Here is a 226,512-nt window from a genome sequence, read left to right on the forward strand (position 1 = left end):
CACCTCGCGAACACGCAGGACCCGAACGAGAAGAAGGAACAGGAAGAGCGCGAGCAGCGCCGGATGGACCAGCTGCGCGTCCTCGAAGAGCAGAACGACAAGAAGACGCCGGAGCAACGCCAGAAGGACCGCGATCGCAAGCCGATCGAGTTCGGCAGCGCCGACGACTTCATGATGCAGCAGGCGCTCAACAAGCTCGAAGGCAAGCCGGTGCAGGAATCGAAGTCGCGCCTCGCCGAGAGCACGACGAAGAGCCCGGCCACCAAGGCCGCGACGCCCACGAAGGCGTCGGGCGCGAAGGCCGCCGCACCGAAGCCCGCGTCGGCACCGCAGTAAGCGCCGGCCGGCATCCGACGGGCCATCGCGGGAAGACCGCGATGGCCCGTTTTTCATGCGCGCCTAAAATAACGCTACGTCCGCCGCCTCGCTCACGACTTCCCATGAACGACGATCAACTCCTTCGCTACTCCCGCCACATCCTCGTCGACGAAATCGGCATCGAGGCGCAGCAGCGCTTCCTCGACGCGCATGCGCTCGTCGTCGGCGCGGGCGGTCTCGGCTCGCCGGCCGCGATGTATCTGGCGGCCTCCGGCGTCGGCACGATCACGCTGGTCGACGCCGACACGGTCGACCTCACGAACCTGCAGCGCCAGATCCTGCACGTGACGGCCTCGGTCGGCCGCAGCAAGGTCGAATCGGGACGCGAAACGCTCGCGCGGCTGAACCCGGAAGTGACCGTGCATGCAGTCGCGGCGCGCGTCGACGATGCGTGGCTCGACGAGCACGTGCCGCGGGCGAGCGTCGTGCTCGACTGCACCGACAACTTCGCGACGCGCCATGCGATCAACCGCGCGTGCGTCGCGCACGGCGTGCCGCTCGTGTCGGGCGCCGCGCTGCGCTTCGACGGCCAGATCAGCACGTTCGACTTCCGCGACCCGGCCGCGCCCTGCTACGCGTGCGTGTTTCCGGAAGACCAGCCGTTCGAGGAAGTCGCGTGCGCGACGATGGGCGTGTTCGCGCCGACGGTCGGGATCATCGGCGCGATGCAGGCCGCCGAGGCGCTGCGCGTGATCGGCGCGATCGGCACGACGCTCAACGGCCGGCTGATGATGCTCGATTCGCTGCGGATGGAATGGACGACGATGAAGATCGCGCGCCAGGCCGACTGCCCCGTGTGCCAGGGCCGGCACTGACGCGCGCGAGCATGCGCCGAACGGCGCATGCGTGAGGTTTCACGACTTTCGCGGCGGTTTCACGGCGCGGCCCGCGTCGCCTAGGCGGCCGCGTCGTCCGCGCGCGGTTCCGCGACCGCCAGGCGCTTGAGCGCCGCCTGCACTTCCTCGGGCTCGAACGCGGCCAGCACGTCGGCCGTCGGCTTCTCGAGCGCCTTCAGGTGCGCGCGCAGGATCTCCTGCTTCACGACCAGCAACTGGCTCGGGTGCATCGAGAATTCGGTGAGCCCCATCCCGAGCAACAGGCGCGTGAGCGCCGGATCACCCGCCATTTCCCCGCACACCGACACCGACACGCCGGCGCGCTTCGCTTCGCGCAGCGTATAGGCGATCAGATGCAGCACCGCCGGATGCAGCGGGTCGTACAGGTGCGCGACCGCGTTGTCCGCACGGTCGATCGCGAGCGTGTACTGGATCAGGTCGTTGGTGCCGATCGACAGGAAGTCGAAGCGCTTCAGGAACAGCGGCAGCGCGATCGCCGCAGCCGGGATCTCGATCATCGCGCCGAGGCGCACGTTCGGATCGTATGCGAGCCCCGCGTCGTCGAGCTGGCGCTTCGCCTCGCGGATCAGGTCGAGCGTCTGGTCGATCTCCTGCGCGTGCGCGAGCATCGGGATCAGGATCTTCACCTGCCCGAACGCGGACGCGCGCAGGATCGCGCGCAGCTGCGTGAGGAACATCTGCGGCTCGGACAGGCTCCAGCGGATCGCACGCAGGCCGAGCGCGGGGTTCGGCGCCGTCTCGTAGCCTTCGTCGAGCGCCTCGAGCGGCTTGTCCGCGCCGACGTCGATCGTGCGGATCGTCACCGGCATGCCCTTCATCCACTCGACCGCACGCTTGTACGCGGCGAACTGCTCCTCCTCTTCCGGCATCTCCTTCTGATGCATGAACAGGAACTCGGAGCGGAACAGCCCGACGCCGACCGCGCCGGCCTCGACCGCGGCCTTCGCGTCGTCGGGCAGCTCGATGTTCGCGTACAACTCGATCTTGGTGCCGCACATGGTTTGCGTCGGCGAGAACTTCAGGCGCTGCAGCTTGCGCTGCTCGAGCAGCTTCTCGGACTGGCGGTACGAATATTCCTCGAGGACGATCGGGGCGGGATCGACGATCACGATCCCCTGGTCGCCGTCGACGATGATCAGGTCATCCTGGCGGATCAGCGCACTCGCATGCTGGACGCCGACCGCGGCCGGAATGCCGAGGCTGCGCGCGACGATCGCCGTGTGCGACGTGCGGCCGCCGAGATCGGTGACGAACGCCTGGAACGACTGCGACTTGAACTGCATCATGTCGGCCGGCGCGATGTCGTGCGCGACGACGATCATTTCGTTCTGGCCGCGCGCGGCCGCGCGACCGAGCGCCTGCGACGCGGACGGCGCGCCGGCGAGCGCCTTCAGCACCCGCTCGACCACCTGTTCGATGTCGGCCTTGCGCTCGCGCAGGTATTCATCCTCGATGTCGTCGAAGTGGCGCGTGAGCAGCTCGAGCTGCTCGGTCAGCGCCCATTCGACGTTGTAGCGGCGCGTGCGCACCAGGTCGATGGTTTCCTGCACGAGCATCGCGTCGCTCAGGATCATCGCGTGCACGTCGATGAACGCGCCCACTTCGCTCGGGGTGTCGTCGGTCAGGTCGGCGCGCAGCGCCTCGAGTTCGCGATGCACGACCTCGCGCGCCGTGCGAAAACGCTCGACCTCGGCGTCGATCTGGTTCGCCTCGATCAGGTAATGGACGACGTCGAGCGCCGCCGGCGCGATCAGATACGCTCGCCCGATCGCGATACCACGTGAGACGGGAATGCCATGCAGCGTGAAGGACACGCGCACCTCCTCTGTACAAGTAAAGCCGCGGCACACCGCTGCGATGCGCTTATGACCCCGGTTAGCGATTATAAATTCCGTACCTCCGTGCTGACTGCATGCACCGCAGCATTGTTCTTTCCGCACCAATTCTCGGGACGAAAAAAATGCCGCGGAAAACGCGGCATTCTGCTCCGAAACGGCAACGATCCCGCGCGGGGATCACTGACCTTCGCCGAATTTGTCCGCGATCAGCTTGAGCAGCGCATCCATCGCTTCGCGCTCGTCGGGACCTTCGGTCTCGATCGTCACCGAGCTGCCGATGCCCGCCGCGAGCATCATCACGCCCATGATGCTTTTCGCGTTGATCTTGCGCCCATTGCGCGTCATCCAGACTTCCGACTGGAAGTTGCCGGCCAGTTGCGTAAGCTTGGCCGATGCGCGTGCATGGAGCCCCAATTTGTTGACGATGGTGGTTTCTTGTTGAAGCATGATTCTCGGTCGGGTCGGTCGAGGCCGCCGGTGACGTGCGTCGGCGGATCGGTCTAAAACGGAAAACGGGTCGGTCAGTGCGATTCGGTGCGCGGTTGCGGCTCGGGCGGAATCGGCGCGCACTGGCCGCAGCCGGCTTCGGTCGGCGGCGGCGGCGTGCCGGCCGCCACTTCATGGACGCCCTTCGCGCCGCCGGACAGCGCCTTGTCGACGAGCTTGTCGAGCGGCACGGTACGGTAGCAGACGGCTCGCACCAGCATCGGCAGGTTTACGCCCGCCAACACGCGCACGTTGTCGAGCTTCGCGAGCTGGCCCGCGATGTTCGCGGGCGTCGCGCCGTACATGTCGGTCAGCACGACGACGCCGTTCTCTTCCCTGAGCCGCGCGAGCTCCGCATGCGCGAACGCCATCACCTGGGTGGGGTCGCTGTCCGCCAGCACGTCGATACAGCCGATGCGCGCGGGCACGCCGCCGTAGATGTGCGCGATGCAGTCCCGCAACGCGGTGGCGAGCGGCGCGTGCGCGATGATCAGAATCCCGGCCATGTCAGACCGCCTCCGGCCGCCCCTGGCGGGCCGACGCCTCGCGGCGGGGCCACGAGCATAGCGAGTGCGGGAATCGTTTCATGTTCAGCCTTGCAACGGTTTCGGCCCGACCGCCGGGCCTTCGGCGCGCTGGTCGCGGCACCGGGCAAGCGGGCATTGTAGCAGGCCGGTCGAACCGCTCCGGCGACGGGGGGCCTGCGCGGCCGCCGCCGGAATTGCGCGCGAAGCGGGCTACGCGGCCGCCCGCTCCAGCGCGTCGATGAACATTGCGGCGACGTCGAAACCCGTCTGCTCCATGATTTCGCGGAAGCACGTCGGGCTCGTCACGTTCACCTCGGTCAGCCAGTCGCCGATCGCGTCGAGCCCGACCAGCAGCAGCCCGCGCGCGGCGAGCACCGGCCCGAGCGTCGCGGCGATCTCGCGGTCGTGCGGCGTCAGCGGCTGCGCGACGCCCAGCCCGCCCGCGGCGAGATTGCCGCGCACCTCGCTGCCCTGCGGGATCCGCGCGAGCGAATATGGCACCGGCTCGCCCGCGATCAGCAGGATGCGCTTGTCGCCGGCCGTGATCTCGGGGATGAACTTCTGAATCATCAGCGAGCGCGTGCCGTCATGGCCGAGCATCTCGATGATTGCGCCGAGATTCATCCCGTCGGCCTTCACGCGGAACACACCCATCCCGCCCATCCCGTCGAGCGGCTTCACGATCACGTCGCCGTGCGCGGCGTGGAACGCACGCAAGCGCGCGGCGTCGCGCGTGACGAGCGTCGGCGCGACGAACTGCGGAAACTCGCCGATCGCGAGCTTCTCCGAATGATCGCGGATCGACTGAGGCTTGTTGAACACGCGTGCGCCTGCACGCTCGGCCAGCTCGAGCATCCAGGTCGCCGTCACGTACTCCATGTCGAACGGCGGATCCTTGCGCATCAGTACCGCGCCGAACGACGTCATCTGACGCGATTCATGGGCGCCTGCCTCGTACCACGGATGGCGATGCAGGTCGGTCGTGTCGCCGACGATCGTCACGCGCTGCACGTCCGCCTCGACGCCCGAGCCCGTCCACGCGAGCTGGTGCGGCTGGCATGTGTAGATCGCATGCCCGCGCCGCGCGGCCTCCGCCATCATCGCGTAGGTCGAATCCTTGTAGATCTTGAAGCGCTCGAGCGGGTCGGCGATAAAGAGAATGTCCATGCGGGTCCTGTACGTAGCGAAGCCGTTACACCTGGATGGCTTCGGGATCGGTCTTTTCCAGTTCGATCGACGACGCGATCAGCGACAGGCGCGCGACGACGCCGTACATGTAGAAGCGGTTCGGCGGCGCGGCGCCCGGCTTGGCGCCGGCATCCGGCAGCGCGGTGTGCTCGAAGCCGAGCGGCACGTAGTGCATGCCCGGCGCGTTCAGGTTCTGGTCGCGCTCGCGGCCGCCGTGCGTGCGGTAGAAGCCGCCGACCACGTAGCGGTCGATCATGTACACGACCGGCTCCGCGACTTCGTCGCCGACGCGCTCGAACGTATAGACGCCTTCCTGCACGATCACGTCGCGCACCGCGAGGCCGGCCTTCGACTCGGCCATCTGCGCGCGCTCGGCCTTCGACATGCGGCCGATCTCGGCCGCATCGTGCACGGTCATCACGCCGCGCCCGGCAGTGCCCGCGTCGGCCTTCACGACGACGTACGGCTTTTCGCTGATCCCGTATTCGCGGTACTTGCGCGCGATCTTCTTCAGCACGCCGTCGATCGCGTCGGCGAGCGCCTGCTCGCCTTCATGCGCCTGCCAGTCGACGCCTTCGACGTGCGCGAAATACGGATTCACCATCCACGGATCGACGCCGACCATCTTCGCGAACTTCTTCGCGACGTCGTCGTAGCACGAGAAGTGCGTCGACTTGCGGCGCACGGCCCAGCCCGCGTGCAGCGGCGGCAGCAGGTACTGCTCGTGCAGGTTTTCCAGCACGGCGGGAATCCCGGCCGACAGGTCGTTGTTCAGCAGGATCGAGCACGGATCGAAATTCTTCAGGCCGAGGCGGCGCTGCGAACGCTCGAGCGGTTCGAGCACGATCTTCTGGCCGTCGGCCAGCGTGATCGGCGTCATGTCGGTGATGCTCGGATCGAGCGAGCCGAAGCGCACGTTCAGGCCGGCCTGGCGCATGATCGTCGCGAGCCGCGCGACGTTTTCCAGGTAGAACGCGTTGCGGGTCGGCAGCTCGGGAATCACGAGCAGGTTCTTCGCGTCCGGGCAGATCTTCTCGATCGCGGCCATCGCGGCCTGGACGGCGAGCGGCAGCACTTCGGACGGCAGATTATTGAATGCGCCGGGGAACAGGTTCGCGTCGACGGGCGCCAGCTTGAAGCCGGCGTTGCGCAGGTCCACCGAACAATAGAACGGCGGGGTGTGTTCCTGCCATTCGAGCCTGAACCAGCGTTCGATCGCAGGCGTCGCGTCGAGGATCTTCTGCTCGAGTTCGAGCAGCGGACCGTTCAACGCGGTAACGAGGTGGGGAACCATGAATCACTCGCGAGCGGGAGAATGAAGATTGTAGAGCAATTGCTTTGCCCATTTGGGGATTGTTCCCGGCTTCACAAGGATTTGGAGGAAGTTTTCGGCTATTGACCCGATAGGTCGAAGGGTTATGCGCTGCGGCGGCAGGAGGCAGGAGAAAAAAACGCCCGCCGGGTGGCGGGCCGAAATCGCTGCGCTCATTCGGGGCGGGCGCCGTCTGCGCGGCGGCCCGCCGTCATCCGTACGACTTATTCGACGTGCTCGCCGTGCAGCACCACGTCGAGGCCTTCGCGCTCTTCCTCTTCGCTCACGCGCAGGCCGATCGTCAGGTCGATCAACTTCAGCAGCACGAAGCTCAGCACGCCGCTGTACACCAGCGTGATCAGCACGCCCTTCGCCTGCAGCAGCAGGCTGCCGTCGAAACCGCCGATGTCCTTGACCGCGAACACGCCGGTCAGCAGTGCGCCGAGCACCCCGCCCACGCCGTGCACGCCGAACGCGTCGAGCGAATCGTCGTAGCCGAGCTTCGACTTGAGCCACGTCGCCGACCAGTAGCACACGACGCCTGCCGCGATGCCGATCACGAGCGCACCCGGCACACCGACGAAGCCGGCCGCCGGCGTGATCGCGACGAGACCCGCGACCGCACCCGACACGATGCCGAGCACCGACGGCTTGCCGTGCGTGAGCCACTCGGCGAACATCCAGCCGAGCGCCGCGCAGGCCGTCGCGATTTGCGTCGTCAGCATCGCGAAGCCGGCACGGCCATCGGCCGCGACCGCGGAACCCGCGTTGAAGCCGAACCAGCCGACCCACAGCATCGAGCCGCCGATCATCGTCAGCACGAGGTTGTGCGGCGCCATCGATTCACGGCCGAAGCCGACGCGCTTGCCGAGCATCAGGCACGACACGAGGCCCGCGATACCGGCGTTGATGTGCACCACCGTGCCGCCCGCGAAGTCGAGCACGCCGTCCGCCGACAGCCAGCCGGTCGGCTCCCACACCATGTGCGCGATCGGCACGTAGACGATCAGCGACCAGAGCGTCATGAACACGAGCATCGCCGAGAACTTCATCCGGTCGGCGAACGCGCCGCAGATCAGCGCCGGCGTGATGATCGCGAACGTCATCTGGTAGACGAAGTAGACCGATTCCGGAATCGTCGTCGCCAGGTGGCTGACGGTCAGCGTGGTCGCCTTGTCGCCCTTCACGTAGGTCATCCCGTGCAGGAACACGCGCGACAGGCCGCCGATGAAGCCGTTGCCCGGCGTGAACGCGAGGCTGTAGCCGACCACCGTCCACAGCACCGTGATCACCGCGGTGATCGCGAAGCTCTGCATCACGGTCGCGAGCACGTTCTTCTTGCGGACCATGCCCGCGTAGAACAGCGCGAGGCCGGGGATCGTCATGAACAGCACGAGCGCGGTGGACGTCAGCATCCACGCGGTGTCGCCGGCGCTGATCTTCGACGAATCGACGGAGAACGGCGCGGTCGGCGCGGCGGGTGCGGCCGGCGCGGACGCAGCCGCGGCAGCCGATGCGTCGGCGGCCGACGCGGGGGCGGCGGCAGCGGCAGGCGCCGATGCCTCGGTGGCGGCCGGGGCCGAAGCGGCCGAAGCGGCTGCCGTTGCATCGGACGCCGTTGCGGCGGGCGCGGACGCAGCCGCGGCCGAGGCCGCGTCGTCGGCGAGCGCGGGGCCGACACCGGCCGCGATCAGCGAGCCGGCCATCAGCAGGGACATCAGAAGTTTGCGCATCTCGGGTTTCCTCTTGTTGCTTGTCTTTGTCTGTTACAGCGCGTCTGCGCCGGTCTCCCCGGTCCGGATCCGGATCACTTGCTCGATCGGCGTGACGAAGATCTTCCCGTCGCCGATCTTGCCGGTGCGCGCGGCCCGCTCGATCGCTTCCACCGCCTGGTCGACGAGATCGTCGGACACGGCCGCCTCGATCTTCATCTTCGGCAGGAAATCGACCACGTATTCGGCGCCACGGTACAGCTCGGTGTGCCCCTTCTGGCGCCCGAACCCCTTCACCTCCGTCACCGTGATGCCCGAGACGCCGAGCGCGGAGAGCGCTTCGCGCGTCTCATCGAGCTTGAACGGCTTGATGATTGCGGTAATCAGTTTCATGAAGTCCTCTCGCTGGGTGGTCCCGTCGAATTGGTTGGAATGGTGTGACGGTCTCTTCCCAGCAACTCGCATGCCATGTTTGCGCGAGGACCGTCTCGAACGGCTCCGAAAGGGGGGCGCATCACCCGCTGAAAGGTGCGGAAGCCCGGCCGAACGGTCAACGTGGGCCCGGTTTGCTGGCGCGCCGAAAGGATCGTTGCTAGAGTGCACGCACGTCCCGGTTCACCGGGCCATTCACCCATGCGGGCGCCATGCCCGGAATTCGCGCCACGGGCGCACCATTTCCGGTCATGCGTGCATCATGGGCACGTACGCAACTGAAGATGCACATTTTTTGTGCAAGGAAGGGATATCTCATGAAGCAACCCAGCGATGTTTTCAACGACCTGCAGTCGCGCGTCAGCGACCTGCTGAAAAACTCGCCGGCCAAGGATGTCGAGCGCAACGTGAAGGCCATGCTGTCGCAAGGCTTCTCGAAACTCGATCTCGTCACGCGCGAGGAGTTCGACACGCAGGCACAGGTGCTCGCCCGCACCCGCGTGCGTCTCGAGGAACTCGAAAAGCGCGTCGCGGAACTCGAGCAGAAGCTCGCAGCGCCCCAGGCCTGACGCCCCCTGACCGACCGGTCCGGGCGCGGGCCGCCTCGTGCGGCCCGCGCCCGCCCCCGCCAGTCGGCCAACTAGCAAGCCGTTCCGTCGTTCTTCGCAGTCCCCCCGCTCTTCGTAGTTCCTCGCTCTTCGTAGTTCCTCGTTCTTTCCCGCGCCACGCCGGCAAGCGCGCACCGATTCCTCCGATTCCCGCGGCATGCGGCCCTGAACGGCCGTTGCCCGTCCGATTCATTTACAGGAGCCTCGCCATGTCGCTCGCCGTGGTGCGCAGTCGCGCGCCGGCGGCCGGCCGCGCGCCGGACGTCACCGTCGAAGTCCATCTTGCCAACGGGTTGCCGTCGTTCTCGATCGTCGGCCTGCCCGATCTCGAAGTCCGCGAAAGCCGCGAGCGCGTACGCGCCGCGCTGCAGAACTGCGGATTCGAATTCCCCGTGCGCCGCATCACGGTCAACCTCGCACCGGCCGACCTGCCGAAGGAGTCGGGCCGCTTCGACCTGCCGATCGCGCTCGGCATCCTCGCCGCCAACGGCCAGATCCCGGCCGACGCGCTGGCCGGCCGCGAATTCGCGGGCGAGCTGTCGCTGACCGGCGCGCTGCGGCCGATGCGCGGCGCGTTCGCGATGGCGTGCGGCGCGGCACGCGACTGGCGCGCGGGTGAAACCGGATCGGGCGTCGGTTCCGGCGCTCGGCCCGGCGCGATGTCCGGCCCGGCGGCCGCGTCGCGCCCGCCCGAGCTGTACCTGCCGCTCGACAGCGCCGCCGAGGCCGCGCTCGTGCCGGGCGTCACGGTGTTCGGCGCGCCCGATCTGCCCGCGCTGTGCGCGCACCTCGCCGGTGCGCCGGACGCGCGGCTCGCGCCGGTCGCGGCGCCCTGCCTCGACGGCGAGCCGGCGCCAGCCGCGCCCGATCTCGCGGACGTCATCGGCCAGCGCGGCGCCCGGCGCGCGCTCGAAGTGGCCGCCGCGGGCGGACACCACATGCTGATGATCGGGCCGCCCGGCGCCGGCAAGTCGATGCTGGCCGCGCGGCTGCCGGGCCTCCTGCCACCGCTGACCGACGACGAGGCGCTGACGTCGGCCGCGCTCCTTTCCGCCAGCCGCATCGGCTTCTCGCCCGTGCAGTGGCGGCGGCGGCCGTTCCGCTCGCCGCATCATTCGTCGAGCGCCGCCGCGCTGGTAGGCGGCCGCAATCCGCCGCAGCCGGGCGAGATCACGCTCGCGCACCTCGGCGTGCTGTTTCTCGACGAGCTGCCCGAATTCGACCGGCACGTGCTGGAAATGCTGCGCGAGCCGCTGGAAGTCGGCCGCATCACGATCTCGCGCGCGGCGCAGCAGGCCGATTTCCCCGCCGCGTGCCAGCTGATCGCCGCGATGAATCCGTGCCCGTGCGGCTGGCACGGCGATCCGTCCGGGCGCTGCCGCTGCTCGCCGGACGTCGCCTCACGCTACCTGCGCAAGCTGTCGGGGCCGCTGCTCGACCGGATCGACATCCAGATCGACCTGCCCGCGCTGTCGCCGGCCGAACTCGCCGCGCGCGCGACGGCGCACGGCGAATCGAGCGCCACGGTCGCCGCACGGGTCGCCCAGGCGCGCACGCTGCAGTTCGAACGGCAGGGCAAGACGAATCACATGCTGAGCGGTCGCGAGACCGACGACCTGTGCCGCCCGACCGACGACGGCGAGCGGCTGCTGCGCGAGGCCGGCGAGCGCTTCGGCTGGTCGGCGCGCGCGTATTTCCGCGTGCTGAAGGTCGCGCGGACGATCGCCGACCTGGCCGGCGACCCGTTGCCCACGGCCGCGCAGATCGCCGAGGCGATCCGCTACCGGCGCGCGCTCACGGCGCTATAAGCGCCATCGGAGGACAAAATGCGGCTGTCAAGACTTGACTTATGCACAATTTCGCGAATCTGGCCCCGGATCGCCGCTCGCGAGCGTCTTGTCACCTCGAAATTCGTATCCCATTGTTTCTATTGATTTTTCTCAAAGGGCGCGGCAGTTGTCAAATGTACCGGAAGGCCGTCCGGCGCGGCTTTGCGCGAGATTCGCCCAACTTTTCAACAAAGTTATCCACATGCGCTGTGGATAGCTGAAAAATCCCCGCAAAATCCGGAGATTAGCGTCGAAAGCTGCGAATGAACTTTCAGTTGTCACCGCGTGTCATAGCGCCCTCGCCGACCGGTGTCAGTCCAGTTTGAACGAGCCGAAAAACTGGTCGAGCTGTTCCTGCGCGAGCGGCCCGTCGGCGATCACGACGGCCTGATACGCATGCCGGCCGCGCGCCACGAGCCGCGCAACGATCGTCTTGTGCGCGTGATCGCCGCCGCTGGCCGCGCCCGCGACCCGCAGCTCGAGCCCGTTCACCGCGCCGCCGGCCGCGAGCGGCACCGGCACCGAGGCCGTCCGCGGCGCGCCTTCGAGATTGCGCGACAGCCCGGCGCGCAGGAACTCGAGCGCCGCGCGGCGCGTGTCGTCGCGGTCGTCCGGCAGCGTGAGCGTGCCGACCGCGAACACCGCGCCGTCGACGTGCGCGGCCTGCATCCGCATCGGCATCGATGCGCCGCCGACCGCGACCGGGTGGTCCTCGACGGTCGGTTTCGCCGGCAGGTCGATCGTATAGCCGGCGTCGTTGTGCAACGTGCGCCAGTCATAGGATGGCGAGCACGCGGCCAGCGCGGCGCTCACGCACGCGAGCGCGGCGAAGTGTCGCAGCGGACGAAAAAGGGGACGCAACGAATCGATGACTTCCTTCGGCATGGCGGGGATCGAACAGGCAAAACGGCCATTATCCGCCAAGGCTGACACCGGGGATCCGTGGCGGCCGCCGGTGCGTGCCGCGCATTCGCGCTAAAATGAGCGCCGAATTTCGACGTCCTTTGCATCGACCCGCGTCATCGACCGACTCCGAGAGCACCAGATGAACACCACGCCTTCCGCCCAGCGCCGCACCGGCCCCGCCCGCTATATCGTCGCGGCGGTCGTCGTCGCGGCCATCGCCGTTGCCGGCTTCTTTGCGTTCAACGGCAAGTCCAGCGTGCCGGACGCCACGTTCACGCTGCTGTCGGGCCAGAAGGTATCGACGGCCGGCGACCTGAAGGGCAAGGTCTACCTCGTCAACTTCTGGGCGACGAGCTGCGCGACCTGCATGCAGGAAATGCCGCAGATGGTCGAGACCTACAATCGCTTCAAGGGTCAGGGACTGGAATTCGTCGCGGTGGCGATGAACTACGATCCGCCGATGTACGTCGCGAACTATGCGCAGACGCGCCAGCTGCCGTTCAAGGTCGCACTCGACGACGGCAGCGTCGCGAAGCAGTTCGGCAACGTGCAGCTCACGCCGACGACCTTCGTCGTCGACAAGAATGGCAAGATCCTGAAGCGCTACGTCGGCGCACCGCAGTTCGCGGAACTCGACGCGCTGCTCAAGAAGGCGCTCGACAGCAACGCGGCCTGAGCGCCGCCACTCGATTCTCCGCTCGCAGGGTGCACGCAGCCCTGCTCCGCACAACGGACCGCACTGCGGTCCGTTCGTTTTTCAGCGCTCGGTTTCGCCTTTCGCCGACAGCCCGTAGCGCTTCATCTTCTCGTATAGCGTCGCCTTGCCGACATGCAGCCGGTCGGCCGTCGCCGCGACCGCGCCGCCCGTCTGGTTCAGCGCCTGCGCAATCACCGCGCGCTCGAACTGCTCGATGCGCTCCTTCAGCGTCTGGTCGCTCTCGGCATCGTCGCCGTTCGCGCCCGCTTCCTGCGGCATGTCGGCGACGCCGAGCACGAAGCGGTCCGCCGCGTTGCGCAGCTCGCGCACGTTGCCGGGCCAGTCGCGCTGCATCAGGCTCGCGCGCTGCCGGTCGGTCAGCACGGGGGCCGGCCGCCCGTAGCGCACGGCCGCATCGAGCATGAAGTGCTCGAACAGCGGCACGATGTCCTCGCGGCGCTCGGCGAGCGGCGGCAGCGCGATCGTCACGACGTTGAGCCGGTACAGCAGGTCGCGCCGGAACGTGCCGGCCGCGACGAGCTCGCTCATGTCGCCCTTCGCGGCCGCGACGACGCGGCAGTTCACGCGAATCGGCTGGTTCGAGCCGAGCCGCTCGAGCACCCCGTCCTGCAGCACGCGCAGCAGCTTCACCTGCAGCGCGAGCGGCATGCTTTCGATTTCGTCGAGAAACAGCGTGCCGCCGGATGCATATTCGAGCTTGCCGACGCGGCGCTTCGCGGCCCCCGTAAACGCGCCGGGCTCGTAGCCGAACATCTCCGACTCGAACATCGGCTCGGGCAGCGCGCCGCAGTTCACCGCGATGAACGGCTTGTCGCGACGCGGCGACAGCTCGTGCAGGCTGCGCGCGATCAGCTCCTTGCCGGCGCCCGTGTCGCCGTTGATCAGCACCGATGCGTCGGTGGGCGCGACGTTCGCGATCAGCTTGCGCACCTGTTCGATCGCCGGGCTGCGGCCGATGATGCGCGGCGCGACGATATTCTGCCCGGCCAGCTCGCGCCGCAGCGCATGGTTCTCGAGCACGAGTTCGCGCCGCTCGAGCGCGCGACGCACGGTCTCGATCAGCCGTTCGGCCGCGAACGGCTTTTCGATGAAGTCGTACGCGCCGTCGCGCATCGCCTGCACGGCCATCGAGATGTCGCCGTGGCCGGTGACGAGGATCACCGGCACGTCGGGCACGCGCTCGCGGCACTGCGCGAGCAGGTCGAGCCCGCTCGCGCCGGGCAGCCGGATGTCGCTGACGATCACGCCGGCGGTTTCCGCGACGACCGCCTTGTCGGCCGCCTCGGCCGATTCGAACCCGACGACGTCGAACCCCGCGAGCTGGAGGCTCTGCACGCTCGCCCGGCGAACGAGCGCATCGTCTTCGATATAGATCACTTGCAGCCGGTTGGCCATCGTAGTCACTTGCTCCTGACACGCCGCGCGGCGGGAAGCGCGCGCGGCTCTCGTTGATGCCGGTCGTGCGGCGAACGGGCCCTAGCGCGAGCCGGCCGGCTCGGACAGGGAGTCCGGATGATGCGTGCGCGTGCGCCGCAGCGTCAAGACGAACAGCGCGCCGCCGGACGGCGCATTGCGCGCGGTCAGCGCGCCGCCCGCGTCGCTCGCGATCGACGACGAGATCGCGAGGCCGAGCCCGAGCCCGCGCCCCATTTCCTTGGTCGTGAAGAACGGTTCGAACAAGCGCGGCAGCAGGTCGGGCGCGATGCCCGGGCCGTTGTCGCGCACCTCGACCGCCAGCGTCGCGACCGACACCGCGATCGTCACTTCGATCGCCGGCGCCGCGACACCCGCGACCGCGTCGAGCGCGTTGCCGAGCAGGTTGATCAGCACCTGTTCGAGGCGCAAGTCCTCGCAGCGGGCGACGAGGTCCGGATAATCGCGCGCGAGGTCGAGCGGCACATCGTGCGCGGGCGACACGGTCGAATCCTGCAGCGTCAGCGTGAGCGCGACGCCGCGCAGCCGGTCGCCGAGCAGCGACAGCACGCTGCGCAGCGCGCGCACGACCAGCGCCTGTTCGTTGCGCGGCTTCGCGCGGCCGACGAACAGCTTCAGCTGGTTGGTGATCTTGCCCATCCGCTCGGTCAGCGCGGCGATCGCCTCGAGGTTCTCGCGCGCGGCCGCCTGCTCGCCGCGATCGAGCAGCACGCGCGTGTTGTCCGAGAAGCTGCGCAATGCCGCGAGCGGCTGATTCAGTTCGTGCGTGATGCCGGCCGCCATCTGGCCGAGCGCGGCGAGCTTGCTCGCCTGGATCAGTTCGTCGTGCGCGGCGCGCAATTCCTGTTCCGCGCGGATCCGGTCGCCGACTTCCTTCTGCAATTGCTCGTTCGCTTCCGACAGGTCGGCCGTGCGTTCCTCGACGCGCCGGTTCAGTTCCGCATAGGCCTGCTGCAGCAGCGCGCGGCCGCGGATCATCTCGCGCACGCGAGCGCGGCGCATGCGCCAGTAGAACGCGAGCAACGCAACCGACACGAAGCCGAAGCCCGTGACGATGGTCGCGTTGCGCGCATCGGCGTCGATCGGTGCGATCGGCGCGAGCGTGACGAGCAGCCAGTCGGGTTCGCCGATCCGCCGCTTGCTGGCCAGGAAGCGCGGTGCGCGCAGGCCCGGGCCGAGGCGCACGATCTCCGCGTCCGCGCCGAGCACCTGCTCGACGCGCAGCGGCAGCGGCGTGACGGGCTGCTGCGCGTACTGGCGCGTCTCGTAGATCGACGCGGCGACGGGCCCCGTCAACGGATGCAGCGTGTGGTATTTCCATGCGGGCACGGACGACAGGAACACGACGCCGTGATCGTCCGCGACGACGAGCGGTTCGGACGCATCGGCGCCCTGGAACCATTCGAGATTGAGTTTCACGACGACGACACCCACGATCTTGCCGTCGCGCCGCACCGGCTGCGAGATGTAGTAGCCGGGATCGCGCGAGATCGTGCCGATCCCGAAGAAGCGGCCGACCCGGCCGTTCATCGCGTCGATGAAATACGGGCGGAAGCGGTATTCGATCCCGACGAAGCTGTCGGGCGCGCGCCAGTTGCTGGCGGCGACGCACAGGCCGTCCGCGCCGACCACGTAGGTGACGGTCGCGTGCGCGTGTTCGTTGAGGTCTTCGAGATAACGGTTCGCGCGCCCGGTGAAATCGGCGCGCTTCGGCTCGGCGAGCAGGTCCTGCACGTACGGATGGCTGCCGAGCAGATAAGGCAGCGATTCGTAACGGTCGAGCGTGCTCTTGAGCGCGTTGGTGGTGCGGTCGACCCGCACCGCGGCGTTGCGCTGCAGCTCGGCGACGCCGCGCCGCCACGTGATGGTCCACGTCAGCGCGCACGCCGCCGCGAGCGCGGCGGCAAGCACGACGAGGATGAGCAGGCGGCGCTTCACGGACGTGACTTCCTGGCGATGCGGATCGCCTATTGTGTCATAGGGCTCCACATCGCCGCCCCGACCGCCCCGGCCGCCGCGCGGCGCGGCGGCCGCGGGCGGTGCCGCCGCCTGCTCGTTCATGGTGTCAGACGCCGGCCGCCTCGGTCGTCTTGACTTCGCCGCCGCCAGTCAGCGCCTGGCGCAGCTTGTTGCGGTCGAGCTCCTTCTCCCACGCCGACACGACGACGGTCGCAACACCGTTGCCGACGATGTTGGTCAGCGCACGGCATTCGCTCATGAAGCGGTCGATGCCGAGGATCAGCACCATGCCCGACAGCGGGATCGTCGGCACGACGGCGAGCGTCGCGGCGAGCGTGATGAAGCCCGCGCCCGTGACGCCGCTCGCGCCCTTCGACGTCAGCATCGCGACCGCAAGCAGCGTGAGCTGCTGCATCCACGTCAGTTCGATGTTGGTCGCCTGCGCGATGAACAGCACGGCCATCGTCATGTAGATGTTGGTGCCGTCGAGGTTGAACGAGTACCCGGTCGGCACGACGAGGCCCACGACCGAACGCGAGCAGCCGGCCTTCTCGAGCTTTTCCATCAGCTGCGGCAGCGCGGCTTCCGACGAGCTCGTGCCGAGCACGATCAGCAGCTCTTCCTTGATGTAGGACACGAAGCGGATGATCGAGAAGCCCGTGACGCGCGCGATCGTGCCGAGCACGACCAGCACGAACACGATCGACGTCAGGTAGAACGTGCCGATCAGCTTGAGCAGCGGCACCAGCGAGCCGACGCCGTACTTGCCGATCGTGAAGGCCATCGCGCCGAACGCGCCGATCGGTGCGAGCTTCGTGACGATGTGCACGATACCGAACAGCACGCGCGTGAGACCGTCGATGAAGTCGGTCACGACCTTGCCGCGCTCGCCGAGGTGCGCGAGCACGCTGCCGAACAGCAGCGCGATCAGCAGGATCTGCAGGATTTCGCCCTGCGCGAAGGCATCGACCATCGTGTTCGGGATGATGTGCAGCAGGAAGTCGACGGTCGACTGACCGTGCGCCTTCGCCGCGTACGATGCGACGGCCTTGCCGTCGAGCGTCGCCGGATCGATGTTGAAGCCGACGCCCGGACGCAGGATGTGCGTGGCCGCGAGGCCCAGCAGCAGCGCGAAGGTCGACACGACTTCGAAGTACAGCAGCGCCTTGCCGCCGACGCGGCCAACCTTCTTCATGTCCTCCATGCCGGCGATGCCGGTCACGACCGTACAGAAGATGATCGGCCCGATCACCATCTTGATCAGCTTGATGAAGCCGTCGCCGAGCGGTTTCATGTCGGTGGCGAGCGCCGGGTAGAAGTGGCCGAGGATCACGCCGATGATGATGGCGAAAATCACCTGCACATAGAGCACTTTGTAGAAGGGTTTCTTCTTCACGATGGTTCCTGCTGAAGTAGATGAGCCGGTGGAAACGGCGTCACGCGCGCAGGCGAATGTCAGGGGAAAGAACCATTCGCCCGCGCGGCTGCCGTGCCGCAACAAGCGATGCCTCAAGACATCCGACAGGGGAGGAAGGCATTGGTCATCGATTGTCTCCTTGGTTTAATAGTCAGGCCGGGGGGACGGCCGTGCTATTCATATCGCAAGGTCGATGCCAGGTTTCCGGAACCCCTCAAGCCATTGTTTTCATTGTATTTCTCATAATTCGGCAGACAAGGAAATCCGGGATTCCGGATTTCCGGAAAATATCCGTCCGGCGATCCGGACGGATTCGGCCATTCATCGGACGGATCAGTGCTGCACGGCGCGACTCGCCAGCACGCCCGTCTGCGCATAGAACTCCTGCTGCGCGAACGCGTCGCGCTCGCGCCGCGCGCGCTCGCCGCGGTCCGCGAGCGAGCCGACGACGATCCCGAAGAACGCGAGCGGCACCGACACGAGCGCCGGGTTGTCGAGGAACACCGGCGCATGCGCGTGGTGCAGCACGTCGACCCACACCGACTTCGACAGCACCGTGAGCGCGACCGCCGACGCGAGGCCGAGGCTGCCGCCGAGCACCGCGCCGCGCGTCGTCATCCCGCGCCAGAAGATCGACATCGCGAGCACCGGGAAATTCGCGCTGGCGGCCACCGCCGCGACGAGGCCGACCATGAACGCGACGTTCACGTGCTCGAACAGGATCGACAACGCGATCGCGATCGCCGACAACCCGATCGTCGCCGCGCGCGAGATGCGCATTTCCAGCCGCTCGTCGGGCTTGCCGCGCGCCCACATCTGCGCATACAGGTCGTGCGAGATCGTGGTCGCGCCGGCGAGCGTCAGCCCGGCGACCACCGCGAGGATCGTCGCGAACGTGACGGCCGCGATGAAACCGTAGAACCAGTTGCCGCCGACCGCCTGCGCGAGCTTCACCGCGACCATGTTCGAGCCGCCGAGCAGGTCGTGCGTCAGGTTGAACGTGCCGTTCGCGCCGAGCCGGAAGAATTCCGGATGCTGCGCGAGCAGCACGATCGCCGAAAAGCCGATCACGAAGGTCAGCAAATAGAAGTAGCCGATGAAGCCCGTCGCGTACAGCACCGACTTGCGCGCCTCCTTCGCGTTCGGCACCGTGAAGAAGCGCATCAGGATGTGCGGGAAGCCGGCCGTGCCGAACATCAGCGCGATGCCGAGCGACAGCGCGTTGGCCGGATCGCGAATCAGCTTGCCGGGGCCCATGATCGACAGCGCGCCCGGATGCACGGCCACCGCGCGGCGGAACATCTCGTCGACGCTGAAGCCGAATTCCCCGAGCGCGAGCAACACGAGCAGCGTCGCGCCGCACAGCAGCAGCACGGCCTTGATCACCTGCACCCAGGTGGTCGCGGTCATCCCGCCGAAGAACACGTAGACGACCATCAGTACGCCGACGATCAGCTCGGCCGTGCCGTACGACAGCCCGAACAGCAACTGGATCAGCTTGCCCGCGCCGACCATCTGCACGACCAGGTACAGCACGACGATCGTCAGCGCGTTCGCGGACGTCAGCAGCCGGATCGGCCGCTGCGCGAAGCGGTACGCGACGACGTCGACGAACGTGAACTTGCCGAGATTGCGCAGCGGCTCGGCGATCAGGAACATCACGAACGGCCAGCCGACCAGGAAGCCGATCGAGTAGATCAGCCCGTCGAAGCCGAACATGAACACCATCCCCGAGAGCCCGAGGAACGACGCGGCCGACATGTAGTCGCCCGCGATCGCGAGCCCGTTCTGCAGCCCGGTGATGCCGCCGCCGGCCGTATAGAAGTCGCGCGTCGAGCGCGTGCGGCGCGCGGCCCAGCGCGTGAGCGCGAGCGTCGCGAACACGAACGCGAAGAACATCGCGATCGCGACCGGGTTCAGCTCGACCTTGTCGGGCATCGGGCCCGCGACGGAGGTCGCGTGCGCGGCGGAGGAAACGAGAACGGCCAGCGCGCCGAGCGCGCGCGAAGTGAGTCGCATGGGGGCCTCCATCAGGAACGCTGCAGGATCGCGGCGACGCGGCGGTCGAACGCACGGTTCGCACGCAGCACGTACCACGCGGTCAGGCCGATCGCGACCAGGATGATCGCGACGCCCGCGACGATCCCGACCGTGGTCGTCGCGCCGCGGTACAGCGGCGCGGCCAGCACGTGCGGCGCGAGCGCGACGAGCAGGATGAAGCCGTAGTAGGTCGCGATCATCAGCGCCGTCAGCGTGAAGCTGAAGCGGCGCCGCGCACGCACGAGCTGCTGGTAGTCACGGCACGCCGTGACCGATTCGATGACGGAAAGCTCCATGGTGTCTCCTCCTGTCGACCAGAGTTAGCGCTTTAGCGCTTACTCTGGTCCCATGCTTCGCAGTCGACCAGAGTTAGTGCTTTAGCACTTACTCTGGTCCCATGCTTCGCGGTCGACTGGTGTTGGCGCTTTGGCGCCTCCTCCAGTCCCCGCAGGGCAACCGCCTCGTCATTGCGAGGGGCGTCTGTTGGATGGCCGGCGCGTCGACTGCTCCGCCCGCGCCGCGGCGGCAAAAGCGATCTATACGATGCGGTCAGCGCGCAGCCGCGCCAGCTCGTCCCCCGACAGCCCGAGCCAGCCGCCGAGCACGTCGTCCGTATCGGCGCCGAGCACCGGCGGCGCACCGCGTACCGGCAGGCGCGCGCCGTCGAAGCGGTACGGCGGCGCGAGCACGTCGACGTCGCCCGCGACCGGATGCGGCTGCCGCGTGACGAGCCCCGCGCGGGTCGCGCGCTCCGACGTCAGCGCGTCGTGCAGCCCGAGCACTTCGCCGCACGGAATGCCCGCGCCGGAAAGCGCCGCGAGCAGCGTCGCGCGCGGCCGGCGCGCGAGTTCGCGGCGGATCTCCGGCAGCAGCTCGGCGCGATTCCCGGAGCGGCCGAGGTTGGTCTTGTAGCGTTCGTCCGCGGCGAGGTCGGGCCGCTCGATCGCGTCGCAGAAACGCGCGAACTGCGTGTTGTTGCCGACCGTGATCACGACCGGGCCGTCGGCCGCATCGAATACGCCGTACGGCACGATCGACGGATGCGCGTTGCCGTAGCGCGGCGGATCCTCGCCCATCAGCAGCGCGTCGAGCCCGTAGTACGCGGTGATCATCAGCCCGCAGTCGAACAGCGCCATCTCGATGCGCCGTCCGCGCCCCGTCGCATGGCGCTCGTACAGCGCGGCAAGGACCGCCTGCGCCGAATACATGCCGGTGAACAGGTCGACCGCCGCGACGCCGAACTTCAGCGGCGGCTGGTCGGCCTCGCCGTTCAGCGCCATCAGCCCCGCCTCGCCCTGCACGACGAGGTCATAGCCGGGCCGCGCGGCCTCCGGGCCCGAACGGTCGTAGCCCGAGATCGCGCAATGCACGAGCCGCGGATTCAGCTCGGCCAGCGCGTCGTAGCCGAGCCCGAGCTTCTCCGCGCCGCCCGCCTTGAAGTTGTGGATCAGCACGTCGGCCTGCGCGGCGAGCTCGCGCGCGATGCGCTGCCCGGTTTCCGTCTGCAGGTCGACGCAGATCGACCGCTTGCTGCGGTTCACGCTGTTGAAGTAGGTCGTCTCGGTGTCGCCGATCCGCAGCCCCCAGTCGCGCGTGTCGTCGCCGCGCGCCGGATGCTCGATCTTGATCACGTCCGCGCCGAAATCGGCGAGCACCATCGCGCTCCACGGGCCCGCGAGCACGCGCGAGAAATCGAGCACCTTCAAGCCGGCCAGCGGCAATGCGCGCGGGTCGTTCGTCATCGTTGTCTCCTCCATTCGCGTCGTTCGTCTTTACTGTTTCGACAGCGCGATATAGCGCGCGAGATGATGATCCTCGTCGCCGAGCTGGTGATCGATCATCACCAGCCGCTTCGCGTAGTGCGACAGCGGCAGCTCCCACGTCATCCCGATCCCGCCGTGCAGCTGGATGCTTTCCTCGGCGACCAGCGTGCCGATCCGGCCGATGCTGTACTTGGCCGCCGCGAGCGCGCGCTCGCGCACCGCACGCGGCGCGTCGAGCTGCGCCGCCGCGTTGATCACCGCCGAGCGCGCCTGCTCGACTTCGAGCAGCAGGTCGGCCATCCGGTGCTGCAGCGCCTGGAAGCTGCCGATCGGCATCCCGAACTGCTTGCGCGTGCGCAGGTAGTCGAGCGTGTACGCCTTCGCGATGTCCATCGCGCCGAGCGCTTCGGCCGACAGCGCGAGCAGCCCGTAGCCGAGCACGCGTTCGAGCAGCGCGGCGCCCGCTTCGCCGTCGTGCGCATTCGGTGCGCCGAGCGCGGCATCGGCCGGCAGCGCGACGCGCTCGAAACGCACTTCGGCCGCGCGGCCACCATCGATCTTCCGGTAGTCGCGCAGCGACACGCCCGGCGCGTCGGCCGGCACGACGAACAGGCCGATGCCGGCCGCGTCGTCGTCATGACCGGACACGCGCGCGCTGACGACGAAGAACGCCGCCTGCGCGGCCTGGTCGACGACGCCCTTCGCGCCGGTCAGCACCCAGCCGTCGCCGGCACGCTCGGCGCGCGTGCGCACCGTCGTCAGTTCGTAGTGCGAGCCCGGCTCGTCGTGCGCGAACGCGGCGCTCGCGCTGCCGTCGATCAGCGCGGCAAGCCGCTCGCGATGCGCGGCGCCGCCGGCGAGCGACAGCGCGCGGCCGGCGAGCAGCGCGCCGAGGAACGGCTCGACGACGAGCCCGCGCCCGAGGCATTCGAACACCACGGCGATGTCGAAGCCCGCGCCGCCGAAGCCGCCGTCGGCCTCGACAAACAGCGCGCCCACCGCGCCCAGTTCGGCGAAGCGCTGCCACATCGTGCGATCGAACCCGTCGGCCGACTGCGCGATGCGATCGCGCACCGGGAACGCATACTGTTCGGCGATGAAGCGGTTCAACGTGTCCGCCAGCATCCGGCGGTCTTCTGTGTGCTGGAAATCCATCGTCGCGTCCCTCGTTACAGCCCGAGCATCATCTTCGCGATGATGTTCTTCTGGATCTCGTTCGAGCCGCCGAAGATCGACAGCTTGCGATTGTTGAAGTACTGCTGCGCGGCGCTCGCGGCCTCCTCCGGGCCGATCGGCTCGCCGTCGCGATCGCCGTCGAGCGCGTCCTCGACGAACGGCTGCGCGTACGGCCCCATCGCGCGGCGCATCAGCGCGGTGATCTCCTGGCGGATCTGCGTGCCGCGGATCTTCAGCATCGAGCTCTCGGCCCCCGGCACGCCGCCGCCCGCGACCGCGGCCAGCACGCGCAGGTTGGTCGTGCGCATGTTCTCGAGTTCGATCTCGACGCGCGCGACGCGCGCCGCGAAGAACGGATCGTCCGCGAGCGGCCGGCCGTTCTTCGTGACCTTCGCGGCGACCGCGCGCAGCCGCTCGAGCGCGGCCGTCGAGAAGCCGATGCCGGCGATGTTGGTGCGCTCGTACGTGAGCAGGTATTTCGCGCAGGTCCAGCCGCGGTTCTCCTCGCCGACCAGGTTCTCGACGGGCACGCGCACGTCGGTGAAGAACACTTCGTTCACCTCGTGCTCGCCGTCGAACGTGATGATCGGACGCACTTCGACACCCGGCGTGTTCATGTCGATCAGCAGGAAGCTGATGCCCTCCTGCTTGCGCACGTCGGTCGCGGTGCGCACGAGACAGAAGATCATGTTCGCGTAGTGACCGAGCGTGGTCCACGTCTTCTGGCCGTTCACGACGTAGTGATCGCCGTGACGTACCGCGCTCGTCTTCACCGACGCGAGATCGGAACCGGCGCCCGGCTCCGAATAGCCCTGGCACCACCAGTCGGTGCCGTCGAGAATGCGCGGCAGCCAGTGGCGCTGCTGCGCTTCGCTGCCGTACTTGATCAGCACGGGCCCGAGCATGTTGACGCCGAACGGGACGATGCGCGGCGCGCCCGCGAGCGCGCATTCGTTGTCGAACAGGAACTTCTGCGCGACGCTCCAGCCGGGGCCGCCGTACTCGCGCGGCCAGTGGCTCGCGAGCCAGCCGCGGGCGTTCAGGATCGCGTGCCATTCGCGCATGTCGTCGCGCGTCAGATGCAGGCCGCCCTTCACCTTGCGCGCGGTGCGCGCCGGCAGTTCGGCGGCGAGGAAGCGCTGCACGTCGGCGCGGAACGCTTCCTCTTCGGGAGTGAAATTGAGGTCCATCGTGAGTCCGTTGCGAATGCGGTGGGCGTTCAGTCGATGTGGTTCAGGCTCGCGAAATCCGCGCCGCGCTCGACCAGCTCGACGATCAGCGGCGAAGGCTTCCAGAACAGCGGATCCTCCTTCGCGAACGCGCGAATGTCGGCGAGCACGTTCGCCAGGCCGACCGTGTCCGCGTAGTGCATCGGGCCGCCGCGATAGCGCGGGAAGCCGTAGCCGTGCAGGAACACCGCGTCGACATCGAGCGGGCGCAGCGCGATCTTCTCGTGCACGACGTTCGCGCCTTCGTTGATCATCGCGGCGAGGTAGCGGCGCAGGATCTCGTCGTCGCTGAACGCGCGCGGCGTGATGCCCTTCTTCGCGCGCTCGTCGGCGACGATGGCCTCGACTTCCGGGTCCGGCGTGCCGACGCGCGCGCCGTCCGGATACAGGTAGTAGCCGCGCGCGGTCTTCTGCCCGAACCAGCCGCGCTCGCACAGCCGGTCGGAAATTTCCACGTAGCGCGCGCGCGGGTCGCGCGTCGCCGCGCGGCGCTTGCGGGTCGCCCAGCCGATGTCGCCGCCCGCGAGGTCGACGACCTGGAACGGTCCCATCGGAAAGCCGAATTCGCGCACCGCACGATCGATCTGGTACGGCGACGCGCCGTCCTCCATCAGGTAGTCGGCCGCGGTGCGGTAGACCGCGAGGATCCGGTTGCCGATGAAACCGTCGCACACGCCCGCGCGCACCGGCGTCTTCTTCAGCTGCTTCGCGAGCGCGAACGCCGTCGCGACGACCTCCGCGCTCACGCGTGCCGGCACGACGATCTCGAGCAGCTTCATCACGTTGGCCGGCGAGAAGAAATGCAGGCCGATCACGTCGGCCGGCCGGTCGATGCTGGCCGCCAGTTCGTCGATGTCGAGATACGACGTGTTGGTCGCGAGCACCGCGCCCGGCTTGCACACGCGCGCGAGTTCGGCGAATACCGCCTTCTTCACGGCCATGTCCTCGAACACGGCCTCGATCACGACGTCGGCCTGCGCGAGCGCGTCGTACGACGTGCTGCCCTTGAAGCGCGCGAGCCGCGCCGCATGCGCGGCCGGCGTCATCCGGCCCTTCGCGACGAGACCGTCGTAGACCTTCTCGACGTGCGCGCGGCCGCGTGCGAGCGCCGCTTCGTCGCGTTCGATCATCGTCACGGGTAGCCCGGCATCGAGCGCCGCGACCGCGATCCCCGCGCCCATCGTGCCGCCGCCGACCACACCGATCCGCTCGACCGGACGCGCGCTCGCGCGGCGCGCCTCGGGCGCCTTCGCCGCCTCGCGCTCCGCGAAGAACGCGTGCACGAGGCCCGCGCGCTGCGGGCTGTCGATGCACTGCAGGAACAGGCTGCGTTCGAGCTTCATCCCCGCGTCGAACGACTGCGTGAGCGCGGCCTCGACCGCGTCGACGATCTTCGCCGGCGAGAACAGGCCACGCGACTTCTTCGGCAAGTCGGCGCGCGCCGCGTCGATCGCGGCCTGCGCGCTCGCGCGATCGGCGAGCCCCCGCGCATCGCGCGTGCGCCGTGCCGGCGCGCCGAGCGACACGAGTTCCTGCGCATAGGCCAGGCCTTCGGCAAGCGTGTCGTCGCTGTGCGCGAGGCGGTCGACGAGGCCGAGCGCGAGCGCTTCGTCGGCGCTCGCGTGACGCCCCGTCAGCATCAGGTCGAGCGCGGCCTTCGCACCGATCAGGCGCGGCGCGCGCTGCGTGCCGCCCGCGCCGGGCAGCAGGCCGAGCGTGACTTCGGGCAGCCCCAGTTTCGCGCCGGGCACCGCGAGCCGGTAATGCGCGGCGAGCGCGACCTCGAGGCCGCCGCCGAGCGTCGCGCCGTGCAGCGCGACCACGACCGGCTTCGCGCTCGACTCGATCCGCTCGCACACGTCGGGCAGCGACGGCGGCACCGGCGGCTTGCCGAATTCGCGGATGTCGGCGCCCGCGATGAAGTTGCGGCCGGCGCCGACGATCAGCACCGCGCGGATCGCGTCGTCGGTCTGCGCGGCGTCGAGCGCGTCGGAAAGGCCGCGCCGCACGTCGGCGGACAACGCGTTGACGGGCGGATGGTCGATCGTGACGACGAGCACCTTGTCGCGCCGTTCGCGCGTGACGGTGCCGGCGCGGGAGGGTTCGGGGGAAGCGGTTGAATTCATCGTGTCTCCAGTGCGGTGCGCCGGGCGGCAGCCGCGGGACGGGCCGGCGGCGCCGGCTCCGCGCTCCCGCGCGGCGGGAAACGATCCGGCGTGGTTGCCGGGCATGACTCGATTCTCGATTGATCGAGATTCATTGACAATTCCCGCATGCCTTTACAAGCTGTCAAGTCTGACTTGACATTGAATGCTTTCGAACCGTTAAACGGGACGGATCAGGAGACACCGGACATGGACCTGAACGCGCTGACGCTGCTCGTCGAGATCCTCGACGCGGGCAATCTGAGCAAGGCCGCGCAGCGGCTCAAGGTGAGTCGCGCGAACGTCAGCTACCGGCTGAACCAGCTCGAACGCTCGATCGGCCAGCAGCTCGTGCGCCGCACGACGCGCCGCATCGAGCCGACCGAGATCGGGCTGAAGCTGTACGAGCACGGCCGGCGCATCCGCAACGAACTGCTGGCCGCGCAGGAGTCGGTGACGACGCTCGGCCAGGACCTACAGGGCCGCGTGCGGCTGTCGGTGCCGAGCGGCTACGGGCAGATGGTGATGTCCGACTGGCTGCTCGCGTTCAAGCGGCTGCATCCGGGCATCGTGCTCGACGTGGTGTTCGAGAATCGCGTGGAAGACCTGATGCGCGACGAGATCGACATCGCGGTGCGCGTGATGCCGGAGCCGCCGCAGAACCTCGTCGCGCGCGACATGGGGGCGGTGCGCTACGTTGCGTGCGCGTCGGCCGCGTTCGCGGCCACGCACGGGATGCCGGCGAGCCTCGGCGCGCTGGCCGCCGCGCCGGTCGTCACCGCGACGGTGATGGGGCGGCAGTTGCGGATCGCCGCGTATCTCGGCGACGAGCGCCACGAGGTGCTGCTCGAGCCGACGCTGATTTCGGAGAACTTCCTGTTCCTGCGCCAGGCGATCCTCGCCGGGATCGGCGTCGGCATCGTGCCCGACTACGTGGTGCAGGACGACATGCGGCGCGGCACGGTCGTCACGTCGCTCGACGCGTATCGGCTCAGTATTTTCGGCACGCACATGTACATGCTGTACATGCCGAACCGGCACCACACGCGTGCGACCGCAACGTTCATAGAGTTCATCCTCGAACAGGCCGGAAAGACCGGCCGGGGCGGGCCGGGCGCGATGCGTCAGGGTTTCCTGTCGGATGACAACCCGCCGGCCGCGCGGCGACAATAGCGCGCCGCCCGTGCGGAGCGCGTGCCGCGCACACGCCGCCGCCTTCGAATTCACTGTTGCCGAGGGTTCAATGTTCGATCGGATTCGTCCGCATTCGCGTCCCTGGACGCTCGCCACCGCACTCGCGCTCGCGCTCGTCGCCTTCGGTGCCGGCTGCACGTCCCCGTCCGCGCCGTCGGGCGGCGTCGTCCCGGTCGCCGCCGCGTCGGGCGCCGCCGTGCCGCTGCCCGGCGTTCACTCCCCCGAACTGTCGTCGGGCTGGACCGACAAGCCGGGCTGGACCTCGCAGCACTTCATGATCGCGGCCGCGAACCCGCTCGCGACGCAGGCCGGCTACGACATGCTGAAGGCCGGCGGCACCGCGATCGACGCGGCCATCGCGACGCAGATGGTGCTCGCGCTCGTCGAGCCGCAATCGTCGGGGCTCGGCGGCGGCGCGTTCATGCTGTATTTCGACGGCAAGTCGACGCAGGCGTACGACGGCCGCGAGACCGCGCCGGCCGCCGCGACCGACCGCCTGTTCTACGGCCCGACCGGCCAGCCGATGCGCTTCTACGAAGGCGTCGTCGGCGGGCGCTCGGTCGGCACGCCGGGCGTGCTGCGGATGCTCGACGCCGCGCATCGCGCGCACGGCAAGCTGCCGTGGCGCCGGCTGTTCCAGCCCGCGATCCGGCTTGCCGAGCACGGTTTCACGATCAGCCCGCGGCTGGCGATGCTGATCGCGAACGACAAGTACCTGATGAACGACCCGGCCGCGCGCGCGTACTTCTACAACAACGACGGCACGCCGAAGGCGGCCGGCACCGTGCTGAAGAACCCCGCGCTCGCGACCGTGCTGCGCCAGGTCGCCGACCGCGGCGCGAACGCGTTCTACTCCGGCGCGATCGCGCGCGACATCGTCGCGAAGGTGCGCAAGCACCCGACCAATCCGGGTCTGCTGTCGCTGCAGGATCTCGCGCGCTACAAGGCGAAGGTGCGTGTGCCGCTGTGTACCGACTACCGGCGCTCGGTGGTGTGCGGGATGCCGCCGCCGTCGTCGGGCGGCCTCGCGATCGCGCAGATGCTCGGCATCCTCGAGGCGATGCCCGACTGGCAGCAGATCGGCGCGCAGAAGCCGGTGCGCAACGAGGTCGGCTACGAGCCGACGCCGTTCGCCACGCATCTGTTCAGCGAGGCCGGGCGCCTCGCGTTCGCGGACCGCGCGCGCTACGTCGCCGACCCCGATTTCGCGCCGCTGCCGGGCGGCAGCTGGGCGAGCCTCACCGACAAGACCTATCTCGCGCAGCGCGCGCGCCTGATCGGCGACAACAGCATGGGCGTCGCGCAGGCGGGCACGCCGCAGGGCGCGACGCTCGCGCTGGCCGACGACCGCAGCCCCGAATTGCCGTCGACCTCCGACATCGCGATCGTCGACCGCTACGGTCAGGCGCTGTCGATGACGACCAGCGTCGAGGACGCGTTCGGTTCGCGGCTGATGGTGCGCGGTTTCATGCTGAACAACCAGCTCACCGATTTCTCGTTCGTGTCGAGCGAGAACGGCCGGCCGGTCGCGAACCGCGTGCAACCCGGCAAGCGGCCGCGCTCGGCGATGTCGCCGGAGCTCGTGTTCGACCAGAAGACGAAGCAGGTGACGATGATCGTTGGTTCGGCCGGCGGCCCCGCGATCATCAACCACGTCGCGAAAACGCTGATCGGCGTGCTCGACTGGGGGATGACGATGCAGCAGGCGATCGCGCTGCCGAACGTCGGGTCCACGAACGGGCCGACGCAGCTCGAGCGCGGGCGCGTGTCGGACGCGCTCGTCGACGGGCTGAAGGGACGCGGGCACGACGTGCAGGTCGTCGAGTTGAACTCGGGACTGCAGGGGATCCAGCGGCTGAACGTGCAGGGGCAGACGGTGTGGTTCGGTGGCGCGGATCCGCGGCGCGAAGGGAATGCGATGGGGGATTGAGGCTGGCCGGTAGCGGCGGCGCGCATGCGCCGCCTGCTTCGCGTCACCCCCGCCCCTTCCACGGCACCACCCGCCGCTCGACCCACCTCATCGCGAGATCGAACAGCCACGCGATCGCGCCGATGATCAGGATGCCCATCACGACGATATCGGTGCGCAGGAAGCTCGATGCATTGAGCACCATCTGCCCGAGCCCGGCAGTCGCGGCGACCATCTCGGCCGCGACGAGCGTCGTCCAGCCGAACCCGATCGCGATCCGCAGCCCGGTGAGGATTTCCGGCAGCGCGGCCGGCAGCACGACGTGGCGCACGATCTGCGCGAAGCTGCCGCCGAGCGAATACGCGGCATTGATCTGCTCGACCGTCGCCGCGCGCACGCCCGCGCGTGCGGCCATCGCGATCGGCGCGAAGCACGCGAGGAAGATCACGACCAGCTTCGCCGTCTCGTCGATGCCGAACCAGATGACGACGAGCGGCAGGTACGCGAGCGGCGGCAGCGGCCGGTAGAACTCCAGCAGCGGATCGAGCACGCCGCGCGCGATGCGGCTCACGCCCATCAGGATGCCGGCCGGCACGCCGATCGCGGCCGCGAGCACGAACGCGCCGAACACGCGCGCGGCACTCCACAACAGATGCTCCGACAACGGCAGGCCGCCCTGGATGCGGCCGTGCCACGCGTCGACGAACGCCGCCCACACTGCTTCCGGCGCAGGCAGGAACAGCGGCGGCAACCACTGCCGATGCGTCGCGACCCACCACAGCACGGCCAGCGCCGCGACCGTTGCCGCGCTCAAGGCCGCCGTCCTGCCCTGCCCCGGCAACCGGTAGCGATGCGATGCGCGCGCGGGACGCGCCGCGTGGCGACCCTGCGTCGCGCGCTGATCCAGCCCGAACTCCGCGGCCGCTCGATCGGCCGCCCGCGAATCCTGCGTGCTCATGTCGTCCTGCCTGTGCAATGGTCTGATCCGGCCGCGCCCGACGGACGCGCCCTGTCGCGCGAACTCATGCATCACGCGCTCTCCGCGACCGCCTCGTCGCGATGCAGGTACGCGATCAGCCGCTCGCGCCATTCGATGAAATCCGGCGACGACTTCACCGCGCGCGCATCGCGCGATTCGACGTAGCGCCGCGCGAACGGCAGCTCGAAGGTTTCCGCAATGCGACCGGGGCCGGGCGTCATCACGACGAGGCGCGTCGCGAGGAACAGCGCCTCCTCGACGTCGTGCGTGATGAAGAACACCGTCTTGCCGGTACGCGCCCACACGTCGAGTACGAGCGCCTGCATCGTGCCGCGCGTCATCGCGTCGAGCGCGCCCATCGGTTCGTCCATCAGCAGCACGCGCGGATCGCTTGCGAGCGCACGCGCGATGCCGACCCGCTGCTGCATCCCGCCCGACAGTTCGTACACGCGCGCATGCGCATGGCGCTCGAGGCCGACGAGCGCGAGCATCTCGTGCGAGCGCGCCTCGCGTTCGGCCTTCGACACGCGTGCGAAACGCAGCCCGAGCGCGACGTTCGCGAGCACGTCGAGCCACGGCAGCAACGCATATTTCTGGAACACGACGCCGCGATCGGCGCCGGGGCCCGTGACCGGCACACCATCGACGCGCACGTCGCCCGTCGTCGGCGCGACGAAGCCGGCCATGCAGTTCAGCAACGTCGTCTTCCCGCACCCCGACGCGCCGAGCGCGACGACGAATTCACCGGAGTCGATGCGCAGGTCGACGCGCGCGAGTGCCTGCGTCGTCGGCCGACCGCGTTCGCCCGGATAAGAGACCGAGACCTGACGGACTTCCAGCGTGCTCATGATCGAGGGCTCCGCGATGAGTGGCCTGGGATGTCTGAACTACCGCGCTCAGCGCGCGGCCTTCTGCACGAATTGCGGATCGACGCCGACCGAGTAGTCGGCGAGCACCGCCTGGATCGTGCCCTGCGATTTCAGGAACGCCGCGGTGGCCGCGAGCGACTTCGCGGCGCCCGACTGCGCACCGCCGCCGAGCCACGTCGGCGACGCCTGCTCGGCCGGCGTCGGGAACGCGTAGAGCGCGAGGCTTGCCGGCACGTCCTGCGCGTTCGCGCCCGACACCTTCGCGACCGCCGCGACCTGCGGCGAGCCGGCCTGCCACGCGGCGGTGTGCGCACGGTAATCGGCGTCGGCCGCCGCGAGTACCTTCACGAAGCGCGCGACGAACTCGGGATTCTCGCGCGCGAACTTGCGGCTCACGACGAAGCCGTCGAAGGTCGCCTTGCCGCTTTCCTTCGCGACCCGGCCCGACGTCGTCAGCACCGTGCCCGACTGCTTGACCTTCGCGAGCACCGGATCCCAGATGTAGGTCGCGTCGATATCACCGCGCGTCCAGGCGGCCGCAACCTCGGGCGGACGCAGGTTGACGATCTTCACATCGTTCGGATTCACGCCGGCGGCCTGCAGCGCGACGAGCGTATGGAAATGCGACGTCGACACGAACGGCACGCCGATCTTCCTGCCCTTCAGCGCGGCAATGCTGGTCACGCCGGAGCCGTTGCGCGCGACGAGCGCCTCGGCGTCGTTGATGTTGTCGAGCACCCAGAACAGCGAGATGTCGAGCCCTTGCGACAGGCCGGCCGCGATCGGGCTGGAGCCGGCCTCGCCGAGCTGCACGGAGCCCGACGCGAGCGCGCGGATCACGTCGGCGCCGCTATCGAGCTTGCGGAACGTGACCTTGTAGCCGGTCGCCTTCTCCACTTCACCGCTCGCCTGCGCGTAGCGCCACGGCACGACCATGTCCTGGTACGCGATCACGACTTCGCGCGATTCGGCGTGCGCCGCGCCGAGCACGGCAAAGGCGGTCAGCGCCGCGGCGGCGCGGCGGATGAAGCGGAAACGGTGCATGCGGCTCTCCTTCGAATGCGGGCATTGCTGCGGGAGAGCCGACTATAGGAGCTTTGCGCGCGGCGGGAGCGAACTTATCCTGCGAAGCTATCGATGCCGTTTCGGCTTTGCTTTCCACGCTGAACCAGATCGCGCATCCGGCCCGGCGACAATTGTCGTGCACATGCGCGGGCAGCAGCCGCGCCAACGAAAAAGCCCGCATCGCTGCGGGCTTTTCTTCGACTGCGTGACCGCTGCAGAGAGTCGGATGCGGCGCTCAGACCACCCCGGCCCCATGCGCCTGCAGATCGGCGTGATAGCTCGAACGCACCATCGCGCCAACCGCCGCGTGCGTGAAGCCCATCTTGTACGCCTCTTCCTCGTACATCTTGAACGTATCCGGATGCACGTACGCACGCACCGGCAGGTGGTGCTCCGACGGCTGCAGGTACTGGCCGATCGTCAGCATGTCGACGTCGTGCGCGCGCAGGTCGCGCATCACCTGCAGGATTTCCTCTTCCGTCTCGCCGAGGCCGACCATCAGGCCCGACTTCGTCGCGACGTCCGGATGCAGCGCCTTGAAGTCCTTCAAGAGCTTCAGCGAGTGCGCATAGTCCGAACCCGGGCGCGCTTCCTTGTACAGGCGCGGCACCGTTTCGAGGTTGTGGTTCATCACATCGGGCGGCGCCGCGTTCAGGATCGAGATCGCGCGGTCGAGACGGCCGCGGAAGTCCGGCGTCAGGATCTCGATGCGCGTTTCCGGCGACTGCTCGCGCACTTCGCGGATGCACTCGACGAAGTGGGCCGCGCCGCCGTCGCGCAGGTCGTCGCGGTCGACGCTCGTGATCACCACGTACTTGAGCTTCAGCGCGGCGATCGTGCGTGCGAGGTTCTTCGGTTCATCCGCGTCGAGCGGATCGGGGCGGCCGTGGCCGACGTCGCAGAACGGGCAACGGCGCGTGCACTTGTCGCCCATGATCATGAACGTCGCGGTGCCCTTGCCGAAGCATTCGCCGATGTTCGGGCAGCTCGCTTCCTCGCACACCGTATGCAGGTTGTGCTCGCGCAGGATCGTCTTGATCTCGTTGAAGCGCGAACTGCCGGTGGCCGCCTTCACGCGGATCCACTCCGGCTTTTTCAGCTTCTCGATCGGAATGACCTTGATCGGGATGCGCGCCGTCTTCGCCTGCGCCTTCTGCTTGGCGGTCGGATCGTAGGCTGCGGTCGCGGCCGAATCGGCCGGTGCGGGGGAAGCGGTAACGTCAGTCATTCGAATGTTCCAGTGCCTGCGGCTTGTCGGCGGCCGCGGATTCGCCATCGAGGTTGGCAATCAGACGCCCCACCAACGTGTGGGCGACGTCGTTCCAGTCGGCGGCAACCTCGAGGCTCGCCATGTCGACGGTTTCCAGTCCGGCATAGCCGCACGGGTTGATCGCAAGGAACGGGCGCAGATCCATCTTCACGTTCAGACTCAGCCCGTGATAGCTGCAGCCGTTGCGGATCTTCAGCCCAAGGGCCGCGATCTTCGCGCCTTCGTGCACGCCGGATGCCACGTAGATGCCCGGCGCGCCCGCCTTGCGGACCGAAGCGAGATTATACGCCGCGAGGGTTTCGATCACGGCCTCCTCGATCTTCGTCACGAGCGTGCGCACCATCAGCTTGCGCCGGCGCAGGTCGAGCAGCAGGTAGACGACGATCTGGCCGGGGCCGTGGTAGGTGATTTGTCCGCCGCGATCGACCTTGACGAGCGGCACGCCGCTGTCGGCCACCAGCAGATGGGCCGGGTCGCCGGCCTGGCCGAGCGTGTAGACGGGCGGATGCTCGACGACCCAGATTTCGTCGCCGGTGTCGACCGTGCGCGTGTCGGTGAACGCGCGCATCGCGTCGAAGCTCGTCTGGTACGCCTCGCTGCCCCGCCAGCGCACGGTGACTGGTACGACGGGCTGAACCGGGGACCCGGCGGGCGATTCGGAAACGGCGACGGGCGTGGACACGATGGGAACCGGCGAGACGGACATGGGCGGTAGTTTACCGAAAACCCATGGGTCTCGCCGGCGTTGGAAAGGGACGGATCCCGAGTATCCGTCGGAGGAAAGTCCGTCAGACGGTGCGCCAGCCGTCGTGGAGCAGCGCATTCACGCGGCTGCGCAGCCGCGCCAGCACGCCGCGCGCGACTTCCGCGGCCGGCCGCGACACCGAGAACGCGACGTGCGCGCCCTGTCCGCTTTCCGCGCTGAGCCACAGCCGCTCGCCGCGGCGCAACCGCAGCGTCTCGCCGTCGACGAGGAAGTAGTCTTCGACGTCGTTGCTGCGCGTCGCCCAGACCGGCCCGCATTGCACCGTCAGACGCGTGCTGCGTTGCACCTTCATCGGCACGGTCTCGCCCGCGGGGATTTCGAATGTGATGCTTGAAGAAATTTCTTGCATGATCGACTCCGCCAATAAATGCTTCGATGGCTACAATCGTAGTCACTTAAAGGCGCCCGACCAAACGACCAATTTTCACGTCGATGTGAGGAAAATTAGCAAATGGACCTCCGCCAACTCCCTGCGCTGAACGCCATTCGGGCGTTCGAAGCCGCCGCCCGTCACGAGAATTTCTCGCGCGCCGCCGACGAACTCTTCGTCACGCACGGCGCGGTCAGCCATCAGGTGCGCGCGCTCGAGGAGGAGCTGGGCGTGCAATTGTTCGCGCGCAACGGCAAGCGGCTGTGCCTGACCGGCGCCGGCATGCGCTACGCGCAGCAGGTGCGGACCGCGCTGATGATGCTGGCCGACGCGACGCGCGAGGTGCGGGCAAGCGACCGCGACCGGCGGCTGGTGGTGTCGATGCTGTCGTCGTTCGCCGCGCGCTTCGTCACGCCGCGCATCGGCACGTTCATCGAGCGGCATCCGGAAATCGACGTCGAGCTGCAGTCGACCAACAATCTGACCGATTTCGCGCGCGACGACGTCGACCTCGCGATCCGCTTCGGCTTCGGCAACTATCCGGGGCTGCACGTCGAGCCGCTATTCGACGAAGTGTTCTTTCCGGCGTGCGCGCCGACGTTGAACGGCGGCAAGCTGCCGCAGACGCCCGCCGATCTCGTGCACTACAACCTGCTGCGCTCGGACGACGAGCTGTGGCGGCCGTGGTTCGACGCGGCGGGGCTCGACACGCTGACCGAGCCGAAACGCGGGATTCTGTACCAGGATTCGTCGAACCTGCTGCTGGCCGCGATCGAGGGGCAGGGCATCGCGCTGGTGCGGCGCTCGCTGGCGGTGCACGACCTGCTCGACGGGCGCCTCGTGCGCTTGTTCGACATCGACGGGGCGAGCCCGTGGCACTATTTTTTCGTGTGTCCGCCGCCGCTGCTGAACGCGCCGCGCGTGCAGGCATTCAGGGCGTGGATGCTCGAGGAAGTCGCACAATTCAAGCTGCTGTGCGACGAACTGGATGCGCGGCGCGCGGCGGGGAAGACCCCCGCCGAGTGCGCGCAGGAAGGCGGATGGAAGGGCTAGGGCCTGTTCCCGCTAATAACGGGCTTGCGAACGCGCCTTGCCGGCTGCAGTGCAAGAAGCAAGGAGCGCCGTTTGGCCGAGCCAAACAAGCGACGCGCGACGCCGCAATGCGGCCGGCAAGGCGCGTTCCCCTGTTTGGAAAAATCATTCGTGGGGCTGGCCCCCAGAAGGGCCGATCGCTGCGTCATGCTCCTTGCGAATACGTCGAGTATTCGCTTCGTCGCACTTCTTGCGCTCGGCCCTTCTGGGGGCCAGCGCAAGCCCGTTATTAGCGGGAACAGGCCCTACAGCACGACCTTGACCATCGGATGGCCGGTCAAGGCGCGATAGATGTTATCGAGTTGTTCCTGGCTCGTCGCCCGAACGGTGATCGTGAGGCCGGTGTAGTTACCGCCGCTCGACACACGCTCCTCGATCTTCTCGACGTCGATCTCGTTGTCGTGGACGGCCACGACCTTGAAGATCGTGTCCTTGAATTCCGGGTGCGCCTTGCCCATGATCTTGATCGGGAAATCGCACGGAAACTCCAGCAGCGACTCCTTCCGGGTATCGATCGCGCCGGTGACCTCGATGGTTTTGGTCGGTTCGCTCATCATTTCCTCCGGGTTAGGTCAAACTGTTCAAACTCGCGCGCTTTCGCACGCTGGTACGCGTCGTACAAGGCCGCGAACACGGGGCCCGGCTTGCCGCCCTGCACGGGCAGTTCGTCGAGCGACGTGACAGGCAGGATTTCCTTCGTGGCCGACGTGATCATGATCTCGTCCGCCGAGCGCAGCTCGACCTCGCTGATCTCGCGCGCGACGAACGGAATCCCGCATTGATCGGCCAGCTCCTCGACGAGCGCGTAGCGGATCCCCTCGAGGATCTTGTTGCTGCGCGGCGGCGCCATCAGCTCGCCGTTCTTCACGATCCACACGTTCGACGACGACCCTTCGGTCACCTTGTCGTCACGCAGCTGGATCGTCTCGAACGCATCGCGTTCGGCCGCATGCTGTGCCATCAGCACGTTGCCCAGCAGCGAAATCGACTTGATGTCGCAATGCAGCCAGCGGCGATCCTCGGCCGTCACGCAGCGCACGCCGCGCGCGCGCTCCTCGTCCGACGGCAGGCGCAGCGGGCTCGTCATCGCGAACACCGTCGGCACCGCATCCGCCGGGAACGCGTGGCCGCGCTTCGCGACGCCGCGCGTCACCTGCAGGTAGACGAGCGCGTTGCCGTCGCCGAGGCCTTCCGCATTCGCGGCGACCACGCGCTCGATCAGCGCGCGCCAGCCGGCCGCGTCGTGCGGGTTGTCGATGCCGATCTTCTTCAGGCTGCGCGCGAGCCGGTCCAGGTGCTGTTCGATCCGGAACGGCACGAGCGCGCCGTCGTGCGCATAAACGGGGACAACTTCATACACCCCATCGCCGAAGATGAACCCGCGGTCGAGCACCGGCACACGGGCTTGCGACAGCGGCACCAATTCCTCCCGCGACGACACGCTGAGGTAGACGATCGGTTCGAATTCGGCTTGGCTCATAGCTGTACCAGATGGGGATGAAGTCGTGAAAACAAAGGCCCGTCGCGCTTACTTCTTCTTGCTGAACATCAGCAGGATCGAGTCCCAGATACGCCCGAAGATACCCGCTTCCGGCACCGCCTGCAGCGCCACGACCGGGAACTCCGACAGCGTCTTGCCGTCGGCGACGAGCTTCACCGTACCGACCTGCTGGCCTTCCGCGAGCGGCGCGATCAGCGGCGCATTGACGTCGACTTCCGGCTTCACCTTGTCGCCCAGGCCGCGCGGCACGGTCACCCACTGGTCGCTCTTCACGCCGACCTGCACGGTGTTCTCCTTGCCCTTGTAGATACGCGGCGTCGACATCGCCTGGCCACCCTTGAACAGGCGCACCGCGTCGAACGCGCTATAGCCGTAGTTCAGCATCTTCATGCTGTCCTGCGTGCGCTCGCCTTCCTTCGGCTCGCCCATCATCACCGACACGAGACGGCGCTGGCCGTCGACACCCGGGATCGCGCGCTTGGCCGATGCAATCAGGCAGTAGCCGGCCGCTTGCGTATGGCCCGTCTTCAGGCCGTCGACCGTCGGATCCAGCCACAGCAGCCGGTTGCGGTTGCCCTGGCGGATGTTGTTGTACTTGAATTCCTTCTCCGAGAAGATGCCGTAGTACTGCGGAAAATCGCGGATCAGGTGCGCGGACAGCTTCGCGAGGTCGCCGGCCGTCGTGTAGTGGTTCGGATCGGGCATGCCGTTCACGTCGGCGAAGTGCGTGCCCTTCATGCCGAGGCGCTGCGCCTCGGCGTTCATCAGCGTGACGAACTGCCCTTCGCTGCCGCCGACCAGTTCGGCCAGCGCGATCGCGGCGTCGTTGCCCGACTGGATGATCATCCCGTACACGAGGTCGTGCACCGACACCGGCTTGTTCGCCTCGATGAACATGCGCGACTCGTCGAGGCCGACGCGGCGCACCGCCTCGCTCGGCGTGACGATCTGCTCCATCGAGATCTTCTTCTTGTCGAGCGCCTCGAACACCAGGTAGGCCGTCATCAGCTTCGTGAGCGATGCGGGCTCGACGCGTTCGTCGGCGTTGCCCGATGCGAGCACCGTGTTGCTCGTCGCATCGACGAGCACCCACGAGCGCGCGTTCACGCCCGGCGGCGGCACCGCGCCCGGCATGAAGGTCGCGGGCGCGCCGGTGAACTGCTCGGCGGCCGGCGCCGCGTGCGCGGCCTTGGCCTTGGCGGCCGGCTTGGCCTCGGCGACGACGATCGTCGATGCGAGCGCAACGGGCAGCATCACGCCCAGCGCGACGTTGCGCGCGGCGGTGCCGAAGGCGATGGAAGAAGCGAGGGACTTGAGGCCTTGGGGAGACAGACGCATGATCGATTCAGGCTGGTGGCAGAAAGTGCGGCGCGAAACGCGCAGGGTTGAACGGCAAGGCGGCGGGCGTTCCGGGCATTCGTCCGACTGCGTCGGACGGCGCGAAACGCGCCGGTTGGACTCATGCGGACGCGTTCGGTTCGCGGCCGTCGCGAGCGGGCTGACAGGCGGCGAAACGAGCGCCGCATGGGCCCGGCCGGGCCGCGGGCGACGCGAAATGCGGCCATTATACGTGGCCGCGAACGACGTTTTCGCGAACCGTGCGGGTGGCCGCACACGGGCTTCGGGAGGATGGCGTGGCTTCGCTGCGGACAATCGCGCTCGAAGCCGCGCGAAACGCGTGCGCGGGCGCGGTGCAAGATGAGGTCGCCGCGCGGCGGCGGCGGGCATGTGCGACCGGGTTCGACACGGTGCGACGAGATGCCGCGCGAGCGGCGGCATCGTAGTGGCGCGGCAGCGACGATGCGCGCCGCGCTACACGCGTCAACGCGTCAACGCTTCAACGCCACGCGTCGACGATGATGCGCTTCAGCACGTGCAGCTTGCGATGGAAGAAGTGCTCGGCGCCGGGGATCACGACGACCGGCAGTTCCTGCGGCCGCGCCCAGTCGTAGACCGATCCGATCGGCACCGTGTCGTCGGTTTCGCCGTGGATCACGAGCGTGTTCTCGGGCACGTCGGCGACCTGCCAGCGGCTCGCGGCCGTGCCGACGAACACCATCCGCTCGATCGTCTCGCCCGCGTCGCGCAGCCGCTTCGCGACATGCGACAGCACGAAGGTGCCGAACGAGAAGCCCGCGAGCACGAGCGGCAGCTCCGCATGGGCCGGCTGCGCGCGCATGTGCGCGAGCACCGCGAGCAGGTCGTCGGCCTCGCCGATGCCGTTGTCGTGCACGCCCTCGGTTGCGCCGACGCCGCGGAAGTTGGACCGGTACACCACGTAGTTGAGCTGGACCAGCGTGCGCGCGAGCGTTTGCGCGACCTTGTTGTCCATCGTGCCGCCGAACAGCGGATGCGGATGCGCGACGAGCGCGATCCCGCGCGGCGCGGCGCTGCCTTCGCGCACGGCGTCCGGCAGGTCGACCGCGATTTCGATCTGCCCGGCGGGGCCGGCGATCAGCGACTTCTGCGTATGAACGTTCATTCGGCCGGCCCGTTCAGATCTTCAGGCGGTCGACGACCTTGCCGTCGCGCAGGTGCGATTCGACGATCTCGTCGATGTCGGCCTGGTCGACATACGTGTACCACGTGCCTTCCGGATACACGACCATCACGGGCCCTTCCTCGCAGCGGTCGAGGCAGCCGGCCTTGTTGATGCGGACCTTGCCCGGCCCCGCGAGGCCGAGTTCCTTCACGCGCTTTTTCGCGTATTCCTGCATGGCCTGCGCATTGCATTGCGCGCAGCTCGGACGCTCGGCGCCCGGGTCGCGCTGATTCAGGCAGAAGAAGACGTGGTGCTGGTAGTAGGAATCCATGATGGTGACGAGCGGCCCGGCACGGTGCCGGGCGGAAAGACGGGCGATTGCCGTTGCGCGCGGCAACGGATGTGCGGACGATTATAACGACCGGCGCGCGCCGCTGCCGGCGATCGGGCCGCGCCGCCCTGCCCCGCGTGCTGCCTCAGCGCCGCAGCGCGGCCGGCAGCCACGCGTGCTCGACCCGCTGGCCGAGCCAGATCAGTGCCGCGTAGGGCCAGATCCACGCGAGCCAGCGCGCGATGCTGTTGAAGTGCACGTAGCGGCCCTGCCGCCAGCCCGACAGCGTGAAGTCGAAGAACGGGTTGACCGGCAGCAGATTGACGAGTGCCACGCCGGCCAGCAGCGCGGCCGCCGCGAGCAGCGCGCGCCACGTGGCCGGCACGCGCAACGCCACCAGCGCCACCGCGAAGCCGAGCTCGATGCCGAGCCGCGCGCCCGGCGTCGCCCACACGACGAGGAGGCCGGTGCTCGACTGCATGAAGGTGGCGGCTGCCTTCAGCGCGAGCGTCGCCGTGACGAACGCGATCAGGAGTCGCACGCGCGGCGCGCCGGCGCGCATCGCGAGCGACGCGATCGCCAGCGCGGCGAACAGCATCAACCCGCCGAGCACGGCTTCCCACGCGGAGTCGGACAGCCAGCCGTCGACGCGCTCCGGCCATTCGCTCACGCGCCACGCGGCCGGCAGCCACGCGAGCAGCGCGTCCTGCATCGAGCCGTCGGCGCGCTCCCACAGCGCGGCCGGCCAGTCGCCGATGCCGAACAGGAACGGCGATGGAAACAGGATCGCGAATGGCCACAGCGCGGCGAGCAGCAGCGGCGTCGCGCCGTCGGTCTCGAACCATGCGAAGCGCAGCCGGCGCAGCGCGCCGCGGTCGAGCAGCGCGCCGGTGGCCGGGGCCGCGAGCGCGGCGCCGAACAGCGCGCCGAGCGCGTTGGCCGCGAGGTCGAGATTCGACGCGACGCGCATGGGCAGGTAGGTCTGCAGCGCCTCCATCGACCCCGACAGCAGCACGCCGAGGCCGCCCACGATCAGCGTCGCGGCCACGCCGCGCCAGCGCGGATGCAGCGCGAGCACGCCGAGTGCGCCGAACGGCAGGTAGCCGAGCACGTTGGTCACCACGTCGAACGCGGTCACATAGCGCTGCATCGGCGCGAACAGGTAGTCGAACGGCCCGATGCCGAGCGACATCCAGCCGTCGAACGGATACAGCGATGCATAGACGATGAGCGCCGCGTACGCGGCGAACGCCTGTCGTGCGAGCGACGACGCGCGCGGCGTGACCGGCGCGCTCATCGCGGCTGCACGCTGCGCGTCACGGGTTACCCGCGTACGCCTGCACGCCGACCCAGGCGGCGATCTGCGACACGAGCTCGTCGCTCGCGGCCGCGAGCGCACGCGCGCCGCCGGCCGCATCGGGCGTGCTCGACGGCGCGCGCGCGACGAACGTGCGCTGGCCGAGCACCTTGCCGTCCTGCATCAGCGTCGCGCGCGCGGTGACCGCGCCGTGACTCTGCGACTGCCCGTCGAACACCTGCTCGAATTCGTTCAGGTCGACCTTCAGCGTCGGCGCGCGCACGCCGTCGGAGCCTTCGAGCACCGCGCCGCGCGACGACAGCGCGCCGCGCAGCCGCTGTGTGAGCAGTTGCGCGGGCGGTGCGGTCCAGCGGCTGTCGCGATAGACGGCCGTGCGCTGCGCATCCGCATACGTGAGGCGGTAGACGAACTTGTCCGTGTCGAGCGCGTCGGGCGCGGCGACGTCGAGCACCTTCAGCGCGGGGCCCGTGCCGGCCGTCACGACCGACGCGGCCGGCCCGAGGTCGTAGCGGACGTTCGACAGCGCCGCGCCGTTGCCGGCGCAGCCGGCGGCGAACGCGAGCATCAGCATCGCGAGTGCGGTCGCGGCCGGACGCAGCGCGCGATCAAGGATTCGTGGCATGGCATGTTCCTGCATGATGTTTCCGGTTTCGATGGCGTCAGTGCCCGGCCTCGCTCCGGGCCGGGCGGTCGATGGGCTGGCGCCGCGCTTCATTTGCCGGCCGCCGCACCCGCGCCCGGCCAGACGAAGCCCGCTTCGCCGGGCCCGGGCGAGGCGCCGGGCGACCCGAACAACAGACTGCTCGGGTTGCGGCCGAGTTCACCGGCGACGTCCTTCAATTGCCGCGACGCATCGCCGACGCTGCCCGCCAGCGCGTTGAAACGCGGCAGCGTGTCGTACTGGACCCGCGCGTTCAGGTCGTTCAGCGCGACGCCGACCTGCTCCGCGGCCGAGCCGGCCTTGTTCAGGTTCGACACGAGCGGCCCGTTCGGCTGCAGCAGCGTGTTCGCGGATGCCATCGCGCGATCGACCTCGTGCATCGTCTGCGGCAGCGCGGCCACCGCCGGCGCGAGCTGCTTCGACAGCGTCGCCGCCCCGTCCGCCGCGTGCTGCAGGCTTTCGGCCGTCGCGCGCAACTGCTCGCGCATCTCCGGCGACATCAGCGCGTTCGCGCTTTCCGCCGCCTGCTCGAGCTGCCGCAACAGCACGTCGCCGCGCTCCTGGATCTGGTCGAACAGGCTCGGCCGCATCGGAATCTGCGCGATCGCCTTCGGCGACGACGGCAGCGGCGCCAGGTCGCGGCCCGTGTCCTCGAGCTGCACGAACGCGATGCCCGTCACGCCCTGGAAGCCGAGGCTGCCGTAGGTCGACTGCGTGATCGGCGCGTCGCGGTCGACGAGAATCCGGATCCGGATCTGGCCCGGATGCGTGCGATCGAAGCCGATCGACTGCACCTTGCCGACGTCGAGGCCGCGAAAGCGCACGGCCGCATCGGGGAACAGGCCCGTCACGTTGGTGCGCGCGAGCAGGTCGTACGGCACGCGCACGGTGCGGTCGACGTTGAACCAGAACACGGTGCCCGCGATCGCCAGCGTCAGCGCGATCGTGAACAGGCCGGCCCAGAACGCATGTGATTTGTTTTCCATCAGGAGATTCCTTGTCCTTGCCGGTTACAGCTCGACGCTCGAGAGCGCCGGTTCGAGGGCGGCCTTCGGCAGCTTCGCGCGCCGCTCGGGCGGCAGCGCCTGCAGTGCGCGGCGCCCGCGCAGCCCCAGGAAATATTCGTGGATGAACGGATGGTCGACGTTCGCGGCCTCCTCGACCGGCGCGGCCACCAGCACCTTGCGGTCGGCCAGCACCGCGACGCGCGTCGACAGCGCGACCATCGTGTCGAGGTCGTGCGTCACCATCACGACCGTCAGCCCGAGCGTGCGGTGCAGCGTCGCGATCAGCTCGACGAATTCGTCGGATGCCTGCGGGTCGAGGCCGGCGGTCGGCTCGTCGAGGAACAGCAGTTCGGGCTCCAGCGCGATCGCGCGCGCGATGCCGACCCGCTTCACCATCCCGCCCGACAGCGCGGCCGGCATCTTCGACGCGTGCTTGCACGGCAGCCCGACCATCTCGAGCTTCAGCATCACGATGTCGTGCAGCAGGTCGGGCGGCACGCGGCCGAGCTCGCGCAGCGGCTGCGCGACGTTGTCGAACACCGTCATCGACGAGAACAGCGCGCCCTGCTGGAACAGCATCCCCGAACGCGTGCGCATCATCCGCGCGGTCGCGTCGTCGATCTTCGCGGTGTCCTCGCCGAACACCTTGATCGTGCCGGACGTCGGCCGCTCGAGGCCGAGGATCTGCCGCACGAGCGTCGTCTTGCCCGACCCCGAGCCGCCGACGATCGCAACGATCTCGCCGCGCCGCACGTCGAAATCGAGCTTCTGGTGAACGATATTGCGCCCGTAGCGCTTCGTCAGGTTGCGCACCTCGATCACGAAATCGTCACCGGGCGTGCCGGCCGATCCGGCGCCGGCTGCCGCCGTATGGGCGCTGGCGGCACCGGCCGCCGAGTCGTTCGACGCGTTCATCCGAGCCCCACGTTCTGGAACATGATCGCGAACACCGCGTCGGCGAGGATCACGACCGTGATCGACGAGACGACCGACGTGGTCGTGCCTTCACCGAGGCTTTGCGAGTTCGCCTTGATCCGGAAACCGAAATGGCATGCGACCAGCGCGATCAGCATGCCGAACACGACGCCCTTGCCGACGCCGATGTACAGGTTCGCGATCGGCACGACGCCCGGCAGCGAGCGCACGAAATAGTTGATGTCGATCCCGAGCACGAATTTCGCGGCGAGCGCGCCGCCGCTCAGCGCGATGATGTTGGTCCACATCACGAGCAGCGGCATCGCGACGCCGAGCGCGAGCACGCGCGGCAGGATCAGCCGCAGCCCGTGCGGGATGCCCATCACGCGCATCGCGTCGAGCTCCTCGGTCACGCGCATCACGCCGATCTGCGCGGTGATCGCCGAGCCCGAGCGGCCCGCGACGAGGATCGCCGACAGCACCGGGCCGAGCTCGCGGATCACCGACAGCCCGAGGATGTTCACGATGTAGCGGTTCGCGCCGAATGTTTGCAGCTGCTGCGCGGACAGGTAGCTGAGCACGATACCGATCAGGAACGCGACCAGCGCGGTGATCGGCAGCGCCTGCGCGCCGGCGCTGTAGATGTTCGCCGAGGTTTCCTTCCACGGCATCGTCTTCGGACGGCGCAGCACCGACAGCGCGTCGAGGATCACGAGGCCGAACATCGCGATGCCGCCCTGCAGATGCTCGGCGAACGCGAACAGCATGAAGCCGAAGCGCGTGATCGGGCCGAAGTGCACGACGCGCTCGGGGGCCTCGCGCTGGCTGTCGAGCCGCTCGATGCGCTCGAAGATCGTGCGCTGCGTGGGGCTCAGCGCGACGCCGTCCGGCAGCTTGCGGCCCCACACGCGCCACAGCGCCTGGCCACCGACGTGGTCGAGTCGTTCGATGCCGGACAGATCCCATTCGCTCACGCGCCCGGACGCGATGCCCGCGACGCGGCGCGCGACCGCGCCACGGTTGCGCGCGAGCGCGAGCGCGGTCCATTGGCCGTACAGGCGCACCGTCTGGCCCTGGCCGCCGGCGTCGACCGACAGGCCGGGAGGAGTCTCGAAGTCCAAGGGCGGGTTGTTTGCAAAAGGTTGACAGCGGCCATTGTAGCGAACCGCCCGGCGCAGCGACGTGAGGATTTCCGTCGCGGCGCCCGGCCGGCGCGCCGGCCCGAGGCGCCTGCCTGCACATGCGTGGGCCGGATCGGCTTGCCTCGCTGGCGACCTTTCATTCTTCCGTCATGTTTCCTTTCGATACTCTCACGCGCGCACATCAGGCCGTCGGCGCCCGCGCCGCCATTTCGTTGCGCACCGCGCACTTCATCGTCGCGATTCATAGAACAGAACACCGAACAGGACAACCGATGCGTCTCCCCCCGCTTTCCCGCCGCCGCGTGGGCTTCGCCGCCGCGCTCGCCAGCCTCGCCTTCGCCCTCGCCGGCTGTGGCGGCGACGACGTCACCGCTCCGCCGTCGCAGGCCCAGGCACCGGCCGGCACGACCGCCACGCTCGCGCTGCTCGAAACGACCGACCTGCACACCAACGTGCTGTCATATGACTATTTCAAGCTCGCCGCCGACAACTCGCTCGGCTTCGAGCGCGTGTCGACGCTGATCGCGCAGGCGCGCGCGCAGTATCCGAACACGCTGCTGCTCGACAACGGCGACACGATCCAGGGCACCGCGCTGTCGGACTACCAGGCGCTCGTCAAGCCGATCGGCTGCGACCAGACGCTCGCGATCTACAAGGTGATGAACGCCGCGAAGTTCGACGGCGGCGGGATCGGCAACCACGAGTTCAACTACGGGCTGCCGTACCTGTCGCAGGTGACCGGCAACACGTTCGACGTCGACGGGCTGCCGGCCCCCGCGCAGCAGAAGAAGTGCGCGGGCCCGAACTTCCCGCAGGTGCTCGCCAATGTGATCAGCGCGAAGACCAACGCGCCGCTGTTCACGCCGTACACGATCCTGACCCGCACGGTGACGGCCGTCACGCCCGACGGCAAGACGGTCAGCGCGCCGGTGAAGGTCGGCATCATCGGCTTCACGCCGCCCGCGATCATGAACTGGGACAAGCGCTGGCTCGACGGCAAGGTCTATACGACCGGTCTGAAGGAAGCGGCTGAGAAGTACATTCCGGAGATGCGCGCGAAGGGCGCCGATCTCGTCGTCGCGATCTCGCACGGCGGCCTCGACAACGCCGCGTATTCGCCGACGATGGAAAACGGCAGCTGGTGGCTGTCGAAGGTGCCCGGCATCGACGCGATGCTGATCGGCCACTCGCACCAGGTGTTCCCGGATGCGAACAGCACCGTGCCGCAGTTCAACCTGCCGGGCGTCGACAAGGCGAAGGGCACCGTCAACGGCGTGCCGACCGTGATGGCCAACTTCTGGGGCAAGCATCTCGGCGTGATCAAGCTCGGCCTGAAGTTCGACGGCAATGCGTGGAGCGTCGACAAGTCGCTGACGACCGTCGAGGCGCGGCCGATCCAGAATGCGGACAAGAGCTACGTCGCCGCCGACCCGTCGGTCTCCGCCGCGATCGCCGCCGAGCACCAGGCGACGATCGACTACGTGAAGACGCCGATCGGCTCGACCGACTACCGGATGAACTCGTACTTCGCGGACGTCGGCGATCCGGGCGCGATCCAGATCGTCAACGAGGCGCAGGCCGACTACGTGCGGACCTACGTGCAGGCGAACCTGCCGCAATACGCGTCGCTGCCGGTGCTGTCGGTCAGCGCGCCGTTCAAGAGCGGCTTCGGCGGCGGCAGCGACTACACCGACGTCGCGCCGGGCGCGCTCGCGATCAACAACGCGGCCGACCTGTACCTGTATCCGAACACCGTGTACGCGGTGAAGGTGAACGGCAGCGACGTGAAGAACTGGCTCGAGACGGCCGCGAAGCGCTTCAACACGATCGACCCGACCAAGGCGACCGTGCAGCCGCTCGTCAGCAGCTTCCCCGGCTACAACTTCGACATGTTCACGTCCGCCGATCTCGCGTACGAGATCGACGTCACGCAGCCGGTCGGCAGCCGGATCAGGAACCTGACGTACAAGGGCGCGCCGATCGACCCGAACGCGCAGTTCATCGTCGCGACCAACAACTACCGCGCGAGCGGCGGCGGCAACTTCCCGGGCCTCGACGGCAGCAAGACGATCTTCGCGTCGCCCGACGCGAACCGCGACGTGCTGATCTCGTTCATCAAGAAGCGCGGCGCGATCACGCGCGCGGCGGACGGCGCGCAGCGCAGCTGGCGCTTCACGAAGCTCGCGAGCTCGGTCGCGCACGTGCGGTTCACGTCGGCGCCGAATCGACTCGGCGACGCGGCGGCAGCCGGCCTGAGCGGCCTCACGCAGGTCGCGGCCGACGACGGCTCGGGCAAGAACCTCGCAATCTACGAGATCGACCTCACGCAATGACCATGAGACCCGCGATGCAACCGATCCGGACGATGCGGCCGGCCGAGGCCGGCTTCACCGCCGCCGCGCGGCGCCTGCTGCGCGCGAAACTCCCGCCCGCCGCGTTGCTCGCGGCGGCGGCCGTGACCGTCGCGGCCGTCGTCGCGACGACCGGCTGGCGGGCCGCCGGCCCCGCGCCGAGCACCGCGCAGCTCGACGAGTGGCAGGCGATGGTCGCGCAGGCCGTCGAACCGCACGCGCTCGCGCAGTTGCGCACCCTCGCACGCCGCGGTTCGGGCGACGCGCAGGCGGCGCTCGGCATCGCGCTCGTCGATGCGCGCGAGCCGGGGCTGCGCGACGAAGGGCGCGGCTGGCTGGAAACCGCCGCCGACGGCAAGACCGACTCGCTCGCCGCGCGACGCGCGCAGCTCGCACTCGGCAAGGCCCTGCTGCTCGGCAGCGGCGACATCCCGAAGGACTACGCACGCGCCCGCGCGCTGCTCGGCGAAGCGGCCGGCCAGGGCGACCCGGCCGCCGCGTACTACCTCGGGCTGATCTACCGCAGCGGCTACGGCACCGCGGCCGACCCCGTGCAGGCCGCGCACTGGTTCGAGCTCGCGTCGCGCGCGGACATCCCGGCGGCGGACTTCATGCTCGCGAACGCGTACCGCGACGGTAGCGGCGTGCCGCGCGACGAAGCGCGGGCGCTTGCGCTGTATCGGCGTGCGGCGGAACACGAGCTGCCGGAAGCCGTGCAGACGCTCGCGATGGCGTATCGCAACGGTGAGTTGGGGCTCAAACCCGATGCGGATGAGTTCCACGCGCAGTGGATCGAGACCGCGCATGCGTTGAAGCATCCGGTCATCGCGCCCTGACGGTGCGGCAATGTGCGGCGGGCCGCCAGTCCGCCGCGGACCGGCGCACGTGACATCCCGCGATCGATCCAGGGATGCCACGTCTGATACGGGGGGACGGACCGCTCCGCGCGGCGCGGCAAACGCGGCACCGTCGAACGCCGCGGCCAAACCGCCGCCCGGCACGCACCGCCCCCCTGTCGCTACAATATGCGCCATGAACGCCCCCACCTCCTCCGACACGCCCGATACCGGTGACGGTGACGCGCGCATCGCGCGCAACCGGCTCGAGGCGCACCTGGATGCCGCGCCGCGCGCGTGGCCGCTCGACATTGTCACCGCCACCGGCTCGACCAACGCCGACGTCGCGACGCGCCTGAAGGCGCTGCCGCGCACCGCGAACGCGCTGCCCGCGCCGCTCGTGCGCGTCGCGTTCGAGCAGACGGCCGGCCGCGGCCGGCAAGGCCGCCCGTGGTTCGCGCAACCCGGCAACGCGCTGCTGTGCTCGGTCGGCTGCATCGTGCCGCGCCCCGTCGACGCGCTCGCCGGTCTCAGCATCGCGATCGGCGTCGCGCTCGCGGAAGGGCTCGCCGCGCTGCCGCTCGACGCCCGCTCGCGTGTCGCCCTCAAATGGCCGAACGACCTGCTGCTGACGGCCACCGACGACGGTACGTCGCACATCGTCGGCAAGCTCGCCGGGATCCTGATCGAAACCGTGTGGAGCACCGCCGACGCGACCGCCGTCGTGATCGGCTTCGGCATCAACGTGCGCGGCGCGGAAGCCGTCGCCGCACAGGTCGAAGCGCTGCGCGCGCGCGAAGCGACGCTCGCGAGCGGGCTGCCGCCGGCCGCGCTGTCGGCCGCGTGCGCATCGGCCAACCTCACCGATACGCTCGCCGCCGCACTGAACGCGCTCACGCCCGCACTCGCTCAGTTCGGCACCGACGGTCTCGCGCCGTTCCTGCCGCGCTGGCACGCGCTGCACGCGTACGCCGGGCGCGAAGTCGTGCTGCTCGAACAGGGCGTCGAACGCGCGCGCGGCATCGCGACGGGCATCGACGCGACCGGCCAGCTGCTGCTCGACACACCCGACGGCGTGCAGGCGATCGCGGCCGGCGACGTATCGCTGCGCGAAGCGCAATGAACGAGCCGCATCTGCTGATCGACGCCGGCAACAGCCGGATCAAGTGGGCGCTCGCCGATGCGCGGCGCACGCTCGTCGACACGGGCGCCTTCGGCCATACGCGCGACGGTGGTGCCGATCCCGACTGGTCGGCCCTGCCGCGTCCCCATGGCGCATGGATCTCGAACGTCGCGGGCGCCGACGTGGCCGCACGGCTCGACGCGCTGCTCGACGCCCGCTGGCCGGGCCTGCCGCGCACGACGATCCGCTCGCGGCCCGCGCAATGCGGGGTGACGAACGGCTACACGACGCCCGAACAGCTCGGCAGCGATCGCTGGGCCGGCTTGATCGGCGCACGTGCGGCGTTCCCGGGCGAGCATCTGCTGATCGCGACGTTCGGCACGGCGACGACGCTCGAAGCGCTGCGCGCGGACGGTCGCTTCACCGGCGGGCTGATCGCGCCGGGCTGGGCACTGATGATGCGCGCGCTCGGCACGCACACCGCGCAGTTGCCGACGCTGACCACCGACATCGCGAGCGGGCTGCTCGCGGGCGCGCAGGCCGAGCCGTTCCAGGTCGATACGCCGCGCTCGCTGTCGGCGGGTTGCCTGTACGCGCAGGCCGGGCTGATCGAGCGCGCATGGCGCGATCTCGCCGATGCGTGGCAGGCGCCCGTGCGGCTGGTGCTGGCAGGCGGGGCGGCGGACGATGTCGCGCGCGCGCTGACGCTGCCGCATACGCGGCACGACGCGCTGATCCTGTCGGGGCTTGCGTTGATCGCCGCGGACGCGGCGGCGCAGGATTGACGGAAACTGGCCAGCATCGCGCCGACGGCGTCGATGGATGCCCGGCTGCGTGCTTCGTCACGGGAAGGATGGAAAAACGGGCGCCGGTGTGTGCGCCCATGCAGGCAGCCGGCCGCCCACGCGGCTCGGCCGTCGCGAACGATCGCCAGCTGCAATGGCAACCTCTGCCATGCGGCCGGCCCGACTGAACGGTTGAACGACTGAACCACGACGAGGAGTGTCGACGATGCTGCGCTGGCTGATCGCTGTTCTCTTTCTCGCGAACCTGCTCGCGTTCGTGGCGGTGCGCGGCGTGTTCGGGCCGCCGCCGGCGGCCGGCGCGCGCGAACCGGGCGTGCTGTCCCGGCAGGTGCGGCCCGATGCAGTGCATGCGATGCCGCTCGCGCAGGCGACCGATCAGCCCGTGATCGGCGGTCCGATCGCCGCGCCGGCCATCACGGCGGAGCCGCTCGCGGCATCCGCGCCCTGACGGCGCGGCGCGCGCATCAGGACTGCTGCGCGCGCACCTTCTTCAGCAGCGCGGTGGTCGAGCGGTCATGCGCGAACGGAATCGCGAGCGCACGACCACCCCAGCCGCGCACGATGGCCGATTCCGGCAGCGCGTCCATGTCGTAGTCGCCACCCTTCACGAGAATGTCCGGACGGACGGCCTCGATCAGCGACACCGGCGTCTTTTCCTCGAACTTCACGACCCAGTCGACGCTCTCCAGCGCCGCGAGCAGCGCCATCCGGTCGTCCTCGCGGTTGATCGGACGGTCGTCGCCCTTGCCGAGCATGCGCACCGACGCATCACTGTTCACGCCGACGATCAGGCAGGCGCCGAGCGCCTTGGCATCGGCGAGATACGTGACGTGGCCACGGTGCAGGATGTCGAACACGCCGTTCGTGAACACGACGGGCGAAGGCAGCGAAGCGCGCAGGGCAACCAGGGCGTCGCGGGTGATCAGCTTGCGTTCGAAGGTAGCGGACATGATGGAGTTCGGATGGCGTGAGTGGCGCGCAGTGCACGTCGCGGCGGGACGCGGCGGCGCCAGATAAAAAGCCCGCCGGCGGGCCGGGCGGGCTTCATGCAGGAATTCACTGCGACGATCGCAACCGGCGGAGCGTCACGGCGGCTGCGCCGCCGCGCGGCCTCAGGCCGGTTGCGCGGCCGACGACGGGCCGCTTTCGGACTGCAGGCGGCCGGTGACTTCCTTGCGATAGCGGTTCAGCTCCTGCGCGGTCGCGAACGTGCGCTCGAACAGGATCGACAGGTTGTGCAGGATCCGGTCGACGACCTTCTTTTCCCACTCGCCGTCGAAGCGGATCTGCTCGTCGAGCCAGCGCTCGAGCCATTCCGGATCGGGCAGGCGCGACTGCACGGTGTCGCGCGGGAACAGCGCCTGGTTCACGTGCAGGTTGGTCGGGTGCAGCGGCTTCTCGGTGCGGCGCGCCGACGCCATCAGCACGCCGATCTTCGCGAACGCCGCGCGCGCGACGTCGCCGCAGTTGTTCAGCGCCTTCTTCATGTAGCGCAGGTAAGCGCCGCCATGGCGCGCTTCATCGCGCGAGATCGTTTCGTAGATGTGCTTGATGACCGGCTCGGTGTGCCAGTCGGCCGCGCAGCGATACCAGTGGTTCAGGCGGATCTCGCCGCAGAAGTGCAGCATCAGCGTCTCGAGCGGCGGCGCCGGATCGAACTGGAAGCGCACCGCGTGCAGCTCTTCCTCGGTCGGCACCATTTCCGGGCGGAACCGGCGCAGGTATTCCATCAGCACGAGCGAATGCTTCTGCTCCTCGAAGAACCACACGCTCATGAACGCGGAAAAGTCGCTGTCGTGCTGGTTGTCGCGCAGGAACATTTCCGTCGCGGGCAGCGCCGACCATTCGGTGATCGCGTTCATCTTGATCGTCTTCGCCTGCTCGTCGGTGAGCAGCGAAGCGTCGAACTTGTCCCACGGAATGTCCTTCTCCATGTCCCAGCGGACAGCTTCGAGCGACCTGTAAAGTTCCGGATAAAGCATGGTGTTCATGATGGTCCCACCCCTGTTCTGCGCAATGCGACTTCTCTAAACGTGACTGTTGCCGCGTAGGCGCGCGAGCGCGCTTTTTTGCAGCCAAGACTCTAATTTTACGCGGGAATCCAGCCGCCGGACGCAGATTCCGCATCCGGCAGCCGGGCGGCCGCGCCGCCGCCTCGAGGCATGCCGCAGCCCCGCTCCGCTCGAACGGAACCGGCCGCGCGTGCCTCATGTGGGGGCCGGCGCAGGCCGGCTCGTAGACGAGCCGGCCCCGGCGTCACACGGCTCCCGGACGGGTTACCCGTACGGCTGCCGGACGGCAGGCTGCTCGATATGGTGTATACGGCGGCGGCCATGATAGCACGCACCCATGACGGTTCCGAGACGCCGGCCCGGTCGCGCGCCGCCAACGGCGGCGCGGCAATCGGTCGCGGGTGGGCGTCGCGAAAACGCAACCAATCTGTAAGGCGCATCTGCTTCAACTCCGTTTCCGGGGAGCCGGGCTCCCATCAGACCCGTATTTCGCCCGTCGCGATGCCGCCGTCCGGCGGGGTGCCGGTCGTCGGTGCGCTGCAGCCATCGGCCCCCGCGATCCAGTCCGCCAGCGTGTCGCGCTGCGCGCGCCCGTCGCGATAGCCGAGCTCGATCAGCTCGCGCGTGAACGCCTCCTCGAACAGCAGGTAGCTCGCGAACGACGCGCCGGCCGGCTGGCTGCCGCCGATCGCGCCGAGCAGCCCGCGCATCGTCGCCGGCATCTCCTTCAGGTGTTTCGCGGCGATCAGCTCGATGCGCTCGGACGGCGCGATCGCGAGCACGTCCACGTGCCGCCAGCCGCTGTCCACTTCGACCTGCTGCGGCAGGTGCTCGATCATCCGGTTGATGTGCTCGATGCGCTCGATGTCCGCGCCGATCGAGTCGAGAAACACGCTCGCAAGCACCTGCTGGCCGATCTGCGCGAGCGTCGGATAGCCGCGCACCCGCCCCGAACCGTTCGCGGCGGGAATCTCGGGCCGCGGATCGGCCGCGCCGATCACGAGGATCCGGTTTGCGCCGAAGTGGATCGCCGGCGACAGCGGCGCGACCTGCCGGATCGACCCGTCGCCGAAGTACTCGATCTGTCCGTCGAGCACGAGCGGCACGGCCGGGAACACGAACGGAATGGCCGACGACGCGAGCAGGTGCGACGCCGACAGGTCGACGAGCCGCGCGGTGCGCTGCGCGCGCCGCCATGCCTGGATCGGCTCGGCGGCCTGGTAGAACGTCAGATGCCGCCCGCTTGAATAGCTGAGCGCCGTGATCGAGAGCGCATGCAGCAGCCGGCTCTCGAGCATCTGCTCGATCCGGTGGAAACTCAGCTCGCGCTGCAGCAGGTGCGCGAGCGGCGCGTTGTCGAGCAGCCCGCGTGGCGAACGGCGTGCCGCCCAGCCGAAGGTCATCGCCGCGAGCCAGCGAGCACCCGCCGCCGCGATGCCGAGCCAGTCGGTGCGATACACGTAGTCCGCGCGCAGCGGCTCCCAGAATTCGAGCAGACGCCGCACGCCGTGCGAAAAATCGTCCGCGTGACTCGCGATCGACGTTGCATTGATCGCCCCGGCCGACGAGCCGCATACGACCGTAAACGGCACCGTATGCCGATGCGGATCAGCCTCCCGCGCGATCTCGGCCAGCGCCTTCAGCACGCCGACCTGGTAGGCGGCGCGGGCGCCGCCCCCCATCAGAACGAGCGCGAGCCGCATGATCGACCTGCCATCCGGTTCGCGTCAGGTCGAGCGCTTCGGCGGACGCGTCGCGGGCGACGAAGCGGCCGCCGCGCGCGCCGCGGCCGAATCGGACGGCTTCGCGCGCTTCGCGGCCGGCTTGCGCGGCGCGGCGGCAGCGGCCGCGGCCGGTGCGGGCGGTTCCGCCCGCGCCGTCGGCGCGGCCTGCCCGGGCGATACATCGCCCGGCTGATCCGCCTGCACGCCCGGCTGCGTCATCGCAAGGCTCGCGAGCTGATTGAACTGCGCCTGCAGCAGGTTCCACCAGCCGGCCGGGTCGAACGCCTGCTGCGCGGCGTCGCCTGCCGGCGGCGCCTCGGCAGCGGCTGCCGCTGCGTCCGGCGCGTGCTGCGCATCGGCGCGCGGCGCGGACGCCGCTTGCGCGGCCGCGACCGCAGCTTCCTCGGCCGCCGACATCGAGCTCTGCGCGAATGCGCCGAACGCACGCAGCGTCGCGAGCGTCGCGCGCTGTACCTCGAGCGCCTGGATCGCGGACTGCAGCATCCCGAGATTGAGCTTGAGCCATTGCTCGACCGCGCGCAGATCGGTGATCCGCTTGTCGAGCTCCTCGACGCTCGTGAGCGGCGCCATCATGTCGGACATGCTCGACAGCGACGGCGGCAACCCCGAGGCGGCGCCGGGAAACGACGCCATCCCGCCGAACGGCGACATCCGCATCATGTCCCACATCCGGTCGAGCATGTCGGCAGGCTTGAAACCGGCAAAGCCGGCGAAGGGGTTGGAGCCGGAGGCTTCGTTCGTCATTACGGGCATCCTGGTTGACTGGGTGAGCGAAGCGGCCGGCACGGGTCGCGCGGCCGCCCTGGTTCGATGATAGCGCGCGTCAGAACGGTGCGTCGCCGGGGAAGTCGGGCGGGCGCCGCTCGCGCAGCGAGCGGATGCCTTCCTGCACGTCGGGCCCCGAGAAGCCCATGAATTCGAGCGCGAGCGACGTATCGAACGTCGGCCCGGCGCTGCGCAGCCAGTTGTTCAGCGCGTACTTGGTCCAGCGGATCGCCGACTGCGACCCGTGCGCGAGTCGCTCCGCGACTTCGTACGCCTTCGGCAGCAGCTCGGCCGGCTCGACCGCGAGCGACACGAGGCCGATCCGCTCGGCCTCCTCGCCGCTCACCGGCTCGCACAGCAGCAGGTAGTACTTCGCCTTCGCCATCCCGCACAACAGCGGCCACACGATCGCCGCGTGATCGCCGGCCGCGACGCCGAGCCGCGTATGACCGTCGATGATGCGCGCATCCTTCGCGGCGATCGAGATGTCGGCGAGCAGCCCGGCGACGAGCCCCGCGCCGACGGCCGGGCCGTGCATCGCGGATACGATCGGCTTGCTGCAGTTGATCACGTTGTAGACGAGGTCGCGCGCCTCGCGCCACACACGGGCGCGCACGTCGAAGTCGTTCGCCATCGCCTCGACGAGCGCGAGATCGCCGCCCGCCGAAAAGCCCTTGCCCTCCCCGCGGATCACCGCGACGCGCGTATCGGGATCGCGGTCGACGTCGCGCCAGATGTCGGCGAGTTCGCGGTGCATGCGTTCGTTCGCGGTCGCGAGGCCGCTGCGGTTCGCGCCCTCGCCGCTCATCACGATATCGAGCACGCCATGATCACGGCGCGTCACCTTCAATGCTTCGTAACCGCCGTATGCGGCAAGATCGGCCATGCGCAGCTCCCGGTGCTTGAGGCGTTTGAACGCCTGAATCGAGTGTAGCCAAGCCCGCGCGGGCAAACATCAGGCGAAACCCGGCGCGCGGGCCGGGAGCCGGGCTTCGCGCGTGCGTCAGGCCGCGCCGTCGGGCGGTGCGACCGCCTGCTCGATCGCGCCGAAGATCGACTTGCCGGCCGCGTCGAACATCTCGATGCGCACGGTGTCGCCATAGCGCATGAATTCGGTCTGCGGCGCGCCGTGCTCGATCGTCTCGAGGCAGCGCTTCTCCGCGATGCAGCAGTAGCCGCGCTTCGCGTCCTTGTTCGACACGGTGCCCGAGCCAACGATCGAGCCGGCACGCAGGTTGCGCGTCTTCGCCGCGTGCGCGACCAGCTGGCCGAAGTGGAACACCATGTCGGTGCCCGCGTCGGGCTGGCCGACCTTCTTGCCGTTCCAGTGGACGATCATCGGCCGGTGCACGCGGCCTTCGCGCCATTCGTCGCCGAGCTCGTCGAGCGTCACCGCGACCGGCGCGAACGCGGTGGCCGGCTTGCTCTGGAAGAAGCCGAAGCCCTTCGCGAGCTCGGCCGGAATCAGGTTACGCAACGACACGTCGTTCACGAGCGTGACGAGCCGTACGGCCTTCAGCGCGTCGTCGGGCGATGCGCTCATCGGCACGTCGCCGGTGATCACCGCGACTTCCGCCTCGAAGTCGATGCCCCACTCCTCGGACGCGCACACGATGTCGTCGCGCGCGCCGAGGAAGTCGTCGCTGCCGCCCTGGTACATCAGCGGATCGGTCCAGAACTCCGGCGGCATCTCGGCGCCGCGCGCGCGACGCACGAGCTCGACGTGATTCACGTACGCGGAACCGTCGGCCCACTGGAACGCGCGCGGCAGCGGCGCCATGCAGTTCGCCGGATCGAACGCGAACGCGTTGCGTGCGCGGCCGTGGTTCAGCGCGTCGGACAGGTCGCGCAGTTGCGGCGCGTAGAACGCCCAGTCGTCGAGGACGCGCTGCAGCGTCGGTGCGATCGCATCGGCGATCGCCGCGGTGTGCAGGTCGCGCGACACGACGATCAGCTGGCCGTCGCGCGTGCCGTCCTTCAGCGATGCAAGTTTCATGGGGTGTCTGCCGTTGTAGTGACGATGGAGGGAATCTATTTTACGATGGTGAATCCGTGTGGCGCGCCACGATCGTGCGTGCCGCTTTCGTCCCGACCCTTGCCGCCTTGTCGCGCCCCCGTTGCCCATGCCCGCCAACCCGCTTCCCGACGACGATCTCGCTGATTCCGACACCGACGACACCGGCTCCGGCGAGCATGGCGAAGGCGGCGAGAAGGTCCGCTCCGGCATCCAGTCGATCGAGGTCGGCTTCCGCCTGCTCGAGGTGCTGACGAGCGAGCCGCGCGCGATGATGCTGCGCGACCTCGCGCAGCGCGCGGGCATGAGCCCTGCGAAGGCGCACCGCTACCTGGTGAGCTTCTCGCGGCTCGGCGTCGTGTCGCAGGATCCCGTGTCGGGCCGTTACGAACTCGGCGGCTTCGCGCTGCAGATGGGCCTCGCGCGGCTCGCGCGCGTGGACGGCGTGAAGCTCGCGCGGATCGCGCTGACCGAGTTGCGCGACCGCGTCGACCAGACGGTCGGCATCGCGGTGTGGGGCAATCAGGGCCCGACGATCGTGCATTGGATGGAATCGAGCCACCCCGCGAAGGCGTCGCTGAAGCTCGGTGACGTGATGCCGCTGCTCGGCTCCGCGACGGGCCTGCTGTTCGCCGCGTACCTGCCGCGCAGCAAGACCGCGGCGATGCTCGAACGCGAGCTCGCCGACACGCGCCGCTCGCCGCATCACGGCGGCCCGCGCACGCTCGAGGAAGTCGACGCGGTGCTCGCCGACGTGCGCTCGCACCAGGCCGCGCGCGTCGAAGGGATGCTGCTGCCGACGATCCACGCGTTCTGCATGCCGGTGTTCGATGCGGTCGGCGAACTGGCGCTCGCGATCGTCGCGCTGGGTCAGGAAGGCATGTTCGACATCGCGTGGGGCGGCGAGATGGACTCCGCGCTGCGCGCGTGCGCGCAGAAACTGTCTTACGAACTCGGCTATAGTCCGGACGCGCGCGACGCCTGACACGCGAGGCGCGCGACACCCGGGCGAACCCGCGCGATACAGCGCGAACGCGCGGCGCAGCCGGCGGTCCGATGGGTGTGACGTGCGGTTGTGACGTGCGTTATGCACGGCACGATCCGCCACGACTGCCCTAACCCTGTCCCGTTTTCGCCGATGCCGCCTGCCGACACCCGTCCTCGTCATGCCCTGCCCCGCCACTGGCTGCGCGCGGGCATCGCGATCGTCGTCGTGCTGGTGCTGCACGCGCTCGCCGCGTTGTGGCTGACGCGCAACCGCGAATCGTTCACGCCGCCCGCGCCCGCCGAGATACCGGTCCAGATCGAATTGCTGAAGCCGCGTCCGATCGAGCGCCAGCCCGCGCCGAAGCCAACCGAACATCCGGCCGAGCCTGCGCCGGCGAAGCCGGCTCCCGCCGCACCGAAGCCCGCGCCATCACCCGAGCCTGTCCTGACGTCGACGCAGACGGCCGAGCACGGCGAGCCGCCGCCGGCCGCCGCCTCCGCCGCGAGCGGCACGGCAGGCGCATCGGGCGCGCACGCGGCATCGGCCGGCGGCGCCAGCAGTGCCGCGACGCCGGGCCCCGCGACGAGCGGCGTGAAGTTCGTGGCGCCGTCGTCCGGCGATCTGCAATACGATACGTTCTACAACGGGATGCAGAACATGATCGGCACGATCCACTGGCGCACCGACGGACACACCTACGACCTGTCGGTGTCGATGCCCGTGCCGTTCGTCGGTCCGTTCACGTACCGCAGCGAAGGCCGCGTCGACGCGTTCGGCGTCGCGCCCGATCGATATGTCGAGAAACGCGGCAAGCGGCCCGAGGACATCGCGATCTTCAACCGCGAGATCCGTCAGGTCGTCTTCACGCGCACGCCGAACAACGCGCCGCTGCCCGACGGCGTGCAGGATCGTTTCAGCATGCTGATGCAGTTGTCGGGGCTCGTGCGCGGCAATCCGTCCGCGTACAAGCCGGGCGTCACGCAACAGTTCTTCGTGATCGACAACAACAGCGGCGAGACCTGGCCGATCACGGTGATCGGCGACGAGGACGTGCAGACGCAGACCGGCATCGTTCGCGCGCGCCACTTCATGCGGCTGCCGCGCCGCGCGGGCGACACGCGCCGCATCGACATGTGGCTCGCGCCGTCGCTCGACTGGCTGCCCGCGAGGCTCGTACAATCGGAACCGAACGGCGCGCAGATCGAGCTGCTGTGGCACGGCCGGCTCGCCCCGCCGAGCGCACCTGCCGACGACGCGACGCCACGCGCAACAAGTGCGCCCGCCAGCACCCCGGCTGCCGTCGCACCAACCGCGGAGCCGGCACAACCGGCGCCGCCGGCGGACGTGCAACCGTCCGCGCCCACGGGTTCACCGCCCGCGTCGACGCCCGCCGCGCCGTGACGACCGACAGATCGGCAATTTCGACCGATTAAAGTGATGGCCGAAATGGCCGATGACACTCTTTAACAACTATTTCAGTGCACCGGATCACAATAAGAAACGTTTGATAGACATCGGCTTCTAACCAATACACCCCACGCAAACGGGAGAACGGGGTGTGCAGCGCAAGCCCCTTGAAACCGGCACAGCCTGCCCCACCTACGGGACAACAAGGCCAGATGCCACTGCGAAGAGGAGTGCCGCCATGCAAATGATCTACAACAGCCCCAACTACTGCGTCGTCGAATTTGCGCCGCAGGCCGGCCACCATCTGATGAATGCCGGCGGATACGAAATCGTCGACAAGAACGCGCAACGCGAGATCTTCATTGACGGCGAACTTGCCGAGCGTTTCCGCGCACACGTGAAACAGCTGATCGAGGATGAGCCGTCGCTCGACGAAGTGGACGAATTCCTCGGACAGTTCGACAGCCTGATGATGATGCCCGTCGTCCTGCACTGACGACGCCCGGTCCGGCGCATCGCCGGGCCAATCGCCGCGCGCTGGCGCGGCGCCGCGAGCACTCTGATCCAAGCCCCCGTCCGGTTCGCCGGCGGGGGTTTTCGTTTGGTGGGGCCCGTGCGCGACCTGGCGCGCCTTCGCTGCACCAACCACGCTTGCCCGCACGCTTCGCGCCGGCGCCGCGCAAGGCCGGGCGGCGCCCCGGCGCACCGGCTACAATGACGGTTTTCCCGTCTTCGCCGGTCTTCCGCCATGTCTGCGACCCCTCTCGCTGCTCCCGTCCCGCTCGACGCGCCCTACACGCGCGGCGCCGAACTGCCCGCGCTGCTGAAATCGCGCATCCTGATCCTCGACGGCGCGATGGGCACGATGATCCAGCGCTACAAACTCGACGAGGCCGCCTATCGCGGCGAGCGCTTCAAGGACTTCCCGCGCGACATCAAGGGCAACAACGAGCTGCTGTCGATCACGCAGCCGCAGATCATCCGCGAAATCCACGACCAGTACTTCGCGGCCGGCGCCGACATCGTCGAAACCAACACGTTCGGCGCGACGACGGTCGCGCAGGCCGACTACGGGATGGAAGACCTCGTCGTCGAGATGAACATCGAATCGGCGCGGCTCGCGCGCGAATCGGCCGTGCGCTACGCCACGCCCGACAAACCGCGCTTTGTCGCGGGCGCGATCGGGCCGACGCCGAAGACGGCGAGCATCTCGCCGGACGTCAACGACCCGGGCGCGCGCAACGTCACGTTCGACGAACTGCGCAGCGCGTATTACCAGCAGGCGAAGGCGCTGCTCGACGGCGGCGTCGATCTGTTCCTCGTCGAGACGATCTTCGACACGCTGAACGCGAAGGCCGCGCTGTTCGCGCTCGACGAATTGTTCGAAGACACCGGCGAGCGCCTGCCGATCATGATCTCGGGCACCGTGACCGACGCGTCGGGCCGCATCCTGTCGGGCCAGACGGTCGAGGCGTTCTGGAATTCGCTGCGCCACGCAAAGCCGCTCACGTTCGGCCTGAACTGCGCGCTCGGCGCGGCGCTGATGCGCCCGTACATCGCCGAGCTCGCGAAGCTGTGCGACACCTACGTGTCGTGCTACCCGAACGCGGGCCTGCCGAACCCGATGAGCGACACCGGTTTCGACGAGACGCCGGACGTCACGTCGGGCCTGCTGAAGGAATTCGCGCAAGCCGGGCTCGTGAACCTCGCGGGCGGCTGCTGCGGCACGACGCCCGAGCACATCGCCGAGATCGCGAAGGCGCTCGCCGACGTGAAACCGCGCCGCTGGCCGAGCCACTACAGCGACGCCGCCTGACCGACCGCCCCAACGCCCGCCCTACCTCACACGAATTCGCACCGCCATGACCGATCACATGATGCGCCTTGCCGGCCTCGAGCCGTTCAACGTCACGTCCGGGACGCTCTTCATCAACGTCGGCGAACGCACCAACGTCACCGGCTCGAAGGCGTTCGCGCGGATGATCCTGAACGGCCAGTTCGACGAGGCGCTCGCCGTCGCGCGCCAGCAGGTCGAGAACGGCGCGCAGGTGATCGACATCAACATGGACGAGGCGATGCTCGATTCGAAGGCGGCGATGGTGCGCTTCCTGAACCTGATCGCATCCGAGCCGGACATCGCGCGCGTGCCGATCATGATCGACTCGTCGAAGTGGGAAGTGATCGAGGCCGGCCTCAAGTGCGTGCAGGGCAAGGCGATCGTGAACTCGATCTCGCTGAAGGAAGGCGAGGAAGCGTTCCGCCATCACGCGAACCTGATCCGCCGCTACGGCGCGGCCGCGGTCGTGATGGCGTTCGACGAGACGGGTCAGGCCGATACCTACGCGCGCAAGACCGAGATCTGCAAGCGCTCGTACGACTTCCTCGTGAACGAAGTCGGCTTCCCGCCGGAAGACATCATCTTCGACCCGAACATCTTCGCGGTCGCGACCGGCATCGAGGAGCACAACAACTACGCGGTCGACTTCATCGAGGCGACCCGCTGGATCAAGCAGAACCTGCCGTACGCGAAGGTGAGCGGCGGCGTGTCGAACGTGTCGTTCTCGTTCCGCGGCAACGACCCGGTGCGCGAGGCGATCCACACCGTGTTCCTGTACCACGCGATCCAGGCGGGGATGGACATGGGCATCGTGAACGCGGGCCAGCTCGGCGTGTACGCCGATCTCGACGCGGAACTGCGCGAGCGGGTCGAGGACGTGATCCTGAACCGCCGCGAGGATTCCACCGACCGCCTGCTCGAGATCGCCGACAAGTTCAAGGCGGGCGGCGCAAAGAAGGAAGAGAACCTCGAGTGGCGCAATCAGCCGGTCGAGAAGCGGCTTTCGCATGCGCTCGTGCACGGCATCACGAACTTCATCGTCGAGGATACGGAAGAGGTGCGCGCGAAGATCGCCGCAGCCGGCGGCCGCCCGATCAACGTGATCGAAGGCCCGCTGATGGACGGGATGAACGTCGTCGGCGACCTGTTCGGCCAGGGCAAGATGTTCCTGCCGCAGGTCGTGAAGTCGGCGCGCGTGATGAAGCAGGCCGTCGCGCACCTGATCCCGTTCATCGAGGAAGAAAAACGGCTGCTCGCGGAAGCGGGCGGCGACGTGCGCGCGAAGGGCAAGATCGTCATCGCGACCGTGAAGGGCGACGTGCACGACATCGGCAAGAACATCGTGTCGGTCGTGCTCCAGTGCAACAACTTCGAAGTCGTCAACATGGGCGTGATGGTCCCGTGCAACGAGATCCTCGCGAAGGCGAAGGTCGAGGGCGCGGACATCATCGGGCTGTCGGGCCTCATCACGCCGAGCCTCGAGGAAATGGCGTACGTCGCGTCCGAAATGCAGCGCGACGATTACTTCCGCGTGAAGAAGATCCCGCTCCTGATCGGCGGCGCGACGACCTCGCGCGTGCACACGGCCGTGAAGATCGCGCCGCACTACGAAGGCCCGGTCGTCTACGTGCCCGACGCATCGCGCTCGGTGTCGGTCGCATCGAGCCTGCTGTCGGACGAAGGCGCGACGAAGTACCTCGACGAACTGAAGTCCGATTACGAACGGATCCGCGAACAGCACGCGAACCGCAAGGCCCAGCCGATGGTCACGCTCGCCGAGGCGCGCGCGAACAAGGCGAAGCTCGACTGGGCGAGCTACCAGCCCGTGAAGCCGAAGTTCATCGGCCGCCGCGTGTTCAAGAACTACGACCTGAACGAGCTTGCGAACTATATCGACTGGGGCCCGTTCTTCCAGACCTGGGATCTCGCGGGCCCGTACCCGGCGATCCTGAACGACGAGATCGTCGGCGAATCGGCGCGGCGCGTGTTCTCCGATGCGAAGTCGATGCTCGCGCGCCTGATCCAGGGCCGCTGGCTCACGGCGAACGGCGTGATCTCGCTGCTGCCGGCGAACACGGTCAACGACGACGACATCGAGATCTACACCGACGATTCGCGCTCCGAAGTGCTGCTCACGTGGCGCAACCTGCGCCAGCAGAGCGTGCGTCCGGTGGTCGACGGCGTGATGCGCCCGAACCGCTCGCTCGCGGACTTCATCGCGCCGAAGGAATCGGGCATCGCCGACTACATCGGGATGTTCGCGGTCACGGCCGGCCTCGGCGTCGACGTGAAGGAAAAGCAGTTCGAGGCCGACCACGACGACTACAGCGCGATCATGCTGAAGGCACTCGCCGACCGCTTCGCGGAAGCGTTCGCCGAGGCGATGCACGCGCGCGTGCGCCGCGAGCTGTGGGGCTATGCGAGCGGCGAGACGCTCGACAACGAGGCGCTGATCGCCGAAAAGTACGCGGGCATCCGCCCGGCGCCCGGCTACCCGGCCTGCCCCGACCACCTCGTGAAGCGCGACATGTTCGCCGCGCTGCATGCGGAGGAAATCGGGATGAGCGTGACCGAATCGCTGGCGATGCTGCCGGCCGCGAGCGTGTCGGGCTTCTATCTCGCGCATCCGGACAGCCGGTACTTCTCGGTCGGCAAAATCGGGCAGGATCAGCTCGACGACTACGCGCGGCGGATGTCGCTGTCGCTCGCCGACGCACGGCGCGCGCTCGCGCCGCAACTCTGACCGATGCCAGCGGGCGGCCAGTCGCCCTTTTTATCAGACGAAATGAAAAGCCCGCTCGAAAGCGGGCTTTTTTTGCCTTGCCGACCTGCCGATCGGGTGGGCAAGGAAGCTCAGAAGCCCCAGTGCACGTCGGCCTCGCCGGCCTTCGCTTCGCGCAGCATCGTGAGGAAGGGTGCGACGCGCTGTGCCAGGCTCGGCGGCACTTCATGGTGTGCGTGGTCGACGTCGTCCTCGTGGAAGTGGCCCGCGTGCTCGGCGCGCTCCTGCTTCGCCTGCGCGACCGCGCCTTCCAGCTTGGCGATTGCGTGGTCCAGTTCGTCGTGCGTAATCACACCGCGCTCGCCCAGCTGCTTGCCGACGAGACCCAGCACATACACGGCGAAATCCTTCAGCACGTCGAGATCCTGTGCCGCCTTGCTCTTGAACGTAATCATGACAATTCCCTTTTCATCTTGTTGTGCCTGCGCGGCGCGGTTGGGGGGACGCCGGCAGACCGGCGTCCGGCCTCGCGAAGCCGGGGCGCCTGAGCGGCATATTAGCACCTGTTAAAATTCTGCGATCCCTGAAACGCGCGCTTAAAAAGCGCGCCGGCCGGCCGGTGTTTCCGGCAGCCACCAACGAAGCCTTCTACCAGCATGCTGCCAGCACACAAACAGACCCTCGAAGCCCTGCTCGCGGATAGCGTCACGCAGGTCGCACACGCGCTGAAAGGCGCCGACGCAGTGTTCGTCACCCCGGCCATCACGCTGGAGCGCCCGAAGGTCGCCGCGCACGGCGACGTCGCGTGCAACGTCGCGATGCAGCTCGCCAAGCCGCTCGGCACGAACCCGCGCCAGCTCGCCGAGAAGATCGTCGCCGCCCTCACGGCCCAGCCGGCCGCGCAAGGGCTCGTCGACGCGGCCGAAATCGCCGGCCCCGGCTTCATCAACCTGCGCCTGACGGCCGCCGCGAAACAGGCGGTGATCGCCGCCGTGTTCGAGCAGGGCCGCGCGTTCGGCACGTCGGAACGCGAAAAGGGCAAGCAGGTGCTGCTCGAATTCGTGTCGGCCAACCCGACCGGCCCGCTGCACGTCGGTCACGGCCGCCAGGCGGCACTCGGCGACGTGCTCGCGAACGTGATCGCGAGCCAGGGCTACGCGGTGCACCGCGAGTTCTACTACAACGATGCCGGCGTGCAGATCGGCAACCTGGCGATCTCGACGCAGGCGCGCGCGCGTGGCCTGAAGCCGGGCGACGCGGGCTGGCCGGAAGCCGCGTACAACGGCGAATACATCGCCGACATCGCACGCGACTACCTGAATCGCGAGACGGTCGCCGCGAAGGATGGCGAGCCGGTCACGGGCGCGGGCGACATCGACGATCTCGACGCGATCCGCAAGTTCGCGGTCGCGTACCTGCGGCACGAGCAGGATATGGATCTGCAGGCGTTCGGCGTGAAGTTCGACCAGTACTACCTCGAGTCGTCGCTGTACAGCGAAGGCCGGGTCGAGAAGACGGTCGACGCGCTGATCAAGGCCGGCATGACCTACGAGCAGGACGGCGCGCTGTGGCTGCGCACGACCGACGAAGGCGACGACAAGGATCGCGTGATGCGCAAGTCGGACGGCACGTACACGTACTTCGTGCCGGACGTCGCGTACCACGTGACGAAATGGGAGCGCGGCTTCACGCAGGTGATCAACATCCAGGGCTCGGACCACCACGGCACGATCGCGCGCGTGCGCGCGGGCCTGCAGGGTCTGCACATCGGCATCCCGAAGGGCTATCCCGACTACGTGCTGCACAAGATGGTCACCGTGATGCGCGATGGCCAGGAAGTGAAGCTGTCGAAGCGCGCGGGCAGCTACGTGACGGTGCGCGACCTGATCGAATGGTCGGGCGGCGCGGCACCGGGCCAGGAAGCGGCACCCGACCTGATCGACGAGGCGACCATCACGCGCGGCCGCGACGCGGTCCGCTTCTTCCTGATCTCCCGCAAGGCCGACACCGAATTCGTGTTCGACATCGACCTCGCGCTGAAACAGAACGACGAGAATCCGGTCTATTACGTCCAGTACGCGCATGCGCGCATCTGCTCGGTGCTCAACGAACTGAAGTCGCGCTACAACGTCGACGTGGCGCAGCTGCCGGGCGCCGACCTGGCGCAGCTCACGAGCCCGCAGGCCGTGTCGCTGATGCAGAAGCTCGCCGAGTATCCGGACATGCTCACGCACGCGGCGAACGAGCTGGCACCGCATGCCGTCGCGTTCTACCTGCGCGATCTCGCTGGTGAATTCCACTCGTTCTACAATGCGGAGCGCGTGCTGGTGGACGACGAAGCGCCGCGCAACGCGCGCGCCGCGCTCCTCGCCGCGACCCGGCAGGTGCTCGAGAATGGTCTGGCGGTGCTCGGCGTGTCCGCGCCCGCCAAGATGTAAGCGGCCCGAACGGGGCAGCGAATGGCCGGGGCAGGAGCGCCTGCCGCGGCCTTTTCACGATTCTTTTTGCAGGTGACTCAAGCAATGGCACAACCACGCCGAACTTCGAAGCAATCGAAACAAGCCGGAGGGACATTTCTTGGAATCGTGCTGGGCCTGATCGTCGGCCTCGCGATCGCGGTGGTGGTGGCGCTCTACATCACGCGTTCGCCGTCGCCGTTCGTGTCGAAGGTCGCACCGCCGCCGACCGACACCGGCGCGAGCCAGCCGCAGCAGTTCGACCCGAACCGCGCGCTGCAGGGCAAGACGCCCGGCCAGCCGGTGCCGCAGGCCGCGCAGTCCGCGCCGCCCAACACCGCGCCCGGCCAGGCCGCGAACCAGACCCAGGGCGGCCTGCTGCCCGAACCGCAGATCGTCGAGGTGCCGCCGTCGGGCAACGCGAACGGCTCCAGCGGCTCGAGCAACACCACCGCATCGAACAATGCATCGTCGGGCAACGGCGTCGCGGTCGCGCCGAAGCCGGCCGACAACACGCCGCCGCCGAAGAAGACGCAACAGGCGCAGCAACAGCAGCAAGGCGGCGAGGACGATCTCGCGCGCTTCGCCGCGCAGAAGCAGGCGCAGCAGGCGGCCGCGCAGAAACAGCAGCAACAGCAACTGGCCGCGAACACGCCGAAGCCGGCTCCGTCCGCGACGTCGGCCACGTCCGCCGCTGCAGCGAAGCCACCGACCGCGAACGACGCGAACACCGGCTACTTCCTGCAGGTCGGCGCGTACAAGACGGAAGGCGACGCCGAGCAGCAGCGCGCGCGACTGGGCTTCCAGGGCTTCGAGTCGAAGGTGTCGAAGCGCGATGTCAGCGGCGTGACCTATTTCCGCGTGCGCGTCGGCCCGTTCTCGAAATTCGAGGATATGAACTCGGCCCGTCAGCGCCTGTCCGATGCAGGTGTCGACACGGCGGTGATCCGCTTCACGAAGCAGTAAGCAACCGGCCGCGCCCACGCAGAACCCGTTACGTTTCGTAATCCGAGCAACTGATTCGACGCTTACAACATGAAAAAACTACTTAGCACGCTCCTCCTGTCCCTCGGCCTGGCCGCCGCGGGCTTCGCCCAGGCGTCGCCCGCCGCGCCTGTGTCCGGCAAGGACTTCGAGGTGATGAAGTCGCCGCAGCCGGTGTCCGCACCGGCCGGCAAGGTCGAGGTCATCGAGTTCTTCTGGTACGGCTGCCCGCACTGCTACGAATTCGAGCCGACGATCGAGGCCTGGGTGAAGAAGCAAGGCAACAACATCGAATTCAAGCGCGTGCCGGTCGCCTTCCGTGACGATTTCCTCCCGCACTCGAAGCTGTTCTACGCGGTGTCCGCGCTCGGCATCTCGGAGAAGGTCACGCCGGCGATCTTCAACGCGATCCACAAGCAGAAGAACTACCTGCTGACGCCGCAGGCGCAGGCCGACTTCCTGGCGACGCAGGGCGTCGACAAGAAGCAGTTCATGGACGCGTACAACTCGTTCAGCGTGCAGGGCCAGGTGAAGCAGTCGGCCGAGCTGCTGAAGAGCTACGCAATCGACGGCGTGCCGACGGTCGTCGTCCAGGGCAAGTACAAGACGGGCCCGGCTTACACGAACAGCATCCCGGGCACCGCTCAAGTGCTCGACTACCTCGTGAAGCAGGTTCAGGACAAGAAGCTCTGATCCCCGCCCGCGCGCCGGCATGACTACTCCGCTGAAGGTCTTCATCACCGGCGCGTCGAGCGGCCTCGGCCTCGCGATGGCCGAGGAATACGCCCGCCAGGGCGCCACGCTCGCCCTCGTCGCGCGCCGCACCGATGCCCTCGATGCGTTCGCGCGGCGCTTCCCCAAGCTGTCCGTCTCCGTCTATAGCGCCGACGTGCGCGACGCCGATGCGCTCGCGACGGCCGCCGCGTCGTTCATCGCCGCGCACGGCTGCCCCGACGTCGTGATCGCGAACGCGGGCATCAGCCAGGGCGCCGTCACGGGCCAGGGCGACCTCGCCACGTTCCGCGACGTGATGGACATCAACTACTACGGGATGGTCGCGACGTTCGAGCCGTTCGTCGGCCCGATGACGGCCGCGCGCCACGGCACGCTGGTCGGCGTCGCGAGCGTCGCCGGCGTGCGCGGCCTGCCCGGCTCCGGCGCGTACAGCGCGTCGAAGTCGGCCGCGATCAAGTATCTCGAGGCGCTGCGCGTCGAGCTGCGCCCGGCCGGTGTCGGCGTCGTGACGATCGCGCCCGGCTATATCCGCACGCCGATGACCGCGCACAACCCGTACCGGATGCCGTTCCTGATGGACGCCGATCGCTTCGCGGCCCGCGCCGCGCAGGCGATCGCGCGGCAGCACGCGTTCCGCGTGATTCCGTGGCAGATGGGCGTCGTCGCGAAGGTGCTGCACGTGTTGCCGCGCTGGCTCTACGACCGCCTGTTCGAGAAGGCGCCGCGCAAGCCGAAGGCCGGCGCGCACTGAGTGCATCGCGCATCCGGCACGCCATGCGTGCCGGACCGGCGCTGCATCGGCGTCGCGGCCGCGCGGTTTTCTTCGTTCCCGCCGCACCACTCGCCACTCGCCACTCGCTGCTGCGGCGACTCCCCCCGCCAAGTGCGTCGCGCCCGCTGATCCGCGCCTTCCCACGTTGCCTTCGCAACCGTGCGCCTCCCCCCTCCTTTACCGCCGCCCCAACACGCATTCCGTCGCGAACGCAGCCGTTGTTCGCTCAATTCACCTCGTTCCGACGCCTTTTTTCACGCGCCGCGCGCTTTGCCGGTATGCTATTCGCCAGCCGCGCCGGCCCCGCCCATCACCGGGCCGCGCCTGCATTCCGCATGCATTCCGACATCCGGCAAAAATCACAAGTCACGTGGGAGAACCTATGCACGTCAAGCTGTTCGCCGCGGCTGCGCTCGCCGCCGCCCTCGCCGCTCCCGGCCTCGCCGTCGCCAAGCCGCTCACCGTCTGCTCGGAATCGAGCCCGGACGGCTTCGACGTCGTGCAGTACAACTCGCTCGTCACCACCAACGCATCGGCCGACGTGATCTTCAACACGCTCGTGTCGTACGACGAAGCCGCGAAGAAGGTCGTGCCGGCGCTCGCCGACAAATGGGAAGCCAGCGCCGACGGCCTCACGTACACGTTCCACCTGCGTCCGAACGTCGCGTTCCAGACCACCGACTACTTCAAGCCGGGCCGCCCGCTGAACGCGGACGACGTCGTGTTCACGTTCTCGCGGATGCTCGACGATGCGAACCCGTGGCACAAGGTGGCCGGCGCGAGCGGCTTTCCGCACGCGCAGTCGATGGGCCTCGTGAAGCTCGTGAAGTCGGTCACGAAGGTCGACGACAACACGGTGAAGTTCGTGCTGAACGAGCCGAACGCGACGTTCGTGCCGATCCTGACGATGGGCTTCGCGTCGATCTACTCGGCCGAATACGCGGACCAGTTGCTGAAGGCCGGCAAGCAGGCCGACCTGAACGCGAAGCCGATCGGCACCGGCCCGTTCGTGCTGAAGAGCTACACGAAGGACGCGCTGATCCGCTACGACGTGAACCCGGCCTACTGGGGCGCGAAGCCGAAAGTCGATCGGCTGATCTACGCGATCACGCCCGACGCGTCCGTGCGCATGCAGAAGGTGAAGGCCGGCGAATGCCAGATCGCGCTGTCGCCGAAGCCGCAGGACGTGCTCGCCGCGAAGGGCGAAAGCGCGCTGAAGGTCGTGCAGACGCCCGCGTTCATGACCGCGTTCGTCGCGCTGAACACGCAGAAGAAGCCGCTCGACAACGAGAAGGTGCGCGAGGCGCTGAACCTCGCGTTCGACCGCTCGACCTACCTGAAGGTCGTGTTCGACAACACGGCGACCGCCGCGAACAACCCGTATCCGCCGAACACGTGGAGCTACGCGAAGGACATCGCGCCGTATGCGTACGATCCCGCGAAGGCGAAGCAGCTGCTCGCGTCGGCCGGTTTCCCGAACGGCTTCTCGACGACGATCTGGACCCGCCCGACGGGCAGCGTGCTGAACCCGAACCCGAAGGCCGGCGCGGAACTGCTGCAGGCCGACCTCGCGAAGATCGGCGTGAAGGCCGAGGTGAAGGTGATCGAATGGGGCGAGCTGATCAAGCAGGCGAAGCTCGGCCAGCATGACATGCTGTTCATGGGCTGGGCCGGCGACAACGGCGATCCGGACAATTACCTGTCGCCGCTGTTCAGCTGCAACGCGGTGAAGTCAGGCATCAACTTCGCGCGCTTCTGCGACGCGCAGCTCGACAAGCTGATCGCCGACGGCAAGTCGACCGCCGACCAGGCCAAGCGCGCGAAGCTGTACGAATCGGCGCAGAAGGTCATCCACGATCAGGCGCTGTGGATTCCGCTCGGCTACCCGACCGCGGCCGCGCTCACGCGCGCGAACGTGAGCGGCTATCACGTCAGCCCGTTCGGCCGCCAGAACTTCACGGCCGTCTCCGTGCAGTAACCGTGCGTGGCGCGCAAGCGACGGCATCCCGGCCCGTCGCTTGCGGCCTGCGCGGCACGCTTGCTACACTGCGCGCTCATTCCTCATACCGGACGCCAGCCAAAGTGACCAACTAAGCCTTCCCAAAAATGTTTTCGCCGCCGTGCCACGCACGCCGCGCGAAGGGTTTCACGCATTTTCGGAGGTGCTTATGGCTGCTGCCACGCCAACCGGCGCGCTCGTCGCGCTTCATCACGTTTCCTTCCGCTTCGACGACGGCGTCACGCTGTTCGATTCGCTCGACCTTTCCATCGATCGCACGCCGACGGGCATCGTCGGCCGCAACGGCGTCGGCAAGAGCCTGCTCGCGCAACTGATCGCGGGCCGGCGCACGCCCAGCGCGGGCACGATCGACCGGCACACGCCCGTCGTCTACGTCGCGCAGCAGCACGACGACGCGCCGGCCGGCACGCGCACCGTCGCGGAAATCGCCGCGCTCGATGCGCCGCTCGCGGCCCTTGCACGCCTGGCGGACGGCCGCGCGCACGCGCTCGACTTCGATCTAATCGGCGATCGCTGGGACCTGGCTGAACGGCTGCGCGCGGCGCTCGACGCGGCCGGCCTGCATGACGTGCGCGCCGACACGCCGGCGCACGCGCTGAGCGGCGGCCAGTTGGCGCGCGTCGCGCTGATCGGCGCATTGCTGTCGGAGGCCGGGCTGCTGGTGCTCGACGAACCGACCAACCATCTCGATGCAGCGGGCCGCGCGTGGCTGCGCGCGGCGCTCGACGGCTGGCGCGGCGGCGTCGTCATCGTCAGCCATGACCGCGCGTTGCTCGCGCACGTGCAGCGCATCGTCGAACTGACGCCGCACGGCGTGCGCGCGTATGGCGGCAACTACGCGCTGTATCGCGCCCAGCGCGACGCGGAACAGGATGCCGCGCAGGCCGCGCTCGAGCATGCGCACGCGGAGCGCGGACGCGAGAGACGCCGGCTCGAACAGGAACACGACACGATCCAGCGCCACGCGGCCGGCGCGCTGCGCGACGCGAAGACGGCCAACCTGTCGTCGATGGCACGTCAGCGTCGCAAGGGCGCGGCGCGCAACATCATGGGGCAGGTCCGGCGTCATCAGAACGACTTCAAGGCGACGCTCGACGAGCGCGTGCAGGAGGCGGCCGCACGCGTCGAAGCCGACGCGCCGGTGCTCGTGTCGTTGCCGGGCACCGAGGTCAGCGCCCGCCGCCAGCTGTTCACGCTCGAGCGTGCGCAATTGCCGTGGCATGCCGCCGGGCGTGCGGACGCGATCACGTGGTCGGCCAGCGGCCCGGTGCGCATCGCGCTGACGGGCCCGAACGGCTGCGGAAAATCGACGCTGCTGCGCATGCTCGCCGGCGAACTCGCGCCGCGCTCCGGTGCCTGCACGACGCACGTGAGCGCCGCGTATCTCGACCAGCGGCTCGCGCTGCTCGACCCCGAGCGCTCGATCGTCGAGCAGTTGGGACTGCTCGATACGCCGCTCGCCGAAGGTGACCTGCGCAGCCGGCTCGCGCTGCTGCAGCTCGATGCCGCACGCGCGACGCAGCCGGTGCATCGCCTGAGCGGCGGCGAACGGCTGAAGGCCGCGCTCGCGTGCGCGTTGTGGCGCGGCACGCCCGCGCAGTTGCTGCTGCTCGACGAGCCGACCAATCACCTCGATCTCGAATCGGTGCGCGCGATCGAAGCCGCGCTGGCCGGCTTCCCCGGCGCGATCGTGGTCGCGTCGCACGACGCCGCGTTTCTTGCGGCGCTCGAACCGACGCACACGATGCAATGGCAGCGCGACGGGTGGCGTTACGAACCCGTCGCGTGATTAGCGATCACGATCGCTCGCCGTTGCGCGTGACGTCCTGATTGGAATCGGCGAGCCGCTGCCTGAAACGCCGCTTCGATTCGCGCACGCCAGCGTCGGTCAGCGCGGCGGATTGCGCTTTGCCGACCGGCTCGGATCGTCGATCAATCCGGGCGCGAGCACGGTGTCGTCGACGGCGCGCGGATCGATAGTCATTTCCATGCGCCCCGCTCCCGTCAGGCGGGTCATGCGTCGAGCTTCGCAGGCCCACGCGTGATCCGGTTTGCGTGGCATGGATCGCGGGGCGCATGGCGCTTGAAACGCAAACGACGGCGACGTTGCGTCGCGCATCGAGCGACCGGGGCAATCAGGCCCGCGTGTAGCGAATCACGCCGTCGTCGCCCTGCTCGCGCACGAGCTCGCCCGCGAGCCACAGCAGGTTCAGGTGGGCGAGCGCCTCGCCGAGCGCGAACGTCATCTGGTGGATGTCGAGCTCGCGGCGGCGGAACATGATCGGCACGATGTCGGCGGCGCTGGCCGGCTGTTCCGCGCACGCGACGCGCACTTCGTCGAGCCGCGCGTCGTGGTGCGCGCGCAGTTGCGCGATGCGCGTGCGCACGCCGCGGAACGGCTTGCCGTGCGACGGCAGCACGAGCGTGTCGGGCGCCATCGTTTCGTAGCGGCCGAGCGATTCCAGATACAGCGCGAGCGGGTTCGCTTCCGGTTCGAGATCAAACACGGACACGTTGGTCGAGATGCGCGGCAGCACCATGTCGCCGGAGATCAGCACGCCGTCCGCTTCGCTGTGCAGCGCGCAATGTTCAGGCGAATGGCCGTAGCCGGTGACGACGCGCCACGTGCGCGCGCCGATCTTCACCGCGTCGCCTTCGCGCAGGCGCCGGTAGCGCGGCGGCACGGCCGGCACGAGATCCGAGTAGTAGCTGCGGCGGCTGCGCAGCTTGTCGAGCGCGGCCGGATCGGTCAGGCCGTGGCGCGCGAAGTGATCGGCCGCGGCCGCGCCGCCGGCGTTCGAGCCGTTGCCGGCCGCCATCAGGCAGCCGAACATGTATTCGCCGAGCGTCATCCACAGCCGCACGTTCCAGCGGCCTTGGTCACCGCCTTCGCACAGCCAGTTCGCGAGGCCGAAGTGATCGGGATGGCAGTGCGTGACGAGCACGCGCAGCACCGGCAGCCCGTCGAGATGCCGATCGAAGATCTGCTCCCAGTGCGTCCGGATCGCATCCGACGAGATCCCGCAGTCGACGATCGTCCAGCCGGCCTGCCCGTCGATCTCGTCGCGCAGCAGCCAGAGATTGATGTGATCGAGCGAAAACGGCAGCGGCATGCGCAGCCAGCGCACGCCCGGCGCGACCTCGAACGTGTCGCCCGCGGCGGGCAGCGTGTCGGCGAAGGGATAGTCGAGTTGGTGTTCCAGTGCGTTCATCGGTCGGGTGTCTCGTCGTTGTCGTTGCAAATGCAGCTGCAAATGCGGGTACGCATGCGGGGGTGAATGCGAGTACATGAGCGCGCGGGCGGCAGGCCGCGGCGGGCATCGCGTCGATTCTATCGCCGTCGCGTGAAACGCGTGCCCGGCGGGCGTCGGCCGGGCAAAAAAGTTCGTGTCAGAATCCGTTCCGTACCCGTATCTTTACGCGAAGATGCACCGAACAGCATGCAACGGCGAACAACCCGCGCATTGACGGCGCTTGGCGCCGGCCCCCGAAACTCATTGAAATGCCGACTTGGGCGCTAAAATGGCGAGTGCTTACAGTCCCTCTCGAACGAGCCTGCACGCAATGAATCACTTCCCCAAGCTGCTGTCGTCGCAGATCGGTTTCGACGTCGCGCAGACGATGCTCGAAAACTTCGACCGTCACTACCGGATCTTCCGGGAAGCCGCGGTCGAGGCGAAGACGCTATACGAGCGCGCCGACTGGCACGGGCTGCAGCGGCTGGCGCGCGAGCGGATCACGTCGTACGACGATCGCGTGCAGGAATGCGTCGAGGTGCTGCAGGACGAATACGACGCGGAGAACATCGACGACGAGGTGTGGCAGCAGATCAAGCTGCACTACATCGGCCTGCTCACGTCGCATCGCCAGCCCGAGTGCGCGGAAACGTTCTTCAATTCGGTGTGCTGCAAGATCCTGCACCGCTCGTATTTCAGCAACGATTTCATCTTCGTGCGGCCCGCGATCTCGACCGAATACCTCGAGAACGACGAGCCGGCCGCGAAGCCGACCTATCGCGCGTACTACCCGGGCACCGACGGGCTCGCGGCCACGCTCGAGCGCATCGTCACGAACTTCCAGCTCGAGCCGCCGTTCGAGGATCTCGCGCGCGACATCGGCTGCGTGATGCAGGCGATCACCGACGAATTCGGCGAGTTCGACGCCGCGCCGAATTTCCAGATCCACGTGCTGTCGTCGCTGTTCTTCCGCAACAAGAGCGCGTACATCGTCGGCCGCATCATCAACGCCGATCGCGTACTGCCGTTCGCGGTGCCGATCCGCCACGTGCGCCCGGGCCTGCTCGCCCTCGACACCGTGCTGCTGCGCCGCGACCTGCTGCAGATCATCTTCAGCTTCTCGCACTCGTATTTCCTCGTCGACATGGGCGTGCCGTCCGCGTACGTGGATTTTCTCTGCACGATCATGCCGGGCAAGCCGAAGGCCGAGATCTACACGTCGGTCGGCCTGCAGAAGCAGGGCAAGAACCTGTTCTACCGCGACCTGCTGCACCATCTGTCGCATTCGAGCGACCGCTTCATCGTCGCGCCCGGGATCAAGGGCCTCGTGATGCTCGTGTTCACGCTGCCGTCGTTCCCGTACGTGTTCAAGATCATCAAGGATCACTTCCCGCCGCCGAAGGAAACGACGCGCGAGCAGATCATGGAGAAGTACCAGCTCGTGAAGCGCCACGACCGCCTCGGACGGATGGCCGACACGCTCGAGTACTCGAGCGTCGCGCTGCCGATCTCGCGGCTCGACCATGCGCTCGTGCGCGAGCTGGAGAAGGAGGTGCCGTCGCTGCTCGAATACGAGGACGGCAACCTCGTGATCAAGCACCTGTACATCGAGCGCCGGATGATCCCGCTCAACCTGTACCTGCAGAACGGCACCGACGCCGACATCGAGCACGGCGTGAAGGAGTACGGCAACGCGGTGAAGGAGTTGATGAAGGCCAACATCTTCCCCGGCGACATGCTCTACAAGAATTTCGGCGTCACGCGCCATGGCCGCGTCGTGTTCTACGACTACGACGAGATCGAATACCTGACCGACTGCAACGTGCGGCGCGTGCCGCCGCCGCGCAACGAGGAAGACGAACTGTCCGGCGAACCGTGGTATACCGTGGGCCCGCACGACATCTTTCCGGAAACCTACGGACCGTTCCTGCTCGGCGACCCGCGCGTGCGGGCGGTCTTCATGAAGCATCACGCGGACTTTTTCGAAGCCTCGCTGTGGCAGGCCAGCAAGGACAAGCTGCTGCAGGGCGAGTTGCCCGATTTTTTCCCGTACGACGCGTCGCTGCGGTTCAGCGTGCGCTACCCCGATCGCTTCGACGCGACGCCGGACGCCGACGACGGCGCGGGCGACGCGCAGCGCGCCGCCTGACGCACGACCGAATCCAATTGAATCGAACCCGTTATCGACCCGCTTTCCGCCAACGGAATCCACACCCGATGAATACCCAAGACAATCCGCTTTCACACCTGTTCGACAACAATGACGCCTGGGTCAAGCGCCAGCTGGCCGACGATCCCGATTTCTTCTCGCGTCTCGCCGACCAGCAGGCGCCGGAATATCTGTGGATCGGCTGCTCGGATTCGCGGGTGCCCGCGAACCAGATCATCGGCCTGCCGCCGGGCGAAGTTTTTGTGCATCGCAACATCGCGAACGTCGTCGTGCACAGCGACCTGAACTGCCTGTCGGTGATCCAGTTCGCGGTCGACATCCTGCGCGTGAAGCACATCATGGTCGTCGGCCACTACGGCTGCTCGGGCGTGAACGCGGCCCTGCACAACCGCCGCGTCGGCCTCGCCGACAACTGGCTACACCACGTGCAGGACGTGCGCGAACGCCACGCGGCGCTGCTCGACGAATGGCCGGTCGGCGAGGCGCGCTATCGCCGCCTGATCGAGCTGAACGCGATCGAGCAGGTCGTCAATGTGTGCCGCACGACGATCGTCAACGACGCGTGGGCGCGCGGCCAGTCGCTCACCGTGCACGGGCTCGTGTATGGCGTGCACGACGGGCGAATGCGCAACCTCGGGATGGCCGTGTCGAACTTCGACGCGCTCGACGAAACCTACAAGCGCTGCGTCGCGGCGCTCACCGCGCGCGGCCAGCATGCGCCCGACAACGACATGGTCGCGGCCGATGCCGCGCGGCTCGACGACGTCGCGCAGGCGGTCGCCGATACGCTCAAGCCGTCGTGCGGCGACGCGAAGTAACCGGCGCCGGCGCGGCGCGCACGCGCCGCGCGTCCTCCGGCTGACGATGCGCACGAGCCTGGTCGCGACGGGTATCGAACTGATCTGACACCGACACTGCCGCCACGGCGGTGCAACGCAAAGGAGCGGCGAACATGAAAACCGTACTGATCGTCGGCGCATCGCGCGGCCTCGGGCGCGAATTCGTCAGGCAATACCGCCGCGACGGCTGGAACGTGATCGCGACCGCGCGCGACGACGCATCGCTCGCCGCGCTGCGCGAACTCGGCGCGCAAGCCTATGCGCTCGACATCGCGCAACCCGAACAGATCGCGGCGCTCGGCTGGAAGCTCGACGGCGAACGGCTCGACGCGGCCGTGCTCGTGTCGGGCGTGTACGGGCCCCGCACCGAGGGCGTCGAGACGATCGGCGCCGAGGATTTCGACGCGGTGATGCATACGAACGTGCGCGGGCCGATGCAGCTGCTGCCGATCCTGCTGCCGCTCGTCGAGGACGCGCGCGGCGTGCTGGCCGTCGTCTCGAGCCGGATGGGCAGCATCGCGGAAGCGACCGGCACGACCGGCTGGCTGTACCGCGCGAGCAAGGCCGCGCTGAACGACGTGCTGCGCATCGCGTCGCTGCAGACGCGCCACGCCGCGTGCATCTCGCTCCATCCCGGCTGGGTGCGCACCGACATGGGCGGCGCGCAGGCCGCGATCGATCCGGAAACCAGCGTGACCGGCATGCGCCGCGTGATCGCCGAAGCCGGTGCGGACCTGTCGCAGGCCAACGGCCGCTTCTTCCAGTACGACGGCGTCGAGCTCAGTTGGTGAGCCGGCATGACAACCCGGCGTCGTTAATTCACGATTCGCATGATTTTGACCCGACCTGACGCGTGCCCGTGCGGCGGCGCGTCCCCCACTCCTGCCGGCAAAGCCCCGGCCCCGCGCTATACGGCGTGCTGCGGCCGCTTCATCGACGGCGGCGAAGCCGCGCCCACCGCGCTCGAGTTGATGCGCTCGCGGTATAGCGCGTACGTGCTCGGCGCGACCGACTATCTGCGCGCGACCTGGGACGCGCACACCTGCCCGGCCGATCTCGATGCCGACCCGAATGCGCCCGACGCGCCGCGCTGGCTCGGCCTCGCGGTCAAACGCCATGCGCCGCTCGACGAACGGCACGCGGAGGTCGAATTCGTGGCCCGCTACAAGGTCGGCGGGCGCGCGTACCGGATCCACGAGACCAGTCGCTTCACCCGCGACGAGCACGGTTTCTGGCGTTATGTCGACGGCGAAGTAAGTGAACGCTGACAAATAGTTGCCGTGTCAGACGCCGGGTAATTCCCGCATTGCACAACCTGAATTTGTCGGGCTACGATGGCCCTTCGGATTGGTCATGTTGCATGGCAGGGCTTACGAATGGCGTTCAGCAAAGTATTGGTGGGATGGATGGCGGCCTGTGCGCTGTCGGCCGCTCAGGCCGGTGCGCTGCCGAACGCAAATGCCGGCGCGGCCGCGGCCGGCGGCTCGCTCGCCCATGCCGAGCGCTTCGATTACGGCGATTCACGCCTCCCGCAAGTCGCCGCGAACCTCAACGAACAAGTCATCAGCATTCCGGCCGATGCGTCGGGCACCGTGATGCTCGAGGCCACGCTGTTCAAGCCGGACGGCCCCGGCCCCTTCCCGCTCGTCGTCTTCAACCACGGCAAGAACACCGGCGATCTCCATCTGCAGCCGCGCAGCCGGCCGCTCGCGTTCGCCCGTGAATTCGTGCGCCGCGGCTATGCGGTGATCGCGCCGAACCGACAAGGCTTCGCCGGGTCGGGCGGCACGTACCAGCAGGAAGGCTGCAACGTCGGCAAGAACGGCCTCGCGCAGGCCGCCGACGTCGCCGCGACGGTCCGCTACATGTCGCGTCAGTCGTACGTCGATGCGTCGCGCATCGTCGTCGCCGGCACGTCGCATGGCGGCCTCGCTTCGGTCGCGTACGGCACCGAAGCGGCGCCCGGCGTGCGCGGCATCGTCAACTTCTCCGGCGGGCTGCGCCAGGACCTCTGCGACGGCTGGCAGCGCAATCTCGTCGAAGCATTCGACCAGTACGGCGCGCATACGGCCGTGCGCTCGCTGTGGCTGTACGGCGACAACGATTCGGTGTGGACGCCCGCGCTCGTCGCGCAGATGCACGACGCATACGTTTCGCACGGCACGCAGGCGCAATTCATCGATTTCGGCCGCTACAAGGACGACGCGCACCGGCTGATCGTCGACCGCGACGGCGTGCCCGTGTGGTGGCCGGCCGTGCATGCGTTCCTCGCGGACCTGAACCTGCCGACCTCGGTGCGCTATGCGGTCGCGAACCCGCACGAACCGAATGCGACCGGCTACGCGTCGATCGACGCGGTCGAGGCAGTGCCGTTCCTCGACGCGGCCGGCCGCGAAGGCTATCGCCGCTTCCTGAGCCAGCATCCGAGCCGCGCGTTCGCGGTGTCCGCCGAAGGCGCGTGGTCATGGGCCGAAGGCGGCGACGACCCGATGGCACTCGCGCTCGACAACTGCACGAAGCAAGGTGCGGGCGCATGCCGGCTGTATGCGGTCAACGACCGCGTCGTGTGGAACGGCGCGACGCAGACGGCCGACAACGGCGACGCCGATACGCACGCGCTGGCGTCGCGCTGACGCGCGAATCGCGACGGCCGGGATTTGGCGCTTTCGGCATCGTTCCCTTCTCTGCTCTCCCTGTACTGAACGCTCGCGCGGCCCACAGCGGCGTTCGCATATCGCGACGCCCGCGATCCGGTGCTTTCGGCATCGTCCCCTTCGCTCCTCTCCCTGTACTGAACGCTCGCGTGGCCCGCAGCGGCGTTCGCATATCGCGACGCCCGGGATCCGGCGCTTTCGGCATCGTCTCCTTCTCGCTCCTCTCCCTGTACTGAACGCTCGCGTGGCCCGCAGCGGGGTTCGCATGCCCGTTCGCCGGATCATGTGAGCCGCCGAAGCGCGCCCGCCCACGATATCCGTGAAGCCGTTTCCCGGCGCCTTTCCCGATCCCCTGCGCCCGATTCCTCATCCATTCGCCCGCCACCACATGCATTGCGTCGCACCTCGCGCCCTTTTTCCTTCCCGCCCCGATTTTTGGTCCTCGCGAGCCGGTCCGCCCAACGATTTTTTTCTGTCGGGGGGTCTCACTCGAACGTCGTCATCTGCGCGCATTTCGGGATATCTGGCGCGTACCGTTCCGAGCACCCCGGATCTGCGCCGAACTCCCGCCCGGCAAGGCTTTGCGGCGTTTGTAACCGGTAGTGCAACGCGCGGCGGAACACGCTAATCTCAGCGCGTTTTCCGTCTGTCGCCGCGCGGCATCCGTTCGATGCCCGCCGCCGTTTTACCCCCCGGAGTCGCCTTGAGTACGCCAGCCACTGACGACTGGGTCGCGCGCAGCCTGCGCGCGGTCTGGCATCCCTGCACCCAGATGAAGCACCACGAGCGCCTGCCGCTCATTCCCGTCGCGCGCGGCGCCGGCGTGTGGCTGTACGACCGCGACCGCCGCCGCTACTTCGATGCGATCAGCTCGTGGTGGGTGAATCTGTTCGGCCATGCGAACCCGGACATCAACGCGGCGCTGAAGGACCAGCTCGACACGCTCGAGCACGCGATGCTCGCCGGCTGCACGCACGAGCCGGCGATCGAGCTCGCCGAGCGGCTGCATGTGCTCACCGCGCGCACGCTCGGCCATGCGTTCTTCGCGTCGGACGGCGCGTCGGCGGTCGAGATCGCGCTGAAGATGAGCTTCCACGCGTGGCGCAACCGCGGCCGCGCGGACAAGCGCGAATTCGTGTGCGTCGCGAACAGCTATCACGGCGAGACCATCGGCGCGCTCGGCGTGACCGACGTGGCGCTGTTCAAGGATGCGTACGACCCGCTGATCCGCAACGCGCACGTGGTCGCGTCGCCCGACGCACGCGGCGCGCAGCCGGGCGAAACGGCCGCCGACGTTGCGGGCCGCGCGCTCGACGACGTGCGGCGCCTGTTCGCCGAACGCGCGGACCGGATCGCCGCGCTGATCGTCGAGCCGCTCGTGCAATGCGCGGCCGGCATGGCGATGCATGATCCGTCGTACGTGCGCGGGCTGCGCGCGCTGTGCGACGAGTTCGGCGTGCACCTGATCGCCGACGAGATCGCGGTCGGCTGCGGCCGCACCGGCACCTTCTTCGCGTGCGAACAGGCCGGCGTCTGGCCCGATTTCCTGTGCCTGTCGAAAGGCATCAGCGGCGGCTACCTGCCGCTATCGCTCGTGCTCACGCGCGACGACGTGTTCGCGGCCTTCTACGACGACGACACGACGCGCGGCTTCCTGCATTCGCATTCGTACACCGGCAACCCGCTCGCGTGCCGCGCGGCGGTCGCGACGCTCGACCTGTTCGCGCGCGACGACGTGCTCGCCGGCAACGCGCGCAAGTCGGCCGCGATGCGCGCCGCGCTCGCGCCGCTCGACGCGCATCCGCAGGTGCGTCACCTGCGCGAGCGCGGCACGCTGTTCGCATTCGACGTCGCGCTCGACGGCGACGCGGCACGCGGCTTCTCGCGGCGCTTCTTCGAGCGCGCGCTCGAACGCGAACTGCTGCTGCGTCCGATCGGCACGACCGTGTACCTGATGCCGCCGTATGTGATGAGCGACGACGACATCGCGTGGCTCGCGCAACGCACGCGCGACACGCTGGATGCGACGCTCGCGGAGATCATGCAATGACACAAACGGCCCCAGGCTCCCTTCGTTCGCTGCCCCCCGAGGGGGCGGCAGCAACGAACCTGCTCGATACGCTGCAACGCGGCCTCGCCGAGCTCGACGCACAAGGGTTGCGCCGCGTGCGCCGCACCGCCGACACCGCGTGCGACGCGCACATGCGCGTCGACGGCCGCGACATCGTCGGCTTCGCGAGTAACGACTATCTCGGCCTCGCCGCGCATCCGGCGCTCGTCGCCGCGTTCGCCGAAGGCGCGCGGCGCTATGGCTCCGGCAGCGGCGGCTCGCATCTGCTCGGCGGCCATTCGCGTGCGCACGCAACGCTCGAAGAGGAACTCGCGGCCTTCTCGGGCGGCTTCTCCGACGCGCCGCGCGCGCTGTACTTCAGCACCGGCTACATGGCGAACCTCGCCGCGATGACGGCGCTCACCGGCAAGGGCGCGACGATCTTCTCCGATGCGCTTAATCATGCGTCGCTGATCGACGGCATGCGGCTGTCGCGCGCGAACGTACAGGTCTATCCGCATGCGGACACGGCCGCGCTCGCCGCGCTGCTCGACGCGTCCGACGCCGACACGAAACTGATCGTCAGCGACACCGTGTTCAGCATGGATGGCGACATCGCGCCGCTCGCCGAACTCGTCGCGCTGGCCGAACGCCACGGCGCGTGGCTCGTCGTCGACGACGCGCACGGCTTCGGCGTGCTGGGGCCCCAGGGCCGCGGCGCGCTCGCGGCCGCCGCGCTGCGCTCGCCGAACCTGATCTACGTCGGCACGCTCGGCAAGGCAGCCGGCGTCGCGGGCGCGTTCGTGATCGCGCACGAGACCGTGATCGAATGGATGATCCAGCGTGCGCGCAGCTACATCTTCACGACGGCCGCGCCACCGGCCGTCGCGCATGCGGTATCGGCGAGCCTGAAGGTAATCGCCGGCGACGAAGGCGACGCGCGACGCGCGCACCTCGCCGCGCTGATCGAGCGCACGCGCGCGCTGCTGCACATGACGCGCTGGCAGCCGGTCGACTCGCACACGACCGTGCAGCCGCTCGTGATCGGCAGCAACGACGCGACGCTCGCGGCGATGCGCTCGCTCGACGCGCACGGCCTGTGGGTGCCCGCGATCCGGCCGCCGACGGTGCCCGTCGGCACGTCGCGGCTGCGCGTATCACTGTCGGCAGCGCATTCGTTCGACGATCTCGCACGGCTCGAAGCAGCCTTGATCGAAGCCAGCGAGGGGCAGACCCGGCGGGAGGCAGAACAGCCCCCACGCTCACTGCGTTCGCTGCCCCCCGAGGGGGCTGCAGCCTCCCTTGGGGCGGCCCGGCGGGAGACTGCGGCATGACCGCCCCGCTCTCGCTGTTCGTCACCGGCACCGACACCGAAATCGGCAAGACCTTCGTCTCGGCTGCGATGCTGCACGGCTTCGCGCGGCATGGCCTGCGTGCAGCCGCGCTGAAGCCCGTCGCGGCGGGCGCGTATGAACGCGACGGCGTGTGGCGCAACGAGGACGCTGACCAGCTCGACGCAGCCGCGAACGTCGTGCTGCCGCCCGAACTGCGCACGCCGTTCCTGCTGAAGGCACCCGCCGCGCCGCATATCGTCGCGGCACAAGAAGGCGTGACGCTCGACATCGACACGATCGTCGCGTGCCATCGCGAAGCGCTGACGCGCGCGGATATCGTCGTCGTCGAAGGCGCCGGCGGCTTTCGCGTGCCGCTGAACGACACGCAGGACATGGCCGATCTCGCGGTCGCGCTCGGCGTGCCCGTCGTGCTCGTCGTCGGCGTGCGGCTCGGCTGCATCAGCCATGCGCTGCTCACCGCCGACGCGATCGCCGCGCGCGGCCTGCGCATCGGCGGCTGGGTGGCGAACCACGTCGACCCGGCGATGTCGTTCCCCGACGAGAACGTCGCGACGATGCGCGACTGGCTCGCCCGCGAGCACGGCGCGCCGCTGATCGGTCGCATTCCGCACATGAGCCCGGCCGCCGCCGAATCCGCCGCGGCGATGCTCGACATCGCCGCGCTCGTCGAGACGCTGCGCGCCGCGCAGCATTGACCCAACAGAAACAGATCCCCCGATCCCTCATCCCCGTCCAGGACAGGAAAACGATATGACCCAAGCCCAGACCGCCACCGTGCAACCCGACGCGATTCCCGTGGCCGCTCCGGCCTCGCAGCGCTGGCGCGTCGCCGACGTCGTCGCGCTGTTCGAGCTGCCGTTCAACGACCTGATCTTCCGCGCGCAGCAGGTGCATCGCGAACACTTCGACGCGAACGCGGTGCAGCTGTCGACGCTGCTGTCGATCAAGACGGGCGGCTGCGAGGAAGATTGCGGCTACTGCTCGCAATCGTCGCACCACGACACGGGCCTGAAGGCCGAGAAGCTGATGGACGTCGACACGGTGCTCGACGCCGCGCGCGCGGCGAAGGCGAACGGCGCGAGCCGCTTCTGCATGGGCGCCGCGTGGCGCAACCCGAAGGAGCGCCACATGCCGGCGCTGACCGAGATGGTGCGTGGCGTGAAGGAACTCGGCCTCGAAACCTGCATGACGCTCGGCATGCTGGAAGACGAGCAGGCGCAGGAACTCGCGAACGCGGGCCTCGACTACTACAACCACAACCTCGACACGTCGCCGGAGTTCTACGGCCAGGTGATCTCGACGCGCACCTACCAGGATCGCCTCGACACGCTCGACCGCGTGCGCGATGCGGGCATCAACGTGTGCTGCGGCGGCATCATCGGGATGGGCGAATCGCGCCGCGAACGCGCGGGCCTGATCTCGCAGCTCGCGAACCTGAATCCGTATCCGGATTCGGTGCCGATCAACAACCTCGTCGCGATCGAAGGCACGCCGCTCGAAGGTACCGCACCGCTCGACCCGTTCGAATTCGTGCGCACGATCGCGGTTGCGCGGATCACGATGCCGAAGGCCGTCGTGCGCCTGTCGGCCGGCCGCGAGCAGCTCGACGACGGGCTGCAGGCGATGTGCTTCCTCGCCGGCGCGAACTCGATGTTCTACGGCGACCAGCTGCTGACGACGAGCAACCCGCAGTCGCAGAAGGATCGTGCGCTGTTCGAGCGCCTCGGCATCCGCGCGAGCGACGCGGACGCGATGCAGGCGAACGCGTAAGCGGCAGCACCACGTACCAACGAAAAAGCCGGGGCATGCCCCGGCTTTTTTTCACCCGATCGTCTGCGCCGGTCGCCCTGCGCATCGCGAAGCGTGCGCGTCACACGTGCGCCGCCGCGCCGTCGAGCGCCGCGCGCACGCGCTCGACCTGCTGGGCGTCGACGGGCGCCAGCACCTCGCCGCGCACCCGCACGCCCGAGCCGAAATGCACCGCGCGCACGCCGGTCGCGCGGACGAAATCGCCGACCGCATCGACCGTGAGCCCCGAGCCGGCCAGCACCGTGCAGGTCGAGCCGGCCGCCTGCCGCACCATCCGCGTGATCGTCGCGACGGCGTCGAGCACCGACGGATGGCCGCCCGACGTCAGCACCGACGTGACGGCCGGCACGCGCAGCAGCGCATCGAATGCGGCGTTCAGGTCGCGCGACACGTCGAACGCGCGATGGAACGTCAGGTCGCGCCCGTCCGCGGCGGCCGCGATGCGGGCGAGCGCGTCGAGATCGATGTCGCCGCGCGCATCGAGCGCGCCGAACACGACGCCGTTCGCGCCCGCCGCGACGGCCGCGCGCACGTCGCGTTCGATCACGCGCAGATCGTCGGCGTCATAGACGAACGAGCGGCTGTGCGGGCGCACGATCACGTTGACCGGAATCGGCACCGCGGCCACGACGGCCTCGATCAGGCCGACGCTCGGCGTGAGCCCGCCTTCGGTGATCGCGGTCACGAGTTCGAGGCGGTCGGCCCCCGCGCGGGCGGCAGCCTTCGCGTCGCCGACGGTCGTGGCGATCACTTCGAGGAGGACGGAGGAACGGGCGGTACGGTTCATCGGCGGCTCGCGAATCGTCAGGACAATTCGCGCATCCTAGCCGAGCGGCGTGAACCGCGCCAGCGCGGCGCCTGCACGCCGCCCGCGCTATGCGCCGCCGATCTCCTCGTCGACCCAGTCGATATCGCCGCACAGCACGTGCTGCGCGTCGCCGATGCGCACGGCCACCGACAGCGTCACGCACGGCTGCGCCTCGTTGATCGACAGGTACGGACGCGTCACCTGCACGCGTCCGGGCTCGGCGATCGCCGTGCGGAAGTACGGCCGGCGCAGCCAGTTCGCACCCTGCGCATCCGACAGCGGCGAGAAGCGCGCCTCGGCGAGCGCGCGGTCCGCGCGCAGCACGACGTTGCGGCCCGCCTGGCGGCCCCGCGCGTCGAGCAGGAAGCAGCGCGCGGCGGCGTCGAGCGCGAGGAAGTTCCAGCACACCTCGTCGAGCGGCTCGCCGGCCGCCACCCGCTCGGCCGCGCGCTCGAACGCGCGCAGGTACGGCGCGAGCCGCTGCGCGTCACGCCGCTCGCGCGCTTCGGTTTGCTCACGAAAGCGCTCGGTCAGCTCGCCGATGCAGCCGGTCGCCGCCGCGCTGTCGGGCAGCCCGGGCGCCGGGCGGCCGAAGTAATAGCCCTGCACGAAATCGGCCTCGCACGACAGCGCGATCTGCGCGTCGTGCTCGGTCTCGATCCCTTCGACGAGCACCAGCTTGCCGGCCTCGTGCAGCAGCGTGACGAGCCCGTGCAGGATCGCGGTGAGCCCCGTGCGGTGCGCCGCGTGGGACAGCATGATCCGGTCGAGCTTCACGATGTCCGGGTTCAGCTGCCAGATCCGCTCGAGGTTCGAGTGGCCGGCGCCGAAATCGTCGAGCGCGATCAGGAAGCCCTGCGCGCGGAACTCGCGCACGGCGTCGGCGAGCCGCTCGACGTCTTCCGCGCGCTGTTCGAGCACTTCGAGCACGACGCGGCGCGGCGGCATGCCGATCCGCTTCAGGTTCGCGAGCAGCGCGGCGGCCTGGAACGGATCGGTGAGCACGCCCGGATGCACGTTGAGGAACAGCCACTCGCGCTCGGCGCCGAGCAGCGCGAAGTTCTCGAGGTGCAGCGCCTGCGCGAGCCGGTCGAGCTGCAGCAGCTCGCCCTGGCGCGCGGCCTCGCCGAACACGTCGAGCGGCGACACCGCGCGGTCGAGCACGTCATGCGCACGCAACAGCGCCTCGTAGCCCACCGCACGCTGGTGCGACAGGCTGAAGATCGGCTGAAACACGGTCGTGAGCGTCAGGTCGCGATGCCGCGTCGCCAGGCGTTCGAGGCCAGAGCTCATCTCCCGCTCGAAACGATACGGCGACGCGGTGGCCGGGCGCTCCTGCTGCACGATCGTCATGGCTTCCTCCTGGCGATGCAGCCGAACGCGGCGGTGGTTCGAAATGGCGCGCGCAATGTCATGGTCGAATCCTCGGTTGTCCGGCCGGTGCCGGACGGTACGCAAGCATCAAGCAAGCTTCGTGCAAGCCCTGAACACGCGCGCCACGCCTGCGTGCGGCGCCGCCGCACCAGCGTGGCGCAGGCCGGATGCACCGTTTGCGTGCATGCGCACCGGCGCACTCGAACGCACCCGTCACGCCGTCACGCTACACTCCGTCCGATCGTTTCATTCTCCACAATTGCCGTATCGATGGAAATCGTCTTTACAGTCCTGATTCTGCTGCTCACCGTCGCGCTGTCCGGCGCGGCCACGCGCGTGCTGCCGTTGCGGCTTCCGCTGCCGCTGATGCAGATCGCGTTCGGCGCGATGCTCGCGTGGCCGAAACTCAATCTGCACGTCACGTTCGATCCCGAAATCTTCATGCTGCTGTTCATTCCGCCGCTGCTGTTCGCGGACGGCTGGCGGATTCCGAAACGCGAGCTGTACCTGCAGCGCCGCGCGATCCTGATGCTCGCGTTCGGGCTCGTGTTCATGACCGTACTCGCAGTCGGCTACTTCGCGCACTGGCTGATACCCGAGTTGCCGCTGCCGATCGCGTTCGCGCTCGCGGCCGTGCTGTCGCCCACCGACGCGGTCGCGCTGTCGGGCATCGCCGGCCGTGGCCGGATTCCGCCGCAACTGATGCACATCCTCGAAGGCGAGGCGCTGATGAACGACGCATCGGGCCTCGTCGCGCTGAAGTTCGCAGTCGCGGCCGCGCTCACGGGCGTGTTCTCGCTGCGCGAGGCGTCGATCACGTTCGTGATCGTCGCCGCCGGCGGCCTGGCGACGGGCGCGATCGTCGCGTGGCTGTTCAGCGCGCTGTCGACGCGCTTGCTGAACGCCGAGCAGGAAGGTGACCCGGCCCCCGGCATCGTGATGACGCTGCTCGTGCCGTTCGCCGCCTATCTGTTCGCCGAGCACCTCGACCTGTCGGGCGTGCTCGCGGCCGTGTCGGCCGGGATGATGATGAACTACACCAGCTTCTCCCGCAAAAGCACCGTCGCGTCGCGCGTGCGTGCCGAAAGCACGTGGGCGATGATCGAGTTCGTGTTCAACGGCATGGTGTTCATCATGCTCGGGCTGCAGTTGCCGCACATCATCGGCCGCGCGCTCGTCGACGCGCACCACACGAGCGACGCGCTCGTCGGCCGGATGATCTTCAACGTGTGCGCGATGATGCTCGCGCTGTATGCGATCCGCTTCCTGTGGGTCTGGCTGCTGCGCTGGATCGCGAGCCGCCGCGCCGCGCGCCATGGCCTCACGGGCACGATGGCCGGCATCCGCACGATCGCGGTGATGACGGTCGGCGGCGTGCGCGGCGCGGTCACGCTCGCGGGCGTGCTGTCGATCCCCGTCGCGCTGTCCAACGGCGCACCGCTGCCGGGGCGGGACACCGCGATCTTCGTCGCGTCGGCGGTGATACTCGGTTCGCTGATCGTCGCGGTAATCGGGCTGCCGCTGCTGCTGCGCGGCGTGCGCTCGACGCGCAACCCGCTCGCCGACGAGGAACGCACCGCGCGCGCGGCCGCCGCGCAGGCCGCGATTCGCGCGATCGACTCGTCGCACGACGCGATCTCGGCCGATCTCGACGAATCGGGCGCCGCCCGCTGCGCGGACATCTCCGCGCGCGTGATGGACCAGTACCGCCGCCGCCTCGCCGCACTCGCCGAGGACGGCCCGACGCCGCGCGCGGAAGCGAAGCAGACCGAGACGATGGAACTGCAGATGCGGATCGCGGCGGTGCGCGCGGAACGCTCGGTGCTGTACCGGCTGCGCGGCGAAAGCAAGATTTCCGACGAGACACTGACGAAGCTGATTCGCGAGATCGACCTGTCGGAAACGGCGCTGTCGACACGCAAGAAAGGCATCGTCTGACGATGGGGCCGCGCAGCGGCCTGCTGCGACGCCCGTCGCATCCAACGTCGGACTAGACGCCTCCCTCTAGAAGCCGGGATTCGACCGGCGGCATATTCAAAAAAATTAAACGGGACGTCCTTATTATTTGTTGCGGGCCGTCACGATACCGGCGCCCGCATGCATGCCGGGCCGGACGATTCCCTCAGGCCCGCTCATCCCATGTGTCTTCAGCGAACGTCGAGGGCCGGACGCATTGATCCGGCGCGCGCGCGCTTCGCCGCGCCTCATGCCTCTTTAATCGCAATCCTAATCAAAAACGCGGATGCCATTCGCCGAAAAACGAGTAAGCCCATGATCAAACCCATCTCGCTTCAGAGCCGCCGACGATTTCTGGCGCAAGGCACCGCCATGCTCGGCAGCGGCATGCTGTCCGCCTGCGGCGGCGATTCGATCGACTCCGACGCCTCCGCCCGCTTCGCCGACGACTTCGTGTGGGGCGTCGCCACCGCGGCGCCGCAAATCGAAAGCCGCGACGGCCGCGGGCGCAGCAACTGGGACGTGTTCGCCGACCAGCCCGGCACGATCACCGACGGCTCGACGAATGCGCGCTGCATCGAATTCGAGAAACGCTACCCGGGCGACCTCTCGCTGCTCGCGAACGCGGGCGTCCAGGCGTTCCGGTTCTCGACCGCGTGGCCGCGCGTGCAGCCGGACGGCCCCGGCGCGGCGAGCGAAGCGGGCCTCGCCACCTACGACCGCATGGTCGACGCGATGCTGGAGCAGCACCTCACGCCCTACCTGACGCTGTTTCACTGGGACATTCCGGTGTGGGCCGGCGATTTTCGCGACCGCGACATCGCGTACCGGCTGGCCGACTACGCGGAGCAGGTGTCGCGCCGGCTCGGCGACCGGGTCAAGCACTGGATGATGCTGAACGAACCCAACGGCGTCGCGCTGTCCGGCTACGCGTACGGCGCGTCGCCGCCGCGCGCGCAGTCCATGGGGGCGATGTTCGCCGCGATCCACCATCAGAACCTCGCGCAGGGGCTGATGTTCCAGGCCGTGCGTTCGAACGTGCGGGGCGCGGCGCAGATCGGCACCACGATCAGCGGGCGGCCCGTGCATGCGGCCACGAATGCGGCCGCCGATCAGGCCGCCGCCGCGCAGTTCGACGCGATCTGGCATCGCGCGTTTCTCGACCCGCTGTACGGCAAGGGCTATCCGGCCGAGCTGCAGGCGGCGCTGGCGCCGCTCGTGCAGCCGGGCGACATGACGACGATCGCGGCAAACCCGGATTTTCTCGGCGTGCAGTATTACAACTGCTTCTACGTGAAGGCCGGCGCCAACGGCGCGGGCTTCACGCTGGCCGCCAGCCCGGCGAACGAAATCCAGACGCTGGGATACCCGGTCGAGCCGTACGGGATGTCCGAGATGCTGCTGCGCGTCCACCGCGACTACGGCGCGCCGCGCATCCTCGTCACCGAGACCGGGTTCGCGATCGCCGAGCCCGCGCCGAGCGGCGGCTTCGTCGACGACGGCCCGCGTATCGACTACCTCGCGAGCTATCTGAACGCCGCGCACGACGCGTATCGGCAGGGTGTGCGCCTCGGCGGGCTGTTCTACTGGGCCGGAATGGATAGTTGGGAGTGGTCCAGCGGCTTCGCGAAGAAATTCGGGCTGATCCACGTCGACCCGGCAACGCAGCAACGCGTGCCGAAACGCAGCCTCGCGTACTACTCGCGCTGCATCGCCGGCAATCGCGTCGCGTAGGCGGCGCAAGCGCGCAGGCCGGCAGGCGGGCGGCCTGCGAACCCACGCGCCCGCCTGCCCGCGGCGCCCCGCCGGCCGTCGCGCGGGCGCGTCGTTCCCCGGTCCCCGCAGTGAATCGCCGCGCCGCGCGTTCGCGTTACTTCGCGACGACGACCGGAATGCCCTTCAGGCGCGCGGGCGCGTCGCCCCCGGTCCCCGCAGCGAATCGCCGCGCCGCGCGTTCGCGTTACTTCGCGACGACGACCGGAATGCCCTTCAGCATCCCCGCACCCTTCATCTCGTCGAGCGCGTGCTGCACGGCCGCGCTCGTCGCCGCGTCGATGCCGAGCTGCAGCGCGAGCTCGCGCTCCGCGCGCTTCACGCCGGCCAGGTTGCGCACCTTCACGTGGCCGAAGCCGCGCACGCGGGCGTGCAAGTCGGCCAGCTGAGCGACCTGCGCCGCATTACCGGCCGTCAGCGCGGCGAGCGCGCGCGTGAGCGTCGTCTCGTAGTCGTCCGCGAGCGCGCGCTCCATCCTGCGCTCGGCCGTGCGGCCGAACGGATCGAGCCACGTGCCGCGCAGGCTGCGCACGCGCGCCAGCATGCCGAACACCGGCCACATCCACTGGCCGAACACGCGCTTCTTCGGCGCGCTGCCGTCGCGTCCCGCCTTCGCGACCGTCGGCGGCGCCAGGTTGAACTTCACGCGATAGGCCTGCCCCGGCACGCCTTCGAACTGCGCCTCGAGCGCCGTGCGGAACGCGCCGTCCGCATACAGCCGCGCGACCTCGTATTCGTCCTTCACAGCGAGCAGCCGGTAGAACGTCGTCGCGACCGCACGCGTCAGTGCGTCGTCGCCCTTCGCGCGCGCCGCGTTCACCAGTGCGCGGTAGCGCTCGACGTAACGCGCGCCACCGTATGCGTCGAGGCGTGCTTCACGATCGGCGATCAGTTCGGCGAGCGTCTCCGGCGCGGCCTGCGCGGCCACCGTGTGACGCGCGTTCCACAATGCGTCGAGGCCCGCCGCGTCGCCGGCCGCCATCCGGCCGATCGAGAACGCGAGCTTGTTCATCGGCACCGCGACGTTGTTCAGTTCGATCGCGCGCATCATCGCGGCGAGCGACACCGGCACGAGGCCGAGTTGCCATGCGTAGCCGAGCATCAGGATGTTCGCGCCGATCGAGTCGCCGAGGAACTTCGCGGCGAGCGCCTGCGCGTCGCAGCTCGACAGGTAGCCGTCGCCGGCCGCGTGATGCATCTTCTCGAGCAGCGCGTCCGCGTGCAGGTTCGCGTCGGGATCCTGCACGAACGACGCGTTCGGAATCCGGTGCGTGTTGACGACGATCCGCGACCGCTCGTGGCGCACCGTCTGCAATGCCTCGGCACTCGCGCCGACGACCATGTCGCACGCGAGCAGCACGTCGGCCTGCTGCGTGTCGATGCGCACCTGGTTCAGCCATTTGTCGCTCGACGCGATCCGCACGAACGACAGCACCGAGCCGCCCTTCTGCGCGAAGCCCATGAAGTCGAGCACCGACGCGCTCTTGCCCTCGAGGTGCGCGGCCATGCTGATCAGCGCGCCGACCGTCACGACGCCCGTGCCGCCGACGCCCGTCACGAGCATGTCGAACGGCGCCGCGTCGAGATGCGTCGCCGGCACCGGCAGCGCGTCGACGCGCGCGGCGAGCGCCGCTTCATCGAATGCCGCGCCCGCGGCCTTCTTCAGCGCCGCGCCTTCGACCGTCACGAAGCTCGGGCAGAAGCCGTTCACGCACGAGTAGTCCTTGTTGCACGACGACTGGTCGATGCGGCGCTTGCGGCCGAGCGGCGTCTCGAGCGGCTCGACCGACAGGCAGTTCGACTGCACGCCGCAGTCGCCGCAGCCTTCGCACACCGCGTCGTTGATGAACAGGCGCTTGTCCGGGTCGGGGAACTCGCCCTTCTTGCGGCGGCGACGCTTCTCCGCCGCGCAGGTCTGGTCGTAGATCAGCACGGTGACGCCCGGCGTCTCGCGCAGCTCGCGCTGCACCGTGTCGAGCTCGCTGCGGTGATGGAACGTCGTGCCGGCCGGGAACTGCCCGTGATGGCCGTCGTACTTCTCCGGCTCATCGGACACCACGACGAAGCGCGACACGCCTTCCGCCTCGACCTGACGCGCGATCTGCGGCACCGAAATGCTGCCGTCGACCGGCTGGCCGCCCGTCATCGCGACCGCGTCGTTGTAGAGGATCTTGTACGTGATGTTCGCCTTCGCGGCGACCGCCTGGCGGATCGCGAGAATGCCCGAGTGGAAGTAGGTGCCGTCGCCGAGGTTCTGGAACACGTGCTTCGTGTTGGTGAACATCGCGTGCGCGGCCCAGTCGACGCCCTCGCCGCCCATCTGGATCAGGCCCGTCGTGTCGCGCTCCATCCACGACGCCATGAAGTGGCAGCCGATGCCGGCCTGCGCGATCGAGCCTTCCGGCACCTTCGTCGACGTGTTGTGCGGGCAGCCCGAGCAGAAGTACGGCGTGCGCTTCACCGCGTCCGCTTCGTTCGACAGGATCCGCGGCGCGACGAGATCGACGACGCGTTCGCGGCGATCGAGCGCCGGCTTGTGGCGCGCGAGCCATTCGGCGAACACCGGCAGGATCCGGGACGGCCGCAGCTCGCCCAATTCGGACAACAGGCAGGCGCCCTGCGCATCATGCTTGCCGAGCACGCGCGGGCGGGCGCCGTCCGCGCGGTTGTACAGGTAGTCCTTGATCTGCTGCTCGATGACGGGGCCCTTCTCCTCGATCACCAGCACTTCGGCGAGCCCGTCGACGAAGGTCTCGATGCGCGTCATCTCGAGCGGATACGACAGGCCGACCTTGTAGATCCGCACGCCGGCCGCGTCGAGGTCGGCCACCGTCAGGTCGAGACGGCGCAGCGCTTCCATCAGGTCGAGGTGCGCCTTGCCGCAGGTGACGATGCCGACGTTCGCCTGCGCGCTCGGGGCGATCCACTTGTCGATGCTGTTGGTGCGCGCGAAGTGGCGCACCGCGTCGAGCTTCGCGGCGAGGCGCGCCTCGATCGTGAGGCTCGGCAGGTCGGGCCAGCGGTTGTGCAGACCGCCCGCCGGCGGCGTGAAGCCCGCTGGTGCCGGCCATTGCGTCTGCAGCGCGTCGAGATCGACGGTCGAGCCGGACTCGACGGTTTCCGAGATCGCCTTGAAGCCGACCCATGCGCCCGAATAGCGCGACAGCGCCCAGCCGTACAGGCCGAACTCGAGCATGTCGGCGATGTTCGACGGGTTCACGACCGGCATGTGCCACGCGATCATCGCGAAGTCGCTCTGGTGCGGCATCGACGACGACACGCAGCCATGGTCGTCGCCCGCCACCACCAGCACGCCGCCGTGCGGCGACGAACCATATGCGTTGCCGTGCTTGAGCGCGTCGCCGGCGCGGTCGACGCCGGGGCCCTTGCCGTACCACATCGCGTACACGCCATCGACGGTGCGCTCCGGGTCGGCCTCGACGCGCTGCGTGCCGAGCACCGCGGTGCCGCCGAGTTCCTCGTTGATCGCGGGCAGAAAGCGCACGCCGCTGCCGTCGAGCAGTTTCTGCGCCTTCCACAGCTGCTGGTCGACCATCCCGAGCGGCGAGCCGCGGTAGCCGCTGACGAAGCCGGCCGTGTTGAGCCCCTGCGCGGCGTCGGATGCGCGCTGCATCAACAACAGGCGGACCAGCGCCTGCGTGCCGGTCAGGAAGATCCGGCCGCGCGTGGCGGTCAGGTTGTCGGTCAGACGATAGTCGGATAGAGCGGGCGGGCCGTCGACGGGCAGGCGGGCGGTCATGGGGGATGTCTCCTGATTGTGCTGTTCTGGGCCGCGCACCGGGGCGTCGGGCGACGCCGGCCGGAGGTGGCTGGATGGCTCTATTTTTTCGCGGGGAGCCGAGAAATTTTTTTCTCATCTTGCTCGGCCGGTGCCGAAGTGAGAAAAACTGCGCAGGTTTCGGGCGGGAATTGAGAGAGTTTTCGCGCGGGGTAGTGGGCGGCGGTTGGGGGGCGGTCGGGATGGGTGGGCGCTTGCCTCGAAATGGCCGAGGGATGAGCGGGACGCAGGCCGCGGGCGCGGCGGCGGGCGCTCGCGGCCCGTGCGACAAGGGTTTGGGCGGGGGAACGAGGGCGTGCTCACCCATCGATTTCACAGCGTTCGGAGTGGTTGCGGGCGCGGGATGTCCACAATGCGGGGGGCTGCCGGCCGAGTTGGTGATCGCGCTCACCGTTCAATCGCACAGGGTTTCGAGTCGCGTCGGGGGCCGGATGTCCACACCTCAATCGGTCCGCCGCTCAAGCGGATTCCGACGCTCACCGTTGAAATCCACAGCGCGACGAGTCGATGCCGGCAGGAGATATCCACACCGCCGCATCCCTGCTTCGCCGCTGCGACGTTCGCCCTCACCTTCCGGATGCACAGGGTCGCGAGTCGATTCGGCGGCAGGATATCCACATCTCCGTCCGGCCTCGGCGCGCGCCGCTGCGCAGTCGAACGACGCGTTCACGGTGAAGCTCGCCGGGCCCGCGTCGAAGCGGTAGCGCACGCCGCCGACCAGGTAATGCACCGGGAAACCAAGCGGCGACGTGCCGAGATCGACGCGCAGAGACGCCGGTAGGAGTGTGGATATCGGCGCCCGCGGACACGCCAAACCCTGTGAATTTCGACGGTGAGCACCGGCACGCGCTCGAACAACGGTGCCGATTCGGGCGTGGACAGCTCTCACCGCGACGACTCCAAACACTGTGAATTTCGATGGTGAGTGACCGCACGCGCTCGAACAAGGGCGCCAATACGGTGTGAACAGCCCGCTCCGCGACGACCCTAAACGCTGTGAATTTCGACGGTGAGTGACGGCAGACAATCAAACGAGCACGCCGGTTCGGGCGCGAATCCCTTGACCCGCGACGACTCCGAACACTGTGAATTTCGACGGTGAGTGACGGCAGACAATCAAACGAGCACGCCGGTTCGGGCGCGAATCCCTTGACCCGCGACGACTCCGAACACTATGAATTCCAGCAGTGAGCGACGACACGACGATCGAACGAGGGCGCTGATTCGGATGTGGACAGCCCAACCCAAGACCAGTCGAGACGCTGTGAAATCCAACGGTGAGCGTGGCCATCCTGTCACCCGAAGCCGCCGCTTCGGCGCGAACAGCCGCGCCCGCAACCGCTCGGCGGCCCGCGCATCCGGATTCGCGCAGACGCGGCCGAGCCGCATGCACACGACCCTCACCGCTGAAATACACAGCACGTCGACTGGCTTCGGCGACCGGCTATCCACACCGGCGCACGGACTCGAATGGAACGCGCGATCGCGAGTGCGGTTAGAATGCGCGACCCTCGAAGCCGTGTCGAAGATCGGAAACGGGCACGCGGCGCGATCGGCCGCCGACGCTCACCATTGAAATCCACAGCGCTTCGAGTGAATTCGGCTGCGAGATATCCACACCGTGATATGGGTCCGGATCTATCGCCGATCCGCGCGTGCCGTTAGAATGCGCGGCGCCCCGAATTCTCGCGCGACACCCGCGCGACTCCCGGAAGTCCGCACCAGGCAAGCCTCACGCGCAATCGGCCGCCGACGCTCACCCTTCGAAAGCACAGCATTTTTCGTCGTTGGGGCCGTAGTTGTCCACACCCTGCATCGCGCATCCGGCCGCATGCGGTCATGCTCACCGATGAAAATCACAGCGTGCCGAGTGATTTGGAGCCGGGATATCCACAACCGACGCCGCGCAGGAATGCGCGGCCAGCGCATCGGCAACGTCGGCTCATGCACCTGCCCGCGACCGGTGTCGAATGCCGGAAAGCCCCGTCGATTCTGCCTCCGGCCATACACTCACCGTTCGCATCCACAGCGTTTCGAGTGGGCCGAAGGCCCGGTTATCCACATTCACGCCGCCGAGAGAGGCCCGCAGGCACCGTCACTCGGCAATCGAACGGATGATCCGCGCCGGATTTCCACCGACCAGCGTATCCGGCGGAACGTCGCGCGTCACGACGGAACCCGCGCCGACCACCGAGTTCTCGCCGATCGTCACGCCGCCGATGATCGTCGCGCCCGCGCCGATCCACACGTTGTTCCCGATCACGATCGGCCGCGCGACGACGAAGTCGCGCCGGCGGGACGGCTCGACCGGATGGCCCGACGTGATGAGGCTGACGTTCGGCCCGATCATCACGTCGTCGCCGATATCGAGGCCGCCGAGGTCATAGAACGTGCAGTTCTGGTTGACGAACACGTTGCGGCCGATCCGTGTGTCGGCACCGCCCGTCGCGTAGAACGGCGGGATCAGCAGGAAGCCGTCATCCATCGACTTGCCGATCAGTTCTCCGAACAAGGTGCGGACTTCGTGCGCATCGTCGAACGTCAGACGGTTGAGCCGGGCGATGATTGCCATCGTTCGCGCGAGCTCGGCCCGCATCGCGGCCGATTCCGGCGTGCGCCGGGGAATGATCGTGGTGCGATCGTCGTTCGCCATTCGTTGCTGTTCTCCGTGTGCGATCGAACCGGCATGCGGCGCATGCGATTCCCTGGTCTTGAATTCGATGATTCGGGCGACCCGCGCGAGATGACTGGGTTTCCTGCATTTCGCGGTCCGTCGACGACCCTCGTCCAAGCTCATGCGGCCCGCGCGCCGACGCTGCCGCAAGGTCGGCCGGACACTGTAGTCGCGCTCGTTTCAGCCGCGCACTCCTTCGTTAATTCATAACTAGTTAATTCATGACTAGTTAAATCATGAACTACCGCCGAACGGGGCTCTGCGGGAGATTCTCCGCCCATTCCCAACCGTTCGAACACGCGCGAACGGCCGCTCAACACCGTGCCACGATCCGCCGCTCGCGCCGCCCGCCCCTGTCCGAACCTCTCCCGCTCGGGTACGCTTGAGCATCCACCGAATCGACATGCACACCCCAACGCGGAGGCGCGATGAAGCTCTACTACTGGCCCAAAACCCGGGCATTCCGGGCGCTGTGGATGCTGGAGGAAATCGGCGCCGTCTACGAGCTCGTGCCGATCGACCTGCGTTCGCACGAACAGGGCAGCGACGCGTTCGTCCAGGTCAATCCGATGGCCAAGCTCCCCGCGCTCGACGACGGCAGCGAGCCGTTCGCCGAATCGGGCGCGGTGCTGCTCTATCTCGCCGATCGCTGCCCGGGCGCCGGACTCGGCATCGCGCCCGACGATCCGCTGCGCGGCCGCTTCCTGCAGTGGATGTTCTTCACGCCCACCTGCCTCGAACCGGCGATGGCCGAGAAATTCACCGGCGCGTCGAGCAATCCGGTCGCGTTCGGCTGGGGCAACATCACGCGGGTGCAGCGTGCGCTCGCGCAAACGCTCGCCCACAGCCGCTGGCTCGTCGGCGACCGCTTCACCGCGGCCGACCTGCTGCTCGCCAGCACGCTGAAGATCGCGTTCGACGCGCACCTGCTGCCGCACGAAGGCGTGCTCGGCGACTACGTCACGCGCGCCGAGGACCGCGACGGCCATCGCCGCGCGGTGGCGGTCGAACAGCGCGAAGCGTCGCGTCTGCTGCATCCGTGACGCGTGCGCGGCGCGGCAGTCGGTTGCGGCGGTTGCATCCGAGCGCCGGCGCCCGTTCGCGCCGGTCGGCAACGTCATGCAGCGGGCCCGGACGCCTGCGCCGCCGAGCCGTCCTCGATCACGCCCGGCGAACCGCGTTCGTCGCTATCGGCGTCGACCGGCACGACCTCGTGAAAATGCGTGTAGTCGATATGCGTGATGCCGTCTTCGTCATGCATCAGGTCGACATAGCGGTGACGCCAGCAGATGTCCGCATGCGTCCATGAGTAGCGCGCCTGCATGACCTGCGCGGTCGTCTCGTCGGAGCCCTCGATCGTGATCAGCAGCGACGCGTCGCGCGCGGCGAGCGATTCGGCCGTCTCGCCGAACAGCGGGCTCGTTTCGTCGATCACGTGCATCAGGTTCCAGCCGAGCAGGAAGATCGGATGCTCGCTGCGCACGAGCGGCAGGTCGTGGATCTTGCGCAGCGTATAACCCTCGTGCGTACCCTCGACGCGCATCAGCCGCAGCTTCGCCTGCGCTTCGGCGATCACGTTCTGGCGCGCATTCGCGGCACGCACCATCAGCGTCATCCGCCCGTTCAGCGGGCGCACGATCGCCAGCCGCGCGAACAGGATCTTCGCCTGCGGCCGCGAAAACCGCGCGAACACGAGCCCGGTCGCCATCGCGATGCCCGACATCCCGATGAAGATTTCGAAGGTCGAGACCACGTGCGCGTAGACGGTCTGCGGATGCATGTCGCCGTAGCCGACCGTCGCGAGCGTCTCGACGCTGAAGAAGAACGCGCCGCCGAAGCCGGCCGGCGACTGGTTCGCGATCGCCGCGTCGCCGAGCAGGTAGAGCGCCGCGAAGCCGCCGTTGAGCAGCAGGAACAGTATCGCGAGCGACAGGAAGAATACGGGCCAGCTCACCGTCAGCGCACGGTGATAGAGGTCGCGCCAGCCAAGCGGCGGCATCCCGTACGCGATCACGGGGCGGGTGCCCGACCAGAGCTTGCGGCCACGGCCGCGGGAAGCTGGGGAGGACGAATCGACGTTCATCGCGCAAGGCCGGAAGCAAGGAGGCGATGAGCGTAGCACGGGGGGCGGCGGCCGGGAATGCGCAGCGATGCGGGGCGATGCGCGGCGGCCTGGCGGGTGCGGCGCGAGCGATGCGCAGTGGCCTTGCGCGCGCCGGCGCGAAAAAAAACCGGCCGCATCGGCGGCCGGCTGCTCGGTCATCCTGCCGGCACGCGCGCGGCGTGCGGCGTGCCGCCTACTTGCGGTCGACGATCACGCGATCGAACGTGCCGCCGTCGGCGAAGTGGGTTTTCTGCGCGTTCGCCCAGCTGCCGAAAACCTGCTCGACGCTGAACGTCTTCAGCGGCTTGAACTCGGCCGCGTGCTTCTTCAGCACGTTCGCGTCGCGCGGGCGCAGGTGGTGCTGCGCGATGATCTCCTGCGCCTGCGGCGTGTACAGGTAGTCGAGATACGCCTGCGCGATCTTGCGCGTGCCCTTCTTGTCGGCGACCTTGTCGACGACGGCGACGGGCGGCTCCGCCAGGATGCTCGCCGACGGGTACACGGGATCGAATTCCGCCCCCGACGCGCCCGTGTCCATCAGCGCGACTTCGTTCTCGAACGTGACGAGCACGTCGCCGATGCCGCGCTGCGTGAAGGTCGTCGTCGCGCCGCGGCCGCCCGAGTCCAGCACCGGCACGTTGCGGAAGATCGCCTTCTCGAAGTCGAGCGCCTGCTGGTCGGTCGCGCCCTTCTGCTTCTGATAGCCCCATGCGGCGAGATACGCGTAGCGGCCGTTGCCCGACGTCTTCGGGTTCGCGATGATCACCTGCACGCCCGGCTTCGCGAGATCGCTCCAGTCCCTGATCGCCTTCGGGTTGCCCTTGCGCACGAGGAACACCATCGTCGTCGAGTACGGCGAGCTGCTGTCCGGGAAGCGCGCGCGCCAGTCCTTCGGCAGCAACTGGCCCCGCTCGGCGAGCAGGTCGATGTCGTTCGGCTGGTTCATCGTCACGACATCGGCCTGCAGCCCCTGCAGTACCGACAGCGCCTGCGCGCTCGACGCGCCGTGCGACTGCTTGATCGTCACGGTTTCGCCGGTCTGCTGCTTGTACGCGGCGGCGAAGCTCGTGTTGATGTCCTTGTACAGCTCGCGCGTCACGTCGTACGACACGTTCAGGATCGACGTGTCCGCGTGCGCGGCCGTTGCCGCCACGACCAGCGCCGCCGCGGTGCCCGTGTGCAGCCAGCGACCGATCCCCTTGATGCTTGCCATCGTGATATGCCCCGTTCCAGTGGTGTTGAAGGTGCGTGACGGCACGCGTGCGCGCTGTCATCGAAACGTAAGCGGGCATTCTAGCGGCCGGGCGTCGCACGCCTTCCAATCTGTCGTGCAAAGCAAATCTCGAATTCTGCTAACCGGCGCACGCACGCTCGCGTGCGCGCCGGCTCCGATGTTAAGATCGCCGTTCAGCCCTTTTCACGGTTCATCCATGTCCGCTGCCCTGCGCTCGTCGTCGATCCTTGCCGCCTTCGCGGCAGGTGCGCGCGCGGCCGGGCTGAAACTGAAAAAACGACTCCTCGACTGACGGGGACGTCGCGTCCCGTCAGGCGAATGCCGGACGGGATGCCCGCAGGTCGTTTCTTTTTCCTTGCTCGCACGCCTCGCTCCGGCACCTCGCCGGCGGAACGGTTCCTTCCCACTCCGTTTCCACCATGAGGCTTTGCATGCACACACGTTTCGAAGGTATCTGGCTGCCGCTCATCACGCCGTTCCACGACGGCGAGGTCGACCACGGCGCGCTCGCGCGACTCGCGCGCCACTATGCGGCGGCGGGTATCGCGGGTTTCGTCGCGGGCGCGACGACCGGTGAAGGCGTGCTGCTCGACGCGCGCGAACAGGACGCCGTGTTCGCGACGCTGCGCGATGCGGTGCCCGACCTGCCGGTCGTCGTCGGGCTCACCGCGAGCGCGACGCACTTCGCGGCCGCGCGCGCACGCGAACTCGCCGCGCTACGGCCCGACGGGCTGCTCGTCACGCCGCCCGTCTACGTTCGGCCGACGCAGGACGGCATCCGCCGCCACGTTGAAGCGATCGTCGACGCGGCCGACCTGCCGGTCCTCGTCTACAACATCCCGTACCGCACCGGCGTGAACGTCGAACTGGAGACGTTGCAGGCGCTCGCGCGCGACCCGCGCGTCGCGGGCATCAAGGAATGCGGCGGCACGCTGGAGCGGATGAGCCGGCTCGTGCACGACACGCCGCTCGCGATCCTTTCCGGCGACGACAACCAGAACTTCGCCGCGCTGTGCGCCGGCGCGCATGGCGCGATCGCGAGCAGCGCGCATGTGCTGCCCGAGTGGCACGTGCGCATCCATGCGCTGCTGCGCGACGGCCGGCTCGCCGACGCGCGCGAGCTGTCGGTCGCGCTGCAGCCGCTGGTCGCGGCGCTGTTCGCGGAGCCGAATCCGGCCCCGGTGAAGGCGGTGCTGGCCGCGCAGGGGTGGTGCGAGGACGGGTTGCGGCTGCCGTTCGTGCCGGCGAGCGACGGGTTGCGGGACAGGCTGGCCGCCATTCTCGCCACGCTCGGGTCAATCGCGCCGGACAGTGCCGCCGCATAGGCCGCGACGCGACGCGCGGCTCGGACGATGGGCGCTGCTGACGAAGCGCTCATCCGCACCCGAGATCAGTTCAGCTTGCGCGCCCGCGCGTCAAGCTTCGGGTCGTTGGTCACGATCGAAGATGTGCGTATCGAGCAGCAAGCGCATCAGCGTCCCTCGAACGCGTCCAGCAGATACGCCGACAACGGTGCGTCGAAATCATCCGCGATCCACGCCTGACCTTGTAGAACGCCGAAGCGAATGGGCAACTTCGCCGACCCGACTGGATCGACGTGAGTCCCGTCGGCCGGGCTCGCTACGTCGCCCTGCTGCGATGGGCCGATTGCAATGCCGTTGGGCAGGTTCGCGTCTTGCATGATGACCTCCGTTTCAGGTGTCCACTGTAGTCCCGTTCACCTGATCGCTCCATTCAGCCGATCGGCAGAGGCGCGCCGACGCATGCCGAGCCGGCGCTCCGGAATGTTGCGTCAAGCCGCCAGCGCCCCAACCTCTGCCTGCGTCGCGTCCCGCACCGCCTGCGTGACGATCCGCGCGAGCCGCTCGACGGTCGGCGTCGCCGACGACGTACGCCGCAGCAGCATCAGCGGCAGGCTCGGCAGTTCGGGCAGCCCGAACGACGTCGCGTCGAGCACGCGCACCGACGCGGGCAGCCCATAGTGCGAGCGCACCGTCAGCCCGAGGCCGGCTGCCGCCGCGGCCCACAGCCCGGCCAGGCTCGGCGTCGTGAACGCGACGCGCCACGGCACGCCCGCGCGATCGAGCGCGTCGGTCGCCGCGCCGAAGAAGCGGCACGGCCGGTCGAACACGACGAGCGGCAGCGGCTCGCCCGACGCGCGCATCACACGAAGACTCGCGTCGCCGTCGTCGCCCGCATCCGCCGGGCCGCCGCCGTCCGGCATGCCGAAGCCCGCCGCGCCGACCGCCGCGATCCACTGCATCGGCACCTGCGCGATCGCGTCGCTGTCGATGCCCGCGCGCGACACGAGCGTCGCCGACGCCGGGTCGCCCCACACCAGCGCGAGATCGAGCTGGTTCGCGTCGAGCCGCTCGAGCAGCTCGGCGTTGCGCGCGACGCGCGCCTCGATCCTCACCTTCGGATGCGCACGCGCGAAACGCCCGAGCACGTCGGGCAGGATCGCTTCGCCGAAATCCTCCTGCAGGCCGACCCGCACCCAGCCGTCGAGATTCACGCCGCGCACGGCCGCGGCCGCTTCGTCGTTCAGTTCGATCATCCGCCGCGCATAGCGCAGCATCGCGTCGCCGGCGTCAGTCAGCGCGAGCCCGCGCCCGGCCTTCACGAACAGCGGCGTGCCGGCCTGCTCCTCGAGCTTGCGGATCTGCGCGCTCACCGCCGACGACGAACGCGCGACGCGATCGGCAGCCTTCGCGAAGCTGCCGAGATCCACGCCCGCCACCAGGCTGCGCAACGCCGCGATGTCGAAGTTCGGCCGGGCCAGCGCGGCGTCGGGTAGCGCGAGCGGCGCCGCGCCATGGGCATTGTCTTGTCCGGACATCTCAATCATCCCGTTTTATCGAACGATTCATCAAAAACTTTCCGATTTTCAGGATGAATGTAGGTCGCCACACTGGCGATGTCAATTTCCGAACGGGCTTTGTCGCCATGGATACCTCCTGCCTCGCTTCCCCGTCCTCGCCCGCGCACGACGCGCGCGGCCCGGCCCATCGCTGGCGCGTGCTCGCGGCCGGCGTCGCCGCGAACATGAGCTTTTCCGCCGCCGCGGCCGGCATTCCGACCACCGCCGTGTGGATGCGCTCGGCCTACCACCTCGACAACGGCGCACTCGGCCTCGTGCTCGGCGCGCTCGGCTTCGGCGTCGCGCTGTCGGAGCTGCCGTGGGGGATCGCCGCCGACCGTTTCGGCGACCGCCGCGTGTTGCTCACCGGCCTCGTCGCGACGGCCGCGATGCTGGCGCTGATGGTGATCACGATCGTCCCGAGCGCGCACGCGGTGCCGCCGCTCATGCGCGTCGTCGCGGCGATGGGCTGCGTCGGCCTGCTCGGCGGCAGCGTGAACGGCTCGAGCGGACGCGCGGTGATGCGCTGGTTCGGCGAACGCGAACGCGGGCTCGCGATGAGCATCCGCCAGACGGCCGTGCCGCTCGGCGGTGGCGTCGGCGCGGCGCTGCTGCCGTCGCTCGCATCGCATGCCGGCTTCGCCGCGGTGTACGGCGCGCTGATGCTGCTGTGTGCCGGATCGGCCGCGCTGACGTGGCGCTGGCTGCACGAACCGCCCGACGCGCCGGCCGCCGTGCACGGACCCGTCGCGCACCGCCCTGCCGCGCAGCAACCGCCGGCCGCGGCCGCGCGCAGCCCGCTCGCGAGCGGTCGCGTGTGGCGCATCGTGCTCGGCATCGGCGCGCTGTGTGCGCCGCAGTTCGCCGTGCTCACGTTCGCGACCGTGTTCCTGCACGATTTCGGCAAGCTCGGCCTCGCCGGCATCAGCGCGGCGATGGTCGCGCTGCAGCTCGGCGCCATGGTGATGCGGGTCTGGAGCGGTCGTCATACCGACCGGCACGGCAACCGGCGCGCGTATCTGCGCGGGTCGGTGTGTGTCGCGGCCGGATCGTTCGCACTGCTCGCGGCGGCCACCGCCGGCAGCCCGCACGTGCCGCTCGCCGCGATCGTCTCGATTCTCGTGTTCGCCGGCATCTGCGTATCGGCGTGGCACGGCGTCGCGTACACCGAACTCGCGACGCTCGCGGGCGCGAACCACGCGGGCACCGCGCTCGGGATGGCGAACACGATCGTCTATCTCGGGCTGTTCGCCACGCCGCTCGCGATTCCGCCGCTGCTCGCCGTCAGTTCGTGGAGCGTGGTCTGGCTCGCCGCCGCGCTGATCGCAGGCGCGACGTACCCGCTGTTTGCGCGCTAGCGGGCCGGCGCCGGTTTGCCGAACCCGCACGGGGGCCTTCAGAACGTGCACCCAGCCGACCAGCCACTTCCGTCGTCACATCGCACGCGCGTCGCATGTAAATACATGCGGCCTCCGCATCCGCTGGAAAATCCCGCCCTGCGAGCATGCGATGCTTCGCGAAAGCATCCGGTCAGCTTCACGAAAGCCTTTCGCGATCACGCCCCGGTTGCAAACGATTCACCGAATCGTCGCATCGCATCGGCATACTGGAAATCGTTTCCCGATCCGCCTGCCAGGAGAGAAGTCATGCGTCGCGTTGCCCTCGTCGTCGTTCTGTGTGCCGCCACCTTCGTCGCCGCCTGCAGCGACGACGCGCCGCACGACACGCACGCGGCCGACGGCTCGCCACCGGCCGGGGCATCGTCCGGCTCCGCGAGCGCATTCAACAGCGGTGCAGGCGCGAGCGCCGCCGCGTCGGAAGCCGCACCGCTCGCGCCGCCCGTCGTCCACTACCCGCCCGACGATGACGACGACGCCAAGCCCGCGACGAACGCGGGCGCGTCCGCCATCGCCGCGTCGTCGCCGCACTGATCCCGCCGTTCCTGTCCCGTCCCCGATCGCAGAACCGAGGTGAAATAACATGACGTCATCCAGCCGCCGCCGTTTCCTGCATACCGTCGCACAGTCAGCCGGCGCCGCCGTCGCGCTCAACGCGTTTCCTGAATCGATCCGCCGCGCGCTCGCGATTCCGGCCGCGCGCGGCACCGGCACGATCCGCGATGTGCAGCACATCGTCGTGTTCATGCAGGAGAACCGCTCGTTCGACCATTACTTCGGACACCTGCGCGGCGTGCGCGGCTACAACGACCGCTTCCCGATCCCGCTGCCGAACGGCAAGCCGGTGTGGTACCAGCCGTCGAAGGAAGACCCGACGAAACCGGTGCTGCCGTTCCGGCTCGACACGAAGACGACCAGCGCGCAGTGCCTCGGCGCGCTCGACCACTCGTGGGCGAAGACCCACGCGGCGATCGACGGCGGCCGCTACGACCAGTGGCCCGCGAACAAGACCGACATGACGATGGGCTATCACGTGCGCGAGGACATCCCGTTCCACTACGCGCTCGCCGATGCGTTCACCGTGTGCGACAACTACTTCTGCTCGCTGCCGGGGCCGACGCACCCGAACCGCTCGTACCTGATGACGGGGACGGTCGACCCGACCGGCAAGTTCGGCGGCCCGCTGCTCGACAACGCCGACTACGTCGACGGCGACCTGCCGCCCGCGTACCAGTTGCTGTCGTGGACGACCTTCCCCGAACGGCTGGAGGCGCACGGCGTGTCGTGGCAGATCTACCAGCAGGGGCTCACCTGGGCCGACCCGTACAACGGCAACTACGGCACGAACATCCTGCAGAACTTCACGAACTTCATCAACGCGAAGCCTGGCTCGTCGCTGTACCAGCGCGCGCAGACGGTGCGCACGCTCGATAACCTGAAGGACGACGTGATCAACGACCGGCTGCCGCAGGTGTCGTGGCTGCTGCCGCCCGCCGCGTTCTCCGAGCATCCGAAATACACGCCCGCGTACGGCGCGAACTACACGTCGCAGATCCTCGACGCGCTGACGTCGAATCCGGACGTGTGGGCGAAGACCGTGCTGTTCATCATGTACGACGAGAACGACGGCTTCTTCGACCACGTCGTGCCGCCGCAACCGCCGACATCGGCCGCGCAGGGCGCATCGACCGTGACGACCGACGGCGAGCTGCATACCGTCGTGAACCCCGGCCGCGGCGGCAGCTACACCGCCGACGGGCTGCCGTACGGCCTCGGGCCGCGCGTGCCGATGACAGTCGTGTCGCCGTGGTCGAAAGGCGGCTTCGTGTGCTCCCAGGTGTTCGACCACACGTCGGTGATCCGCTTCATCGGCGAGCGCTTCGGCATCGACGAGCCGAACATCACGCCGTGGCGCCGCACCGTGTGCGGCGACCTCACCGCCGCGTTCGACTTCCGCTCGTCGGATGCATCGTTTCCGTCGCTGCCCGATACGAGCCAGTACCGCTCGATCGCCGACCAGCAATGCACGTCGCAACCCGCGCCCACCGTGCCCGCGACGCCATCGCCGATCGTCCCGCAGGAACCCGGCGTGCGGCCCGCACGCGCGCTGCCATACGAACTGCATGTGAACGCGAGCATTGACGGCGGCAACACGCTGCGCATCGAGTTCGCGAACCGCGGCAACCAGGGCGCGCACTTCCAGGTGTACGCGACGAACCGCACCGACGGCCCGTGGCGCTACACGGTCGGCGCGCGCCGCGTGCTGCACGCGGACTTCGACCTGACGGAGACGAACGGCGTGTATGCGTTCTCGGTGTATGGGCCGAACGGCTTCGTCCGGATGTTCGCGGGCAACGTGTCGACCGCGACCGCGCGCCGCCGCAACCACGCGCAGCCGGAGGTGAAGGCCGGCTACGACATCGCGAACGGCAACCTGTACCTGAAGCTGCGCAACCATGGCGCGGGTCACGTCACGCTGACGCTGGCCGACAACGCATACGGCGCGCCCGCGCGCCAGGTGACGCTGCACGGCGGCGACGAGCGCGTCGAGCAGTGGGCGCTCGCATCGAGCCACCACTGGTATGACGTTACGGTGAGCGACGGCGCGAACGGCACGTTCTCGCGCCGCTTCGCGGGTCACGTCGAGAACGGCCGGTCGAGCTACTCGGATCCGGCCGCGGTGGCGCCCGTCTCCGCGTCGTAGCGGTGTCACGACACTGCGCGGCCCCCGCCGCGCAGCGCGTGCCGATGAGTGTCAGATCGCGTGCGCGAGCGCGCGGTCGACGAGCGCGGCGTCGAAGCCGTCGTCCGCATCGCGAAAGCGCAGCGGCGCCGCGCAATGCACCAGCGTGTCGACGAAATATTTCGCGCGCGGCCACGGCCCGAAGCCGGCCGCGGTGTTGATGTGCCCCGCGTCACCGAGGTTCACGAATGCGCTGCCGAGCCGCTGCGCGAGCGTGCGCGCATCGGCGAGCGGCATCCACGGATCGGTCTCGCTGCCGATCACGATCGACGGCACCGCGAGCCGGCGCGCGTCGAACGGTCCGGCGAACGTGAATTTCCTCGGACTGGCCGGTGCGACGAGCAGCACGCCCGCGACGTCGGCCGTCTGCGGCCACTGCGCGAGCGCATGCGCGGCCGCGAGGCAGCCGAAGCTGTGCGCGGCGAGCACGAACGGGCCGCGCTCGCGCTCGAGCAGCGCGCGCACCGACTGCGCCCAGCGCGCGAGATCGGGGGCGTCCCAGTCGGCCTGCTCGACCCGCAGCGAACGCGGGAACTGCCGCTCCAGCCAGGTCTGCCAGTGGGCGCCTTCGCTGCCGTGCAGGCCCGGAACGGTCACGAGCCGCGGCGGCCACGCCGATTTGCTGCATGCGCGCATGATTGCCCTCGCTTGCTTTGCTTGGAGACGAGGTTCGATTGTGGCGCGCCGCGCGCGGCGGCCGAACCAATATTTTGTGCTTTGCTTTTGTGCGGGACGGCCACCGGGGCCGGCGCGCCGGTGCGGGCCGTGCGGCGCGCGTCGGCGGCCCCGCGGCGGCGCAACACGCCGCGAAACCGTAGAATGTGGGCTTCCCGCTTGCCATGCATCGGATCGAACCCGCGCGCCGCCGCGCCGGTTCCGATCGACAGGAGACGCCCGATGTCCGCTACGCCCGCCGGCGCGCTGCGCCCGTTCCATCTTGCCTTTCCCGTATCGAGCCTCGCCGACGCGCGCGCGTTCTACGGCGGCCTGCTCGGCTGCCCCGAGGGCCGCAGCTCGGATCACTGGGTCGACTTCGACTTTTTCGGCCACCAGCTCGTCGCGCATCTCGCGCCGGACGAAACCGGCGCGAGCGCGGTGAATCCGGTCGATGGCGACAACGTGCCCGTGCGCCATTTCGGCGTCGTGCTGTCGATGGACGAATGGCATGCGCTCGCCGATAAACTCAAGGCTGCACACACGCGCTTCGTGATCGAGCCGCATATCCGCTTCAAGGGTGAGGTCGGCGAGCAGGCGACGATGTTCTTCCTCGATCCGTGCGGCAACGCGCTGGAATTCAAGGCGTTCGCCGACATCGGCCAGTTGTTCGCGAAGTAAGCACATGAAGATCCTGTTCTATTCGCCGCACCAGGAAGCCGACGCATGGCGCGACGCGATCGCGCAGGCGCTGCCCGACGCCCAGCTGCGCGCGTGGCAGCCGGGCGACACGGCCGCCGCCGACTACGCGCTCGTGTGGCGCGCGCCGCGCGAGCTGTTCGCGCCGCGCGACGGCCTGCGCGCGATCTTCAATCTCGGCGCGGGCGTCGACGCGCTGCTCGCGCTCGACCGCGCGCATCCCGGCACGCTGCCGCGCGACGTGCCGCTGGTGCGCCTCGAGGATTCGGGCATGGCGCAGCAGATGATCGACTACGTGACGCACGCGGTGCTGCGCTACCTGCGCCGCTTCGACGAATACGAAGCGCTGCAGCGCGAGCGCCGCTGGCAGGTGCTCGAACCGCATCCGCGCGCGCGCTTCACCGTCGCGGTGCTCGGCCTCGGCGTGCTCGGTGCGCAGGTCGCGCAGGCGCTCGCCGCGCTCGGCCTGCCGGTGCGCGGCTATAGCCGCAGCCCGAAGCAGCTCGACGGTATCGAGACCTTCGCGGGCGACGACGCGTTCGACGCGTGCATCGACGGCGCGAAAGTACTCGTGAACCTGCTGCCGAGCACGCGCGATACCGACGGGATCCTGTCAGCGCGCACTTTCGCCCGGCTCGCGCCGGGTGCGTACCTGGTGAACGTCGCACGCGGCGCGCATCTCGTCGAAGCCGACCTGCTCGACGCGCTCGCGAGCGGCCAGCTCGCCGCGGCGACGCTCGACGTGTTCCAGCACGAGCCGCTGCCGGCCGATCATCCGTTCTGGCACGCGTCGCGCATCACGATCACGCCGCACTGTTCGGCCGAGACGCTGCGCGACGAAGCCGTCGAGCAGATCGCGGGCAAGATCCGCGCGCTCGAGCGCGGCGAGCGTGTCGGTGGCATCGTCGACTACGCGCGCGGCTACTGAATTCCGCCCTATACAAACTGGAGACAACCATGACGTTCACCACCGCCGTCAAGATCGTCGAAGTCGGCCCGCGCGACGGGCTGCAGAACGAAAAGACCTTCGTGCCGACCGACGTGAAGATCGCGCTCGTCGACCGGCTGTCGCGCGCCGGTTTCCGCAACATCGAGGCCGCGTCGTTCGTGTCGCCGAAATGGGTGCCGCAGATGGCCGACGGCGCCGACGTGATGGCCGGCATCGAGCGTCGCGCGGGCACCGTGTATTCGGTGCTCACGCCGAACCTGAAGGGCTTCGAGAACGCGCTCGCCGCACGCGCGGACGAAGTGGTGATCTTCGGCGCGGCGAGCGAGGCGTTCTCGCAACGGAACATCAACTGCAGCATCGCGGAAAGCATCGCGCGCTTCGAGCCGGTCGCGAAGGCCGCGAAGGATGCCGGCGTGCGGCTGCGCGGCAGCGTGTCGTGCACGCTCGGCTGCCCGTACCAGGGCGAGGTGCCGGTCGCGTCGGTCGTCGACGTCGTCGAACGCTTCGCCGCGCTCGGCTGCGACGAGATCGACATCGCCGACACGATCGGCGTCGGCACGCCGAAGCGCACGCGCGAAGTGCTGTCGGCCGTCACGCGCGTGTTTCCGCGCGAACGGCTGTCGGGCCACTTCCACGACACCTACGGCCAGGCGCTCGCGAACATCTACGCGGCGCTGTTCGAAGGGATCGAGATCTTCCACGCGTCGGTCGCCGGCCTCGGCGGCTGTCCGTACGCGAAGGGCGCGACCGGCAACGTCGCGACCGAGGACGTGCTGTACCTGATGCAGGGCCTCGGCATCGACACCGGCATCGACCTCGCGCAGGTGGTCGCCGCCGGCGACTTCATCTCGAACGCGATCGGCCGCGCGAACGTGTCGCGCGCCGGCCGCGCGCTGCTCGCCAAGGCGCAGAGCGCGAGCGACGCGCCGAGCTGCGTCTGACCCCGACACTCACGGATTCTCCATGACGACACCCACTTCATTCGACTCCCTCCCCGATTCCGCGCGGCGCGTCGCGCTGCTGCTGCGCGAGCGCGGGCATTCGAAAGGCATCGTGATGCTCGCCGAAACCGGCAAGACCTCCGCCGAGGCCGCGGCCGGGCTCGGCTGCTCGGTCGCGCAGATCGCGAAGTCGATCCTGTTTCGGCGCGAATCGGACGGGCTGCCGGTGCTCGTCGTCGCGAGCGGCGTGAACCGCGTCGACGAGAAGAAGGTCGCCGCCCAGGTCGGCCCGGTCGGCCGTGCCGATGCGAAGTTCGTGCGCGACCACACCGGCTACGCGATCGGCGGCGTGTGTCCGATCGGCCATCTCGTCGAACCGGTCACGCTGATCGACGCCGACCTGCTCGCGCTCGACAGCCTGTGGGCGGCCGCCGGCCATCCGCACGCGGTGTTCAACCTGTCGCCGCAGGAGCTCGTCTCGCTGACGGGCGCGCCGGTCGCCGACGTCGCGTTGAGGAACGACGCATGAGCGACGTGTCGGTGGTGGTCGGCACGGTCGCGTCGCCGTGCACCGACGTATGCAGGATCGACCCGCGTACCGACTGGTGCGCGGGGTGCCTGCGCACGCGCGACGAGATCAAGGGATGGCGCGCGTCGGACGACGACGCGAGACGCGCGCTGCTCGCGCGGCTTGACGCGCGGCGGCGCCTGCTCGCCCGGAGCGGCGCATAAAAAAATGCCGTTCGGCCTGTCTGGCGAACGGCATGAGATCGGAATCCTGTGAACGTGATCAACGTCACAGCCCGCATCATACGAGCGACGCTGCGGCGTCGCATCGGGTGTTTCCCTACAACTCCTTACGGCATTTTTCGCGGGCAATCCGCGTTCCCGGACGCGGCGCCAACAGGCGCGGCAGCCAGCCCTGGCGACGAGCCGAAACAGCCCGCCGAATCGCACGAGCGTTTCAGTTGCCGACGGTCGCGCGACGCGCGGGCACGATGCGCCAGCCGAGGTTCACGCCGGCCGCCGCGAGCAGGATCAGGAGCGCGCCGAGCACCTGCGTCCACGCGAGTGTCTGCCCGAACGCGACGCGATCGACGATGATCGCGACGACCGGATAGACGAACGACAGCGCGCCCGTCATCGCGACCGGCAGCTTCTGGATCGCGCCATACAGCAGCACATACATCAGGCCGGTGTTCACGACACCGAGCACGACGAGATCGAGCCACTGCGCGGGCGTCGCGGGCAACGTGCCGAAGTGGGCGAACGGTGCGAGCAGCACGATGCCGAGGCCGGCCTGCAGCAGCGCGAGCAGATGCGGCGGCGTGCCCTTCAGGTGCTTCGTGACGATCGACGACACCGCGTACAGGAACGCCGCGCCGAGCGACAGCGCGACGCCTTCGAGATATTCGCCGGGTACCGCGAGCACCGCCGGCTCCACCCGCACCACGCACACGAGCCCGACGAAGGCGAGCGCGAGCCACGTGATCGTCGAGGCGCTGACCCGTTCGCGGAACACGATCGCGCCGAGCGCGACGAGCATGAACGGCTGCGTGTTGTAGACGGCGGTCGCCATCGAGATCGACGCGCGCGAATACGCGGCGAACAGCAGCAGCCAGTTCGCGACGATCGCAACGCTGCCGAGCGTCGCGAGCGCGAGCATGCGCGGCGAGAACAGCGCGCGGCGCAGGAAGCCGAGCGCCGCGCAGACGATCGCGAGCGTCGCGGCGCCGAACAGGCAGCGGAAGAACACGACGTTGGTGAGCGGTTGCTGCGACGACATCACGAGCCAGCCGATCGTGCCGGACATCATCATCGCGACGACCATCTCGGCGGCACCGCGGCGGGTTTCGTTCGAGGCCATCATGGACTCCGTTTAGCGAGAGAAGATGACTTCGATTCTAGGAACTTGCTTTCCGCGCATCCACGACTAAACTGAAGCGAAACCACCGATTCACCTTCGAAAGCAAAGCGATCATGTCGAAACGCCTTTCCCCGCCCGCCGTCGCGTCACTGGACGCGACCGACCGCGCGATCCTCGCGGCGCTTGCCGAGGATGCGCGCATCGCGACCAGCGAACTGGCGCGGCAGATCGGGCTGTCGGCGCCCGCGACCGCCGACCGCGTGCGGCGGCTCGAGGCGCAGGGCGTGATCGCGGGCTTCACCGTCGAGCTCGATCCGCGCGCGCTCGGCTACACGCTGCAGGCGATCGTCCGCGTGAAGCCGTTGCCGGGGCAACTGCATCTGGTCGAGGAGGTGTTGCGGCGGATTCCCGAATTCGTCGAATGCGACAAGGTGACCGGCGAGGACTGCTTCATCTGCCGGCTCTACCTGCGCACGATCGATCACCTCGACGACATCCTGTCGAAGGTGACGGAGCGCGCGGAAACGAGCACGGCGATCGTGAAATCGACGCCCGTGCCGCGCCGCCTGCCGCCGCTCGTCGACGACGACGCCGCGCGCCGCTGACCGTCGGCGCGCGACCCGCCGCGGCCGGCGCCGCTCACGCGGCCGCGTCGTGCGCGTCGAAGAACGCGAGCATCTCGTCGATCAGCGCGACGGGCGCCTCTTCCGGAATGTAGTGCCCGCAATCGAGCGCGCGGCCGCTGACGTCGCGCGCGACGCGCCGCCATTCGTCGAGCGGATCGAAGCAGCGGCCGACGATCCCGTGCTCACCCCACAGCACGCGCAGCGGGCACGCGACCTTGTTGCCGCGCTCGAGATCCGCGCGGTCGTGTTCGAGATCGATCGTCGCCGACGCGCGGTAGTCCTCGCACATCGCATGCCCGGCGCCCGGCTGCGCGAGCGCGGCGCGATACGCGGCGAGCGCCTCCGGCGCGAACGGCGCGAGCCCGGCCGAACGGTTGCCCATCACGCGCTCGATATACGCATCGGTGCGGCCTTCGATCAGCGTTTCGGGCAGCGGCGCCGGCTGGATCAGGAAGAACCAGTGGAAATACGCGGTCGCGAACGCGCGATCGGTTTTCTCGTACATCGCGAGCGTCGGCGCGATGTCGAGCAGCATCATCCGTTCGACCGCCGCCGGATGATCGAGCGCGAGCCGGTGCGCGACGCGCGCGCCGCGATCGTGCGCGCACACGTGGAATTGCTCGAAGCCGAAATGCCGCATCACGGCGACCTGGTCGGCCGCCATCGCGCGTTTCGAATACGGCGCATGCCGCGCGTCGCTCGGCGGCCTGCCCGACGCGCCGTAGCCGCGCAGGTCGGTCGCGATCACCGTGAAGTGATTCGCCAGCATCGCGGCGACGCGATGCCAGATCATGTGGGTCTGCGGATGGCCGTGCAGCAGCAGAAGCGGCGGCCCCGCGCCTCCTTTGACACCGAAGATGTCGGTGTCCTGCATCGTCACGCGAAACGATGCAAACGCCTCAAACGACATGGTTTGTTTCTCGTGGGTTTGTTATGGCGGGTATTGTAGGAGCGCCCGGCCGACTGCTGCGCGCGGCAGAGGCCCGAATGCGTAGAAAGAGAACACTCACTCGATTGTCGCCACGCCGCTCGGTTTGCTAAGCTCGCGTAGAATCGCACGACCGTTCGTATTAATATGGGCGCAGCGCTACACCGCTACACTCGAAGCACTGTTCGACCCGCCAAGCATGGATGCCGGCATCGGCGCGATCGCGCCGGGTCCGGCCGCCCCTCGAGACTGGAGACATCACATGGCATTGCCCGCCGTCCTGCAGAACCTGACGCTGCCCGTCATCGCGTCGCCGATGTTCATCGTCAGCTACCCCGAACTCGTGCTCGCGCAATGCAAGGCGGGTATCGTCGGATCATTCCCCGCGCTCAACGCCCGTCCGGCCGAACTGCTCGACGAGTGGCTCACGCAGATCCAGTCCGAGCTCGCCGACCACAAGGCGAAGCACCCGGACGCGGTGATCGGCCCGATCGCGGTCAACCAGATCGTCCACCAGTCGAATGTGCGCCTCGAGCATGACGTGCGCGTATGCGTCGACCACAAGGTACCGATCTTCATCACGAGCCTGCGCGCGCCGGCGCGCGAGATCGTCGACGCGGTGCACAGCTACGGCGGCATCGTGCTGCACGACGTGATCAACCTGCGTCACGCGCAGAAGGCGCTCGAAGCCGGCGTCGACGGGCTGATCCTCGTCGCGGCCGGCGCCGGCGGCCACGCGGGCACGACCTCGCCGTTCGCGCTCGTCGGAGAAGTGCGCAGGATGTTCGACGGCCCGATCGTGCTGTCCGGTTCGATCGCGAACGGCGGTTCGATCCTCGCCGCGCAGGCGATGGGCGCGGACTTCGCGTACATGGGCACGCGCTTCATCGCGACGCAGGAAGCGCACGCGGTCGAGGACTACAAGCACGCGATCCTCAACGCGAAATCGTCCGACATCGTCTATACGAACCTCTTCACCGGCGTGCACGGCAACTACATCCGCGAGAGCATCGAGAAGGCCGGCCTCGATCCGGACGCGCTGCCGGAATCGGACAAGACGAAGATGAATTTCGGCGGCGACAAGGCGAAGGCGTGGAAGGACATCTGGGGTGCCGGCCAGGGCGTCGGCCTGATGGACGACCTGCCGAGCGTCGGCGAGCTCGTCGAGCGGATGAAGCGCGAGTACGACGACGCGAAGGCACGGCTCGGCATCGCACGCTGACGCACCCGGCGGGTTGCGCCACCACCGCGCATCACGTCGGACCAAAAACGAAAAAGCGCGAACCGCAACGGCTCGCGCTTTTTTCATATCCGCCCGCGGGCGGGTAGCAGCTGTCAGCCCGCGCGCTTGATCCGCGTGATCGGCAGTACGCGCAGGCGCGATTCGATCGACGGGCACAACGACTGCCCTTCGAAACGCCCGGCGAGGAAGTCGACGAACGAGCGCACCTTCGCGGATACGTGGCGGCGGCTCGCATACACCGCATAGATCGGCGCCTCATGCGGCGGCACCGAGTCGAGCAGCACCGGCACGAGCCGGCCGGATTCGATGTCGTCGCCGACCACCTCGGTGCCGAGCAGCGCGATGCCCGCGCCCGCGAGCACGGCCGCGCGCAGCCCTTCGAGATGATTCACGATCAGGTTGCCGTTCAGGTTCACGCGCGACGCGGCGGCCGCGTCGATCACCAGCGAATCGAGCATCGTCGAATTCGAATCGCGGCGCAGGTAGTTGTGGTGCGCGAGATCGGCGATCGTCTGGGGCGTGCCGTGCTTCTCGAGATACTCGGGCGACGCGACCAGCAGGATGTGCGCGGTCGCGATCTGCCGCGCGACCAGCGACGAGGATTTCAGTCCGTTCGGCGCCGCGCGCACCGCGACGTCATAGCCTTCCTCGATCAGGTCGACCACGCGATCGGACAGCGTCATGTCGACGGTCACGTCCGGGAACCGGCCCGCATATTCGGTGACGGCCTCCATCACGTGCCGCAATCCGAACGCGGACAGCGACGTCACGCGCAGGCGGCCCTGCGGCACGACGCTCGCGGCGCCGACCGCCTGTCCGGCTTCGTCGAGTTCCGACAGCGCCTGCACGAGGCGCTCATAGTATTCGCGTCCCGCCTCGGTCGGCGCGACACGTCGTGTCGTACGATGCAGCAGCCGCGCGCCGAGCTGCTGCTCGAGATGCATCACGTGCTTGCTCGCCATCGCGGCCGACATCTGCATGCGCTCCGCCGCGCCGACGAAGCTGCCCACTTCGACGACGTAGCGAAACACATTCATGCTGACGAGGGTATCCATCGAACTAGCTCGCAATTCCTGGGAATCATGCAATTACGAGATAGGGTAACAAAGGCAAGGAAACAAAAAGGTCAACAATGGCAAAACGGCGCAGCAGGAAGCGGCGCCGTTTCGGGGCGGGAAGCTGGCGGGCGGGGCGCGCGTTGCGGATTCGCGCGCCGCAATCGTCTCGTCAGAACTTTGCGCGGATGCCTGCGCCGAACGTGTTGCCGCTCGACAGGCCGCTGATGTGGTCGTTCATGTACGCGGCGTAGACGTCGGTGCGCTTGGACAGCGGATAGTCGTAGCCGACGGCCCAGGTCTGGCGCGTCTGGTCGAGGCCGCCCGCGTCGCGCGAGTACGCATACGACGCCATCGCGTTGCCGACGCCGAGCGGCACCGACACGCCGCCCTGCGCGGTATTCACGTGCCAGCTGCCGGCGACCTGGTCGTTCTTCGTATACATGTATTGGCCGAACAGCTTCACGTACTTCAGGTCGTAGGTCGCGCCGACCAGCCCGATGCCCTGGCTCTTCATGCCGGTCACGAGCGAGCTCAGGTCCTGCGGGCCGTTGTTGAAGTTCACGTACTGGTAGACGGCGGTCGCGGCGAACGGGCCGTTCGCGTAGTTGAACTGCGCGCTCCACTTCTTCGAGCGGTTGTCGCCGGCCGTGTTGCCGAGCGCGTACATCGCACCGAAATTCAGGCCGCCGAACGAAGGCGACGTATACGACAGCGCGTTGTTCCAGCCCGAATCGCCGACCGCGCCCTGGTCGCTCGGATAGGTCGGGAACGTGCCGAGGCCGAGGAACACGTGGTACACCATCGGCGAGAAGGTGTACGAGTCGTAGAACGGGTTGAACAGGATCGTCGACAGGAACAGGTGCGTCGTCAGGCGGCCTGCCGTCACCGTGCCGTACGGCGAGCTGACGCCGACGTACGCGTTGCGCGCGAAGAACGTATCGCCCTGGAAGCGGCCGAACTGGCCGTTCTGCGCGCGGAAGAAGCTCTCCAGCGTGAAGATCGCCTTGTAGCCGTTGCCGAGATCCTCCGCACCGTGCAGGCCCCAGTACGAGGTCGACATCCCGCCGCCCGACACGTTCCACGCGCGATCGCCGCCCGGGAACTTGGTTGCGCCGACCCATTCGTCCACCTGACCGTAGAGCGAAACGCTCGACTGCGCGTGGACGGGTGCGGCGGCCGCCACGCAGGCGGCCGCGGCGATCAGCTTGACGGACGTGCGCGACGCACGGCGAGCGAATGCTTTCATGGGATCTCCAGGTTTTGTCGAATGTCGATAAGTGGCGCGAGCGTTGTTTTTTGGAGCCGATTGCTTGCGTCGTATGGGGCGCAGCCATCTTTACGGATCATTTGTCCGGTCAAAATTGCGCACACTTATTGCGGGTATAGCGGCGGCATTAACTTCGCGGAATCGACACATGGTCGGACGCGTCGCGGCGGGCCCGCGCGGGGCAGGCACGCGACGAGACGGCCGCGGGATGGCGCCCGTGCCGGGCGCGAAAGATAGCGCAATGCGGCGGGAAAATCAGCGGAAATCTGCGCGCGACTGTGGCGAATTCGCATCACAGTCGGCGAGGGACGAGCGCGCGGCGGCGCTCAGCGAACGCGCGGGGCGCTCAGTTTCGGTAGAAGGGGGAGAAATACGGCGAGTGGGCAGGTTCTTCCTGCGCGCGGGGCGGCGGCATCGGACGGCCGCCGCGCTCCTCGTTGTAGCGCGCGACGTCGGCGCGGATCGAGCCGGCACGCAACGGCACGTTGCCGCCGCCCTGCGGGCGCGGCATCTGGCGGGAATCGGCGCTGATCGGGCGATACGGGCTCTGCGCGGCGTAATGGCCGTAAGACGGCGTCGGCCGCAGACCCCAGCGGGATCCGTAGCCGCTCACGCCGCCGGGACGGGCACCACCCGGGGGCAGCGCCCGGCGCCAGACCTGTGCGCTGGCGGCCGACTGGCCGTACGCGCGCATGTCGCCGCCGCCGAAACCGTGGCCGCCGAACGCATGACCGCCGTGCGGCGGTTGCGCGAGCGCAAGCGGCATCAGCAGCGTGCCGAGCACGCCTGCCACCCATCGTCCGACCTTCAGTTTCACCCGTTCCGTCATCATTCATTGCCTGTTGCCGCTCGCCGCCGGTGTTTCCGGCTGACGCAAGCCTTTCAGCAGTAATTTATGAGCGGTCCGAAACGGTGTCGAGCCAAAAAGTGTTAGGTCGCCGGCATCGGTGTAACACCATGTTACTGCTAGGTTTTTTCACTTCCGCGGCCAATCGTGGAAGAACATTCTTCTGCGCATTCGCGCGCGCTCGGGCGGGCCTGCCGCATGCAATGGATTCATCAATCGATTCTCACAATGAATTTGTCTATTGAATGAGCAGCCGGGACAATATCGGCTTCGCGCGCGCGAGATGCGCGCCGCCGTTTCCGAATCGAGCTCCCGATGGCCCGTCCCCGTTTCCTTCCCGACAACTTCACGCTCGCGCTCGTCGGCACCGTCGTGCTCGCGAGCCTGTTGCCGTGCCGCGGCCCGGCCGCCCATGCGTTCAACTGGGCGACCAACATCGCGGTCGGCCTGCTGTTCTTCCTGCATGGCGCGAAGCTGTCGCGCGAAGCCGTCGTCGCGGGGGCGACCCACTGGCGGCTGCATGCGGTCGTGCTGCTCAGCACGTTCGCGCTGTTCCCGCTGCTCGGCCTCGCGCTGAAGCCCGTGCTGCAGCCGCTCGTCACGCCGACGCTCTATGCCGGCGTGCTCTTTCTGTGCACGCTGCCGTCGACGGTCCAGTCGTCGATCGCGTTCACGTCGATCGCGAAGGGCAACGTGCCGGCCGCCGTGTGCGCGGCGTCCGCGTCGAGCCTGCTCGGGATCTTCGTGACGCCAGCGCTCGTCGGGCTGATGATCACGTCGCAGTCGGCCGCGGCCGCGTCGCCGTGGAGTACCGTCGGCAGCATCGTGATGCAGCTGCTCGTGCCGTTCGTCGCCGGCCAGCTGCTGCGGCCCGTGATCGGCGGCTGGATCGAGCGCAATCGCGGCGTGCTGCGCTTCGTCGACCAGGGCTCGATCCTGCTCGTCGTGTACGTCGCGTTCAGCGAGGCCGTGAACCAGGGGCTGTGGCACCAGATTCCGGCGCGCGCGCTCGGCGGCCTGCTGGTCGTCAACGTCGTGCTGCTCGTGATCGCGCTGGTGCTGACCACGGTTGTCAGCAAGCGGCTCGGCTTCAACCGGGCCGACCAGATCACGATCATCTTCTGCGGGTCGAAGAAGAGCCTCGCGGCCGGCGTGCCGATGGCGAAGGTGATCTTCTCCGCGCAGGCGGTCGGCGCGATCGTGCTGCCGCTGATGCTGTTCCACCAGATCCAGCTGATGGCATGCGCGGCGCTCGCGCAGCGCTGGGGGGCGCGCGACCTGAGCGGCGAGCGCGACGGCGAGGATGCCGCGGCCGGCACGGCGCGCACGCAGGGCACGCTGAACGCGGGCAAGCGCTGACGCGGCAGCGGCGCGGCCGGCATGGCTGGCCGCGCCGGGGTAGGCGCCTTTCCGCTCCCGCCTCGACCTCCTCCCCCGGCGCTCCGTTTCAGCCCGACGTGACGCATGCACCATCGCCGCGCATCGTGTCACGAAATCTTCATTCAATTCTTCGCGCGCGCTGCCGTTAAAGTCGGGCGTCCCGTCGCCTCGGCCGCCCTCCCCCATGCCCGCGCCCCATCCTGACTCGTCCGTTGCTCCCACCACGCGCCTGATCGCGGAGCGCGCGCTCGCCGCCGTGTTCCAGCCGATCGTGGACCTCGGATCGGGCACGGTCGTCGGCTACGAAGGCCTGATCCGCGGCCCGCGCGGCACCGACCTCGAGCCGCCGGCCGCGCTGTTCGCGCAGGCCGCCCGCGACGGCACGACCATCGCGCTCGAGCAGGCGGCCGCGCGCACCTGCCTCGACGCGTTCGCGGCGCTCGGCTGCGACGGCAAGCTGTTCCTCAACTTCAGTGCGGGAACGATCGTGCAACTCGCGCGTGAACGCGAGCGCGCGCGGCAACTGCTCGGCCGGGCGGGGGTCGGCGCCGAGCGCATCGTGATCGAGCTGACCGAGCAGACCGCGATGCCGGACGTCGCGCGCATCGAGCCGGCGGTCGCGTCGCTGCGCGACGCGGGCATCCAGTTCGCGCTCGACGACTACGGCACCGCGAACGCGAGCATGAACCTGTGGTTGCGCCTGCACCCGGATGTCGTGAAGATCGACCGCTTCTTCATCCACGACATCGCGCGCGACCCGCTCAAGTTCGAGGCGGTCAGGGCAATGCAGCACTTCGCGCACGCGAGCGGCGCGCAGTTGATCGCGGAAGGAATCGAGAACGCGTGCGACCTGGTCGTCGTGCGCGACATGGGCATCTGCTGCGTGCAGGGCTTCCTGCTCGGCCGGCCGAACGCGCGGCCGTCGCCGGTCGTCGCGCCGGCCGCGCGCGACGCGATCCGCACCCCGCACATCGCCGTGTTCCCCGGCGCGACGCGCACCGCGCGGCCGACCGGCACGATCGCGGCGAAGATGCTCGTCCCCGCGCCGGCGCTGCCGCGCGAGGCGACCAACAACGACGTGCTCGACCTGTTCAACCGGATGCCCGGCCTGCACGCGGTCGCGCTCGTCGAACGCGGGCGGCCGGTCGCGCTCGTGAACCGGCGCGGCTTCATCGACCGCTTCACGCTGCCGTACCACCGCGAAGTGTTCGGGAAGAAGCCGTGCCTGCAGTTCGCGAACGACGCGCCGCTGATGATCGACAACGCGACGTCGGTCGAGCAGCTCGCGATGCTGCTCGCGAGCCACGACCAGCGCTATCTCGCGGATGGTTTCGTGATCACCGAACACGGCCGCTACCTCGGGCTCGGCACCGGCGAGAGCCTCGTGCGCGCGGTGACCGAGATGCGCATCGAGGCCGCGCGCTACGCGAATCCGCTGACCTTCCTGCCCGGCAACATCCCGATCAGCGCGCATATCGACCGCCTGCTGGAGCGCGACGCCGGCTTCCATGCGTGCTACGTCGACCTGAACCAGTTCAAGCCGTTCAACGACCAGTACGGCTACTGGCAGGGCGACGAAGTGCTGAAGTTCGCGGCGACGGTGCTGGCCGGCGTGTGCGATCCGCAGCGGGATTTTCTCGGGCACGTCGGCGGCGACGATTTCCTCGTGCTGTTCCAGCGCGACGACTGGCGCGCGCGGGCGACCGACGCGATCGCCCGCTTCAACGACGGCGCGCAGCGCTTCTACACACAGGCCGACCGGCTGGCGGGCGGGCTGCGCGGCGAGGACCGCTACGGCAACCCCGCGTTCTTCGGCTTCGTGACGATGGCGATCGGCGCGGTCGGCGTGCCGGCAGGCGCGCACGGCGCGATGCGCTACGGCAGCGACGAGATCGCGTCGGTCGCCGCGCTCGCGAAGCGGCGGGCGAAACAGCAGCCGGGCGGGCTCGCGGTCGTCGATCTCGATGCGGGCCGCGCGGCGCTGCGCGAGCGCGGCGAGCCGCCGCTCGCGGCGGCGGGTTGAACGGCGGGCTGGGCTGCGGGCTGGGCTGCGGGCTGTGCGGCGGACTGACGGGCTGAGCGGTGGGCTGAGCGGTGGGCTGAACGACGAGCCGAGCGACGGGCTAAACGACGGGCTGAGCGATGGGCTAGGCGGCGGCCTGAACGACGGTGAGCGAGGGGCTGCGCGGCGGGCCGAACGGCGGGCAGCGGCCGGCCGCATGCTGGGCGGCCGCTCGACCCGTCGGCTTGCCGGAACGACATTACCGGCGCTGCACGCCCGTGCCGCCCAGATCCCCGGTGACCGCCTGTCGAACGGCCCTTTTGCGCCGAACAGCCGAACGCATGCGACGCGCCGCCTCCCAGCACCACCCCGTTCCATCCGATCACCTTGCCTTTTTCACGTTTTGTTTAGTATTTTTAGTAACGGCGTTTTCGCAGATTAGCACCTAAAAACCCGTTATTTCCGGGTATTCCCCGGTTATTCGGCCCGAATTTGGCGCCGAGTTTTACTATACAATCGCCCTCACCCTAAACAAACCGGACCCCGAACGATGGGCACCACCATTCGCGACGTAGCGCGGGCGGCAGAGGTCTCGATCGGCACCGTCTCCCGCGCGCTGAAAAACCAGCCGGGCCTGTCCGAAGCCACGCGCGCGCGCATCGTCGAGATCGCGCAGCGGCTCGGTTACGATCCGGCCCAGTTGCGCCCGCGCATCCGCCGGCTCACCTTCCTGCTGCACCGCCAACACAACCGCTTTCCCGCCAGTCCGTTCTTCTCGCACGTGCTGCACGGCGTCGAGGACGCGTGCCGCGAGCGCGGCATCGTGCCGACGCTGCTCACGGTCGGCCCGAACGACGACGTGCTGCGCCAGATGCGCCCGCACGCGCCCGACGCGATCGCGGTGGCCGGCTTCATCGAGCCCGAGACGATCGAGGCGCTCGCCGCGACCGGCCGCCCGCTCGTGCTGATCGACCTGTGGGCGCCCGGCCTGCGCTCGGTGAACATCGACAACGCGACGGGCGCGGCGCTCGCGATGCGCCACCTGCTCGCCACCGGCCGCTCGCGGATCGCGTTCATCGGCGGCTCCGCCGCGCACTACAGCATCGCGCAGCGCGCGATCGGCTATCGCCGCGCGTTCTTCGAGGCCGGGCGGCTGTTCGATCCCGCGTACGAAGTGACGATCGACGCCGGGCTCGACCCCGACACCGGCGCCGCGCGCGCGATGCAGCAGCTGCTCGACGCGCCAGGCCCACGCCCCGACGCCGTGTTCGCGTACAACGACGCCGCCGCGCTGGCCGCGCAGCGCGTGTGTATCGCGCGCGGCGTGCGAATTCCGGAAGACATCGCGATCGTCGGCTTCGACGACATCCCCGCCGCCGCGCACGCGAACCCGCCGCTCACGACGCTCGCCGTCGACAAGGAAGCGCTCGGCCGCCGCGGCGTCGAACTGCTGCTCGCCGAAGCGCCCGAGCGCACCGAGATCTCCCTGCCCGTCGAGCTGATCGTGCGGGCCAGCAGCCAGCCCGCCGGCTCACCGGCACTCGATACCGCCACGGTCACCGAATCATGAACATGCCCCCGGTCCAATCCCGCACGGCCACGCCGGCCAACCACGCGCAAGCGGCGCCGTTCGTCGCGAGCTTCCGCGATCCGTCGTTCCTGCTGTCGCACATCGAGGACACGCTGCGCTTCTACGCGACGAACGCGTTCGACCCGACGGGCGGCTTCTACCACTACTTCCGCGACGACGGCAGCATCTACAACCGCACGTCGCGGCATCTGGTCAGCAGCTGCCGGTTCGTCTTCAACTACGCGATGGCGTACCGGCATTTCGGCGATCCGCGCCATCTCGAGTACGCGCGCCACGGGCTGCGCTTCCTGCGCGACGCGCACTGGGACGACGACCTGCAGGGCTACGACTGGGAACTCGACTGGCGCGACGGCGCGAAGCACGAGACGCTCGACGCCACGCGCCACTGCTACGGGCTCGCGTTCGTGCTGCTGGCCGCCGCGCACGCGACGATGGCCGGCATCGACGAAGCGCGTGCGCTGATCGCGTCGACCTACGAGCTCGCCGAGCACCGCTTCTGGGATGCGGCCGCGGGCCTCTATGCGGACGACGCGACGCCGAACTGGAACGTGTCGTCGTACCGCGGCCAGAACGCGAACATGCACATGACGGAGGCGCTGCTCGCGGCCTACGAGGCGACCGGCCACGTCACCTACCTCGACCGCGCGGAGAAGCTCGCAACCCATATCACGCAGCGCCAGGCCGCGCTGTCGGGCGGCCTCGTGTGGGAGCACTACCATGCGGACTGGTCGGTCGACTGGGACTACAACAAGGACGACAGCTCGAACATCTTCCGTCCGTGGGGCTTCCAGCCCGGGCACCAGACCGAATGGGCGAAGCTGCTGCTGATCCTGGAACGGCACCGCCCGCTCGACTGGCTCGTGCCGCGCGCGGCCGAGCTGTTCGACGCGGCGCTCACGCACGCGTGGGACGCCGATCACGGCGGCCTCTGCTACGGCTTCGGCCCCGACTTCACGATCTGCGACCACAACAAGTATTTCTGGGTGCAGGCGGAAACCTTCGCGGCGGCCGCGATGCTCGGCGCGCGCACCGGCAGCGAGCGCTTCTGGGACTGGTACGACGAGATCTGGCGCTACAGCTGGGCGCATTTCGTCGATCACCGCTACGGCGCGTGGTACCGGATCCTCACCTGCGACAACCGCAAGTACAGCGACGAGAAGAGCCCGGCCGGCAAGACCGACTATCACACGATGGGCGCGTGCTATGACGTGCTCGCGACCCTTGCCCGTGCGGCGCGCAGCGAGCCGACGCAATGAGCGGCGGCACGTTTCCGGCATTCGTGTCGGCAGGTGACATCCTGACCGACATGGTGCGCGCGGGCGACGCGCAGTGGACCTCGGTGCCGGGCGGCGCCGGCTGGAACGTCGCACGCGCGGTCGCGCGGCTCGGCGTGCCGAGCGCGCTCGCCGGCGCGATCGGCGAGGACTGCTTCTCCGACGTGCTGTGGCGCACCAGCGACGCGGCCGGGCTCGACCTGCGCTTCCTGCAGCGCGTGCCGCGCGCGCCGCTGCTCGCGATCGTCCACGAGACCCGGCCGCCCGCGTACTTCTTCATCGGCGATGCCAGCGCGGACCTCGCGTTCGACCCGGCGCGGCTGCCGGCCGGCTGGACCGAACACGTGCAATGGGCGCACTTCGGCTGCATCAGCCTGGTGCGCGAACCGCTCGCGGGCACGCTCGTCGCGCTCGCGGCCGACCTGCACGCGCGCGGCGTGAAGATCAGCTTCGATCCGAACTACCGGAACCTGATGACGGCCGCGTACCGGCCGACACTGGAGAAGATGGCCGGCCTCGCCGACCTGATCAAGGTGTCCGACGAGGACCTGCGCCACCTGTTCGGCGGCGACGGCCCCGACGCGGTCGACGCGGTGCGCGCGCTGAATCCGCGCGCGGCCGTGCTCGTCACGCGCGGCGCGCAGGCGGCGACGCTCTACGCGGACGGCGACGTGCTCGAGGCCAGCCCGCCGCGCGTCGAGGTGGTCGACACCGTGGGCGCGGGCGACGCGTCGATCGGCGGCCTGCTGTTCAGCCTGATGGCCGCGCCGCAGCGGTCGTGGCGCGAGCATCTCGTGTTCGCCCTCGCGGCGGGCGCAGCCGCGTGCCGGCATACAGGCGCGCACGCGCCGACGCTCGACGAGGTCGTCGCGCTGCTCGAACGGTGACGGCATGGGGATGACAGGGGCGGCGCGCTGATCGGTCGCCGATTAGCGGCGCTGTACATGCTGCGCCGCAGTGCTACGATGAAGTGTCCTATTGCGGGAGAGGCACGATGGACACGAACACGTTCACGAAAGGCATCTACACGGCCAAGGCGCATACGCAGCACACCGCCAACGGGCAATTCCAGGGCTACGTGATCCTCGCCCGGGACGACGGCGACGAGACGGAGAACATGCGCTACGACGTCCACACGACGAGCCCGAGCGAGGAAGAGGCGTTCGACGAAGCGAAGGCGCTCGCGCACCGGATCCTCGGCGAGATTGAACTGTGATGCGCGAACCATAATGCGCGGGACCATCGCGCGCGCCGCGGCCGGACCGCGACGCGCCGCCGCATGCGGCGCGGCTCAGAGCAGCCGCGCGACCATCGACACCAGCATCGTCAGCACCAGCGTCGACATGAACGGGAACGGGTAGCGCCGCCCGCCGAGCGTCAGCGTGACGTCGCCCGGCATCCGCCCGATGCCGAGCTTGCCGAGCCACGGCCAGCAGCGCGTCAGGATCATCACCGCGAAGAACGACGCCATCAGCCAGCGCAGCATGCTAGGGCCTGTTTCCATATGGAACGCGCATGCGTTGCCACGAGAACGGCCGCTCGCGAGGCGCGCGACGCCGCGAATACTGGACGTATTCGCAAGGAGCGCAACGCGGCGAGCGGCCGTTCTCGTGGCAACCCCAAATTAAAAAAATCATGTCACGGGAATGCCCGAAATCGCCCGTATGGCGGCGTCGCTCGTCGCTTGTTTGGCGCGGCCAAACGGCGCTCCTCACTCCTTGCCCTACGAGCGATTTCGGGCATTCGCATGTGCGTTCCATATGGAAACAGGCCCTCGCCCCGTCAGAGCGCGTGCGAGCGGTCGCCGCGCGCGAACGCGTCGAGCGTGCCGTCGATCCCGCGCGAGAATGCGATCACCTTGAACAGCTCGCCCATCTCGGCTTCCGATATCAGCTTCTGCACCGCGTTCGCGGCCGGCAGGAACTGGTGAATGTCGGACGGATCGATCGCGGCCAGCGCGTCGGTGATACCCGCGTTCAACAGGAAGCGCGCCTGCGACGTGTAGCCGAGCAGGTCGGCGCCGGTGCCGACGCCCGCGTCGTAGATGCCGGTGAATTCGACGTGCGCGGTGATGTCCTGCAGCCCCGGGTACAGGAATGCGTCGTCGTGCGCGTGGTGGCGGTAGTGGCACATGAGCGTGCCGCGCTCGCGCTGCGGATGGTAGTACTCGTGCGCGGGAAAGCCGTAGTCGACCAGCAGCACCGCGCCGCGCGCGAGCATCGTGCACACGGTGCGCGTGAACGCGAGCGCGGCTTCGTGCGTCTCGGTCACATAGCCGTCGTCGACGTCGAGCGTCGCGAGCACCGGCGGCAGGCCGGCAGCACCGACGGGCCGGTCGTCGAACACGAACGCGTGCCGCGCGTCGAGCGCGACGCCGCGCTCCAGCCACGCGCCGCCCGACTTCGCGAACAGGCGCACCGGCATCGCATCGAGCACCTCGTTGCCGACCACGACGCCGTCGAAGCGCTCGGGCAGCGCGTCGAGCCAGCGCACCTTGCCGGCGAGCGCCGGCGCGGCGGCCGCGATCGTGTCGCGCTGCCGTTCGCGCAGCTCGCCCGATAGATCGACGATCAGGTATTCGTCGAGTTCGACGTCGAGCGCATCGAGTGCCGCGAGCAGCCCGGCCGCGAGCTTGCCCGTGCCCGCGCCGAACTCCATCACGCGACGCGTGCCGCTCGCCGCGAGCGCGTCCGCGACGGGATTCGCGAGCGTCTGCGCGAACAGCGGCGACAACTCGGGGGCCGTCACGAAGTCGCTGCCGTCGTCGGCGCGGCGTCCGAACTTGCGCGCGCCGCCGCTGTAATAGCCGAGGCCGGGCGCGTACAGCGCGCGCTCCATGAAGCGGTCGAACGGCAGCCAGCCGCCGGCCGCCGCGATCTCGTCGCGCAGTTGCGCGGCGAGGGTTTCGGACTGCGCGAGCGCGTCAGGGCCGGGAGCAGGTAAACTAGCGGATTCGTGAGCTTTCGGGTTCATCCCGGCATTGTAAATGACCGTTTCAGCCGATACGTCGACCCCGCGCATCGCGCTCGTCGCAGGCGCGCTGGACAGCGCGGCCGACGCCGCGTCGCTCGGTCGTGCGCTCGCAACCGCCTTCGCGCAGCGCGGCTGGGACGTCGCGCTGCAACGCAGCCCGGGCGCGCCGCGCGCGGCCGGCGACGCGCTCATTGCCGAAGTCGCCGCCCGGGGCCGCCGCGCGGCCGTGCTCGACGCCGATCTGGCCCTGGAAGCCGACGCGGGCGCGCTCGTCGCCGCCTGCGGCGCGGCGCTCGGCCGGCCCGCCTGTGCGGTGTTCGTGAGCGCATGCGCCGGCACCGACGACGCGCAGACGGTCGACGGCGCATCGCTCGCCGGCGCGCTCGCGCGCAACGTGACGGCGCCGCTCGCGCTGGCCCGCGCGCTCGCCGATGCGACGCCCGACGCCGCGCGCGGCGATGAAACGCTGCGCGCGTGCGTGATCCACGTGCTGGACCAGGCCCTGTTTCACCCGGCGCCGGCCCGGCTGTCGCATGCGCTGATGCAGGCCGCGCTGAACCGCGCGACCGCCGCGCTGGCGCTGGCCCTCGCGCCGAAGGTGCGCGTCGCGGCGCTCGTGCGCGGCCACGCGCCGCACGCGGACGACATCGCGGCGGCGGCCTGCTATCTCGCGACCGCGCCCGGCGTCACGGGCGCGACGCTGACCGTCGACGGCGGCGAGCACCTGGTGCCGCCCGCCGCCGGCCCGAATGAATGAACTGCGCGGATCGCGCGGCCTGATTGCCGCCGTCCGCGCCGCTTTGCGTGCGCGCACGCCAATTTGACTGGGACGACCATGTTTTCCGCTCTCCTGCACCCCCGCCTCGCGGACTGCCGCAGGCTCTACCTGCGCGACTACGAGGTGCACATCAACATCGGTGCCTTCGAACACGAGAAGCGCGGCGAGCAGCGCGTCGTCATCAATATCGACCTGTTCGTGCCGCTCGCGCTGTCCACCCCCGTCGACGACCGGCTGCATGAAGTCGTCGACTACGACCTGATGAAGCAGAGCGTCGCGCAGTGTCTCGCGCGCGGCCACATCCACCTGCAGGAAACGCTGTGCGACGCGATCGCCGCGAACCTGCTGGCGCACGACACCGTGCGCGCGGTACGTGTCCGTACCGAGAAACCGGACGCCTATCCGGACTGCGACGCCGTCGGCGTCGAAGTCTTTCGCATCAAGGACGAGGAGCGCGCATGAACGCCCCCCACATGCATGACACGGCGGCCGATGGCGCCGCCATCGAAGCCACCGTCGCCGAGACCGGCCGCCGCGCGCTGACGCGCCGCGAGCAGAAGGAAGCGTACGAGAACAACAAGCTGTTCAAGCGGATCGTGCGCCAGGTCGGCCAGGCGATCGGCGACTACAACATGATCGAGCAGGGCGACAAGGTGATGGTGTGCCTGTCGGGCGGCAAGGACAGCTACGCGATGCTCGACGTGCTGCTGCGCCTGCGCGAGCGCGCGCCGATCGACTTCGACATCGTCGCGGTCAACCTCGACCAGAAGCAGCCGGGCTTCCCCGAGCACGTGCTGCCCGAATACCTGACGCAGATCGGCGTGCCGTTCCACATCGAGAACCAGGACACCTACAGCATCGTCAAGCGGCTCGTGCCCGAGGGCAAGACGACCTGCTCGCTGTGCTCGCGGCTGCGCCGCGGGATCCTGTACCGCGTGGCCGGCGAGCTCGGCGCGACCAAGATCGCGCTCGGCCACCACCGCGACGACATCCTGCAGACGCTGCTGCTCAACATGTTCTACGGCGGCAAGCTGAAGGGGATGCCGCCGAAGCTGCAGTCGGACGACGGCAAGAACGTCGTGATCCGCCCGCTCGCGTACGTGAAGGAGACCGATCTCGAGAAATTCGCGGAGCTGCGCGAATTCCCGATCATCCCGTGCAACCTGTGCGGCAGCCAGCCGAACCTGAAGCGCGCGGAAATGAAGGCACTGATCCGCGACTGGGACAAGCGCTTCCCGGGCCGCGTCGACAACATGTTCAGCGCGCTCGCGAACGTCGTGCCGTCGCACCTGATGGATACGACCCAGTTCCCGTTCGCGTCGCTGCGCGCGACCGGCCAGGCCGATCCGCAGGGCGACATCGCGTTCGACGAGGAGCCGTGTGCATCCGGTGACGACACCGCCGCGACGCGCGACGGCGCCCGACCGATCTCGATCGTCCAGTTCGACGACCTGTAAGCAGGGCCCGAACACCTCCCGGAACCGCGGCCCGCGGCCGCGTTCCGGCGCTGTCGCCCCGCCGCGACAGGCCCGGAACGCCAGGGACCGCATGCTAAAATGGTCGGCTTCGAACTCCTCTGACAGCTGGCGCCATGAATATCGTGATTTTGGCGGCAGGCACCGGCAAGCGCATGCGTTCCGCGCTGCCGAAAGTGCTCCATCCCCTGGCCGGCAGGCCGCTCCTCTCCCACGTCATCGCCACCGCGCGCACGCTGCAGCCGTCGCGGCTCGTCGTCGTCGTCGGTCATGGCGCCGAGCAGGTCCAGGCCGCCGTCGGCGCACCCGACGTCCAGTTCGCGCTGCAGGCCGAGCAGCTCGGCACCGGCCACGCGGTGCGCCAGGCGCTGCCGCTGCTCGATCCCGCGCAACCGACGCTGGTGCTGTACGGCGACGTGCCGCTCACGCGCGCGTCGACGCTGCGGCGTCTCGTCGACGCCGCGCGCGAAGGCAGCTACGGGATTCTGACCGTCACGCTCGACGATCCCACCGGCTACGGCCGCATCGTGCGTGACACGGCCGGCTCCGTCACGCGCATCGTCGAGCAGAAGGACGCGTCGCCCGAACAGCTGAAGATCGCCGAGATCAACACCGGCATCATCGTCACGCCCACGGGCCAGCTGTCGATGTGGCTCGGCGCGCTGAAGAACGAAAACGCGCAGGGCGAGTACTACCTGACCGACGTCGTCGAACTCGCGATCGAGGCCGGCTTCGAGGTCGTCACGTCACAGCCCGACGAGGAATGGGAAACACTCGGCGTGAACAGCAAGGCGCAGCTCGCGGAACTCGAGCGCATCCATCAGCGCAACGTCGCCGATGCGCTGCTCGTCGACGGCGTCACGCTCGCCGATCCGGCGCGCCTCGACGTGCGCGGCACGCTGCGCTGCGGCCGCGACGTGTCGATCGACGTGAACTGCGTGTTCGAAGGCAACGTGACGCTCGCCGACAACGTGACGATCGGCGCGAACTGCGTGATCCGCAACGCGTCGGTCGGCGCGGGCACGCGCATCGACGCTTTCACGCACATCGACGGCGCCGAGCTCGGCGCGGACACCGTGATCGGCCCGTACGCGCGGCTGCGCCCGGGCGCGAAGCTCGCGGACGAAGCGCACGTCGGCAACTTCGTCGAGGTGAAGAACGCGGTGATCGGCCACGGCTCGAAGGCGAACCACCTGACGTACATCGGCGACGCCGACATCGGCGCGCGCGTGAACATCGGCGCGGGCACGATCACCTGCAACTACGACGGTGCGAACAAGTTCCGCACCGTGATCGAGGACGACGTGTTCGTCGGGTCGGACACGCAGTTCGTCGCGCCGGTGCGCGTCGGCCGCGGCGTGACGATCGCGGCCGGCACGACGATCTGGAAGGACGTCGCCGAGGGCGTCCTCGCATTGAACGAGAAGACGCAGACCGCGAAGAGCGGCTACGTCCGCCCGGTCAAGAAGAAAAATTGACATCACGCGGGCGCCCCACGGCGCCCGCTTCCACATAGAGGGTAGATTTTCATGTGCGGCATTGTCGGCGCAGTTGCGCAGCGTAATATCGTTCCGGTGCTGATCGAAGGATTGCGGCGCCTCGAATACCGTGGCTACGATTCGTGCGGTGTCGCCGTGCTCGAGCCGGGCGCTCCGAAGCGCGCGCGCAGCGTCGCGCGCGTCGCCGATCTCGACGCGCAGGTCCACGAATCGCACCTCGAAGGCACGACCGGCGTCGCGCACACGCGCTGGGCGACGCACGGCGCGCCCGTCACGCACAATGCGCACCCGATCTTCTCGTCGAACGCGCTCGCGCTGGTGCACAACGGCATCATCGAGAACTTCGAGACGCTGCGCGAAGCGCTGCGCGCGAAGGGCTACGAATTCGTGTCGCAGACCGACACCGAAGTGATCGCGCACCTCGTGCACAGCCTGTATCGCGGCAACCTGTTCGACGCCGTGCGCGAAGCCGTGCAGCAGCTGCACGGCGCGTATGCGATCGCGGTCACCCACAAGGACGAGCCGCACACGGTCGTCGGTGCGCGCCAGGGTTCGCCGCTTGTCGTCGGTCACGGCGACGGCGAGAACTTCCTCGCGTCCGACGCGCTGGCGCTGGCCGGCAGCACCGACCGCTTCACGTTCCTCGAGGAAGGCGACGTGTGCGAGCTGTCGCTCGACGGCGTGAAGATCGTCGATCGCCACGGCGCGCTCGCGCAGCGCGAGATCCGCGTCGTCAGCGCGTACGGCGGCGCGGTCGAGCTGGGCCCGTATCGCCACTTCATGCAGAAGGAAATCTTCGAGCAGCCGCGCGCGATCGGCGACACGGTGCCGCAAACCGACGCGTTCGACGCGACGCTGTTCGGCGATGCAGCCCCCGCCGCGTTCGCGGACATCGACAGCCTGCTGATCCTCGCATGCGGCACGAGCTACTACTCGGGCCTCACCGCGAAGTACTGGCTCGAATCGATCGCGAAGATCCCGACCCAGGTCGAGATCGCGAGCGAATACCGCTACCGCGAGTCGGTGCCGAACCCGCGCCAGCTCGTGCTGGTGATCTCGCAATCGGGCGAGACGGCCGACACGCTCGCCGCGCTCAAGCACGCGCAGTCGCTCGGCCATACGCATACGCTCGCGGTGTGCAACGTCGCGACGAGCGCGATGGTGCGCCTCACCGAGATGCAATTCCTGACGCACGCGGGCACCGAGATCGGCGTCGCGTCGACGAAGGCGTTCACGACCCAGCTCGTCGCGCTGTTCGTGCTGGCCGCGACGCTCGGCAAGCTGCGCGGGCACGTCGACGCCGCGCAGGAAGCGGAATTCCTGAAGCAGTTGCGCCACCTGCCGGCCGCGCTGAACAGCGTGCTCGCGCTCGAGCCGCAGATCATCGCGTGGTCGGAGGAATTCGCACGCAAGGAAAACGCGCTGTTCCTCGGCCGCGGGCTGCACTACCCGATCGCGCTCGAAGGCGCGCTGAAGCTGAAGGAAATCTCGTACATCCACGCGGAAGCCTATCCGGCCGGCGAACTGAAGCACGGGCCGCTCGCGCTCGTCACGGAAGCGATGCCGGTCGTCACGGTCGCGCCGAACGACACGCTGCTCGAGAAGCTGAAGTCGAACATGCAGGAAGTGCGTGCGCGCGGCGGCGAGCTGTACGTGTTCGCGGATGCCGACACGCAGATCGTCAACGACGACGGCCTGCACGTGATCCGGATGCCGGAACACTACGGGCAGCTGTCGCCGATCCTGCACGTCGTGCCGCTGCAACTGCTCGCGTATCACACCGCGTGCGCGCGCGGCACCGATGTGGACAAGCCGCGCAACCTCGCGAAGTCGGTGACGGTGGAGTAACGCAGGTCTCCCGGACGGGCCGTCGCCGCCCCGTCCGGACCACGTATCGGCACGAAGCAGCGCACGAAGCAGGCCGTTCGGCCAGGTCGAAATATGTACCACGTAGTGGTATATAATCCTGTGCTAACTCGACTGGCTCGACATGTCTGCTTCCGTACGACGCGTGTTCAAGACGAAGTGGTTTCACAAGGCAGCAGGAAAAGCGGGAATCGGCGATCGCGACCTGTGCCGGGCGGTTCGGGAACTGGCGCGGGGCCAGGGCATCGACCTCGGCGGCAACGTCTGGAAGAAGCGCCTGGACGACAATCGCCAGCGAGGCATCGTGCTGGGCAAGGTCGGGCATACGTGGGTGTTCGTGTTCCTGTTCGCGAAACGTGACCGCGACAACATCGATGCACGCGAGCTGCGCGCCTTCCGGAAGCTCGCCGCGGATGTCGGTCGACACACCGACGTCGACATCGCGACGCTGGTCGCACTGAACGAGTGGGTGGAGATTTGCAATGGCTAAGAGTCGATTCAAGAGCGACGCGACGGAGGCGGTCCACAGCGCCGCGTCGGGCCTTTATCGCGCGCAATTGATCGACAAGAAGACGATGCGCGAATACGACGCGCTCTGCATCGAAGCTGCACCGCAGTTCGATCCGGAGGCGATCGCCCGTATCCGCAAGTCGGTCAACGTCAGCCAGAGCGTGTTCGCGCTCTATCTGAACACGACCACATCGACGATCCGCCAGTGGGAACAGGGCGACAAGCGTCCGAGCGGCATCGCCGCGCGTATGCTGCAAATCGTCGAGAAGCACGGGCTCGAGGTGTTCTCCTGAACCGCCTTCCCCGAATGCGCACGGGCGGCCGATCCCGCACCGGATACCGCGACGCGAGCCGCAAGCAAGATGACGGAGAGACCATGGTAAGACTGTTTGGATGCGGATTGCTGGCGCTGACTTTCGCGTCGACGGGCTGGGCGGCCGAGCACTACGTCGAAGTCTGGAACCCGCCTGAGGCGCGGCAGCCGGCAGCACGGACACCGACCCCGCACGCCGGCGGCAAGGCCGTCGAAAAGCATGCGAGCGTGCAGCCGAAGGCCGCGGTCAAGCCGCACAATCGCCGCGTCGCGCAAGCCGTGAAGGCCGCCCCGCATCATCCGCCCGCCGCGACGGTCGACGCGCCGGTCGCACCGCGCCCGGTCGCGCAGCCCGCGCCGGGCCGGCTCACGGTGATGCAGCCGGTCGCGCCCGACACGCCGCACGCGCTCAATTTCTCCCACATCCCGCGGCAATACACGCCGGACGGCAACGTGCTGCGCGTCGGCACGAACGACCGTTCCGCGAAGGTGACGCGATAATGGAAGCGCAGACCTATCACGGCTACCAGATCTGGGGCCACGCAATCCTGCAGCAGGACGAGATCCTGCAGCCCGAACGCTTCGCGGCGAGCGGCACGATCACGCAGAACAATCGGCTCGTCGAAGCGTCGGGCGTGCTCGGCGTGTTCGATACCGAGGACGAAGCGCGCGAAGCGGGGCTCGAATGGGCCCGCGCGTGGATCGACGGTCATCGCTGAACGGGTCACGCGCCGACTGCGCGCGAACCGTCAACGCAAAGAAAAAGGGGCGTCCACACGACGCCCCTTTTTGCATTCGGACCCGCCGGCTCAGGCGACCGAACGCGGCGGCCTCATGGCCGTATGCGGGCGGCCGACGAGCCGCGTGAGCACGACGATCGCGACCAGCGTGACGAGGTACGCGACGATCTGGATCCCCGCCGGACGCGCGGTATAGCCGACCAGCGTGTGCAGCGCCTTGCCGACGATGCTCGATTCCTTGAGCATCCACGACGTGTCCCAGACCACATCGCCCCACGACGGCACGAGGCCCGCCGCGAGCAGGAAGCCGGCACACTGGCTCGCCATCCCCGCCGCGAGCAGCACGATCAGCGCGTTGGTGACGGAGAACAGGCGCTTCAGCGGAATCTGCAGCAGGCCCGCGTACATCGCGTAGCCGAGCCCGGCTCCGCCGAGCACGCCGAGCAGCCCGCCGGCGATCATCTGCGGCGTCTGCCCCGGATCGCCCGCCGCGATGCCGTACAGGAACAGCACGGCCTCGGAGCCTTCGCGCAACACCGCGACGCCGACCACGATCGCCAGCCCCGTCAGCGGCCGGCTGCCGGCCACGACGGCCCGCCCGACTTTGCCCATGTGCAGCGCCATCTCGCGGCCGTGGCTGCTCATCCAGATGCAGTGCCACGCCAGCATCAGCGTCGCGACGAACATCACGCCCGCGTTGAAGACTTCCTGCCCCATGCCGGACGCCCATTGCGAGATCACGTCGGCGAACGCGGCGATCAGGCCCGCGCCGATCACGCCGCCGACGAGCCCGCCGCCGACCCACCAGCCGCGCCGCGGCACGCCCTTCGTGGCGGCCATCACGATCGAGACCACCAGCGCGGCCTCGAGCACTTCACGAAAGACGATCAGGGCGGTCGACAGCATGGTGATGTCCGCTTACTTGACGGTGAGGTGCGTCTTCGACTGCGCTTCGTGATACTCGTCGTGGAACTCGTAGGTGCCGGCCTTCAGCGGCCCGACGAGAATCTCGACCGACTTGCCGGCGGGCACGACCTTCTCCGCCTTGAAATCGTCGCTTTCGAATTCCGCGGGCGTCGCGTCGAGGTTCTTTACGACGAACTTCACCTTCTTGCCGGCCGGGATCGTCACGCCATCGGGCGAGAACTTGTGGTCCTTCAGCGTCAGGTTGACGACATCGTCGGCAGCGAAGGCGGACGTTGCCGATGCGCCCAACAGGGCCAGTGCGAAGCCGATGGCGAAACGAGTCATGTTCGTAATGAAAAGAAATATCGAGGGGAATCGATACTAAGATCGATTCGCATTTTCAACTCGAAGTACCCTTACTCGGATCATGGAGATCGTGCATCGTCGATTCCGCATGCGCCTTGCGGCGCAAGGCTCCGCGAGGGTTCGCCGAGAATGCGTGGCCGTCAATCGGGACAAATTCGGGCTGACGCGCGCGGATGAATCGCTATTCGTCTGACTTCACGTTTACAAACAGCTGTCGCAACATCGCACGCTGCGAACGGGCTTGACCTTCCCACCATGGCAAGCTTCATGCTGGACGTACTCGTCAATCGTCAACTCAGGAGAACACGATGGAATTCGAAGTCCAGGACATGACCTGCGGCGGCTGCGCCAATGCGATCACGCGCGCCGTGACGGCGGCGGACCCGGCCGCGAAGCTCGACATCGACGTGGCCGCGAAGATCGTCAAGGTCGAATCGGCGCAAGGCGCCGAGCGCGTGCAGTCGGTCATCGAGGCCGCGGGCTTCCACCCGGCACTGCGCTCGGCCTGACGCGAGTGCAGCACACGCGGGCGCAGTGCCGGCCGGCACCGCGCCCGCCCACCGACTGCGTCAGCGCAGCCGGATCAGCGTCGACTTCAGCTCGGTGTACTTCTCGAGCGCGTGCAGCGACTTGTCACGGCCATTGCCCGACTGCTTGTAGCCGCCGAACGGGAAGTTCATGTCGCCGCCCTCGTCGTAGCAGTTCACCCATACCGTGCCCGCGCGCAGCCGGCGCGACACGTCGTGCGCGGTCGTCAAATCCGACGTCCACACGGCCGCCGCGAGCCCGTACTCGCTATCGTTCGCGATCCTGACCGCCTCGTCGATGTCGTCGAACACGATCACCGACAGCACGGGACCGAAGATCTCCTCGCGCGCGATCCGCGCATCGGGCTTCACCTCGAACACCGTCGGCTCCACGTAGAAACCGCCCGATGCCTCGTTCACACGTGCGCCGCCCGTGACGAGCGTGCCTTCCTTGCGCCCGGCGTCGATGTAGCCGAGCACGCGCTCGAGCTGGATCCCGTCGACGATCGCGCCCATCGATACCGACGGATCGAGCGGGTTGCCCGGCACGTACGCACGCGCGGCCGCGACCAGCTTCTCGATGAACGCATCCTTGATGTCGCGATGCACGAGCAGGCGCGAGCCGGCCGTGCACATCTCGCCCATGTTGTAGAAGATCGCGCCGGCCGCGGCCTGCGCGGCACGGTCGAGATCCGGACAATCCGGCAGCACGATGTTCGGCGACTTGCCGCCGAGTTCGAGCCATGCACGCTTGAGGTTCGACTGCGCGGCGTACTGCATGATCAGCTTGCCGACCGCGGTGGAGCCGGTGAACGCGATGCAGTCGACGTCGCGATGCAGTGCGAGCAGCTTGCCCGGTTCGCCCGCGCCCGGCACGACGTTGAACACGCCGGCCGGGATGCCGGCCTCGAGCGCGAGCTGCGCGACGCGGATCGCGGTGAGCGGCGACTTCTCCGACGGTTTCAGCACGACGCTGTTGCCGGCCGCGAGCGCCGGGCCGAACTTCCATGCGGCCATCAGGATCGGGAAGTTCCACGGCACGACGGCCGCCACCACGCCGACCGGCTCGCGCGTGACGAGACCGACGAGGTGATGATCGGCCGGCGCGACTTCGCCGCCGACCTTGTCGATCGCTTCGGCGAACCACTCGACGCAATACGCGGCGCCCGGCACGTCGACCGTCGTCGTATCGCCGATCGGCTTGCCCGCGTCGAGCGTCTCGAGCAGCGACAGTTCGTCGAGATGCTCGCGCATCAGCGCGGCCCAGCGCAGCAGCACAGCCTTGCGCGCGCGCGGGTTCAGTCCGGCCCACACGCCGGCGTCGAACGCGCGGCGTGCGGCCGCAACCGCGGCGTTCACATCGGCTTCGCCGCAATCGGCCACCTTCGCGAGCACGCGGCCGTCGATCGGGCTCACGCAGTCGAACGTCTTGCCGCCGTGCGCGTCGCGCGACGCGCCGTCGATGAATGCGCGCCCTTCGATCTCGAGCGACGCCGCCTTGTCCTGCCAGTCAGCCAAAGTCAACTTATTCATCAGGATGCCTCAATTGTCGTGGCATTCGCGCAGCGGCGCGGCGCGCAATGGCAACACTGCCGGCGGCGAATGCGGTGATGCGCGGTCAGAAGGTCGCCGGCGAATTGGCCGACACGACCTCGCAGAGCTGTTCCGCGCTGGGATTGCGAAAACGGTGCGGCAAACGGCTTTCGAAGTAGTAGCCGTCCCCGGGGTCGAGCAGCCAGGTCGCGCTGTCGACGGTGAGCTCCAGCCGGCCCGACACGACCACGCCGCCCTCGTGCCCCGCGTGCACGAGCATCTCGGGCCCCGTATCGGCAAGCGGCTGGTAGATCTCGCGCATGATGCACATGTTGCGATCCTTCACGCCCGCGCCGACCAGGTGGAACGCGAGCGTGTCGTTGCCGAGGTTCGGCATCTCGTCACGGCGCGACACGACCGAGCGCGACTCGACCAGCTCGAACGTGAAGAACTCCGCGAGACTCATCGGGATGCATTCGAGCAGTTTCTTCAGCGAGCCGACCGACGGGCTCACGCGGCCCTGTTCGATCAGCGAGATCGTGCCGTTGGTCACGCCGGCCCGCTTCGCGAGTTCGCGCTGCGACAGGCCATGCTTGTTGCGCACGAAACGCAGGCGCTCGGCGACTTCGGTAGACATCGATTCGGTTTCGGACACGATAGTAGTGCGGTGAAAAGGTGAAGCGACGCGTTGGGCAGCCGTTGAATATTCTAATCACTTTATGCCGCGCATCAGCGGGGAAAACCCTGAAAGGCGTTCGAAATAATGAACACCCGAAACCGCATTCCATTTACGAATATTTTGTTCGGAATGCCTCGGGAAAGCCCTGACACGGGACCGTCAAAAAACATTTGACGCCGTTTTTGGCTCGTATATGCTGGCTCTCAGGTCAGCGTCATTGACCATTCATTGGCACCGAAAAACGTTATCGCAACGTAAAAATTGATGCCGATCGATGTAAATGACGCAGGCCCGGCACCTCGATTATTTTAAACGCCCCGCGCGCCGAAACGATCAGGTGTTCAATACTTTCAACAAACCAGTCGAGTGTAATCGTGAGAGTCCGTGGCCCTCTGGTGAGGTGGGATCGAGGCGATGTGCGAAGTTTGCGCAGCGCTGCTCCCGCTTCCGATGGCAGTTGCGGCTGGCATAGTCCTCGCCTGCTGCACCTGTCGATCTACACCATCCTGTCCCGTCGTTCCGTTCGGCGTCACAACGCCGTATCCGCACGTGCATTCGTGGCCGTCGATACCGACGAAGTCGCGTCGCTGCTGCCATAGCGCCTCTCCCCCTTTTCTCGTCGTCCGTTTCAGCTGCCTGTTCGTCTGCCGCGCCGTCTGCGCGGTGACGGAACGCGTTCGCGCATCGATTGCCGCGTCGCGCATCGCAACGAAACGAACGACGGCCTGACCGTCGCGCACAGCGCGGGCCGCCACGCGACCCCGTCGTGCCCATTCATCAGCGGCCTTGACGCTCTGCGCCAGGCTGCGGGGCTCTGTCGCGCCCGCGTTTTGCCGTCTCCGGCGCAACGCACGTGCAAGCCTTATGGACAACTGATTGACGTCATGGAAAGGAAACCCCTCGTCGGCATCACCGCCGACTTCATGCAGATCGGCGCACACGCGTCGCACACGGTCGGCGACAAGTACGTCGCGGCGATCGTCGACGGCGCGCACGCGTTCGCGATGGTGCTGCCCGCGCTCGGCGATCGGCAGTCGGTCGACGACGTGCTCGACACGGTCGACGGCCTGCTGTTTACCGGCAGCTATTCGAACGTCGAGCCGCATCTGTACGGCGGCGAGCCGAGCACACCCGGCACGAAGCACGACCCGGCACGCGATGCGACGACGCTGCCGCTGCTGCGCGCGGCGATCGTGGCGGGCGTGCCGGTGCTCGCCGTCTGCCGCGGCTTCCAGGAGCTGAACGTCGTCTGCGGCGGCACGCTGCATCAGCGCGTGCACGACGTGCCGGGCCTCGCGGATCACCGCGAGGACGACGCCGCGCCGATGGAATCGCAATACGGCCCCGCGCACGTCGTGCACCTGACGCCCGGCGGCAAGCTGCATGCGCTCGCCGGCGGACGCGACGACGTGCACGTGAACTCGCTGCACAAGCAGGGCATCGCGCAGCTCGGTTCCGGCCTCGCCGTCGAAGCCGTCGCACCGGACGGCCTGATCGAGGCCGTGAGCGTCGTCGACGCACCGGCTTTCGCACTCGCCGTGCAATGGCATCCGGAATGGCGGCATGCGCAGGACCCGCTGTCGAGCGCGATCTTTCACGCGTTCGGCGACGCCTGCCGCGCCCGCCGCGCCGCCCGCACGCACACCACGGCCGCTGCCGCGCTCGCATGAGCGCGCCGACCCACACAACGAGAACGGACATGCAAGACATGGAAGACTTTCTGAGACAGCACCGGATCACCGAAGTCGAGGCGATCATTCCCGACATGGCCGGCATCGCACGCGGCAAGATCACGCCGCGCAACAAGTTCACGTCCGGCGAATCGATGCGCCTGCCGCAGGCCGTGATGGTGCAGACCGTCACCGGCGAATATCCGGAAGACGGCTCGCTGACCGGCGTGACCGACCCCGACATGGTGTGCGTGCCCGACGCGTCGACGATCCGCCTGATCCCGTGGGCCAGCGACCCGACCGCGCAGGTGATCCACGATTGCGTGCACTTCGACGGCTCGCCGGTCGAGATCTCGCCGCGCTACGTGCTGCGCCGCGTGCTCGACCTGTACAAGGCCAAGGGCTGGAAGCCCGTGGTCGCGCCCGAGCTCGAGTTCTACCTGGTCGACATGAACAAGGATCCCGACCTGCCGCTGCGTCCGCCGGTGGGCCGTACGGGCCGTCCGGAAACGGGCCGCCAGTCGTACTCGATCGAGGCCGTCAACGAGTTCGATCCGCTGTTCGAAGACATCTACGAGTACTGCGAAACGCAGGGTCTCGACATCGACACGCTGATCCACGAAGTCGGCGCCGCGCAGATGGAGATCAATTTCATGCACGGCGATGCGCTGTCGCTGGCCGACCAGGTGTTCCTGTTCAAGCGCACGGTGCGCGAGGCGGCGCTGCGCCACAACATGTACGCGACGTTCATGGCCAAGCCGATGGAAGGCGAGCCGGGCTCCGCGATGCACGTGCACCAGAGCATCGTCGACGAGGAAACGGGCCGCAACCTGTTCACGTCGCCCGAGACGGGCGGTGCGACCTCGCTGTTCTACAACTACCTCGCCGGGCTGCAGAAGTACACGCCGGCCCTGATGCCGATCTTCGCGCCGTACATCAACTCGTATCGCCGGCTGTCGCGCTTCATGGCCGCGCCGATCAACGTGCAGTGGGGCTACGACAACCGCACGGTCGGCTTCCGCATCCCGCACTCGGGCCCGGCCGCACGCCGCATCGAGAACCGGATCCCCGGCGTCGACTGCAACCCGTACCTCGCGCTCGCGGCGACGCTCGCGGCCGGCTATCTCGGCATGACGCAGCGCCTCGAGCCGACCGAACCGCTCGTCAGCGACGGCTACGACCTGCCGTACCAGCTGCCGCGCAATCTCGAGGAAGGGCTCACGCTGATGGCCGCGTGCGAGCCGCTCGGCGAGATTCTCGGCCACAAGTTCCTGAAGGCGTATTTCGCGCTGAAGGAAACCGAATACGAAGCGTTCTTCCGCGTGATCAGCTCGTGGGAACGCCGTCATCTGCTGCTGCACGTGTAAGCGCGCGCACCAACCCAATACGGAAATACGGAGGAAACATGAGTTACCGCAACGAATCCGCGTGGATCCAGCCCGCCGCCCCGGCGGCCCGCACGACGCAGGCCCGCTCGACCGCCGAATACCGCGCGCTCGACGCCGCGCACCATATTCACCCGTTCTCGGACATGGGCGCGCTCAATCGCGCGGGCAGTCGCGTGATCGTGAAGGCCGACGGCGTCTACCTGTGGGACTCCGACGGCAACAAGGTGATCGACGGGATGGCCGGCCTCTGGTGCGTCAACGTCGGCTACGGCCGCAAGGAACTCGCCGACGCCGCGTATCGCCAGCTGCAGGAACTGCCGTTCTACAACACGTTCTTCAAGACCACGCACCCGCCGGTGATCGAACTGTCGGCGCTGCTCGCCGAAGTCACGCCCGCGGGCTTCAACCACTTCTTCTATTGCAACAGCGGCTCGGAAGGCAACGATACCGTGCTGCGCGTCGTGCATCAGTACTGGCGCGTGCAGGGCCAGCCGCAGAAGAAGTTCGTGATCTCGCGCAAGAACGGCTATCACGGCTCGACGATCGCGGGCGGCACGCTCGGCGGGATGGGCTACATGCACGAGCAGATGCCGTCGAAGGTCGAGCACATCGTGCACATCGACCAGCCGTATTTCTTCGGTGAAGCACAAGCCGGCGAGACGCCCGAAGCGTTCGGCCTCGCACGCGCGCAGCAGCTCGAGGCGAAGATCCTCGAACTCGGCGCGGAGAACGTCGCCGCGTTCATCGGCGAGCCGTTCCAGGGCGCGGGCGGCGTGATCTTCCCGCCGTCGACGTACTGGCCGGAAATCCAGCGGATCTGCCGCAAGTACGACATCCTGCTCGTCGCCGACGAAGTGATCGGCGGCTTCGGGCGCACCGGCGAATGGTTCGCACACCAGCACTTCGGCTTCGAGCCGGACCTGATCACGATGGCCAAGGGCCTCACGTCGGGTTACGTGCCGATGGGCGCGGTGGGCATTCACGAGCGCGTCGCGCGCCCGATCATCGACAACGGCGAATTCAATCACGGCCTCACGTACTCGGGTCACCCGGTGGCGGCAGCCGTCGCGGTCGCGAACCTGAAGCTGCTGCGTGATGAAGGAATCGTCGAGCGCGTGAAGAATGACACGGGCCCGTACTTCCAGGCGCTGATGCGCGAAACCTTCGCGCGTCATCCGATCGTCGGCGAGGTGCACGGCCACGGCCTCGTCGCGAGCCTGCAGCTCGCCGAAGCGCCGGCCGAACGCCGGCGCTTCGCGAACGGCGGCGACGTCGGCACGATCTGCCGCGACTTCTGCTTCAACGGCAACCTGATCATGCGCGCGACCGGCGACCGGATGCTGCTGTCGCCGCCGCTCGTGATCTCGCGTCAGGAAATCGATGAACTCGTATCGAAGGCGAAGAAGGCCGTCGATGCGACCGCCCAGCAACTGGGCCTTTCGTAACGACCTTGCCTTCAGGCGTGCGGCGGGCGCCGCACGCCACCATCATCCAGGGGAATTCCACCATGCGTTCCAGCTTTCTTCGCCAAGCCTGTTCCGTTGCCGCCCTTGCCGCGGCGGCCGCGTTCACGTCGGTCGCCAGCCCGTCGGCGCATGCCGATGAGCTGAACATCTACAACTGGTCCGACTACATCGCCCCCGACACGATCCCGAACTTCCAGAAACAGACGGGCATCCACGTCAAGTACGACAACTACGACAGCGATGACACGCTGCAGGCGAAGCTGCTGGCGGGCAGCTCGGGCTACGACATCGTCGTGCCGACGTCGAACTACATGGCCAAGCAGATCCAGGCCGGCGTGTACCAGAAGCTCGACAAGTCGAAGCTGCCGAATCTCGCGAACCTCGACCCGCTGCTGATGAAGATGATCGCCGATGCGGACCCGGGCAACCAGTACGGCGTGCCCTGGGCCTACGGCACGGACGGCATCGGCTACAACGCGCAGGCGGTGAAGAAGGCGCTCGGCGACAAGGCGCCGGTCGACAGCTGGGCACTGGTGTTCGACCCAGCCAACATGGAGAAGCTGAAGAGCTGCGGCGTGTCGTTCCTCGACCAGGCCGTCGACGTGTTCGCCGCCACGCTGCAATACATGGGCAAGGATCCGAACAGCAAGAATCCCGGCGATTACCAGGCTGCCTTCGAAGTCCTGAAGAAAGTCCGCCCGTACATCACCCAGTTCAACTCGTCCGGCTACATCAACGACCTCGCGAACAACGACGTGTGCGTCGCGCTCGGCTGGTCGGGCGACATCGGCATCGCGCACCGCCGCTCGGCAGAGGCGAAGCGCTCGTACGACATCAAGTTCGCGAACCCGAAGGAAGGCGGCCTGCTCTGGTTCGACGTGATGGTGATCCCGAAGGATGCACCGCACCCCGAGGCCGCGATGAAGTGGATCAACTACGTGTCCGACGCGAAGGTCAACGCGGCGATCACCAACACGGTGTTCTACCCGACCGCGAACAAGGCCGCGCACCCGTTCGTCACGCCGGCCGTCGCGCAGGACCCGACCGTCTATCCGCCGGAAGACGTGCTCAAGAAGATGGTGCTGATGAAGCCGATGCCGTCCGACATCCTGCGCCTCGAGAACCGTCTCTGGGCGCAGCTGAAGACGGGCCACTGACCGCGTCCCGTCACGGCGGCGCAGGCATCGACTGAACGCCTGCCCGCCCGGGATCCGCGGACTTTTCCGTCTGCCCGCGCGCACCGCGCGCCCTGTTCCATCCGGCACGAGCCGTTGTCCGCGAGTCGCGTTGCGCGCCTCGCGCGGGGACACTCGCGCCAGCAATCCGTGAAGAACGAATGGTGACTCCCATGCAATCGATACCCTCTTCCGCTGCCGTACGCCACACCCAGCCGGCCGCCGCGGCCCGCTCGAAGAACGACGCGTTCGTGCGCATCGAAAACGTCGTGAAGAAGTTCGGCGACAGCACCGCCGTCGACAACGTGAACCTGACGATCGCGAAGAACGAGCTGTTCGCGCTGCTCGGCAGCTCGGGCTGCGGCAAGTCGACGCTGTTGCGCATGCTCGCCGGGCTGGAGACGGCCACCTCCGGCAAGATCCTCGTCGACGGCGAAGACCTCGCGTCGCTGCCGCCGTATCGCCGCCCGGTGAACATGATGTTCCAGTCGTACGCGCTGTTCCCGCACATGTCGGTCGAGTCGAACGTCGCGTTCGGGCTGAAGCAGGAAGGCACGCCGAAGAACGAGATCAAGGAACGCGTGGCCGACGCGCTCGCGCTCGTGCAGATGAGCAAGTACGCGAAGCGCAAGCCGCACCAGCTGTCCGGCGGCCAGCAGCAGCGCGTCGCGCTGGCCCGCTCGCTCGTCAAGCGCCCGAAGCTGCTGCTGCTCGACGAACCGATGTCCGCGCTCGACAAGAAGATCCGCCAGAAAACCCAGCTCGAACTCGTGAACATCATCGAGAAGGTCGACGTGACCTGCGTGATGGTCACGCACGACCAGGAAGAGGCGATGACGATGGCGAGCCGCCTCGCGGTGATGAGCGAAGGCAAGATCGTGCAGATCGGCACGCCCGGCGAAGTGTACGAATACCCGAACAGCCGCTTCTCGGCCGAATTCATCGGCTCGACGAACCTGTTCGAAGGACGCGTGGTCGAGGACGAACCCGATCACATCTTCGTCGAGAGCGACGACCTCGAGGCGCGCATGTACGTGAGCCACGGCGTGACCGGGCCGCTGGGGATGCCCGTCGGCATCTCGGTGCGGCCCGAGCGCGTGCATGTGTCGCGCGACAAACCCGGCTCGCATCACAACTGGGCGCGCGGCGTCGTGACCGACATCGCGTACATGGGCAGCTACTCGCTGTATCACGTGCGTTTGCCGAGCGGCAAGACGGTCGTGTCGAACCTGTCGAGCTCGCACCTGCTGCATGACGGTGCGCCGTCGTGGAACGACGACGTGTTCGTGTCGTGGTCGCCGGCCAGCGGCGTCGTGCTGACGCAGTGAGGACGACATGATGAGAACCTCCGCTTCCACTCCGTCCGCGCCGGTTTCCGCCGGTGCAGCCGCCGCGACACCGGCGTCGAAGCGCCGCGGCCGCTTCGCCGCGCTGTCGCGCTTCCTGCCGTCGGGCCGCAACGTCGCGATCGGCGTGCCGTTCCTGTGGCTCACGATCTTCTTCGCGCTGCCGTTCGTGCTGGTGTTCAAGATCAGCTTCGCCGACCAGGTGATGGGGATCCCGCCGTACACGTCCCTCGTGGCGTTCAAGGACGGCGTCGTGCACTTCGCGCTGCAGCTGTCGCACTACGCGTTCCTGCTGCAGGACGACCTGTACATCGCGACCTACCTCAGCTCGCTGAAGATGGCCGCCGTGTCGACGGTGCTGTGCCTGCTGATCGGTTACCCGATGGCGTACTACATCGCCCGTGCCGAACCGAGCCGGCGCAACGTGCTGATGATGGCCGTAATGCTGCCGTTCTGGACGTCGTTCCTGATCCGCGTGTACGCATGGATCGGCATCCTGAAGGACGATGGCCTGCTGAATCACACGCTGATCGCGCTGGGCATCATCCACACGCCGCTGCGCCTTTATCACAGCGACGCCGGTGTCTACATCGGGATGGTCTATTCGTACCTGCCGTTCATGATCATGCCGCTCTATGCGCACCTCGTGAAGATGGACCTCACGCTGCTCGAGGCCGCGTACGACCTCGGTGCGAAGCCGTGGGTCGCGTTCACGCGCATCACGCTGCCGCTGTCGAAGAACGGGATCATCGCCGGCAGCCTGCTGGTGTTCATTCCGGCGGTGGGCGAGTACGTGATTCCGGAACTGCTCGGCGGCGCCGACACGCTGATGATCGGCCGCGTGATGTGGGATGAGTTCTTCAACAACATGGACTGGCCGATGGCGTCCGCGGTGACGGTCGCGATGGTGCTGCTGTTGCTGGTGCCGATGGCGCTGTTCCAGTACTACCAGGTCAAGGAACTGGAGGGAGCGAAATGATCAAGCCGAACAAACCGCTGTCGACGGGCGTTCTCGCCTTCGGCTTCCTGTTTCTGTACATCCCGATCATCAGCCTGGTCGCGTACTCGTTCAACGAGTCGAAGCTGGTGACGGTGTGGTCGGGCTTCTCGCTGAAGTGGTACGCGGCGCTGTGGCAGGACGACGAGCTGCTCACCGCCGCGTGGCTGTCGCTGAAGATCGGCCTGCTGACGGCCACCGCGTCGGTCGTGATCGGCACGTGGGCGGGCTTCGTGCTCGCGCGCTTCGGCCGTTTCAAGGGCTTCACGCTGTACACCGGGATGATCAACGCGCCGCTGGTGATTCCGGAAGTGATCCAGGGGATCTCGCTGCTGTTGCTGTTCGTTGCGCTGGAGCAGATGTTCGGCTGGCCGAAGGGGCGCGGGATGGTGACGATCTGGATCGGTCACGTGATGCTGTGCGTGTCGTACGTGGCGATCATCGTGCAGTCGCGCGTGAAGGAGATGAACAAGTCGCTCGAGGAAGCGGCGCTGGATCTGGGCGCGACGCCGCTGAAGGTGTTCTTCGTGGTGACGCTGCCGCTGATCTCGCAGGCGCTGCTGTCCGGCTGGCTGCTGTCGTTCACGCTGTCGATCGACGACCTGGTGCTGTCGGCGTTCCTGTCGGGGCCGGGCTCGACGACGCTGCCGCTGGTGGTGTTCTCGCGCGTGCGGCTCGGTCTGAATCCCGAGATGAACGCACTGGCAACGCTGTTCATCACCGCAGTGACGATCGGCGTGATCGTCGTGAACCAGATGATGATCGCGCGCGAACGGCGTCGGGTGGCCGACCTGAAGGCGGCGTTCGCGGCGGCCTGACGCCCCTCCTCCCCATCCATCGATAACAAGACCTGCGCGCCGCGCGTTTGCGGCGCGCACCGAAACGCAGATTGACAGGCACACGACAAGGAGAATCCGCAATGAAGAAGAAACTGATCTGCCTGCTGGTAGCCGGCGCGTTGCCGGGCATCGCGCTGGCTGACTCGACCTCCGCCGAAATCAAGGCATTGCAGGCGCAGGTGGCCGCGTTGCAGAAGCAGATGAAGGCCATGCAGGCGCAGCTCGCCGGGAAGCCGGGCGGCGCACCCGTCGCGCAGGCCGGCGCGACGGCCGCGTCCAGGCCGGTCATCGTGGCCGCCGATCCGGCCTCGCCGGACTATGGCCGTGCCCAGGCCGCCCTGACCAACGACGAAGTCAGCGAAATGAAGCAGCAGATCGCCAACCAGCAGCTGAAGGTCGACTCGCTGACGGACGCGGCCAGCACCGGGCCGCTCGCGGGCCTGTCGGTGACGGGCTACATCGACCCGACCTACATCTACAATCGCGCGGCCGGCACGTCGTCGTTCCTGTTCGCGAACCACGAGAACGCGTACAACTACTTCAACAGCACGTTCGGCGACCTGTACCTCGACATCAAGAAGACCTTCGGCGTCGGCCCGATGGCGCCGTCGGCCGAGATCACGCTGATGCCGAACCGCGGCAACGGCATCACGCTGCTGCAGAACTCGCGCGGCTCGATCACCGACAACCTGCTCAACACCGCGGTCATCAACGTGCCGATCACCGCGTCGACCACGCTCGTCGCCGGCCTGATCCCGAGCTTCGGCGGCTACGAGGTGCAGCAGTCGAACCAGATGCTCACGCTCACGCACAACCTGCTGTACGACTTCTCCGATCCGGGCAGCTACGTCGGTGCGGGCGCGAACTACACGAAGGGCAACTGGGCGTGGAAGTTCTTCGTCGGCAACGAACAGTACCGCACGTACGGCTCGGTCACGCAGACGGGCACCAACGCGCTCGGCGACCCAATCACGACCAGCAACAAGGTGCCGACCTTCACCGCGCGCGCCGACTACACGTGGTCGAGCGCACTCGACATCGGCGGGTCGATCAACATCGGCCGGCAGACGCTGGCGAGCGCGATCGATTCGGACGGCAACGTCCACTACGGCCCGGGCGGCGCCGCGCCGAGCGCGTACGGCACGTTCTTCTTCGGCGAAGTCGACGCGACCTACACGCTGGCCGACATCCAGTACAACGCCGAGCTCGACTACGGCCAGCAGCAGCATGCGGCGTACAACGGCGGGCTCGCGCAGTGGTACGGCCTGTCGCTGCTCGCGCACCGCAAGTTCAACGCACCGGTGGTCGGCCGCATGGGCGTGACGCTGCGCTACGATGCGCTCGTGAACCGCAAGAACGGCGGCGGCGGCGGCGGCATCGCGCTGAACGGCAACGGGATGGATCCGTCCAACGGCTTCGGTGTCGATGCGGACTGCCTCGCGACGTCGAAGGCGAACGGCGGCCTGGGCTTCGACTGCAAGGGCGCCATCCGCCAGGACGTCGCGCTCGACCTGCTGTTCTATCCGACCCAGCAGATCACCGTGAAGGTCGAATACCGGCACGACTGGGCGAACAACAAGGTGTTCCTGCGCAACGATGGTTCGTACGGCAAGTCCAACGACCTGCTCGCGACGCAGTTCATCTATTCGTTCTGACGCTGGCCGCGCGGGACGCCGTGCCGCACGCATGGCGTCCCGCGCCGTTTCACCCGGCCGGACCGCGGTGCGTCGCGCACCGGCGCCGGCCGTCTTCGAGGGAGTCGGTTTGATGACGCAGTCTTTCACCCGCCGCGCCGATGCGCTCGCGCGCGACTCGTACTACGAAGCGACCGCCCCGCGGCCGATGGTCGATCACCCGGTGCTTGAGGATACGATCGACGTCGACGTGTGCGTGATCGGCGCGGGCTTCGCTGGCCTGTCGACGGCGCTCGGTTGCCGCGCGCGCGGGCTGTCGGTCGCCGTGCTCGACGCGCACCGGCCCGGCTGGGGCGCGTCGGGTCGCAACGGCGGCCAGGCGATCACGGGGTTCGCGAAAGACGAGGTGATCGAGCGGCAGCTCGGCGCCGCCGGGGCACGCGCCGCGTGGTCGCTGTCGCTCGACGGCGTCGCACTGATCGCCGAGCGGATCGCGCGGTATGGGATCGACTGCGACTTCACGCGCGGCTACCTCACGGTCGCGACGAAGCCGCGCCGCATCGACGACCTGCGCGCCTGGATGGACGCCGCGCGCTCGCGCTGGGGCCATCCGTCGCTGTCGTGGCTCGACACCGGCGAGATCCGCGCACGCATCGCGTCGTCCCGCTATCTGGCGGGCGTCTACGATCCGCTGTCGGGTCACCTGCATCCGCTCAAGTATTGCCTCGGCCTCGCCGAGGCCGCACGCCGCGAAGGCGTCGCGCTCCATGCGCATACGCCCGCGCTCGAAGTCGTGCGCGGTGCGCGGCCGGTCGTGCGCACACCGTCGGGCGAGGTGCGCTGCCGCTTCGTCGTGTCGTGCTGCAACGCGGGCCCCGGCGGCATCCTGCCGGCCGCGACCGCCGCACGCATCGCGCCGATCGCGTCGACCATCATCGCGACCGAACCGCTCGGCCGCGCACGCGCCGACGCGCTGATCGCGCAACGCGAAGCCGTGTGCGACAACAACTTCTTCCTCGACTACTTCCGGCTGTCGGCCGACCACCGGATGCTGTTCGGCGGCCGCGCGAACTCCGCGGGCGCATCGCCCGCCACGCTGGCCGAAACGATCCGGCGGCGCATGGTCGGCGTGTTCCCGCAGCTCGCCGACGTGCGCGTCGATCACGCGTGGGGCGGCTTCGTCGACGTCACGCGCAACCGCGCGCCGGACTTCGGCGCGCTCGATCCGAACTTCTTCTACGTCCAGGGCTTCAGCGGACACGGCGTCGCGCTGACCGGCATCGCCGGGCGCACGATCGCCGGCGCGATCGCGGGCGACACGCGCGCGTTCGACCTGTTCGCCCAGCTGCGCCACCGGCGCTTTCCCGGCGGCGACGCGTGGCGGCAGCCCGCGCTCGAACTCGGGATGCTGTACCACCGCGTGCGCGAGCTGTTCTGAGCCCTCTTTCTCCGTTCTCCTGACCATGCAGACATTCGCCAACCAGCCGCACGTCGCGTCGTACTACGCGGCGACCGTCAACGATACGACCCGCCATGCGCCGCTCGCCGGCGCGACCGACGCCGACGTGTGCGTGATCGGCGCGGGCCTCACCGGTTTGTCCGCCGCGCTCAACCTCGCCGAGCGCGGCCATTCGGTGACCGTGCTCGAGGCGTCGCGGGTCGGATGGGCGGCGAGCGGACGCAACGGCGGCCAGCTGATCGGCGGCTTCGCGTGCGGCATCGATACGTTCGGCAACTTCATGCCGGAAGGCGACGTGAAGCGGATCTGGGACATGGGGCTCGAGACGCTGTCGCTCGTGAAGTCGCGCATCGCGCAGCACGACATCGACTGCGCGCTCGTGCCCGGCTACCTGACCACCGCGAACACCGAGCGCGACGCCGATGCGCTGAAGCGCTGGCGCGACGAGGCCGCGAAGCGCTTCGGCTACGACCGCTTCCATTTCGTCGAAGCGGACGAACTCGGCGACTACGTGCAATCGGCGCGCTATCGCGGCGGCCTGTACGACCCCGACAGCGGTCACCTGCATCCGCTGAACTACACGCTCGGGCTCGCGCGCGCGGCGACCGACGCCGGCGTGCGGATCCACGAGGACAGCTGCGTGACGCGCGTGCGCGACGTCGCGGGCGGTCATGTCGTCGAAACGGACCAGGGGCACGTGCGCGCACGCTTCGTCGTGCTCGCATGCAACACCTACGTCGGCACGCTCGCGCCCGCGCTGTCGAAAAAGATCATGCCGGTCGGCACCTACGTGATCGCGACCGAGCCGCTCGGCGAGGCGCGCGCCGCCGCGCTGATGCCCGCGCGCGCGGCGATCTGCGACAGCCGCTTCGTGCTCGACTATTTCCGGCCGGCGCCCGACACGCGGCTCGTGTGGGGCGGCAAGGTCAGCTATTCGACGCGGCCGCCGCGCAATCTCGCCGACGCGATGCGCGCGGACATGCTGAAGACATTCCCGCAACTCGCGGACGTGAAGGTCGACTACGCATGGGGCGGCTTCGTCGACATCACGATGAACCGCGCGCCGCACTTCGGGCGTGTCGCGCCGACGCTGTATTTCGCGCAGGGTTTCTCGGGGCACGGCGTGAACACGACCGCGCTCGCGGGCAAGCTGATCGCCGAGGCGATCGACGGCCAGGCGAGCCGCTTCGACCTGTTCGGCAGGATCCGGCATCGCGACTTCCCCGGCGGCGCGACGCTGCGCACGCCGGCGCTGGTGCTCGCAATGAGCTGGTACCGGCTGCTCGACGCGCTTGGCGTGCATTGAGCGTCATCCCGCGGCGATGCGGCGCAAGCGTTGAACGCCGCCGCACGCCGATGCAAAACGAAAACGGCCGCGCAACGCGCGCGGCCGTTCAATCGAATCGCATCACGTCGGCATGATGGCGGCGCGACGGGCGAACACGGTGCCCGTGCGCTGCGGCCGACATGCTCGGTCTGTCGCGTACTTCAGCGCATGCGGACCGTACGGCAGCGCGTGATACGCGACGCGCAAGCGAAGCCGGCGCCGACAACACGCGCCGGTTGCCGCTAGTCGGCCACCTTCTGCCGCAGCGTCACAAACTCCTCGGCCGCGGTCGGGTGAATGCCGATCGTGTCGTCGAACTGCGCCTTCGTCGCGCCCGCGCGAATCGCGATCGCGATGCCCTGGATGATCTCGCCCGCGTCGCGGCCGACCATGTGCGCGCCGACCACGCGCTGGCTGTCGCGCGCGACCACGAGCTTCATCAGCGTGCGCTCGTCGCGGCCCGACAGCGTGTGGCGCAGCGCCTTGAACGACGTGCGGTAGATGTCGAGCTCGCCGTACACGGCGCGCGCATGCGCCTCGGTGAGCCCGACCGTCGCGACCTCGGGCTGGCTGAACACCGCGGACGGCACCCACTCGTGATCGGTCGCGGCGCGGCGCCCGCCGAACAGCGTCGCCGCGAGCAGCGCGCCGTCGCGCGTCGCGACCGGCGTGAGCTGCGGCCGCGACGTCACGTCGCCGATCGCATGGATCGATGCGACCGACGTCGCCGAATACGCATCGACCGCGATCGCGCCGCGCGCGTCGAGCAGCACGCCCGCGCGCTCGAGCCCGAGCCCCTCGACGTTCGGCACGCGGCCGGTCGCATAGAGCACCGCGTCGTACGGCCCGTGCTGCGCATCGCCGACCCGCACGCTGAGCGTGCCGTCGTCCGCACGCACGATCGATTCGACCACCGCGCGCGCATGGATCGCGACGCCCTGCTTGGTCATCTCGTCGGTCAGGAAGTGCCGCACGTCGTCGTCGAAGCCGCGCAGGATCTTCTCGCCGCGATAGAACAGGTCGACATGGCTGCCGAAGCCGTTGAAGATGCCCGCGAACTCGACCGCGATATAGCCGCCGCCGACCACCGCGATGCGCTCGGGCAGCTTCGCGAGCGACAACGCCTCGCGCGACGTGATCGCATGCTCGATGCCGGGCCGCGGCGGCAGCGACGGGCGCGAGCCGGTCGCGATCGCGATGTGGCGCGCGCGGATCGTGCGATCGCCGATCGCGACGGTATGCGCGTCGACGAGCGTCGCGCGCCCCGCGTGCATCTCGACGCCGGACTGTTGCAGCAGGTTGATGTAGATGTCGCTGAGCCGGTTGATCTCACGATCCTTCGCGGCGATCAGCGCGGGCCAGTCGAGCGTGCCGGCGCCGAAGGTCCAGCCGAAGCCCTTCGCGTCCTCGAGCTCGTGCGGATAGTGCGACGCGTAGACGAGCAGCTTCTTCGGGATGCAGCCGCGCAGCACGCAGGTGCCGCCGATCTGCTCCTCTTCCGCTATCCCGACGCGCGCGCCGTATGACGCCGACATCCGGGCGAGCCTCACGCCGCCGGAGCCGGCCCCGATGACGAACAGGTCGTAGTCGAATTCCATCGCAAGCCCTCATCGCAGTTCGGATGACGGCACGATAGCAAGATTCCGGTATTCGTGCGGGACGTGGCGCCGCGGCGCGCGCGCCCCATAAAAAACGGCGAGAGACGTCGCCTCTCGCCGGTCAAACCAGCTGCCGGGTGTGCCATGCGTCACCGATCGACCACATGCCCGACCTGCCGGTCGCGCGGCGCCGGTCCGCCCGGGCGCGCGAACGGCGCACCCGCGGCGGGACCCGCCGCCATGCTCAGGCCTGCGACGTGTCGCTGCCGTCCGTCGCCTGCGTATCGTCTGCCTGCTGGGGCTGCTCTTCCTTCTTCTCGAGCATGCCTTCGATCGCCTCGGCGCCCTTGAAGCCGGCGACGGCCGCTGCCGCCTTGGTCAGCAGGCCTGCATCCGGATCGAGCTTCTCCGCTGCCTCGACGGCCGCCACGGCGCCAGCAATTTCACCCACGGTGTTCAGGATACCCATCGTCATCCCCTTTCAAGAAAATCGTGAGCGCATCGTCCCACGAAAAAAACCGGCAGACCGTGTTTGTCATCACCGGATACACAAATTACGCACCAGGCCGGCCGCACGCGAAAACGCGCACCGGAACGACGCCCGCGCGTGCGTCGCGGCGCACGGCGGACCCTGCACGCAGCGTAGCGGAAACACTTCGCGCGCACTGTCAAAGTATGTTCCGGATTGCCGACGGAACCCTTACGGGCGAGTCGTTTCCGATGGAGCGGTCGCTGAATGGCCGTGCGCGCGCAGGACGCTCGCATGACGAAAAAAAAGAGGCTCCCGCGGGAGCCTCTTCGATGCGCGCCGGGCCGGGGCCCGCGCGTGCGTTTTCCGACTTTCGTCAGAAGATATTGCGCAGGCCGATCGCGATGCCGGTCTGGTTGCTGCGACCCGGCAGCTCGACGTTCGCCGCGCCGTTCGTCTTGTTGAAGTCGACGGTGCCGTAGACTTCCGTGCGCTTGCTCAGCGCGTATTCGGCGATGCCGACGATCGCGTAGCGGTTGCCGCTCGCGAGCGTGCCGTTCGTGGTCATCGCGTTGCGCATGTGGTCGTAGTAGAACGCGCCCGTCAGCGTCAGCGGCGTGCTGACCTGCCAGCTCACGCCCGCGAACGGACCGTCGTCGATCCGGCCCGTGCCCTTCGCGACCGGGATCGACTGCTGCGCGAGCAGGCTGTCGACGAAACCGGTGTCGTCCTTCGAGCGCAGGTAGCCCGCATAGACCTTCGCCTTGCTGAACGCGTACACGACGTTCGCGTGGTAGATCGTCTGCTTGCGCGCGGAGTTGTCGCTGTTCTGCTGCGCGCCGGCCGCGATGCTGAGCGGCCCCGCCACGTACGACAGCGACACGCCCCATGCATTGCCCTTGCCGAGCGAGCCCGGGATCTGGCCCGAGAAGCCGCCGGCGCCGGTCGATTCGTAGTTCGTGCCCGTCGAGTACATCGCCTTCGCGGTCAGACCCGCGAACTTGCCCGTGTACTTGATCTGGTTGTCCGCATACAGGCCGCCACCCAGCGCGACCGGCAGCCATGCGTTTTCGAGGTAGTTGCCGACCGTCAGCGGATCGTAGGTGTCCGCCAGCAGGTCGAACAGCGGGGTCTTCTGGCGGCCGAGGGTCACCGTGCCGTACGGGCTCTGCAGGCCGACGTACGCTGCGCGGTTGAACAGGCGGCCGCTGTCGGCGAATCCGCCGTTCTGCAGGTTGACGCCGCTTTCGAGGTTGAACACGGCCTTCAGGCCGCCGCCGAGATCTTCCGTGCCGTAGATGCCGAAGCGGCTGTTCGTGATCGCGCCGTTGGCCATCGACAGCAGGCCGTCGTTCTTGGCGTTTGCGTTGGTCAGGTAACGGATGCTGGCGTCGGCGACGCCCCACAGCGTGACCGAGCTTTGTGCTGCTGCGTACTGGCTGGCGAAGGCCAGCGCCGCGGCCCCTGCGATGACTGCGAGTCGGGTGGTCTGCTTCATGAGCTTGCCCTTTTTGTAGGTGTCTCCATTCATGGCCGGCCGCGTGCGCGGCCGGGTGGCGATCGCGGAACGCTCATGGCGTGCGCGATGTGGGCTGAATCATAAGACCAGTGCGCGCGCTGAAAGAAATTGAAAAGCGTGGCAACGCGCGATTTTGTCGCCCGGGCGCAACGTTTAACGCGCGGGGTTTGCCTCTCGTGGCGTGCCGCCGTCGGGATTGCTGCCGTTGATGCCGTTGATGCCGTTGCTGCTGTTGCCGCCGTTGCTGCTGTTGCCGCCGTTGCCGCCGTTGCTGCCAGCGCCGCCGTCACCACCACCACCCGCGCGCCGCCGCGCCCGCCGCACGATCTCCGCGAACGCACCGACGAGCAGCAGCACCGCGCCCCACAGCGCGACGTCCGGCACGAGCCGCGTCACGAAGCCGCCGATCACCGCGCCGGCCAGGAAACAGAAGCTGATCGTCGCGAGCAGCCCCGAGTCGTGCAGCGCGAGCACGTCGTAGCGCGGAATCAGCCCGACGAACAGCTTCTGCGCGGCGCGCCGCAGGTTGCCGGTCGTCATCACCGACGTGTACGACAGTTCCTCGAGATGGGTGAACGACAGCGTCTGCAGCGTCGCGACGAACGAGATGCCGGGAATCAGCCACGCGCTCGACGCGCCGACGAGCCCGCTCGCGGCGAGGCCGAGAAACGCGATCTCGACGATCAGGCTCACGAACGCGGTGTGGCGCATCCAGCCGCGCTGCGCGGCGAGGCCGAACAGGTGCGCGACGAATACCGCGACCACGAAGCCGCCGAGCGGCGGCACGTGATGCAGCGCCTCCGCCCATTCGCCGGCCGAGACGTTGATGCCGAGCAGCGCGACGTTGCCGGTCATCGTGTTCGCGAACACGTGGCCGTGACCGACGTACGTGTACGCGTCGAGGTAGCCGCCGGACAGCGTGAGCAGCGCGGCGACGGTGAGGTTGCGGCTGGCGCCGTCGAGATCCATCGATCCTCCCGTGTGACGCGCCGCCCGGCCGCACGAGGCGAGGCGGGCGGCGCCTGATTCATCGGTTCCGGCCGGTGCCGGACGGCGCGGCTCCCGCGCGGCCGCGCCAATATAATTGGTCGGCGTCGGGCGCGCGCATGCCGCCATCGCGCATGTCGGTGCCGGAAAACCGGCCGAGTATACCGGCCACCTTCGCCAGCTACCTTCGCCGCCTCCCGCGCTCCGCTTCACCCCGACCCGCTACCCCTGTCGACACGCCGCCGCATGCCATGACACCCGCGAAGTTCTTCCTGCGCTACACCGTGATTCCGTTCGTCGCGATCGTGCTGGTGGCCGTCTGGGCGTTCAATCGCGAATCGGGCGAAGTCGATGCGCGCCAGTATGCGGCGCTGGTGGCGGCCTATCCGTCGTTCACGCCGAAGCTGAAGCACGAGGTGGCCGACGCGATGCGCGGCAGCGGCAGGCTCGGCAAGGCCGACTACGACGCGATCATGCGCGACGCGCTCGACGCCGGTTACGTGGTGGACTGGCCGGCCGCGACGGACGACGTCGGCGGCGAGCGCGGCCGGCTGCTCGGCCTCGTGAACAGCGACCGGTCGGCGTCGCCGTAGCGTTCGGTCACGCCCGGCATCGGTCGGCCACCGCCGACCGGCTCCCGCTCACTGACCGATGCCGGTGAGGCCGATCAGCGCGCCGGCCGCGAGCAGCCACAGCGGGTGGATGCGCGTGCGCCACGCGAGCACCGCGCATGCGGCGGTGATGCCCCACTGGATCGCGGTGCGGTTCGACGCTTCCGAGATCAGCACCGCGCTGGCCGCGACGAGCCCGGCCGTGACCGGCAACAGCCCCTGCTGCACGTAGCGGCGCCACGGGCGGTCGCGAAAGCGCTCCCACGCATGCAGCGCGAGCACCGTGACGATCGAGGACGGCCCGAACTTCGCGATCGACGCGACCAGCAGCCCGGCCCAGCCGGCCACGTGCCAGCCGACCAGCGACACGATCATCATGTTCGGCCCGGGTGCGGCCTGCGCGAGCGCGAACAGCGCGGTGAACTCGTGCGCGCTCATCCAATGATGGACGTCGACCACCTGCCGCTGCATCTCCGGCAGGATCGTGTTGCCGCCGCCGAATGCGAGCAGCGACAGCTGGCTGAAGATCGTCGCGATCGCGATCAGCGTGTCGTTCATGACCGGCCTCCGTCGCGGGCGGCGGTGCGTTGCGATGCCGGCGTATCGCGGCGCCGCGACGCGAGCCAGATGCTGACGGGGGTCAGCACCAGCATCGTGGTCAGCAGCGGAAGGCGCAGCACCGCGATCGCGACGAACGCGAGCGCCGCGATGCCTGCCGCCGTGCGCGGCGCGTGCCGCAGCGGCTTCGCGACCTTCACGGCCATCGCGACGAGCAGGCCCGCGGCCGCGGCCGCGAGCCCGCCGAACAGGTGCTGCACGCGCGGATCGCCCTGCGTCTTCGCATACAGCACGCCGAGTGCGACGACGACGAGCGTCGGCCCCGCGATCAGCCCGAGAATGCCGGCGAACGCGCCCGCGACGCCGCGAAAGCGCATGCCGACGGCGACCGACAGGTTGATCACGTTGCCGCCCGGCAGGAACTGGCACAGGCCGAGCAGATCGGTGAATTCGTCGGCGGACAGCCATTTGCGCTCGTCGACGATCGTGCGCCGCGCGAACGGCAGCGCGCCGCCGAACGACATCAGGCCGAGCGACAGGAAGCCGGTGAACAGCTCGGCGAGGCCGACCCGGCGCGAGGGCACGGCGGGCGGCGGGGAAACGGATTGCATGGGGCTCCTCATCAAACGGTGCCCCGAGATTACCGCCGTTCAGCATGCCGGCCAAACGATTTTATCGACGCGCTCTTGTGATCTAGAATCACAAGCATGGCACGCGATCTCCCGCCCTTTTCCGCGCTTCGGGCCTTTGAAGCAGCGGCACGACACGAAAGCTTCAGCGCCGCCGGCGACGAGCTGCATGTGACTCACGGTGCCATCAGCCGGCAGATCGCCGGATTCGAGGCGTGGCTCGGCAAGCCGGTGTTCCATCGCTACGGCAAGCGCGTGAGGCTCACCGACGAAGGCCGCCGCTATCTGGACACCGTGCGCGCCGCGTTCGACAGCATCGCGCTCGCCACCGAGCAGCTGCGCAACACCGGCGCCGCACGCGTGCTGCGGATCAATGCGCTGCCCACCTTCGCGATGAAATGGCTGCTGCCGCGCCTGTCGCGGTTCCAGCGCGACGTGCCGAACGTCGAGCTGAAGCTGTCCACGTCGAACGCGCCGCTCGACGCGCTCGACGGCTTCGACGTCGCGATCCGCCGCGGCCCCGGCCACTGGCCGAACTGCACGAGCGGCCACTTCCTCGACGAAAGCGTGATTCCGGTCTGCAGCCCCGCGCTGCTCAAGCGCGCGCCGATTACCCGCGCGGACGATCTCGCCCGGCACGTGCTGCTGCATTCGGATACGCGGCCGGAAGGCTGGCGCGACTGGTTCGCGGCGGCCGGCGTGACGCCGAAGGGGCGCAAGCGGCAGTCGTTCGACCACTTCTATCTGGCGCTGCAGGCGGCCGTCGACGGGCTGGGCGTCGCGCTCGGGCCGCTGCCGCTGATCGACGACGAACTCGCGAGCGGGCGCCTGGTGATGCCGCTCGACGGGCCGCGCATCGCGACGCGCAGCTACTGGTGGATCGCGCCGCGCGCGCCGGCCGACGATCCGCTCGTCGCGCAGTTCTGCGCGTGGCTCGCAGCGCAGTCGAATGTGAAAGCCTGACGCATCGCGCTCCCGACACCTGATCGAAACGGCCGCGATGCGCCGTCCTCTCGCGTGTGTCGACAGTCAAGCCGGACCGCGATCAAATCAGCGGCTGCACTCCCGGCGTAGCGGCGCCTCGCGTCAGTTCCTGGCCGGTTCGCGCCGAACAGACCAACAGCTGAACATAGCTGTTCATCGGCCCGTACTGCGCAAAGAACCGTTCGAGCAGTTTCGTGAACACGACCAGGCTGACTTCGCGCGTTGCCGTCTCGTCAAACGACAGCGTGATTTCGATGCCACGGACGAACGACGGAAGCTGACTATCGAGCGGCATCCATTTGATCGCAGGCTTGTAGTTGAGATCGGTGATCGCGTCGATGCAGCGCTGCGCGAGCGGCGTCGTGCGTACCGCGTGGAGCCGCAAGAATGCCTTCAGGCCCGACAGCCCGTCGCGCGTCAGGTCCAGCGGATGCGGCGACAACGTCGACAGCACGCGCCACAATGCGCCGGAGCCACGCGGCAACTCGGCCGTCAACGTCGGCCGAGTGATCAATTGAATCGGGCAATCCAGCGTCTTGTTCTCGAGCAGCAAATCGCCCACCGGATTGCCGATCGGCAAACGCGCCGGCAGGTCGCGATTCGTCACCGTCGTCATCACATCGATTTGCGGTAGGCTCGGCCTGGCTGACCGTCCGTCCAGTCCGACCAGAGACAGCATCATGCGTTGACGGCCGGGCGATCCAGGATCGCGATCGCGAAACGCTACCCAATAGACCGCCGTCGGGTCAGGGTGGGGACCGTGACTGAGTGCCTGATAAGGCCGCACCAGGATTCTGGGGCGATCGATTTCGAGCGGCACGTCATCGTCTTTATGATTTTTCTTGGACAGCTCGCCAAGATAGACCGCATCGATCGAATACACGCTCAGCGGCGAATGTTTCGCCAGTCGCATGGGTTGGACCGGATAGGCCTCCTCCCCCTTCAGCACAATGGGCTGGGCCGGCTGCGAGAAGAGATTCACGACGGGCGTGCAAAACAGCTTGAACGCCGTTGCGTCGACCGACGCGAGCGCCAGCGCGGCGACGGAGTCGACAGGCGTATCACGCAATACGACATGCAAGGTGAGTTCCCGAGCATCGGGAGCGCTTGCAGCTCGCCGCACGCGCCCCAGATCGAGATCGACGAAATCGAACAGCTCCGGAAACGCGAAGTATTCCAACAGGTAACGATAGGTGGTCGCAGTCCGGCTCGTGGTTCGGCTATCCGGCAACAAGCGTTCGTCGTCGGAGAAACCGACCGGTTCGAACGGCACCTTCGACATGGCCCGCCAGCGCCCACATCGATCGACCTCAACGTACGCGGCAGCCGCGCGCAACAGCAAAGCGTCCAGCAGCGACGAGACGAACGGCCGCTCGCCGGCAAGGTAGACCCGTATGGGACCGTCCGGTATGGCCGCCGTGAACGGACCATCAGCCGACGTGAAGCTGATCGACAGCACGCCGGTTGCATCTGCCGGCAATCTCACGGCTGACGGTGCCATCGTCGTCGGTGCATACCGCGCGGATCGGATTTGCAACGGCGAGATGGTCACATCGTACGTCGACTGGAATCGTACCGGGGCCGTGCGCGCATTGAACGCCATGCCGCGCGGCACGACAACGGGTTCAGTCAGTTGACCGATGATCGCCCGTGGTTCGAATCGCACAATCGCGCACGATGGCACGGTGCGCAGATAGTGCGGGTGGACAACTTCGAGCAGCGCCTCGGTGAATTCGGGATAGTCGTCGACCAGCTTCGAATCGAGGTGCGCGGCGAGGAATGAGAAGGTTTGAATCAGACGCGCCACATGCGGATCGTCTGTCCGGCCGCTCTGGATGCCGAGCCGAGCCGCGATCTTCGGGTACCGGATAGCGAAATCGCCCAGCGCCCGTGCGAACAACCCGAGTTCGTATTCGTAATGCAACAGCAGGTGATCCATGCAGCTACCACCACAGTCGATCGGGGCGCACGAGCGTTGGACCGACGAATATCAGTTTGCGCAATGCCGCTTGTGGGCCGTACGGCTGCATCCGGAAGGGCGGCCGCCGCCAATGTCCGCTCACTTCACGCTGCGCGCTGTCCGATGGAGCCGATCCGGCCTCCTCGGCGTCGAGATTCGCGGGGCCGACAACATGGTAGCGAACCGGACCAGGCAAGCGTGCGAGCTTCGGATCGGTGACGGCGTCGCCCGAGCGCATCAGCGCAGTAACGAGTCGCTGCCGAATGTCGGCACGCAGTGCTTGGCGTTGGGCGTCGGAAATCAACACGGAGTTGCGCGGCAATGCATCGATCAACACTGTTTTTACCATCCGATCCGTCGACTCCCTCGTACGCAATACCGTTTACTCAAGCGATGAAATCAATCGCGCGCCGCACTCTGTCAGATCGTCGTGAAAGGCGACCGGCGTACCGTGATGGTTGCGGGTACTGTTTTGCGGAATGATCCGGAACTGACCGCCGCACTTCGGACATTCCGTCAGGTGATCTTTCAGGGCGACCGGGACACCCAGCGCCGTCAAATCGTCGCTCGCGGTAATCACTTCGCCACCGTGAGTCGTCTTATCGTGCAGGCGAATCACGCCGCGTCCGTTTTCGTCTTTCATCGCGCTCCTCGCCTCTCATATGTCCGCGGTTGGATTGTCGAGCCATGCCTCTGCGTACGCCATGCCGTCGGCTCGACTTGTCCAGTTCTCGACTTGCGCCCTGGGATTGTCCGGATACTCACCGCGCTGCTGTGCCAACACGGTGTCCCCCCAACCGACCGGCGTGCCTACGCGAGGTTCGGCGTATGGATCGTCCGAAGCGACCACCGATATATCCCGGATGGACTCCGGCCAGATCGGATCACGGCACGTTGCATTCGCCAACATCCGCAACGCCGTGAAGATCAAGATCATCGGCATCATCAACAGACGGATGAAAACCGGCGCACGCATCCCGAAGCTGTAGAGCGAAAACAGAAATGCCTCGCGCGGTGTTTCATGTTGCGTATGAAACAACATCGGCTTAGGCAGGCCATTCGGGCCAGTATCCATGTACTTGCACCAGTAGTTCCACTGGGCAAGTGCCATCTTGACCTGAATCTTGCCACTCCATTCCCGTCCGATAGAGAACACTTGCGTGACGTTGCGTTGTTCGTCGACCGTGTAGTGCCGAATGTGATAAACCGTACCGAACGGACTGTCTTCGCGATGCAGGCAAAAAATCGAATCGTCGGTCCAGGGAGCCTCCCATACCACGTCCCCCTCGCCTTGCTTCGCGGAAAAACGTCGTGTCCGGATTGCGTACAGTTTGCGCGATTCACGGTGGAATCGGATCGGGCGATATCGAAGGGCGAAAAACAGGCCGCGGCCCAACTGCCAAACGATCGACCCAAATAGAATTACAGGAAGAATCGCCAAGCAGTTGAATACGAACATCCAAGGATCGGGGGCAGGATCGGAGTGGGTGAGTATGTAGATATATGGCCCGATACCCATGGCAACAAACGCAACCACCACGCCGGCAATAAACCACTGCTTTTCCAGAAAGGATGGCTCAATCACATCCATGAATTTGGAGTTGATGCAGAAGATTGATCCGAAATCTTGGATATCGGGACCTGCAGGGTGATTTATGGACAAGCGGTGTGCCATATCCCACTCTGGAACTGGCATGCCAAAGCATTTCTTCATTAAACGCTCGTCCATCCTCAACCTCCTATTGCTGAATTGAACGCTTTCAGCTCATCATCCAACGATCGGTAGTGTTCGCCTTTGCTGAACTTGCATCGGGATATCCAGTCTTTAATTGCCGCGGCCTTGAAGTGTGCAATTACGATTCCAACGACGATTGCGGCGACAAGCACAATCCATAGCGGCGGGAGCCATGCAGCAAACGCCGCCGCCGGCAACAACGAGAAGGCATCGCCGGAACGCATCAGCGTGGTCACGAGCCGCTGCCGAATTTCGGCACGCGGTGCTTGGCGTTGGGCGTCGGAAATCCACACGGAGTTGCGCGGCAATGCATCGGCCAATGCTGTTTTCACCATCCGGTCTGTCGACTCCCTCGCACGCAATGTCGTTTTACTCAAGCGACGAAATCAATCGCGCGCCGCACTCTGTCAGATCGTCGCTCGCGCAGACCACTTCGCCACCATGGGCCGGCTTATCGTGCAGGTAAATCACGCCGCGTCCGTTTTCGTCTTTCATGTTTCTTCTCGCTGTGCTGTAGCAGCCGTGGCGGGGTCCTTGAGCCAAGCGGCCGCGTACTTGAGACCATCCGGCTCGCTCGTCCAGTTCGGGACTCGCGCATGATCGTCGTCCGGATAATCGCCGCGTTGCTGGGCCAAGACCGTCGCGGCCCAGCCGACCGGCGTGCTCGCACGTGGTTCGGCATAGAGATCGTCGGGAGAGACCACGGAGATACGCGCAATCGCTTCCGGCCAGACCGGAGCACGACACGTCACGTTCGCCAACATCCGCATGATCGTGAACGTCAGAACCGCAGGCATCGCGATCAATCGCATGAACAGCGGCACGTTCATACCGAAGTTGTACAACGCAAACAAGAATGATTCGCGCGGCGTTTCATGCTGAGTATGAAACAGCATCGGCTTGGGGAGCCCGTGAGGACCGTTGTTCATGTACATGCACCAGTAGTTCCACTGCGCTAGCGCCAGACGAGTTTGCGAACTGGTCCACTCACGACCGATCGAGAACACCCGCGTCACGTTGCCCTGGTCGTCTACCGTGTAGTGCCGGATGTGAAATACCGTGCCGTAAGGTGTGACTTCTTGATGCAGGCAAAAGATCGCATCGTCATTCCACGTTGCTTCCCACACGACATCACCTTCGCCAGCCTTCGCAAAGAACCGCCGTGCGCGAATTGAATAGAGCGTGCGCGAGGCACGATGGAACCGTATCGGTCGATAGAGCAGGCCAAAAAATAACCCCCTGCCGAGATTCCAGACGATCGAGCCAAAAAGAACTACGGCAAAAATAGCGATGCCGTTCATCACGAAGTCGCCGGATGACCCATCGCTATGAGTGAAGTAATAAATCCATGGACCAATTCCCATCGCCAGAAACGCAATTAAAACTGCCATGATGACCCACTGCTTATCCAGAAACCCAGGGTCAATTACGTCCATGAAGGTCGAGTTGATGCTAAAAATCGTGCCGAGGTCCTTGACTTCCGGACCAGCCGGTTGGCTGATGGACAAGCGGTGAGCGCGGTCCCATTCGGGAATCGGTGCACCGACACACTTCTTCATTAAGCGCTCGTCCATACGTCAGCCCGCCATCGCCGAATTGAAGGCGCTCAACTCTTCGTTCATCGATTGATACCCCGGTGTCTTACTGAACTTGCACCGCGACACCCAATCGTTAATGGCCGCGGATTTGAAATATACGATCACGAAGCCGATCGCGATTGAAATCACCAGAATCGGCCAAAGTGGCGGCATCCATGCGGCGATAAACGGGACCGTCGAGAGAAGTGGAGAAATCGCGATATATACACCGAGAACCCCGCCAATGGCATAAAGTCGAGAAAGCCCCTTCTCATTGTTTCTCCAAGCTTCCGGGGCGTTTTTAAATAGGTCGTAGCCTGAAAGGATGGCACCCGCAACCGCTCCGGACCATCGACCGACCTTGGCGGTGATTTCAGCCGTATCGTGATTGAACCAAGCCCAATGTTTCATGAGGAATGCCGAGAGCGGATGTTCGGGGGCCTTGGCGACGGTTTCGGAGACTGTCTCGACAAGATTACCGATGATCGAGACGACCGCGCCAGAAAATTTGAGCAAGGTTTCGTTATGGTTAAAGTGATCGCTGCCGGCGAAATCCTTGTACGCGAATCTTAGCGTGGCGAGTTGGAAGATCGCGGTGGCGATACCTTGATTGAATTCGACGGGCGACGAGGACCCAAGCCATTTACGAGTCGCCTCCACGCCCGGAAGCTTGATCGCTTTAACCTCACTCGCGTCCATCTTGCCGGACTTCACCCATGCATCGGTATCGATCGCATAGGCAAACACCGCCGGGTCGGACGGCGCTGCGGCCTTGAAGACCTCGCGACGGATATTGGCAGCAGCGGCCTGCCGTTCGAGCCGATCGCCGTCCATCTTCAAGCCCAGCGCATCACCCTGCTTGAACACCCAGTTGCGCATCTCGGCCGGCGTGATGTGAGCGGCCTTGATCGACACGCCCGCATGTAACGACAGCCGGATCGTCGCGAAGCCGATGGCCGCACCCTTCCCGCCCTTCACCAGTACGTTGACGATCGTGTTGGCTGTGGTCACGATAAGCCGGTCGCGCAGGCTTGAGGCATTCCCCAGTTTCGCGATCCGCTTGAACGCTTCCTTGTACAGGTTCAGGATGTTTTCGTACTGAATGTCCGAGCCGTGCACCTGCGCATCGGCCGCCTTCATCAAGGTTTCCTGGTTGAACATCAGCGCGCGGACGTACAAATTGCGGGCGTCGGAGGCTTGACCGTTCAACCAGTCATTAAGCACTTTCTGGCACGGTTCGGTGCCGGCCGCGGCCCCGATTGACTGCGCACACGATTCGCTGTACGCATAGCCGCTGCGTAGGTCCTTCGTGTCGTGATTGCCGGCCATCCAGTCGGCCAGCAGCGGCGATTTGAGCCAGTCCGCGTGCGCCTGTACAAGCGGTACCCATTTCGGCTTGAACGCATCGAGCGCGCGGGGATACTCGTTCTCCCGGAACCGTTGCAGCGCCTGGGTATCAATCACGGTCTCCGGTTTTCCGTCAGGGCCAATCTCCGGTTTGCCGTCCGGTCCCTTCTTGTAATACGCCTCGTCCCATGCTTCGTCGGCTGATTCTTGCGCAGCCTCCGGCACGTTATGCGCACGCCTTTCCTCTTCGTCTGTAGCCTTCTTAAAGCTTCCGGTCTTGAACCAGCCCTTCGCAACCCGGTACAGAAGGGCGGCATCTATCGTGTCGCCAGACATTGGCGTCGGAGGCATCGTGGAGCCATTCGCCATATTCGCCGCTTCCGACGCCGCGTAACTCACTTTGGTCGCCATTTTCGCGTTGGCCCGGATGCCCGCCTCGGCACGCTCCAGGAGCTGCGCCGACACGTACTTCCAGTACATACCCGCATCAAATCCATTGTTCAGGTTCGGGACCGTGAGTTCGGACAGATCGTTGGCGATCCCGACTGGATCGTTAATCGCGGTGACGAAACCTTTTTTGAGGGGCGATTCAGCCATCACCGCGCCGATGCGCTCGTCGGCATGACGCTGACGCAGCTTGATTTCGTCCTTGGGCGAGCGATTGCTGAAGCCGAACGCCTCCTTCATCGCACGATCGTCCATCGCGAAGTGGGCGATCTTGCTGCGCGTCGCTTGAAACTCGCCCGTGTCGGCCGCACTGCCGGCAACCATCGCCGGGACGTTGATGCACTGCATATGCTGCCCGCGCCATCCAGCGTCGCCGATCTTGTTAAAGATCGTATCGCGAGTCCAACGTACGTTTGACCAGCCGATCCAGAAATTCGTGGCTTCGTCGGTGCCCGGGGTATGTTGAACGCCCACGCAACGGCCGTAGGACTCGGGGGCCATGTCGCTGGACGGGCAAATATTCTGGGTAAGGTTGTTTTCGGCCGCATTACCCGGCGGCGGCACGATGCTGGGGGCGAACTGATACAGCACGCCGTCATCCAGCACCATGTAGGCGCGCAGCTTCTTGCGCTTTTCATCGTACGTGTACAAGTAGCCTTGCCGCAGCGACCGCAAGGTGTACTTGGCCGTCGCGACGGCCTGAGGGGCGCGTGCGTCGATCCGAAAATTACCAGACAGCGCGGGCGCTTTGGCCGCACCGCGCGGACACGCAATTGCGTAGCGGACAGGGTAGATCAACAGTGAGTCGCGATCGCAGATCGGACAGCCCGGGATGGTCGCCATAGTGTGATCCTTGTGCCTCGGTATATTCGTATGGGATGCGGGTGTTATGCGGCTATCAATTCTTGCTGTAGACGCGGTACGACCTGTTCCACTAACGCGTCGGTGTTCGTGGCATCGTGACTCTCTACCGCGTGCAGCAACGCCTGATCGATCGCGGCCGGCAAATGCGCGGCTTGATTAACCGTTAGCGCGGGCAGTCGCTGACGCACTTGCTCGGCAACCTCGCTGCGATTTAGGCGCGGCCATTGATCCGGACGCGGCCAGCCGTTGGGTTGATCGTCGGGTTCAGCCTTCGCTTCTGGGACGGCGATGGACCAACGGTAGCCCGCCCAAGCGAACTGCCAAGCGCTGACCGGTCCGAACAAGGCGCGGCGTTGGGCCGGTTCGAGAACCGCGAGCGTCAAACTGAGAACGCGCGGATCGTAATACCGCCAGAACACCGATTGGCCGTGCGCGCCGGGGCCTACCAAATAATGGGCGATGTGTTCGACCAGCGTATCGACACTGGCCGGGGTATCGAGCCACGCGCACACGACAGGCGGCCGCTCGGTCTCGACCTCTTCCCGCCAACACTCAAGGGCGATATGCCGATTCTGCGGATCGAGCGCCCCGAGATCGATCAGGCGCGGCATCAACTCTTCGCGATGTGCGAGCACGCGTGGCGTACAAGGGCGCATATCCAGCGCTGCAAGGTCTGGTGTGTGAATGAGCATCGTAGGCTCAACCAGCAGAAAGCCTTGCATCAACGGCGCAGCGGATTCGTCAACAGGCAGCATGGGAGTGGTAGCGACGTTCATCGGGTTAGGAGAGAGCAACCGACGCCTGACCGCTTTGCGCGGCGTCCTGCGCAACTGGCGCGCACAGATCGTTGCCGGGGAATTTGGCCGGCACGCTCTGCGGCCCGACCGTATCGTGACTGCCCGCGTGCACCTTGTTCTCGCCGGGCGTATAACCAACGATGCCTTTCGCGCTGACCTCGAACTGGCTGTTACCAGCCGTCAAGCGAATCCCCTGCTTCGCCGTGATGTTGATCCAGTCTGTCGTGCTGATAATCGACAGGACCTTCTTCGCCAGCAGCTCCAGCTCGTCGTTTTCCGCATGCACCTGAACCTTGCCGCTCGCCGCGATGAGCTTCATCCCCATCTTGTGCACGAACAGCGAAAACCTGTCGGAGACGCTAGCGAAGAACGATTTGCCGGTCGCGACCGATACGCTGTCACCGGCCGTGACAGCCACGTGCTGTCCGCCCGTGACGTGCGCGGTCGCGGGCGTCGTGACGGCGATGCCGGCCGCACCTGCCAGCAACAGGTGCGCTTCGTTGAGTTCCGGGAAATCGCCCTTGCCGCTGCTGCCCGTCGCCCCCGCGCCCTGGATGCCGTCCACCTGCGACTTCAGCGCGTCGGCGATCGGCGTCTGGCCCGCTCCGCTGTCTTGTGCCTGATAGTGCTGCGCGAGCTTGGCCGACTGCGCGTGTAACGTTTGCGCTTTGGTCAGGCGCGCTGCCGGTTCGCTCACGTCCGAGAGATGCCCCTGCGCGGCCGGACGCACCTCCGTGCTGATCACCATGCCCTTCCCGCTGCGGATCGCGCCGATCTCATCCGTACGCAGCTCGAAGCCCTCGCCACGGGCATCCTTGCGCCCCTGCCAATCCTCGATCCGCGTGATCTTGCCGAGCGAAAGCTGGCTGGCCGCATGGTCGGACCGAAGCTGTGCCTGAATGGCGTTCGCCGTGTCATCGAAAATCAGGTGGTTGCTGCGGCCGGACGATGCATTTCCGTCCGCCCCGTTCAACTCCCGGCTGCGAATGCCCATCAGCGCACTCTCGTCCGGCAGCTTCCACGACGGTACGTTACGCGCGTTCATCACGCGTCCCGTAATGATCGGGTGGTCCGGATTGCCATCGAGCCATTGCACGATGACCTCGGAGCCGATGCGGGGCAGCGCCGCCATACCCTGCCCGCCACCGGCCCAGCCGCTTGCGACCCGCACCCATGTCGAGTACTTGCCGTCGCGGTCCCAATGGAACTGGATCAGGACGCGACCGTGTTCGTCGGTATGAATACTCGTACCGGATTGGCCAACAACCGTCGCCGTCTGCGGTGCGAGGATCTTCGTGTCGACGCTGTTGAAGCCGCGCCCCGGTCGCCACGGGGTCGCCCTCGGAACACACGAGAATTCGTTGCGGTATTCCGCCAGCACACCCGTGTCCTGCAGATAGTTGTTCGTCGCAACGTGCCTGACCGACACGATCAGGTATTCATCGTCGCTTTGATCGCGGCTGAATGCCGAGCCATAGCGGTCCGTCAGCCGGAACCAGCGCCCCGGCTGCACGAAGCGATTGTTGCCCTTCGCGTCGAAGCGCTTGATCTTCGCTTCGATTTCCTCCATCCGGCGATTGGCAATCTGGTACCCGTGTTCCATGTTCCGATAACCGTATGCTCCGACGTACTCGTTCCATTCGAGTTGCGGTAGCGTGGATTCGGGGTTCAACAGGCTCGTCTGAAGCGAGTCGGCGTCGGGCTCTTGAAGTCGAAACGGGATAGTTCCGCATGCGTCGATGTGGTCTGCTGGAACGGGGACCAGCTCAGAATGCTGTCCGATTCCTCCGCGCCCATGCCGTTGTGGAAGCGGATTTCATGACTGCTACCATCGATCGTGGGCGCGGGGCGCGTCGGATCGGAGACAGTCAACTTGTGCGCCGTGGCCGTGTGTTCGTACCAGTACAGATAGCCCGCGTGCTCCCAGCGCCGATGAAGGTAATTGTGGTCGTCTTCGTCGAACTGGCAGGCCATCGTCATGCGCGGATCGTCCTCACCGACCTGCCACGCCCATTCGGGTAACACACCGTATTCCTGAAGAACGGTCGCTGTCTGGTCATGCAGGTTCTGATCGAGGAACAGGCGGTTGTGCTGGCTGTATTTCAGATAACGCAGCCACGGCCCTACGTGTGCCTCGTAGAACACCCAGCCGCCGTCCGTGCGAACGTGCCGGAACGCGAAGATATGGCCGTTAAAATATCGTCGGCTTCCGTCGCCGCGTGCCACGCTGATGGTCACACGCTTGTTGATGAAATCCTTCGGCGCAAGGTGGTCGTTATCCGACAGGATTTCGATCTTGTACGCAAAATCCTGCGATAGCGCTTCAGACGCCTCGAATACGTTCGGCAACAGGATTCTGTAAGGCGCGTCATCGTCCGGAAAGCTGATCTGCACTTGCCGGTTGTGCTGCGGGCCCAGCGCAAGTTCTCTCAGGGCTTGTGCTGTCTTCTGCATTGTTCTTGTCCCTCGAATCGGGCGCGAAGTGCCGCGGGGCCGCCCGTGCGCCCTGGAATGCGCCAGCAAAGTCGAACTCACAATGCTAGTGTCCGCCCCGACCTGCCGCGATAAGGTCAGACGTATACCACAAAGCCTCTCGAGGGCCCACGGCAGAACTGTCAGGAATGTTGGACGGCGGATAAGCGGCTGGAGTGGGCGCGCACGCAGTATCGTGCCGCAGGCGCCGGGTCACCATCGGATGTGGGAACGGCAACGCGCTATCCGACATAGTGAACGAATGTTGCCAGCGGGCGGCATTGCACCGCCCGCACCCAAATCAGACCACCGGGCCCGGTTCCTTTTCCTTGCGCAGGATCGCGTACAGGATGATCGCGCCGAACGTCGCGGTACCGATCCCGCCGAGCCCGAAGCCGCCGATCTTCAGCGAGAAGTCGCCGGCGCCGAGCACCAGCGTGACGGCCGCGACGATCAGGTTGCGGTTGTCGGAGAAGTCGACCTTGTTGACGACCCAGATCCGCGCGCCCGTCACCGCGATCAGCCCGAACACGACGATCGACACGCCGCCGAGCACCGGGCCCGGAATCGTCTGGATCACCGCGCCGAACTTCGGCGAGAAGCCCAGCCCGATCGCGATCAGCGCGGCGACCGCGAACACCAGCGTCGAATAGATCCGCGTGACGGCCATCACGCCGATGTTCTCCGCGTAGGTGGTCACGCCCGTGCCGCCGACGCTGCCCGACACGATGGTCGCGAGCCCGTCGCCGATGAACGCGCGGCCGACATAGCGGTCGAGGTTGTGGCCCGTCATCGCGCTGACGGCCTTGATGTGGCCGAGGTTCTCTGCGACGAGGATCACCGCGATCGGCGCGAGCATCAGCATCGCGTGCGGATCGAAGACGGGCGCACGGAAAGCCGGCACGCCGAACCACGCGGCATGCGCGACGATCGAGAAGTCGATCGGCTTGCCGAGGCCCATCGCGTTGGTCGCGATCGCGTAGAGCGCATACGCGATCGCGAGCCCGACGAGGATCAGCAGGCGCTGCATCATCCCGCGCGCGAACACCGCGACGCCGCCGACGCACAGCACCGTGACGAGCGCCATCACCGAGTCGAACGTCGAGGCCGACACGCCCTTGACCGCGATCGGCGCGAGGTTCAGCCCGATCACCGCGACCACCGCGCCGGTGACGACGGGCGGCATCAGCGTCTCGATCCAGCGCGTGCCGATCGCCTGCACCAGCGCGCCAAGCGCGACGTACACGACGCCGCACGCGACGATCCCGCCGAGCGCGACCGCGATGTTCGGGTTCGGGCCGCTGCCGCCGTAGCCCGTCACCGCGATCACGAGGCCGATGAACGCGAAGCTCGAGCCAAGGTAGCTCGGCACGCGGCCGCCGACCAGCACGAAGAACAGCAGCGTGCCGATGCCCGACATGAAGATGCACAGGTTCGGGTCGAAGCCCATCAGCAGCGGCGCGAGCACGGTCGAGCCGAACATCGCGACGACGTGCTGCACGCCCATCGCGACCATCTGCGGCCACGCGAGGCGTTCGTCGGGGCCGACCACGCGCGACGCGCCGGTCGATTGCACCCGCCAGCGCGGGAAGTAGGAATCGGACATGGGGAAAAAAGGGCTCCTGTCGAACGCCGGCTGCGGACGGTGCGCCGGTCTGGAATCTGGCGCGAGTTTACGGAGCGGAAATGGGGCTGGCAAGCGCGATCCGCCGGTGCGACGGCCGCGCCCGTGGGGATGGACACCGGGCCGGCGCGATGGCGTGCAGGCCGGCCGCAGCCGTGGCCGTGCGCCGTGGCCTGCGGCGACCGGCCGGCGCGCCGCGCGATGTAAGCGGGCGCTCACATCGCAGCGGGCGCCGCGGACATCACGGATTGATGTACTGGAACAGCGACAGGTTCTGCAGTTGCACGTAGGCCTTCTGCGCGCCGGTCAGCGCGTTCTGCACCTGCAGGTACTGACTGATCGTCGTCGTCATGTTGGTGCTGGTCAGGTCCGTCAGATTGCTGGTGGTCTGCAGCGACGCGGTCTGGTTGACGGCCTGCATCGCCTTGACCTCCTGCTCGCGCCCGCCGACCGACGCCTGGATCGTCGTCACGTTGCGCATCGTGTTGCCGACCTTGATCGAGCCCGTCATCAGCGCGTTCGACAGCGCCGCGGCAGCGACCGGGTTGCCGGTCACGGGCGTCTTCAGCGCCGAGATCATCGAGTCGAGCGTCGAGAACACGTCCGCGCCGCCGCTCGCCTGCGGGCCGGGCGTCACGGCGAACGTGTCGCCGGCGGCCGGCGTGCCCGACACCGCCACCGTCATCCCGCCACCGAGCGCGATCGCCGAGCCCGCCGTGTACGCCTGCGCGGCCGTGGTGGTCGGCGGCTTGGCCGAGTTGTCGGTCACCGTGTAGGTCGGCGCGGCGGCCGTGCCGCCGAACGCGATCGAGAACTGATGGCCGTTGGTCGCGGCCGACGGGCTCGTGACCGTCACCGCGGTGATCGTGCCGGTGCCCGTGTTGGCGGCGCCGGCCGACGGCACCGGTGCGCTGCCGAGCGACGACACCGACATGAACACCGCCGAACCGGTGTCGCCCTGCGCCACGCTGCTCGAATCGGCGATCTGCACCTGGCGCGTGCCCGAGTCGCCGACGTAGCTGACGCTGCCGTTCGGGCTGCTGGTAAACGGCGCCGACGAATTGTTCAGGCCGGCGAACAGGTAATTGCCGGCCCCGTCGTTCGAGTTCGCGAGCGTCATCAGCTGGTCGCGATAGCCTTGCAGCTGCGTCGCGAGCGCCGAGCGGTCGCTGTCGGCCAGCGAGCCGTCGCCGGCACGCACGACGAGCGTCTGCACGCTGGTCAGCACGCCGCTCACGCTCTGCAGCGCCTGATCCTCGGCCTGCAGCGACGCAAGCGCCGCGTTCTGGTTGGTCGCGTACTGCGACAGCGTCGCCGACGTCATCGACAACTGCACGGCCTGCGCCGCGCCGACCGGGTTGTCGGCCGGCGTCTGCAGGCTCACGCCGCTCGCGATCTGCTGGTACAGCTGCGCGAGCTGCGCCTGCTGATCGTTCATCTGGGAAACGTTCAGCTGAAAGAACTGGGCGCTGGAAATTCGCATCGCTTCTATTCCTCGAATCCGGTCAGTTGAACAGGCCGAGCACGGTCTGGAACAGCGTCGCCGCCGTCTGGATCACCTTCGCGTTCGCCTGGTAAAGCTGCTGGTACTGCATCAGGTTCGCCGCTTCCTCGTTCTGGTTCACGCCCGACACCGACTGCTGCGCGGTCGTGATCTGGCCGACCAGCGAGGTCTGCGCGGCGCTCGACGATTTCAGCTGGCTCGCCGTGTTGCCGATGCCGTTCACGTAGTTCGCATACGCGCCGGTCAGCGTCGTCGTGCCGCCGCCGAGCGACTTCGCGGTGACGAGCTGCGACAGCGCGAGCGCGTTGGAGCCGTCGCTCGTGCCGCCCGCGTACGGTCCGATCGTGAACGCGTCGCCGTCCGACGGCGCGCCGGACAGCGTGACGGTCACGCCGTTCATCACGCCCGCCGGCGCCGGCTGCGTGGTGCTCATGATCGTCAGCTTCGCGCCGGCCGTCGCGTCGTACGGCACGCTGTCGGTCGGGCTCGTGATCGTCACCGAGGTGGGCGGCGTGCCCGCGATCGTCACCGTGGTGCCGGCCTGGAAGCCCGACAGCGACTTCGACGCCGCGTCGTAGGTGAGCTTGGTCGGCGTCGTCGGGACCTGGTAGCCGGCGCTCACCGCGCCCTGCGTGATCTTGCCCGTGCCGAGGTTGGTGCTCGACGCCGCCGCGACCACCGGCGACGCGGCCGCGATCGCCGAACCGCTCGTCGTCGCGAGGCCGAAGCCGTTCAGCGCGCCGCGCGTCGGCAGTACGGTGAACTGGTCGCCGGCATTCATCGAGCCGGACGCGAACGAGAAGGCCAGCCCGCCGATCGACGCCGGCATCGATGTCGACTGGCCGACCACCGACCCGCTCGCGCGGTCGGTCAGCGTGTAGTTGGTGCCGTCGTACGACAGCGTGTAGTCGCTCGTCGTCGGCTGCGCTGCGTTGGCGAACGAGACGGACAGCGATGCGTTGCCGGTATTGCCCTGGTTCGAATAGACGGCCGGGTTCGCCACCGTGAACAGGTTGCCGCCCGGCTTGCCCGACAGGTCGATGCCGAGCGCGTTCTGCCCGTTGACCTGCGCGGCGAAGCTGGTCGCGAGCGCGCCGAGCTGCGCCTGCGCGGGGTCGAGCGTCTGGCTGCGGAACGCGAGCAGGCCGCCGAGCGTGCCGCCCGACAGCGACGCATCCGGCAGCGCCTGGTTCGGGCCCTGCGGGTTCGCGCCGGCGATCCCCTGCGACACGACGGTCAGTTCGCTCGGATCGGACGGCGACGTGACCGTCGCGAGTTGGTAGCTCTTGTCGGCGACGACGAGCGGCTGGCCGCCCGCGAGGAACACGCTGTAGCCGCTGTCGTTGCGCACGACCTGCACGCCGGCGAGACTCGACAGGTTCGACACCGCGAGGTCGCGCTGGTCCATCAGCTGGTTGGGCGGCTGCCCCTGGCTGCCCGCCGCCGTGATCTGCTGGTTCAGTTGCGCGATCTGCGCGGTGTACGTGTTGATCTGCGACACGGTGCTGGTGAGCTGCGTGTTGACGCTCTGGCGCAGCGCATCGTACTGCTGGCCAGCCGCCTTCAGCTGGTCGGCGAGAACCTGCGCGTTGCTGATGGCGGTCTGCCGCACCGACGGATCGGACGCATTGTTCGCGACGTTCTGCAGCCCGGTGAAATAGCCGGTGATCGCGGTCGAGATGCCGGCCGTCGGGCTGCCGACGTAGTTGTTCAGCTGCGCGACGAGCGAATACCACGTCGACAGCGCGCCGCCCTGCGACTGCGCGCTGTTCAGCTGGTCGCTCAGGTACTGGCTGTACTGCCGCTGCACGGTGACGGTGTTCACGCCCTGCGGCATGTAGCCGCTCGACGTGTACTGGCCGCTCGCCTCGGCATAAACGGGGCGCTCGACCGAATAGCCGGGCGTCGCGGCGTTGCTGATGTTCTGACCGGTCGTCGTGAGGCCCCAGAGCGCGGCATTGAGGCCGCTGACGCCGAGGTTCATGAGTGTGTTGGGCATGCGCGATCCTGATGAGCCGGCCGCGCTGCGGCCGCCGGGTTGCGTGACTCCCGGTATAACGGCCGCGGATCGAAAAAATTGAGGAAAAAATGCACGCGCGACGCGCGCTCGCGCGTCGCCGGTCGAGGGCCCCGGCGGACGCTGCCGGCGCCGGTGCGAAGGCGGCCCCGAGCGGGGCCGCGAGGGGGTGCGTCAGGCCCGCGCGAGCGAGCGGCGCTTCATCTCGAGCTGCGTGATCAGGCGCTGCAGCGTGTTCTCCGCGCTGCCCGGCAGCGACATGAAGCGAAAGCCGAGCTGGTAGCGCCGCGAACCGTTCGGCATCTGCGTCGAACGCTGCGACACGAGGCGCAGCTCGAGCGACAGCTTGCCGTGGCCGGTCAGCTCGAGCTCGACGTCCGGCAACAGCGTGCCGACCTCGAGCGCCTCGACGCGCTCGTCGGCCGTGCGCAACCCGACGCCGCCGAGCGACAGGTTATGCACCTCGAACACGAAGCTCTCGCCGTCCGGCAGCGTGCCGCGGCACAGAAACGGATCGACGATCGGCGCATCGACGCGGAAGTACTCGCGGCGCTGGATGCACATCAGCACGTCGGGGAAATCGGCGACGAACGCGGGCAGCCCCTCGTAGCGCGTCTCGCGCGGCGTGTTCGTGGTGAATTCGACGCGCACGCCCTCCGGCGCGGCCGAGAACGTGCAGTGCGACGCGGCGAGGATGCTGGCGTTCTGCTCGGACAGCGCGCCCCAGTCGAACGTGAACGTGCGCGCGCCGACGTCGACCTCGAGCAGGCGCGTGACGAGCTGGCCGCCTGGGTACTGGACCGTCAGGAAGTCGCCGCGGTTCACGAGATTGCGCAGCTGCACACCGATCTCCAGCGGATTGCGGCGGGCGTAGTCAGGCCCGGAATGGCCCGCATCCAGGCTCGGATCGGTCGACGTTTCGATATTCATGGCTAGCCGGTTTTCTTGTCAGGGCGCCCGGACGACCGGTGCGCAGTAAAACCGGGCCAGAACAGGGCCCGGTAGCAGGTCTCACACACTTAGCGGCAGTGCTCACCGAAAGTTTAGATCGAATTGCCGATATTTTTCGCGCAAACGTTGAAACCGCGCGCGGCGGGGTGCCGGGCGCGGTCCGAAAGACGGCGGACGGGGCCTGCCCGTCAGCCGATCTGCTGCATGATCGAGATCAGCTTCTTCGCGTAATTCGGGTCGGTGGCATAGCCGGCCTTCTGCATCCCGTGCGCGAAACCCTCGACGCTGCGGCTCGCGCTCAGCACGCCCGCGTAGCGCGGGTTGTTCTTCAGCAGGTTCGCATAGTCGGTCATCGCATGCTCGTACGAATCATACGCGCGGAACTTTGCAACGACGCGCCGCGGCGTGCCGTTCACGTACTCGGTCGTCAGCGCCGACACCGTGCGGCCCGTCCAGCCCTTGTTCGCCTTGATGCCGAACACGTTGTAGCTCGTCGAGCCGTCGCTCGCGCGGATCTCGCGCTTGCCCCAGCCCGATTCGAGCGCGGCCTGGCCGACGATGAAGCGCGCCGGGATGCCGGTGCTCGCGCTCGCCGCCTGCGCCGGCGCGGCGAGCCGGTCGACGAACGCGTCGGCGTCCTGCACGCCGCTCGCGCCCCTCACCGGCGGCGTGAGCGCGCTGCCGGCCGAGTAGCCGCGTGCGCCGGCGAGCCCGCCGTTGTTCGCCGCGTTCGCATACGCCCTCGCCATCGCATTCATCGCGGCGAGGCTGCCTTCGTTGCCCGACGTGCCGGCGCCGGCCGCGCCCAGGCCCACCGCGCCGAGCCCGTCCGCGCCGGCGTCGGCCGCCGTGTCGCCGCCCTGCCCCGCGTTGCGCATCAGCTGCTTCATCAGCGCATCGGCGACGCCGATCCCGCGCTTCGACATCTGCTGCGCGAGCTGCTGGTCGAGCATCGACGTGTACATCTTCGACGTGTGCGAATCGAGCAGCCCGCCGTCGGGCGTCGCGTCGCGCATGCTCTTGAGCATCATCTGCGTGAACATCGCGTCGAACTGGCCCGCGACCGCCTTCGCGCCGGCCTGCGGCGATTGCCTCGCCTGCGCGCGCAGCGCGTCGAAGCCCTGCACGTCGAGGGCGAAGCGCTGCGTGAGATCGTTCGCGTCGGGAAGGTTCGCTGCCATTTAGATCACCTCCAGGTCCGCGCGCAGCGCACCGGCCGCCTTCATCGCCTGCAGGATCGACATCAGGTCGGCCGGCGTCGCGCCGAGCGAATTCAACGCCTTCACGACGTCGGCGAGGCTCGCGCCGGCCGTCACCATCTTGAGCGCCCCGTTGTCCTGCTTCAACTGGATCTGCGACTGCTGCGCGACCACCGTCTGCCCGTTCGAGAACGGCCCCGGCTGCGACACCACCGGCTGCGTGTTGACGACCACCGACAGGTTGCCGTGCGCGACCGCGCAGCTTTGCAGCGTCACCATCTGGTTCATCACGATCGAGCCGGTGCGCGCGTTCAGGATGACCTTCGCGGCGGCCTTGTCCGGGCTCACGTCGAGGTTCTGCAGGCGCGCCATGAACGCGACCTGCTGCGCGGAATCCGCCGGCGCGGCGAGCTGGATCGTGCGGCCGTCGAGCGCCGTCGCGGTGCCCGGGCCGAAGCTGGAATTGACCGCGGACACGATCCGCTGCGCGGTGCCGTAGTCCATGTCGTTCAGTTGCAGCTGCAGCACGCCGTTCATCTGCGCGATCGCGTTCGGCACCGAGCGCTCGACGATCGCACCGCCGACGATGCGGCCGGCCGCGAGCTGGTTCACCTGGACGCGGCTGCCGTTCGCGCTCGCGCCCGCGCCGCCGACCGCCATGTTGCCCTGCGCGAGCGCATACACCTGCCCGTCCGCGCCTTTCAGCGGCGTGAGCAGCAGCGTGCCGCCGCGCAGGCTCTTCGCGTTGCCGAGCGATGACACGGTCACGTCGAGCGCCTCGCCCGGCCGCGCGAACGGCGGCAGCGTGGCGGTCACCATCACGGCCGCGACGTTCTTCAGCTGCATGTTGCTCAATGACGACGGGCCGCCGTTGGCCGACCCGTTGTTGATCGAGATGCCGAGGTTCGCGAGCATGTTCGCGAGCGTCTGCGTCGTGAACGGCGTCTGCATCGTCTGGTCGCCCGTGCCGTCGAGGCCGACGACGAGGCCATAGCCGATCAGCGGGTTGTCGCGCACGCCCTGGATCTGCGCGAGATCCTTCAGGCGTTCCGCGTGCGCGCTCGGCGCGCCGAACGCGCAGGCCGCCAGCACGAGCGCGGCGGCGATCCGCGCGACGGCCTGCGCGCGGGACGACAGTCGGTGGAAAAGAGGCTGCGACATCGTCATCACCACGGTGCGAGGTTGAGGAAGAAGCGCTGCAGCCAGCCCATCGTCTCGGCTTCGTTGATATAGCCCTTCGACGAGTATTCGATCTTCGCGTCGGCGACCTGCGTCGAGTAGACCGAGTTCGCGCCCGAGATCGTGTTCGGGTTGACGACCCCCGAGAAGCGCACGAACTCGTTGCCCTGATTGATCAGCATCTGCTTCTCGCCGCTGACGACGAGGTTGCCGTTCGGCAGCACGTTGGTGACGGTCACGGTGATCGTGCCGTTGAACGTGTTCGCAGCACTCGCGCCGCCCGTCGCCGCGAACTTGTTGGCGCCGGCCGCCGACATGTTCGCCTTCGCGAACAGCCCGCCGAGGAAGCCGGCCGTCGGCACGCTGAAGTCGGTGTTGCCCTGCCGGTTGGTGTTCGCCCCCGACGACTTGGTCGCGTTGATGTTCTCCGCGATCATGATCGTCAGGATGTCGCCGATGTTGCGCGGCCGCTGGTCTTCGAACAGCGGCCGGCCCGCGTAGCCCGGGTTGTAGATCGAGCCGGGCGCCTGCATCGACATCGGCCTCGGCGGCTGCGCCGTCATCGGCTGCTGGATGATCGGATCGCGCGGAATCTGCGCGCAGCCGGCGAGCGCGGCCACCGCGAGCGCGCACACGGCGCGCACGGGGGCTGACGGGAGGAGGCGAACCTGCTTCATGGCGACGACTGGACTTTCCGGTTAGCTCTTCATCTGCGTGACGGTCTGCAGCATCTGGTCGGACGTCGTCACGGCCTTGCTGTTGATCTCGTACGCACGCTGCGTCTGAATCATGTTGACGAGCTCCTGCACGACGTTCACGTTCGATGCCTCGACGTAGCCCTGATTGAGCACGCCCGCGCCGTTCAGGCCCGGTTGCGCCACGTTCGGCGCGCCCGACGAGGTGGTTTCGGCGAACAGGTTCTCGCCCTTCGCCTCGAGGCCGGCCGGGTTGATGAAGGTGGCGATCTGCAGCGAGCCGATCTGCACCGCGTTGCTCGAGCCCGGCTGCGTGACCGACACGACGCCGTCCTTGCCGATCGTCAGCGACTGCGCGTTCTGCGGCACGGTGATCGCCGGCAGGATCTGGTAGCCGCTCGACGTGACGAGCTGGCCCTGCGCGTTGGTCTGGAACGAGCCGTCGCGCGTGTACGCATTCGTGCCGTCCGGCATCAGCACCTGGAAGAAGCCCGCGCCGTTGATCGCGACGTCCTTCGAGTTGCCGGTCTGCGTGAGGCCGCCCTGCGTGTACAGGCGCTCGGTCGCGACCTGCTGCACGCCGGTGCCGAGCTGCAGGCCCGACGGCAGTTCGGTCTGCTGCGTCGAGTTCGCGCCCGGCTGGCGGATGGTCTGGTACAGCAGATCCTCGAACACCGCGCGCGACGCCTTGAAGCCGTTCGTGCTGGTGTTCGCGAGGTTGTTCGAGATCACGTCCATCTGCGCCTGCTGCGCATTCATGCCGGTGGCGGCAATGTAGAGCGAACGGTTCATGTTGAATCTTCTCCTGGTAGCGAGGGCCGTGCCGCTCAGCTGAAGTTGAGCAGCTGGTTCGCCGACTGCTCGTTCTGGTCGGCCGTCTGGATCAGCTTCGACTGCAGCTGGAACGCCCGTGCGTTGTCGATCATCGCGACCATCGCGGTCACCGGATTCACGTTGCTGCCTTCGAGCGAATTCGGCGTGACGACCACGCTCGGGTCGCTGTCGGCCGGATTGCCGTCGGCGGTGCGGAACAGCCCGTCGTTGCCGCGCGCGAGCGTGGCCGGATCGGGGTTCACGAGCTTCATCTGGTCGACGATCGCGACCGCCGTCGGCGGGTCGCCCGGCATCAGCGCGGACACCGTGCCGTCCTTGCCGATCGTCACTTCCGCGTTCGGCGGCACCGAGATCGGGCCGCCGTTGCCGATCACCGGCAGGTTGCTCGCGTTGACGAGCTGGCCGTTTTCATCGACGTGCAGGTTGCCGGCGCGCGTGTACGCCTCGCTGCCGTCGGCCGTTTGCACCGACAGCCAGCCCGCGCCCTGCACGGCGACGTCGAGCGGGTTGCCGGTGCGCGTGATCGGACCCGGCGCGTAGTCCGCGCCGGGCGTCGACGCGAGCACGTAGGTGCGCGTCGTCGTCGGGTCGCTCGTGCTGCCGTCGCCGAAATTCATCGGCACCGCGCGGTAGGTCGCGAGCTGCGCGCGAAAACCCGTCGTCGACGCGTTCGCGAGGTTGTTCGCGACGATCGCCTGCTGGTCGAGCGACTGCGACGCGCCCGTCATCGCCGTGTAGATCAGTCGGTCCATGGCTGCCGGTTATCCGCGCGTTACAGGTTGATGAGCGTCTGGTCGACGGTCTGCTGCGTCTTGATCGTCTGCGCGTTCGCCTGGTAGTTGCGCTGCGCGGTGATCAGGTTGACGAGCTGCGACGTCAGGTCGACGTTCGAGTTCTCGAGCGCGCTGCCCTGCAGCGTGCCGTGGTTGGTGCTGCCCGGCGCCGAGATCTGCGGCACGCCCGACGCGGCCGTTTCCGCGTACTGGTTGCCGCCGAGGTTGACGAGGCCGTTCGGGTTGTTGAAGTTCGCGATGGCGATCTGGCCGAGCACCGCCGTCTGGCCGTTCGAGTAGTTGCCGGTCAGCTTGCCGTCCGAGCCGATCGAGAAGGTCGTCAGCGTGCCGCTCGCATAGCCGTCCTGCGCGAGGTTGTTCACGCCGTCCTTGCCGCCGAATTGCGTGGTGCCGGTCAGGTCGAGCGTGAGCGGCTGCGGCGTCGTCGAGCCGTCGGTGGTCGGCACGGTGAACTGGAACTGGCCGACCGACGTGGTCGGCACGGCCGGCGTGCCCGTCGTCGTGCTCTTGATCGCGCCCGACGAATCGAACGTGACCGTGCCGAGGTCGGTCGTGGCGCCGCCCTGCACGCCCGCGTACGCTTCCCACGTGCCCGCCGCCGATTTCACGAAGTACATGTTGACCGCCTGCGAGCCGCCGAGCGAGTCGTACACCTGCACCGACGTCGAATAGTTGTACGTCGAGGTGTCGGTCGCGTCGAACGGCGTCTTGGTCGGCACCTTGTCCTGCGAGTTCAGGTTGAACTGGCCGGTGATCTTGGTCGTGGCGGTCGGCGAGATGTTGGTCGTCGGCGCCTGCAGCGGCACGGTCTGCGCGGTGTTCACCACGCCGTTCTTGTCGGCCAGGTAGCCCATCAGGTTCAGGCCCTGCGCGTTGACGATGTAGCCGTTCTTGTCGCGCTGGAACGTGCCGTCGCGCGAGTACGTCGTCACGCCGTTGTTCGACATCTGGAAGAAGCCGTTGCCGTTGATCGCGACGTCGAGCGACGAGTTCGTCGTATTGATCGTGCCCTGGCCGAACTGCTGCTGTACCGACGCGAGCGCCGTCCCGATCCCGATCTGCGTGTTGACCGACGTCGCGATCGAGTTCGCGTACATGTCGGAGAACTGCGCGGTGCTCGACTTGAAGCCGACCGTGTTCGCGTTCGCGATGTTGTTGCCGATCACGTCGAGCGCGTTCGATGCGCCGGCGAGGCCGCTCAGACCCTGTTGATAACCCATTTCGGTCTCCGTTTTCGAGAAAGCTGGATCAGTTGGTGGTGGTGGCGTCGGAGGACGACGACGATGCGGTGTTCGGGAAGATCGACGCGACCTGGGTGAGCCCCACGGTCGTGCCGTTCGACAGCACGAGCCCCGCCGTGCCGTCCGCCTGCTTGATCACGCTCTGTACCTGCGCGGCCGCGAGCACGGTCGGCGCATACGTCTTGCCGTCGCTGCCCGTGTACTGCGCGCTCACGGTGTACTTGCCGTCCGGCAGCGCGTTGCCCGCTGCGTCGGTCGGCGTCCAGTTGAACGGCACCGTGCCGGCCGACTGCTTGCCCGCGTTGATCGTGTTGACGACGGCGCCCGAGCTGTTCTTCACGGTGATCGTCAGGTTCGACACGTCGTTCGCGAGCGACACGCCGAACGGCGACGCCGCGCCGCCCTTCACCGCGACGCCGTTGCCCGGTGCGAGCACGTTCGTGCCGATCAGGAGCGCGGCCTGCGTCTGCTGGCCCGCCGCGAGCTGGCTCGACAGCGACGTGAGCGACGTGTTCAGCTGCGCGATGCCGCTCACCGTGTTGATCTGCGCGAGCTGCGACGTCATCTGCGAACTGTCGACGGGGCTCGTCGGATCCTGGTTCTGCAGCTGCGTGACGAGCAGCTTCAGGAACGTCGCCTGCAGGTCGCTCGCCGACGTGCCGGTCGTCGACACGTTGCTGGTGTTCATCGTGTCGGTCGGCAGGGTCGACACGTTGGTGCCGTTGCTGCCGATCGTCGTGCTGGTGGATGTCATCCTGAATGGCCTTGTGTCGGAACTGTCGGGTCTGGGGTCTCGATGTCTCGGTGCCTCGATGTCGAAGCTCGCCCGGCGCGGCTTACGAGCCGATCGTCAGCGTCTTGAGCATCAGCGTCTTCGCGGTGTTCAGCGTCTCGACGTTGGCCTGGTACGAGCGCGACGCCGAGATCATGTTCACCATCTCCTGCACCGGATCGACGTTCGGCATCTGCACGTAGCCGTTCGCGTCGGCGGACGGGTTCGCCGGGTCGTAGGTCGACTTCATCGGCGACGGATCGTCCATCACCTTCGTCACGCGCACGCCGCCCACGCCCTGGCCGGACGCAGTGCGCGCGCCGCCCATCGGGTCGGTCGCGAACACGACCTGCTTGGCCTTGTACGGCTTGCCGTCGGGGCCGGTCGCGCTGTCGGCGTTCGCGAGGTTCGACGCGGTGACGTTCAGGCGCTGCGATTGCGCGGACAGCGCCGAACCGGCGACGCCGAAGATGTTCATCAACGAGGGCATGGAGGCTCCTTGTTCGGGTACGAAAGCGGCGCGCGCTTACGAGTTCGTCGAGATCGCGGCGATCATCGCCTTGATCTGCTGGGTCATCACGGTCATCCCGGTTTCGTAGTGCAGCGCGTTGTTCGCGAACTGCACGCGCTCGACGTCGAGATCGACCGTGTTGCCGTCGAGCGACGGCTGCAGCGGCATCCGGTATTGCGAACGACCGTAGTCGTCGGCCGGGCCGCCCGTGGGAATCAGCTTCGCGGTGCCGGCCATGTGGCCCGGCGCCGTCGACACCATCGTCATCCCGCTCGCCACGCCGGCCGGCTGCGCCATCGGCAGCTGCGCGGCGTTGCTCGGCGCGAGGCCGCCGTGGGTCTGCTTCAGCGAGCGCGCGAGGGTCGACGCGAAATCGACGTCGCGGGCCTGGTAGCCCGGCGTGTCGGCGTTCGCGATGTTCGACGACAGCAGTTCCTGCCGATAGGCGCGCACGTCGAGCGCCTGTCGGCCGAACGCGAATTCGGCATCGAGTTTGTCCAGCATGTGTGCGTCTCTCCGTATGAAGCGCTGCACGCCCGTTGCGCCGGATGGCGACCCAAGGGGCTTTTTTCCATGACAGCGATGGTAGGCGTCGCGCGCAACCGGCAATCGGGCGAATAACGCGGCAAAGGCCCCCTCTATTCATCGTTTGCGCGACGGCCCCGCTCCCTAGAATGCGAATCGGATCAACGGTTTCGAGGACACGGCGATGACAGGCAGCGCACTTCGCGGAAACGACGGACGCCGGACGCGCGTGCCGCGTGCGTTCGCGCTCGCCGCGGCGCTGTGGCTCGCGGTGCCGGTTGCGCACGCGGACGACGGGATGATCGTGATCCCCGGACGCGGCGAGACGGCCGAGACGGCGCTCGCGCATGCGAATGCAGCAAGCGGCGGGCAGTTCGGCGGGAATGCGGGAACGGTGGCGGGCGCGGCGGTGGGTGCGGCGTCGGGCGCGGGCATGGCGATGGCGGGCGGTGCGGCTGGCACTGCCGCGGCCGGCTACGCGGCGCAGCCGGCCGGCTCGATGGTCGTGACGAACGTCCCGCCGCCGGCCGCCGTGCCGGCGCCCGCACCGCGCCCCGTCTACGCGGCCGCACGCATGAACACCGGTTACGGCGCGCCGCGCGCGGCCGATCCGGGCGCCGTCGCGACCGTCGTCGCCGGTACGGCCGACCCGGCCTCGAATCCTGCGCGAGCGGCGATCGCCCCACGCGTCGCGTCAGCCCGCCCCCTCCCGGCCGCGCCGGCCCCGCGCGCGCCGATGGCGTCCGCCACCGCGGCCCAGGCGGCGGCTGCGCCCCAGCCGGCGACGCCGCCCGGCCAGCAGGACCCCGACGCGATCCGGCGCACGGCCCTCGCGTTCCTGCAGCAGCAGATCGCGGGCCTGCCGGGCAAGACCACCGCGACCGTCGCGGCCGCGTTTCCGCGCGGGCTCGCCGCGTGCACGACGCTCGAGCCGTTCCTGCCGACCGGCGCGCGCCTGTGGGGCCGCACGACGGTCGGCGTGCGCTGCGCGGGCGAACGGCCGTGGACCGTCTACCTGCAGGCGAAGGTTGCCGTGCAGGCCACCTATTACGTCGCCGCGCGGCAGATCGCGCCCGGCGAGCCGCTCACCGTGGCCGACCTCGTCGCGCGCGACGGCGACCTGACGGTGCTGCCGCTCGCGGTGATCACCGATCCCGCGCAGGCGGTCGGCGCGACCGCGCTGGCCCGGATCTCGGCCGGGCTGCCGCTGCGCCAGGACATGCTGAAGAGCGCCGCGTCGGTGTCGGCCGGCCAGACAGTGCGGGTCGTCGCGGCCGGGCCCGGCTTCACGATCTCGGCCGAGGGCAACGCGCTCGCGAATGCGGCGCCGGGCCAGTCGGTGCGGGTGAGGATGGCCGCGGGGCAGATCGTCACGGCGATCGTCAAGGACGCCGGGACCGTGGAAATTCCGCTGTAGGGGCGGATCCCGCCGCAAGATTGCAAAGAATTGTTTATTCGGAGAATTTCGGGCTCACGATGCTAAAGTTCGGGCCGACCCGGCCGTTATCTGGGTCATACCGTACAGGAAACCCATCGTGAAGATCGATTCCACTCCGAAACCGAGCCCCCTCGCGTCGACCGGCAACGGCGCGACCCGCGCGCAATCCGGCGCGGCTTCGTCGTCGCCCGCGCAGGCGGCCGACGCAGGATCGACCGGCGGCGACACGACCGTGAACCTGTCGGGTCTGTCGGGCCAGCTGCGTTCGCAGTCGGCCTCGGGCAGCGCCGACATCGACACGGCCCTCGTCCAGTCGATCAAGGACGCGCTGAACGACGGCACGCTGACGATCGACGTGAACAAGATCGCCGACGGCGTATTGAATACCGCCCGCGACCTGCTGCAACAGCAGCGCTCGCAGGGCAACTGAGCCGGCCAGGGGCCCGTCACGCCCTGACCGGTCCCCTGGTTTGCCGGCATGCGCCACCGCGTGCCGGCGCGACGAGCATGACGCGATGAGAGAAGAGCTGCTGGCCACGGTCAACGACGAACACGCGACGGTCGAAGCGTTCGCGTCCCTGCTCGCCTACGAGGAAAAAGCGCTCACGACACCGGAGCCGCTCGACATGCTGCCCGGCATCGTCGAGAAGAAGAGCGTGCTGATCGACCGGCTCGCGCAGCTCGAGCGCACGCGCGACACGCAGCTGTCCGCGCTCGGCTTTCCGGCCGGCAAGAAAGGCATGGACCAGGCCGCCGAGCGCGATGCACGCCTCGCGGGCCGCTGGCAGCTGCTGCTACAGGCCGCCGAACGCGCGCGCCAGGCCAATGCGACCAACGGGATGCTGATCCGGATCCGGATGGACTACAACGAGCGCGCGCTCGCGGTGCTGCGCTCGGCCCCCGCGCCGGCCGGCGTCTACGGGCCCGACGGGCGCGTGTCGGCGCTGATGCGCTGAAGCATCGACGTACCGATCACGCCAACGCTCCGACGTACCGATCACGCCGGCGCTCCGACGCGCCGGCCGCGCACCGCGCGGCCCGGCTGCGGCCGCGAGCGCCTTTCCCGCCTTACAGCAGCGGACACGCGGTGACCTGCGTGCCGCGTTCCACGCAAAGCCGTTCGTAGTCGCGCAGGTACGCGCGCTCGTCGTCGTCCAGCAGTTCGACGTCGATCAGGTCCCAGTCGTAGCCGACGGTGACGATGTTCTCGAACGCGACAGTGTCCGATGCGTCGTCGTCCGCGCGCACGATCACGATGTTCTCGATCCGCACGCCGCCCTTGCCCGGCACGTAGATGCCCGGCTCGACCGAAATCACCGCATTCGGCACCAGCCCGTACTTCGCGCCCGGCGCGAACCGCACGCCGCCCTCGTGGACGTGGATCCCGACGCCATGCCCGGTGCCGTGGCCGAAATCGTAGCCGTGGTCGCGGCACACCTGCCGTACCGCCGCGTCGACGTCGCCACCCGTCGCCGTCTTCGGGAAGCGCGTGACGAGCCCCTTGATGCAGGCCTTCAGCGCGACCGTATAGATCTCGCGCTGCCACGGCTGCGCGACCGTTTCCGGCCGCGTGCGGCGCAGCACGACGCGCGTGCAGTCCGTCGCGAAACCGGCGTCGTAATACGCGCCGCTGTCGAGCAGCACGAGTTCGCCCTCCGTCAGCTCGACCTCCGCGCTCGCCGTCGTGTAGTGCGCGAACGCGCTGTTCGCGCCGTTCGCCGCGATCGACGGGAACGTCAGCGCGACCGCCGAGCGGGCGCCGTACGCGTCGTTGATCGTGCGGGCCAGGTCGTATTCGGTATGGCGCCGCCCCGGCTCGCCGGCCTTCGCCCAGCGCATCGTTTCGGCGATCGCCGCCGAACTGCGCGCGAACGCGTCGCGGAAGCGGTCGAGCACCGCCGGCGTCTTGCCGGCCCGCATCGCCTCGACCGGGTTGAAATCGGCGTGGCGCGCATGCGGCCACACGCGGCGCACCGACTCGACGAGCGCGCAGTTGACCGATTCGAAGCCGTAGCACACGTGGTCGATCGCGCATGACGCGAGGAAGCGCTCGAGTTCGGCGAAGTCGCGCCGGATCACGTGCAGCGCCGGATACGACGCCAGCTCGACCGGGCACCGGTCGCAGCCTTCCGGCAGGAACAGCGCGACCTGCGCGCCGACCGCGAACAGGAAGCCCAGGTGCGACGACACATTCGGGATGTGATAGCCGCGGCTGTTCAGCAGGTACGCGAGATCGTCCGACGCACACGTGAAGAACGCCGTCTTGCCGGGCGCCGCGCCGGTGTGCGCGGCGAGCCGGCGGTTCAGCGCGTCGAGGTTCTGCGCGACGCTCGCGCCGGTCATCGTGTCCGGCAGCTCGAAGATCGGCCGCTCGACCACCCAGCCCGGCAGCGCGATCGCGCGGTCGATCTCGCGCTCGCCGAGACTCGTCCAGTCGAGCGACGCGGGCTGCGTCTGCTCGACCAGCCGGTCGCGCTGCGCGACGCTGATCCGCAGCGCGTCGTAGCCGACCCGTGCGAGCCGGCTCGCGTGCGCGATGAGCCAGTCACCCAGCGCCTGCCAGATCGTCACGTTCATCCCGAGCTTCTCGATCCGCACCTGCGCCGGGTCGCACTGCTGTTCGGCCTGCAGGTGATAGCGGCCGTCGACGAACAGCACGAACGGCGGCACGCCGAGCGCCTGCGCGGTCGCCGCGCTCAGGAAGATCCCGCAGCCGGCCGAGCCGTCGAAGCCCGACAGCGCGTAGCGCGGGTTGTTGCTGCGCGGCAGGTATTCGGTGATGTATTCGTCCTGCGACGTGACGACCACGGCGTCGAGCCGCAGCGCGTCGAGCACGCGCGACAGGCCGCGCTGCGTGTCGGCGACGCACGCGTCATACGAGGGAAGGCCGGAGAAGTTGTATTTCAGTCGATCGATCATCGGATACCCGCTCTTGATTGTTGTCGGCAGCCGGCGGTGTCACGCGGCATGGCGCACGCCTGACGCGGCGCGGCGCCCGTGCGCGGACGGCGCAAGGCCCCGCGGGCAGCCGGGCCGCGGCGCCGTTCCGGCGGCCGGTCTCGGGAAAAATTTTTGTCTCACTTAACTTTGTTTGATGCGTCGACAGAATCTAGAGCACGCTGAAATTGAGGTCAAGCCAAAATTTTCGTAGGGCTAAAATTACCGACACGGCGCGCGACGGCGGCCCGGCCATGCGCGGCGTGGCGCCGTGCGGGCGCCGCCGCGCGGTACAATGCGCCGGCATTGCCGTCCCGACGGCCGTGCTTCGTGCGCTTCGCGGAACGCAACGTCCCGGCGACTGCACCACCCGTCCGCTCGCCTCCCGACTCGTTGTCACGAAAGAGATTCATGGATTCAGACCTCATGCGTATCGGCCAGCGCATTCGGCGCCTGCGCCGGGAAGCGAAGAAGACGCTGCTGGAAGTCGCGACCGAGGCGAACCTGTCGATCGGCTTCCTGTCGCAGGTCGAGCGTCATCTCACCGGTATCTCGCTGTCGTCGCTCGTCAACGTCGCGAAGGCGCTGAACGTGCCGCTCGGCACGCTGATCGAGCAGCCGCGCCAGGCGCAGCCCGACTCACGCGCGGGCCGCCGCGAGCCGTACGCGGTCGACGCCACGTCGCAATGGTACGAACGGCTGTCGACCACCTTCGACGGCAGTCAGATCCACGCGCTCAAGGTCCGGATGATGGAGGGCTACCGTTCGGAATGGGTCGCGCACGGCGGCGACGAGTTCGTGTACGTGCTGACCGGCCGCGTCTGCTACACGATCGGCAAGAAGGATTACCCGCTGTCGCCCGGCGACTCGCTGCACTTCGACGCGCGCAAGCGCCATCGCGTCGCGAATGTCGGGGACGGGCCGGCCGAACTGATCGCGGTCGGCACGCTACCGCTCTTCGACGACAGCTGCGCCGAATTCGGGTCCGTGGCGATGGAAATTAAGCCGCACGCGCGCGATGCCGGCCCGACGCCGGGCGAGCCGCGCGTGAGCCGCCGCGAACCGGCGCAGAAACGTGAGCGTGAGCGCGACGCGAACGCGGCCGCGCCTGCCGCCGAGCTGCCGCCCCGCGTGGCGGCCAAGCCAGCTGCCAAGCCCACTGCCGGCAAGCCGCGCGCGGCCGCGGGCAAACGTCCGGCCGCCGCCACCCCGGCCCGCCGCGCCACCACCCGCACGAAGCAATGACGGCTGGCGGCCGGGCGCCGCACCGCGCCGCCCGGTTCTCCCGCGCTATTCGCCGATCGCCAGCGCCTGCTTGACGGCCTCGACCCGTGCGCGATGCACGGCGTCCTTGATCTGCATCGTATCGTCGCCGACACCGCGCGCGATCGCGCCCGCGTCGACGCTGCGCGCCGCCACCAGCGCCACGCGCAGCCGCTCGGCCTGCGGATACGGCTGCGTGTCGAGCCCGAGCCGGCCGCGGGCATCCGCTTCGCACGCCTGCAGCATCTCCGCGAAGCGCGCCGGCTTGCGCAGCGCATCGCTGCGCTCGAAGAACCGCACCAGCGCCGCCGCGCCCATCTCCATCACACGATGCAGGTTGCCGTGCTCGCGCGCGACCACCAGCGCCAGATCACGGCATTCGTTCGGCACACGCAGCCGCTCGCACAACGGCTTGATGAGGTCGACGCCGCGGCCTTCGTGGCCGACGTGGCGCGGCAGCACGTCGGCGGGCGTCGTCGCCTTGCCGAGATCGTGCGTGAGCGCCGCGAAGCGCACCGGCAGCGAGTAGCCCTGCCTCGCCGCGTAGTCGACGACCATCATCACGTGCACGCCCGTGTCGACTTCCGGGTGGTAGTCGGCGCGCTGCGGCACGCCCCACAGCGCGTCGACCTCGGGCAGGATGCGCGCGAGCGCGCCGCACTCGCGCAGCACCGCGAACATCCGCGACGGCTTCGCCTCCATCAGCCCGCGCGCGATTTCCTGCCACACGCGCTCGGGCACCAGCGCGTCCGCTTCGCCCGCGTCGACCATGCGCCGCATCAGCGCGAGCGTGTCGTCCGCGACCGTGAAATCCGCGAAGCGCGCGGCAAAACGCGCGATCCGCAGGATCCGCACCGGATCCTCGACGAACGCGTCGCCCACGTGCCGGAACACGCGTGCACGCAGGTCGGCCTGCCCGTCGAACGGATCGATCACCGGCCCGACCAGCGCGCCCTCCGGGCTCACTTCGCGCGCCATCGCGTTGATCGTCAGGTCGCGCCGCGCGAGATCCTCGTCGAGCGTCACGTCCGGCGCGAAGTAGAACTGGAAGCCGTGATAGCCGGCCGCCGTCTTGCGCTCGGTGCGCGCGAGCGCGTATTCCTCCTGCGTGTCCGGATGCAGGAACACCGGGAAATCCTTGCCGACCGGCCGGAAGCCCTGGGCGACCATCTGCTCGGGCGTCGCGCCCACCACCACGTAGTCGCGATCCTGCACCGGCACGCCGAGCAATTCGTCGCGGATCGCTCCGCCTACTGCGTAGATGTTCATGGCGAATTGCTCCGAGAAACGCCGTCATTGATGGCGGGAAAGAAAGGAGTGCTGTTGACAAGCAGCTTCTTCCACGGGTTAGGATCACCGGCATGATCCTTGTCTACCGCTACCGCGTGAAGTCGCTCAACGGACTGCTCAACAAGCAGAGCCGTGCGGTGAACTACGTCTGGAACTTCTGCAATGACACGCAGAAGCACGCGGTCAAGTGGAACAAGAAGTGGCCGACGGGATTCGATCTGAACGTGCTGACGACGGGGAGCAGCAAGGCGCTCGGCATTCACTCCGGAACGATCAACGCGACGTGCGAACAATATGCGAATTCGCGCAGTCAGCACCGACGTCCCTACCTGCGCTATCGCGGCAGGAAATCGCTGGGCTGGGTGCCGCTGAAGGGCCGCGACCTGAAGCGCGAGGGCGACGCGTTTCGCTTTGGCGGCAACACCTTTCGCGTGTTCAACAGCCGCCCACTTCCTGAAGGCAAGATCAAGGACGGAACCAACTTCGCACAGGATGCGCGCGGCAACTGGTTTCTGAACATCGCGATCGAGATGCCCGATGTTCAGGTCCGCCCGATCCGTTCCGGTGTCGGCATCGATCTCGGCCTGAAAGACTTTGCCACACTTTCGACCGGCGAGAAGCTGCCGAACGACCAATTCGGCCGACGCGCGGCCGAGAAGCTCGCGAAAGCGCAACGGGCGCGCAAGCACAAGCGACATATCGCGAAGCTGCACGCCAAAGTGGCGAATGCCCGTGCCGATTTCCAGCACAAGCTCGCGCTCGATCTGGTGCGGCGTTTCGATTACCTCGCGGTCGGCAACGTGTCGGCCGCGAAGCTCGCCAGAACCAGGATGGCGAAGAGCGTCTACGACGCATCCTGGTCGTCCTTCCGAAACAAGCTCCGTTACAAGGCGATGGCGCACGGGGCCACGTTCGAGGAAGTCGACGAAAGCGGTTCTACCCAGTCCTGTTCGTCGTGCGGGTCGAAAGACAGCACGACGCGGCCGAAAGGTATCGCGGGACTGCGAATGAGAGAGTGGGCCTGCAGTGGCTGTGGTGTCGTGCATGATCGAGATACCAACGCTGCCGTGAACATTCTCCGATGCGGACGTGCATCGCCAGGTGTGGGAATCCTCCGCCTTTAGGCGGACGAGGACGTCAAGGGGTCGGTTCGTATTCGGCAATCACATTGGTTTCGCGGCGCGCGGCGTCGATCCAGCGCTGCACGGCCGGCAGCGCCGTCACGCGTGCCGCGTAGCCGGCTGCCTCCGGCGACAGCGCCGGCGCATACGTATTGAAGCGCATCACGACCGGCGCATACATCGCATCGGCAATCCCGAACTCACCGAACAGGAACGGCCCGCCCGATGCCTCGATGCACGCGCTCCACAGCGCGTCGATGCGCGCGACGTCGGCCAGCGCATCGGGCGTCGCGCCGCGTCCCGGCATCGACGCGCGCACGTTCATCCCCATCTGCGTGCGCAGCGCGGCGAAGCCCGAGTGCATCTCGGCCGAGATGCAGCGCGCGTGGACGCGCTCCAGCGGATCGGCCGGCCACATCGGGAATTGCGGATAGCGCTCGGCAAGCGTCTCGGCGATCGCGAGCGAATCCCAGATCGCGGTGCCGTGATCGTCGATCAGGCACGGCACCTTGCCGGTCGGCGAATACTCGCGAATGCGCGCGGCCGTGTCGTCGCGGCGCAGCTCGATCGCGATCTCGTCGAACGGGATCCCGAAATGCGCGAGCAGCAGCCACGGCCGCATCGACCACGACGAGTAATTCTTGTCTCCAATGACGAGTTTCATGGCGGTGTTCCGAAAGGCGCGAAAGTGAATGAGGGAGGCGGTGGCCCGCGACGCCTAGCGGCGCGAGCGGAACCAGTCGAAGCGGGAGCGCTGCGCGCCGTCGCCGAGATACGCGGGCGCGATGCTCTCGAGACTCGCGGGCGACAGCCCGAGTTCCGGCGCGAGCGGCCCTGACAGCACGTTGGGCACCGACATCGACGCGAGATTGTCGCGCGTGATCATCGGCTCGCCGGGCAGGCATTCGAACACGCTCGCCTGCAGCCGCGCAAGCGCGTCGGGCAGCCGCACGATGCGTGCCTGCCGGCCGACCAGCGTGCCGCAATAGCGCACCAGCTGCTCGAGCGTGTAGACGGTCGGACCGCCGAGCTCGTAGGTTTTGCCGTGCGCGGCCGTGAGATCGAGCGTGTTGACGAACGCGCTCACGACGTCGCCGACGAACACCGGCTGAAAGCGCGCATCGGGCATCGCGAGCGGCAGCACCGGCAGCGTGCGCTGCAGGTTCGCGAATGTGTTGAGGAATGTGTCGCCGGGGCCGAACACGACCGACGGGCGGAAGATCGTCAGCGCGAGCGAATCGGTCGCCGCGACCGCGTGCAGCGCGGCCTCGCCGTCGCCTTTCGAGCGCTGGTACATGCTCGCGCCGTGCGAATCGGCGCCGAGCGCGCTCATGTGCAGCACGCGCCGCACGCCGACTTCGACGCATGCGGCGGCCAGCGCGGCCGGCAGCGCGACGTGCGCGCGCTCGAAGCCGGGCCCGTATGGCGTGCCGCGGCCGCCGTGCAGCACGCCGACGAGGTTGATGGCCGCGTGCGCGCCGGCGACGAACCGGGCCAGCGTGCGCGTATCGAGCGCGTCGAGTTCGACGATCTCGACCGGCAGCATCTGCAGGTGGCGCGCGTGCTCGCGCCGCCGCGTGCCGATCCTCACATGCTTGCCGGCGTCGATCAGCGCATTGACGAGCCGGCTGCCGATGAAGCCGGTGCCGCCCAGCAGCGCGACGGTCTGGCGATCCATGGTCGAGTCCTCCAACGGGCGGTTCACGCTCATGACGGGCTTGCGAACGAGCCTTGCCGGCGCCCCCCAACGGGACGTCCTTCGGGCGCGTGCAAGAAGCAGGGCGCGCCGTCCGGCCGAGCCTGACAAGCGACGCGCGACGCCGCGATGCGGCCGGCAACGCTCGTTCCCCTGACCAGGAGAATCATAGACGGGGCTGGCCGGTCATGAGCGTGACAGCCCCTTGAGCATACTGCCGCGTCTCGCGCGGCAGTATGAAGATTGCGGATCAGGGCGAGATCATGCCCAGGCGTTTCTTCAACGACTGCGGTTTGCCCTCGAAGAGCGCCGCGTAGTAGACGGTGTTCGACAGCACGTTCTTCACGTAGTCGCGCGTCTCGTTGAACGGAATCGTCTCCGCGAAGATCGCGCCTTCGACCGGCTGCGTCAGCACCTGGCGCCACTGGCGCGGCCGGCCCGGACCCGCGTTGTAACCGGCGGTCGCCAGCACCGGCGAGCTGTCGAAATTGTTGTAGATGTCCGCCAGATACCAGGTGCCGAGCTGGATGTTGGTATTGATGTCGTGCATCTGCGCACGCGTGATCGTGCCCATCCCGAGCTTCTTCGCGACGAGCTGCGCGGTGGCCGGCATCAGCTGCATCAGTCCGCCCGCGCCGACGGAAGAACGCGCGTTCGTGATGAAGCGCGATTCCTGGCGGATCAGCCCGTACGCCCATTCGATGTCGAGGCCCGACGACTGCGCATAGCGCTCGACGATGTCGCGGTACGGCGACGGGTAGCGCAGCGTGAAGTCGTGCTCGGCCTTCGTACGGTCGGCCGTGTTGACCGTGCGGTCGAGCAGGTCGACGCGCTTGCCGTATTCGGCGGCCGCGAGCAACTGGCGATCGGTCATCCCGCGCAGCGGCCAGTTCCATTCGCGGTTGCCTTCGAGGCGCAGGTTCAGCCCATAGAAGCGCTGCGCGAGCGCGAAGCCCGGAATCTTGCTCATCGCGCCGATCTCGGCGTCGCTCACCTTCGTGCGCGGCGGGACGCTCGTGCGCTGGCCGAGCTCTTCGCCGGCGAGCTGCCCGTAGAAGTTGTACTGGCCCGCGACCTGCTCGAATTCCTGGTTCGCCTGCAGCGTGTCGCCGCTCTGCTTGAGCGCGCGCGCATGCCAGTAGATCCAGGCCGGATCGTCGCGCAGCGACGGCGGCATCTGCTCGATCGACCAGCGCACCATCGGCCAGTTGCCGGCGAGCAGCGCGGCGCGCGTGCGCCATTCGTAGCCCGGGTTCGACAGCGGCGCGTTCGCGGATTTCGCATACCAGACCGACGCGAGCGGCGAGCGCTTGATCGCGCCCTGGTAGCCGATCGCGCCCCACGCAATCGCCTGTTCCTGCTTGGTGAGCGAGCCGGTGACGGACGTCAGCATCCCTGCCGCCGCGTCCGGATCGTTGCGCGCCATGCGGCCGAGCGCGATCAGCGCGAGCTGGTGCGACGCCGCGTCGGGGCCGACGCCGCGCGCGAGGTACAGCGGCGGCGCGCTGGTCGCCTGGTCGAAGTCGACCGGGCGCGGGCCGAGCGCGTCGACGATCTTGCCGCCGAGCGTCGTGTAGTTCTGCTCGTACGCGAGGCGCGCCTGCTGCCACACGTCGTCGCTCGTGAATTGCTGGTTGACCGTCAGCGCCGTAATCAGGTCGACACAGGCGTCGCCGTAGTATTTCGGCTCGACGAGCAGCGCGCGCGCCGCCTCGGCGACGTTCTCGCCGCGCGCCGCGCGCGATTCGAGCGCGTAGCACTTGACCTGCGTGTCGTCGTCGAGCACGAAGCGCTTGTACTGGTCGTCGAAGTTGCGCCAGTCGTGGCGCGCGCCGAGCACGAGCAGGTAGTCGTTGCGCATGCGGTCGGCGATCGCCTGTCCGTCGTAGCGCTGCAGGAACGACTGCACGGGTGCGTCGGGCGCGTCGACACGTGCGCGGCCCGTCGAATCGAACAGCTGCGGCTTGATCTGGAAATACTCGACGTAGGACGGGACCGGATAGTTCGGGATCATCGACGCGAGCTGCGCGGCCTTCGCGGCGTCGTTGCGGCGCGCGGCTTCGCGAAGCTGCACGAAGATCTGGTCATCCCCGGCGAGCGTGTCGTCGCCCGGTGCGGCGCACGCGGCCGTGCCCGCGACGAGCGCGGCGGCCGAAAGCGTGAGCGCGACCGCGCGATATACTCGGAAAAGGCTGTTCGACATCGTTTTGAATGGAGCACGAATTGAGCGAAAGCATAGCATGCAACCCTGTGCCGAACCCGAAGGTTGCACTGCGCAAAACGCTGGCCGGCGCGCGTCGCGACGCCGCGTCGCAGCCCGCCGCGAACGCCGCGCTCGACGCGCGGCTGCGCGGGTTGCTCGAACGCCTCGCACCGCGCACGGTCGGCTTCTACTGGCCGCTGCCGGGCGAATTCGACGCGCGCGACGCGGTGCTCGCATGGTCCGCGGCCGGCACCGGCCGCCGTGCCGCGCTGCCGGTGATCGGCGAGCGTCACACGCCGCTCGCGTTCCATGCGTGGGATGCGCACACGCCGATGCGCGAAGGGCATCACCGGATTCCGGAGCCGGCGTCGGGGGTCGTCGTCGTGCCCGACCTGTTGCTGATTCCGTGTGTGGGATTCGATCTGGAGCGCTACCGGCTCGGCTATGGCGGCGGCTACTACGACCGCACGCTCGCGGTGTGGCCGGGCGACACGCTGCCGGTGACGGTCGGCATCGCGTATGAAGCGTGCCGCGTGGATGCGCTGCCGGCCGAGGCGCACGATCTCGCGATGCGCTGGATCGTGACCGACGGCGCGCTTTACCCGGCCGCCGGATGACGCGGCGCGCGACACCGCGCCAGCGGCATGCCGCGCGTCACCGCGTTCACCGTCCCGTTCGCAATCGTTTACAGCGAGGCCGCCGCACGCGCGGCCGTATCGTAGAGGCCCGATGCGTGGCGCAGCAGTTGCGCGGCGTCGCCGATCTGCGCGTTGGTGAGGCCGCTGTCCTTCAGCGTCTCGATCAGGCAATGCTCGCGCACCTCGCGATACTTCAGGCACAGCTCGCGGCCCGCGTCGGTCGCGAAGAAGAACACTTCCTTGCCGCTCTTCTCGCTCTTCACATAGCCGCGCGCGATCAGTTTTTTCAGCGCATAGGTCGCGACGTGCGTATCCTCGATATTGAGCACGAAGCAGATGTCGGCGAGCTTTTTCTTGCGTTCGCGATGGCTGACGTGATGCAGCAGCGACACCTCGACCGCCGTCATGTCCTTCGCGCCCGCGGCCGACATGCAGCGCACCATCCATCGGTTGAATGCGTTGCCGGCCATGATGAGGCCGTATTCGAGCTCCGACAGCTCCGCGCTCGACTCGGAAACGAGGTGTTCGGATGACACGATCTTGGTCGCAGGACGCTTCATGGAAAGGCGGCGCAAGCCGGATGACAGGGAGTGCCGAGTGTACGACAGAAGCCCCGGCATACGAGCTAGGCGAAAACGCTTATTGGGAAGTTGTCGATATTTTATCGACAATGTGCGCTAACATTGCCGTCCGAACCGTGCCAGTCCGATGACGCAACCCCGCATTTATCCGCTCGGCGATGCCGCCCTCGTCTGCGAGGTGCCGCCGCCCGCCACGCTCGATTGCCAGCGCCGCGTCTGGGCCGTCGCCGAGGTCGCGCGCGCGTGGCCCGACGTGATCGACGTCGTGCCGGGCATGAACAACCTGACGATCGTGTTCGACGCGCTCGCCGCGACGGCCGAGTCGCTCACGCCGGCGCTGCGCGACGCGTGGGAAACCGCCGACGTCGAGCACGCGGAGGGCCGCGAGATCGAGATTCCCGTTGAATACGGCGGCGCCGCCGGCCCCGACCTGCCGGCCGTCGCCGCGCATACGGGGCTGTCGGCCGACGAAGTCGTCGCGCGCCACACGGCCGCCGAATACGTCGTGTTCTTCGTCGGCTTCCAGCCGGGCTTCGCGTATCTCGGCGGCCTCGATGCGTCGCTGCACACGCCGCGCCGCGCGGCGCCGCGCCTGGAAGTGCCGGCCGGCTCGGTCGGCATCGGCGGGGCGCAGACGGGCATCTATCCAGCTACGTCGCCCGGCGGCTGGCAACTGATCGGCCGCACGTCGCACGTGCTGTTCGACCCCACGCGGGCGCAGCCGACGCTGCTGCTGCCCGGCGACCGCGTGCGCTTCACCATTGCCGGAGTCGACGCGACATGAGCCAGAACACCGCACCGGGCACGATCGAGGTCGTCCGCGCCGGCCCGCTGTCGACCGTGCAGGATCTCGGCCGCCGCGGCACGCGCCATTTCGGCGTCGCGCAGGGCGGCGCGCTCGATGGCCTCGCGCTCGAGGTCGGCAATCGGCTGGTCGGCAATCGCCCCGACGCGGCGGCCGTCGAACTCACGATCGGCCCGGCCGCGTTCCGCTTCACGCGCGCGACGCGCATCGCGATCACCGGCACCGAATTCGGCGCGACGCTCGACGGCAAGCCCGTGTATTCATGGTGGAGCCTGCCGGTCGAAGCCGGCCAGACGCTCGTGCTGCCGGCCGCGAAGCGCGGGATGCGCGGCTACCTGTGCATCGCGGGCGGCATCGACGTGCTGCCGATGCTCGGCTCGCGCAGCACCGATCTCGCGTCGCGCTTCGGCGGCCTCGGCGGCCGCGCGCTGCGCGACGGCGATCGGCTCCCGGTCGGCGTGCCGCCGGCCGGCGCCGGCTGCCTCGCGACCGATGCGCCCGAATTCGGCGTGAAGGCGCCCACGTGGTGCGCGTTCGTGCGCGTCGACGAACCACCGCGCCGCCACCATCGTCCCGCGCACGCGCCGTGGGCGATGCCCGTGCGCGTGCTGCCGGGCCCCGACTACGCGTCGTTCGCGGCCGATTCGCAGCAGGCGTTCTGGGACGAGGAATGGCTCGTCACCGCGAACAGCAACCGGATGGGCTATCGCCTCGCCGGCGCCGAGCTTGCGCGCGAGCGGCCGGTCGAGCTGCTGTCGCACGCGGTGCTGCCCGGCACGATCCAGGTGCCGCCGAACGGCCAGCCGATCGTGCTGATGCACGATGCGCAGACCACCGGCGGCTATCCGAAGATCGGCACGGTGATCCGCGCGGATCTCTGGAAACTCGCCCAGGCGCGCCTGAACCTGCCGATCCGCTTCGTGCGCACGACACCCGACGCCGCGCGCGCCGCCCTGACCGCGGAACGTGCCTATCTGCGGCAGATCGACGTCGCGATCGAGATGCGCGAGGAAACTCGCCGTCGCGAGCAATCGCGCGCGGCGTGACAATGTCGTAAGCAACAAGGAGGACACGCCACGCCATCCGTGGACGAGGAACATCATGGAAATCGATCTGAATGCCGATCTCGGCGAAGGATGCGGATCGGACGAGGCGCTGCTCGACCTCGTCACGTCGGCGAACATCGCGTGCGGCTGGCATGCAGGCGGCGCCAATGCGATGCGCGACTGCGTGCGCTGGGCCGTGCAGAAAGGCGTGTCGATCGGCGCACACCCGAGTTTTCACGACCCGGAGAATTTCGGCCGCAAGGAAATGCAGCTGCCGGCCGGCGACATCTATGCGGGCGTGCTGTACCAGCTCGGCGCGCTGTCGGCGATCGCGCAGGCCGAAGGCGGCCGCATCGCGCACGTGAAGCCGCACGGCGCGCTGTACAACCAGGCCGCGCGCGACCCGCTGATCGCCGACGCGGTGGTGTCCGCGATCCACGACTTCGATCCGTCGCTCGCCGTGTTCGGGCTCGCCAACAGCGTGTTCGTCGCGGCCGCGCGCCACGCGGGGCTCGCCGCGGTGGAGGAAGTGTTCGCCGATCGCGGCTACCGCGCGGACGGCTCGCTCGTGCCGCGCAGCCAGCCCGGCGCGCTGATCGACGATGAGGATGCCGTGCTCGCACGCACGCTCGACATGGTGCGCGAGCGGAAGGTGCGCGCGGTAAGCGGCGAGTGGGTGCCGCTCAATGCGCAGACCGTCTGCCTGCACGGCGACGGCCCGCATGCGCTCGCGTTCGCGAAGCGGATCCGCACGGCGCTCGAAGCGGCAGGGGTCGACGTCGTCGCGCCCGGCGCGCTGCAGGCCGACGAAGACGCTTGAGAAGCGCGCAAGCCCCGCTGCCGCCTGACGAAAACCGCCGCACCAAAGAAAAAAGCGCCCTCGTGGCGCTCTTCTGTTGGCACAATCGCCGCGGACTTCGCCGTCTGTCGATTCGCCCCCCGAAACCGTCTAGCGACGGTGACCGGAAAAATGCTCCGGATTAAAAAACGTCCGCCGCCGCCCGAATACTGCTTCCCCCGGTCGGACGACGGAACGTCGCTTATCCGCAAGTCTGCCGCATGCATGTGTTGTACCGACGATGTTTGGCCCCGCCGTGCATGCAGACACTCCGCGGCCGGCACGCGCATCACGTGCCGGCTACGCTAACCCCGCGCTTTGTTTTCTGCTACCCCGTAGAACTTATCTATTCTTTTCATTTTTTCAACTTGTGGGATGAAGAATAGAGATTGGCAGAACCGGATGTCAATCGTTTTAAACGCTATTTCCTGAGGATTCGAGGGTTTTCCTTATCGGATCGCGCGGCCGCGCAGCCGCTTCACACCGCGCGCGCGTCGTCGATCAAACAGGGAAGGATCGATGCGCGGCACCCGGCGCGATCAGTTCGCGTCGACCCGGTATCCTTGCCGGCGCAACAATTCGAGCACGCCGCGCGGGCCGCCCAAATGCAGCGCGCCGATTGCGACGAATACCGGCCGGTCCGGCGCGGCGATTGCCGTCATCCGTGCAACGAAGCGCCGGTTGCGCTCGTACAGGATCTTGTTGTCGATCGACGCCGACAGCGCCTTCGAACGGGCCAGCCGCTCGCTCTTCGCGACCGCCCACGCCGAGATCGCATCGGCGTCGCCAATTTGCCACAGCCGATGCAGCGCCTTGATGTCGGCGGCGTTCTGCGCCGGCGTCTGCACCATGTCCTGCGCGAGCATCTCGCGCTGCTCCGCGAGTGTCAGCCCGGTGAACGCACGCATCTGCTCGGCAAGCGTCTCGAGCCCGATCACGCGGCCGCCCTTCTTCTTCAGGAACACGTTCTGCAGCTGCGCCTCGGTGCCGAATTCGGTCTGCAGGCCGGCCGACAGCGAGTCGTAGGTCTCGACGACCAGCGCCGCGAGCCACGGCCGCATCCGGCGAATTTCCGCGAGCGCGGCCGGATTGCCGTGCAGGCGCGCGGCGAGCCGCTGCCACAGCGGCTCGGGCAGCAGGCGCTGCAGGCACGGGTAGCGGCACACGCCGTACTTCGACACGTCGTCCTGCGATTCGAGCAGATCGTCCGGCGACAGCTCGAGCGCGAGCGTCGGCGACGCGGCGAGCGCCCCGAGGATGCGCGGCCGGAACGGCTGGACGCTCGGATAGTCGGACGGGTCGCCCGTATGCAGCGTGCCGAGCACGTACAGCGTGACCCTGCCCCGGGTGGCGACATAGAACGGCATGCGCGCGGGCTGCACGCGCACCGTGCCGCGCGCGACCGTGCCGTTCGACACGGACGGCGCATGGAAGCCCGGCAGGCTGATGCCGGGCGGCGGAACCTGCGACGGATGGATCGGCGAACTCGCCGGCGCGCGCCCTTCGGCACGCGCGGCGTCGGCCGGGACCAGCACGCTGGCGGCCACGCACGCGCCGGCCAGCGCCGCGCCCGTGACCGTGCGCACGCTCCAGCGCCGTGCGTTGCGGCACGCGCGCATCACACGCGCGCTGCCAGTCCCCGAACGGCGCACGTCTGACGCGCGCGCCGCCAAACCATCAGGCATTCGCCTCCCCCACCTCCTCGGCGCGATGGCAGGCCACACGGCGTCCGTCGACGTCGCGCAACTGCGGTTCCTCGACGCGGCACCGGTCGATCGCGTACGGGCAGCGCTGGTGAAACGCGCAGCCCGACGGCGGATTGAGCGGCGACGGCAGCTCGCCCTGCAGCTTGATCTGCACGCGGCGGTCTTCCTCGAAGATCGCCGGCGTCGCCGACATCAGCGCGCGCGTGTACGGATGCCGCGGCCGCGCGTAGATCGTCGCCTTGTCGCCGAGCTCGGCGACGCTGCCGAAGTACATCACCATCACGTCGTCCGCGACGTGCTCGACCACCGACAGGTTGTGCGAGATGAACACGTAGCTGGTTTTGAACTGCTCCTGCAGATCCATGAACAGGTTCAGGATCTGCGCCTGGATCGACACGTCGAGCGCGGACACCGGCTCGTCGGCGACGACGATGCGCGGATCGAGGATCATCGCGCGCGCGATCGCGACGCGCTGGCGCTGGCCGCCCGAGAACATGTGCGGATAGCGCTTCGCGTGCTCGGGCCGCAGGCCGACCGTGCGCATGATCTGCGCGATGCGCGCCGCGCGTTCGGCGGCCGTCAGGTTCGCGTTGATCTCGAGCGGCTCGCCGAGCGTCTGCTCGACGGTCTTGCGCGGGTTCAGCGACGCGAACGGATTCTGGAACACCATCTGCACGCGGCGGCGCAGGTCGGCGACCGTCGCGCGGTTCGCGCCGGCCACGTTCTTGCCGTCGATCACCAGGCTGCCCGCGGTGGGCGTCTCGATCATCGTGAGCTGGCGCGCGAGCGTCGATTTCCCGCAGCCCGACTCGCCGACGACCGCGAGCGTCTTGCCGCGCTTGAGCGTGAATGACACGCCGTTGAGCGCCTTCACGGTGCCCTGCCCGAACATCCCGCGCTTCACCGAGTAGTGCTTCGCGAGGCCATCCGCGACCAGCACCGCTTCCTCGTCGCCGTGCGACGTGGCACGCGTTTCGTGGACTGCATTCATCGTGCGCCTCCCGTCAGGTCGAGGTTGGAAACATTGAGCGGCTTGATGCAGCGCGCACGCATCGCATCGTTGCCGGACACCAGCGTGTCGAGCGCCGGACGCGCCTTGCGGCAATCGTCGACGACGTACTTGCAGCGCGGCGCGAACAGGCAGCCGGACGGGCGATCATCGCGGCCCGGCACCATGCCCGGCAATGCGGCAAGGCGACGCGCCCCCTTATTGTGCTCGGGAATCGCCGCGAGCAGCGCTTCGGTGTACGGATGATGCGGCGCACGGAAGATGTCCGGCACGCGATTGGTCTCGATGACCTCACCTGCGTACATCACCGCGACGCGCTGCGCGACCTCCGACACCACGGCCAGGTCGTGCGAGATCAGCACGAGCGCCATCCCGCGCTCCTTCTGCAGCTTCACGAGCAGATCCATGATCTGCGCCTGGATCGTCACGTCGAGCGCGGTGGTCGGCTCGTCGGCGATCAGGAGCTTCGGATTGCACGCCACCGCCATCGCGATCATCACGCGCTGGTTCATCCCGCCCGACATCTGGTGCGGGAACGCCGTGATGCGGTTCTTCGCATCGGGAATGCCGACCTGGTCGAGCAGCTCGAGCGCGCGCCGGTGCAGCGCGTCGCCGCGCAGTCCTTCGTGCAGCTTCAGCACCTCCTTGATCTGGTAGCCGACCGTGTAGCTCGGGTTCAGGCTCGACAGCGCGTCCTGGAACACCATCGCGATGTCCTTGCCGACGATCTTGCGGCGCGCCTTCGGCGACGCCTTCAGCAGGTCCACGCCGTTGAACGTGACCTCGTCGGCCGTCACCTTGCCCGGCGCATCGATCAGGCCCATCAGCGCCATCATCGTCACGCTCTTGCCCGAGCCCGATTCGCCGACGACGCCCACCACCTCGCCCGGCGCGATCGACAGGTTGATCCGGTCGACAGCGGGCAGGCCGTTGAAGTTCACCGCGAGATTGCGGATAGTCAGTAGATCTTGGCTCATGGTCAGGCCATCCGCTTCAGTTTGGGATCGAGCGCGTCGCGCAGCCCGTCGCCGAGCAGGTTGATCGCGAGCACCGAAATCAGGATCGACAGGCCGGGCATCGTCACGATCCACCACGCGTTGTCGATGTAGTCGCGCGCGGACGCGAGCATCGCGCCCCACTCGGCGGTCGGCGGCTGCACGCCGAGGCCGAGGAAGCCGAGCGCGGCCGCGTCGAGAATGGCCGACGAGAAGCCGAGCGTCGCCTGCACGATCAGCGGTGCCGTGCAGTTCGGCAGCACCTGCGAGAACATCAGGCGCACCGTGCCGGCACCGGCCACGCGCGACGCCGTCACGTACTCCTTCTGCAGTTCGCCGAGCGCCGACGCGCGCGTGAGACGCACATAGGCCGGCAGCGCGACGATCGCGATCGCGAACATCGTGTTGGTGAGGCCCGGGCCGATGATCGCGACGACCGCGACCGCGAGCAGCAGCGACGGCAGCGCGAGCAGCACGTCCATGATGCGCATCACGGGCGTGTCGGCCCACTTCTGGAAGAACGCGGCGACCAGCCCGAGCACGATGCCGGGGATCAGCGCGAGCACGACCGACACGAAGCCGATCCAGAACGACATCCGCGCGCCGAACATCAGGCGCGAAAGAATGTCGCGGCCCGCTTCGTCGGTGCCGAGGATGAAGTGCCAGTTGCCGCCTTCGAGCCACGCGGGCGGGATCTTCACGTAGTCGCGGTATTGCTCGACCGGGCTGTGCGGCGCGATCAGCGGTGCGAGCAGCGCGACCAGGATCAGCACCAGCACGACGATGCCGGCGCCGACGGCGCCGCGGTTGCGCGAGAAGTTGGCCCAGAACTCGCGCAGCGCGAGCGCACGGCCGCCGGCCGGCGCGGACTCGCTCGGCAGGGTGTTTTGCAGATTGCTCATGGAATTACCTCGTGTGGCGGATGCGCGGATTCAGCACGCCGTACAGCAGGTCGACGACCAGGTTCACGACGATCACGAGCGTCGCGATCAGCAGGATGCCGCCCTGGACGACCGGATAGTCGCGACGGCCGATCGCATCGATCAGCCACTTGCCGACACCGGGCCACGAAAAGAGCGTCTCGGTCAGCACGGCGCCCGCGAGCAGCGTGCCGATCTGCAGGCCGATCACGGTGACGACCGGGATCAGCGCGTTGCGCAGCGCATGCACGACGACCACGCGCGCGGGCGACAGCCCCTTGGCGCGGGCGGTGCGGATGTAATCCTCGCGCAGCACTTCGAGCATCGACGAGCGCGTCATCCGCGCGATCACCGCGAGCGGGATCGTGCCGAGCACGATCGCGGGCAGGATCAGGTGGCTGACCGCCGACTTGAACGCGCCTTCGTCCGGCGCGAGCAGCGCGTCGATCAGCATGAAGCCCGTCGGGTGCGGGAAGTCGTATTCGACCGCGATGCGCCCCGACACGGGCGTCCAGCCGAGATACGACGAAAACACCATGATGAGGATCAGCCCCCACCAGAAGATCGGCATCGAGTAGCCGGTGAGCGCGGTGCCCATCACGCCGTGATCGATGGCCGAGCCGCGTCGCAGCGCGGCGATCACGCCGGCCGGCAGGCCGACCGCGAGCGCGAACACGAGCGCGCACAGCGACAGCTCGACGGTCGCCGGGAAGCGCGCGAAGAATTCGCCCGCGACGCTGGTGTTGGTGATGATCGACGTGCCGAGGTCGCCGTGCACCGCACGGCCGATGTAGTGGATGTACTGCAGCGGCAGCGGCTGGTCGAGGCCGAGCCGTTTCATTGCCTCCGCATGCATCGCGGGATCGACGCCGCGCTCGCCCATCATCACTTCGATGGGGTCGCCCGGTATCAGGTGAATCAGCGCAAACGCCAGGATGGTGATGCCGATGAAGGTCGGGATCACCATGCCCACGCGGCGCAACACGAATGTGAACATGATGCGTCTCGTATTTTCTTGTGGGAAATGTGCGACCGGCGACGGGAAGCTTTTGGCCTCCCGCCGCCGGATGAATAGTGCCTTCTCGATCTATGCAGACAGCTTACACGGGCCGTATTACTTCACGCCGACACCGTCGAAGCGAGCATAGCCGAGCGGCTCGATGCGCATGTCGACCACGTTCTTGCGTACCGGCTGGTAGACCGTCGAGTTCGCGATCGGCGAGAACGGCAGCTGCTGCGCGAAGATCTGCTGAGCCTGCGTGTAGATCTTCGTGCGCGCGTCCTGGCCCGTCGTCGTGCGGCCCTTCTGGACCAGCTCGTCGAACGGCTTGTAGCACCAGTGCGAGAAGTTGTTGCCCTTGATCGCCTCGCAGCCGAGCAGCGTGCCGAGCCAGTTGTCCGGGTCGCCGTTGTCGCCCGTCCAGCCGATCAGCATCGTGTCCTGCTCGCCCGTGTGCGCGCGCTTGATGTACTCACCCCACTCGTACGTGACGATCTTCGCCTTCACGCCGATCTTCGCCCAGTCGGCCTGGATCATCTCGGCCATCAGGCGGGCGTTCGGGTTGTATGCGCGCTGCACCGGCATGGCCCACAGCGTGATGTCGAAACCGTTCGGGAAGCCTGCCTTCGCGAGCAGCGCCTTCGCCTTCGCGGTGTCGTACGCGGGCATCTTCAGGTTCTTGTCGTACGACCATTGGGTCGGCGGCACCGGCGCGGTGGCCGCCTGGCCCGCGCCCTGATAGACGGATTCGAGGATCGCCTTCTTGTTGATCGCCATGTCGAGTGCCTGACGCACCTCGAGCTTGTCGACCGGCTTGTGCTCGACGTTGTACGCGAGGTAGCCGAGGTTGAAGCCCGGCTGCGACGGCATGTCGATGCCCGAGTCGGCCTTCAGCGTCGCGATGTCGGCCGGACGCGGATAGCTCATCACCTGGCATTCGTTGCGCTTGATCTTCTGCACGCGCACGCCCGGGTCGGGCGTGATCGAGAAGATCAGCTTCGACAGCTTCACCGCGCCCTTCTTCCAGTAGTCAGGATTGCCGTCGAAACGGATCGTCGCGTCCTTCGTGTAGCTGCGGAAGATGAACGGGCCCGTGCCGACCGGCTTCTGGTTGATGTCGGCGGCCTTGCCGGCCTTCATCAGCTGGTCGCCGTATTCGGCCGACAGGATCGACGCGAACTCCATCGCCATGTTCTGGATGAACGGTGCGTTCGGTTCGGCCAGCGTGAACTTCACGGTGTACGGATCGACCTTCTCGACCTTCGTGATCAGCTTGTCGAGGCCCATGTCGGTGAAGTACGGGAACGACACCGGGTAGGCCTTGCGGAACGCCTGGTTCGGGTCGAGCATGCGCTCGAACGAGAACACGACGTCGTCCGCGTTGAATTCGCGCGTCGGCTTGAAGAAGTCGGTCGTGTGGAACTTCACGCCATGACGCAGGTGGAACGTGTACACCTTGCCGTCGGACGAAACGTCCCACTTCTCCGCGAGGCCCGGCTCGACCTTCGTGCCGCCGCGCTCGAATTCGACGAGTCGGTTGTAGACGGTGAACGTGGCGGCCGTGAAATCGACGCCGGTCGTGAATTGCGCGGAATCAAAACCCGCCGGGCTGCCTTCTGAGCAGTAGACGAGCGTTTTGTTCGGGATCTGTGCGAATGCAGAACCCGCGACGCCGAGCGATGCCGCTGCCACGCCTGCAATGGCGGTAACACGCAGGGTGTGCAACAGACGGTTGTATTCCATGTTTCCTCCAGGTTTCCAGATCGGAACCGGTCCCCCAGGGGCCGGGTACGCGGATATTACTTGAGCTATCGATTCTGCAACAAGCTGGAGAAAAAACTCTTCTAGACGCATCCACGCGGGTTTTTGCGGATGTCTGGCACGCGCGAAAAGTGCCTCTGCGCGCGCGGGCGGCCATTTCGCCGATCCGGCGCGTGTTTCCTTCGTCAACTAAACAATTCGTATGCGCAGGTAGCGGCACGTCACGCCGTTTTTGGGGCCATGCCGCGCGCATCGTTGCTGCCTTCGAAACGATGCGGTGCGCGCGCTGCGATGCGCGCTCAGGCCGGCGCGTCGAGATCCGCGCTGCGCGCGGGCACGAATGCGACCGCGACGATCGACAGCGCGAGCCCCGCCATCACGTAATAGGTGGGCGCGAGCGGCGTGCCCGTCGCCTTGATCAGCCACGTGACGATGAACTGCCCGAACCCGCCGAACAGCATCACCGCGACGTTGTACGCGATCGACAGCCCGGTCGAGCGCACGTTGGCCGGGAACAGCTCGGCGATCATCGCGCCGAACGGCCCGTAGTAGCCCGCGAGCGTCACCGACAGCACGGCCTGCACCGCGATCAGCCGCCCGATGCTCGGCGCGGCGTCGAGCCACGCGAACAGCGGGTACATCAGCGCGAGCGTCAGCACGAGCGACCACAGCGACAGCCCCTTGCGGCCGATGCGGTCCGACCATGCGCCCGCGATCGGCGACAGCACCATCAGCAACAGATTGCCGACGATCACCGCGTAGAACGATTCCGCATACGGCAGCTTCAGCTGCTTCACCGCGAAGGTCGGCAGATAGCTGATCAGCACGTAGATCGTGACCGTCAGCGCGATCACCGAGCCGAGCCCGCACAGCACCTCGCGCGGATAGCGCGTGAACACTTCGCCGAGCGTCGCGCGGCGCGCGCTTTGCTGCGCATGCAGAAATGCTTCGGAATCGGCGAGATGACGGCGGATATAGAAGCCGATCGGACCGATCACGAGCCCGAGGATGAACGGCACGCGCCAGCCCCAGCTGCGCAGCGCGTCGTGCGACAGCCCGCGCGTGATCGCCGCGCCGACCAGTGCGCCGATCAGCAGCGCGGCCGCCTGGCTCGCCATCTGCCAGCTGCCGTAGAAACCGCGTTTCGAGAACGGCGCGGCTTCGATCAGCAGCGCGGTCGCGCTGCCGAATTCGCCACCGGCCGAGAAACCCTGCAGCAGGCGGCCGAACACGATCAGGAGCGGGCCACCGATGCCGATCGCCGCATAGGGCGGTGCGATCGCGAGCAGGAAGATGCCGGCCGTCATCAGCAGGATCACGAGCGACAGCGCGGCCTTGCGGCCCGCGCGGTCCGCATAGAGCCCGAACACGATGCCGCCGATCGGGCGCATGAAGAATGCCACGCCGAACGTCGCGGTGGTCAGCAGCAGCGAAGAGTATTCACTGGTAGTCGGGAAGAACAGCTCGGCGATCACGACCGTCATGAAGCCGAACACCGTGAAGTCGTACCACTCGAGCGCGTTGCCGATCACCGCCGCCACGACCGCGCGGCGATTCAGCGCACGCTCGGGCCGGGCCGTTTTCGTTGAATTCGCAATCGTCGCCATGCGTGCCTCGTCCTCGTGAATTCGCCGTATCGGGCGGTGCGGCGCGCGGAGGTACCGCGGCGCGCTGATGTGCAGCGAGTGTAGAAAGCGACGGAACCGTTTTCAAGCATAAAAAACGCCCGCCATCTTCCGATGGCGGGCGTTTCGCGGTTTTCGCCACATTGCGGCACCGCACGATGCCGCTGCGCACGTCAACCCATCTTCGAGAATGCGCTGCACCAGCCCTTCGCCGACACCTGCTTGCCGGGGAACGCGCCGCACGGGCCCGAAGCGGAGCCCTTCTTGCCCTGGTACAGCATGCAGGCCGCGCAATCCTGGCCCGCTGCGTATTTCGGATACTTCGTCTTGTCGACCTTCGTGGCATCGGCCTTGTAGCCGAGCGCCACGGCGGTCGGATCGGTTTCCGACAGCATCGGCGCATCGGCCAGCGCTTCACGCGACAGCGCCAGCGCGGACACGGCGCCAATGCTCGTGATCAGGAAACTCCGACGGGTTGTTTTCATGGGGGACTCGCTCCAACGTTATTGGTTTGAAAGCCGTTCTGTCGACAGCCGTTCGACAGAATAACCGCCAAGCGCACAAATGTGCGCGCCGAAATGCCGGAGATAAGGGATTTCGCACAGGGTGTCGCACGGTCGGCCCGGACGGGTGCGGACCGGCGCCGCCCGTGTGCGTCACGCGTTTGACGTCATGTCGCCGACGCGCTGCGCGAGCGCGAGCGACGCGGTCAACCCCGGCGACTCGATGCCGAACAGGTTCACGAGCCCGCGCACGCCGTGCTGCGCGCCGCCCTGCACGATGAAATCGGCCGGCGGCTCGCCAGGCCCCGCAAGCTTCGGCCGGATCCCGGAGTAGGCCGGCTGCAGCGCGTCGTCGGGCAGTTCGGGCCAGTATGCGCGGATCGACGCGTAGAACGCCTGCGCGCGCGCCGGATCGACCTCGTAGCGCAGCGCATCGACCCATTCGACGTCCGGGCCGAAGCGCGCCTGCCCGGCCAGGTCGAGCGTCAGGTGGATGCCGAGGCCGCCCCGGTCGGGCATCGGATACACAAGGTGCGAGAACGGCGCGCGCCCGGACAGGCTGAAGTAGTTGCCGCGCGCGAGATAGAGCGGCGGCACCCAGTGCGGGTCGAGGCCGCGCGTGCGGCGCGCGAGCGCCTGCGCGCCGAGGCCCGCGCTGTTGATCACGCACGCTGCCTCGATTTCGGTCGGCGTGTCGCCACCGGTGCGCACGACGAAGCGGCCGCCGCGCAGCACATCGATCGATTCGACCGGGGATTTCAGCGCGCACGTCGCACCGTTGCGCTGCGCGTCGCCGAGCAGCGCGAGCATCAGCTGATGGCTGTCGATGATGCCGGTGGACGGCGAGAACACCGCCTCCACGCAGTCGAGCGCGGGCTCGAGCGTCTGCGCCTCGGCGCGCGTGAGCGGCATCAGGTCGAGCACGCCGTTTTCCGCCGCGCGCGCGGCGAGCGCCTTCAACTGCTTCACCTGCGCGACGCTCGTCGCGACGATCAGCTTGCCGATGCGCCGGTGCGGCACATGATGCGTTTCGCAGAATTCGTACAACAGTTCGCGCCCGCGCACGCACGACATCGCCTTCAGCGTGCCGCGCGGGTAGTAGAGACCCGCGTGAATCACCTCGCTGTTGCGCGAGCTCGTACCCGTGCCGATCGCGTCGGCCGCCTCGAGCACGATCGTTTCGCGCCCGCGCGCGGCCAGCTCACGCGCAATTGCAAGACCGACGACACCTGCGCCGATCACCACACAATCCGTCTGCTCCATGGCGTTTCGCGTCGCTCACGCGTCGAGGGGAGAGATAGGAATTGTACGTCCCGGTTCGCCCGCTTGCCCAACCCATGTGTATCGGCATGTACGCGCGCGGTGCGATGCGTGCGGGCCGGGGCGAACCGTGCGCCGCCGGCTCAGAATCCGATCGGCCGGCGCTTCGCGGCCCCCTCGTCGGCGCGGATGTCGGATGGTGCGATCACGTCGCGGCCGTCGAGCCGCGCGGCGCCGAACGCATGCAGCAGCGCGCGGCGCATCGTGCGCGGCGGCGTCGCGGCCAGCACGTCGAGCGCGTCGTCGTCGAGCGTGTCGGGGAAGCGCCGCCCCCACGCGTGCGACGTGCGGATCTCGTCGTAAATCGTCTGCGCTATCCGCCGCGCGCCGGCCGCATCCGGCGGGGCGATCTCGTATATGTTCATCCGGTTCAGCAGCGGCTCCGGAATCGTCTGCGCTTCGTTCGCGGTCGCGATCCAGATCACGTTGCCCGCATCGATCGGCACTTCGGCGAATTCATCGACGAACGCGCGCGCCGTGTCGTGCTCGAGCAACGCGTACAGCGCGCCGAGCGGATCGTATTGCGCGTCGCTGCCGGCCTTGTCGATCTCGTCGACCGCGATCACCGGGTTCGCATAGCTGCCGTTGACGAGCGCCTCGAACACCTTGCCGGGCTTCGCGTTCTTCCATTGCGACGACGCGCCCGACAGGATCCAGCCGGCCGTCAGCGAACTCATCGGCACGTAGTGGTACGCGGTGCCGAGCAGCTTCGCGAGCGCCTTCGCGAAATGCGTCTTGCCGATGCCGGGCGGCCCGAGCAGCAGGATCGGCATCAGTTCGAGCCGGTCGTCGGTCTCGAGGCACAGCGCGACCTGCTTGCGCACGTCGTCGAGCGGCTCGGTGAAATTGGGCAGTGCGTCGCCGAGTTCGTCGAACGACGGCATCCGGTTCGGCTTCACGCAAAAGCGCAGATTGCCGGTCTTGAGCATCCGCTCGTAGGTGGCGCGCAGTGCATCGCTCGCGCTCTCGTTCAGGTCGTTCAGCGCGGTCTCGACCTGCTCGAGGTCGTACACCGTGCTGAAGGATGCCACCGCCAGTTCCTGTTTCACCATCGCCGTCGTCATACCAACCTCGCTTCTGCTGCCGCCACACGACCATCAGACCCTTACGATTTCAGTGTAGCGATCCCGCATCGGCGCGCAAGCAAGCAGCCGTCCGAGTCTGCTGCTAACACCGCGCGCGCACTGCAGCGTCGCGCCGCGCGGCGTATGATCGATGGTTCACCGGCCGTCGCGCCGGCCTGGCCACGATTCGGACGCGATCGAAAACCGCCTCGTCACCGAGCGTGCGCGCGTCGTCGAGTTCGCGCGCGTTTTCGCTTGAAAACGCGTGACGCGCACCTACCTTTCGATCAGGACCGGAACGTGCTGCGAACCCGCTGCGACGCGTCCTGTCACACCACCGTCCAAATCGATCGGGCGTAAGATGTGCGTCCATTCCCCGCTACCCCGCGTTTCCGGAGAAGTTTCATGCTGAAACACGGCCTGGCCGTCCTGCTCGCGAGCGTCGCGCTCGCGGCCCATGCGCAGAGCCCCGCACCGGCCGCCGTCGCATGGGAGATCCAGGTGGTGCGTGACGGTCAGACGATCGACACGTTCCAGCAGCGCACCACCGTCGGTCAAACCCGCACCGACACCCATCACTATCCGTCCGCCGTGCCCGTCGGCTGTGGCAATGCCGCGCGCGTCGTGCCGACCGAGCGCTCGCGCTCGGTGACGGTCGCGCCGCTCACCGTCGACGACGCCGCGCACACGGTGTCGCTCGCGCTCGATGTGCAGGAAACCCTCGACGACGCAAACGCGACGCGCCGCGATCCGTGCGTGCCCGCGTCGCCGCGGCAGATCGTCGCGAGCCATCCGGGGCTGTCGGTCGGCGGCGAGGCCTGGACCGACTGGACGCTCGTCGAGCAGCATCCGCACCTCGTCTACCGCGTGCGCGCGCACGTCGCAAAGGACTGAGCGCCATGTCCGCCGACGCCCTGTCCCTGCCGTTCGCCGAACCGCACGCCGCGCCCGACGAAATCACCGCGGTCAGCTGGAACCTGCACAAGGGCCGCTCACCGCTCGGCTTCACCGCGTGGAATGCGATGCGCAACTGGATGCAATCGACGCACGCGGATGTGTATTTTCTGCAGGAAGCGATGGCGCGCCGCATGCCGCGCCCGATGCTTGCATCCGGCTTCGGCGCACCGATCGACGACGCGGTCGACGACGTGTGGCACTGTCAGGCCACCGAGATCGCGCAGGCGCTCGACTGGCAGATCGCGCTCGGGCCGAACGTGTTCAAGCCGTCGTGGCGGCACGGCAACGCGATCCTGTCGCCGCATCCGCTCGACCTCGGCGGCCGCTGGGACATCTCCGCGCACCGCTTCGAGCGGCGCGGGCTGCTGGTCGCGCGCGCGACGCTCGCCGGCGCGCGGCCCGTCACGCTGCTGTGCGCGCACCTCGCGCTCACGCGCGCGGCGCGGCTGCGCCAGATGCACTGGATCGCGCACTGGATCGTGCGCAACGCGGGCGACGACCCGCTCGTGCTCGCCGGCGACTTCAACGACTGGCGCAACGATTCGGTCGCGTTGTTCGGCGAGATCGGAATGTCCGAGGTCGCGACGCTGCTCGGCCAGTCCGGCCGCACGTTCCCCGCGTTCTCCCCGGCGCTCGCGCTCGACAAGATGTTCGTGCGCGGGCTGACGCCGCTCGAATGGCAGGCACCGTCCGGCGAAACCGCATGGCTGTCCGACCACCTGCCGTATATCGCGCGGCTGCGCCTCGATCCGCAGTGACGTCCTGACGCCCTGATACCACAACGCCGCAAGCGCGGTTGCACGGTGCGCGCTACAGTAACCAGTAACGCTTCGCCCGCCCGCTGCCCCGCCGTCATGAACTACCTCCCGATCCTGCTGCAAATCGCCGTCGTCTACCTCGTCGCGGCGATCACGCCCGGCCCGAACTTCTTCATGATTTCGCAGTTGTCGCTCGCAGGGCGGCGCAGCCTCGGCGCCGCGTCGGCACTCGGCGTCGGCACCGCATCGATCGCCTGGGCGACGCTCGCGATGCTCGGCCTCGCGGCCGTGCTGCACCAGGTCGAATGGCTGTACGAGACGATCCGGATCGGCGGCGCCGTCTATCTCGTGTATTTCGGCATCAAGCTGCTGCGCTCGGGCGTGCGCCGCGACGCGGCGCCGGCCGACGCCGCGGATGCGAGCGCGCCGCTGGCCGCGCCGCACCTGCGCGACTATCTGCGCGCGTATCGCAGCGGCCTGCTCACCTGCCTGACCAACCCGAAATCGTGCGCGTTCTGGACCAGCGTGTTCGCGGCGATGCTGCCCGCGCACGTGCCGCTGTGGTTCAACGGCGCGGTGCTGGTGACGATCGGCGTGCTGTCCGCCGGCTGGTATTCGTGCGTCGCGTTCCTGTTCGCGAGCCCGCGCGCGCAGCGCGGCTACCGGCGCGTGCGGCGCCCGCTCGACGCGCTGTGCGGCGCCGCGCTCGTCGGTCTCGGCGCGAAGCTCGCGGCCGATCGTTGAAAGCAAGTTGAAATGATTCGTTGCGCCAAATCCGCGCAGCCGGGCGGGTCAAGCCCGCATCTGCCCCAAGCAGGGTAAAATAACCAGTTCCTCAAACGTCTGTCATCGAGAAGGCGCGTGTCCGACGCGCCGGCCGGCCGATCCGCGATCGGGCCGACGCACTCGGTTTTTTTGCCCGTTTTTGGGCCCGTTACACGCGTTCGCTACGCGCGTCCGTTTTCAAAGCCATGAGCAAATACGACACCGCCACCGTCCAATCCGTCCATCACTGGACCGACACGCTGTTCAGCTTCACCTGCACCCGTGAGCCGAGCCTGCGCTTCAACAACGGCGAATTCACGATGGTCGGCCTCGAAGTCGACGGCAAGCCGCTCGCGCGCGCCTACTCGATCGTCAGCCCGAACTACGAAGAGCACCTCGAATTCTTCAGCATCAAGGTCCAGAACGGCCCGCTGACGTCGCGCCTGCAACACCTGAAGGTGGGCGACTCGGTGCTGATCGGCAAGAAGCCGACCGGCACGCTCGTCGCCGACAACCTGCTGCCCGGCAAGACGCTGTGGATGCTGTCGACCGGCACGGGCCTCGCGCCGTTCATGTCGATCATCCGCGATCCGGACATCTACGAACGCTTCGACAAGGTCATCCTGACGCACACCTGCCGCCTGAAGGGCGAGCTGGCGTACATGGACTTCATCAAGCACGACCTGCCGGGCCACGAGTACCTTGGCGACATCATCAAGGAAAAGCTCGTCTACTACCCGACGGTCACGCGCGAAGCGTTCGACAACGAGGGCCGGATCACCGACCTGATCGCGACGGGCAAGCTGTTCACGGATCTCGGCGTGCCGGCGTTCTCGCCGGAAAATGACCGCGTGATGCTGTGCGGCAGCACCGCGATGCTGAAGGACACGACCGACCTGCTGAAGCAGGCGGGCCTGGTCGAAGGCAAGAACAGCGCGCCGGGTCACTACGTGATCGAGCGCGCATTCGTGGACTGATCGATCCCCGAATTTGTGCGGCATCAAAAACCGGAGCGAAAGCTCCGGTTTTTTTTCGTCCCCACTTGGCGAATTCGTAACAAACTGGGACCATCTCATCTCAAATAGTTACATTTTGATACGGACGGGCCCGGTGCTTTCGTGTCGGTGTTTTTCCTACAACAGCTTCGTTCCGATTATTCACATTTACCCTTAAATGTCCGCCCGACATGACTTTTTCAGAATTTTTGAGATATTATTCGGCCCGCGCGGTTGCTGCTCGGACGGTCATTGAAGGGTCGGATTCAAACGTTACAAGATGTAACTTTTGTTACTTCGGCATGGGGCGACTTTCTGGCGGCGGCCGTCATCGAAACGGCAGCCATTCCACGCAGCCAGCCGGTGTCTGAACCGCTTTCTGACAGCAGGGAGAGTCATGGATACGTCGCTCAACGCGCCCGCAGGCGCCCACGCCCCGTTCCCGTCGCGGCCGCTCGTGCATAGCTGCGACGCCGCCGCATCCGTGGCCGAAGCCCTGCCCAGACGCGACGTGTCCGCCACCCGGATCGCGGCGCTGTCCACCCAACTCATGGTTGCCGACGAAGCGGCCCGCCGCCATCTGGCCGGCGAGTTGCATGACGGGCTCGGCGCCGAACTCACCGCCGCCCGTTTCGCGCTCGCAAACGTTCAAACGTGGCTGCCGGCCGATGCGCCTGAAGGCTGCCTGCGCGCGCTCGAACTGGCGCAGCGGGCACTCGACGCCGCGACCGATGCCAACCGCCGCCTGATCGACGAGCGCGACACGCCGGCGCTCGACGGCGGGCTCGTCGGCGCGCTGTCGGCGTGGGTCGGCAGCCACGCGGCCCGCACCGGCCTGCGCACGAGTTTCGTCTGCGCGGCCGACGCACGGCTCACGCAGCTCGCCGGCGCGAGCGCCCTCGCGATCTTCCGCGTCGCGCAGGAAGCGCTGTCGAACGTCGCGAAGCATGCGCGCGCGGCGTCCGTCGACGTGCGGATCGACACGGACGGCTCGCATCTGTCCCTGATCGTGACTGACGATGGGACCGGTTTCTCCCGCCGCCGGCGTGTCGGCTACGGCCTCGCCGGCATGCGCGCACGCTGCGAGGCGTTCGGCGGCAGCTTCGACACGAGCGCGCCGGAATCGGGCCGCGGCACGCGCGTCACCGCGCGCTTCGCGTGGAACTCGCTGTTCGCCGTGCCGGCCGCCGCGCGCCGCGCATCGCTTTCGTGAGGTCGCGATGAGCCTGAACATCCTGCTCGTGGACGATCACGCGATCGTCCGGCAAGGGATCCGCCACCTGCTGATCGACCGCGGCGTCGCGCGCGAAGTGACCGAAGCCGAGACCGGCAGCGATGCGGTGGCCGCCGTCGACCGCCAGACCTTCGACGTGATCCTGCTCGACATCTCGCTGCCGGACACCAACGGCATCGAGTTGCTCAAGCGCATCAAGCGCAAGCTGCCGGGCACGCCGGTGCTGATGTTCTCGATGTACCGCGAGGACCAGTACGCGGTGCGCGCGCTGAAGGCCGGCGCGTCCGGCTATCTGTCGAAGACGGTGAATGCCGCGCAGATGATCGGCGCGATCCAGCAGGTCGCGGCCGGCCGCAAGTACGTGAGCCCGGCGATGGCCGAGGCGCTCGCCGAATACGTGTCGTTCGAGAACGAACCGCTGCCGCACGAGAAGCTGTCCGATCGCGAATACCAGACGCTCTGCATGCTGGCGTCGGGCAAGCGCCTCACCGACATCGCGAACACGCTGTCGCTGTCGGTGAAGACGGTCAGCGTGTACCGGTCGCGGCTGCTCGAGAAGATGCGGCTGTCGAACAACGCAGAACTGACGTTCTACGTGATGAGCAACCGGCTCGTCGACATGGCGCCCGCGTCCGGCGCCTGATCCCTCGGATTCACCGGAATCGCGCGACGCGCGCCGCGCCGGCCGGCCACGGGCCGGCCCCGGTCGCCGCACGCTGCGTGCAAGCGCTTGTTTTATCGGACGATTCCGCCGCGCGCCGCTGCACCGCAGCGGGGCTTGCGCGCCAAATCGGCTAAAATTGCGGGTTTTCTTTCCCTCACTCGGCGCCGCCGCGTTCGCGCGCGCTGGAGACTCATCCGCAATGTCCCTCTTCCGCAAGAAAAACGTCGATCGCATGATCGCCGGCGCGCATGGCGCCGGGCTCAAGAAAGCGCTCGGCGCAATCGACCTCACCTTCCTCGGCATCGGCGCGATCATCGGCACCGGGATCTTCGTGCTGACCGGCACGGGCGCCGTTCAGGCCGGCCCCGCGCTGATGCTGTCGTTCGTGATCGCGGCGATCGCGTGCGGCCTCGCGGCGCTGTCGTACGCCGAATTCGCGTCGACGATTCCGGTCGCGGGCTCGATCTACACGTACTCGTACGCGACGCTCGGCGAGCTCGTCGCATGGATCATCGGGTGGGACCTGATGCTCGAATACGGCCTCGCGGCGTCGGCCGTGTCGGTCGGCTGGTCGGGCTACCTGCAGTCGCTGCTGCAGGGCTTCGGGCTCGCGCTGCCGACCGTGCTGACGGCCGCGCCCGGCGCGATCCCCGGCGTCGTCACGTGGTTCAACCTGCCCGCGTTCCTCGTGATGCTGGTGATCACGACGCTGCTGTCGATCGGCATCCGTGAGTCGACCCGCATCAACAACATCATGGTGTTCATCAAGGTGTCGGTGGTGCTGCTCGTGATCGCGGTCGGCCTGTTCCACGTGACGCCCGCGAACTGGAAACCGTTCATGCCGCACGGCTGGAACGGCGTGTTCGGCGCGGCGGCCGTGATGTTCTTCGCGTTCATCGGCTTCGACGCGGTGTCGTCGGCGGCCGAGGAAGTGAAGAATCCGAAGCGCGACCTGCCGATCGGCATCATTGCGTCGCTCGCCGTGTGCGCGGTGCTGTACGTGACGGTCGCGGCGGTCGCGACCGGCATCGTGCCGGCGGCCCAGTACGCGAACGTGTCGCACCCGATCTCGTATGCGCTGCAGATCGCCGGCGAGAAGTGGGTCGCGGGCTTCATCGATCTCGGCGCGGTGCTCGGCATGCTGACCGTGATCCTCGTGATGAGCTACGGCCAGACGCGGATCATCTTCGCGATGTCGCGCGACGGGCTGCTGCCGGCGATGCTGTCGCGCGTGCATCCGCGCTTCGCGACGCCGTTCCTGACGACCTGGCTCGTCGGCCTGTTCTTCGGGCTGATCGCCGCGCTCGTGCCGCTGAACGTGCTCGCCGAGCTGATCAACATCGGCACGCTCGCCGCATTCTCGATGGTGTCGATCGCGGTGCTGGTGCTGCGCCGCACGCACCCGGAGCTGCCGCGCGCGTTCCGCTGCCCGGGCGTGCCGGTAGTGCCGATCCTCGCGGTCGGCGCGTGCCTGTTCCTGATGCTGAACCTGCAGCCCGTCACGTGGGCCGCGTTCGGCATCTGGCTGGTGATCGGCCTCGTGATCTACTTCCTGTATTCGCGGCACCACTCGAAGCTCGCCCGCGGCCACGCGGACTGACCTCCGGCGGCGACGCGCTGCGTCGCCCCGCTGCAACGGCGCACCCGCCTCGCGGGCGCGCCGTTTGCATTTGTGGCACGGCGGGCAGCGTGCGCGGGCAGCCTGAGCGGGTGGTCCGAACCGGCCGTCCGAACCGATCCTCCCGATCCCCGCCACCGATCGGCCAGGCGCCGGCGCACGGCAAGCAAGGCTGCGGCGGCCGGGTCATAATGCGCCCAATCAATGAGGGAACGACGATGGAAAGTGTGGATCTCGACGTGTTGAAGTCGAGCGCGCGCTGGCTCGACGAAGGGCGCCGCGTGCTGCTCGTGACGGTCGTGAAGACGTGGGGCTCGTCGCCCCGCCCCGAAGGCGCGATGCTCGCGGTGCGCGAGGACGGGCTCGTGGTCGGCTCCGTGTCCGGCGGGTGTATCGAGGACGACCTGATCGCCCGCGTGCATGCGAGCGGCATCGCGGCCGATGCGCGCCCGGAAGCGGTCAAGTACGGCGTGACGGCCGAGGAAGCGCACCGCTTCGGGCTGCCCTGCGGCGGCACGATCCAGCTCGTGCTGGAGCCGCTCACGCGCGACAGCGGGATTGCCGCGTTGTGCGCCGAGGTGGAAGCCGGCCGTCTCGTCACGCGCACGATGACGCTGGCGACCGGGCGCGTGTCGCTGTCGCCCGCGCAGGCGACCGACGGGCTCGCGTTCGACGGCGAACGGCTCGTGACGATCCACGGGCCGCGCTACCGGATGCTCGTGATCGGTGCCGGACAGTTGTCGCGCTATCTGTGCCAGATCGCGGTGGGGCTCGACTACCAGGTGACGGTCTGCGATCCGCGCGAGGAGTACACGGATGCGTGGGACGTGCCGGGCACGCGCGTCGTGCACACGATGCCCGACGACACCGTGCTCGACATGAAGCTCGACGCGCGTTCGGCCGTGATCGCGCTCACGCACGACCCGAAGCTCGACGATCTCGCGCTGATGGAGGCGCTCAAGACGCCCGCGTTCTACGTAGGCGCGCTCGGCTCGCGGCGCAACAACGCGGCGCGGCGCGAGCGGCTGCTCGAATTCGACCTGAACGACGCGGAACTGGCGCGGTTGCACGGGCCGGCCGGCATCTACATCGGCAGCCGCACGCCGCCGGAAATCGCGATCTCGATCCTCGCCGAAGTCACGGCCGCGAAGAACAACGTGTCGCTGCCGACGATCCTGCAGGTCGAGGGTGCGAAGGCCGCCCGCGAGATCGCGGCCAACAACGGCGCGACCTGCGGCCTCTGAGGCCGGACGGCGCGGGCATCGGCGCAGGGCCGTCGCGCCGGATGCGCGCACCATGCGCCGGCACCGAGCCGGCACGTTTCAACCGTTGCTTCAGGCCCGTTGCGTCAAGCAAGGCCCGCGGCAAGCGCCGCGGCGACCGAGCCGGCCACCAGCACGACGCCGACCGTGCGGCGCTTGTTCAGCTCCGTCCACAGCAGCACGCCCGTCAGCGACAACAGGATCAGCGAACCCGCGATCGTGTCCATCAGCAGCACCCAGCCGAGATTCATGCCGACGCCGCGATGCAGGTTGTTCAGCGTCGTCAGGAACGTGTTGCCGGTGCGCTTCACCGACACGTAGCCGTTGCCGACCCAGTATTCGGCCTGCAGGTTCTGGTGTGGCCCGAACAGGCCCATCTGCCAGTGCTCGGGCTGCATCACGCGCTTGTCGCCCCAGGCGACCGGCTGCGCAGGTTCCTTGCGCATGCGGCCCGGCCGGCCGTCGAAGTGCAGTTCGTGCTGCAGCCACTTCGTCATCGCCGCGGGCGACTTCGGCACGGGGTCCGGCAACGCGATCTGCATCTGCTCGACCTGCGGTTCGCCGGTCGAGATCTTCAGCGGCGGCGCACGGTGGTTGAGCAGCACGCCCGTCACGCCGAACAGCAGCCCGAGCACCGCGCCCCATAGTCCGACCCAGCCGTGCACCTTGCGCAGCCATTTGATGAAGGTCGCGCGGCGCGAACGCTGGCGGCGCGCCGCCCGTTCGACGTCGCTCAGGGGACGTGCGGCCGGATGCAGCACGGTGACGTCCGCGGGAGGCATGCCCGCCTGCGGCGGGGCGATCGTTTCGGGCGCGTTCACGCGAGAATGTCCATTCGTTCAAAGCAACGGGCGACGCACGGAAAACGCGCGCCGCCCGGGGTAACATGAAAATGAGAATGGATATCATTACACAAATGACGCGACCGCTCAATCGGACCGCGCACGGCGGGCGGGCGACAAATTCAAGCGATGGCCGATGAAGCGCGCGGATTGCGCGCCGATTCCTCGAAATAGAAGAAAAATACCGGCGAAATGATCGCGAAAGACAGCGACAGCCGTTCGCAAGAAACCCGGCCGCCGTGTCCTCAGCGGCGCAGCGGCGGCAGCGGAAAGCGCGGCGCGGCGTCGCCCGGCTCGGGCTCGGTGCGATCGAGCGAATACAGCCATGCGAGCAGATCCGCGACGGCCTGGTAAAGCTGCGGCGGAATCCGGTCGTCGAGATCGACCTGCATCAGCAGCGACACCATCTCCGGCGCGGTATGCACGTACAGCCCCGCATCGCGGGCACGGGCGACGATCATCTCGGCGAGCAGGCCGTATCCCTTCGCGACCACGCGCGGCGCGGCATCGCCGCCTTTCGGATCGTAGACGAGCGCGGCCGCGCGCTTGCGGGACGCCATGCTCATCGCGGCGTCTCCTCGTCGGCGCCCGGCGTGCCGCCAGCCGCGCTGCGCGCATACGCGGCGGCGGCCCCCTGCGCGACGAGCGGGTCGAAGCCGTCCGGTTCGTCGCCGACCGCGCGGATCGACAGTCCGCCGAGCCGCAGCCCCGAACCCTCGAACCGCTGCCGCAGCGCGGCCTCGTTGCGCGTGAGCCGGTCGGCGCCCGCCGAATTCGCGCGCAGCCGCGCGACGAGTTGCGTGCCGTTCAACACCAGTTCCGCGTCGACCGTCCCGAGCGACGGCAGCGTCAGCGTCAGCCGCGTGCGCCACGCGATCCCGTCCCCCGCGTCGTCGCCGCCGCGCGACGCGTGGCCGCCCGGATCGTCGGGCTCGATCGTCCAGTCGAGCCGCGCGCCGGGCCACGCCTCGCCCGCCCAGCGGAACTGGTCGGTCGCCAGCGCATCGAGCTGCTGCCGCACGATCGGCACGGCGGCCGGATGCACGGGAGCAGCCGATGCCTGCGCCTGCGGATCGGCCGACGCGGTGGCCAGTTCGGCGCGCGCGGGCGTCCAGCGCGCATCGGGATGCTCGCCGAGCGGGTCGGTCGTTCCGGCCATGCTCGACGCCATGCCTTGCCGGACGGCCGCCGGCGCGTTCTGCGCGGGCGCGTGCGGGGCCGCACCGCCCGGCGCGGGTGCGCCCGGCTGCACGGCCGTACGCGCGGCCGCCGGCAGCGGCAGACGCTGCGCGAGCAGTTCGTCGAGCACATCAGGCGCGTCGTGCTGCGCGGCATCCGGGGCCGGCTGCACCGGCGCGGCCGTGAGGCGCGCCTGCGGTTCGCGCATCAGCGCGGCGAGCGGGCGCTGGCCGGCCAGCCACTGCGCGAGATGGGATTCGTAAAAGAGGCCGCTTTCGCTCACGGCCTGCGCGAGCGCTGCGCGCAGCGCGGCGACGGGCGACGCGTCCGACGCCGCGCGCGCGGCCGCGACGTCGGACGCGGGCAATGCAGCGGAAGAAGCGCCGACAGGCGCGGCAGGACCCGCTGCCAGCTGCCCGCCCCGCGGCACGGCCGCCGCGCTCAGCAGCACGGACGGATCGGCCAGCAGCGGCGTGCGCCCGGCGATCACGGGTGTCGCGACTCCACCCGAGCGCGAGATCGCGTCGAGCACGAGCGCGACGTCGGACAGCGCGGTCTGCGCGGATGCCGGCGGCGCGACGGGCGAGCCGCCCGCCGGCGCCGGGGACGATGCGCCGGCGCCGGGCGTGCCGACCTGCGAGGCCGCCCCGCCGCCGGCCGACGGCGACACGGTGCCGCTCAGCAGGCTGTCGAGGCGGCTCGCCAGCAGGGCGGCCGCAACGGAGTCGATACCGGTCATGATCGGAGCCTGCTCACCTCAGCCACATCGTTGCGAAGCCGGGCACGCGGCCATCGCCGCCCCGGCAAACGGGCACTAGCCGCGAGCGCGGTAGAGATCGGTCAATACCTTGGTCGAGCGCCGCGCCTCGAACAGCGCGGACAGCCGCGCGACTTCCGGGCTCGCGAGATCGCGGATCGCGGCGTCGTCGGCGAGGATGCGGCGGATCAGCCCGAGCTTGCGGCCGAGGTCCGAGTCGTCGAGCGCGACGCCCGGATCGGCCTCCTTCAGCCCGTCGACGAGCCGCAGGAATTCGGCCTGCAACTCCGGCAGCGCGCTCCAGTCGGCACCGCGTGCCGCGCTCAGCATGCGGCCCGACACGGCCGCGAGCGCCTCGTAGCGGGCGAAGTACTCGGCCTTGAGATTCATCGCGCCGCGTCCGCCGCCTGTTGCGCGGTCATCCGCGCGACTTCGGGGGCGATGCCCGTCCACGCTTCCTCGAGCGTGGCGAGCAGTCCGTCGACCTCGACCAGCATCGCATCGCTCGCGCGCATGTTGGCTTCCAGCAGCCGCCGGACGATATAGGCGTACAGCGCATCCAGGCGCCCGGCGATCTCGCCGCCCGCGTCGCGGTTCAGCGCCGCCTGCAGGCCGCTCTCGACGATCCCGATCGCCTTGCCGATCGCTTCGCCGCGTGCGGGCACGTTGCCCTGCTGCAGGTGCATGCGCGCGAGTGCGATGGCCTGCCGCGCGCCCTGGTACAGCATCGCGATCAGCCGGTGCGGGGAGGCGCCCATCACCCCCGTCTCGACGCCGACACGCGCGTACGCACTGGCTCCAGCGTGTCCTGGGGAAAACATGCGCTTCTTCTCCTTGTGATGCGTTGGCTATGCGGAAGCCGCCGCCCTGCGTTGCACGACGCGGCCTTGTACCGGAGTTATCGGAAGGGAATTGAAAAGCTTTAGGCGCGCCGGCCCGGCCGCGCCCGGCGTGACCGCCTCGTCACACCGACATCTGCATGATGTCGTTGTATGCGCTCACGAGCTTGTTGCGGACCTGGAGCCCGAACTGGAAGCCGATGTTGGCCTTCTGCATGTCGACCATCACGTCGTTCAGCGACACGTTCGCCGCGCCGACCTCGAACGCCTGCGCCTCGCCGAGCGCGTGCTGCTGGTCGCCGCTGATCTTGTCGAGCGACGCCTTCATCGCGCTCGCGAACGTGCCGGCCGTCGCGGCGCCCGAGCCGGCGAGCGCCGCCGTCGGGCTCGCGACGCCGCCGCCCGCCTGCGCGGCCATCGCCTGCATCTGTTGCAACACCGAACCGATTCCGCTGACGTTGGCAGTCATGCTGTCCCCAGACCTAAGAGAAGAGACCCGGACCTACCGGGCGTTTGCGCCGGCGCCGCACCATGCGCACCATGCCGGATCGCGAAAAAGGATAGCAGCGCGGCGCACGCCAAAGCCGCGAAAGTACGGGGGAAACCCCGCTCTTTTCGGTCGATCGGAGTCGCGTCCGGATCCCGATAATCGCAACGTGTCATTGTCCGTCCGCTCGTCCGAGCGGCTCAGTCGTCCCGCTCCGGAGAAACTCCACGCATGGATTCGCAGGCCAACTCGCTGATCAACCCCGACGCCCGCACGGGCCTCGCCAGCCCGGTGCCAGGCGCCACCGCGGCCGCCGCGTTGCCGGGAGCAGGCGGCGCCGGCGCGGACTTCGGGTTCGGCGGTTTCGCGGAACGCATTCCCGGCATCTCGCGGATGAAGGGCAACCCGAAGCTGCCGTTCGTGATCGCCGTCGCGTTCGCGATCGCCGCGATCACCGCGCTCGTGCTGTGGAGCCGCGCGCCCGACTATCGCGTGCTGTACAGCAACCTGTCGGACCGCGACGGCGGCGCGATCATCGCCGCGCTCCAGCAGGCCAACGTTCCGTACAAGTTCGCCGACGCCGGCGGCGCGATCCTCGTGCCGTCGAATCAGGTGCATGAAACGCGCCTGAAGCTCGCCGCGCTGGGCCTGCCCAAGGGCGGCTCGGTCGGCTTCGAGCTGATGGACAACCAGAAATTCGGCATCAGCCAGTTCGCCGAGCAGGTGAACTACCAGCGCGCGCTCGAAGGCGAGCTGCAGCGCACGATCGAATCGATCAACGCGGTGCGCGGCGCGCGCGTGCATCTCGCGATCCCGAAGCCGTCGGTGTTCGTGCGCGACAAGGAAGCGCCGAGCGCGTCGGTGTTCGTCGACCTCTACCCGGGCCGCGTGCTCGACGAGGGCCAGGTGCAGGCGATCACGCGGATGGTGTCGTCCGGCGTGCCCGACATGCCGGCGAAGAACGTGACGATCGTCGACCAGGACGGCAACCTGCTGACGCAGACCGCGTCGGCCTCCGGCCTCGACGCGAGCCAGCTCAAGTACGTGCAGCAGGTCGAGCACAATACGCAGAAGCGCATCGATGCGATCCTCGCGCCGATCTTCGGCACCGGCAATGCGCGCTCGCAGGTCAGCGCCGACATCGATTTCTCGAAGCTCGAGCAGACCTCGGAAAGCTACAGCCCGAACGGCACGCCGCAGCAGGCCGCGATCCGCAGCCAGCAGACCAGCAGCGCGACCGAGCTCGCGCAGGGCGGCGCATCGGGCGTGCCGGGCGCGCTGTCGAACACGCCGCCGCAGCCGGCCTCCGCGCCGATCGTCGCCGGCAACGGCCAGAACGGCGCGCAGTCGACGCCCGTCAGCGACCGCAAGGACCAGACCACCAACTACGAGCTCGACAAGACGATCCGCCACGTCGAGCAGCCGATGGGCAACGTGAAGCGGCTGTCGGTCGCCGTCGTCGTCAACTACCAGCCGGTCGCCGACGCGAAGGGCCACGTGACGATGCAGCCGCTGCCGCCGCCCAAGCTCGCGCAGATCGAGCAGCTGGTGAAGGACGCGATGGGCTACGACGAGAAGCGCGGCGACTCGGTGAACGTCGTGAACAGCGCGTTCTCGACCGTCGGCGATCCGTACGCCGACCTGCCGTGGTGGCGCCAGCCGGACATGATCGCGATGGCGAAGGAAGCCGCGAAGTGGCTTGGCATCGCGGCAGCCGCGGCGGCGCTCTATTTCATGTTCGTGCGCCCGGCGATGCGCCGCGCGTTCCCGCCGCCCGAGCCGGTCGCCCCGGCGCTCGCGGCGCCGGACGATCCGGTCACGCTCGACGGCCTGCCCGCCCCGGACAGGGCCGACGAGACCGATCCGCTGCTGCTCGGCTTCGAGAACGAAAAGAACCGCTACGAACGCAACCTCGACTACGCGCGCACGATCGCCCGCCAGGATCCGAAGATCGTCGCCACCGTCGTGAAGA

General features: G+C 68.0%; 208 protein-coding genes and 3 pseudogenes (2 of these 211 cut by a window edge). 96 read left to right on the forward strand and 115 right to left on the reverse strand.

Annotated elements, in window-relative coordinates; genetic code table 11:
• Both LMA02_RS14820 and LMA02_RS14825 read left to right on the forward strand, forming a co-directional pair.
• Nucleotides 1-336 carry the final stretch of a S41 family peptidase gene (locus LMA02_RS14820; protein WP_228905809.1) on the forward strand. It extends 1,206 nt beyond the left edge of the window, so 336 of the gene's 1,542 nt are visible here — the last part of the coding sequence; its start codon lies beyond the left edge, outside the window; its stop codon occupies nt 334-336.
• A 104-nt stretch (nt 337-440) separates the two neighbouring features.
• Entirely contained in the window at nt 441-1,193 is a 753-nt protein-coding gene (locus tag LMA02_RS14825; RefSeq protein ID WP_228905811.1) for a HesA/MoeB/ThiF family protein, read from the forward strand.
• An 80-nt stretch (nt 1,194-1,273) separates the two neighbouring features.
• On the opposite strand, the gene ptsP is transcribed toward LMA02_RS14825, so the two are convergent.
• The 7 genes from ptsP to LMA02_RS14860 all read right to left on the reverse strand — a co-directional run bounded on the left by ptsP (nt 1,274) and on the right by LMA02_RS14860 (nt 8,691).
• Nucleotides 1,274-3,049 carry a phosphoenolpyruvate--protein phosphotransferase gene (gene ptsP / locus LMA02_RS14830; RefSeq protein ID WP_228905814.1) on the reverse strand — a complete coding sequence of 592 codons (1,776 nt, stop codon included), beginning with the start codon at nt 3,047-3,049 and terminating at the stop codon, nt 1,274-1,276.
• A gap of 201 nt (nt 3,050-3,250) precedes the next feature.
• Nucleotides 3,251-3,520 (reverse strand): HPr family phosphocarrier protein, encoded by a 270-nt coding sequence (locus tag LMA02_RS14835; protein ID WP_006752075.1) that lies wholly within the window; start codon nt 3,518-3,520, stop codon nt 3,251-3,253.
• 74 nt (nt 3,521-3,594) lie between these two features.
• Nucleotides 3,595-4,065: a PTS sugar transporter subunit IIA gene (locus LMA02_RS14840; protein WP_006752076.1), complete on the reverse strand. Its 471-nt coding sequence runs from the start codon at nt 4,063-4,065 to the stop codon at nt 3,595-3,597.
• A 231-nt stretch (nt 4,066-4,296) separates the two neighbouring features.
• Nucleotides 4,297-5,253 (reverse strand): glutathione synthase, encoded by a 957-nt coding sequence (gene gshB, locus LMA02_RS14845; protein WP_228905815.1) that lies wholly within the window; start codon nt 5,251-5,253, stop codon nt 4,297-4,299.
• Nucleotides 5,254-5,278: 25 nt separating this feature from the next.
• On the reverse strand, nt 5,279-6,568 hold the full coding sequence (gene gshA / locus LMA02_RS14850; protein WP_044848231.1) for a glutamate--cysteine ligase: 1,290 nt from the start codon (nt 6,566-6,568) through the stop codon (nt 5,279-5,281).
• Between the two features lie 242 nt (nt 6,569-6,810).
• The gene (locus LMA02_RS14855; protein WP_228905817.1) at nt 6,811-8,319 is read right to left on the reverse strand and encodes an ammonium transporter; all 1,509 of its coding nucleotides are present in this window, start codon (nt 8,317-8,319) and stop codon (nt 6,811-6,813) included.
• 33 nt (nt 8,320-8,352) lie between these two features.
• A complete protein-coding gene (locus LMA02_RS14860; protein ID WP_006398175.1) occupies nt 8,353-8,691 on the reverse strand; it encodes a P-II family nitrogen regulator in 339 nt (112 codons plus the stop codon).
• Nucleotides 8,692-9,047: 356 nt separating this feature from the next.
• On the opposite strand from LMA02_RS14860, the gene LMA02_RS14865 reads away from it, so the two are divergent.
• Entirely contained in the window at nt 9,048-9,299 is a 252-nt protein-coding gene (locus LMA02_RS14865; protein WP_006489451.1) for an accessory factor UbiK family protein, read from the forward strand.
• A gap of 248 nt (nt 9,300-9,547) precedes the next feature.
• The gene (locus LMA02_RS14870) at nt 9,548-11,146 is read left to right on the forward strand and encodes a YifB family Mg chelatase-like AAA ATPase (RefSeq protein WP_228905820.1); all 1,599 of its coding nucleotides are present in this window, start codon (nt 9,548-9,550) and stop codon (nt 11,144-11,146) included.
• A 333-nt stretch (nt 11,147-11,479) separates the two neighbouring features.
• On the opposite strand, the gene LMA02_RS14875 is transcribed toward LMA02_RS14870, so the two are convergent.
• The gene (locus tag LMA02_RS14875) at nt 11,480-12,052 is read right to left on the reverse strand and encodes a hypothetical protein (protein WP_228905821.1); all 573 of its coding nucleotides are present in this window, start codon (nt 12,050-12,052) and stop codon (nt 11,480-11,482) included.
• Between the two features lie 160 nt (nt 12,053-12,212).
• Between LMA02_RS14875 and LMA02_RS14880 the strand changes: the two genes are divergently transcribed.
• Entirely contained in the window at nt 12,213-12,749 is a 537-nt protein-coding gene (locus LMA02_RS14880) for a TlpA disulfide reductase family protein (protein WP_228905823.1), read from the forward strand.
• An 81-nt stretch (nt 12,750-12,830) separates the two neighbouring features.
• Here LMA02_RS14880 and LMA02_RS14885 read toward each other — a convergent pair whose 3' ends face one another.
• The 9 genes from LMA02_RS14885 to LMA02_RS14925 all read right to left on the reverse strand — a co-directional run bounded on the left by LMA02_RS14885 (nt 12,831) and on the right by LMA02_RS14925 (nt 25,935).
• Nucleotides 12,831-14,186 carry a sigma-54-dependent transcriptional regulator gene (locus LMA02_RS14885; protein ID WP_228905830.1) on the reverse strand — a complete coding sequence of 452 codons (1,356 nt, stop codon included), beginning with the start codon at nt 14,184-14,186 and terminating at the stop codon, nt 12,831-12,833.
• 81 nt (nt 14,187-14,267) lie between these two features.
• Nucleotides 14,268-16,286, reverse strand: a complete 2,019-nt coding sequence (locus LMA02_RS14890) for a sensor histidine kinase (RefSeq protein ID WP_228905832.1) — start codon at nt 16,284-16,286, stop codon at nt 14,268-14,270.
• Between the two features lie 4 nt (nt 16,287-16,290).
• Complete coding sequence (locus tag LMA02_RS14895) at nt 16,291-17,580, reverse strand: dicarboxylate/amino acid:cation symporter (RefSeq protein WP_228905836.1); 1,290 nt, start codon at nt 17,578-17,580, stop codon at nt 16,291-16,293.
• 354 nt (nt 17,581-17,934) lie between these two features.
• Complete coding sequence (locus LMA02_RS14900; protein WP_228905838.1) at nt 17,935-19,620, reverse strand: cation acetate symporter; 1,686 nt, start codon at nt 19,618-19,620, stop codon at nt 17,935-17,937.
• An 11-nt stretch (nt 19,621-19,631) separates the two neighbouring features.
• Nucleotides 19,632-19,937, reverse strand: a complete 306-nt coding sequence (locus LMA02_RS14905) for a DUF485 domain-containing protein (protein ID WP_006754805.1) — start codon at nt 19,935-19,937, stop codon at nt 19,632-19,634.
• Nucleotides 19,938-20,177: 240 nt separating this feature from the next.
• Nucleotides 20,178-21,383 (reverse strand): CaiB/BaiF CoA transferase family protein, encoded by a 1,206-nt coding sequence (locus LMA02_RS14910; protein WP_228905843.1) that lies wholly within the window; start codon nt 21,381-21,383, stop codon nt 20,178-20,180.
• Between the two features lie 30 nt (nt 21,384-21,413).
• Complete coding sequence (locus tag LMA02_RS14915) at nt 21,414-22,559, reverse strand: acyl-CoA dehydrogenase family protein (protein WP_228905853.1); 1,146 nt, start codon at nt 22,557-22,559, stop codon at nt 21,414-21,416.
• Between the two features lie 14 nt (nt 22,560-22,573).
• A complete protein-coding gene (locus LMA02_RS14920) occupies nt 22,574-23,770 on the reverse strand; it encodes an acyl-CoA dehydrogenase family protein (RefSeq protein ID WP_228905854.1) in 1,197 nt (398 codons plus the stop codon).
• Nucleotides 23,771-23,799: 29 nt separating this feature from the next.
• Nucleotides 23,800-25,935, reverse strand: coding sequence for a 3-hydroxyacyl-CoA dehydrogenase NAD-binding domain-containing protein (locus LMA02_RS14925; RefSeq protein ID WP_228905856.1), 2,136 nt, complete (start codon nt 25,933-25,935; stop codon nt 23,800-23,802).
• A 228-nt stretch (nt 25,936-26,163) separates the two neighbouring features.
• On the opposite strand from LMA02_RS14925, the gene LMA02_RS14930 reads away from it, so the two are divergent.
• Together LMA02_RS14930 and ggt are read left to right on the forward strand one after the other, a co-directional pair.
• Nucleotides 26,164-27,126: a LysR family transcriptional regulator gene (locus LMA02_RS14930; RefSeq protein ID WP_228905858.1), complete on the forward strand. Its 963-nt coding sequence runs from the start codon at nt 26,164-26,166 to the stop codon at nt 27,124-27,126.
• A 70-nt stretch (nt 27,127-27,196) separates the two neighbouring features.
• Nucleotides 27,197-29,077 (forward strand): gamma-glutamyltransferase, encoded by a 1,881-nt coding sequence (ggt, locus tag LMA02_RS14935; RefSeq protein WP_228905860.1) that lies wholly within the window; start codon nt 27,197-27,199, stop codon nt 29,075-29,077.
• Nucleotides 29,078-29,120: 43 nt separating this feature from the next.
• On the opposite strand, the gene LMA02_RS14940 is transcribed toward ggt, so the two are convergent.
• The 6 genes from LMA02_RS14940 to LMA02_RS14965 form a co-directional block, all read right to left on the reverse strand.
• Nucleotides 29,121-30,086, reverse strand: a complete 966-nt coding sequence (locus LMA02_RS14940) for an ABC transporter permease subunit (RefSeq protein WP_228907652.1) — start codon at nt 30,084-30,086, stop codon at nt 29,121-29,123.
• Complete coding sequence (locus LMA02_RS14945) at nt 30,086-30,883, reverse strand: taurine ABC transporter ATP-binding protein (protein ID WP_228905862.1); 798 nt, start codon at nt 30,881-30,883, stop codon at nt 30,086-30,088. The genes LMA02_RS14940 and LMA02_RS14945 overlap by 1 nt, the downstream gene beginning before the upstream one ends.
• Before the next feature lie 48 nt (nt 30,884-30,931).
• Nucleotides 30,932-31,948, reverse strand: a complete 1,017-nt coding sequence (tauA, locus tag LMA02_RS14950; protein WP_228905864.1) for a taurine ABC transporter substrate-binding protein — start codon at nt 31,946-31,948, stop codon at nt 30,932-30,934.
• Nucleotides 31,949-32,204: 256 nt separating this feature from the next.
• Nucleotides 32,205-33,197 carry a lipoyl synthase gene (gene lipA / locus LMA02_RS14955; protein ID WP_006760316.1) on the reverse strand — a complete coding sequence of 331 codons (993 nt, stop codon included), beginning with the start codon at nt 33,195-33,197 and terminating at the stop codon, nt 32,205-32,207.
• Nucleotides 33,190-33,945, reverse strand: a complete 756-nt coding sequence (gene lipB / locus LMA02_RS14960) for a lipoyl(octanoyl) transferase LipB (protein WP_228905866.1) — start codon at nt 33,943-33,945, stop codon at nt 33,190-33,192. The genes lipA and lipB overlap by 8 nt, the downstream gene beginning before the upstream one ends.
• An 82-nt stretch (nt 33,946-34,027) precedes the next feature.
• Nucleotides 34,028-34,354: a DUF2917 domain-containing protein gene (locus LMA02_RS14965; RefSeq protein WP_228905868.1), complete on the reverse strand. Its 327-nt coding sequence runs from the start codon at nt 34,352-34,354 to the stop codon at nt 34,028-34,030.
• 102 nt (nt 34,355-34,456) lie between these two features.
• Between LMA02_RS14965 and LMA02_RS14970 the strand changes: the two genes are divergently transcribed.
• Complete coding sequence (locus tag LMA02_RS14970) at nt 34,457-35,428, forward strand: transcriptional regulator GcvA (RefSeq protein WP_175735216.1); 972 nt, start codon at nt 34,457-34,459, stop codon at nt 35,426-35,428.
• A gap of 284 nt (nt 35,429-35,712) precedes the next feature.
• On the opposite strand, the gene LMA02_RS14975 is transcribed toward LMA02_RS14970, so the two are convergent.
• The 10 genes from LMA02_RS14975 to LMA02_RS15020 form a co-directional block, all read right to left on the reverse strand.
• A complete protein-coding gene (locus LMA02_RS14975) occupies nt 35,713-36,021 on the reverse strand; it encodes a YbeD family protein (RefSeq protein WP_006760320.1) in 309 nt (102 codons plus the stop codon).
• Nucleotides 36,021-36,947 carry a D-amino acid aminotransferase gene (locus LMA02_RS14980; protein ID WP_228905869.1) on the reverse strand — a complete coding sequence of 309 codons (927 nt, stop codon included), beginning with the start codon at nt 36,945-36,947 and terminating at the stop codon, nt 36,021-36,023. The genes LMA02_RS14975 and LMA02_RS14980 overlap by 1 nt, the downstream gene beginning before the upstream one ends.
• Before the next feature lie 48 nt (nt 36,948-36,995).
• Nucleotides 36,996-38,306 carry a D-alanyl-D-alanine carboxypeptidase family protein gene (locus LMA02_RS14985; protein ID WP_228905871.1) on the reverse strand — a complete coding sequence of 437 codons (1,311 nt, stop codon included), beginning with the start codon at nt 38,304-38,306 and terminating at the stop codon, nt 36,996-36,998.
• Nucleotides 38,307-38,805: 499 nt separating this feature from the next.
• Complete coding sequence (locus LMA02_RS14990; RefSeq protein WP_175730516.1) at nt 38,806-39,450, reverse strand: alpha/beta hydrolase; 645 nt, start codon at nt 39,448-39,450, stop codon at nt 38,806-38,808.
• Nucleotides 39,451-39,463: 13 nt separating this feature from the next.
• The gene (locus LMA02_RS14995; protein WP_011658035.1) at nt 39,464-39,781 is read right to left on the reverse strand and encodes a (2Fe-2S) ferredoxin domain-containing protein; all 318 of its coding nucleotides are present in this window, start codon (nt 39,779-39,781) and stop codon (nt 39,464-39,466) included.
• A 145-nt stretch (nt 39,782-39,926) separates the two neighbouring features.
• Nucleotides 39,927-41,078 carry a VanZ family protein gene (locus LMA02_RS15000; RefSeq protein ID WP_228905873.1) on the reverse strand — a complete coding sequence of 384 codons (1,152 nt, stop codon included), beginning with the start codon at nt 41,076-41,078 and terminating at the stop codon, nt 39,927-39,929.
• A gap of 19 nt (nt 41,079-41,097) precedes the next feature.
• Complete coding sequence (locus LMA02_RS15005; RefSeq protein ID WP_006755841.1) at nt 41,098-41,721, reverse strand: ABC-type transport auxiliary lipoprotein family protein; 624 nt, start codon at nt 41,719-41,721, stop codon at nt 41,098-41,100.
• Between the two features lie 89 nt (nt 41,722-41,810).
• Nucleotides 41,811-42,746, reverse strand: coding sequence for an MlaD family protein (locus tag LMA02_RS15010; RefSeq protein WP_228905875.1), 936 nt, complete (start codon nt 42,744-42,746; stop codon nt 41,811-41,813).
• Between the two features lie 24 nt (nt 42,747-42,770).
• Entirely contained in the window at nt 42,771-43,682 is a 912-nt protein-coding gene (locus LMA02_RS15015) for an ABC transporter ATP-binding protein (protein WP_228905877.1), read from the reverse strand.
• Nucleotides 43,679-44,803 (reverse strand): MlaE family ABC transporter permease, encoded by a 1,125-nt coding sequence (locus tag LMA02_RS15020; RefSeq protein WP_175670648.1) that lies wholly within the window; start codon nt 44,801-44,803, stop codon nt 43,679-43,681. Before LMA02_RS15020 ends, LMA02_RS15015 begins: the two co-directional genes overlap by 4 nt.
• 293 nt (nt 44,804-45,096) lie before the next feature.
• Here LMA02_RS15020 and LMA02_RS15025 point away from each other — a divergent pair, with 293 nt between their 5' ends.
• The 5 genes from LMA02_RS15025 (at nt 45,097) to LMA02_RS15045 (ending at nt 50,388) form a co-directional block, all read left to right on the forward strand.
• Nucleotides 45,097-47,157, forward strand: coding sequence for a bifunctional 2',3'-cyclic-nucleotide 2'-phosphodiesterase/3'-nucleotidase (locus LMA02_RS15025; RefSeq protein WP_228905887.1), 2,061 nt, complete (start codon nt 45,097-45,099; stop codon nt 47,155-47,157).
• 14 nt (nt 47,158-47,171) lie between these two features.
• Nucleotides 47,172-48,011, forward strand: coding sequence for a tetratricopeptide repeat protein (locus LMA02_RS15030; RefSeq protein ID WP_228905889.1), 840 nt, complete (start codon nt 47,172-47,174; stop codon nt 48,009-48,011).
• Between the two features lie 196 nt (nt 48,012-48,207).
• Nucleotides 48,208-49,134 (forward strand): biotin--[acetyl-CoA-carboxylase] ligase, encoded by a 927-nt coding sequence (locus tag LMA02_RS15035; RefSeq protein WP_228905894.1) that lies wholly within the window; start codon nt 48,208-48,210, stop codon nt 49,132-49,134.
• Nucleotides 49,131-49,919 (forward strand): type III pantothenate kinase, encoded by a 789-nt coding sequence (locus LMA02_RS15040; RefSeq protein WP_228905896.1) that lies wholly within the window; start codon nt 49,131-49,133, stop codon nt 49,917-49,919. Before LMA02_RS15035 ends, LMA02_RS15040 begins: the two co-directional genes overlap by 4 nt.
• 226 nt (nt 49,920-50,145) lie before the next feature.
• Complete coding sequence (locus LMA02_RS15045) at nt 50,146-50,388, forward strand: hypothetical protein (protein WP_228905898.1); 243 nt, start codon at nt 50,146-50,148, stop codon at nt 50,386-50,388.
• A gap of 16 nt (nt 50,389-50,404) precedes the next feature.
• Here the strand turns inward: LMA02_RS15045 and rfaE2 are convergent, their stop codons facing one another.
• From rfaE2 to LMA02_RS15075, 6 genes are all read right to left on the reverse strand, one after another.
• Nucleotides 50,405-50,890 (reverse strand): D-glycero-beta-D-manno-heptose 1-phosphate adenylyltransferase, encoded by a 486-nt coding sequence (gene rfaE2, locus LMA02_RS15050; RefSeq protein ID WP_105787132.1) that lies wholly within the window; start codon nt 50,888-50,890, stop codon nt 50,405-50,407.
• Nucleotides 50,891-51,052: 162 nt separating this feature from the next.
• A complete protein-coding gene (locus LMA02_RS15055; protein ID WP_006755359.1) occupies nt 51,053-51,931 on the reverse strand; it encodes a hypothetical protein in 879 nt (292 codons plus the stop codon).
• A 497-nt stretch (nt 51,932-52,428) separates the two neighbouring features.
• Nucleotides 52,429-53,655, reverse strand: coding sequence for a patatin-like phospholipase family protein (locus tag LMA02_RS15060; protein ID WP_166726060.1), 1,227 nt, complete (start codon nt 53,653-53,655; stop codon nt 52,429-52,431).
• Nucleotides 53,656-53,679: 24 nt separating this feature from the next.
• The gene (locus LMA02_RS15065) at nt 53,680-54,441 is read right to left on the reverse strand and encodes a PhaM family polyhydroxyalkanoate granule multifunctional regulatory protein (RefSeq protein WP_228905900.1); all 762 of its coding nucleotides are present in this window, start codon (nt 54,439-54,441) and stop codon (nt 53,680-53,682) included.
• A gap of 79 nt (nt 54,442-54,520) precedes the next feature.
• Nucleotides 54,521-55,348 carry an enoyl-CoA hydratase/isomerase family protein gene (locus LMA02_RS15070; protein ID WP_166726592.1) on the reverse strand — a complete coding sequence of 276 codons (828 nt, stop codon included), beginning with the start codon at nt 55,346-55,348 and terminating at the stop codon, nt 54,521-54,523.
• Between the two features lie 117 nt (nt 55,349-55,465).
• Entirely contained in the window at nt 55,466-56,458 is a 993-nt protein-coding gene (locus LMA02_RS15075) for a fumarylacetoacetate hydrolase family protein (RefSeq protein WP_175792379.1), read from the reverse strand.
• A gap of 127 nt (nt 56,459-56,585) precedes the next feature.
• On the opposite strand from LMA02_RS15075, the gene LMA02_RS15080 reads away from it, so the two are divergent.
• The 5 genes from LMA02_RS15080 (at nt 56,586) to metH (ending at nt 63,451) form a co-directional block, all read left to right on the forward strand.
• Nucleotides 56,586-57,461: an IclR family transcriptional regulator gene (locus LMA02_RS15080; protein ID WP_228905902.1), complete on the forward strand. Its 876-nt coding sequence runs from the start codon at nt 56,586-56,588 to the stop codon at nt 57,459-57,461.
• A 153-nt stretch (nt 57,462-57,614) separates the two neighbouring features.
• Entirely contained in the window at nt 57,615-58,865 is a 1,251-nt protein-coding gene (locus LMA02_RS15085; protein WP_228905904.1) for a DUF3108 domain-containing protein, read from the forward strand.
• A gap of 244 nt (nt 58,866-59,109) precedes the next feature.
• On the forward strand, nt 59,110-59,367 hold the full coding sequence (locus LMA02_RS15090; RefSeq protein ID WP_006477667.1) for a DUF3567 domain-containing protein: 258 nt from the start codon (nt 59,110-59,112) through the stop codon (nt 59,365-59,367).
• Between the two features lie 252 nt (nt 59,368-59,619).
• Nucleotides 59,620-60,687, forward strand: coding sequence for a homocysteine S-methyltransferase family protein (locus LMA02_RS15095; protein ID WP_228905906.1), 1,068 nt, complete (start codon nt 59,620-59,622; stop codon nt 60,685-60,687).
• A gap of 46 nt (nt 60,688-60,733) precedes the next feature.
• Nucleotides 60,734-63,451 carry a methionine synthase gene (gene metH / locus LMA02_RS15100; RefSeq protein WP_228905908.1) on the forward strand — a complete coding sequence of 906 codons (2,718 nt, stop codon included), beginning with the start codon at nt 60,734-60,736 and terminating at the stop codon, nt 63,449-63,451.
• A 110-nt stretch (nt 63,452-63,561) separates the two neighbouring features.
• On the opposite strand, the gene LMA02_RS15105 is transcribed toward metH, so the two are convergent.
• Nucleotides 63,562-63,885 carry a DUF1840 domain-containing protein gene (locus LMA02_RS15105; RefSeq protein ID WP_034176831.1) on the reverse strand — a complete coding sequence of 108 codons (324 nt, stop codon included), beginning with the start codon at nt 63,883-63,885 and terminating at the stop codon, nt 63,562-63,564.
• A gap of 201 nt (nt 63,886-64,086) precedes the next feature.
• On the opposite strand from LMA02_RS15105, the gene argS reads away from it, so the two are divergent.
• From argS to LMA02_RS15135, 6 genes are all read left to right on the forward strand, one after another.
• On the forward strand, nt 64,087-65,868 hold the full coding sequence (gene argS / locus LMA02_RS15110) for an arginine--tRNA ligase (RefSeq protein WP_228905910.1): 1,782 nt from the start codon (nt 64,087-64,089) through the stop codon (nt 65,866-65,868).
• Nucleotides 65,869-65,952: 84 nt separating this feature from the next.
• Nucleotides 65,953-66,852, forward strand: a complete 900-nt coding sequence (locus tag LMA02_RS15115; RefSeq protein WP_175715463.1) for an SPOR domain-containing protein — start codon at nt 65,953-65,955, stop codon at nt 66,850-66,852.
• 69 nt (nt 66,853-66,921) lie between these two features.
• The gene (locus LMA02_RS15120; RefSeq protein ID WP_228905912.1) at nt 66,922-67,563 is read left to right on the forward strand and encodes a thiol:disulfide interchange protein DsbA/DsbL; all 642 of its coding nucleotides are present in this window, start codon (nt 66,922-66,924) and stop codon (nt 67,561-67,563) included.
• Between the two features lie 19 nt (nt 67,564-67,582).
• Nucleotides 67,583-68,356 (forward strand): SDR family oxidoreductase, encoded by a 774-nt coding sequence (locus LMA02_RS15125; protein WP_006750886.1) that lies wholly within the window; start codon nt 67,583-67,585, stop codon nt 68,354-68,356.
• 403 nt (nt 68,357-68,759) lie between these two features.
• A complete protein-coding gene (locus tag LMA02_RS15130) occupies nt 68,760-70,355 on the forward strand; it encodes an ABC transporter substrate-binding protein (protein WP_228905914.1) in 1,596 nt (531 codons plus the stop codon).
• Nucleotides 70,356-70,545: 190 nt separating this feature from the next.
• The gene (locus LMA02_RS15135) at nt 70,546-72,186 is read left to right on the forward strand and encodes an ABC-F family ATP-binding cassette domain-containing protein (RefSeq protein ID WP_228905916.1); all 1,641 of its coding nucleotides are present in this window, start codon (nt 70,546-70,548) and stop codon (nt 72,184-72,186) included.
• A gap of 99 nt (nt 72,187-72,285) precedes the next feature.
• On the opposite strand, the gene LMA02_RS35270 is transcribed toward LMA02_RS15135, so the two are convergent.
• Nucleotides 72,286-72,414 (reverse strand): hypothetical protein, encoded by a 129-nt coding sequence (locus tag LMA02_RS35270; protein WP_267478968.1) that lies wholly within the window; start codon nt 72,412-72,414, stop codon nt 72,286-72,288.
• A gap of 118 nt (nt 72,415-72,532) precedes the next feature.
• Nucleotides 72,533-73,609, reverse strand: coding sequence for an MBL fold metallo-hydrolase (locus LMA02_RS15140; RefSeq protein ID WP_228905918.1), 1,077 nt, complete (start codon nt 73,607-73,609; stop codon nt 72,533-72,535).
• 352 nt (nt 73,610-73,961) lie between these two features.
• Here LMA02_RS15140 and aceK point away from each other — a divergent pair, with 352 nt between their 5' ends.
• The 9 genes from aceK (at nt 73,962) to bioB (ending at nt 84,471) form a co-directional block, all read left to right on the forward strand.
• Nucleotides 73,962-75,782 carry a bifunctional isocitrate dehydrogenase kinase/phosphatase gene (aceK, locus tag LMA02_RS15145; RefSeq protein WP_228905920.1) on the forward strand — a complete coding sequence of 607 codons (1,821 nt, stop codon included), beginning with the start codon at nt 73,962-73,964 and terminating at the stop codon, nt 75,780-75,782.
• Between the two features lie 68 nt (nt 75,783-75,850).
• Complete coding sequence (gene can, locus LMA02_RS15150) at nt 75,851-76,621, forward strand: carbonate dehydratase (protein ID WP_228905922.1); 771 nt, start codon at nt 75,851-75,853, stop codon at nt 76,619-76,621.
• A gap of 134 nt (nt 76,622-76,755) precedes the next feature.
• Nucleotides 76,756-77,433, forward strand: coding sequence for an SDR family oxidoreductase (locus LMA02_RS15155; protein ID WP_006750880.1), 678 nt, complete (start codon nt 76,756-76,758; stop codon nt 77,431-77,433).
• 39 nt (nt 77,434-77,472) lie between these two features.
• A complete protein-coding gene (locus LMA02_RS15160) occupies nt 77,473-77,910 on the forward strand; it encodes a YchJ family protein (RefSeq protein ID WP_228905924.1) in 438 nt (145 codons plus the stop codon).
• Nucleotides 77,911-78,018: 108 nt separating this feature from the next.
• A complete protein-coding gene (locus LMA02_RS15165; RefSeq protein WP_228905926.1) occupies nt 78,019-79,275 on the forward strand; it encodes a dienelactone hydrolase family protein in 1,257 nt (418 codons plus the stop codon).
• Between the two features lie 724 nt (nt 79,276-79,999).
• Nucleotides 80,000-81,346: an adenosylmethionine--8-amino-7-oxononanoate transaminase gene (bioA, locus tag LMA02_RS15170; RefSeq protein WP_228905928.1), complete on the forward strand. Its 1,347-nt coding sequence runs from the start codon at nt 80,000-80,002 to the stop codon at nt 81,344-81,346.
• Nucleotides 81,343-82,680 (forward strand): 8-amino-7-oxononanoate synthase, encoded by a 1,338-nt coding sequence (gene bioF, locus LMA02_RS15175; protein WP_228905929.1) that lies wholly within the window; start codon nt 81,343-81,345, stop codon nt 82,678-82,680. Before bioA ends, bioF begins: the two co-directional genes overlap by 4 nt.
• The gene (gene bioD / locus LMA02_RS15180) at nt 82,677-83,396 is read left to right on the forward strand and encodes a dethiobiotin synthase (RefSeq protein WP_228905931.1); all 720 of its coding nucleotides are present in this window, start codon (nt 82,677-82,679) and stop codon (nt 83,394-83,396) included. The genes bioF and bioD overlap by 4 nt, the downstream gene beginning before the upstream one ends.
• Nucleotides 83,397-83,451: 55 nt before the next feature.
• Complete coding sequence (gene bioB / locus LMA02_RS15185) at nt 83,452-84,471, forward strand: biotin synthase BioB (RefSeq protein WP_228905934.1); 1,020 nt, start codon at nt 83,452-83,454, stop codon at nt 84,469-84,471.
• Between the two features lie 100 nt (nt 84,472-84,571).
• Here bioB and LMA02_RS15190 read toward each other — a convergent pair whose 3' ends face one another.
• The gene (locus LMA02_RS15190; protein ID WP_228905936.1) at nt 84,572-85,297 is read right to left on the reverse strand and encodes a copper homeostasis protein CutC; all 726 of its coding nucleotides are present in this window, start codon (nt 85,295-85,297) and stop codon (nt 84,572-84,574) included.
• An 87-nt stretch (nt 85,298-85,384) separates the two neighbouring features.
• Complete coding sequence (locus LMA02_RS15195) at nt 85,385-86,671, reverse strand: EAL domain-containing protein (protein WP_228905938.1); 1,287 nt, start codon at nt 86,669-86,671, stop codon at nt 85,385-85,387.
• Between the two features lie 291 nt (nt 86,672-86,962).
• Between LMA02_RS15195 and LMA02_RS15200 the strand changes: the two genes are divergently transcribed.
• Nucleotides 86,963-88,630, forward strand: coding sequence for a Na+/H+ antiporter (locus LMA02_RS15200; RefSeq protein ID WP_228905941.1), 1,668 nt, complete (start codon nt 86,963-86,965; stop codon nt 88,628-88,630).
• A gap of 333 nt (nt 88,631-88,963) precedes the next feature.
• Nucleotides 88,964-90,382 (forward strand): glycoside hydrolase family 1 protein, encoded by a 1,419-nt coding sequence (locus LMA02_RS15205; RefSeq protein WP_228905942.1) that lies wholly within the window; start codon nt 88,964-88,966, stop codon nt 90,380-90,382.
• A 226-nt stretch (nt 90,383-90,608) separates the two neighbouring features.
• On the opposite strand, the gene LMA02_RS15210 is transcribed toward LMA02_RS15205, so the two are convergent.
• The gene (locus LMA02_RS15210) at nt 90,609-94,181 is read right to left on the reverse strand and encodes an indolepyruvate ferredoxin oxidoreductase family protein (protein ID WP_228905944.1); all 3,573 of its coding nucleotides are present in this window, start codon (nt 94,179-94,181) and stop codon (nt 90,609-90,611) included.
• 697 nt (nt 94,182-94,878) lie between these two features.
• Nucleotides 94,879-94,986 (reverse strand): annotated as a pseudogene (locus LMA02_RS35550) (cellulose synthase subunit BcsC-related outer membrane protein); the annotation flags it as partial.
• 498 nt (nt 94,987-95,484) lie between these two features.
• Between LMA02_RS35550 and LMA02_RS15220 the strand changes: the two are divergent.
• Nucleotides 95,485-95,796 (forward strand): hypothetical protein, encoded by a 312-nt coding sequence (locus LMA02_RS15220; protein ID WP_228905949.1) that lies wholly within the window; start codon nt 95,485-95,487, stop codon nt 95,794-95,796.
• Nucleotides 95,797-96,315: 519 nt separating this feature from the next.
• Here LMA02_RS15220 and LMA02_RS15225 read toward each other — a convergent pair.
• The gene (locus tag LMA02_RS15225) at nt 96,316-96,873 is read right to left on the reverse strand and encodes a sugar O-acetyltransferase (protein WP_228905951.1); all 558 of its coding nucleotides are present in this window, start codon (nt 96,871-96,873) and stop codon (nt 96,316-96,318) included.
• Nucleotides 96,874-97,322: 449 nt separating this feature from the next.
• Between LMA02_RS15225 and LMA02_RS15230 the strand changes: the two genes are divergently transcribed.
• Nucleotides 97,323-97,937: a glutathione S-transferase family protein gene (locus LMA02_RS15230; RefSeq protein ID WP_228905953.1), complete on the forward strand. Its 615-nt coding sequence runs from the start codon at nt 97,323-97,325 to the stop codon at nt 97,935-97,937.
• 74 nt (nt 97,938-98,011) lie between these two features.
• Here LMA02_RS15230 and LMA02_RS15235 read toward each other — a convergent pair whose 3' ends face one another.
• Both LMA02_RS15235 and LMA02_RS15240 read right to left on the reverse strand, forming a co-directional pair.
• Nucleotides 98,012-98,977, reverse strand: a complete 966-nt coding sequence (locus LMA02_RS15235) for an ion channel (protein ID WP_228905956.1) — start codon at nt 98,975-98,977, stop codon at nt 98,012-98,014.
• Nucleotides 98,978-99,191: 214 nt separating this feature from the next.
• Complete coding sequence (locus tag LMA02_RS15240; RefSeq protein ID WP_166725563.1) at nt 99,192-100,211, reverse strand: sulfate ABC transporter substrate-binding protein; 1,020 nt, start codon at nt 100,209-100,211, stop codon at nt 99,192-99,194.
• Between the two features lie 452 nt (nt 100,212-100,663).
• Between LMA02_RS15240 and dapA the strand changes: the two genes are divergently transcribed.
• A complete protein-coding gene (gene dapA / locus LMA02_RS15245) occupies nt 100,664-101,557 on the forward strand; it encodes a 4-hydroxy-tetrahydrodipicolinate synthase (protein ID WP_228905957.1) in 894 nt (297 codons plus the stop codon).
• A 146-nt stretch (nt 101,558-101,703) separates the two neighbouring features.
• Here the strand turns inward: dapA and LMA02_RS15250 are convergent, their stop codons facing one another.
• Together LMA02_RS15250 and LMA02_RS15255 are read right to left on the reverse strand one after the other, a co-directional pair.
• On the reverse strand, nt 101,704-101,913 hold the full coding sequence (locus tag LMA02_RS15250) for a hypothetical protein (protein WP_228905959.1): 210 nt from the start codon (nt 101,911-101,913) through the stop codon (nt 101,704-101,706).
• 111 nt (nt 101,914-102,024) lie between these two features.
• Nucleotides 102,025-103,071, reverse strand: coding sequence for a LysR substrate-binding domain-containing protein (locus LMA02_RS15255; RefSeq protein ID WP_228905962.1), 1,047 nt, complete (start codon nt 103,069-103,071; stop codon nt 102,025-102,027).
• Nucleotides 103,072-103,178: 107 nt separating this feature from the next.
• On the opposite strand from LMA02_RS15255, the gene LMA02_RS15260 reads away from it, so the two are divergent.
• The 3 genes from LMA02_RS15260 to LMA02_RS15270 all read left to right on the forward strand — a co-directional run bounded on the left by LMA02_RS15260 (nt 103,179) and on the right by LMA02_RS15270 (nt 107,193).
• Nucleotides 103,179-104,450, forward strand: a complete 1,272-nt coding sequence (locus LMA02_RS15260; RefSeq protein ID WP_228905972.1) for an MFS transporter — start codon at nt 103,179-103,181, stop codon at nt 104,448-104,450.
• A gap of 288 nt (nt 104,451-104,738) precedes the next feature.
• Nucleotides 104,739-105,023: a hypothetical protein gene (locus tag LMA02_RS15265; protein ID WP_228905973.1), complete on the forward strand. Its 285-nt coding sequence runs from the start codon at nt 104,739-104,741 to the stop codon at nt 105,021-105,023.
• Nucleotides 105,024-105,072: 49 nt separating this feature from the next.
• On the forward strand, nt 105,073-107,193 hold the full coding sequence (locus LMA02_RS15270) for a phosphocholine-specific phospholipase C (protein ID WP_228905976.1): 2,121 nt from the start codon (nt 105,073-105,075) through the stop codon (nt 107,191-107,193).
• Nucleotides 107,194-107,244: 51 nt separating this feature from the next.
• Here LMA02_RS15270 and LMA02_RS15275 read toward each other — a convergent pair whose 3' ends face one another.
• Nucleotides 107,245-107,868 carry an RBBP9/YdeN family alpha/beta hydrolase gene (locus LMA02_RS15275; protein WP_228905978.1) on the reverse strand — a complete coding sequence of 208 codons (624 nt, stop codon included), beginning with the start codon at nt 107,866-107,868 and terminating at the stop codon, nt 107,245-107,247.
• Nucleotides 107,869-108,129: 261 nt separating this feature from the next.
• On the opposite strand from LMA02_RS15275, the gene LMA02_RS15280 reads away from it, so the two are divergent.
• Genes LMA02_RS15280 through LMA02_RS15300 form a run of 5 tightly spaced genes read left to right on the forward strand, consistent with a single transcriptional unit; the run spans nt 108,130 to nt 111,207 of the window.
• Entirely contained in the window at nt 108,130-108,567 is a 438-nt protein-coding gene (locus LMA02_RS15280; RefSeq protein ID WP_006762228.1) for a VOC family protein, read from the forward strand.
• A gap of 4 nt (nt 108,568-108,571) precedes the next feature.
• The gene (locus tag LMA02_RS15285; protein WP_228905980.1) at nt 108,572-109,513 is read left to right on the forward strand and encodes a 2-hydroxyacid dehydrogenase; all 942 of its coding nucleotides are present in this window, start codon (nt 108,572-108,574) and stop codon (nt 109,511-109,513) included.
• Between the two features lie 29 nt (nt 109,514-109,542).
• Entirely contained in the window at nt 109,543-110,475 is a 933-nt protein-coding gene (locus LMA02_RS15290) for a hydroxymethylglutaryl-CoA lyase (RefSeq protein WP_228905982.1), read from the forward strand.
• Between the two features lie 22 nt (nt 110,476-110,497).
• Entirely contained in the window at nt 110,498-111,004 is a 507-nt protein-coding gene (locus tag LMA02_RS15295) for a YbaK/EbsC family protein (RefSeq protein WP_011658094.1), read from the forward strand.
• Nucleotides 111,001-111,207, forward strand: a complete 207-nt coding sequence (locus tag LMA02_RS15300; RefSeq protein WP_228905983.1) for a DUF1289 domain-containing protein — start codon at nt 111,001-111,003, stop codon at nt 111,205-111,207. The genes LMA02_RS15295 and LMA02_RS15300 overlap by 4 nt, the downstream gene beginning before the upstream one ends.
• Before the next feature lie 232 nt (nt 111,208-111,439).
• Here LMA02_RS15300 and LMA02_RS15305 read toward each other — a convergent pair whose 3' ends face one another.
• Complete coding sequence (locus LMA02_RS15305) at nt 111,440-112,342, reverse strand: DMT family transporter (RefSeq protein WP_228905984.1); 903 nt, start codon at nt 112,340-112,342, stop codon at nt 111,440-111,442.
• A gap of 113 nt (nt 112,343-112,455) precedes the next feature.
• Here LMA02_RS15305 and LMA02_RS15310 point away from each other — a divergent pair, with 113 nt between their 5' ends.
• Nucleotides 112,456-112,947, forward strand: coding sequence for an Lrp/AsnC family transcriptional regulator (locus LMA02_RS15310; RefSeq protein WP_228905985.1), 492 nt, complete (start codon nt 112,456-112,458; stop codon nt 112,945-112,947).
• 34 nt (nt 112,948-112,981) lie between these two features.
• Here the strand turns inward: LMA02_RS15310 and LMA02_RS15315 are convergent, their stop codons facing one another.
• On the reverse strand, nt 112,982-113,878 hold the full coding sequence (locus LMA02_RS15315) for an alpha/beta fold hydrolase (protein WP_228905986.1): 897 nt from the start codon (nt 113,876-113,878) through the stop codon (nt 112,982-112,984).
• A 280-nt stretch (nt 113,879-114,158) separates the two neighbouring features.
• On the opposite strand from LMA02_RS15315, the gene LMA02_RS15320 reads away from it, so the two are divergent.
• Nucleotides 114,159-115,118 (forward strand): NAD(P)H-dependent flavin oxidoreductase, encoded by a 960-nt coding sequence (locus tag LMA02_RS15320; protein ID WP_228905987.1) that lies wholly within the window; start codon nt 114,159-114,161, stop codon nt 115,116-115,118.
• A 113-nt stretch (nt 115,119-115,231) separates the two neighbouring features.
• Here LMA02_RS15320 and LMA02_RS15325 read toward each other — a convergent pair whose 3' ends face one another.
• The 3 genes from LMA02_RS15325 to LMA02_RS15335 all read right to left on the reverse strand — a co-directional run bounded on the left by LMA02_RS15325 (nt 115,232) and on the right by LMA02_RS15335 (nt 118,293).
• Nucleotides 115,232-116,194: a LysR family transcriptional regulator gene (locus LMA02_RS15325; RefSeq protein ID WP_228905989.1), complete on the reverse strand. Its 963-nt coding sequence runs from the start codon at nt 116,192-116,194 to the stop codon at nt 115,232-115,234.
• A 172-nt stretch (nt 116,195-116,366) separates the two neighbouring features.
• The gene (locus LMA02_RS15330) at nt 116,367-117,443 is read right to left on the reverse strand and encodes a porin (protein ID WP_228905992.1); all 1,077 of its coding nucleotides are present in this window, start codon (nt 117,441-117,443) and stop codon (nt 116,367-116,369) included.
• Between the two features lie 367 nt (nt 117,444-117,810).
• Entirely contained in the window at nt 117,811-118,293 is a 483-nt protein-coding gene (locus tag LMA02_RS15335; RefSeq protein WP_228907653.1) for a peptide-binding protein, read from the reverse strand.
• Between the two features lie 333 nt (nt 118,294-118,626).
• Here LMA02_RS15335 and LMA02_RS15340 point away from each other — a divergent pair, with 333 nt between their 5' ends.
• The 6 genes from LMA02_RS15340 (at nt 118,627) to LMA02_RS15365 (ending at nt 125,774) form a co-directional block, all read left to right on the forward strand.
• Nucleotides 118,627-119,670, forward strand: a complete 1,044-nt coding sequence (locus tag LMA02_RS15340) for a bile acid:sodium symporter family protein (RefSeq protein WP_228905999.1) — start codon at nt 118,627-118,629, stop codon at nt 119,668-119,670.
• A 205-nt stretch (nt 119,671-119,875) separates the two neighbouring features.
• The gene (locus LMA02_RS15345; RefSeq protein ID WP_228906001.1) at nt 119,876-121,714 is read left to right on the forward strand and encodes an EAL domain-containing protein; all 1,839 of its coding nucleotides are present in this window, start codon (nt 119,876-119,878) and stop codon (nt 121,712-121,714) included.
• Between the two features lie 529 nt (nt 121,715-122,243).
• Nucleotides 122,244-123,263, forward strand: a complete 1,020-nt coding sequence (locus LMA02_RS15350; RefSeq protein ID WP_006754117.1) for a LacI family DNA-binding transcriptional regulator — start codon at nt 122,244-122,246, stop codon at nt 123,261-123,263.
• Complete coding sequence (locus LMA02_RS15355; RefSeq protein ID WP_228906003.1) at nt 123,260-124,540, forward strand: AGE family epimerase/isomerase; 1,281 nt, start codon at nt 123,260-123,262, stop codon at nt 124,538-124,540. Before LMA02_RS15350 ends, LMA02_RS15355 begins: the two co-directional genes overlap by 4 nt.
• Complete coding sequence (locus LMA02_RS15360) at nt 124,537-125,445, forward strand: carbohydrate kinase family protein (protein WP_228906004.1); 909 nt, start codon at nt 124,537-124,539, stop codon at nt 125,443-125,445. The genes LMA02_RS15355 and LMA02_RS15360 overlap by 4 nt, the downstream gene beginning before the upstream one ends.
• A gap of 107 nt (nt 125,446-125,552) precedes the next feature.
• Complete coding sequence (locus tag LMA02_RS15365) at nt 125,553-125,774, forward strand: hypothetical protein (RefSeq protein ID WP_006754114.1); 222 nt, start codon at nt 125,553-125,555, stop codon at nt 125,772-125,774.
• Nucleotides 125,775-125,849: 75 nt separating this feature from the next.
• On the opposite strand, the gene LMA02_RS15370 is transcribed toward LMA02_RS15365, so the two are convergent.
• Together LMA02_RS15370 and LMA02_RS15375 are read right to left on the reverse strand one after the other, a co-directional pair.
• Nucleotides 125,850-126,044 carry a DUF2905 domain-containing protein gene (locus LMA02_RS15370; RefSeq protein ID WP_228906011.1) on the reverse strand — a complete coding sequence of 65 codons (195 nt, stop codon included), beginning with the start codon at nt 126,042-126,044 and terminating at the stop codon, nt 125,850-125,852.
• 296 nt (nt 126,045-126,340) lie between these two features.
• The gene (locus LMA02_RS15375) at nt 126,341-127,531 is read right to left on the reverse strand and encodes a class I SAM-dependent methyltransferase (protein WP_228906013.1); all 1,191 of its coding nucleotides are present in this window, start codon (nt 127,529-127,531) and stop codon (nt 126,341-126,343) included.
• A gap of 13 nt (nt 127,532-127,544) precedes the next feature.
• On the opposite strand from LMA02_RS15375, the gene LMA02_RS15380 reads away from it, so the two are divergent.
• From LMA02_RS15380 to LMA02_RS15420, 9 genes are all read left to right on the forward strand, one after another.
• Nucleotides 127,545-128,288, forward strand: coding sequence for an SDR family oxidoreductase (locus LMA02_RS15380; protein ID WP_228906015.1), 744 nt, complete (start codon nt 127,545-127,547; stop codon nt 128,286-128,288).
• A 78-nt stretch (nt 128,289-128,366) separates the two neighbouring features.
• The gene (locus LMA02_RS15385) at nt 128,367-128,771 is read left to right on the forward strand and encodes a dihydroneopterin aldolase (RefSeq protein ID WP_166724248.1); all 405 of its coding nucleotides are present in this window, start codon (nt 128,367-128,369) and stop codon (nt 128,769-128,771) included.
• Nucleotides 128,768-129,766: a tRNA 2-thiocytidine(32) synthetase TtcA gene (gene ttcA / locus LMA02_RS15390; protein ID WP_228906016.1), complete on the forward strand. Its 999-nt coding sequence runs from the start codon at nt 128,768-128,770 to the stop codon at nt 129,764-129,766. The genes LMA02_RS15385 and ttcA overlap by 4 nt, the downstream gene beginning before the upstream one ends.
• 134 nt (nt 129,767-129,900) lie before the next feature.
• Nucleotides 129,901-131,262 (forward strand): bifunctional UDP-N-acetylglucosamine diphosphorylase/glucosamine-1-phosphate N-acetyltransferase GlmU, encoded by a 1,362-nt coding sequence (gene glmU / locus LMA02_RS15395; RefSeq protein ID WP_228906018.1) that lies wholly within the window; start codon nt 129,901-129,903, stop codon nt 131,260-131,262.
• 51 nt (nt 131,263-131,313) lie between these two features.
• Nucleotides 131,314-133,131 carry a glutamine--fructose-6-phosphate transaminase (isomerizing) gene (gene glmS / locus LMA02_RS15400; protein WP_175670699.1) on the forward strand — a complete coding sequence of 606 codons (1,818 nt, stop codon included), beginning with the start codon at nt 131,314-131,316 and terminating at the stop codon, nt 133,129-133,131.
• Nucleotides 133,132-133,273: 142 nt separating this feature from the next.
• A complete protein-coding gene (locus LMA02_RS15405) occupies nt 133,274-133,639 on the forward strand; it encodes a type II toxin-antitoxin system RelE/ParE family toxin (protein WP_175670700.1) in 366 nt (121 codons plus the stop codon).
• On the forward strand, nt 133,632-133,952 hold the full coding sequence (locus tag LMA02_RS15410) for a helix-turn-helix domain-containing protein (protein ID WP_006760978.1): 321 nt from the start codon (nt 133,632-133,634) through the stop codon (nt 133,950-133,952). Before LMA02_RS15405 ends, LMA02_RS15410 begins: the two co-directional genes overlap by 8 nt.
• A gap of 83 nt (nt 133,953-134,035) precedes the next feature.
• The gene (locus LMA02_RS15415) at nt 134,036-134,473 is read left to right on the forward strand and encodes a hypothetical protein (RefSeq protein WP_228906020.1); all 438 of its coding nucleotides are present in this window, start codon (nt 134,036-134,038) and stop codon (nt 134,471-134,473) included.
• The gene (locus tag LMA02_RS15420; protein ID WP_124496473.1) at nt 134,473-134,691 is read left to right on the forward strand and encodes a hypothetical protein; all 219 of its coding nucleotides are present in this window, start codon (nt 134,473-134,475) and stop codon (nt 134,689-134,691) included. Before LMA02_RS15415 ends, LMA02_RS15420 begins: the two co-directional genes overlap by 1 nt.
• 90 nt (nt 134,692-134,781) lie before the next feature.
• Here the strand turns inward: LMA02_RS15420 and LMA02_RS15425 are convergent, their stop codons facing one another.
• Both LMA02_RS15425 and LMA02_RS15430 read right to left on the reverse strand, forming a co-directional pair.
• Nucleotides 134,782-135,618 (reverse strand): FTR1 family iron permease, encoded by an 837-nt coding sequence (locus LMA02_RS15425; protein WP_228906026.1) that lies wholly within the window; start codon nt 135,616-135,618, stop codon nt 134,782-134,784.
• A gap of 12 nt (nt 135,619-135,630) precedes the next feature.
• The gene (locus LMA02_RS15430) at nt 135,631-135,963 is read right to left on the reverse strand and encodes a cupredoxin domain-containing protein (RefSeq protein ID WP_006488047.1); all 333 of its coding nucleotides are present in this window, start codon (nt 135,961-135,963) and stop codon (nt 135,631-135,633) included.
• A gap of 329 nt (nt 135,964-136,292) precedes the next feature.
• Between LMA02_RS15430 and LMA02_RS15435 the strand changes: the two genes are divergently transcribed.
• Nucleotides 136,293-136,493 (forward strand): heavy-metal-associated domain-containing protein, encoded by a 201-nt coding sequence (locus LMA02_RS15435; RefSeq protein ID WP_166724254.1) that lies wholly within the window; start codon nt 136,293-136,295, stop codon nt 136,491-136,493.
• Nucleotides 136,494-136,553: 60 nt separating this feature from the next.
• Here the strand turns inward: LMA02_RS15435 and LMA02_RS15440 are convergent, their stop codons facing one another.
• Nucleotides 136,554-138,044 (reverse strand): aldehyde dehydrogenase, encoded by a 1,491-nt coding sequence (locus tag LMA02_RS15440; protein WP_228906027.1) that lies wholly within the window; start codon nt 138,042-138,044, stop codon nt 136,554-136,556.
• Between the two features lie 85 nt (nt 138,045-138,129).
• Nucleotides 138,130-138,681 (reverse strand): cupin domain-containing protein, encoded by a 552-nt coding sequence (locus LMA02_RS15445; RefSeq protein WP_006754613.1) that lies wholly within the window; start codon nt 138,679-138,681, stop codon nt 138,130-138,132.
• Between the two features lie 458 nt (nt 138,682-139,139).
• Here LMA02_RS15445 and LMA02_RS15450 point away from each other — a divergent pair, with 458 nt between their 5' ends.
• The 11 genes from LMA02_RS15450 to LMA02_RS15500 all read left to right on the forward strand — a co-directional run bounded on the left by LMA02_RS15450 (nt 139,140) and on the right by LMA02_RS15500 (nt 152,003).
• Complete coding sequence (locus LMA02_RS15450) at nt 139,140-139,322, forward strand: hypothetical protein (RefSeq protein ID WP_006402789.1); 183 nt, start codon at nt 139,140-139,142, stop codon at nt 139,320-139,322.
• Between the two features lie 285 nt (nt 139,323-139,607).
• Nucleotides 139,608-140,393, forward strand: a complete 786-nt coding sequence (locus LMA02_RS15455; RefSeq protein ID WP_228906028.1) for a gamma-glutamyl-gamma-aminobutyrate hydrolase family protein — start codon at nt 139,608-139,610, stop codon at nt 140,391-140,393.
• Between the two features lie 29 nt (nt 140,394-140,422).
• Nucleotides 140,423-141,760 carry a glutamine synthetase family protein gene (locus LMA02_RS15460; protein ID WP_011658120.1) on the forward strand — a complete coding sequence of 446 codons (1,338 nt, stop codon included), beginning with the start codon at nt 140,423-140,425 and terminating at the stop codon, nt 141,758-141,760.
• 38 nt (nt 141,761-141,798) lie between these two features.
• The gene (locus LMA02_RS15465; protein WP_228906031.1) at nt 141,799-143,226 is read left to right on the forward strand and encodes an aspartate aminotransferase family protein; all 1,428 of its coding nucleotides are present in this window, start codon (nt 141,799-141,801) and stop codon (nt 143,224-143,226) included.
• Between the two features lie 62 nt (nt 143,227-143,288).
• On the forward strand, nt 143,289-144,404 hold the full coding sequence (locus LMA02_RS15470) for a polyamine ABC transporter substrate-binding protein (RefSeq protein ID WP_228906034.1): 1,116 nt from the start codon (nt 143,289-143,291) through the stop codon (nt 144,402-144,404).
• A gap of 191 nt (nt 144,405-144,595) precedes the next feature.
• A complete protein-coding gene (locus LMA02_RS15475) occupies nt 144,596-145,750 on the forward strand; it encodes an ABC transporter ATP-binding protein (RefSeq protein ID WP_228906035.1) in 1,155 nt (384 codons plus the stop codon).
• A gap of 10 nt (nt 145,751-145,760) precedes the next feature.
• The gene (locus tag LMA02_RS15480) at nt 145,761-146,747 is read left to right on the forward strand and encodes an ABC transporter permease subunit (protein WP_228907654.1); all 987 of its coding nucleotides are present in this window, start codon (nt 145,761-145,763) and stop codon (nt 146,745-146,747) included.
• Entirely contained in the window at nt 146,744-147,583 is an 840-nt protein-coding gene (locus LMA02_RS15485) for an ABC transporter permease subunit (RefSeq protein ID WP_228906037.1), read from the forward strand. Before LMA02_RS15480 ends, LMA02_RS15485 begins: the two co-directional genes overlap by 4 nt.
• 101 nt (nt 147,584-147,684) lie before the next feature.
• Nucleotides 147,685-149,259, forward strand: coding sequence for a DUF3138 family protein (locus tag LMA02_RS15490; protein ID WP_228906039.1), 1,575 nt, complete (start codon nt 147,685-147,687; stop codon nt 149,257-149,259).
• A gap of 112 nt (nt 149,260-149,371) precedes the next feature.
• On the forward strand, nt 149,372-150,676 hold the full coding sequence (locus tag LMA02_RS15495; RefSeq protein WP_228906041.1) for an NAD(P)/FAD-dependent oxidoreductase: 1,305 nt from the start codon (nt 149,372-149,374) through the stop codon (nt 150,674-150,676).
• A 25-nt stretch (nt 150,677-150,701) separates the two neighbouring features.
• Nucleotides 150,702-152,003, forward strand: coding sequence for an NAD(P)/FAD-dependent oxidoreductase (locus LMA02_RS15500; protein WP_228906043.1), 1,302 nt, complete (start codon nt 150,702-150,704; stop codon nt 152,001-152,003).
• A gap of 263 nt (nt 152,004-152,266) precedes the next feature.
• On the opposite strand, the gene gor is transcribed toward LMA02_RS15500, so the two are convergent.
• The 4 genes from gor to LMA02_RS15520 form a co-directional block, all read right to left on the reverse strand.
• A complete protein-coding gene (gene gor / locus LMA02_RS15505) occupies nt 152,267-153,622 on the reverse strand; it encodes a glutathione-disulfide reductase (RefSeq protein WP_228906045.1) in 1,356 nt (451 codons plus the stop codon).
• Nucleotides 153,623-153,866: 244 nt separating this feature from the next.
• Nucleotides 153,867-154,091 (reverse strand): hypothetical protein, encoded by a 225-nt coding sequence (locus LMA02_RS15510; RefSeq protein WP_121861342.1) that lies wholly within the window; start codon nt 154,089-154,091, stop codon nt 153,867-153,869.
• Between the two features lie 376 nt (nt 154,092-154,467).
• Complete coding sequence (locus LMA02_RS15515; protein WP_228906047.1) at nt 154,468-155,589, reverse strand: porin; 1,122 nt, start codon at nt 155,587-155,589, stop codon at nt 154,468-154,470.
• 174 nt (nt 155,590-155,763) lie between these two features.
• Nucleotides 155,764-156,579 carry a YoaK family protein gene (locus tag LMA02_RS15520; RefSeq protein WP_228906050.1) on the reverse strand — a complete coding sequence of 272 codons (816 nt, stop codon included), beginning with the start codon at nt 156,577-156,579 and terminating at the stop codon, nt 155,764-155,766.
• A gap of 269 nt (nt 156,580-156,848) precedes the next feature.
• Here LMA02_RS15520 and LMA02_RS15525 point away from each other — a divergent pair, with 269 nt between their 5' ends.
• A complete protein-coding gene (locus LMA02_RS15525) occupies nt 156,849-157,190 on the forward strand; it encodes a hypothetical protein (RefSeq protein WP_228906051.1) in 342 nt (113 codons plus the stop codon).
• A 48-nt stretch (nt 157,191-157,238) separates the two neighbouring features.
• Here LMA02_RS15525 and LMA02_RS15530 read toward each other — a convergent pair whose 3' ends face one another.
• Both LMA02_RS15530 and LMA02_RS15535 read right to left on the reverse strand, forming a co-directional pair.
• A complete protein-coding gene (locus tag LMA02_RS15530) occupies nt 157,239-157,766 on the reverse strand; it encodes a chromate transporter (protein ID WP_228906052.1) in 528 nt (175 codons plus the stop codon).
• On the reverse strand, nt 157,763-158,377 hold the full coding sequence (locus tag LMA02_RS15535) for a chromate transporter (protein ID WP_228906053.1): 615 nt from the start codon (nt 158,375-158,377) through the stop codon (nt 157,763-157,765). Before LMA02_RS15535 ends, LMA02_RS15530 begins: the two co-directional genes overlap by 4 nt.
• Nucleotides 158,378-158,473: 96 nt before the next feature.
• Here LMA02_RS15535 and LMA02_RS15540 point away from each other — a divergent pair, with 96 nt between their 5' ends.
• Nucleotides 158,474-159,358: a transcriptional regulator GcvA gene (locus LMA02_RS15540; RefSeq protein ID WP_228906054.1), complete on the forward strand. Its 885-nt coding sequence runs from the start codon at nt 158,474-158,476 to the stop codon at nt 159,356-159,358.
• A gap of 82 nt (nt 159,359-159,440) precedes the next feature.
• Here the strand turns inward: LMA02_RS15540 and tssF are convergent, their stop codons facing one another.
• From tssF to flgB, 24 genes and pseudogenes are all read right to left on the reverse strand, one after another.
• Nucleotides 159,441-161,318 carry a type VI secretion system baseplate subunit TssF gene (gene tssF, locus LMA02_RS15545; RefSeq protein ID WP_228906055.1) on the reverse strand — a complete coding sequence of 626 codons (1,878 nt, stop codon included), beginning with the start codon at nt 161,316-161,318 and terminating at the stop codon, nt 159,441-159,443.
• 4 nt (nt 161,319-161,322) lie between these two features.
• Complete coding sequence (locus LMA02_RS35555) at nt 161,323-161,676, reverse strand: hypothetical protein (RefSeq protein ID WP_416378710.1); 354 nt, start codon at nt 161,674-161,676, stop codon at nt 161,323-161,325.
• Nucleotides 161,677-161,721: 45 nt separating this feature from the next.
• Entirely contained in the window at nt 161,722-161,982 is a 261-nt protein-coding gene (locus LMA02_RS15555; protein ID WP_175736266.1) for a PAAR domain-containing protein, read from the reverse strand.
• 15 nt (nt 161,983-161,997) lie between these two features.
• On the reverse strand, nt 161,998-163,068 hold the full coding sequence (locus LMA02_RS15560; protein WP_228906060.1) for a DUF6708 domain-containing protein: 1,071 nt from the start codon (nt 163,066-163,068) through the stop codon (nt 161,998-162,000).
• Between the two features lie 2 nt (nt 163,069-163,070).
• Nucleotides 163,071-163,409, reverse strand: coding sequence for a hypothetical protein (locus LMA02_RS15565; protein ID WP_228906061.1), 339 nt, complete (start codon nt 163,407-163,409; stop codon nt 163,071-163,073).
• 34 nt (nt 163,410-163,443) lie between these two features.
• Entirely contained in the window at nt 163,444-163,569 is a 126-nt protein-coding gene (locus tag LMA02_RS35275) for a hypothetical protein (protein ID WP_267478969.1), read from the reverse strand.
• The gene (locus LMA02_RS15570; protein ID WP_228906063.1) at nt 163,566-164,633 is read right to left on the reverse strand and encodes a DUF6708 domain-containing protein; all 1,068 of its coding nucleotides are present in this window, start codon (nt 164,631-164,633) and stop codon (nt 163,566-163,568) included. Before LMA02_RS15570 ends, LMA02_RS35275 begins: the two co-directional genes overlap by 4 nt.
• An 18-nt stretch (nt 164,634-164,651) precedes the next feature.
• On the reverse strand, nt 164,652-167,288 hold the full coding sequence (locus LMA02_RS15575; RefSeq protein ID WP_228906065.1) for a T6SS effector BTH_I2691 family protein: 2,637 nt from the start codon (nt 167,286-167,288) through the stop codon (nt 164,652-164,654).
• Nucleotides 167,289-167,332: 44 nt separating this feature from the next.
• On the reverse strand, nt 167,333-168,085 hold the full coding sequence (locus LMA02_RS15580) for a DUF4123 domain-containing protein (RefSeq protein WP_228906069.1): 753 nt from the start codon (nt 168,083-168,085) through the stop codon (nt 167,333-167,335).
• Between the two features lie 4 nt (nt 168,086-168,089).
• Complete coding sequence (locus LMA02_RS35560) at nt 168,090-168,803, reverse strand: DUF2345 domain-containing protein (protein WP_228907655.1); 714 nt, start codon at nt 168,801-168,803, stop codon at nt 168,090-168,092.
• Nucleotides 168,804-170,560, reverse strand: a pseudogene (locus LMA02_RS35565) (type VI secretion system Vgr family protein); the annotation flags it as partial.
• Between the two features lie 319 nt (nt 170,561-170,879).
• Entirely contained in the window at nt 170,880-172,184 is a 1,305-nt protein-coding gene (locus LMA02_RS15595; protein WP_006760170.1) for a solute carrier family 23 protein, read from the reverse strand.
• 259 nt (nt 172,185-172,443) lie between these two features.
• Nucleotides 172,444-173,685, reverse strand: a complete 1,242-nt coding sequence (flgL, locus tag LMA02_RS15600) for a flagellar hook-associated protein FlgL (protein WP_228906071.1) — start codon at nt 173,683-173,685, stop codon at nt 172,444-172,446.
• A 22-nt stretch (nt 173,686-173,707) separates the two neighbouring features.
• Nucleotides 173,708-175,705 carry a flagellar hook-associated protein FlgK gene (gene flgK, locus LMA02_RS15605; RefSeq protein WP_228906073.1) on the reverse strand — a complete coding sequence of 666 codons (1,998 nt, stop codon included), beginning with the start codon at nt 175,703-175,705 and terminating at the stop codon, nt 173,708-173,710.
• Between the two features lie 192 nt (nt 175,706-175,897).
• The gene (locus LMA02_RS15610) at nt 175,898-176,653 is read right to left on the reverse strand and encodes a flagellar brake protein (protein ID WP_105831955.1); all 756 of its coding nucleotides are present in this window, start codon (nt 176,651-176,653) and stop codon (nt 175,898-175,900) included.
• 209 nt (nt 176,654-176,862) lie between these two features.
• Nucleotides 176,863-177,855 carry a flagellar assembly peptidoglycan hydrolase FlgJ gene (gene flgJ / locus LMA02_RS15615; protein WP_228906075.1) on the reverse strand — a complete coding sequence of 331 codons (993 nt, stop codon included), beginning with the start codon at nt 177,853-177,855 and terminating at the stop codon, nt 176,863-176,865.
• Nucleotides 177,856-179,034 carry a flagellar basal body P-ring protein FlgI gene (locus LMA02_RS15620; RefSeq protein ID WP_228906082.1) on the reverse strand — a complete coding sequence of 393 codons (1,179 nt, stop codon included), beginning with the start codon at nt 179,032-179,034 and terminating at the stop codon, nt 177,856-177,858.
• A 5-nt stretch (nt 179,035-179,039) separates the two neighbouring features.
• On the reverse strand, nt 179,040-179,729 hold the full coding sequence (gene flgH, locus LMA02_RS15625) for a flagellar basal body L-ring protein FlgH (protein ID WP_228906084.1): 690 nt from the start codon (nt 179,727-179,729) through the stop codon (nt 179,040-179,042).
• A gap of 21 nt (nt 179,730-179,750) precedes the next feature.
• A complete protein-coding gene (gene flgG, locus LMA02_RS15630; protein ID WP_006755141.1) occupies nt 179,751-180,539 on the reverse strand; it encodes a flagellar basal-body rod protein FlgG in 789 nt (262 codons plus the stop codon).
• A gap of 35 nt (nt 180,540-180,574) precedes the next feature.
• Complete coding sequence (gene flgF / locus LMA02_RS15635; protein ID WP_166726379.1) at nt 180,575-181,333, reverse strand: flagellar basal-body rod protein FlgF; 759 nt, start codon at nt 181,331-181,333, stop codon at nt 180,575-180,577.
• A 20-nt stretch (nt 181,334-181,353) separates the two neighbouring features.
• Nucleotides 181,354-182,595 (reverse strand): flagellar hook protein FlgE, encoded by a 1,242-nt coding sequence (gene flgE, locus LMA02_RS15640; RefSeq protein ID WP_228906086.1) that lies wholly within the window; start codon nt 182,593-182,595, stop codon nt 181,354-181,356.
• Between the two features lie 28 nt (nt 182,596-182,623).
• Complete coding sequence (locus tag LMA02_RS15645; RefSeq protein ID WP_228906087.1) at nt 182,624-183,370, reverse strand: flagellar hook assembly protein FlgD; 747 nt, start codon at nt 183,368-183,370, stop codon at nt 182,624-182,626.
• Nucleotides 183,371-183,452: 82 nt separating this feature from the next.
• Nucleotides 183,453-183,878: a flagellar basal body rod protein FlgC gene (gene flgC, locus LMA02_RS15650; protein ID WP_006755137.1), complete on the reverse strand. Its 426-nt coding sequence runs from the start codon at nt 183,876-183,878 to the stop codon at nt 183,453-183,455.
• Between the two features lie 36 nt (nt 183,879-183,914).
• Nucleotides 183,915-184,403, reverse strand: a complete 489-nt coding sequence (gene flgB / locus LMA02_RS15655) for a flagellar basal body rod protein FlgB (protein WP_012364906.1) — start codon at nt 184,401-184,403, stop codon at nt 183,915-183,917.
• Between the two features lie 205 nt (nt 184,404-184,608).
• Here flgB and flgA point away from each other — a divergent pair, with 205 nt between their 5' ends.
• The 3 genes from flgA (at nt 184,609) to LMA02_RS15670 (ending at nt 186,818) form a co-directional block, all read left to right on the forward strand.
• Nucleotides 184,609-185,841 carry a flagellar basal body P-ring formation chaperone FlgA gene (gene flgA / locus LMA02_RS15660; RefSeq protein WP_228906089.1) on the forward strand — a complete coding sequence of 411 codons (1,233 nt, stop codon included), beginning with the start codon at nt 184,609-184,611 and terminating at the stop codon, nt 185,839-185,841.
• A gap of 118 nt (nt 185,842-185,959) precedes the next feature.
• Nucleotides 185,960-186,292 carry a flagellar biosynthesis anti-sigma factor FlgM gene (flgM, locus tag LMA02_RS15665; protein WP_006755734.1) on the forward strand — a complete coding sequence of 111 codons (333 nt, stop codon included), beginning with the start codon at nt 185,960-185,962 and terminating at the stop codon, nt 186,290-186,292.
• Nucleotides 186,293-186,377: 85 nt separating this feature from the next.
• Nucleotides 186,378-186,818, forward strand: a complete 441-nt coding sequence (locus tag LMA02_RS15670; protein ID WP_006755733.1) for a flagella synthesis protein FlgN — start codon at nt 186,378-186,380, stop codon at nt 186,816-186,818.
• A gap of 112 nt (nt 186,819-186,930) precedes the next feature.
• Here LMA02_RS15670 and LMA02_RS15675 read toward each other — a convergent pair whose 3' ends face one another.
• Nucleotides 186,931-188,781 carry a M24 family metallopeptidase gene (locus LMA02_RS15675; protein ID WP_228906091.1) on the reverse strand — a complete coding sequence of 617 codons (1,851 nt, stop codon included), beginning with the start codon at nt 188,779-188,781 and terminating at the stop codon, nt 186,931-186,933.
• A 429-nt stretch (nt 188,782-189,210) separates the two neighbouring features.
• Between LMA02_RS15675 and LMA02_RS15680 the strand changes: the two genes are divergently transcribed.
• Nucleotides 189,211-190,044: a helix-turn-helix domain-containing protein gene (locus tag LMA02_RS15680; RefSeq protein WP_228906092.1), complete on the forward strand. Its 834-nt coding sequence runs from the start codon at nt 189,211-189,213 to the stop codon at nt 190,042-190,044.
• A 45-nt stretch (nt 190,045-190,089) separates the two neighbouring features.
• Here LMA02_RS15680 and LMA02_RS15685 read toward each other — a convergent pair whose 3' ends face one another.
• Nucleotides 190,090-191,331 carry a multifunctional CCA addition/repair protein gene (locus tag LMA02_RS15685; protein ID WP_228906094.1) on the reverse strand — a complete coding sequence of 414 codons (1,242 nt, stop codon included), beginning with the start codon at nt 191,329-191,331 and terminating at the stop codon, nt 190,090-190,092.
• 92 nt (nt 191,332-191,423) lie between these two features.
• On the opposite strand from LMA02_RS15685, the gene LMA02_RS15690 reads away from it, so the two are divergent.
• A complete protein-coding gene (locus LMA02_RS15690; RefSeq protein WP_228906101.1) occupies nt 191,424-192,476 on the forward strand; it encodes an RNA-guided endonuclease InsQ/TnpB family protein in 1,053 nt (350 codons plus the stop codon).
• 13 nt (nt 192,477-192,489) lie between these two features.
• On the opposite strand, the gene LMA02_RS15695 is transcribed toward LMA02_RS15690, so the two are convergent.
• The 3 genes from LMA02_RS15695 to LMA02_RS15705 all read right to left on the reverse strand — a co-directional run bounded on the left by LMA02_RS15695 (nt 192,490) and on the right by LMA02_RS15705 (nt 196,372).
• Entirely contained in the window at nt 192,490-193,137 is a 648-nt protein-coding gene (locus tag LMA02_RS15695) for a glutathione S-transferase family protein (protein WP_175678294.1), read from the reverse strand.
• A gap of 54 nt (nt 193,138-193,191) precedes the next feature.
• A complete protein-coding gene (locus tag LMA02_RS15700) occupies nt 193,192-194,151 on the reverse strand; it encodes a complex I NDUFA9 subunit family protein (protein WP_228906108.1) in 960 nt (319 codons plus the stop codon).
• Between the two features lie 268 nt (nt 194,152-194,419).
• Nucleotides 194,420-196,372, reverse strand: coding sequence for a lytic transglycosylase domain-containing protein (locus LMA02_RS15705; protein ID WP_228906110.1), 1,953 nt, complete (start codon nt 196,370-196,372; stop codon nt 194,420-194,422).
• An 8-nt stretch (nt 196,373-196,380) separates the two neighbouring features.
• Here LMA02_RS15705 and LMA02_RS15710 point away from each other — a divergent pair, with 8 nt between their 5' ends.
• Nucleotides 196,381-196,989 (forward strand): 5-formyltetrahydrofolate cyclo-ligase, encoded by a 609-nt coding sequence (locus LMA02_RS15710; protein ID WP_175761135.1) that lies wholly within the window; start codon nt 196,381-196,383, stop codon nt 196,987-196,989.
• Nucleotides 196,990-197,057: 68 nt separating this feature from the next.
• Here the strand turns inward: LMA02_RS15710 and LMA02_RS15715 are convergent, their stop codons facing one another.
• The gene (locus tag LMA02_RS15715; RefSeq protein ID WP_006751934.1) at nt 197,058-197,570 is read right to left on the reverse strand and encodes a winged helix DNA-binding protein; all 513 of its coding nucleotides are present in this window, start codon (nt 197,568-197,570) and stop codon (nt 197,058-197,060) included.
• Between the two features lie 148 nt (nt 197,571-197,718).
• On the opposite strand from LMA02_RS15715, the gene pxpB reads away from it, so the two are divergent.
• From pxpB to pxpA, 3 genes are read left to right on the forward strand one after another with little or no spacing between them, the layout of a single operon-like run.
• The gene (gene pxpB, locus LMA02_RS15720) at nt 197,719-198,375 is read left to right on the forward strand and encodes a 5-oxoprolinase subunit PxpB (RefSeq protein WP_166724642.1); all 657 of its coding nucleotides are present in this window, start codon (nt 197,719-197,721) and stop codon (nt 198,373-198,375) included.
• Nucleotides 198,372-199,442 (forward strand): biotin-dependent carboxyltransferase family protein, encoded by a 1,071-nt coding sequence (locus LMA02_RS15725; RefSeq protein ID WP_228906111.1) that lies wholly within the window; start codon nt 198,372-198,374, stop codon nt 199,440-199,442. The genes pxpB and LMA02_RS15725 overlap by 4 nt, the downstream gene beginning before the upstream one ends.
• Before the next feature lie 55 nt (nt 199,443-199,497).
• Complete coding sequence (gene pxpA / locus LMA02_RS15730; protein WP_166724644.1) at nt 199,498-200,262, forward strand: 5-oxoprolinase subunit PxpA; 765 nt, start codon at nt 199,498-199,500, stop codon at nt 200,260-200,262.
• A 557-nt stretch (nt 200,263-200,819) separates the two neighbouring features.
• On the opposite strand, the gene LMA02_RS15735 is transcribed toward pxpA, so the two are convergent.
• From LMA02_RS15735 to LMA02_RS15780, 10 genes are all read right to left on the reverse strand, one after another.
• The gene (locus LMA02_RS15735; protein ID WP_228906118.1) at nt 200,820-201,965 is read right to left on the reverse strand and encodes a TraB/GumN family protein; all 1,146 of its coding nucleotides are present in this window, start codon (nt 201,963-201,965) and stop codon (nt 200,820-200,822) included.
• Nucleotides 201,958-202,977 carry a peptide ABC transporter ATP-binding protein gene (locus LMA02_RS15740; RefSeq protein WP_228906120.1) on the reverse strand — a complete coding sequence of 340 codons (1,020 nt, stop codon included), beginning with the start codon at nt 202,975-202,977 and terminating at the stop codon, nt 201,958-201,960. The genes LMA02_RS15735 and LMA02_RS15740 overlap by 8 nt, the downstream gene beginning before the upstream one ends.
• Entirely contained in the window at nt 202,974-203,972 is a 999-nt protein-coding gene (locus LMA02_RS15745) for an ABC transporter ATP-binding protein (protein ID WP_228906122.1), read from the reverse strand. Before LMA02_RS15745 ends, LMA02_RS15740 begins: the two co-directional genes overlap by 4 nt.
• Nucleotides 203,973-203,974: 2 nt before the next feature.
• The gene (locus LMA02_RS15750; RefSeq protein ID WP_105831972.1) at nt 203,975-204,892 is read right to left on the reverse strand and encodes an ABC transporter permease subunit; all 918 of its coding nucleotides are present in this window, start codon (nt 204,890-204,892) and stop codon (nt 203,975-203,977) included.
• 4 nt (nt 204,893-204,896) lie between these two features.
• Nucleotides 204,897-205,907: an ABC transporter permease subunit gene (locus LMA02_RS15755; RefSeq protein WP_228906123.1), complete on the reverse strand. Its 1,011-nt coding sequence runs from the start codon at nt 205,905-205,907 to the stop codon at nt 204,897-204,899.
• Between the two features lie 117 nt (nt 205,908-206,024).
• A complete protein-coding gene (locus LMA02_RS15760) occupies nt 206,025-207,653 on the reverse strand; it encodes an ABC transporter substrate-binding protein (protein ID WP_175662019.1) in 1,629 nt (542 codons plus the stop codon).
• A gap of 317 nt (nt 207,654-207,970) precedes the next feature.
• Nucleotides 207,971-209,278, reverse strand: coding sequence for an MFS transporter (locus LMA02_RS15765; protein ID WP_228906124.1), 1,308 nt, complete (start codon nt 209,276-209,278; stop codon nt 207,971-207,973).
• A 191-nt stretch (nt 209,279-209,469) separates the two neighbouring features.
• On the reverse strand, nt 209,470-209,781 hold the full coding sequence (locus LMA02_RS15770) for a high-potential iron-sulfur protein (protein WP_006751923.1): 312 nt from the start codon (nt 209,779-209,781) through the stop codon (nt 209,470-209,472).
• Nucleotides 209,782-209,952: 171 nt separating this feature from the next.
• Entirely contained in the window at nt 209,953-211,062 is a 1,110-nt protein-coding gene (locus tag LMA02_RS15775; RefSeq protein WP_228906126.1) for an NAD(P)/FAD-dependent oxidoreductase, read from the reverse strand.
• Nucleotides 211,063-211,202: 140 nt separating this feature from the next.
• Complete coding sequence (locus LMA02_RS15780) at nt 211,203-212,183, reverse strand: AAA family ATPase (RefSeq protein WP_228906128.1); 981 nt, start codon at nt 212,181-212,183, stop codon at nt 211,203-211,205.
• A gap of 178 nt (nt 212,184-212,361) precedes the next feature.
• Between LMA02_RS15780 and LMA02_RS35570 the strand changes: the two are divergent.
• The 9 genes and pseudogenes from LMA02_RS35570 to LMA02_RS15820 all read left to right on the forward strand — a co-directional run.
• Nucleotides 212,362-212,442, forward strand: a pseudogene (locus LMA02_RS35570) (nitroreductase); the annotation flags it as partial.
• A gap of 146 nt (nt 212,443-212,588) precedes the next feature.
• On the forward strand, nt 212,589-213,077 hold the full coding sequence (locus LMA02_RS15785) for a hypothetical protein (protein WP_228906135.1): 489 nt from the start codon (nt 212,589-212,591) through the stop codon (nt 213,075-213,077).
• A gap of 5 nt (nt 213,078-213,082) precedes the next feature.
• Nucleotides 213,083-213,898: an endonuclease/exonuclease/phosphatase family protein gene (locus LMA02_RS15790; RefSeq protein ID WP_228906137.1), complete on the forward strand. Its 816-nt coding sequence runs from the start codon at nt 213,083-213,085 to the stop codon at nt 213,896-213,898.
• Between the two features lie 96 nt (nt 213,899-213,994).
• The gene (locus tag LMA02_RS15795) at nt 213,995-214,642 is read left to right on the forward strand and encodes a LysE family translocator (RefSeq protein WP_228906139.1); all 648 of its coding nucleotides are present in this window, start codon (nt 213,995-213,997) and stop codon (nt 214,640-214,642) included.
• 227 nt (nt 214,643-214,869) lie between these two features.
• The gene (locus tag LMA02_RS15800) at nt 214,870-215,640 is read left to right on the forward strand and encodes a ferredoxin--NADP reductase (RefSeq protein WP_228906141.1); all 771 of its coding nucleotides are present in this window, start codon (nt 214,870-214,872) and stop codon (nt 215,638-215,640) included.
• 415 nt (nt 215,641-216,055) lie between these two features.
• On the forward strand, nt 216,056-216,871 hold the full coding sequence (gene rqpS, locus LMA02_RS15805) for a quorum system sensor histidine kinase RqpS (RefSeq protein WP_228906143.1): 816 nt from the start codon (nt 216,056-216,058) through the stop codon (nt 216,869-216,871).
• A 7-nt stretch (nt 216,872-216,878) separates the two neighbouring features.
• Entirely contained in the window at nt 216,879-217,535 is a 657-nt protein-coding gene (gene rqpR / locus LMA02_RS15810; RefSeq protein WP_228906144.1) for a response regulator transcription factor RqpR, read from the forward strand.
• Nucleotides 217,536-217,755: 220 nt separating this feature from the next.
• Nucleotides 217,756-219,156 carry an amino acid permease gene (locus LMA02_RS15815; protein ID WP_006751914.1) on the forward strand — a complete coding sequence of 467 codons (1,401 nt, stop codon included), beginning with the start codon at nt 217,756-217,758 and terminating at the stop codon, nt 219,154-219,156.
• Nucleotides 219,157-219,392: 236 nt separating this feature from the next.
• Nucleotides 219,393-220,418 (forward strand): XdhC family protein, encoded by a 1,026-nt coding sequence (locus tag LMA02_RS15820; protein ID WP_228906146.1) that lies wholly within the window; start codon nt 219,393-219,395, stop codon nt 220,416-220,418.
• Between the two features lie 104 nt (nt 220,419-220,522).
• Here the strand turns inward: LMA02_RS15820 and LMA02_RS15825 are convergent, their stop codons facing one another.
• The 6 genes from LMA02_RS15825 to fliE form a co-directional block, all read right to left on the reverse strand.
• Nucleotides 220,523-221,257, reverse strand: a complete 735-nt coding sequence (locus LMA02_RS15825) for a PepSY-associated TM helix domain-containing protein (RefSeq protein ID WP_228906148.1) — start codon at nt 221,255-221,257, stop codon at nt 220,523-220,525.
• A gap of 266 nt (nt 221,258-221,523) precedes the next feature.
• Nucleotides 221,524-221,844, reverse strand: coding sequence for an EscU/YscU/HrcU family type III secretion system export apparatus switch protein (locus LMA02_RS15830; protein WP_228906149.1), 321 nt, complete (start codon nt 221,842-221,844; stop codon nt 221,524-221,526).
• A complete protein-coding gene (locus LMA02_RS15835) occupies nt 221,841-223,196 on the reverse strand; it encodes a flagellar hook-length control protein FliK (RefSeq protein WP_228906154.1) in 1,356 nt (451 codons plus the stop codon). Before LMA02_RS15835 ends, LMA02_RS15830 begins: the two co-directional genes overlap by 4 nt.
• Nucleotides 223,197-223,271: 75 nt before the next feature.
• Nucleotides 223,272-223,604, reverse strand: a complete 333-nt coding sequence (locus LMA02_RS15840) for a flagellar protein FliT (protein ID WP_228906157.1) — start codon at nt 223,602-223,604, stop codon at nt 223,272-223,274.
• Nucleotides 223,601-224,035 (reverse strand): flagellar export chaperone FliS, encoded by a 435-nt coding sequence (fliS, locus tag LMA02_RS15845; RefSeq protein WP_012364934.1) that lies wholly within the window; start codon nt 224,033-224,035, stop codon nt 223,601-223,603. Before fliS ends, LMA02_RS15840 begins: the two co-directional genes overlap by 4 nt.
• Before the next feature lie 142 nt (nt 224,036-224,177).
• Nucleotides 224,178-224,522 carry a flagellar hook-basal body complex protein FliE gene (fliE, locus tag LMA02_RS15850; RefSeq protein WP_006761724.1) on the reverse strand — a complete coding sequence of 115 codons (345 nt, stop codon included), beginning with the start codon at nt 224,520-224,522 and terminating at the stop codon, nt 224,178-224,180.
• Nucleotides 224,523-224,771: 249 nt separating this feature from the next.
• Here fliE and fliF point away from each other — a divergent pair, with 249 nt between their 5' ends.
• On the forward strand, nt 224,772-226,512 hold the 5' portion of the coding sequence (gene fliF, locus LMA02_RS15855; RefSeq protein ID WP_228906159.1) for a flagellar basal-body MS-ring/collar protein FliF. It continues 23 nt past the right edge of the window; only the first 1,741 of its 1,764 coding nucleotides appear in the window; the start codon lies at nt 224,772-224,774; its stop codon lies off the right edge, out of view.

Source organism: Burkholderia sp. B21-005, from assembly GCF_020843965.1.
Classification (GTDB): Bacteria; Pseudomonadota; Gammaproteobacteria; order Burkholderiales; family Burkholderiaceae; genus Burkholderia; species Burkholderia ambifaria.

Excerpts from the sequence above, each read along its gene's own strand:
- ttcA (WP_228906016.1), top strand. The coding sequence starts at position 128,768 with ATGAACGCCCCCCACATGCATGACACGGCGGCCGATGGCGCCGCCATC.
- LMA02_RS15200 (WP_228905941.1), top strand. The coding sequence starts at position 86,963 with ATGGAAATCGTCTTTACAGTCCTGATTCTGCTGCTCACCGTCGCGCTG.
- LMA02_RS15785 (WP_228906135.1), top strand. The coding sequence starts at position 212,589 with ATGCTGAAACACGGCCTGGCCGTCCTGCTCGCGAGCGTCGCGCTCGCG.
- argS (WP_228905910.1), top strand. The coding sequence starts at position 64,087 with ATGCTGCCAGCACACAAACAGACCCTCGAAGCCCTGCTCGCGGATAGC.
- rfaE2 (WP_105787132.1), bottom strand. The coding sequence starts at position 50,890 with ATGTCCGCTACCTTCGAACGCAAGCTGATCACCCGCGACGCCCTGGTT.
- LMA02_RS15515 (WP_228906047.1), bottom strand. The coding sequence starts at position 155,589 with ATGAAGCAGACCACCCGACTCGCAGTCATCGCAGGGGCCGCGGCGCTG.
- LMA02_RS14840 (WP_006752076.1), bottom strand. The coding sequence starts at position 4,065 with ATGGCCGGGATTCTGATCATCGCGCACGCGCCGCTCGCCACCGCGTTG.
- tauA (WP_228905864.1), bottom strand. The coding sequence starts at position 31,948 with ATGCACCGTTTCCGCTTCATCCGCCGCGCCGCCGCGGCGCTGACCGCC.
- LMA02_RS15350 (WP_006754117.1), top strand. The coding sequence starts at position 122,244 with ATGGGCACCACCATTCGCGACGTAGCGCGGGCGGCAGAGGTCTCGATC.
- LMA02_RS15410 (WP_006760978.1), top strand. The coding sequence starts at position 133,632 with ATGGCTAAGAGTCGATTCAAGAGCGACGCGACGGAGGCGGTCCACAGC.
- can (WP_228905922.1), top strand. The coding sequence starts at position 75,851 with ATGAATACCCAAGACAATCCGCTTTCACACCTGTTCGACAACAATGAC.
- LMA02_RS15745 (WP_228906122.1), bottom strand. The coding sequence starts at position 203,972 with ATGAGCCAAGATCTACTGACTATCCGCAATCTCGCGGTGAACTTCAAC.
- LMA02_RS15735 (WP_228906118.1), bottom strand. The coding sequence starts at position 201,965 with ATGCCTGATGGTTTGGCGGCGCGCGCGTCAGACGTGCGCCGTTCGGGG.
- LMA02_RS15155 (WP_006750880.1), top strand. The coding sequence starts at position 76,756 with ATGAAAACCGTACTGATCGTCGGCGCATCGCGCGGCCTCGGGCGCGAA.
- LMA02_RS15525 (WP_228906051.1), top strand. The coding sequence starts at position 156,849 with ATGACACCCGCGAAGTTCTTCCTGCGCTACACCGTGATTCCGTTCGTC.
- LMA02_RS15095 (WP_228905906.1), top strand. The coding sequence starts at position 59,620 with ATGTCTGCGACCCCTCTCGCTGCTCCCGTCCCGCTCGACGCGCCCTAC.
- LMA02_RS15290 (WP_228905982.1), top strand. The coding sequence starts at position 109,543 with ATGACGTTCACCACCGCCGTCAAGATCGTCGAAGTCGGCCCGCGCGAC.
- LMA02_RS14965 (WP_228905868.1), bottom strand. The coding sequence starts at position 34,354 with ATGCAAGAAATTTCTTCAAGCATCACATTCGAAATCCCCGCGGGCGAG.
- LMA02_RS15765 (WP_228906124.1), bottom strand. The coding sequence starts at position 209,278 with ATGGCGACGATTGCGAATTCAACGAAAACGGCCCGGCCCGAGCGTGCG.
- LMA02_RS15645 (WP_228906087.1), bottom strand. The coding sequence starts at position 183,370 with ATGACATCCACCAGCACGACGATCGGCAGCAACGGCACCAACGTGTCG.
- LMA02_RS15480 (WP_228907654.1), top strand. The coding sequence starts at position 145,761 with ATGAGAACCTCCGCTTCCACTCCGTCCGCGCCGGTTTCCGCCGGTGCA.
- LMA02_RS15260 (WP_228905972.1), top strand. The coding sequence starts at position 103,179 with ATGGATACCTCCTGCCTCGCTTCCCCGTCCTCGCCCGCGCACGACGCG.
- LMA02_RS15330 (WP_228905992.1), bottom strand. The coding sequence starts at position 117,443 with ATGAAAGCATTCGCTCGCCGTGCGTCGCGCACGTCCGTCAAGCTGATC.
- fliE (WP_006761724.1), bottom strand. The coding sequence starts at position 224,522 with ATGACTGCCAACGTCAGCGGAATCGGTTCGGTGTTGCAACAGATGCAG.
- LMA02_RS15280 (WP_006762228.1), top strand. The coding sequence starts at position 108,130 with ATGTCCGCTACGCCCGCCGGCGCGCTGCGCCCGTTCCATCTTGCCTTT.
- LMA02_RS15115 (WP_175715463.1), top strand. The coding sequence starts at position 65,953 with ATGGCACAACCACGCCGAACTTCGAAGCAATCGAAACAAGCCGGAGGG.
- LMA02_RS15345 (WP_228906001.1), top strand. The coding sequence starts at position 119,876 with ATGCCCGCGCCCCATCCTGACTCGTCCGTTGCTCCCACCACGCGCCTG.
- LMA02_RS15240 (WP_166725563.1), bottom strand. The coding sequence starts at position 100,211 with ATGGCAAGCATCAAGGGGATCGGTCGCTGGCTGCACACGGGCACCGCG.
- flgC (WP_006755137.1), bottom strand. The coding sequence starts at position 183,878 with ATGCCCTCGTTGATGAACATCTTCGGCGTCGCCGGTTCGGCGCTGTCC.
- LMA02_RS15705 (WP_228906110.1), bottom strand. The coding sequence starts at position 196,372 with ATGTCGAACAGCCTTTTCCGAGTATATCGCGCGGTCGCGCTCACGCTT.
- bioF (WP_228905929.1), top strand. The coding sequence starts at position 81,343 with ATGACACAAACGGCCCCAGGCTCCCTTCGTTCGCTGCCCCCCGAGGGG.
- LMA02_RS14875 (WP_228905821.1), bottom strand. The coding sequence starts at position 12,052 with ATGCCGAAGGAAGTCATCGATTCGTTGCGTCCCCTTTTTCGTCCGCTG.
- LMA02_RS14915 (WP_228905853.1), bottom strand. The coding sequence starts at position 22,559 with ATGGATTTCCAGCACACAGAAGACCGCCGGATGCTGGCGGACACGTTG.
- LMA02_RS15275 (WP_228905978.1), bottom strand. The coding sequence starts at position 107,868 with ATGCGCGCATGCAGCAAATCGGCGTGGCCGCCGCGGCTCGTGACCGTT.
- LMA02_RS15375 (WP_228906013.1), bottom strand. The coding sequence starts at position 127,531 with ATGAACCCGAAAGCTCACGAATCCGCTAGTTTACCTGCTCCCGGCCCT.
- LMA02_RS15620 (WP_228906082.1), bottom strand. The coding sequence starts at position 179,034 with ATGTCGCAGCCTCTTTTCCACCGACTGTCGTCCCGCGCGCAGGCCGTC.
- LMA02_RS14930 (WP_228905858.1), top strand. The coding sequence starts at position 26,164 with ATGGACCTGAACGCGCTGACGCTGCTCGTCGAGATCCTCGACGCGGGC.
- LMA02_RS14890 (WP_228905832.1), bottom strand. The coding sequence starts at position 16,286 with ATGAACGAGCAGGCGGCGGCACCGCCCGCGGCCGCCGCGCCGCGCGGC.
- LMA02_RS15750 (WP_105831972.1), bottom strand. The coding sequence starts at position 204,892 with ATGAGCAATCTGCAAAACACCCTGCCGAGCGAGTCCGCGCCGGCCGGC.
- LMA02_RS14985 (WP_228905871.1), bottom strand. The coding sequence starts at position 38,306 with ATGCGTCTGTCTCCCCAAGGCCTCAAGTCCCTCGCTTCTTCCATCGCC.
- LMA02_RS15510 (WP_121861342.1), bottom strand. The coding sequence starts at position 154,091 with ATGGGTATCCTGAACACCGTGGGTGAAATTGCTGGCGCCGTGGCGGCC.
- LMA02_RS15010 (WP_228905875.1), bottom strand. The coding sequence starts at position 42,746 with ATGGAAAACAAATCACATGCGTTCTGGGCCGGCCTGTTCACGATCGCG.
- LMA02_RS15250 (WP_228905959.1), bottom strand. The coding sequence starts at position 101,913 with ATGCAAGACGCGAACCTGCCCAACGGCATTGCAATCGGCCCATCGCAG.
- LMA02_RS15360 (WP_228906004.1), top strand. The coding sequence starts at position 124,537 with ATGAGCGGCGGCACGTTTCCGGCATTCGTGTCGGCAGGTGACATCCTG.
- LMA02_RS15775 (WP_228906126.1), bottom strand. The coding sequence starts at position 211,062 with ATGGAGCAGACGGATTGTGTGGTGATCGGCGCAGGTGTCGTCGGTCTT.
- LMA02_RS15565 (WP_228906061.1), bottom strand. The coding sequence starts at position 163,409 with ATGGTGAAAACAGCATTGGCCGATGCATTGCCGCGCAACTCCGTGTGG.
- LMA02_RS15325 (WP_228905989.1), bottom strand. The coding sequence starts at position 116,194 with ATGGATACCCTCGTCAGCATGAATGTGTTTCGCTACGTCGTCGAAGTG.
- LMA02_RS14880 (WP_228905823.1), top strand. The coding sequence starts at position 12,213 with ATGAACACCACGCCTTCCGCCCAGCGCCGCACCGGCCCCGCCCGCTAT.
- LMA02_RS15500 (WP_228906043.1), top strand. The coding sequence starts at position 150,702 with ATGCAGACATTCGCCAACCAGCCGCACGTCGCGTCGTACTACGCGGCG.
- lipA (WP_006760316.1), bottom strand. The coding sequence starts at position 33,197 with ATGACTGACGTTACCGCTTCCCCCGCACCGGCCGATTCGGCCGCGACC.
- LMA02_RS15090 (WP_006477667.1), top strand. The coding sequence starts at position 59,110 with ATGCAAATGATCTACAACAGCCCCAACTACTGCGTCGTCGAATTTGCG.
- LMA02_RS15380 (WP_228906015.1), top strand. The coding sequence starts at position 127,545 with ATGACCGTTTCAGCCGATACGTCGACCCCGCGCATCGCGCTCGTCGCA.
- lipB (WP_228905866.1), bottom strand. The coding sequence starts at position 33,945 with ATGTCCGTCTCGCCGGTTCCCATCGTGTCCACGCCCGTCGCCGTTTCC.
- LMA02_RS15105 (WP_034176831.1), bottom strand. The coding sequence starts at position 63,885 with ATGATTACGTTCAAGAGCAAGGCGGCACAGGATCTCGACGTGCTGAAG.
- LMA02_RS15340 (WP_228905999.1), top strand. The coding sequence starts at position 118,627 with ATGGCCCGTCCCCGTTTCCTTCCCGACAACTTCACGCTCGCGCTCGTC.
- LMA02_RS15135 (WP_228905916.1), top strand. The coding sequence starts at position 70,546 with ATGGCTGCTGCCACGCCAACCGGCGCGCTCGTCGCGCTTCATCACGTT.
- LMA02_RS15130 (WP_228905914.1), top strand. The coding sequence starts at position 68,760 with ATGCACGTCAAGCTGTTCGCCGCGGCTGCGCTCGCCGCCGCCCTCGCC.
- gshB (WP_228905815.1), bottom strand. The coding sequence starts at position 5,253 with ATGGACATTCTCTTTATCGCCGACCCGCTCGAGCGCTTCAAGATCTAC.
- LMA02_RS15485 (WP_228906037.1), top strand. The coding sequence starts at position 146,744 with ATGATCAAGCCGAACAAACCGCTGTCGACGGGCGTTCTCGCCTTCGGC.
- flgK (WP_228906073.1), bottom strand. The coding sequence starts at position 175,705 with ATGCCCAACACACTCATGAACCTCGGCGTCAGCGGCCTCAATGCCGCG.
- LMA02_RS15495 (WP_228906041.1), top strand. The coding sequence starts at position 149,372 with ATGACGCAGTCTTTCACCCGCCGCGCCGATGCGCTCGCGCGCGACTCG.
- LMA02_RS15385 (WP_166724248.1), top strand. The coding sequence starts at position 128,367 with ATGTTTTCCGCTCTCCTGCACCCCCGCCTCGCGGACTGCCGCAGGCTC.
- LMA02_RS15830 (WP_228906149.1), bottom strand. The coding sequence starts at position 221,844 with ATGAGCATGGCGTCCCGCAAGCGCGCGGCCGCGCTCGTCTACGATCCG.
- pxpA (WP_166724644.1), top strand. The coding sequence starts at position 199,498 with ATGGAAATCGATCTGAATGCCGATCTCGGCGAAGGATGCGGATCGGAC.
- LMA02_RS15055 (WP_006755359.1), bottom strand. The coding sequence starts at position 51,931 with ATGAACACCATGCTTTATCCGGAACTTTACAGGTCGCTCGAAGCTGTC.
- flgL (WP_228906071.1), bottom strand. The coding sequence starts at position 173,685 with ATGCGAATTTCCAGCGCCCAGTTCTTTCAGCTGAACGTTTCCCAGATG.
- LMA02_RS15160 (WP_228905924.1), top strand. The coding sequence starts at position 77,473 with ATGATTTTGACCCGACCTGACGCGTGCCCGTGCGGCGGCGCGTCCCCC.
- aceK (WP_228905920.1), top strand. The coding sequence starts at position 73,962 with ATGAATCACTTCCCCAAGCTGCTGTCGTCGCAGATCGGTTTCGACGTC.
- LMA02_RS15335 (WP_228907653.1), bottom strand. The coding sequence starts at position 118,293 with ATGACGGAACGGGTGAAACTGAAGGTCGGACGATGGGTGGCAGGCGTG.
- LMA02_RS15065 (WP_228905900.1), bottom strand. The coding sequence starts at position 54,441 with ATGACGAACGAAGCCTCCGGCTCCAACCCCTTCGCCGGCTTTGCCGGT.
- LMA02_RS15320 (WP_228905987.1), top strand. The coding sequence starts at position 114,159 with ATGGCATTGCCCGCCGTCCTGCAGAACCTGACGCTGCCCGTCATCGCG.
- LMA02_RS14905 (WP_006754805.1), bottom strand. The coding sequence starts at position 19,937 with ATGGAGCTTTCCGTCATCGAATCGGTCACGGCGTGCCGTGACTACCAG.
- LMA02_RS15300 (WP_228905983.1), top strand. The coding sequence starts at position 111,001 with ATGAGCGACGTGTCGGTGGTGGTCGGCACGGTCGCGTCGCCGTGCACC.
- LMA02_RS15540 (WP_228906054.1), top strand. The coding sequence starts at position 158,474 with ATGGCACGCGATCTCCCGCCCTTTTCCGCGCTTCGGGCCTTTGAAGCA.
- LMA02_RS15675 (WP_228906091.1), bottom strand. The coding sequence starts at position 188,781 with ATGATCGATCGACTGAAATACAACTTCTCCGGCCTTCCCTCGTATGAC.
- flgE (WP_228906086.1), bottom strand. The coding sequence starts at position 182,595 with ATGGGTTATCAACAGGGTCTGAGCGGCCTCGCCGGCGCATCGAACGCG.
- LMA02_RS15405 (WP_175670700.1), top strand. The coding sequence starts at position 133,274 with ATGTCTGCTTCCGTACGACGCGTGTTCAAGACGAAGTGGTTTCACAAG.
- LMA02_RS15000 (WP_228905873.1), bottom strand. The coding sequence starts at position 41,078 with ATGAGCGCGCCGGTCACGCCGCGCGCGTCGTCGCTCGCACGACAGGCG.
- LMA02_RS15835 (WP_228906154.1), bottom strand. The coding sequence starts at position 223,196 with ATGACCGGTATCGACTCCGTTGCGGCCGCCCTGCTGGCGAGCCGCCTC.
- LMA02_RS15265 (WP_228905973.1), top strand. The coding sequence starts at position 104,739 with ATGCGTCGCGTTGCCCTCGTCGTCGTTCTGTGTGCCGCCACCTTCGTC.
- LMA02_RS15205 (WP_228905942.1), top strand. The coding sequence starts at position 88,964 with ATGATCAAACCCATCTCGCTTCAGAGCCGCCGACGATTTCTGGCGCAA.
- LMA02_RS14855 (WP_228905817.1), bottom strand. The coding sequence starts at position 8,319 with ATGCGCAAACTTCTGATGTCCCTGCTGATGGCCGGCTCGCTGATCGCG.
- LMA02_RS15305 (WP_228905984.1), bottom strand. The coding sequence starts at position 112,342 with ATGGCCTCGAACGAAACCCGCCGCGGTGCCGCCGAGATGGTCGTCGCG.
- LMA02_RS15365 (WP_006754114.1), top strand. The coding sequence starts at position 125,553 with ATGGACACGAACACGTTCACGAAAGGCATCTACACGGCCAAGGCGCAT.
- LMA02_RS15420 (WP_124496473.1), top strand. The coding sequence starts at position 134,473 with ATGGAAGCGCAGACCTATCACGGCTACCAGATCTGGGGCCACGCAATC.
- LMA02_RS15225 (WP_228905951.1), bottom strand. The coding sequence starts at position 96,873 with ATGGCGAACGACGATCGCACCACGATCATTCCCCGGCGCACGCCGGAA.
- LMA02_RS15455 (WP_228906028.1), top strand. The coding sequence starts at position 139,608 with ATGGAAAGGAAACCCCTCGTCGGCATCACCGCCGACTTCATGCAGATC.
- flgG (WP_006755141.1), bottom strand. The coding sequence starts at position 180,539 with ATGAACCGTTCGCTCTACATTGCCGCCACCGGCATGAATGCGCAGCAG.
- LMA02_RS15760 (WP_175662019.1), bottom strand. The coding sequence starts at position 207,653 with ATGGAATACAACCGTCTGTTGCACACCCTGCGTGTTACCGCCATTGCA.
- dapA (WP_228905957.1), top strand. The coding sequence starts at position 100,664 with ATGCACACACGTTTCGAAGGTATCTGGCTGCCGCTCATCACGCCGTTC.
- LMA02_RS15700 (WP_228906108.1), bottom strand. The coding sequence starts at position 194,151 with ATGGATCGCCAGACCGTCGCGCTGCTGGGCGGCACCGGCTTCATCGGC.
- glmU (WP_228906018.1), top strand. The coding sequence starts at position 129,901 with ATGAATATCGTGATTTTGGCGGCAGGCACCGGCAAGCGCATGCGTTCC.
- LMA02_RS15120 (WP_228905912.1), top strand. The coding sequence starts at position 66,922 with ATGAAAAAACTACTTAGCACGCTCCTCCTGTCCCTCGGCCTGGCCGCC.
- LMA02_RS15560 (WP_228906060.1), bottom strand. The coding sequence starts at position 163,068 with ATGGACGAGCGTTTAATGAAGAAATGCTTTGGCATGCCAGTTCCAGAG.
- LMA02_RS15075 (WP_175792379.1), bottom strand. The coding sequence starts at position 56,458 with ATGAAACTTGCATCGCTGAAGGACGGCACGCGCGACGGCCAGCTGATC.
- flgH (WP_228906084.1), bottom strand. The coding sequence starts at position 179,729 with ATGAAGCAGGTTCGCCTCCTCCCGTCAGCCCCCGTGCGCGCCGTGTGC.
- LMA02_RS14920 (WP_228905854.1), bottom strand. The coding sequence starts at position 23,770 with ATGGACCTCAATTTCACTCCCGAAGAGGAAGCGTTCCGCGCCGACGTG.
- LMA02_RS15535 (WP_228906053.1), bottom strand. The coding sequence starts at position 158,377 with ATGCAATCCGTTTCCCCGCCGCCCGCCGTGCCCTCGCGCCGGGTCGGC.
- LMA02_RS14835 (WP_006752075.1), bottom strand. The coding sequence starts at position 3,520 with ATGCTTCAACAAGAAACCACCATCGTCAACAAATTGGGGCTCCATGCA.
- LMA02_RS15800 (WP_228906141.1), top strand. The coding sequence starts at position 214,870 with ATGAGCAAATACGACACCGCCACCGTCCAATCCGTCCATCACTGGACC.
- LMA02_RS15025 (WP_228905887.1), top strand. The coding sequence starts at position 45,097 with ATGCGTCTCCCCCCGCTTTCCCGCCGCCGCGTGGGCTTCGCCGCCGCG.
- LMA02_RS15465 (WP_228906031.1), top strand. The coding sequence starts at position 141,799 with ATGAGTTACCGCAACGAATCCGCGTGGATCCAGCCCGCCGCCCCGGCG.
- LMA02_RS15710 (WP_175761135.1), top strand. The coding sequence starts at position 196,381 with ATGGAGCACGAATTGAGCGAAAGCATAGCATGCAACCCTGTGCCGAAC.
- LMA02_RS15235 (WP_228905956.1), bottom strand. The coding sequence starts at position 98,977 with ATGAACGTCGATTCGTCCTCCCCAGCTTCCCGCGGCCGTGGCCGCAAG.
- LMA02_RS15755 (WP_228906123.1), bottom strand. The coding sequence starts at position 205,907 with ATGTTCACATTCGTGTTGCGCCGCGTGGGCATGGTGATCCCGACCTTC.
- LMA02_RS14980 (WP_228905869.1), bottom strand. The coding sequence starts at position 36,947 with ATGAGCCAAGCCGAATTCGAACCGATCGTCTACCTCAGCGTGTCGTCG.
- LMA02_RS15770 (WP_006751923.1), bottom strand. The coding sequence starts at position 209,781 with ATGAAAACAACCCGTCGGAGTTTCCTGATCACGAGCATTGGCGCCGTG.
- LMA02_RS15520 (WP_228906050.1), bottom strand. The coding sequence starts at position 156,579 with ATGGATCTCGACGGCGCCAGCCGCAACCTCACCGTCGCCGCGCTGCTC.
- LMA02_RS15370 (WP_228906011.1), bottom strand. The coding sequence starts at position 126,044 with ATGCTGCGCTGGCTGATGGCGTCGTTCTTCGCGGTGATGATCCTGACG.
- pxpB (WP_166724642.1), top strand. The coding sequence starts at position 197,719 with ATGACGCAACCCCGCATTTATCCGCTCGGCGATGCCGCCCTCGTCTGC.
- LMA02_RS15195 (WP_228905938.1), bottom strand. The coding sequence starts at position 86,671 with ATGACGATCGTGCAGCAGGAGCGCCCGGCCACCGCGTCGCCGTATCGT.
- LMA02_RS15415 (WP_228906020.1), top strand. The coding sequence starts at position 134,036 with ATGGTAAGACTGTTTGGATGCGGATTGCTGGCGCTGACTTTCGCGTCG.
- LMA02_RS15780 (WP_228906128.1), bottom strand. The coding sequence starts at position 212,183 with ATGACGACGGCGATGGTGAAACAGGAACTGGCGGTGGCATCCTTCAGC.
- LMA02_RS15030 (WP_228905889.1), top strand. The coding sequence starts at position 47,172 with ATGCAACCGATCCGGACGATGCGGCCGGCCGAGGCCGGCTTCACCGCC.
- LMA02_RS15295 (WP_011658094.1), top strand. The coding sequence starts at position 110,498 with ATGACGACACCCACTTCATTCGACTCCCTCCCCGATTCCGCGCGGCGC.
- LMA02_RS15570 (WP_228906063.1), bottom strand. The coding sequence starts at position 164,633 with ATGAAGAAGTGTGTCGGTGCACCGATTCCCGAATGGGACCGCGCTCAC.
- LMA02_RS15445 (WP_006754613.1), bottom strand. The coding sequence starts at position 138,681 with ATGTCTACCGAAGTCGCCGAGCGCCTGCGTTTCGTGCGCAACAAGCAT.
- LMA02_RS15725 (WP_228906111.1), top strand. The coding sequence starts at position 198,372 with ATGAGCCAGAACACCGCACCGGGCACGATCGAGGTCGTCCGCGCCGGC.
- LMA02_RS15315 (WP_228905986.1), bottom strand. The coding sequence starts at position 113,878 with ATGTCGTTTGAGGCGTTTGCATCGTTTCGCGTGACGATGCAGGACACC.
- LMA02_RS14975 (WP_006760320.1), bottom strand. The coding sequence starts at position 36,021 with ATGAGCGAACCGACCAAAACCATCGAGGTCACCGGCGCGATCGATACC.
- LMA02_RS15670 (WP_006755733.1), top strand. The coding sequence starts at position 186,378 with ATGAGAGAAGAGCTGCTGGCCACGGTCAACGACGAACACGCGACGGTC.
- LMA02_RS15690 (WP_228906101.1), top strand. The coding sequence starts at position 191,424 with ATGATCCTTGTCTACCGCTACCGCGTGAAGTCGCTCAACGGACTGCTC.
- LMA02_RS14910 (WP_228905843.1), bottom strand. The coding sequence starts at position 21,383 with ATGACGAACGACCCGCGCGCATTGCCGCTGGCCGGCTTGAAGGTGCTC.
- LMA02_RS15695 (WP_175678294.1), bottom strand. The coding sequence starts at position 193,137 with ATGAAACTCGTCATTGGAGACAAGAATTACTCGTCGTGGTCGATGCGG.
- LMA02_RS15270 (WP_228905976.1), top strand. The coding sequence starts at position 105,073 with ATGACGTCATCCAGCCGCCGCCGTTTCCTGCATACCGTCGCACAGTCA.
- LMA02_RS15310 (WP_228905985.1), top strand. The coding sequence starts at position 112,456 with ATGTCGAAACGCCTTTCCCCGCCCGCCGTCGCGTCACTGGACGCGACC.
- LMA02_RS15820 (WP_228906146.1), top strand. The coding sequence starts at position 219,393 with ATGGAAAGTGTGGATCTCGACGTGTTGAAGTCGAGCGCGCGCTGGCTC.
- LMA02_RS15740 (WP_228906120.1), bottom strand. The coding sequence starts at position 202,977 with ATGAATGCAGTCCACGAAACGCGTGCCACGTCGCACGGCGACGAGGAA.
- LMA02_RS15210 (WP_228905944.1), bottom strand. The coding sequence starts at position 94,181 with ATGACCGCCCGCCTGCCCGTCGACGGCCCGCCCGCTCTATCCGACTAT.
- LMA02_RS15140 (WP_228905918.1), bottom strand. The coding sequence starts at position 73,609 with ATGAACGCACTGGAACACCAACTCGACTATCCCTTCGCCGACACGCTG.
- LMA02_RS14825 (WP_228905811.1), top strand. The coding sequence starts at position 441 with ATGAACGACGATCAACTCCTTCGCTACTCCCGCCACATCCTCGTCGAC.
- LMA02_RS15255 (WP_228905962.1), bottom strand. The coding sequence starts at position 103,071 with ATGTCCGGACAAGACAATGCCCATGGCGCGGCGCCGCTCGCGCTACCC.
- LMA02_RS14940 (WP_228907652.1), bottom strand. The coding sequence starts at position 30,086 with ATGCATGAGTTCGCGCGACAGGGCGCGTCCGTCGGGCGCGGCCGGATC.
- LMA02_RS15040 (WP_228905896.1), top strand. The coding sequence starts at position 49,131 with ATGAACGAGCCGCATCTGCTGATCGACGCCGGCAACAGCCGGATCAAG.
- fliS (WP_012364934.1), bottom strand. The coding sequence starts at position 224,035 with ATGTTTTCCCCAGGACACGCTGGAGCCAGTGCGTACGCGCGTGTCGGC.
- tssF (WP_228906055.1), bottom strand. The coding sequence starts at position 161,318 with ATGGATCACCTGCTGTTGCATTACGAATACGAACTCGGGTTGTTCGCA.
- LMA02_RS15425 (WP_228906026.1), bottom strand. The coding sequence starts at position 135,618 with ATGCTGTCGACCGCCCTGATCGTCTTTCGTGAAGTGCTCGAGGCCGCG.
- LMA02_RS15555 (WP_175736266.1), bottom strand. The coding sequence starts at position 161,982 with ATGAAAGACGAAAACGGACGCGGCGTGATTCGCCTGCACGATAAGACG.
- LMA02_RS15470 (WP_228906034.1), top strand. The coding sequence starts at position 143,289 with ATGCGTTCCAGCTTTCTTCGCCAAGCCTGTTCCGTTGCCGCCCTTGCC.
- LMA02_RS15125 (WP_006750886.1), top strand. The coding sequence starts at position 67,583 with ATGACTACTCCGCTGAAGGTCTTCATCACCGGCGCGTCGAGCGGCCTC.
- ggt (WP_228905860.1), top strand. The coding sequence starts at position 27,197 with ATGTTCGATCGGATTCGTCCGCATTCGCGTCCCTGGACGCTCGCCACC.
- LMA02_RS15435 (WP_166724254.1), top strand. The coding sequence starts at position 136,293 with ATGGAATTCGAAGTCCAGGACATGACCTGCGGCGGCTGCGCCAATGCG.
- LMA02_RS15060 (WP_166726060.1), bottom strand. The coding sequence starts at position 53,655 with ATGCGGCTCGCGCTCGTTCTGATGGGGGGCGGCGCCCGCGCCGCCTAC.
- LMA02_RS14860 (WP_006398175.1), bottom strand. The coding sequence starts at position 8,691 with ATGAAACTGATTACCGCAATCATCAAGCCGTTCAAGCTCGATGAGACG.
- LMA02_RS14970 (WP_175735216.1), top strand. The coding sequence starts at position 34,457 with ATGGACCTCCGCCAACTCCCTGCGCTGAACGCCATTCGGGCGTTCGAA.
- LMA02_RS15460 (WP_011658120.1), top strand. The coding sequence starts at position 140,423 with ATGCAAGACATGGAAGACTTTCTGAGACAGCACCGGATCACCGAAGTC.
- LMA02_RS15595 (WP_006760170.1), bottom strand. The coding sequence starts at position 172,184 with ATGTCCGATTCCTACTTCCCGCGCTGGCGGGTGCAATCGACCGGCGCG.
- LMA02_RS15190 (WP_228905936.1), bottom strand. The coding sequence starts at position 85,297 with ATGAACCGTACCGCCCGTTCCTCCGTCCTCCTCGAAGTGATCGCCACG.
- bioB (WP_228905934.1), top strand. The coding sequence starts at position 83,452 with ATGACCCAAGCCCAGACCGCCACCGTGCAACCCGACGCGATTCCCGTG.
- LMA02_RS14870 (WP_228905820.1), top strand. The coding sequence starts at position 9,548 with ATGTCGCTCGCCGTGGTGCGCAGTCGCGCGCCGGCGGCCGGCCGCGCG.
- LMA02_RS15440 (WP_228906027.1), bottom strand. The coding sequence starts at position 138,044 with ATGAATAAGTTGACTTTGGCTGACTGGCAGGACAAGGCGGCGTCGCTC.
- LMA02_RS14925 (WP_228905856.1), bottom strand. The coding sequence starts at position 25,935 with ATGAATTCAACCGCTTCCCCCGAACCCTCCCGCGCCGGCACCGTCACG.
- LMA02_RS15575 (WP_228906065.1), bottom strand. The coding sequence starts at position 167,288 with ATGGCGACCATCCCGGGCTGTCCGATCTGCGATCGCGACTCACTGTTG.
- LMA02_RS15085 (WP_228905904.1), top strand. The coding sequence starts at position 57,615 with ATGCCGCCTGCCGACACCCGTCCTCGTCATGCCCTGCCCCGCCACTGG.
- gshA (WP_044848231.1), bottom strand. The coding sequence starts at position 6,568 with ATGGTTCCCCACCTCGTTACCGCGTTGAACGGTCCGCTGCTCGAACTC.
- LMA02_RS15610 (WP_105831955.1), bottom strand. The coding sequence starts at position 176,653 with ATGAATATCGAAACGTCGACCGATCCGAGCCTGGATGCGGGCCATTCC.
- LMA02_RS15070 (WP_166726592.1), bottom strand. The coding sequence starts at position 55,348 with ATGGCCGATCTTGCCGCATACGGCGGTTACGAAGCATTGAAGGTGACG.
- LMA02_RS15680 (WP_228906092.1), top strand. The coding sequence starts at position 189,211 with ATGGATTCAGACCTCATGCGTATCGGCCAGCGCATTCGGCGCCTGCGC.
- LMA02_RS15790 (WP_228906137.1), top strand. The coding sequence starts at position 213,083 with ATGTCCGCCGACGCCCTGTCCCTGCCGTTCGCCGAACCGCACGCCGCG.
- flgA (WP_228906089.1), top strand. The coding sequence starts at position 184,609 with ATGACAGGCAGCGCACTTCGCGGAAACGACGGACGCCGGACGCGCGTG.
- glmS (WP_175670699.1), top strand. The coding sequence starts at position 131,314 with ATGTGCGGCATTGTCGGCGCAGTTGCGCAGCGTAATATCGTTCCGGTG.
- LMA02_RS14885 (WP_228905830.1), bottom strand. The coding sequence starts at position 14,186 with ATGGCCAACCGGCTGCAAGTGATCTATATCGAAGACGATGCGCTCGTT.
- LMA02_RS15815 (WP_006751914.1), top strand. The coding sequence starts at position 217,756 with ATGTCCCTCTTCCGCAAGAAAAACGTCGATCGCATGATCGCCGGCGCG.
- flgF (WP_166726379.1), bottom strand. The coding sequence starts at position 181,333 with ATGGACCGACTGATCTACACGGCGATGACGGGCGCGTCGCAGTCGCTC.
- LMA02_RS15355 (WP_228906003.1), top strand. The coding sequence starts at position 123,260 with ATGAACATGCCCCCGGTCCAATCCCGCACGGCCACGCCGGCCAACCAC.
- LMA02_RS15045 (WP_228905898.1), top strand. The coding sequence starts at position 50,146 with ATGCTGCGCTGGCTGATCGCTGTTCTCTTTCTCGCGAACCTGCTCGCG.
- LMA02_RS14900 (WP_228905838.1), bottom strand. The coding sequence starts at position 19,620 with ATGCGACTCACTTCGCGCGCGCTCGGCGCGCTGGCCGTTCTCGTTTCC.
- LMA02_RS15795 (WP_228906139.1), top strand. The coding sequence starts at position 213,995 with ATGAACTACCTCCCGATCCTGCTGCAAATCGCCGTCGTCTACCTCGTC.
- LMA02_RS14945 (WP_228905862.1), bottom strand. The coding sequence starts at position 30,883 with ATGAGCACGCTGGAAGTCCGTCAGGTCTCGGTCTCTTATCCGGGCGAA.
- rqpR (WP_228906144.1), top strand. The coding sequence starts at position 216,879 with ATGAGCCTGAACATCCTGCTCGTGGACGATCACGCGATCGTCCGGCAA.
- LMA02_RS15685 (WP_228906094.1), bottom strand. The coding sequence starts at position 191,331 with ATGAACATCTACGCAGTAGGCGGAGCGATCCGCGACGAATTGCTCGGC.
- LMA02_RS35275 (WP_267478969.1), bottom strand. The coding sequence starts at position 163,569 with ATGAAAGACGAAAACGGACGCGGCGTGATTTACCTGCACGATAAGCCG.
- LMA02_RS15005 (WP_006755841.1), bottom strand. The coding sequence starts at position 41,721 with ATGCCACGAATCCTTGATCGCGCGCTGCGTCCGGCCGCGACCGCACTC.
- LMA02_RS15430 (WP_006488047.1), bottom strand. The coding sequence starts at position 135,963 with ATGACTCGTTTCGCCATCGGCTTCGCACTGGCCCTGTTGGGCGCATCG.
- LMA02_RS14990 (WP_175730516.1), bottom strand. The coding sequence starts at position 39,450 with ATGAACGTTCATACGCAGAAGTCGCTGATCGCCGGCCCCGCCGGGCAG.
- LMA02_RS15035 (WP_228905894.1), top strand. The coding sequence starts at position 48,208 with ATGAACGCCCCCACCTCCTCCGACACGCCCGATACCGGTGACGGTGAC.
- flgB (WP_012364906.1), bottom strand. The coding sequence starts at position 184,403 with ATGCTGGACAAACTCGATGCCGAATTCGCGTTCGGCCGACAGGCGCTC.
- LMA02_RS15840 (WP_228906157.1), bottom strand. The coding sequence starts at position 223,604 with ATGAATCTCAAGGCCGAGTACTTCGCCCGCTACGAGGCGCTCGCGGCC.
- LMA02_RS15285 (WP_228905980.1), top strand. The coding sequence starts at position 108,572 with ATGAAGATCCTGTTCTATTCGCCGCACCAGGAAGCCGACGCATGGCGC.
- LMA02_RS15230 (WP_228905953.1), top strand. The coding sequence starts at position 97,323 with ATGAAGCTCTACTACTGGCCCAAAACCCGGGCATTCCGGGCGCTGTGG.
- flgJ (WP_228906075.1), bottom strand. The coding sequence starts at position 177,855 with ATGGCAGCGAACCTTCCCGACGCGAACGATCTCACGCAGCGCTTCGCC.
- LMA02_RS15015 (WP_228905877.1), bottom strand. The coding sequence starts at position 43,682 with ATGAACGCGTCGAACGACTCGGCGGCCGGTGCCGCCAGCGCCCATACG.
- metH (WP_228905908.1), top strand. The coding sequence starts at position 60,734 with ATGACCGATCACATGATGCGCCTTGCCGGCCTCGAGCCGTTCAACGTC.
- LMA02_RS15165 (WP_228905926.1), top strand. The coding sequence starts at position 78,019 with ATGGCGTTCAGCAAAGTATTGGTGGGATGGATGGCGGCCTGTGCGCTG.
- LMA02_RS14865 (WP_006489451.1), top strand. The coding sequence starts at position 9,048 with ATGAAGCAACCCAGCGATGTTTTCAACGACCTGCAGTCGCGCGTCAGC.
- LMA02_RS15080 (WP_228905902.1), top strand. The coding sequence starts at position 56,586 with ATGCCCGCCAACCCGCTTCCCGACGACGATCTCGCTGATTCCGACACC.
- LMA02_RS15715 (WP_006751934.1), bottom strand. The coding sequence starts at position 197,570 with ATGAAGCGTCCTGCGACCAAGATCGTGTCATCCGAACACCTCGTTTCC.
- LMA02_RS15530 (WP_228906052.1), bottom strand. The coding sequence starts at position 157,766 with ATGAACGACACGCTGATCGCGATCGCGACGATCTTCAGCCAGCTGTCG.
- rqpS (WP_228906143.1), top strand. The coding sequence starts at position 216,056 with ATGGATACGTCGCTCAACGCGCCCGCAGGCGCCCACGCCCCGTTCCCG.
- LMA02_RS15580 (WP_228906069.1), bottom strand. The coding sequence starts at position 168,085 with ATGAACGTCGCTACCACTCCCATGCTGCCTGTTGACGAATCCGCTGCG.
- LMA02_RS15475 (WP_228906035.1), top strand. The coding sequence starts at position 144,596 with ATGCAATCGATACCCTCTTCCGCTGCCGTACGCCACACCCAGCCGGCC.
- bioD (WP_228905931.1), top strand. The coding sequence starts at position 82,677 with ATGACCGCCCCGCTCTCGCTGTTCGTCACCGGCACCGACACCGAAATC.
- LMA02_RS35270 (WP_267478968.1), bottom strand. The coding sequence starts at position 72,414 with ATGACCCGCCTGACGGGAGCGGGGCGCATGGAAATGACTATCGATCCG.
- LMA02_RS15490 (WP_228906039.1), top strand. The coding sequence starts at position 147,685 with ATGAAGAAGAAACTGATCTGCCTGCTGGTAGCCGGCGCGTTGCCGGGC.
- LMA02_RS14995 (WP_011658035.1), bottom strand. The coding sequence starts at position 39,781 with ATGGATTCCTACTACCAGCACCACGTCTTCTTCTGCCTGAATCAGCGC.
- gor (WP_228906045.1), bottom strand. The coding sequence starts at position 153,622 with ATGGAATTCGACTACGACCTGTTCGTCATCGGGGCCGGCTCCGGCGGC.